Origin of the sequence: Afifella sp. H1R (genome assembly GCF_021462425.1) — a bacterium.
In the GTDB taxonomy this organism is placed as follows: domain Bacteria; phylum Pseudomonadota; class Alphaproteobacteria; order Rhizobiales; family Afifellaceae; genus Afifella; species Afifella aestuarii.
Map to the genome: position 1 here is coordinate 283,238 of NZ_JAKEDY010000001.1, position 226,292 is coordinate 509,529.

Genomic DNA, 226,292 nt, shown 5'->3' on the forward strand with positions numbered 1-226,292 from the left:
CAGCGAGACCATGAACATCCTGCTGATCACGAGCCTGTTTGCCTGCGTGCTCTCGTTTCACAACACGCTCAACCGCTACTTCTTCGCGCTCGGCCGGGAAGGTCTGGCCATGCGGGCCCTCGGTCGGGTGCATGAAAAGCATCTGTCGCCGCATATCGCGGGCGTCTTCCAGAGCGTGAGCGCGGCCGCCATCCTTCTCGTCTTCGTCGTCTCCGGAGCCGACCCCTATGCCGTGGTCTTCTCCTGGATGTCCGCTCTTGCGGTGATCGGCATCTTGTCGGTGCAGGCTTTGGTTTCGGTGGCGATCATCCTGTATTTCCATCGCCATCCTGATCAGCATGGCCGCTGGACCACGCTCGTGGCGCCGAGCGTCGCCTTCGTCGGCCTGCTCGGGGCTCTTGCCCTGGTGATCAACAATCTTTCGCTGCTGTCAGGCAGCGAAAGCCCAGTGGTCGCTTCGTTCCCCTATGCGATCGCCCTGGTTTGCCTGGCCGGCATTCTCTTCGGCTATCGCATCAAGGCAAAGCGCCCCGATCTCTATGCCGGGCTCGGGCGCATGCTCGACTAGCCCTTCCGGAAGGCCGGCAGGCGTTCCGTGATTGGAGCGCCGTGCCTGCCGGCCTTCGCCTCTTCCTCTCTCCCTTCAATCCACCGTTTCAAGTCGCACGGTGCGCAGGCGCCTGCGCGACGCGAGCCCGAACACAAGGACCAAACCGATGACGGGTCTGCCGAAAATCGATTTTCTCTACCTCTCCGAACAAGACATGATCCGGGCCGGCGTGACCGATATGCCCGCCTGTGTCGACTGCATGGAAGAGATGTTCGCCCTGCTTCATCAGGGCGATTACCGAATGGCCGGTCCCAACAGCGACAGCCATGGGGCCATGGTCGTGTTCCCCGAAAACTCGCCCTTCCCAAAGATGCCGAAGCCCACGGCCGACCGCCGTTTCATGGCGATGCCGGCCTATCTCGGCGGCAATTTCTGCACTGCGGGTGTCAAATGGTATGGCTCCAACATCGCAAACCGCGACAAGGATCTGCCCCGCTCGATTCTGATGTTTACGCTCAACGACGCCGATACGGGCGCACCGCTCGCCTATATGTCGGCCAATCTGCTTTCCGCTTACCGCACCGGAGCGGTGCCGGGCGTCGGGGCGCGGCACCTTGCGCGCAAGGATTCAAAGATCGTTGGCATCCTCGGGCCTGGTGTGATGGCGCGCACCGCGCTTGCGGCCTTCATCGCCGCCTGTCCGCAGATCGACACCGTCCGGGTGAAGGCGCGCGGGCAGAAGAGCCTCGATGTCTTCATCGCCTGGGTGAAGGAGCATTACCCGCAGATCACCAAGATCGAGATCGTGAACGAGCTCGAGGCGGTCGTTCGTGATTGCGATATCGTCACCTATTGCGCCTCCGGTGAAGTCGGCGATCCGGAGACCTATCCGATCGTCAAGCGCGAATGGGTGAAGCCGGGCGCGTTCCTGGCGATGCCGGCCCTTTGCGAGATCGACGAAGGGATGAAAGCGCCAGAAGTGCGCAAGGTTCTGGACAACACCGGTCTTTACGAGGCCTGGTACGAGGAGGTTCCGAAGCCCGCGCATCGCACCATCCCGGTGATCGGCGTGAAGTTCATGGATATGCTCGCCGAGGGCAGCATGAAGCGCGAGGAACTGGAGGATCTCGGCGCGATCGTCGCAGGCGATGCGCCAGGCCGAACCAACGATGACGAGATCATCCTGATGTCGGTCGGAGGCATGCCGGTTGAAGACGTTGCGTGGGGCACAGTGATTTACCGCAATGCGGTGGAGAAGGGCATCGGCCAGAAGCTCAACCTATGGGACGAGCCGGCGCTGCGCTAAGGCGCCCCCAACATATCCGCCCGCCATCGAATAAAGCTCTGCACAAGATCGAGGGACGCCGGCTGGCGGCGTCCTTCCGTCCGATCGCGAGACGGCTCATAGCGTTTGGCCGCTGCACGGGGACGAGCCCCGGCAACGGTCTCTCAGAAGGATCTCCCCCATGGCCCCCACGATCACGCCGGTTGAAACGGCGCAGGATTTTCCGCCTCGCACCTCTGTCGTCATCATCGGAGGCGGTATCGTTGGCCTGACGGCTGCTCTGACGCTTGCCGAAAAGAACATCCCCGTCGTCGTTTTGGAGAAAGGACGGCTCGCTGGCGAGCAATCGTCGCGAAATCTCGGCTGGGTCCGCAAGACGATCCGAGCTGCGCCAGATGTGCCGCTGGCAATGGCCGCTGATCGGCTGTGGGCCGAGATGGCAATGCGGGTCGGGGCCAATGTGGGCTATGGGCGCACCGGCATCATGTATCTCGACCGCACCGAAGCGGATGTGGCCGGGCATGAGGACTGGCTGAAATCGGTGAGCCATTTGGGGCTCGATTCGGGCCTCGTCACGCCGTCACAGATCGGTGAATTGGTGCCGGGCGGCGAGGGCAAATGGGCCGGTGGCCTTTACACGCCGTCGGACGGCCACGCCGACCCGACCCTGGCGGCGAGCGCGATCGCGAAAGCCGCGATTTCGAAGGGTGCCATCGTCGTGGAAAATTGCGCGGTACGCACCTTGTCTTTGGAAGCGGGCAGGGTCGCCGGTGTGGTGACCGAGTGCGGAGAGATCCGCTGTGATCAGGTTCTCCTCGCCGGGGGGCTATGGTCGCGCCGCTTCCTGGGCAATCTCGGTATCAGCTTGCCGACCTTGCCACTCGTCTGTTCGGCATTTCGTTCCCCTCCGATGCAGGGGCCCTGCAAAATCGGTGTGGCGGGACCGGATTTCTCTTTCTGTCAGCATCACGACGGCAGCTTCATCATGACCCAGCGTGCCGCTCTGATGGCACCTTTGACGCTCGATCATGTGCTGATCGGCATGCGGTATCTGTCTCAGTTGCGTGGAAACCGCGGCATCGTGCGGATGAAGGTCGGGCGCGAAACGTTAGATGATCTGAAACTCCCGCGCCGTTGGGGACCTGCGGACGAAAGCCCCTTCGAAAAGCTTCGCGTGATGGACCCGCCGACGATCTCCACCTTCAACCGAGAGGCCGTCGCCAATCTCAGTGCGGCCTGGCCGCTCTTCAAAGGTGTCGAGATAAAATCTGCCTGGGCCGGCACGATGGACATCACGCCGGATACTCATCCGGTGATCGGGCCTGTCGCCAGCATTCCGGGGCTGACCTTGGCGACCGGCTTTTCCGGCCACGGTTTCGGCACGTCGCCTGCCGCAGGTCAGCTCGCGGCCGAACTGGTGACGGGAGAGACGCCGATCGTGGATCCCGCTCCTTATCGCTTCGAGCGGTTCTGATGCCGCGGGCTTAAGCGCCTGAGAGAAGAGTCTGAACGTGAGCGGGACGGACGCCTACCGGCCCGCACTGTCTGGCGCCTCGCAGAGCGTCGAGCGGATGAGGAAGCGGCGCTCGCGGCCATTGTCCAGGGAGAACATGCCGCCACGCCCGGCAACGACGTCCAGGACGAGATCGGTGTGCTTCCAGCGCTCGTATTGCGCCCCGCCGATATAAAAGGGCATGCCGTCGATCTCGCCGAGCTTCACATCCTGCTCGCCGATTAGAAATCCATCTTCCGGATAACACATCGGCGAGGAGCCGTCGCAGCAGCCGCCGGATTGATGGAAGAGGACAGGGCCATGGTCGGCAATAATCTCCCGCAGGAGCTCGCGTGCGGCTGGCGTTGCGGAGACTGAGCCCATCGCTTTCACCTTGCGAATTTCAAAGGGCGTGGCGGGAAGGTGGGGCAGCATTGCCGCCCCACCGAGCTGGTATCTCAGGCGGCGATCTCGATGACCGCGCGGCCGTCGATCTGGCCCTTGTGCATCTTCTCGAAGACGCTGTTGACGTCTTCCAGCTTCACCGGATTGACGATCGACTTGACCTTGCCGTGCCCGGCAAAATCGAGCGCCTCCTGAAGGTCGAGACGGGTCCCCACGATCGAGCCGCGAACGGTGATGCCCGCCAGGACCATGTCGAAGACCGAGATTGGGAAAGAGCCCGGCGGCAGACCGTTCATTGCGATCGTGCCGCCACGGCGGACCATGTTCTCGGCCTGCTCGAAGGCCTTCAGATTGACGGCCGTGACGAGAACACCGTGTGCCCCTCCGCCCGTCTCCTTCTTGATCTTCGTGGCAGCGTCTTCCTTGGCGGCATTCGCCGTCAGTGTGGCGCCGAGATTTCGTGCGAGATCGAGCTTGTGATCGTCGATATCGACCGCGGCGACGTTGAAGCCCATCGCTTTGGCATATTGCACGGCGAGGTGGCCGAGGCCTCCGATGCCCGAGATGACCACCCAGTTGCCGGCGCGGGCATCGGTCATCTTCAGGCCCTTATAGACCGTCACGCCGGCACACAGGATCGGGGCGATTTCGGTGAACCCGATATTGTCCGGCAGATGGCCGACATAATTGGGATCGGCCACGACGTATTCGGCAAATCCGCCATTCACCGAATAGCCGGTATTCTGCTGGGATTCACACAAGGTCTCCCAGCCGCCCACGCAATGCTCGCAATGCCCGCAGGCCGTGTAGAGCCACGGGATGCCGACCCGGTCGCCTTCCTTGACGCGGGTGACGCCCGCTCCGACACCGGAGACATAGCCGACGCCTTCATGGCCCGGAATGAAAGGCGGGTTCGGTTTGACGGGCCAGTCCCCCTCGGCCGCATGAAGATCGGTGTGGCAGACGCCTGAGGCCTGGATCGCGACCTGGATCTGTCCTGGCCCGGGTTCGGGAACCGGCACCTCATCCACGCTCAGCGGTTTGCCGAATTCGCGCACGACTGCGGCCTTCATGGTCTTCGCCATTGTCTTCCTCCCTTGGATTTTGTCTTGGAAAAGAAGCCCGGCGGCCCCCAAGTCGCCGGGCCTTCGTCGGTGGCTCGTTCAGAAAAAGCCGAGCTTCTTGGGATTGTAGCTGACGAGCAGATTCTTCGTCTGCTGGTAGTGGTCGAGCATCATCGAATGGGTCTCGCGACCGATCCCCGATTGCTTGTAGCCGCCGAAAGCTGCATGGGCCGGATAGGCGTGGTAGCAATTGGTCCAGACGCGCCCGGCCTGGATGTTGCGGCCGAAATGGTAGCAGCGGTTCATATCGCGGCTCCACACGCCGGATCCGAGGCCGTAGAGCGTATCGTTGGCGATATGCAGCGCTTCTTCTTCGTCCTTGAAGGTCGTCACCGACACGACGGGGCCGAAGATTTCCTCCTGGAAGATGCGCATCTTGTTGTTGCCGTGAAAGACGGTCGGCTGGACGAAATAGCCGCCTTCCAGCTCGCCGCCGAGATGGTTGCGCTCGCCCCCGACCAGAATGTCGGCCCCTTCCTGTTTGCCGATGTCGATATAGGAAAGGATCTTTTCGAGCTGTTCGCTCGATGCCTGCGCTCCGATCATCGTCTCCGGGTCGAGCGGATTGCCCTGCTTGATGGCTTTCACGCGCTCCAATGCCCGCTCCATGAAGCGGTCGTAGATGGAGTGCTGGATCAGCGCCCGCGACGGGCAGGTGCAGACTTCGCCCTGATTGAGCGCGAACATCACGAACCCTTCGATGGCCTTGTCGAAGAAATCGTCGTCTTCCGCGCACACGTCGTCGAAGAAGATGTTCGGCGATTTCCCGCCAAGCTCCAGCGTCACCGGGATGAGGTTCTGACTGGCGTATTGCATGATCAGCCGGCCGGTCGTCGTCTCGCCGGTGAAGGCGATCTTCGCGATGCGGTTGGAGGAGGCGAGGGGCTTGCCGGCTTCGAGCCCGAAGCCATTGACCACGTTGAGGACACCCTCAGGCAGAAGGTCGCCGATGACGTCCATCAACACCATGATCGAGGCGGGCGTCTGTTCGGCCGGCTTCAAGACCACGCAATTACCTGCGGCGAGCGCCGGAGCGAGCTTCCACACGGCCATGAGAAGAGGAAAATTCCATGGGATGATCTGGCCGACGACACCCAAGGGCTCGTGGAAATGGTAGGCGATCGTTTCGTGATCGATTTCGGAGAGCGTGCCTTCCTGCGCCCGCACACAGCCGGCGAAATAGCGGAAGTGGTCGATCGCAAGCGGCAGGTCCGCGGCCTTCGTTTCCCGGATCGGCTTGCCGTTGTCCCAGGTCTCTGCGGTGGCGAGGAGATCGAGATTCTCCTCCATCCGGTCGGCGATGCGATTGAGGATGAAGGCCCTCTGGGCGACGTTGGTCTTGCCCCAGGCGTCTTTCGCGGCATGGGCGGCGTCCAGCGCCGCCTCGATGTCTGCCGCATCCGAGCGCGCCACTTCGCACAGCGATTGGCCAGTGATCGGCGTGACGTTGTCGAAATACCGACCCGACTTCGGCGCCACCCATTTGCCGCCGATGTAATTGTCGTAGCGTGTGGCGAAAGGCAGCCGCGTTTCGCCGAACGGCCGTTCCAGTTGATCCATTGCTGTTCTCCCTAACCGGGCGCTCTTGGCGAGAGAAAAGCGTTTCCTCTCGGGCGCCCTGGACAACAGGATCGGTGTCGCCTGGAGGCCTGTCAGCCCCCCTCCAGCGGGAGAGAGGCTCCATCTGTCGCAGGAATGCGACAGGGAGCCGCGGGATCTTGTGTCGCCGCCTCCGGCCGTTTTGCGCCGAGTTTGCGATGGAAGGTCGCGCGCGAAATTCCGAGGATGCGCGCCGCCGCGGAGACGTTGCCGCCGGTGCGGGCGAGAGCGCGGGCAAGAACGGCCCGCTCCGCGTCCTCCAGACTTTCCGCGCCCGGGATGCTCAAGAGATCGGAGGCCGGCACGGGCGCTTTGGCGAGGTTGCCTTTGATCCCCAAGGCCACGCGCGCGCTGTGCGATGCGCCGACGGCGAGATCGTCGGCATTCACCGCGACGAGCGCCGCCGGATTGTGCTCCAGCCCCGAGACGGCGAGGATCCGCGCATGCGCAAACGTGCGCCGGAACGCTTCCGCTTCGATCCGCCGTGCCGCTTCGCGCACGCTGAGCGCGATGAGCCCGGCGAAGGTCTCGGTGAGGTCTGTGCGGCAGGAGGAGACGTCGAGAACGCCGGCGAGTTCGCCGTTGTGGTCATGGATGGGGGCCGCCATGCAGCCGAGCGCCCCGTTGCGCGCAAAGAAGTGCTGGTCGCGGTGCACGGTGACGGGGCGGCGCTCGATGACGCAGGTGCCGATGCCGTTGGTGCCTTCCGTTGCCTCGCTCCACAGAGCGCCTGGCCACAGTCCCCAGTCGTCGAAGATGGCATCGTCGCCGGCCTCGCCGCGACGCTCGACCGGCACGCCGTCGCTGTCGGCAAGGAGCACGCAACACCCCGCCGCGCCGACAGCGCTGAAGAGCTGATCAAGACTGGCTTCGGCGGCGCGAATCCATGGCTCCATCCGCTCGCGCACCAGGGCGAATTCGCTCGCCGTCAGCCGGTGAGGCGGGTGCCTGTTGGCCGGGTCGAGCCCATAGAGACGCGCCGAGCGGCTCCAGGACGCGACCATCGGCGATTGCGCGGCGGCCCCGGCCGCGATCGCAGAGTGAACCACATCGACGTGCGGACAAGTCTCGGACATCCCAAGTTTCCTCCCATGGGGTTTCGATGCACCTGCGCCGTTCTTTGTATTCGGCTTGTTTAAGCGCATCGTCCGATTCGAGTTTCTTGTGTTCTCCTTGTGTATTTAGAGATGCGACTAGAGCAGTCGCCTGATTGCGCCTGATATGATTGGTATGGCGTCTCGTGTTTTGCGGGGCGCAAGTATTCGACGAATGCGGAGGCAAACGCAAGAGAGGGCAAAATGCGTATAGGCAGCGTTCGCTGCCATCCAAAGAAAAAGCACCGAGTTCTCTTCGTTTTGCCGCATCTCGTTTGCGGCGCCGACACAAATCTGCCTGGCCTGACGCCGTATTGCCGGATACCGCGTTTAAGAGAGGGCGCGCGTTCCGAGATAGCTCTCTACCGCGGCAATGCCCGAGGCTGAGAGGGTTTCCTCGGTCGGCCCAACGGTGACGAAACGCCCCTTGTCGAGGAAGGCGACGTTGTCGGCGAAGCCCAGGGCATCCTCCGGATGATGCGTCACCATCAGCACCGTCATCGTTCCGGCCCGACGCTGTAGATCGCGCAACAACGCCAGCATTTCGCTGCGCAGGGCGGGACCGAGCGCGGCAAACGGCTCGTCCAGCAGGAGCAGAGGGCGCTGGCGGACAAAGGCGCGCGCAAGCGCGACCCTCTGGCGTTCGCCGCCGGACATCTCCCCCGGCCTGCGGTCTTCGAAGCCCACAAGGCCGACGGCCTCCAGCGCTTCAGCCGCCCGCTGCCGCTCGGCCGGGCCCAGCCGCAATCTCGGGGAAATTCCGAGCCCCACATTCTGCACGGCGCTCAGGTGGGCAAAGAGATTGTTCTCCTGAAACACGAAACTGAGCGGGCGTTGCGAGGGGGGCACGCCCGTCATGTCGGCGCCGGAGATCGTCACCCGGCCGCGCTCGGGCATCAGAAAGCCGGCGATGATGTCGAGGAGGGTCGATTTGCCGGCACCGCTTTGGCCGATGATCGCCAGCCATTCGCCAGGCGCGACCGTGAGGTCGAAGCGCATCGGGGCGCTTTCATAGGTGTATTTTAGGCCGTCCAAGACGAGGGCGGGCAGGGCGCTCATCGGCCTTCCTCCCGGCGAAACCCGCGCTCCGCGAGTGCCATCAGGGTGAGACACAAGACCCCGAGCAGCAGCGCCAGCCCGGCTGCGTCGGCGGTGCGATAGCTGCCCATGCGCTGCAGGAGCAGATAGGGCAGGGTGACGAAATCCTGGCTGCCAAAAAGCGCCACCGCACCAAGATCTCCGAGGGACAGGGCGAGCGCAAAGGCGAAGGAAAGGGCCAGCGGCGCTTTCAGCGCGGGCCATTCGACGTGGCGCAGCCGCGCCAGCCCGAAGAGGCCGAGGCTCTCGGCAAGGCGATCGTGTCGCTGTGCCGAGGCGGCAAGCGCCGGTGCGAGAATACGCACGATAAACGGCGTCGCCATCACGGCATTGGTGGCGACAACGACGACGGGTGCCGCCGCGAAAACGTCCGTCACCTGGCGCAGCAGAAGAAACCAGCCGGCGCCGATGACGATCGGCGGCACCACGAGCACGAGACTGCCCGACAGCTCGAAGAGCCCGCGCCAGGCTGCGCGACCCCTCGAAGAGGGAGAACTTTCCAATGCCTGTCGCGCCAAGAGGAGAGGCGCGGCGAGCAAGAGCGCGAGTGTCGCCACCGCGAACGCCACGACGCCGCTTGTCATCGCGGCCCGCTGGACGTTTGGATCGGCCAGCAGTGCGATCAGATCGGAGCGCAGACCGGCAACGATCGTGGCGATGAACGGCGAGAGGACGAAGGCGATCCCCACGGTCAGAACCGCGAGATCGAGCGCGCGAACGAAGCCCTGGTGAGGGTCGTAGCGCCGTGCCCGCCGCCCGAGTGTAAAGCCGCCGGGCGTTGTCTGGCCGAGCCGCAGCGTGACGGCGACCGCAAGGCCGGTCAGCACAATCTGTATCAACGCCAGGAAAACCGCGAGGCCCGGATTAAAATCGTAGCGCAGGGCCTGATAGATCGCGACTTCCAGGGTGGTGGCGCCCGGCCCGCCACCCAATGTCAGGACCAGCGTGAAACTGGTGACGCAGAGCATGAAGATGAGGCTCGTCGCGCCCGGCAGAGCGGTGCGGATTGCCGGCCATTCGAGGACGCGGAAGGTGGTGAGGGGCGTGAGAGAAAGATGCCCGGCGAGCTTCCAGCTTTCTGCCGGCACGCCGTCGAGAGCAGCGACCATCAGCCGGGCGGCGAGCGGCAGGTTGAAGAAGGTGTGGGCGATCAGGATGCCGGACAGCCCATAGACGTTGAGGCGATCGAATCCGAGGGTGGCGGCCAGATCCGAGACGACGCCGTTGCGGCCCCACACCGCGATGATCGCCAAGGCGCCGACCAGCACCGGCAGGGCTTGCGGTAGGAGGAACAGACGCAGGACGAGGCCGCGGCCGGGAAACCGAGCCCTGTGGAGGGCCACTGCAAGCGGCAGGGCACCGGCCACTGCAAGGAGGGTGGAAAGGGCCGCCTGTTCCAGCGTGAACAGCACCACCCCCCGCAAATAGCGGTCCGATGCCAAGGCAAGCAGGTCCGGCGCCGCATCGGCTTGGGCGAGCAAGGCGAAACATGCGCCGCCCAAAAACACGGCGAGCGCGGCAACGGCGGCAAGTCCTGCCGCGACACGCCAACGTCGATCTGTCGAACCTGTCATCGGACGCGCGGAGAGCCTCAGCGACCGAGCGCCTGCAGCCATTCCTGCGTCCAGGCGCGTCGGCTGTCGGCTACCGTTTGGGGATCGAAAGACAGGGTCTTATCCGGGGTCACCAGCTGCTCAAAGGCGGCGGGCAACGGCGAGGCGGTCGCTGCGGCCGGCAGCATCCAGTTGGTGGTCGGCAACGCGTCCTGCGCCGCGGGCGAGATCAGATAAGCGAGGAAGTCGCGGGCGAGATCTGGGTGCTCGGAGCTTGCGATGCGGCCGGCGACCTCGATTTGGATGTAATGGCCCTCATCGAAGGCTGCCGCGCGGTAGCGGTCGCTCTCCTCCTCGATCAGGTGATAGGCGGGCGAGGTGGTATAGCTCAGCACCATCGGGACTTCGCCGCTCGTCAAGAGCCCATAGGCTTCGCTCCAGCCCGGCGTCACTGTCAGGGTACGCTCGGAGAACTCTCGCCATTTCGCTTCGGCGCTGTCGCCATAGACTTTCTTCATCCACAAAAGCAGCCCGAGACCCGGTGTCGAGCTGCGAGGATCTTGGATGGCGATCTTCTCCTCCGGATCGCCGCTGACCAGCTCCTCCAGGCTTTGCGGAGGGGCATCGATCGCCTCACTGTCGTAGACGACGGCGAACCAGCCATAATCATAGGGCACGAAAACTGGATCGGAAAAGCCACCGGGCACGTCGACCGCAGATGTGTCGGTGCCATGCGGTGCGAAGAGCCCTGTCGCCCTGGCCTCAGCGGTCAGGTTGGTGTCGAGCCCGACCACGACCTCCGCCGATGTCGAAGCACCTTCGAGCTTCAAACGGTTGAGGATCGCAACGCCGTCCTCCAGCCCGACCCATTTCACCGTGCAGCCACAAACCGCCTCAAAACCGGCCTTGATCTGCGGCCCCGGCCCATAATCGGCAACGAAGCTCTCATAGGTGTAGACCGTCAGCGAGGGCTTCTCCTCCTGCGCTGCGGCGGGTGCGATTGCGCCGAAGAACAGTGCGGCGACGGCTGATGCTATGAAGATGGAAGGGGATTGCAGCGAGCCCAAGGGCGCCTCCTTGTCGTTTGAAAGCGGGAAGGGGCGCATTCGCGGCAACGAAAGCTCTCCATCCCTCCGCCGGTGCGAGCCGGATCAGGTTCAGCGGGTTGGCGGATAAGCCTCTCAGCCCGTATGGGCACCCCGTGTGAGCGTCTTCAGACCTAGTGGAAATGCGCCGGCCCGACAAGCATCGAGCGATGATCCGGGCCTTGGCGACCTCGATCTAAACGACGAAGGTTCCCACCAATGACGAGCACCCGATCCATAACCTCCCCGATGTGCTGGCGCCGATGACCCATGTGACGTCGGCGAAGCGGGAAGGCGCGGATGGATATCGAGGAATTTGCCAACGGCGTGCGGGAGTTGGGGCTCGGCACCTTCCCCTTCGCCTCAGATTCGGTTCGGGGGAGCGGCGGGCCTGCAAACCGATTTGGTGGCGTGATTAGAGCGTCTCAGCGGAGACGTTTTCGCCATGCGGCTTGTCTATCAATTGGTGGCGGGAAGACGATATTCAGGCGCTTGCGAGCTTGCGGCTGTCGCGTTCTGCAGCAAGCTGGTGCATCGCAGGAAAACTCGGCAGGTCAACGAAGAAAATCGTCCCGCCGCCCTCTGTGCTGCGGAAGTCGATCTCGCCGTTGAGGTGCTCGATGATCGCCTTGGTGATTGAAAGGCCGAGACCGGTGCCACCAACCTTCTGGTTGTCGGAGAAGTTGGCCCGTTCGAACTTTGTGAAGATGCGGGTGTGGAATTCCTGCGGGATGCCCGGCCCCTCGTCGCTCACGTAGATGCGGGCTCGGCCTGCTCGCTGTGCAATGCGTATGCGAACGGTGCCTCCTGACGGGGAGAATTTTACCGCATTGGAGATCAGATTGACGAAGGCTTGGCTGAGACGATCCTGATCGGCCAGACAGACGAGACCGGGAGCGGTCTCTTCGATCTCGATCGAGACTTCAAGCTCCGCTGCGTAAGCGCACAGCGCCTCGACGGCCGCTTCGAGGAGGGGGCGGATCGCGAGAGGTCGAATGTCGAAGTGCATCCTTCCGGATTCGATCCGCTCGATATCCAGAATGTCGTTGATGAGACGCACCAGTCTTGCGCTGTTGGCATAGGCGATCGAAACGAGGCTGTTGCCTTTTGCGCTGAGTTGACCTGCTCCTCCTGCAGCGACGAGCCCCAGCGCGCCGTGGATCGCGGTCAAAGGGGTGCGCAATTCGTGGCTCACCGTGGAGATGAAGTCGTTCTTCATCCGCTCGGAGCGCTTCTGGTCGCTGATATCATAGGCAAAGCCGTCCCAGACGATCTCGTCATCCCCGTAGCCCCGCGGTTCTGCCACAGCGCGCACCCAAAGGATCCGGCCTCTGGGATGCATGCATTGCGCCTCGAAAGCCCAGGGCTCCAGGGTCTCTGCCGAATCCTCCAAAACGAGGCGTAACTTTTCGCCGTCTTGGCGGGAAATCAGCCGAGTGAGTTTGGTCGGATCCTGGACGAAATCCTCCGGGTCCATGTCGAGGATGCGCCTCGCACCATCGGAGATATAGCGCAGGTCCAGCTGGCCATCCTGGCTCCGCGCGATCTGAAATAAGACCCCCGGGGCATTGTTGGCGGTCGCCTGCAAGCGCGCTTGCGCTTCGTTGTTTGCGGCCATCGCCCAGCGCCGCTGGTATTCGCGAATGACGAGTTGGCCCATCAGGAGGACAGCTACAAAGTTCACCGGGACGAAGAGAGAGGCCGACTTGAGAAAGATCTCCCAGGGCACGGCGGTCATCACGCCGATGACCAGGGCGGGCACGACGGCTGCGCTGAGCGCATGATAGAGGATATAGCGCTGCGACGCCTCGCGCCCGAGGTACTTCGTCCAGGCATACCAGAGAAGGCTGGAGCAGATCGCGGCAGAAGCGATGCTGGCGGCTCCGGGAACGGCCCCCACGCCACCGAAATGAAGGCGGAGCGCGATCATCGGAACGGCGGTAATGAGAGCGCATACCGGCCCGCCCAATGCTGCGGAGAGCGCCACCACCGCATTTCTCGGATCGGTGCGCACGCCATTCATCAGCTCGACCGGGTTGAGCATGACGAGGATACCGGTCGCTGCGAAGACGAGGCCGAACGCGATGCTCCGACGCCAGAAGGAACCCTCCAGGCGCTCTCCAAGAAGAGCGAGAAATATGATGGCGAGGATGATCGTGGAGGCTGCCTCGATCATCATGACTACCGCATTCATGTGTTCCTCAGCGCCTAGGCACAAGGCTCGGCGCGGCCGAGCCCGAGTTGGACCCTGTTCGACCTCGGTGCCTGTGCCCGCCGAGCGCTCTGCGCTCGGGCGTCAGGGGGAGTCGAATGTGCGCAAAAGTTGCATGCCGGGCTGTCCTCAAGCTTTCCTTGATCCTGCGGGCACCCGGTCGCGCTCCATTTCGCGGGCGTGAATGCCGAGGAGAAGCAACGCCGGCCACAGGAGATAGGCTTCGATCTCGATGTTCTCGCCGAAGCTCAGGATGATGAAGACGAGGACGATGCCGAGAGGGAGCCGTCCGCGGCGGCCTTTGACGGAATCGACCGCGACGATCCAGAACTGCCAAACCAGCGGGACGAGGAGAGCCCAGACTCCAACCAGGCCTTTGACGAACAGGAGGCCATACCAGGTGTGGTGACTCCCGATCGGCATGTACTCGACGACATGCGGCCCTGGCTGCACCGTGCCGTGTCCGAACCACACGGCCTCGCTCTGCCAGCGCTCATACGCGATGCGCTGCAGGGTCTCGCGGACACGCGTGCTATCGGCTCTGGCGCCCTTGAAGGCCGAAACCGCATCCTGCACGGCCTGCAGAAGATATGTGCCGAGCGCAGCCATCGATGCGGCGACGCCTGCGGCGAGCTGCCAGGCGGCGCTTTTGGCAAGAAGCGGCATCATGCGCGGGCCGACAGCGCATACGAAGAGGGCGACGAGGCTCATGCGCGACTTGGAAAAGAAAACCATCGCCAGGCCGGCGAGAATGCCCATCGCCATCCAGAAGCGGCTGCGGTCTTCGAGCGCGAAGAGAACCATGACGACGCCGAGGAGCCCCGCAAAGGGGGACCATGGCGCGTAGAACTGCCAGCGCGGCGTCCAGCTCGATGGATCGAGCGTATAGAAGTAGACGGAGAAATATTCCGGCCCCGGCCCGCCGACCGCCTTCAGAGGCGAAACGAAGATCTTTTCGGGCAAGCCGATCGACGGTGCGACGAGGAGGATCGGCAGGAGCGCCACCGTGCATGCGCCGACGATGCACTGGCTGCGGATGACGACGTCCCGGCGGATCTTCAAAATGGCCCCGGCGAAGGGAACGAGGGCGACCATCGCCCAGCCTTTTGCCCATCCGATCGAGGACTTGATCGTCTGGCCCATGCCGAGGCCCCAGTCGAAATGGCCGACCCACAAGGCGACCAGCATGACCAGCATGCCGCCAATCCAGCCCCAGATAATCGGCGGCACCGAGCCGGTGGGCCTGAGGTCCGGCCTGAGGCCGGGACCGAGGTAAAGCGACAGGAAGCCGAGACCGGCCAGGGACCAGGAGATCACTGGTCCCACCACGTAGAGCGCGCCGAAGGCGTAGAAGAACCAAGTCAGAGAGATCGTCCAGAAGACGAGATTCTCCGGCAGGTTACGCTGTGGCATCGGCGTTTTCATCGCCAGCTTCCTCGTTTTCCAGGAGACGGTCGATCAGAGGACGACGCATCCAGGCGAGGGCGAGACCCATCAGGAGGAAAAGGGAGCCTGCGCCCGCCGCGCCCAATGCGATTTTCTTGTTGGGCGAAGACGGCTCCCATTCGATCGAAGGCTGCTCGATCACCTGCACCATCGGATACGAGGCAAAGACGTCGTTGCGTGTGGTGTTCATGCGCGCCAGGGCGGATGCGAAGACAGCCTCGGCAACCTTGTAGTCGCGGTTGAGACTGTCGAGGCGCGACGCCGTCTCGACGAGATCCCGCACACGCTCTTTACCGGCTTCGTGTTCTTGCTTGAGAGCGGCAACCCGCGCGGCCAGGCCATCCCGCTTGGCGACGAGGTCGACAAGCTGGGAGAGGAGCGCCGACCGCTCGCCTTGCGAAGAGGGATCGACCTGCTCCCAGATGGCGACGACGGGCAGGCCGGTGACGACCTGTGCGCGATCATCCATGCGCGCCTTGGCGCCTTTGTAATTGTTGCGCGCCTCGACGACCTGGGGATGGCTCTGTCCGAAACGGCCGCTGAGGCTGGAGAGTTTTGCCGAAGCTTCTGCGGCGTTTTCCGAAAGGGCGGCGAACTCGATGTCCCCGTGCAGACGCAGCATGGACGAGGCGTTGTCGGCATCGACGTTGAGCATCGTCGAAAGGGCCACGACGGCCTCCTCCGATTCCCGCAGCTCCGACGTCGTGGAGACGACCTGCTGGCCCATCTGCTCGATCATCGTCACGAGTTCGAGATGCTGGTCCGCGCTCGCCAGCCCGGTCTTTGCCTGCAGCTCGCTGATTTTAAGGCGAATGGCCTCAACGGCCTTCTGGTGCTCGCGGACAGTGTCGATCGTGGAGATCTCACGGCTCTCCATTTCGTCACTGCGCAGCTGGTCCAATTCGCCGAGAAAGGCCGCGAGAATGGCCTCGGTCTTGTCTGCGGCTTCCTCCGGCGAGGAACCTGTCATCGACAGGCGGATCAGGCTCGTCTGATCGAGGAGCTTGATGCGCGGACGTCCGAGTTCCTGCACTTCGAGCTGCAGCGAACCCGCTGCGCGTTCAAGCACGCGTCGGGATTCGATCAGGCTCTTGTAGGTCACGGTCGGGCTGATGGAGGAGCTGGAATAAGGCGAACTCGCCGAGGTCGAGGCCTGGCCGATGTCGGAAAGGTTGACCGAGCTGGAAGAGCCGGCTCCCGGCATGATCATCGCTGCCTCGGACTGAAAGCGCAGAGGTGCGGTGGAGATGTAGAGGATGACCGGAGCCCAGATCGCGGCGAGGCCGGCGAAGATGACCAGCGCGTAGCGGGGCAGGCGCTGGAAGTCGCCGACGCGACCGCCGCGCAGCAGGCGCACGGGCGACAGTGCGGTGATGCGCGTGCGGGTCAGGCGGGGCATGAAGCGGGAAATACCGCCCGCCGCAGCGCCAAGGCGCGCGAACAGGCCCCGGCCACCGGTGCGTGCGTTGTCGGCCGCAGCCTCCTCTGCATGAGGGCTGTATGGGCCTTCCAGTCGATTGGTATGAACATTCATCACTGCACTCCTCGTCGTGACAAATGCTTAGCGGAAGGCGTTGCTCTTCGCGTGCGTGCAATGGTGCACTTAGGGTCTATTTCGCCGCGCGACCTATCCTTTGGAATAGCCCAATCTATCCGAAGGTCTCGAATGAGAGACCCCCTCAGAACATCCCCGCATCCTTGGCGATCATGGCAGCATGCGTGCGGTTGCGTGCCTGAAGCTTGCGGCAGAGCGTTTTGACGTGAAGTTTCACCGTGACCTCCTGCAAATCGAGCTCGCGCGCGATTTCCTTATTGGAGGCTCCACGGACGAGGCCGCCCAGGACCTCCGTCTCCCGCTTGCTCAATTTGGCGGCCAGAGGATTTTCATTTTCTTCGCTCGGTGCTCGCATGAAATCGAGCGGGGCATATTGCTCGCCAGCCACCATGAAGCGAACCGCGTGGATCAGCGACTTGGCGGCGATCGTCTTCGGCAGGAAGCCGGCGGCGCCGGCCGCCAGCGCTTCTTCCGCCACGCTGCGGTTGGCCGTGCCGGAAATGATGCCGACGGGGTTGCCCTTATTATGCTCCTTGGCGCGGGCGAGGCCTTCCAGACCGTCCATGCCGGGCATGTTGTAATCAAGGATGACGAGATCGAAGGGGCCCTGCGCATCGATCCGCTCGATCGCTTCGGCAAAGTCGCTGGCTGTGACGACGCGCACATCCGGCTCGCGTTCCAGGAATGCGCAGATCGTGTCTCGGACGAGTTCATGATCGTCAGCGATCAGAATATCCATCAACATCACCTTTCAGGCGAAACCGCACATTCCCCAAGCGGGCACTTCCGTCTTTTCTCCGGCTTTGCGATCTCCGCCGCTTTGCAGAAGGTCCGGGCGGTCTCACCAGTTTCAACCACTGGTGGACGTAGCGCATAGCATCCAATGAACGGTTAATCGAGGGCGTCGCCCGCGGGCACCCGCCCGATCACGGCGTGATCGGAGAGGAACCGCCTATCCTAAAGGGTAGGACTTGTCTCGATCGAGACTATACATGCGCTTCTGTGTAGTTTTGATATTCTACGGATGCTGTAACTGTTCCCTTGCTCGATTTATTTTCTCGTCGAGATGAGTATTGTTTGGCCAACGGATTTCTGGAGGCCAAAATGACTTCTCTCAACAAGATCTCTCTCTTCTCGCTCGATATCGTCAACGCAAAGACGGAAGACGCGCTTGCAGCGCTTCTGAAGGGCGGCGCCCGTCGCACTGCCGCGTTCCTCAACGCCCATTGCATGAATGTCGCCGCCAAGACGCCGATCTACCAGTGGGCGCTGAAGAAAGCGGATTACCTGCTGCCCGACGGCTCGGGTTTGCAGCTTGCTGCGAAACTGCAGGGCAAGCGCTTCGTCGAGAACCTGAATGGCACCGACCTGTTCGTCCCGCTGTGCCGCAAGGCTGCCGCTCTCGGCCTGTCCATCTATTTTCTCGGAAGTGCGGAAGGCGTTGCGCGGAAAGCTTCGGAGGCGGCCCGTAAGATCGCGCCGGCCCTGAAGGTTGCCGGCACTCGTCATGGTTACTTCTACTCGGAAGAAGAGGATCGCATCATCGACGAGATCAATGCTTCGGGTGCCGATATCGTGCTCGTCGCTCTGGGTGTGCCGCGTCAGGATGTGTGGATCGCCCGTAACCGCCATCGCATCAACGCACGGCTGGTGATGGGTGTCGGCGCGCAGTTCGATTTCTGGGCGGGCCGTGTGTCGCGGGCCCCTCGCATGCTGCGTAGCGCCGGGCTGGAATGGATCTGGCGGTTGGCAATCGAGCCGCGCCGCATGTTCCGCCGCTACATCGTCGGTAACCCGGAGTTCATGATGCGGGCGTGGCAGGACGCCCGGGCCAAGAAAGTGGTGCCGACGGCCGACGAGCGGGCCAAGCGTGCCCTCGACCTTTTCGGATCCGGCATGGGTCTGCTCTTCTTCGCGCCGCTGATGCTGATGATCGCAACGGCCATCAAGCTTGAATCCCGCGGCCCGGTCTTCTTCCGGCAGACGCGCATCGGGCAGGGCGGTCAGGCTTTCACCGTGTTGAAGTTCCGCTCCATGTACCGCGACGCCGAAGCCCGTCGGGCGGCGCTTCTCGAGAAAAGCGATCGCGCCGGCATCTGCTTCAAGTCGAAGAACGATCCGCGCGTCACCAAGATCGGTCGTCTCCTGCGGCGCTTCTCGCTCGACGAGCTGCCCCAGCTCTTCAACATCTGGAACGGCGATATGAGCATCGTCGGCCCGCGTCCGGCTCTGCCGCAGGAAGTGGAAGCCTATCCGCCTCAGGCTCTCGAGCGGCTGATGGGCAAGCCCGGCCTGACGGGGCTCTGGCAGGTGTCGGGTCGTGCGGAGATCGGCTTCAACAAGATGATCCACATGGACAGTGCCTATGTCCGCTCCCGCTCGGTTTTCCTCGACATCGCCCTCATCGCACTGACTTTCCGCGCCGTCTTCACCGGACGGGGCGCCTACTGAGACCACAACGAAGGGAGGATTATAACAAAGCGAAGACTTCTAAGACTGCGATTCCCCATCACAGTTCCGACCGGCCGCGGTTGCTCAGGCACCGCGGCCATTTTTTTGCGTTTCAGGTCGCCCGCCCCATCTGCACGAGCTGCCGATCACGTGCCCTCGAATGGCCAGGCTCTTTGGGGTGGACCCGACCGGCCTCCCAATGGATCAGCGCGCGCATCCGCCGAGACCGCCTGCCTTTGCTTCCGTGCACGTAAAGCTGGCGAGATCCGTGAAGCGTTGGTTTGCCACTTATCCGATCGTCCCTTCGCGATGTTTGCCTGGTTTGGTGCTGGGTCGATCTCGCCCGCGACGTCGTCGTTCGGCCTTTTCAGACAGGCCGGATCGAAAGCCGGAGCCGCAGATTTCTCGCTCCGATCGCAACCTCGTGCGAGCCGATACTACCCCCGGTTTCAAGGATGCAAGCGTCCCGCAAGCTTTGTGAGGCTTCCTTATGCCGAATTGACTTGCGCGGAAGATCGATCGTGAGGCGACTGCGAAAGTCGAGAAGAGTTTAACAGGAGATTGGGCGCGTTTCGGAACTCCGAAAAGGACAATGAAGTCCACCCGCGCATGTTCTCTTGAAGTTTCTCGGTTCACCGAGATAGAGGCAACCCGAAAGGCCGAGGCGTAATGGAAACGCGGGCTCAGAACATGCAGGATCTCATGAGATTGCCAGTCTTCCTTCTGATTCTCGGCGCGGATGCGTGGGCCTTGATGCTGGCCGTCATTCCGGGCGTGAATCTTGGCCATCATGGCGATGTTGCGCTGCATGCCTTCGGGACCTTCGTCAACGCAGCGGGCTTCGCCTTCGTCTTCGGCAATCCGTTCGGAGCGGCCATCGCGACGCTCGCTTTTTCCGGCTGGATCGAGCTTCTGCAGATGTGCATTCCGTGGCGGACCGCCTCGATGACGGATTTCTATGCGAACGTCATCGGCGCGCTCGGCGGCGCGACCGTCGCCGCGCTCTTCCAGTTCGGCAAGATGCGGGTGCGCTCGCTGTAGGCTTCACTCCCGAAGAATAGTTTCCGGCAGAAAAGTTCGCTCAGAAAGGCGCTCGCCGATCGAGGCCGAGGATTGTGTTGTGGGCGATTGTCTTCGGCTGGTCGCCGGCCGTCTCTGACAAGAGGCCCGATAGGAACGACAAAACCCGCGGAAGCTGAAGCTTCCGCGGGTTTTTTTCGGGTGCGGCGGGTGCAGGCCTGGTCAGGCCGCGCCGGCTTCCTCGTCCTCTTTGCTCAAAACCCGTCCGACGAGACTGCTCCAGGCCTTCGCGAAACGCTCACCTGCCTCGGCGGCGTGGGTGCGGGTCTTTGCGTTCGGCTCGCGCAACTCCTCGACGTCGAGCCGTTCGATCGCGGCCGCCCATCCGGTCACGGAATTCTCGCCAATATCGCGAGCCCCGGCCGCAATGTGGCCGACGAGGCCGTCATGACGCGGGCAGAGCACGGGCCGGTCGGCCGCCATCGCCTCGATAGCGACGAGACCATAAGGCTCCCAGCGCGAGGGGAGGGCGATGGCATCGCACGCCGCCATGGCTTCGGGGACGTCGGACGTGTAGCCCTTGAAAACGATCTTCGGGTTGTTCTTGGCGCGCGCCTTCAAGTCGTTGAGGTCCGGCCCGTCGCCGTAGAGATGCAGCTCCACGTCGGTGCGCTCGAGCACCTGGAAGGCGTCGATGAGAATGTCGAAGCCTTTTTGCAGGTCGAAGCGGCCGATCGCGCCGATGACGATATCCGGTCCTTCGCGATGTCCTTCGACCGCGAGGAAGGGCGCAAGCTCGACGCAGGGCTCAATGACCTTGAGGCCGCCCTCAGGGCAGAAGCCGCGGCGCAGCATCCAGGCGCCTTGCGTCTCGCTGACGGCGACAACTTCGTCGAAAAGCGCATAGGCGGTGCGCAGGAGCGCCGTGAAGCGGTCGCGCTTTTCGACATGCAGCGCAACGAAACGCTCCGAGTAGCTGTGTTCGACATGGATGATCGGCGTCGTCGGATAGGCGGCCCGTAGCGCCGTCAGCATGGGCAGGTTCGCCCAGTTGACCGACAGATGGGAGACGATCAGGTCGGCTCCGAGTGGCGGTGCGGTAAGCTGGCCGCGCCGGACCCGCACGATCCGATGATCTGCGATTTTCGCAAGATCCGGCGACGCCTCCATGTATTCGAGCATCCGGTTGATGCCGCCGAAAGATGCGTCGTCGATGAGATGGGCGATGGCGTGGATCATGGAGTTGCTCCCCCGGTTGTGAATTCAGCCTGCCTTGGACGAAAGAAGGCGCGCCTCGACGCGGTTGTAGATGCCGCGCCCGAAAAGGCTCAGAAGCTCTGCGGCGCTCCACGTCACCATGGTCTTGATCGGCTCTTCCCGCAGAGGGCGGCGAGACGCCCAGATCGAGCGGCGCATGAACCTGGCGGCACGCTTTCCGTCTCGGGAGGAGACAGCGCGACGGGCGAGGTAGCGCAGCTGGTAGGCGGTCGCCGCAGCGCCATGGCGGCGCACGAGCATCGGCGAGATGGCGGCGATTTTGTCCTTCATCCGGCACCAGGTGTCGTACTGCGCTTCGACATTGGCGGAGAGGGCGCCGGTGTGGATGCGGTAGAGTGTGAGATCACCCGGAATGCCTTCGATCAGCCAGTCGGAGGAGAGGATGAAGCGCAGCCACCCCTCGATGTCGTCCGACTGACGGAAATTCTCATCGAACCACCAGTCGCGCTCTTCTTCCCCGGCGGGACGGAAGGCGATGGCATCGAGAGCCGCGCGGCGCATGAGCGGCGTGCTGCCATTGCCGATCGGGTTGCGCTTGAAGACGTCGGCGGCGGTGATGCCGCGGAGCTTCGGCTTTTGGCTGATGCCGAGGCGGCGGCCATGCTGGTCGATCATGGCGGAAGTGGAGAAGCTGATGCCGACGTCCGGGTTCGTTTCCAGATGGGCGACGTGCAGCTCGAGTTTTTCCGGCAGCCACAGATCGTCAGCATCGCAGAAGCCGATGTAGCGGCCGCGCGCATGGTAGATGCCGGTGTTGTGGGCGCCGGCAAGGCCACGGTTCTTCTGGCTGATGAGCCGGATGCGTTCGTCGGTAAAGCCGTTGACGATCTCGGTGGTCGCGTCGGTCGAACCGTCGTCCACCACGATCAGCTCAAGATCGGAAAACGTCTGATTGAGGATCGAGCGCAGGGTCTCGGCAATCGTCGCCTCGCAATTGTAGGCGGGGACGACAACGCTGGCGATGGGTGTCGGGGTCATGTTCATGGTCGTTGCTCCTCGGAAGGCGGTGTCGTGAATTACTGAAAGCAGGCCGGCCGTCCGGCCGATTGCGGGAAGAAGGGAAGCGCGCAGGCGGCGGCGAGCGTGAGGAAGCCGCGCCGGGGATTGTCGAAGAAGGAGACGGGGCTCGTCCAAATGCCGCGCAGTGCGAAGCGCATGGGGGTGAAGCGCGATCCTTCGGAACGCAGGGCTCGGCGGGCGAGGTAGCGCAGATGCTGCGCTTCGGCAGCGCGGAGGTCCTTTTCCGCAAGCCCGATGTGCATCCTGCGAAGCGTTGCAAGACGCGACTGCCAGGCGGTGGCCATGGCCTCGATGTTGGAAGACAGGCTGCCGGGCGTGTTGCGGTAATAGACGAGCGTCTGGTCGACGCCTTCGATGACGCCGGACATGGCGACGAAGCGCACCAGCCATTCCAGGTCCTCGCCATAAACGATGGTTTCGTCGAAGCCGCCGGTCGCCGCAAAGGCCTTGCGCTCCACCACCAGGTTGGAGGTCGTGCAGAAGGGGTTTTCGGCGAGCACATCCCTCAGGAAGAGCTGATCCCGCCCCACATTTGTGCGGGACTGAGCGTCTTCCGGCGCGTTTGTGAAGAAGGCGACGTCGGCATAGAGCGCCTGAACGGCCACATCTTCGGCGAACCGCGCCGCCATGATTTCGAGCTTGTCGGCAGCCCACAGATCGTCGGCGTCGAGGAAGGCAAGGTAACGGCCCTTGGCGAGCTCGATGGCACCGAGATTGCGGGCGCGGCTCGGGCCGCCGTTCTCAACCGTGCGGTAGGCGATGCGCCGATCGCGGGCGGCAAAGTCGGCCAGGATCTCGGCCGAGCCGTCGGTGGAGCCGTCGTCGATGACGATCACTTCCCAATCGGCAAGCGTCTGATCAAGGACCGAGCGGAGCGTCGCGGCGATGGTCTTCTCTGCGTTCCAGCAGGGGATGATCACGGAAAACAACGGAGTGGTCATGTCAGCACCTCTGAGCGGAAAGGGTTGGGACGAAGCCGATGCTGGCGCGCAGGGCTGCCAGGATTGCCGGGGCGGATGCGATGACCTGCGAGGCGGTCATTGCCGCGAGCACGGTCCAGGCGACTGCGGTGAGGCCGAAGGATGCGGCAACCGCGGTGGAGACGAGGACGGTTGCGCCGATCGCCAGCGAATAGGTGAACTCGGTGCCGGCACGGCCGCCGGTCCGCAGCCATTGAGCCGAGGCCGACCACAGGACAGTCGGGATCGCCGCCAGGCAGAGGATCGCGACGAGCGGCGCCATATCCGCCCATTCGGAACCGAAGAGGACCGGGACGTAATAGGGGGCGAGGAGCGACTGAGCGATCGCGACCGGAACGATGATGGCCATGGACAGCGCGAAAGCGTGGCCGAGGGCGCGGTCGCGGTTTTCGCTGCGGCAGATATAGGGGAAGAGGACGGTCGACAGCGCCGTGCTGAATGAGGTGGTGATGCCGAGGCCGGCATTGACGGCAAAGAAGTAGATGCCAAGCGCATCGGCGCCCAGAAGGCCGCCGACGATCAGCTTGTCGCCTTGCATGCGCACGGCCTTGAGGAACTCGATGCCGATGACGGCGCTGCCGAAGCGTACGAACGGCCGCAGCGGAGCCGCCGCCACATCGGCAGGACGCCAGGGGCGCAGGCGGCGCATGGCGATCAGCCAGATCGGTGCGGTCAACAGGCGCGGAAGCACGATCGCCAGCGGATGCGGCCAGACAAGGACGAGAAGAACGGTGAGGATGTTGCCGGCGACGACCTGGCCGCCGGCTATGGCGGCCGTCTGTTTAAACTTGCCTTCGCGCATGGCGAGGGCGCACTGGGTCAGCCCGCCCGGCATGAAAAGATATTCGCCGGCGATGACGGCGATGAGCGCGAAGCCGAGCCAGTTGCCGGACACCCCGCTGACGGCACCAGCGAGGGCGAGCTGCAGGCCGAAGAGCCCGAGGCACCAGACCCAGAAGATCCTGTGGGCCGTGCGGCAGGTCGATTCCAGCTCGTCATCACGCGCAGCGATGATGCGCTGGCCGACGCCGTTCTCCGTCAGGCTCTTGAGAATATCGGAGGTGGCGATCGCGCCCGCCGCCAGACCAATGCTGAGCGGGTCCATGTAGCGGGCGAGAACAACGACCACACCGAGGCGGGAGAGCTTCGACACCACTTCGGACGCACCATAGGCCGCCAGGCCACCCGTCAGTGACGAGCCTTTAATCCGTCCCATCAATGCTTTGATCGCAAGTGCCATGATGCCTGAGTGCCTTTGTTCCGCCCGTCGGGGACGGCTGTTGTCCTGGCACTGCTTGTACGCGAGGCGCGGCGTCTCGTATCGCGTGCGCTAGCGTAGGAGCGCGCTCAGACGATGAGGCGACCTATCCTTTTGAGTAGCCATCGGAGCGACTGAATGGGTTCAAAAGATTCACCAAAAATGGAAGATTGGCCACCACTATGCAGCCAGTCGTTGAATTATGGGATAACCGTTGATGAACTGTCCGGCAAAGAGAAAGCGCCTGCACCCCTTGGTTCGGGCGCTCGTCGCCTTGGGCTGGGCGTTTGTTATTGCCGGCTGCGATCAGATGCATTCCATCAGCAACCGCGAAGCGGTGGCGGAGGGGCTGAGCTATCAGGCACAGTATCGTGCCGCTCCCACCTCGCAGAAGTTGCCGCGTTCGGCGTCCGCATATCTCAACCAGAAGAAATGTACTCTCGGGAGCGTGTCTCCTGTCAGCCATCAGGTGTCGACCGTCCTGCGCGATGACGAGAGGCTTTCTCCCGGGGATCTCGTCGACGTGCACGTCGCCGAAGACGAGACCTTCACCGGTTCATATGAGGTGTCGCAGGACGGCACGCTAAAGCTTCCTTATCTAAAACCGATACCGGCGATCGGCCGAAGCGTGGAGAGCGTCGAGGCAAGCCTTGCGCGCGCCCTCGTGACGGAAGATTTCTACGAGGAAGCGCCGCGGGTTTCGGTGCGGCTGGCGGACGTCGCCTCGGCGCGTGTCTATGTGGCCGGTGCCGTTTTCGACCCGATGGCCGTGACCATCGGTGGCGTCAGTGGCGATGACGTGGACACTGCCCGCCAGGCCGCGCTCGGAGCGATCGCCCGGGGCCGACGTTTGTCCAGTGCCTTGCAGGCGGCCGGAGGCGTGCGGCCGGATGCCGATCTTTCCAACGTCAAGATCCAACGAGCTGGCAAGACGATTTCAGTGGATGTGCGCGGCGCGGTCTTGGGGCTTGCGTATTCCGATGCGCTGCTGCTTGAAGGCGACCAGATCTATGTGCCGAGCCGCGGCTGTTTCCAGGAAGAGCTCATGGTGCCGTCCTCCATCACCGCGCCCGGTGTGACGGTCTTCATGTCGAATCTCTCGCAGCCGGCGAACGCGAATGCCCTCTCTGCAATTGGCAAGGATGCGCGGGAATTGCGCTACGGGACCCGCTTCATCCAGGCGGTTGCCGGTATGAACTGTATCGGCGGCGCGAGATGGACGAACGCCCACCGCACGGCGATCCTCTTCAGTCGCAATCCGATGACTGGAGAATCGATCGTGATCGAGCGCAGTCTGGAGGATATGCTGCAGCGTGCCGATCGCGACGAATACGATCCCTACATCATGCCGGGCGACGCGCTCGCGTGCTATGACAGCAACCTGACAAATGCGATTGAACTCGCGAAAGGCTTCGGCACGGTCTCGACCTCTGCGGCGCTTTTGCTCAATTGATCCCGATACGAGGGGCGGTGGTGATTGGCGGCGTGCCGGCGGAAGCGCCCTGGCCGGATCACGCAGCGGTGCGGTGCGGTTTGAGCGCCGCTGCTGTCTGCTGACCAAGGGCTTCAGCTTCGTCAATGAGGCCTGGTAGAGGCCCCGCATTCTTCTGAAAGCCCACTTCTTCGATTTCGAGCAGTACCTCGCGAAGCTTGAGGGCACCAAAGAGCGCGGCGGAGCCGGCCAGCTGGTGAGCGAGCTGGCGGATTTGCATGAAGGTTTCGTCCTGGCGCGCGGCTTCCAGGCTTGATCTGATAAATGCGAGCTCGTGGCAGAACTTGTCCATGTGATGTGCGAGCTTTTGCTGAGGCAGGACGTCTTTCAGATCCTGCACGACGCTTTCGTCGAGCAGCTCCGGTTCCTCCGACATCCCGTCAGAATCCGTCTCCAGGATCGCCTTCGCCCGCTCTCGGCTCGACAGCTCCCTGCCGACGGGTCGCTCCTTCAGGAGGGGGGCGAGGGCGGCGTTGAGCTGCTGCAGGCGCAGCGGTTTGATGAGGGTGTCCTGCATCCCCGCCTTGCGGAGCTTGTCTTGTTCTTCGGGAAAGACATGTGCGGTGAGGGCGATGATCGGCGTGTCGCTGGAAGGGCCGTCGCCTGCGCGGATGCGGCGGGTCGCACCAAGGCCGTCGAGCACCGGCATACTGATATCCATCAATATGACGTCGAAGGCCTCTTCGTTGGCCACGGCAACACCGACTTCGCCATTCTCCGCTTCCCGGACCCGGCAGCCGGCCTTGGCGAGCATCTCGCGCGCAACGAAGCGGTTGGTGGGATTGTCTTCGACCACGAGGACATTCAGGCCAGCCTTGCCGTCGAGGTCGTACTCCCTCACGTCTTCCTCCGGGCTCGCCTCGAGTTCTTCGCGGCTCGCGGGCAGCATCGGCAGGTGAACCCAGAAACGGCTACCCTGGCCGAGCGTGCTTTCAACGCCGATCTCGCCTCCCATCGCCCCGGCCATGCGTCGGCAGATCGCCAGGCCGAGGCCGGTTCCGCCGGTCGTTCGCTTGAACGAGGGATCGAGCGTGACGAAGTCTTCGAAGATGCGATCGATGTTGGCGGGCGCGATCCCGGTGCCGGTGTCGGACACCGTCAGCTCGACCAGAACCTGCCCATCCGCCTGGGAGATTTCGCGGGCTTCGAGGGTGATGATGCCGTTCTTGGTGAATTTGACGGCATTCGACACGAGGTTGATGAGGATCTGGCGAATGCGACGGCGATCGGCCTTCACGCCGAGCGTCTCGAAGGCGAGGCTCACCACGAGATGATTGCCGCGCGCCTCCGCAGCCAATGCATGCAGCTCGACGATCTCGTGCAAGAGGCGGCCGAGCTCGAAGGGAACCGGCCGCAGCTCGAAACCGCCGGCTTCCAGGCTCGAAAGGTCGAGAACGTCGTCGATCTGGTCTCGCAGCAGCTCGCCGGAGGCGATCGCCGTCTCCACGTATTGATTTTGTTTTTCTGTAAGCGTTGTGCCCTGGATGAGATCGAGCACGCCGAGGATGCCATTGAGCGGCGTGCGCATTTCGTGGCTCATCACGGCGAGGAATTGCGATTTCGCTTCGGCCGCCGCCAGGGCGCGGTCGCGGGCGCGCAGAAGTTCCTGGCGCGTGCGGTGCCGATGGGAGATGTCCCGCATATAGGCGATGAAGGTCGGGTTTTCGCTCTCGCTTGCGACGCCCAAAGACAATTCGGCGGGGAATTTGTCGCCATTGGCACGGATCGCCTGGAGCTCGATGCGATCCTGCCCGAGTGGCTTCGTATTGGTCGCGCGCAAATGACGTTTGATGAAGGTGTCACCGCTGCCATAAGGCTGACCCGGTGCGAATAAGCTCGAAATGTTGCGGCCAAGCGCGGCGTGACGCGAATAGCCGAAGGTCTGTTCCGCCGCCGGATTGAAGTCGAGGATGATGCCTTCGGCATCGGCGACGACGATAGCGTCGAGAGAGGCATTGATGGTGTTGGCGTAACGCTGGCTGCTGCGCGCGAGCTCGCCGGCGCGCGACATCGAAATCCCGTATTGTCGCCAGAGCACCAGGAGCGTTCCTGCAAGCGCGATGATGAGGAGCCCTGCGACGACGGCTGTCTGAATGAGAAGGAGCGTAAAGGCCCGGCGACGCTCGTCGGACAGGCGCGCGAACAGATCCACACTCTTCAGGGAGAGGGTGCGAATGGTGGAGCGCAGTTGCACCAGCGGTTCAGCGAGTTCGGCGCGGCGCTTGCGGAGGATTTCATCCGGCCCATCGATGATGGGAACGAGGTCATCGAGCGTATTCTGGATGCTGAGGAGAGCCGCATCAGCGTTTTCCGACGTGCGCAGCTCGGAGAATATGGTGCTGGTCTCAATCGTCGAGACGCGGCTGTAGAAAACGTCGAAGCGCTTGCGGAGCTCATCAATGTCGCCGGCTCCGCTGCCACCTTCGACGGAGCGCAGGAGTCTCAGAAGTTCGACTTCAAGCTGCGCGACTGTCCATTGGACGTTGTCGCGCGGGGCGTTGCGCAACTCTTTGAGTTCCTGTGAGACCTGCAAGCCCAAAAAAACGAGAAGTGCAGCGGCTGCAATCAAGACGGCCGCTGCAAGTCCATTTCGAAGTGCTCCGCCATGTCTGGCGGTTTTTCTCATATTTTTATTCATAAGCTAGACAATGAAAGTCAGTCGATCACTTCAATGCGATCAAGCTGCCAGATGCTGCGTGAATATATTGTTTCAGATTGGAAGCGCGAATTCTGATCGAAAGGGTAGATGATCCACAAGGGGCCTTTCCCCCGCCGCGACATCGGCTTGCCGTTCATTTCATAGGCGACCATGGGGCCGGGCGATGTGGCATCCGACACAGGCAGCTGAACCGCGTAATCGTTGATAGCCGTCGCCCGAAGTGTTTTGCCCTGCGCCTCGACTGCGGCCAGAAGGTCCTCAAGGCTCACGCCCGTGAAACTGTTCACACCCTCCGTCCAGATCGTGCTGGTCTTGAAGGTCGTCGCAGGCATTTTTTTCAGCATGTCGAGGTCGAAATGCGCTTCATCGCCGACATTCGTCGCGTTGATTTTGCCGGAGACCCGCAGAAGGACATCTCCTGTGGGCGTGGCCTCCAGCCGGGCGGCCCTGGCCGGATCCGGCTCCAAGCCAATCGACCAGACCGCCGCAAACCCGGCAAGGATCGCAAGACCGGCCATGGACAGTTTCAGCTTCGTCATAATCGTGCCGATCGACATGTCCTGTTCCCTGTAAGTTTGTTTGGTTGCCTTTTTTACCGAAACTTCGTCTCTTTCACCACGAAGCAAGAGGTCAGGTTCGACTATACGGAAGGATAGGTGACCGGATATGAAACCTCTGATCAAACGGGATTGTGCGAACTGAAGATGTTCCATTGAAAGCGTTGCATTTGCGTGCGGGGTGTCGCGGGGGTGCTGTGGAAACTTCGGTCAAGTCAGGAAGGGGCTCTTTGTGCAAGACGATCCGTTGCTGCGCCTCAAGAAGCGTTTTGCTGAGCGCTGCGGGAGTGACCTCGCGCGCCTCAGGGAGCTCAATCCGCATGCCGCGGAAGACATTCCGCAGATCATTGTCCTTGCCCACGGCTTAGCCGGCGCCGGCGGAACCTTTGGTTTTCCTGCCATCAGCGATCGGGCATCAGCGCTCGAAGATCTGCTTGGCCAGACGGCCAATGAGCGGGAAGATGTCTCTGGTGCCTATGACGACCTGTGCGAAGAACTTTCGAAGACGAGGCATCCTGCCGATTGATGTAAGCCCCGACCGTCGGCCGGCTTTAACTCGACCGCTCGTGAGTGTCTTACGCAGAGCCCGACTTGAATCCGATGCGCGTCATCTCGCCCCAGCTGTTATCGGAGCGGAGATACTGCCATACGCCCTTCAGGCGCCAATAATTGTTGATCTGGCGATAGCCGAAGTTCTCGATGATGGCGGCCATCGCCAGAATGAAAAGACTTCGGGGGGTCGGGAAGCGCTTGAGTTCGAGCTCTTCCAAAACCAGCGAGCCGACGCTGATGAAAATGCCGAAGACGAAGACGAGGGCGGTGTAGGCGAGGAGGTAGTCCACGGAGAGACCTCCGAGGAAATAGAAGGTGGGCATGAGGATATAGCCCAGCACTTCCACGATCGGGCCCAACACGTCGACGATGAACATTTGGCCGAAACCGAGAAAACCGATCCGACCGTAACGCGGATTGAAAGCCATATGACGGTAGCGAAAGAAGCATTCGAGCGCGCCCCGCTGCCAGCGCGCACGTTGCCGCCCGAGTACCGACCAAGTTTCCGGAGCCTCCGTCCAGCATACGGGCTCGGGCACGAAGGTGATCCGGTAATCCTGCTTCTTCTCGATCATGCTGCGATGCAGCTTGATGACGAGATCGAGGTCCTCCCCCATCGAACCCGGCGTGTAGCCACCGACTTCAATGACCTCGTGACGCCGGAACACTCCGAAAGCGCCGGAGACCAGCATCAGCGTGTTGATGCGGCTCCAGGCGACCCGTGCCATCAAGAAGGCGCGGATATACTCAACCACCTGGAAGAGCGGCAGAATGCGCTCAGGCAGGCGCACCTCGCTGATCCGCCCTGCATCGACGAGGGAATTGTTGGCGATGCGGATCGTCCCGCCGACGCCGATCGTGCGGTCCGGATCTTCGATGAAGGGCTGTGCGACGCGCATCAGAGCATCCGGTTCGACGATGGAATCGCCATCGACGACGCAGAAGAGCGGCGCGCGACAGAGATTGATGCCGGCATTCTGGGCATCTGCCTTGCCGCCATTTTCCTTGTCGATGACGAAAAGCCGGTCGTTGTTGCGTGAGCTGTAAATGTTGCGGATGGGCGCGTGGGGCAGGGCGGTATCGTGAGGACGCTGGAACTCCGCCATGTCAAAGGTTTGGAGAAGACGCGACAGGGTCTCGTCCTTGGAACCGTCGTTGACGACGATGACCTCGTAGCTTGGATACTCGATAGAAAGCAGCGAATAGACGGTCGAGATGATGTTGAGCTGCTCGTTGTAGGCCGGCACGATGAGGGCGATCGGCGGGGCGACATCGCTGTAGCGGTGCCAGAGGAGCGACGAGCGGGCGACGGATGGCCGCTGGTAAAAGGTCGCCCCGGCCATGACGAGCTGAAAGATATAGACAGCTGATTGAGCAAGGCCCGATGCGACAACGGCCCAGGCGATAACGCGGGTGCCCTGGAGCAGGAAGTCTGCGAGGACGAAGTCGCTCATGCCCGGCTTCCCTCCTGGAGCACCATGGAGGCAGTGCGCTGGCCGCGGGAGGCGGTTCCTTCGGCGAATGCGATAAGCCTGTCCCGCCCGGCCGTGCCGAGATTCCTCAGCCCTTTGCCCGCGGCATAGCGGACGGACCATTCCGGGTCGCTGAGGAGGGCAGCCAGAGGCTCGATCATGTCTGGCGACGGAAATGCTGCGGCCACTTCGGCGGCTTCATATCGCACCTGCCAGTCCGTGCTTTTCGTGGCGGCGAGCACCGTGGGCAGGACCGAAGGATGGCCGAAGCGGCCAAGTCCGCGGATTGCGGCAGCGACGATTTCCGGCTCATCTGCCGACGCGAGATTGGAAAAGAAGGGCATGAGCTGCGGATCGGCGCTATGGGAGAGTGCCTCGATCGCTGCGGCTCGAGAAAACGGAGGGGCATCTTCGCGCGCTGCGAAATCGACGAGCTCGGGGGCCTTTTCCTGTGGGATGGTGCGCAGCAATTCGACAAGGCGACGCGAGCGCTGGCCGCCGGCGCCGATCTTCTCCATCAGCTCGGCGAGCGCGGGCGATTGTCCCAGACCATTGAGCGAGATCGCCGCGGCGAGCCGTACCTCTCGTGTCCGATCTCCGAGTGCCCGGTTGAGCGCCGCAATCGTCGTCTCTCCAGGAAAGGACGCGAGAGCTTCGGCAGCAAAAATGCGCTCCGCCTCGTTGGCACGCCGCAAGCGGCGGCGGATGTAATCCGGCACGCCCGCCTCGGCAAAAACTGCCTCTGTGCGGGCGCGTTCGTCGCCACGCAGCATTGCCAGAAACTCAAAGCCGGCATCGAGGACAATGGGGTTCGGCGTTTCGGCGATGACGCGTTTGAGTGCGGTATCTTCACCATCCGCGGAGAAGCGGATCAGGGCGCTAAAGAAGCGTTTGCGTTGCGCAGCGCGGCGTGTGGCACGGCGCATGTCGACGACGCGCACCATGATCAGGCCTAGCAAGATGAAAATCGATGCGAGTGCAAGCGCAACGGAGAGGTTCCAGATTCCGTAAAGCATCGCCTAGAACCGGGTCGAAAAGTTAAGAGCGAAGCTGTTGCGCTCGAAGGCATCACGCCGCTCGTGCGCGATGGCGGCGTTGATCGTTACCCAATCCACCGGATCGAAGGAGACTCCGCCGAAGAACGTGCGGGTCTCGAACAGACTGCCTTCCGATATTTCCGGGGCGTCGGCATAGCCGGCGAAGAGCCGGAGCCTGTCTGTGGCGGCAAGATCGCTGCGCAAGATGTAGCCGTTCGCCACCGTGCGCTCGTCGTCGCGGGCATGCACCCAGGTCACTTTGAAGGTGAGGCGTTCGTCGCCGATAGCAGCCTTAATGGCGGGGAAGAGAGAGGTGACTTCGCTGTCGGCGAAGAATTCGTGCCGTGACTGCATTTCCAGAAAAAGTGGGCCGCCGGCCGGACCGTCTTCGACGAGGCGCCAGGTCATGCCGGCCCCGAGCGCGACGCGGGCCAGAAAATCGGCGCGCGGCGTAGCGGCGACGGAGGCGTTGGCCGAGAAGGCGTCGGAAAAGGCGTAGTCGACGCGCGTGGCGATCTGCAGGTCGGTCGAATTGTTGCGGGTGGCGAGCCGTGTCTCTCCCGTCACGGTCGCGGCGGGGGATAGGCGGTAGGAGAGCACCGCGACGCTGTCGGTCCAGTGCGGCCGGCCTTCGGTCAGGGCGCTGTACTCGCTTCCCGCCGTGAAACGCCAGCGTTTCGGCGGTTCACGCTGAAGCCTCTCTGCCGTCACGGGGTCGCCGGGAGCGATCTCATATGCTCGCTCGTAGGCGGTTCGGGCCTCGTCGAAGCGCCATTGCCGGAACCGGGTGTCGCCCAAGCCGACCATGACCTGGGCGTTGTCGTTGGTGCGCCGGGCGAGCGCCTCGTAGCGTGCATCCGCCGAATGAAGAGCGCCGTCCGCGATGTCGATGCGGGCGAGAAGAAGCTCCGCTTCGATGCTCTCCGGATCGCGCGCTTTTGCTTCCTCGGCAAGGCGCCGTGCTTCAGCGGTGTCGTCGGCGCGCAGGGCAAGCCGAGCGAGACCGAGCCTGGCATCTGTATAGGAGGGCGCGAGCCTGAGCGCTCGCCCGAAGAAATCACGGGCCTCCGCTAGCTTGTCCTGGCTCGCGGTCACGAGCCCGAGCGCCACCAGGGTGTCGGCATCGTCGGGCGCGAGCGACAGGGCCTGGCGATAGCGGGCCTCGGCCGGGGCGAAGCGGCCTTCAAGCCGAAGCCGGGTCGCCTCGGCGACAAGAGCCGCGAGACGCTGGCGCTTCGCCAACGCGATCTCTTCTTCCGACGGCCCTGTCGGTGCAGGTTTCGCCACTGGGACGGGTTCGGGGGGCGGAGAGGCTCTCGCGTTTTCAGCTTCCCGGGCGCGCGCGATGTTCACGGCAAGAGCCTGTGCATCCGCATTGTCCGGCTGTGCTGCGAGAACCTCGCTCACAAGGGATTGAGCCTCTTCGAGGTCGCCGTTGCGGAAGGCGGTCTGGGCGAGACCATAGCGTGCATCCCCGTAACCGGGCGACAGGACGAGTACGCGTTCGAATGTCTCGCGGGCATCCTCGTTCTTTCCCTGGGCGAGTTGAACGAAGCCGAGCTGCACCAGCGCGTCGACATTTTCAGGCTGCTGGTTCAAAGCCTCCTGCAGTGCGCGTGCCGCGTCTTCGAAACGGCCTTCGAGGCGGTGACGAAGCCCCTCCTCATAAAGCGTTTCGGGTTGCTGCGCTCCGGCCGGAGCCACGCTGCAAAAGGCCAGGGAGAGGCCGAGCAGAATGGCATGGGGCGGGGCGACGACCGGCATCACGCCCTCGGTGTCTGCCGGGCGATCAGCTTCGACAAGCGTGCCATCAATTCATCGGGAATGAAGGGCTTCACGAGATAGTCTTCGGCACCACGTTCCAGTGCCGAGACGATGTCGCGTTCGTTCTTGCGCGCGGTGAGCATCACCACCGGAATGTCCTTCAGCTCGGGATCCTGCTTGATGCGGTTGAGAACGTCGAAGCCATCGAGCTTGGGCATCATCGCGTCGAGTACGACGATCGATGGCCGTTCAGAGGACACTTTCGCGAAGGCTTCTTCGCCATCGGTGGCGGTTGTGACGGCATAGCCCTTGGCACGAAGACGGAACTCCATCAGTTCGATCAGGAGTGGGTCGTCATCGCAGATGAGGATGAGTGGCTGGGAGCTCATTGCTCGGGGATCCTTGCTTGTTCCGGTCCCTTGCGGCGCGCTTGCTGCAAATCGTGAATCGCGAGGCCCGCAAAGACCGGCCAGGCAGAAAGAAGACGCTTCAGATGCGCGCGCGCGGACGTGAGTTTGTTTGTGTCATTGAGGAAACTGATGCGCGCCATGTCCACCCGTACCTCGTGGCTGAAACGGTAGACGGGGGCATCCGACCTCTCCGGTACGGGTTCAGTAAGGAGCTCTGCCGAAGCTTCTTTCCCGCCAGACGCGAGTCGTAGCGTCCCCTCTTTCGCTCTCAGGTAGACCTGGTGGACCTCCTGCTCAAGGGGGCCGTTTTCGACGGCAATTCGGATCGGCACGCCGGAGCGGCCACCCCAGGCCAGCCAAGGCTCGCTGATCGCGACGATTTCACTGGCGTCGGTGCGATAGGCCATGACCGTAACAGCGGCGAGCGAAGCGGCTGTACGATCGAGAGCCTTCAGTCCGCCTTTCGACTCCAGCATCCAGAACGGCAGAACCACGCCAACCGGGCCATCCCATGCCTGCGAGAGGGCAAGGACCGTCTCCGTCCATGCGGTCCACGCCGCAGGGAGATCGCGCCCCAGAGCGGGCAGGAGGTAAGGCTCGATATCATATTGCAGGGCCGTCAGCGGGATCTTCGGCTCGATCTTGCGGAGGGCCTGAAGGCGCGCGAGAGCGTTCTGTCTGCCGGAAGGAAGGACCATCTCCGGATCGCCTTCGACGGCGATGACCGCGATGCCTGCCGCCGTCAGGGTTTCGTGTAGCCGATCCAATGCCGCCATCTGCGACGGAGATTCGATGGGAAGCGGCAGCTGAAGATAGAGCTCACTCAGTTGCTCGTTGCGCGCGAAAGCAAGCAGCGCATCCGGATCTTGGAGAAAGGGTTCGATGTCCCAGATCCATGTGCCGACCTGACCTGCGGCAGCCGAAGTGGCGGACTCGGCTTGTGGCGCTTGTGGCACAAGGGCGAATTCCTGAAGCGTCGCTGTCGCGGCGTTTTCAGGACAGGTGATCACGACGTCGCGCTGATTGGCCTCCGCTGCGGATTGCAGCAAGGGAAGGGGCAGTCGGATCTCGCCGGTGTGCAACTTTGCCTGTGGTATTCCCGGCGCATCCTCGCCCTTGGGCACAAGCGACAATCCGAAGCCTTGCCCGCCGGACAATGTGGCCACGGCGGCAAGGTGGAGGCCGCGGGGCAGGCGGGAATTCGGCGCAGACAGGACGAAGCCCGCAGGGCTCTGTCCTGCCTGGCAGCGCAGCTCCAGCTGAGATCCGTTCTTGTGCGACGTCGCGCGTTCCTCCTCGCCGAAAGGGCGAACATTCATTTGTCGAAGGAGGTTTGTTTCAAGTGCAAGCATGCGCGGCGGGGCCGACGATGCGGGCTTCGGAGTTTCGACGAGACGCGCCAGCCGCGGTTCGAAGCCGCTTTCCTCTTCGACGCCTTCGATGACGACGCGGGCTGGCGCTTCGGCGAACGGCGCGACGTTTTCGCGCCAGAGGATCGATGTGGTAGGTCCGCCTCCAGGCGCTCCCTCATCGGCCATGGCGATGCCCGCAGTCATGCATGCGCAGAAAAACCCGCAAACAACCGCCTTCAGCCTTTGCGCCGTCTCAGCCTTCCAAAACCTAGGCATCCGGCTTCTGCAGGTATTGCTGTACAAGGCCCGCAAGACCCATCGGGTCGAAGGGTTTGGCAATGACGCCTACGGCCCCGAGCTCGATGAAGTGCTCGACCTCAGATGTCTGCGTACGGGCGGTGATGAACACGACCGAGATGCCGCTCGTGTCGCCTTTTGCCTTGAGGGCTGCCAACGTCTGCGGCCCGTCCATTTCCGGCATCATCGCATCGAGCAAAATGAGATCGGGCTGCCACTCGCGCGCAGTCTCGAGCGCGTCCTGGCCGCAGGCACACGTCCGCACGTCCAACTGGGGGTCGAGTTCCAGGGACATGCTGGCGATTTCCCGGATGTCGGGCTCGTCGTCGACGTAAAGTATCCGCGCTCTTTTCAGGATATGCCTCTATCTGTTCAGGTCGGCCTTGCTTCACAGCTAAGTCTCAATCGCCGCGGTCCTCTTTACAGCACGACATATGTCTAGGCTCGTCACGAATTCGAAAGGAAAATCATCCGTACGATTTTCTTCGAAATCAATTTAATGTCTCATAAATATGTCTGGTCCGAATCGAGCAGCATTATTCTACCTCAATTTGGATTTTAGTCATGTAATTTCAATGGGTCGCGACGCGGGTGAATGCACAAGATGATCTCCCGATTCGGCTCGGAAGTTTTTTCTGTTGGGTAATAGAGCCGGATCGGCCCGTCCTGTTGATCAACGGCACGGGACCGGGGCGGCCTGATTTGCTGGATCGCTTGATCTTGAGGACGGAGAACAAGAGCTAAGAGGCGCCTGTCAGCTCATCGGCAGGGATGATGAAATCCCGTTTTAGCGAAGCATTTTCAATCATCACGCTTGAGTTGTGTCGCCAGCGACGCGCAAGCTAGGCATGCTTTATCTGCGACTCATGTCTCGAACCGACATTTACCGCGCGGCTGTCGCGGCCGTCCTTTATGCGCTTTTCGGTTGGCTCGGCCTGCGTTTGGCCGTGCCCCCAGGCTATGCGACGTTGATCTGGCCGGCATCGGGAATCGCGGTTTCTGCGCTTCTGTTTTATGGTCACCGGCTATGGCCCGGCGTGTTTCTGGGGGCATTCGCGGTAAATGCCGTAATTGGAAACGCTTTCGGTGTGCAGGGGCCCGACTGGTCGGCGCTGGGTGTTGCTGTTTGCATCGCCACCGGGTCGACGGTGCAATCGCTCCTCGCTGTCCAACTTCTTCGGCGGCGCTTCGGGATGCCCTTCGCCTTGGAGGGGATGCGAGACTTCATTCCGTTTACCCTGCGCGCGGCCCTTTTGCCGTGTCTCATTGGTGCGAGCGTCGGCGTAGCAAGCCTTATGGGGGCCGGTATCACCGGCGGATCGGCTGCCCTTTCCAATTGGATCACATGGTGGATCGGGGACGTTGCGGGAATCCTGCTCGTCCTACCCTTGGCCATGATCAGCCCTTTGCGCCCGTGGAGCGCCCGATACCGCGGACGCCCGCTCGCCCGGGTCAGCAGGCTGGGCCTCGTGGCGCTGCTGGTTCCCCTCGGATTAACGTTCTACGCATGGAAGTTCACCAACGAAGCGGCGTTCGAACAGGGGCTGACCTCGTTCAAGGCTCTGGCGGGAGACAGCGAACAGGCACTGCTGCACCGGCTGGACGCCTACAAGCAGGCGCTGGACGCCGGAGCGGGTCTTTTCAGCGGCTCCAGCTACGTTTCGAAGACGGAATGGAGGGCTTTCGTCAGCGAGTTCGGTCTCGAGGCCAATCTGCCCGGGATCAACGGCGTTGGGTTCATCGAGCCGGTCATGCCTGACGAGCTGCAGGCGTTTTTGATCGAGCACACGACACCCGGCGAAACCAATCTGACGATCAAGCCCGAGCCTTCCACGGATCGCGAGATGTTCGTGATCACGTTCATCGAGCCTCTTGCGACGAACGCGAAGGCGTTCGGGCTTGATATCGCGTTTGAGCAGAACCGTCGTACCGCGGCCGTCCATGCGCGCGATACCGGGCGTGCGACGATCACGGGTCGAATCTTCCTCGTGCAAGACGAAACGAAAAGCGCCGGCTTCTTGTTGCTTCGGCCGCTTTATGAGGCCTCCGCTCCTCTTGAGACCATGGAGCAGCGGCGAGATGCGTTCGTTGGCTGGGTTTACGCGCCTTTCATCGCGCCGCGCTTTATGGATCGCCTGACGGCAAGCCAGGGCACGCGGTTGAACCTCAGTGTCTATGATGGCGGCACCGCCGATCCTGACCAGTTGATCTATACAAGCTCTGAAGGCAACGCACACAATCCTGCGTTCCAGGTCAGCAAAGTGCTGTCCGTGATGGAAAAGACATGGACCGTCGTCTGGGAGAGCACACCCGCCTTTGAAGCGACAGCGGCGTCGAAAGAGCCGACGATCGTTCTGGCGGCGGGACTGGCCCTGTCCCTCCTCTTCGGCGTGCTCTTGATGTCTTACGCGCGTCGCGAGGAGGCGATCCAGGAGACGGTCGAATTGAAGACGCGGGAGATTGCCGCGCGCGAGCAGCAGAACCGTTCGATCGTCGATACGGCTCTTGCCGGCGTGATCGTGCTGGACGAGGACGGCATCATTCGTTCCGTCAATCCGGCAACGGAGCTGATCTTCGGCTATCGGGCGGACGAATTGGACGGGCAGACGATCGCGACTCTGTTTCCTGGGTCGAAAGAGGGCGCGGCAAGTGCGCAGAAGCAAGGAGAAGTCAGCCGGCTGGTCGAAACGCGGAACCGCAACGGCGACGAACTTTTCCTGACGCTGCAAAAGAACGAGTGGCGCACAGAGGCAGGCGACCTGCGCCATACGCTCATCATCAGCGATGTGACCTTGCAGCAAAAGGTGGCGCGCGAACTGGCGATCAGTGAGCAGCGCCTGCAACAGGCGATCGAGGCGGCGGCCATCGGTGTCTTCGATATCGATCTCAAAACTGGTCGCTCCGTGGTCTCGGGTCGATGGCGGGCGATGCTTGGCTTCGGCGAGCACGAAGATATCGACCCGCAGGAGGAATGGAGACAGCGAGTACATCCCGACGATCGCGCCGCGGTGGAAGAGGCCGACGCGGCATGTATCGAGGGCCGGGCTGCCCGCTCGCTGACGGAGTACCGTATTCGGCACAGAGACGGCCATTGGATCTGGTTGCGCTCGGAAGCGGTCGGCATCGAACGCGACAAGACCGGTCGAGCGATGCGCATGATCGGCACGCAAACGGACATTACGCACCTTAAAGAGACGGAGCTCGCGCTGCGCGAGAGTGAGGAGCGGTTCCGCCTGGCTCTCGAGAATGCACCTGTCGGCATGGCGCTGATCAGCGACGACGGGCAATGGATGCAGGTCAACGAGACGCTGTGCGCGCTTCTAGGGTACAAGCCGGAGGAATTCGAAGAGCTTGATTTCGCCAGTGTGATCCATCCCGACGACAGGTCAGAGCCCGGAAAGCTTCGTGACCTGCTCGATGGCGTTGCGGCCACCCAGCAGGTGGAAAGGCGCTTCGTCGCCAAGAGCGGACGCTCGATCTGGTGTCTCTTCGGCTTGTCGCGTGTCGAGGATCACCAGACCCGGAGTGGCTACTTCGTCGCTCAGTTCCAGGATATCGATGCCCGTAAGGAGGCGGAGCGGGCGAAGAGCGAATTCATCGCGACCGTCAGTCACGAACTTCGCACGCCTCTGACCTCCATTCGCGGCTCTTTGGGGCTGGTGCTGGGCTCGTCGGAGGTGCAGCTCGGGCCAAAGATCTCACATCTTCTCGCCATCGCGCTGAAGAACTGCGAGCGTCTCGTCGAACTCGTCAACGACATCCTCGATCTGGAGAAGATCACGTCGGGTGCGATGCAGTTCGATCGGCGCGTGGAAGATTTGAACGACCTCGTCAAGCAATCCGTCGAAGCGAACCAGGCGTATTTTGAGAAATTTGACGTAGCGCCTGTCATGCAATCGGATGGCGCTTATGCCGTCGAGGTCGATGCGAGGAGGTTGCAGCAGGTTTTCTCTAATCTCCTGTCGAATGCCGCAAAGTTCTCCCCGTCCGGGGGAACTGTGGAGGTTTCCATCGCCAAGAGCGGCGAGACGGTGCGCATCTCCGTCACCGATGAAGGCGCGGGCGTGCCTCCGGAATTTGAGAGCAAGATCTTCAACCGTTTCAGCCAGGCGGATTCCTCCGCCACCAGGCAGCAGGGGGGGACCGGCCTTGGCCTGCATATCTCGCGGCAGATCATCGAGCAGATGAACGGCTCGATCTCCTATCGCAACAGGCCGGATGCCGGTGCGGAATTCACGGTCGCTCTGCCATTGTCGACAAGCGCGCCGGAAAAGGTGAAGGGTCAGACGCCTGCCGGATCGGACGACGCGGCAAAAATCGACGCATCGCAAGGATCTCCACACCTTCCGCGTGCCCTGCATGTCGAGGATGATGCCGATTTTTTCGCGATCCTTTCCGCTCTTTTGAAGGAGCGCCTGGAGCTCTCGCGTGCGCCCACCGTCGCCGAGGCGCGCCGGCAACTGGCGGCGCAGCACTTCGACCTCCTCATTGTCGAGGAGACCCTGCCGGATGGATCTGGGTTGGACTTGCTCGACGAGATCGCGAGCCAGCGTCCCGATCTGCCGGTTGTGGTGGTCAGTTCTCGCGACATGCCGGAGATGGACGAACGCTCTGTCCGCGTCGTCGTCAAATCGCGGCTCAAGGAAGAGGAACTGGCACAGATCGTCCGTGAAGCCGCAAATGGCCATGGAAAAGGACCTGCTGCTCCTTAGTGAGCATGTGCCGGGCGAACCTGACTAGGAGCCGCCGAGGGGCGGCGATGGTCTGTTCTTCCCAGAAACGAGAGCGCGTCATCTCGAGATCCTTACCGATCGGCCAGCGCAAACTTCAACTTGGATCAAGCCGCGGGAGCGACGGCTCCGCGTAGTCTTCCCAGGCTGCCTTGGGCGACGGAGCGCTCGCGCACCAAGGCGATCCCGATACGCATTGTGGTGGGTCGGGAGAGCACGGGCAGTATCTGCACGTCGGCGGACGGCGAAATCCACAGCCATGTCCCCGTCTACGCCCAGCCGCATATCCATCGGATCTGACGTCTGCTGGAGCTGGTCCCGGACCGCAATCGCCGTGGCTTGAGCTTTTTTCTGTCCAGCCCCTTCATCGTGCTTTTAAGGTTGGTCAGTCTCGCTGCTTTGTGAAAATGAAACGCAGCGCTCGGGCGAGGCTCGCTGCCAGGACGCTTGCATGGTCCTCGTCGGGATAGGTCTCGAAGAGGGCTGAAAAGGTCGCGGCTGATTTCGTTAGGCGATCGCCGAGTTCGCGAAAATTGCTCACCATGCGTCGCTCGTGACGGATCGAGGTATAATGCGGCGATGCGAGCGTCGTGCGCTGCCACGGGGCGAGTTCCTCTTCCCATTCTCCAATCGCAGCGTAAAGGGAGCCCGCCGCCCCGATCGGGGGAAGTGCCTCCATCAGATGTGCGCGGTTCCACCAGATCGATGGGCTGATGGCGATGGAGCCGAAATAGCGTCCGGGGTCGTGGGTCAATCTGTCGAGCACGAAGAAGCCGGCAAGAGAATGCCCGAAAAGCACCGATTTCGCAGGATCGACCGGAACCTCGCCGGCGACATAGGAGGCGACGGTCGTTTGAAGGAATGCCGCAAAGAGAGATGCCCCACCAAATTTCGCCTCGTGCAGGCGTAGGAAGGGATCATTGGCTGGAGGGCCCTCGGTGAGATCGAAGTAGCGGGAGAGATCACGCTCCCCCTCGGGAAAGCCGATCCCAGCCACGACAAGAGGCGGAACGCCGGTGGCCGCTGGCCGGCGCGAAAGCCGCCGAACCGTCTCGGTCACGAGCAGGAAGTCCGTATCGGCGTCAAGCAGGAAGACGACTGGATAACCAGTCGGTGGCGCCGGTGCGTTGGGCCGATAGAGAAAGATATTGTAGGCCCGGCCTTCCTCGGAGATGAGGCGGCCACCGGTGCAACCGTCTGCCCGAACCACGGTGGGGGGAACTTGCGGCGGAGCCCAGGCGTGTTGTTCCCGTTTCATGTCGTCAGCGTTGCGCCGCCGTCGACATAGAGATTGGCAAGCGCGATATGGCCTGCCTCTTCGGAAAGAAGGAAGAGGACCGCATGTGCAATGTCCTCAGGCGTCGCGAGCTTCTGCAGGGGGATGCCTGTCCGATAGCTATCGAGTGCGCCGGCGATGACTCTCTCCTCGCTGTTGCCATCGGCCCAAAGGCTTGTTTGCATGGGGGTTCGCGTAGAGCCCGGCGCAACGACGTTGCAGCGGATGCCGAAGGGCGCGAGTTCCAGCCCGAGGCATCGTGTGAACATGGTCGCCGCTGCTTTCGATGCGGCATACGCCGCCATGTTCTGGCGCGGTATGCCGGCGGCGTTGGAGCTTACGGTCACGATCGTGCCAGACCTTTGCGGCTTCATGATCCGTGCGAGCGCGCGGCCGAGGTGGAAGACGCCGGACGTGTTGACAGCAAAGATGCGCGCCCATTCCTGGTCGCTCGTTTCGGCGACTGGCGCGAAGCCCAGAACACCCGCGACGCTCACGCCGAAATCGATCCCGTCACAGGTCTCTGCGACCTCGTTCACCAGAGCGTCGACGGCATCGCTCTGCGTGACATCAAGCTGTCTGGCACAAAGGCCTTCGGATGCGTTTTCAACAACCAGGGCGACGTCGACATCGGTGGCGATGACATGCGCGCCGCTCGCAATCAGCAGGCGAGTGATTGCAAGGCCGATCCCTCCGGCAGCACCGGTGACAAGGGCGGTCCGCCCGGCGATCCCGTTCAGGTTCATGGTCGGTTTTCCTTTGCCGGCGCGAAGATATCGAGCCATTGGCTCATGACGGGCACGATCTCGGTGAGCGCCTCTGCTCCCGTCATGTGCGCATGGATAGCCGCTACGTCATGGACGGTGACGTTCAGGGCGTAGGGCCGCCATGTCTGGGGATCTAGCGAGCGCTGGCCCGGCGTTTGCGTGGCGCGGAAATGCAAAATCGGTCCGCGGAAGAGCTCGTGGCGGTGTTCATGCACCAAGCGGTTATTGAGACCGACCGCCCGCACCATGCCGTCGAGGGCCTCGGCGGGAAGCTGCCCGAGCGGGCTACCGCTTTCCGTGAGAAAGGCCGTCACCGCCTCGCGCGTCAGCGGCAGATCGGGAAGTGCATCCGGGTCATGGCCCCCGATGGCGAGAAGCGCCTTCAGCTCCGCACCCGGCACGGGGTCGGGTTCGTCGCGCCAGCAATCGGCGGGATAGGAATCGAGCATGACGACGAAATCGACAGACATGCCCATTGCCTGGAGGCGAACCGCCACCGTTTGCGCGAGGATGCCTCCGACCGACCAGCCGCCGAGTGCGACCGGACACCCGCCCGTCAGAAAAGCGATGTGTTCGGCGTAACGCTGCGCCATAGCCTCGAGCGAACGCGGTGCGGGCATGTCGGGGGAGAGCGCCTCCGCCTGGATCCCCCAGACCTGATGGCACGGTGCAAGTGCGCGGGCGAGGCTGCCATAACACCATGAGATTCCGCCGGCCGGGTGGATGAGAAAGACGAACGGACAGTCTTCCGCTGCGTCGGACAGCTTTAAAAGCGGCTGGAGGCCGCCATGATCCTCGTCGCCTGCGTCGAGAGCGGCGGCAAGACGTGCCACTGTTGGATGCTCGAAGAGTGTTCCGAGACCGGGGTCGCGGCCAGCTGTCTCACGGAGATGCAGCATGAGCTCGACCGCGAGGAGCGAATGGCCGCCAAGGTCAAAGAAATTGTCATGTGCGGATACTTCACTCTCAAGGCTGAGAACACGCCTGAAAAGCATGGCAACGAGCCGTTCCGTTTCCGTCTCTGGCGGGCGCCCGCGCCCGCCTTTACGTGGCGGGGCCGGGAGCGCCTTGCGATCGAGCTTGCCGGCCGTGGAAAGAGGCAACTCCTTTACGATGAGGATCGCGGAAGGCAGCATATAATCGGGCACCTGCTCCCGGAGAAAATCGGACAGCTGCTCAGGCTTCACCTCGTCGCGGAGGGTGGCATAAGCGACGATGCGCGGATCGTTCCATTCGTCCTCGCGCAGAACGACGACAGCGTGCAGAACGGCCGGATGGGCAGCAAGAGCCGTCTCGATCTCACCGAGCTCGATGCGCAGGCCGCGCAGCTTCACCTGATGGTCGCTGCGGCCGAGATAGACGATCGCACCGTCTTCGCGAAGTCGCGCCAAGTCGCCGGTCACATACATGCGCTCGCCCGGATGGAATGGATCGGGAATGAAGCGTTCGTTCGTCAAATCCGGTCGACCGAGATATTCCCGGGCAAGCTGACGTCCGGCGATGTGGAGATGTCCTTCAACGCCCGGCGGGAGTGGGCGAAGATGGCGATCGAGCACATAGAGGCGCGTGTTCCAGACGGGCCTGCCGATGGGGACCGGGGCGGAACTGTCGTTTGCGACTGCCGGCCAATAACTGACGTCGACGGCGGCTTCTGTCGGTCCGTACAGGTTGTGGAGTTCCGCAACGATGTGCTGGTGAAAGCAGTCGCGGAGATCGGCGGTGAGTTCCTCGCCACTGACGAAGACGCGGCGCAGTTTGAGGCCGGAAGATCTCGGCTCGGCAAGGAACGACATGAGCATCGACGGCACGAAGTGCATGGTGGTCACGCCGTTGGATCGCACGAGGTTGATAAGTGCGACTGGATCCTTGTGGGTTTCCGGCGGAGCAACGGCCAACGTCCCTCCGTTGAGGATGGACAGGAAGAACTCCCAGACTGAGACGTCGAAGGTCATGGGTGTCTTCTGAAGAACGACGTCGTCTGCTGCCATGCCGTAAGCGTCGGCCATCCATTCGAGGCGGTTGATGATCGCCGCGTGCTCCACGACGACGCCCTTCGGTTCTCCGGTCGAGCCGGAGGTGTAGATGACATACGCCATGTCGCTGGGCGCGACTTCGGGCAGTGGGCGGCCGGCTCGCCGTCTCGGCCAGGAGGAGGGCGTCAGGGTCGTCACATGCTCGAGATCGTTTCTCCCATCTGCCAAGAGGGCGACCGGATGGGAGGATGCCATGATCTTTTCCAGTCGCGCACGGGGCTGTGTGACGTCGAGCGGGAGATAGGCAGCGCCTGCGCGCAGGATCGCGAAAAGAGCGATGACGAGCTCGATCGACCGTGGCAAGGCGACCGCGACGAGGCGATCGCGTCCCGCCCCGGCGTCGATCAGCCGTTCTGCTAGAGCTCCGCTGCTCTCGTCCAGTTCCCGATAGGTGAGGGAGGTCGCGCCGAAGCGCAGCGCCTCCTTGTCGGCAAAGCGGGTAAAAGCCGTCTCGATCGCTTCCGTCAGTGTTCCGGTCGCGACTGGGTGAGCGGTATCGTTGAGAGTCGAGACAAGCCATTCGTGCTCCGACGGCAGGACAGTCGCCACCTCCTTCAATCTCTGGCCGAGGCGCGACGCGCGGAGACCTTCGCGGATGAAGTTGGTAAGGCGTGCCGCGTGCGTCTCGCATTCGCCGGGTCCATAAAGGTTCGGGTTCGTGTCGATCTGGAGTGCGAGACGGCTTCTCGGATCGCCGCGGAACGAAATGGTGATGTCGTCCACCGGCCCTGTTCCAAGTGGGGTGAGCTCAGTCTTTACTCCCTGGAGCCGCGGGGCGGCGTCGAAGGGCAGAATGTTGACGAGAGGACCGTAGAGCCGATGCTGTGTTCCCGAGAGGCCGAGATCGCGTCGGATCCATTCCTGGCGGTAGCGGCCATGCCGTCGTGCCTGCACCATGCGAATGGTTGCGTCCTGCAGCCATTCGACGAGAGGGACGTCCTCTTGGACAGGCAGGCGGAGAGGCAGGATATTCATGAGCATCGTCGGCACGCGAGCGGCGGGTGAACCGAAGCGCCCCATAAAAGCGAGACCAAGGAGGGCTTCGTCGCCGTTCGTATGGCGCGCATAATATGCGCCCGAAAATGCCGTCAGAACGTCCGGCCAGGACAGACGATGCGTCTGCTCGATCGCGATGAGATCTGCGCAGACAGCCTCGTCCAGAAGGATCTGGGCGTGGTCGTAGCGTCTCGCCGTTCGTGCTACGCCGGATTTCATACCCGTGACGCTGTCCAGCTCCGCAAGCGTTTCTTTCCAGAAGCTGCTGTCGGCGTCACGCTGGGGTGAACCGCGATAAACACGTTCCGCATCAAGAGCGCGGCCGAGAGAGGAGAGCGGCCGGCCCTCGGGAATGCCGGAGACGGCGCTGTTGTAGAGCTCCGCGACGCGCGCTGTCGCAAGCTGGGTGGCAAAGCCGTCGGTGACGATGTGGTGCAGGCGCTGGTACCAAAGGAAGCGCTTGGTACCGAGCTTGTACAGACGTTGGCAGACCGGCGCGTCACGCGCGAGATCGAGCGGGCGATCCATGTCTGCGGCGATGCCGGTATGCGCGGCACGGCGCGGCTCAGCATCGTTCGAACAGTCGACGATCTCAAGATAGAGATCGTTCCCCTTCAGGACTTGGCGCTCGTGGTCGAGAACGCGCACTCTGAGTGCATCGGCTTCCTCGCCGAGGCCGGTGATGGCTCGATCGAAGGCGGCCACGTCCAATGGCCCGTCTATCTCCACGATCTGGCCGGTATTGAAGATCGGGTTTTCAGGATCGAGCGCTTGAGCGAACCAGAGCGCGCTGGCGGCCTCCGTCAAAGACACGATCTGGGAGGAGCCGAGGATCTCCTCTGGATCCTCGGAACGGGCGATCGACCGATTCATGCCGCGGCCTCCCTTCGTGGATGAAGATGGCGTTCGGCGATTGCCCACCATCCCGAAAGCGTCACCTCTTCGGCGAGTTCGGAGAAATCGAGCACCAGGCCGCGCTCCTGCCAGAGGAGGACGAGGTGCATCGCGCGCATGGAATCGAGCCCGAGATCCATGAGGTCGTCGTCGTCGCCCACTTCGTTGGGTTGCGTATGAATGGCGGCTGCGATGTCGGCGCGCATCGTCTCGCGGGTTAAACAGCCGCTCATGCTGCCACCCTTTGCGTGAGTGTGCCTTCGAGGCTCTGCACCGTTGCGATCATCCCGCAGGTGCTGGCGATATAGTCGAGTGCCTGCATGTGATGGGGGCGGGAGAAATCGGCGACGCCGTCGGCCACGAAGAACGGCTGGATGTCGCGCTGGAAGGCCTCGGCGGCCGTCAGCAGGCAGCCGATATGGGCATAGACGCCGCAGATGATGAGTTGGTCACGCCCGCGGGCCCTCATTAGAGCTTCCAGCGTCGAGCGTTGGAAGGCGCTGTAGCGGTGCTTGTGAAGCACGATTTCGCTCGCACCCGGGGCGATTGCATCGAGAATCGCTTCGTGTTCGGAGCTCCGATCCATCCCAGGCCCCCAGAGGTCCGCCTGCAGACCGCGGTCGCGGCGATCCTGGTCTCCCTGCTGGGCCGTATAGAAGACGGGAAGGCCAGCATGACGACAGATCGTGCGAAGGCGCGCGATGTTGTCTATGAACGGTTTGAACGGCGCCGCGCGATAGTCGAAGGGACGTAAGAAGTACGCCTGCATGTCGTGGATGAGAAGGGCGGCGCGCCTCGCGTCGACGTTCCAGCCAAGCCTTGAGCCTGGCAGCTCGTCTCGTCCTGGCAGCTCGTAGGGTGCGATTGTCGGCAATCCCATCGTCATGATCCCTCTTGCGATGTTTGCAGGTACTGATCGCGGAGCCGTCGTCTCAGCTCCGCGCGGCTCACCTTGCCGACCGCCGTGGTGTGGAAATCGTCCAACAGCACGATCTGGTCCGGGACCTTGAAATCGGCGAGACCTCGCTGGCGCACGAAGGTCTTGAGCTCGATCATGCGCGGCGGCTCACCTTCGGGAATGACGAAGGCACAGCTGCGCTCGCCGAGATACGGATCGGGCAAGGAGACGACGGCGGCGTCGAAGACATGGGGGTGGGCGAGAAGGTGATCCTCGATCTCCTCAGCGGAGACCTTTTCGCCTGCCCGGTTGATGTGGTCGACGGCGCGGCCTTCGACGATGAGATAGCCATCGGAGGTTTGTCGGACGACGTCTCCAGTGCGATAGAAACCGTCCGCTGTGAAAGAGATGCGGTTTGCCTCCGGTTCGTTGTGGTAGCTGCGGATCGTATAAGGTCCCCGCGTCAGAAGGTGGCCCGCGCTGCCTTCCGGTACGGGCTCGCCCGACTCGTCCACGATGCGAATTTCGTCATCGGCGGAGATTGGTCGCCCCTGCGTTGTCACCACGAGTTCTTCCGGATCGTCGAGGCGCGTGTAGTTGACGAGCCCTTCGGCCATGCCGAAAACCTGTTGCAGCCTGCAGCCGAGGGTCGGTCCAAGCCGACGTGCCACCTCCGGTATCAGCTTGGCACCGCCCACCTGAACGATTTGGAGGCTCGAGAGATCGCGGTCGCTCGATCGAGCCGCGCGCATCCAGTTGAGCGCGAGCGGAGGCACGAGGCCAGTGATGGTGACACGCTCTTCTTCAATGAGCCGAAACGCCGTTTCCGGTGCTGGTGAGGGCGCCATCACCACGAGGCTTCCGGCATAGAGTGCGCCGAACGTCCCCGGCGAGCTCATGGGGAAGTTGTGGGCCGCTGGTAGGGCGCAGAGATAGACGCTTTCCGGCGTAAGACCGCAGATTTCAGCGCTGGCGCGAAAACTGTAGATATAGTCGTCGTGAGTGCGTGGAATGAGCTTCGACAAGCCCGTGCTTCCTCCTGAGATTTGAAGGAAAGCGACGTCGGAGGGGCTCGCGGTGTGGGCCGGATGCGGCGGCCCTGGCGTATCGTCGAGAGAGACGAATTCCTGGCTATCGCCCAGGATCAAGATCCGGCGAAGCTCTGTTGCGGCGGCGACGTTGCGGGCGAGTTCCCGGTAGTCGAACTTCGCGAAACGGTCGATCGTGAGATAGCCCGCGGCCTCCGACTTCCGGACGAAGTGCACGATCTCTGCTTCCCGGTGCGCTGGCAGGGCGAAGACAGGAACGATGCCGGCGCGGAAGAGGCCGAACACGACGGACAGGAAGGAGGGCACGTTGGGAAGCTGCACGACGATGCGCTCGCCTGGCCGGAAGCCGAGCGCATGCACGCTCGCTGCAATGGCTTGCGTGCGTGCCAAAAGTTCAGCGTAGGTCCAACGTATTTGGACGCCGTCGTGACTGCCGACAACAGCCGGGCGATCGCGGTGGAGGTTCGCTTTCTCGGCGAGAAAGCCTGACATCGTTTCGCCGCGCCAGTAGCCCTTATGGCGATAGCGATCGATCAGTTCGTCTGGCCAGACCTGACGGAGGGGGAGCATCAGCCGCCCCTTCGCTCGAAAGCTTCGCTCTCAAGCCCAAAGGCGTGGAGCATAGCGGAGAATTTTGCGGCGGTTTCGGCAATTTCTCCTTCGGCGGTCGAGCCCGGGACGATGCCGGCACCTGCGTAGAGGCGGGCTTCTTCTCCCAGGATCTCCGCGCAACGGATGGAAACGAACCAGCGGCCGTCTCCGGAGGCGTCGCACCAGCCGACCGCGCCGGCGTAGAAGCCGCGGTCGTAGGGTTCAAGAGAGCCGATCGCGGCGTGGGCCGCTTGCCGCGGCAGGCCGCAGACTGCTGGCGTCGGATGAAGCAGTGCGGCGAGCTCCGCACAGCTCGTCGCCGGGTCGCGCAGGCGGCCAACGAGGCGTGTGCCGAGATGCCAGAGACTTGCCGTGGCGCGCAAGGTTGTACCGTCTGGTGCCGAGAGCTCAGTGCAATAGGGCGACAGCACGTCCATGATGGCTTGCACGACGAGGGCATGCTCGTGTTGATCCTTGGCGGAGGCCAGGAGATGTTCGCCGGCCGCACGGTCTTCTGCCGGATCTTGTGACCTGCGCGCAGAACCTGCGAGCGGATGCGAGACGACGCGATGTCCACGCTTGTCGAGCAGAAGTTCTGGTGTTGCGCCGATGAGGAGGCGCTTGCCGTCTTTGTCGGGAAGAGCCGTTATGAAGACGGAGGCACTCGCATCGCTTGCCAGCCTGCGCAGCAATTCGCCGACCGAGAAGGATCGGGCACCGCGGACCTTAAGGCAGCGGGACAGAACAAGCTTGTGAAGGCCTGACGAGGTGTCTTCCAGTGCCCGGATGGCGGCGTTCACCGCCTCGCCGAACGCACCTGCCGTCGGTTCCGGAGTGACGGAGATAACGGGAACGCGCATGACGGGTGCCGAGGCTGTTGCCAGACCTGGAATGCCTTCAATCTCGTGATCTCCCTGGACACGCAGCATGCGGGCCGGCTGGACGAGATGAGCCGAATGAGTCGGGTTGAAAGGAATTGCGCCGACGAGGATGCCCGGTCCGTCTCCGTGCTCCGCGAAATGGCGATCCACGCGCGCTGAAAAGCCATCGAGGGGACCGGCGGCCAGCTCGTGTTTGGTGCCGTATGCGAGCATGGTCTCATCCGCCATTTTGAGGATGAAGCTCGGCTGTTTTTCCGCCGCGGACTCGCTCGCCGGAACGATGTTCGCCAGAGCCGCAATCATGTCCATCAAGACCTCCTCTTCAATGACGCTCGTTCGTCCCGCCGCGGGCGCGACACGCGCAAAGCTTCGGTATTCTCAGTCTGTCCAGTAGTGGCCCTCGAGATTGATCGCGCTCATCTGGTTGAGGGCGTCCCGGCTGGCTTCCACGTCGAGATCGGAGAAGATCTCCGGATGGATCCAGCGTGCCATCAGCTCGAGCGCGAGGATGTCGAGAACGGGGTCGAACAGCTGTTTGGCCATGCCGTGGACGCGTCCGTTGCGCACGGCAGGAAGCTCGGCGAAGCCGGGTCGTGCGAGGAGGCGCCGCATCGCATCCTCCGTCCTGTCCTCGGAGATGCCGCTGCCGATGACGAGACCACCGCGGCTCGCCATATAGGCGCCCCCCGTGGCGATATAGACATCGGGCTCGGAGACCACGACATGCTCAAGCGAGATCTGGCCGAAGGGCCGCTCGCCCAGCACGTCTCCGATGTTTTTTGCGTGGAGAAGCGTGATGAAACGGCCGAGATTGCCTTTGCCGGGCGAGTTGCAGCAGGGCTCCTGGTAAGAGGCGTGGGTCTCGATATAGACCGTCGACGCGCTCAGTCCGTCGCTTTCGGCGATCCGGTCGCGGATCACATCCATGTGCTGGGTGCGGAAGTCGGTGATGGCGTTGGCCGCCTGCTCGCGGCCGATTGCGCGGCCGACGATTAAGAGGCTCCGGTCCGTATTGGCGAGCGGGTCCGTCAGGAAGTCGACGAAGGCCACCGGAATGCCGGCCGCGCGAAGCTGTTCGACCTGGCGCTGCGAAGCCCTGGAGAATAGCGAGAGGAGAACGAGGTCGGGCCTTGCCGCAATCATCGGCTCGACCGCCATGTCCTCGTTGTTGCCGCTGACCTTGGGCAGGGTGGCGATCTTCGGAAAGCGCGCCTTGAGCTGCGTGTATTGCGCTTGTCCGAGACGATTGACGTCATGCGGCCAGCCGGCGAGACGCGCGACCGGGTCAGGGGTCAAAAAGGAAAGCGCGATGATCATACGCGCATCGTCGACGACGACGTGGTGCGCTGGCCTTTCCAGCGTGACCTTGCGTCCCTTGATATCGGTGAAGACGATCTCGGCATGTGCGGGAGCCGGGAGGGCGACAAGAGCGAGGAGAGCGAAGCCGAAGGTTCGCAAGAGTGTCGGGGGAAGGCTCATGCGCGCCGCCGGACGAAGGTGGTGCCGTCGCCGAACGGAATGAGCGACATGTCGACCCGGGCATCGTCCCGGATCTTCAGGTTGAGACGGCGCAGCGCCACGGTGTCGGTAGCGTTGTCCTTCGGATCGGCGACGGAGCGTCCCCAGAACATGTTGTCGAAGACGATAAGTCCGCCCGGCCGCACAAGACGCAGGCAGAGCTCGTAGTAGGTGTCGTAATTCTCCTTATCGGCATCGATAGTGGCGAAATCGAAGGAGGCCTCGCCGCCCTCCGCGAGAAGGAGCTTGAGGGTCTCCGTCGCATCCCCAAGCTTCAAGGTGATGCGTTCGGCGAGCCCGGCCTCCTCCCAATATCGACGGGCTATGGCAGTCCACGCTGGGCTGTTGTCGCAAGCGACGAGCTCGCCGTCTTCGGGCAGGACGGCCGCCACGCTGAGCGCGCTGTAGCCGGTAAAGGTTCCGACCTCCAGGACGCGCCTTGCGCTGATCGTCCTGGCAAGCAGTGCTAGAAGCTGGCCGGCCGCTGGGGTGGTCGCCATATGGCCGTTCGGCAGGGCGAGTGTTTCTGCGCGAAGCCGCTTCTGGATCTCGGTCTGACGCGTGCCGACCTCGACGACATAGGCGCGGATCTGGTCCTGAGTGATATGCTGCATCTGCGTCTCTGTTGGCCGTGAGGAGGAGAGAACGGAGAGGCCTCGCCCTCCGTCCGCCGGTTCACCAGGTGTATTTGAGCCGCGCATAGGCCGTGCGCCGGGTCCCGTAGAAACAGGAGATGGAGCTGCTGCACGAGGAGACGTATTCCTCGTCGAGAAGGTTCGTGACGCTGAGGCTGAGCGACACGTCGTAAGGCGTGCGTGCGGACAAATCGTAGTCGGCCGCGACGTCGACCAGCGTCACCGGGTCGACGGTGAAGCTGTTGTCGTCGGCACCGTAGGTCTCGCCCTGGTAGCGGACACCGGCCCCGAGACCGAGGCCTTCCAGAGCGCCCTTCTGGAAGGTGTAATGTGCCCAGGCGGAAGCAGTGTGTTCGGGGACGAGGGCAGGGGTGTTGCCGACCTCGGCCGCGACGGCACTCTCGGTGATTTCCGCGTCGATATATGTGTAGGCGCCGGTCAGATCCCAGCCGTTGTCGAGGCTGAGTTTCGCTTCCAGCTCCACGCCTTTGGAATGCACCTCGCCGGTCTGCAGATAGTAACCCGGATTGGCTCTATCGCTGGAGACGGCGTTCTCCTGGCGCAGGTCGTAGACGGAGGCCATGAGGAAGCTGTCGAAGCCTTCCGGCTGGTACTTGATGCCGGCCTCGTACTGCTCGCCCTCGACCGGGTCCAGGACCCTTGCAGTGCCGCCGCTGATGCCAAGCCCTGAAGGCGGTTCGAAGGATGTCGAGTAGCTCGCAAAGGGCGCCAATCCGCTGTCGAAGAGGTAGGTCGCTCCGACGCGCCCCGTAAAAGCGGTGTTCTGCTGATAGCTGGAGGAAACACTGCCGTTTGCGATGGTCGTCGTGTCGGTGTCGATCGAATAATCGTCGTAGCGGCCGCCGAGAGCGATGTTCAGCCGACCGATCTCGATCAGATCCTGCAGATAGTATCCGAGCTGCTCGGTCTCCTGGTCGGTGTCGGTGGCATAGGCCGGGACCGCGATGCCGATGCCGTATTCCGGATTGAGATAATCGATCGTCGGTGCTGCGCCCGTGCCCATCAGCCGGTTCGCGCTGACATACTGGTAATCGACGCCGCCGAGCAGGCTGTTCTGGAACGGGCCGACGTCGAAATCGGCGGCAAGCTGGTTGTCGATGGCGAAAGTGTCGACGTCTTCGTCCAGATGTGCTGCGAGTCGGGTGATCGTGGTGTCGGCGATGCTGCGCCCGGTCAGGCCGAGATGTTCGCTGTCGATATGGGTGTAGCGAAGGTTCTGGCGAAAGGTGAAGACATTGCCGAGCTCCTGGCTGAACTCGTATCCGGCGCGCGCCACCCTGCGCTCGTAGGAATCGAAATCGGGATCCCCGACGTCGAAGTCGTATGGGATAGAGGCATAGCCGTTGTTTCGCACAGCCGTGCCGAGGGACGGCAGGTAGCTCGGATAGGCGCTCTTCGGATCCTGCGTGTAATTGAAGAGAAGCGTCAGATCCGTGCCGGGCGTCGGGCGGAAGGTCAGAGACGGCGAGACGGAGACGCGCTCTGATTCAACGTCGTCCCAGCGGCTCTCGTTGTAGCGGCCGGAGGCGACGAAGCGATAGAGCAGGCTGCCGTCGTCGGTGATCGGCCCGCCGAGATCGATCCCGGCCTTGCCATACCAGTCCGATCCCGCAGTCAGCGCCACCTCGTGGATCGGCTCCTCCGTCGGCTTCTTCGAAACGAGATTGACGAAGCCGCCGGGAGACATCTGCCCGTAAAGCACCGAAGCAGGACCCTTGAGCACCTCGATCCGCTCAAGATCGTAGACATCGACGGTCGGCTGCGAGAACGAAATGCCGCGCAGGAGCCGGAGCCCGTCGAGATACTGGACGAAGTTCTGATAGGCGCCGAAACCGCGCACCGGCACGATGTCGTAGCGGTCGTTGGGCCGCAGATCCGCCTGCACGCCGGCCGTGTAGCGCAGCGCTTCATTGATGGTCTGCGCACCCTTCTGCTCGAATTCCTCGCGATTGACGACGGAGATCGCCTGCGGCGTCTCGATCAGGAGCTTGTCCGTCTTCGTCGCCGTTTCGGCCCGGGTCGGGACGAAGTGCGTGTCCGTCTCGACCGTCCCTCCCTCGACGACAATCTCTTGCAGCGGGATGGCATCCTGCGCCAGCGCAGCATTGGCCGCCATCAGGCCGATCGTGCCCGCCGTCGCCATGAGAAGATGTCGAAATCCTGCCCCAGGAACCATTCCATACTCCAACAATCTGCCGCCTCCCCATGGCGGGATCCCCCTGATGATCGACTAAAATATGATTGTGACGATCATGATTTATTCTATAACCGGGGAGGTCTTCCGCAGCCACGGGCGAGCCTTTTGCGGGAGCACCAAAATCTTTTGCCTCACCGCAAAGAGTGGGGCGGCAGCTCCGGAGCCAGACGCGTGGACGGCCTGACAGCGCAGGAATTTGATCGCTTCGCGCAGAACGGAAGGCGGGGCTTTCGGCTACACACCCCGGACGTGCGGGGCCGCGACGTGGTGGTGCGCGGCGAGTTCATGAACATCGAACTGCGGCGGGGCCTGCATGTGCATCATTCGGATGTGGTCAACCAGCGGGATTTGGAGACGGAAGTGGAGCTGCCGGCGCATTTGAGCATCAAGCTCCTTCTGCGGGGCTCCACCTACGCCGCCGTGGGGCGCCACGTCCTGCCGATGCCGGAGGGGGAGGGCGGCTCGCAGCCGGTCGCGATCGCGCTGGCGCAGACGGAACCGGCGATCTTTCGCCGGCAGGGGCGCCAGGGGCAGCGGCTGCACCGCCTCAATATCGCGATCACGCCGGAATGGTTTGAATCGAGCGATTTCTTTGCGCAGTGCAACGCCCGCGAGGTTGAGGATTTCTGCAACCGCCACCTGGCATTCGCCGCCTGGACCCCCGGCCGTGCGATCCTTTCGCGGGCCGAGGAGATCGCAGCCTCCAGGGGGTTCCAGCCGTGGCTGCGCCGGCTGCATATCGAAAGCTCGGTGCTCGGCATCATCGCGGCGACCTTCGATTTTCTGGCGGGGGGAGGCGGCGAGGAGGAGGCGGCTTCCTTGAGCCGGACGGAACGCATGCGTCTGGCCCGAGCGGAGGAGATCCTGCGCGGCAGTGTCGGCTCCCTGCCGACTGTCGATGCCCTGGCGAGTGCGGCCGGCGTTAGCGAGAACACGCTTCAGCGCCTCTTCCACACGACTTATGGGACGACGGTCTTCAACTATGTGCGCTCGATGCGGCTCGACCAGGCGCGCCGCGCCCTGGAAGAAGACGGCATCAGCATCGACGAGGCGGCCTATCTCGCCGGCTATACGAGTGCGGCGAATTTCTCTACGGCCTTCAAGAGGCAGTACGGGATGTCGCCCGGCTGTTGCCGATGCCGCCTGGGCCGCAGCGTTGTGGCGCGCCGCCGATGACGATGAAGAGCGTGGCTGACGCAGAGAATTCGCGCTTTGCGCGGGAGGGTGTGATACGGCGCCACTATCGCGCACTCGTCGCTCGGCGCATAATGGTGCTCTTCGGCCTGTCGGCACTGCTCCTCGGCTGCCTCGTCTGCGATATCGCTCTCGGTCCGGCGAGTTATTCCTTCCGCGAGGTCGTCTCCGCGCTCTTTCGCCCGGATGATGTCTCTGCCCAGCTCAAGGTCATCGTCTGGGAGATTCGATTGCCGGTAGCCATAATGGCGGTGGTTGCCGGTGCTGCGCTCTCCGTCGCGGGTGCGCAGATGCAGACGATCCTCGCCAATCCGCTCGCGAGCCCCTTTACGCTCGGCATCTCCGCGGCGGCGGGCTTCGGTGCCTCGCTGGCGCTCGTCGCCGGCGTGGCCCTCGTTCCGGTGGCTGGGGATTGGATGGTCCCCGGTAACGCCTTCGTCATGGCGATCCTGGCGGCGCTCTTCATCCACTTTGCCTCGACCATGCGGGGTGTGAGCGTCGAGACGATGATCCTTCTCGGCATCGCGCTCGTCTTCACCTTCAACGCACTGATGGCGCTTCTGCAATATATCGCCAGCGAGCAAGCCCTTGCCGCCGTCGTTTTCTGGACGATGGGCAGCCTGACGAAATCTACCTGGTCGAGCGTCACCATCACGGCCGCGATCCTGGTCGTAACGCTCCCTCTCTTTATGCGTCATTCCTGGGCACTCACCGCGTTGCGGCTGGGAGACGACAAGGCGGCGAGCTTCGGCGTCAATGTGCGCCGCCTGCGTCTGGAGACCATGCTGACGGTGAGTCTGCTTGCCGCCGTTCCCGTTGCCTTCGTCGGCACCATCGGTTTCGTCGGTCTTGTCGGCCCGCATATCGCACGCATGCTGATGGGAGAGGACCAGCGCTTCTTTCTCTCCGGTGCAATGCTGTGCGGCGCCGTCATTCTCTCGCTTGCTTCCGTTATCTCCAAACTGGTCGTGCCGGGCGCCGTTCTGCCGATCGGGATCATCACAGCGCTTGTCGGCGTGCCGTTTTTCTTCTCGTTGATCTTCACGAGCCGGGGACGATCATGGTGAGCTTGACCCTGGATCAGGTCGGTGCCGCCTATGGGCGGCGTCGGGTTCTGTCTGGCGTTTCCGTCGGCCCCTTGCGCGGGGGCGAGGTAACGGCGGTGATCGGTCCCAATGCGGCCGGCAAGTCGACGCTTTTCAGGCGCATCCTCGGCCATGTCTCTGGGAATGGCCATGTGCAGCTTGAGGCCATGCGGCCTCCCCGCGAAGCCATCGTCTATATGCCACAGGACTTCAGCGCGAAGGCGGCTCTCAGCGTCTACGAAAGCATCATCCTGGCGGCGAAACAGAACGATCCCGGTTGGCATGTCTCCGATGCGAAGCTCATGCGCGTGGAGAACATCATGGCCTCCCTGAGAATTTCCGAGCTCGCCTTCCGCGGGCTCGGCGAGCTTTCCGGAGGCCAGCGTCAGCTTGTCTCCATCGCACAGGCGTTGGTACGCGACCCGGAGGTGCTGTTGATGGACGAGCCGACCTCGGCGCTCGATTTGTCGCGGCAGGTGGAGGTGCTCATCCATATGCACCACCTTGCCAAGAGCAAGGGACTTTTGGTGTTGATCGCGCTCCATGATCTCAATCATGTCCTGCGTTACTGCGATCAGGTGATCGTCGTCGCCGACGGCACGATGGTGGCGGCCGGAGCGGTGGAGAAGGTCGTTACCGAAGAGCTTCTAAGCAGGGTTTACGGCGTGCGTGCGCGTCTTGAGACCTGCAGCGAGAAACGGCCATTCTTGGTTATTGACGGCCTTTCCGGTCCGTCTCCTTCGGCCTGATTATGCGAACACGTAACCCTGGCGATTGTGTTGCATGAAGTGCGGGGGCGGGAGCGGTCAGACATCTCTGTGAGACAGGTCCGTGTGAAACGGTCTTTCGGCTCAGAATCACGCATGAATATCAATTGCTTGGGGGTGATTGGCTGAGGGAGCCTGAATTCTCGGGGGAGCCTGTAAGCCATTGAAATCAAAAGAAGCCCCGTCGGATGAGCATACAGTTTCGTACGACAGGATCCAAGCCGGTCAGATCGGGCTGAACGCGAAGACCTACCTCCCGCCCGACCGCGACACCTCCCTCAAGGCGACACAGGGGAGAACGGGGCGAACAGTGAGTTCAACCAGGCTCGTGCCCTCGTGGATTGCCCGGTAGCAGACCGCTTATGTCGTCTTTGGCCGAGCCCGTGCCCGAGTGCCAGCCGAGGGGAGACTAAAGGCAACGCGCGCATAGATCTGCTTCCACCAACCCGCAGCTCGGCAGTGGCGTGGAAGTTATTCTTGTATCCTCACTTTAGCCAGTGAGGGGGCTATCGGCTGCGGTTGGCCTCGACCGAAAACGCCCGAACCAGTCAAGGAGCTTGTAGCATCAACGGCAGAGTAGAGATTCGGTCGTAGACGCGTCGCCGTTGCCGGCTCTTGACCAAAATTGGTTCCAAGACAGAAGAATGGCCGATTTGATGCCAGGAAAACAAAAAAAGCGCCCGCCGGAGCGAGCGCCTTATCTGATGCATATCTCAGCTTGTTAACGGCTGGACTGCGATTTCTGAACGGCGTTATCATTGCACTTTTTGCGAGAGTGGTCAATCGCTCTGCTCTCGCAACGGGGGCAAGGGCATGGCGGATCTCATCACTACACTCGGCCTCGATATTGGCACGAACTCGCTTGGATGGGCGATCATCGAAACGCATGGCGAACCGGGCCGAAATCCCAACGGCCGGATTGTCGACTGCGGCGTACGCATCTTCTCGCAGTCCGATATGGCCGGACGCGACCCGCAGTCGAAGGCGTCGCTCGCTGTGGCACGACGGGAGGCCCGCGGGGCGCGGCGCAGACGCGACCGCTATCTCAAGCGACGGCGACGCTTGCTCGACGTCCTGACCGAATATGGCCTGATGCCGGGCGATCCCGAGAGCCAAGAGGCGCTTGTGTGCGACACGCAGGATGGCGAAGGCGGCGATCTGTCCTCGTCGGTCTACGCGCTGCGCACCCGGGCGTTGGACAAAGCGCTGACGCCGGACGAGATCGGCCGCGCCATCTTCCATCTCAACCAGCGGCGCGGCTTCAAATCCAACCGCAAGACCGATTCCAACGATCCTGAGCGCGGCAAGATCGCGGAGGGCATCGACAGGCTTGAAGCCAAGTGCATCGAGGACGGCGCCCGCACCTATGGAGAGTGGCTTTATATGCGTCGGCAGAAGGGCCTGTCCGTGCGTGCGCGGATGACCGCCGACGGCCAAGGTTACAACTTCTATCCCTCCCGCGCAGCGCTCGAGCACGAGTTCGACCGCATTGTAGACAGTCAGCGGCGCTTTCATCCGCACTTGCTGACGGCGGACATTGCCCAGGAGATCCGGGACGTCGTCTTCTACCAGCGTCCGCTCCGCCCGGTATTGCCCGGCAAATGCTCCTATAACCCGGCGGAGGGCCGCCTGCCCAAGGCGCACCCGCTGTTTCAGACATTCCGGCTTCTGAAAGAGGTGAACGAACTTGAGATCGTCGGCGAGGACCAGCAGCAGCGCAAGCTGACGCCGGAACAGAGAAATGCGCTGGTCACCGCCTTGCGGACCGGCTTGAACAAAAAGGGCAGGATCCCCTTCTCAAAGCTCAAGAAGGTGCTGAAGCTCGGGCAGGAAGCGCGTTTCAACAAGGAGAAGGACAACCGCACGGACCTTGAGGGCGACGTCGTCTATTTCCGCCTGTCGCAGCCGGAATGCTTCGGCAACGGCTGGGCGAAACTGCCGCTCCAGACGCAGGCCGAAATCACCGAGAAGCTGCGCACGGCGACCGCTCGCGCGGACCTCGTCATCTGGCTCCAAGTCGAGGCGGGGCTTGACAGAACTCGTGCCGAGGCCGTCGCCGATACGCCCGTGCCGGAAGGGTTCGGCCGAGTGGGGGCGTCGGCGCTGACCGCCCTCATCGATGAAATGCGCACCAAGGTCGATGAAGACGGCTTTGTCCTCACCGAGGCCGCCGCCGCCACCAACGTCTATGGCCGCACCAATTCAGAGGCAGACCCCGACCGCAAGGGCGCCGAGAGCCTGCCGAAATATCAGGAGGTTCTGGAGCGCCATATCCCGCCCGGGACCGGTGGCGAAGCCGAGGAGAGCGATCCGCATTGGGATGAGGTGAAAGGCCGGATCACCAATCCGACCGTGCACATCGCGCTGAACCAGCTCCGCCGCGTCGTCAACGCACTCATCAGGAAATACGGCAAGCCCGACCGCATCGCCATTGAGGTCGGCCGAGAACTCAAGCTGAACGAGCGGCAGCGCAACGAGGTCAATCGCATCATCGGCCGCAACACGCGCGAGGCGATCACGCGCGGCGAGAAGCTCACCGGAACCTATGGTCAGGCCGATACAGGCTACAACCGATTGCGTCTCAAGCTCTGTGAGGAGCTTAACGAAAAGCCCGAGAACCGTGTCTGCATTTACTGCGGCAAAGTGCTAGCGCCGCACATGCTGTTCAATGGCGAGACCGATGTCGACCACATCCTGCCTTATTCCAAGACGCTGGACGACAGCCAGGCCAACAGACTCCTATGCTGTACAGCCTGCAACCGAGAGAAGAAGAACCGCCCGCCTGCGGAGGTGCCGCAATGGCGGGCGCGTTATCCGGAGATCCTCGCACGGGCGACGACACTGCCCAAGAACAAGCAATGGCGTTTCGCCGAGGACGCCATGGAGCGCTTCGGCGACGAGGAGGGTTTCCTCGCGCGTCAGATCACCGACATGCAATATATCTCGCGACTGGCGCTGACCTATCTCGCCCATCTCTACGATTATGAGGAACCCGACCTCGATGGCATCTTCAAGCGCCATGCCCGCGTGCGCGCACTGCCGGGCCGAATGACGGAAATGCTGCGCCGACAATGGGCCCTGAACGAATTGCTGCCCGACCACAATATCGTTGGCGGCGACGTCCAGAAGTCGAAGAACCGGCTCGACCACCGCCATCACGCCATCGACGCCATCGTCATAGCCTGTACGTCGCGGGCCCTGATCCAGAAGCTTGCGACGGCATCCGGCGCCGCCGAGGAGCGTGGCGACGAGCGCGTGGTGGTGAAGGTCGATATGCCCTGGCCGACGTTCCGCGAGGATGCGCGTGCGTCGGTGAATGCGATCACCGTCTCCCACAAGCCGGACCACGGCACGGTGAGCCGTGCCGGTTACGCCGGGGGCAGAGGCCAGACGGCCGGCAAGCTGCACAACGAAACCGCCTATGGCCCGACTGGCGAAAACGACCATAAGGGTAACGATCTCGTCGTGCGACGCATCCCGATCAGTGACATCAAAAGCGCGGCGGACATCATGAAAATCCGCACCAACGTGCACGGCCATTCCGAACTGCGCGACCGGCTGTGGCAGGCGACCCGCGATCTCGAAGGCAAGGCGTTTGAGCAGGCCGTGGCCGCGTTTGTCCGCCGCGACGCGATTTTCGGCGCGAAGGTCTGGGCCGATCCTGAGACCGGCCAGGAGAAGCGGCGCGCCGGCATCCGTCATGTTCGGATCATCGAGCCGCTCAAGACGATCCCAATCCATGACCGCAAAGGGCGCGTCTACAAGGGCGATAGCAACCATTCCTTCGACGTCTGGCAATTGACGGACGGCAAATGGGTGACGGAGGTCGTTTCCACCTTCGACGCGCATCAGCCGGGATGGCAGTCGGCCGTGAGAGCCGAGAATCCGGCTGCAAGGAAGGTTCTTAGTCTCAAACAGGGCGACGTCATTGCGATCGAGGAAAAGGATGAGCGGCGGATCATGCGCGTCGCGAAGTTTGGTCTGAACGGGCAGATCACCCTCGTTGGACACACGGAAGCCGGGGCGCTGAAGTCACGCAATGCCGACAAATCCGACCCCTTCAAATACATCTCTCCAACCGCCGGAGGCCTTAAGAAGCTTCGTGCCCGGCAGGTTCGAGTGGATGAGATCGGACAGGTGTTCGATCCCGGCCCGTGGTGGGAGGGGTGTGACGGGTAACCAAGGATCAAGACAGGGCAAGCACACTTCGCGCAAGAGTGGCATTTTCATGCCATGCAGCGTGTGGTCGACCTTTCCACCGACGGCCTGCATGTGGCTGTCCATCGCGGCTTCCTGATGGTCTCCAAGGACCGTGAGGAACTCGGCCGCGTCGCGCTCGACGATATAGGGGGCGTCATCGCCCACGCCCACGGCCTGACCTGGTCGAACACCGTCTTCACGCGATTGTCTGAACGCGCGGTTCCGGTTGTGTTGTGCGCCCGCAACCACGCGCCCGTTGCCTGCATCTGGCCTCTTGAAGGCAATCATCTGCAGGGCGCCCGTCTCAATGCGCAGGTCAGTGCACCGAAGCCGCTGGCCAAGCGGTTCTGGCGTGACATCGTCGTGGCAAAGATCCGCATGCAGGGCGCCGTGCTGACCTCGGTCGGTGCCGATGCAGGTGGGTTCACCGTGTTGGCGCGCAAGGTGCGATCCGGTGATCCCGACAATGTCGAGGCGCAGGCCGCCCGGCGCTATTGGCGAGGGCTGATGGGGCCTGAATTTCGCCGTGACCAAGGTGGTGACGGCACCAACGCGCTTCTCAATTATGGTTACACGGTGCTGCGGGCCTGTGTGAGCCGAGGCATATGCGCCGCTGGGCTGCATCCATCGATCGGTCTCCATCATGCCAATCGCGGCAATGCGTTTGCGCTGGCGGATGATCTCATGGAACCCTACCGGCCGATCGTCGACCGCGCAGTCTACAATCTGGTCAAAGATGGCACGGCGGAGGTGACGGCGAATGCCAAACGGGCGCTGGCAGCACTGTCATCGCTTGACCTGCCGACGCCTGCGGGAATGAGTCCGCTTCATGTGCATGCAACCCGCCTAGCCCAGCAGCTGAGCGGCTTGTTCTGTGGCGAGTGCAACAGGCTGCCGCTCCCGGAGCCGCTGGACCCGTTGATCTTGAACAGCCTGACGCGCGCCAGCGCGACGGTATCATGACAACGCTTTACACGCAAAGAAGAGGAGAGCGGACAGAACCGACGCTTTTGTCCGCTTATCGGCTGATGTGGATGCTCGTCACCTTCGACCTGCCGGTGGACACAAAAAAGCACCGGGTGCAGGCTACGAAGTTTCGCCAGTTCCTGCTCGATCAGGGCTTTGAGATGAGCCAGCTCTCAAACTATCTTAGGCTCGTGAACGGGCAAGAGCAGTTTAACACCTATGCTCGTCGCATCGAGGGCAATCTGCCTGAGCGTGGTGATGTGTTCATCTTCCAATTCACCGATCGCCAATATGAAAATATCGTTCGGTTTAGTGATCAGAGCCGTTGGGCGCGGAACAAAAATCCAGAACAGATTGCACTTTTCTAGCCGCGATCTCTGGTTTTTTGTGCTCGTGCTGCCTCAAATCCCTTTTAAAACAGGGGTTTGAGACAGCATCGAGCCTAGCTGTTCAGAAATCGCAGGCCAACCGCAACGAAGCCGGGCAGGTGTAGAACGTTGCAGACAGCCTAGCTGTTCAGAAATCGCAGGCCAACCGCAACGATCCAGAGGATTGGGAAAAATTGAGCCCGAGCCTAGCTGTTCAGAAATCGCAGGCCAACCGCAACTCCAGGCGGGCGCGTTCGATGGCGCCGAGAAGCCTAGCTGTTCAGAAATCGCAGGCCAACCGCAACCACACGGTGGTGCTGCACTATCGCTCGCTCAGCCTAGCTGTTCAGAAATCGCAGGCCAAGCGCAACAGCTCCCGCAGGCGATTGTTGAATATCTGAAGCCTAAATAACGGCGCTGGCGGGCCGGCATGAGCATCGGGGGCGAAGCTGTTGCGGTTCCGCCTCGATAGCGCATCAAGCGGCCCGTGACCGAGAGATGGTTCCCAGTCGCCACGTTAAGAGAGGTGCGCAAACAATTGATTTTTCGTGACAAAAAGGCTGGTAGCGGAGGAGGGACTTTGTTCAGTATTGTCAACATACTTTGCAATAATAAATCGTTTCAAACATTTATACGTGTCTCTCATACCTGGTTGAATATGGGATATGTCTGTGCATGTCAACCATGAGTACTTAGTATGGGCGTCTGGTCGACTTGCAAAGGCCCGCCGTTGCGCCGCGCCCTGCCGTTGACGGGGAGGTGTGTCAGACTGCCCCGCTCGTACCGGGTCGCGCCGCCAATGGCTCTCCAGCGCCATTGGCAACGCCAGTCGCCGGAACCAGTCTTCGGGCTTGCCTTGCAGCGCTGGCCCAAGGGATTCGGCATCTGGTGGCTGACCTACGTTTCGGATGGGAACGTCAGGGTTGGTCACGTGCGACGAGGTTTGATCTTCAGGGAGGGAGATCGAGCGATTCGGACCTAGGCGGAAATGATTTCCGCCATGCCCCTATCCTCGTCGTTCACGTCGGCAGCGAAGTGTCCGAAAAGGGAGCATCCCTGCTAGCTTGTCTGCTTCGCAAAGGGGTTGAGAGCTGTGATGCGTTGCAGCATTGACGAGTAATGGGATCATGGAAACGATGATCAGGCACGACGCGCTCTGGGGGGGCCATGGCTATTGATATATTCTCGAGCTCTTCTGAGCTGGGCGATACCGCAACCTTGATTTCTGCATCTCCCCCACGTTCTAGGGGAAGTCGTTTTGCCCGGATTGTTCTCGGCCGTTCGACATACGCAATCCCGGGCCGCACACGCAGCGACGACGTCATGCCAAAGGCGCTTTGCGGGGCTAGGGCCATGGGTTGTGCGACCAAAGGCTATCGAGATGGAGCGCTCCTATAGTGGGGAATCTCGAAGAAATAGGCCGCCTTGGACGCGAGCTGATCCTTGAGGTCGCCTACCTGTTGACCCGGGACTGGGTACCAGGCTTCGTCTCATTCGTCATATTCGCGGCAGCCTTGTCGCTCATCATCCTGATGGCAGCACGCGCTCGGTGGCAAATTCGGGCTGTGCACCAACTGGCTGAACGAGTTGAAACGGCCCGAGAAGAGTACGACTTCGCGCTTCGGTTCCCGGAGATCACCACCGAACTGGCCGATCGGTGGTCGCGTTCTGCAGGACCTAGGCGGCGTCTCCATGCGGTCTGGATTGAGTACCGCGAGACACTTGTCGAGCCTGCCGAGGAGGGCGGCGTAATTCGTAATGCGATCCGGCCCGCGGCCTTTTTCAACGCCGGAAACCTAGGTTTCGGGCTTCGCGGGTGGCGCTTCTGGCCTGGGCTCTTCGTTTCGGTCGGGCTGCTTCTGACCTTCCTGGGCCTTGTAGCAGCGTTGCAACAGACCAGCTTCACGCTTGAGAGAGCAAGTCACGGCGCGAACGAGAGCGCCATGGCTGATGCCCTGAACCAGCTTCTTAGGGTGGCATCAGCGAAGTTCATAATGTCGCTGTCAGGGCTTTTCGCTTCGATCGCGATGATCGCCTCAATTCGGTGGTGCGACGCTGGCGTCGATAGGGCGATCAGCAGGCTCGCCAACGCACTCGAGGATCGGCTGCAATTCATCAGCATTGAGGCGCTGGCGCAACGACAACTCGAGGAAGCTGCCGAGACGCGGAGGCATATGGCCAAACTCAATACGGAGTTGATCGCGGCAATCGCCGAGCCTCTACGCACGGCGGCAGAGGCCGGTGGCTCCGAGGCCGCGCGAGTCATGGAGAGTGTCGGGCGCGAAATGTCGGCTACACTTTCCGAAACCGTGACCGAGGCGAGCAAGAGGATGGAAACGGCGGCGTCCGGCATGGCCAACACGACTGCCGGGCTCGATGCCGTTTCGCGGCGAATCGAGATGGTCGCGGGAGAGCTGGCGAAGGCCGGAGAAATCTTGGCCACGGCCGCTGCTCCGCTTGCCGAGAGCATCAGGGGTACGGGCGAAGCTAGTCGCATCATCGCTCAGTCGAGCGTCGAGCTAGTCGAGAAGGCTCGCGAAGCTCTGGCCCGCCAGTCGGATGCGATTGTGGTTGCGGGCGAAGCAATGCAGGCACAGGTCGAAGCCTTTGAAGACCGCGCGAAGGTCTATGATAGCGACATGGCGCGCGCGCTCGACAGCTATCGCCGCAATCTCGACGCCGCAGTTGAGAAAGTCTCTAGATTCTCCTCCAGAGTTCACGATGACTATGCGGATGCGTTGCAGCGGCTGCAAGCAGTGATCGATAGCGCTCGAGCCTTCGAGCCTGCCTCAGAGGAAAGCCGAGGCGACGCAGGGGACGTTCCACAATGAGGGGACATGCCGAGCCCCAGCTAGTTGAAGATCAGGAGGACGAGTCCGCCTTTGTCACGATGACCGACATGACGGTCAGCATCTTGTTCATCCTCCTGATCCTCCTAGCGTTCTTCGCGAGCCAGCTGCGGCCCAAAATCGATGAAGCGAAGGTTCTTGCAGAGAAAGACAGGCAGATCGAAGTCCTCTTGAAGGAAAACGCTGCGCTGAACCGAGACTTGGGCAAGCTGCAAGCCGCGAAGCGCGACAAGCTTGAGCAGTATAACGCCGAAGTTGCTGAGGTCAGGCGGCGCCTCCTTACTGTACTGCAAACGCGTATCGACACGGAGTTTCCCGAGCTTAGGGTCCGTTTGAGCCCATCGGAGGATGCGCTGCAATTTGTCGGCGAAGGACTATTTGTTGGAGGCCAATCGGATCTAGCGAATGACAAGTCAGCCAAGGTCCGCCGGATCGCTGAGATCATCGACGCGGTCCTTCCATGTTATACAATCGGGGCGCAGTCCGCGTTTTCTGAATCGTGCAACGCGGGCCGCGCCGTCATCGAATCGCTGCAGATCGAAGGACACGCCGATAGCGATGGCAGTCGAAGTTTAAACGTGAACCTCGGCGCTGCTCGAGCCCTAACGACCTATAACGTAATGACAGGGCATATTCCCCGGCTGATCGACCACCAAAACCTCGAACACCAGCCAGTGCTATCTGTCGCCAGCTACGGAGAAGACCGACCGATCGCCGGTAATACAACGCCCGAAGGAAAGAGCCTCAACCGCCGAATAGACCTGCGCTTTATCATGGTACGCCCAGCACGGGTCGACGACATCGCCAAAATCGATGCGGCACTGCGTGGCGGCGGAAACTCGCCATGAACCTGCGCGCGGTGCTGACGGGTCTCTCGGCCGAGCCGCCGGGCCACAAGGCCGATCCTGCGCGGCTGAAGCAAGTGTGCGTGTCCATCCGTGATCGTTATCCTGCGCCTTCGCTTGCTAAGACCGTCGAGCTCGACGTTTTGGCCCACCGCTGCGTAGACCGGATCAAGCGGCATGACTGGTCAGGTTCGACTGAGGCCGAGATCGCTCCTTTGATGCGCGCGGCGGCGTCAGGGCGACTCACGGAGCCGCCAATGCTGTTGGATTTTCTTGCGCGCGAGGCGTGGCTGACCGTGCGACCTGGGCTGCTTGTTGCTTTCTCGGAAGGTTTTCTCGAAGGCTGGCGACCCGGAGCTGCGCATACTGCCCGGACGGCTTCCATAGTGGCAGCGCGCGCAGCAGATTTGCCGCCGCCATTCGCCGATATTCTTGAGCGCGTGCCGGAGATAGTACGGCCCGACAGCGGCGCGCACGATCTGGCCGCGAGAGTGGTGTGCGCTGTCGATCCTAATGCGCGGATGAAGGAGCTCGGCTTTTCCGAACCCCACGCACCGGGGTTCGCCTCGGCGGTCGGCGACGAAATCCTGCGGCAATTTCCGCCGCCGGTAACGCTGGACTTGGCCGGGCGCATTATGAGTTGGTGTCGCCCCGAAGAAGGCCAGGGAATCGGAGATGTTGGACTGGTTCGCGCGCTCGATGTCCTGCTGGCGCCGTGGCGCGACCGGAATGCCCCTGAGGCTCTGCGCAGGGGCGTGTTGAAGTGGAGCTTGATACATGCAGGCGATCCAAGGCTGCCGGGCGGGTCCAGCCACTGGCTACGGGCGAAGGACTCAACTCGGAGGGTGGTTCTTTCTTGGCTCGCGGAGCGCAGTATCGACGCCTTCATGGAGGTTATCTCGACGGTGGAGATCGCCAAGCGCAACACTTGGCGCGAGCGGCGCTTGCTGTGGACCTCGCTCTATCGTGAGGGGGTGGTCACTGAGGCTTGGCCTGCGCTGCACCCGGCGGCGAAAGACGAGGCGGAGCGGCGGTTTCGCGCCACCGGCGACCCGGCCTACAGGGCTTTTGGACGGCAGGAGGGCGGGCGCAAGACGACTTCGCTGCTGGTGATGCGGGCAGGCGAACGGATCGTTGTTGAGGGGTCGCACGATTACCGCGTTCATGTGTTCGATCCGGGCTTTCCCGTCAGGCCGGAGCTTTACCGAGAAAGCTACAAAGACCAAGATATTACGCTTCCGGTCGAAGATCGCCGGAACACCAAGGCTCACCTCGGCAATTGGCAGCAATGGGTGCGCGAGCGGCTTCGATGACCGGACTAGTGTTTGTGGAGGCTACACCCACGGGGATCCTCCTGGCTCCTAGGCGTGGTGGCGCGGGGCTGTGGTCGCGTCTCCGTCGGAGGTCGGTTGCTGACTTGCGCGAGGCGCGGCAGGACGATCAAGAGCTGGCACTTGCACTCGCTCGGGTCCGGTCGCTGGACCCGGAAGGCGCACAAAGTGTGTTTCGCCCGACCAGCTTGACGCTCTCGCACATGCTTGTGGCCCGCATTGAGGAGGCTTTCGCCCCCGCTCTGGGGCTGCCGTCATTCGAACAAGATTTGGTCTTCGCGGCGACGATGAAAGGCACCCTTGGGAGCCCTGATGCCCGCCTTGCATGGCACTGGGAAAGGGCGGGACGAACCGAGATTGTGCCACGTCAGGGTGCAATTTTGTTCCCACAGGCGCCATCCAGGAGGCGCCGCATCCCCGCTTCTCTGCTCGACGCGATCGGGGTGGCCGATGGCTTCGACGCTGCCGCGCCGCTTCCCGAGCATTGGCGGGCACTCGCTGCGTTCCGTACAAGCCTTGGCAAGGCAGCGAAACATGCAGACCCCGACAGGTTCCTGCGCGACCTCAGGCTCGTACCAGTGTCGCGCATCGGCCTCGACGTCTGCGATAACGATCCGGCCGCTTTTGTGCCCGTGCCGATCGGCAGTGACAGCGGTGACGATGGCGAAGCCGGCCCTGTGCTTGAGGGCGAAGCTCTCGCGAGCTTTCAAGCGGCGGTGGCCAAGCGCGGCGCCTTGCCTGCCTATCGCCTTGCTGACGGAAGCTACGCGGTAATCGACGCTAGCGCGGCCCCTGTCCTCGAGGTCGTGGCCAAGGCCATGAAGGGGACGGACGCACAGCGTCGTGCGTTCATCGACCATGCGCCTCGCTTAATAGAGGAGGCACTTGAGCGCCATTTCCGCAAAGCAGGACGGATTGAAGATGGCACTGCGCCCGAACAGGCTGCCGAACTGGTTGCCGCAGCGTTGGAGGAGGGGTGGGCCGAAACCGATCGTTGGTCCGCACGCGTGACCGAGATCGGGCTCGTGGTACCGCTCGAGATGGAGCTCGGGCCGGGCTCCGGACTGCCCTGGCTGCCGAAGACGGTCGAGTTCACCTTAGGGGAATTGCTCGGGGCGATTGCGGACGTCGAGGTTGAAGGCGTGATCAACCAGATGCAGCGTGCGCTCCTAGCCGGTGAGAAGGTCCTCGCGCTAAACGTCGGTGACATTCCCGTCCAGCCCGTTGTCCTCGAGGCGTTAAAGCGCCGCCTAGCCATGCTGAAGGCAGCAGAGGATTCGACGATCGATCCCGCCGAGGCTTTTCTGCCGCTTATCAGGGATAACCTGCTCGACCTCGACTACTTTGCCAATGCGCGACCGCGTTTTTCGGGCGCCGCGGAACTTCCCGCGGCTGTCAGCTCTGGGCTGCGCGCCTACCAAAAGCGCACTTTCAACTGGCAGATTGCGGCCTGGAAGGCTGGGATGCCGGGTCTTCTCAATGCAGACGAGCAGGGACTCGGCAAGACGCTCCAGACGCTCGCGTTCCTCACGTGGCTAACCGAAGAGATGAAGGCGGGCCGAACGCCACGAGCGCCGATCCTGATTGTTGCGCCGACCTCGCTTCTGCGCAACTGGCAGGACGAGATAGAAATGCACCTCACAGCAGACGCCCTTGGACCCGTCCATCGGTTCTACGGTGGCACTATCTCCGAATGGAGAAAAGAGCGCGGACGCGACATCGGTGACGGTGAAGTGCACCTTGACGTTTCGCCGGTTGAGGGGGTGATAGGGGTGGTCATCACGACCTACCAGACCCTTGCCAACTACGCCGTTAGCTTGAACCAGCTTCACTTCAGTGTCGCAGTATTCGACGAGATACAGTTCGCAAAGAATCCACGGACGCAGCGGGCGATAGCTGTAAAGGGCGTCAACGCGGAGTTCCGAATTGGTCTCACCGGAACGCCGATCGAGAACCGAAGTCAGGATCTGTGGTCGGTCATTGACGCGATCGCACCGGGCGCCCTGGGAGCTCTTTCTGGGTTCAACCGCCTTTTTGAACGGCCACAAGGTGATCGACTGGATCAGCTTCGACGGGCCCTCTTTACGGCGCCGCCCGGATGCACGCCGCTTTGCCAGCGACGCACCAAGGTAGAGGCCGATCCCACGATCCCACCGAAGGTCCGTTTTCTGTATGCGCGCCCGATGCCGCCCAGCCAAGCCATCCGCTATGACGAAGCTCGCGCCAAGACCGGCGGTATCTTACCTGTGCTCCAGCACATCCGGCGGGTATCGGCACACCCGGGAATCATCGACAGCGAACTCACAAACGATTTCATCGGGGCCTCGGCACGGACAGAGGCGGCGCTTGATGTCCTGCGCTACGTCCACAGCAGGCAAGAACGTGCATTGGTCTTCGTCGAGAATCTCGACTTGCAAGCTTGGATGGCCGAACTGCTAAAGATCGAGTTCGATCTGCCTGAGGTCATGATCATCAACGGCGGCACATCGGTCAACGACCGACGCGAGATCACGCGGCGATTCCAGCGACATCTCGAGAGGGACGAGGGATTCGACGTTCTGCTGCTAGGTCCCCGCGCTGCGGGCACCGGACTGACTCTGACCGCTGCCAACCACGTCATCCATCTGACCCGCTGGTGGAACCCCGCTGTCGAAGAGCAGTGCAACGATCGGACGCATCGGATCGGGCAAACGCGGCAGGTCTGCATTCACTTGCCCTTGGCGATTCACCCTACACTCGGACCGGGATCTTTTGACTGTCTGCTTCATCGGCTAATTTCGGGGAAACGTCAGCTCGCCTCAAATGTCTTGCAGCCTTCGGATGTCTCGGAGGACGACTTGAAGAAGCTGCATGCCTCCGTGATTTCCGGTGAAGTTCTCGAAGAGGCGGAAGCACCACCGTTGGGTGAAGCGCTGCCCGGGCGAGACGACCTTTTCTTGGAGACGGTGGACCAGGATGTTGTGCGGATCAGAAGCACAGACTGGGAGGGCGCAGTCCTTGTGGCCAAGGGCCGAGAAGGTGCCCGCAATCTGGAGGCTCATCTCTCGGGTGATGTATGTCAGGCGATCGTAATTGCGTCGGATTCGATCCCTTGGCGATCAAATGTGCCTTTGAGCAGACTCACTGATTGCCGACTGTGGCCGTACTTCGGTTTGCCCGTTTGATTCTTGCCGCCTTCTCTTGGTGGGACAAAAAAATCTGAATATAGATTTGAATTCTGGCTCATCTGCGGATGCCTACAGAGCACCTCAGGGCTGAAAGCCATATTTTATTGAACGCTGTGATTCAATTCGCGCTGAGTGCTTGCGAAAAATGACGTTTCTCCCTGAAGTGGCCCTCGGTTGAAATCGACTCCATCGGAAAGAGACGGAGATGAATAAGAGCCGATACAGCGAAGGAGCAGATCACCGCGGTGCTGAAGCACCAGGCGGGGATCCCGGTGGTGTAGCTCTGCCGAAAGCACGGATCAGCGATGCGACGTTCTATACATGGCGCAAGCGGTATGGCGGGCCGTTAGCTTTCCGCCGGTTGCTGCTCTGAAGCTGATGATCTCCTCCCGGCCAATATCCCTCGCGGAAATCATTTCGGCCGACCGCCTTTGACGCTGATGACAATGTTCAGCAATGGCGTTAGCGGCCTGTCCGACTTCGGGGACCGACATAAGAAAGCTGCGTCGAATAATTGAGAACGTCGCCAGCCGCCGCTTCGCGTGCCGCGAGTTCCTCGCATTCTCATCGGTGGGGAATTCTCGGGACAGGGTCAGTGGGGATTCTGGGTGGAGCAGCACACTGAGTGCTCGACAACGGAAGTGGCGCGGTCGCCCTCAAGCTGGGTAATCCGATTGCGAAACCGTTCGTCGACACTTTTGGGAGCGGGTTCCATTGGCGATCGACAATGCCTCTGTTCAGATAGAGCAGAGATTCAGGTCGTTTGGCGACCTATCCGGGGGAGGGGGAATGTATCTTCAAAGAATCGGTTTGAATAGTTTTCGCTCGTTCGGTGAGTCCGAGATTCCCTTCCGCAAGGGTTTGACAATACTGGTCGGAGAGAACAACGGCGGTAAGAGCAACGCCATCGATGCGATACGGCTCCTGACCGCGCCGCTCGGCGGGCGACGCGAGCTCTATTGCGAGACGACGGATATCCGGTTTGGAAACGCGGACAGAAAATTCGAGTTGACCGCGACGTTCACCGAGCTGAATGCCGCGCAGCAGGGCCGGATGATTTCGGCTGCGACGGACGCTGCGATTTCCGGCTGCGTGTTCGGTCTCACATATGACGAAAGCACGGGCCGCTTCCCGGTGCGACCAGTCTTGTGGGCGGGGCACCAGCGGGGCAATCCAGAGCCAGGCTGCCACGAGATGGTCCGACACGTCTACCTACCGCCGTTGCGTGACGCGAAGCGTGCGCTCGCGTCGGGCAACCCGACCCGCATCTACGCGCTGCTCAACCACTTTCTCGAAGGCGGAGATCCGGAAGAGCTAGCCAAAGCGCTGCGACGTGGCGCGGAAGCGGAAATCCTCGAGAAGGTCAGTGGCGCGGTGGAGGAGGGACTGAGCGCGTTGACGGCCGGCGTTCGCCGTCAAGCCGCATCTCTGGGTTTTGCCAGCGACGAGAAACTCATCGATATCGCGCGCGATCTTCGCTTCAAGCTTTCCGATCACGGCGTCGAACCGGAAGACCTTCGCTATTCGGGGCACGGCTACGCGAACCTTCTCTACATGGCCACGATCGCGGTCGAGCTCGAGAAGGTCAATGCCGCCGACCTGACTCTCTTCCTTGTGGAGGAGCCGGAAGCGCATCTTCACCCACAGCTTCAGGCCGCGGTGCTCAGCTTCCTTGATGAGCAGGCCGAGAACTCGCGCAAGCAGCGTGTCGAAAGCCTGGGACCGGCGGGCGAGCTTCAGGTGATCGTTGCGACCCATTCGCCTAACCTGTCGGCATGGGTGGAAAGCGAGAAGCTCGTCTTTTTTCGCTCTTTTCTCCCGGCGACCGCATCGAGAGTCGGAGAAGACGAACCTGACGCGCTCGTTCCCGCTGAGATCGAGCCGAACTCAGTGATACCGGTGGGCGGGCCGAGGCGGGAAACGCGCTGCATCCCGCTCGCGGCGCTGGCGCTCGACCCTCTCGAACGCCGCAAGGTCGATCGCTATCTGGACGTGACCAAATCGGCTTTGCTGTTCGGAGGGCGCGTGCTTCTAGTCGAAGGCATTGCAGAAGCGCTTCTGCTTCCTGTCATTGCGAAGAAGATCGTCCTGAAGCATGATGCGGATAGTCTCCGCCTGTTCCGCTCTGCGGTCTTTGTGCCGATCAACGGCGTTGATTTTCAGCCGTACGTCAAGCTGCTTATTTCGGCATTCAATGAGGTCCGGATCGCAGACCGGCTTGTCGTTCTGACGGACGGCGACGGTGGCGAGGTGGCAGAAGGCGCGACGAGCCGGGGCATCAAACGCAAACGCGACCTCGAGGCGATGATCGCGACGCTCGGTGCAGGCGATTTCGTTGAGGTCGTCATCAACGACTATTCACTAGAGACGGAACTGGTCCGCGCGGGCAATTCGGCTCTGCTCAAGGAAGTCTACGTCAAGCTTCACCAACGATCAGCCGAGAAATGGGATGCGGCGGTAGCGCAGGCTGGGACTGCTCAGGCGGTGGCGATCCAGAAGCTCTTCGAGACCACCCGCAAGGGTGATTTTGCCCAGCTCATTGCTGAGGAAATCAACAGCGGCAAGGCTTTCACGGTGCCGACCTATCTGAAAGCGGCGATCAAGGCGCTTGTGACGTGATTGCTCGGGCGTTCAAACCGACTGATGAACAGCAGCGGGTGATCGATCATCCGGGCTCGGCGTTCATCGCAGCATGCCCGGGCGCTGGCAAGACCCGCGTGATGGTCGAGCGTGCACGTAAACTTCTAGGCGGACGACCGACCGGTCGCGGTATCGCCTTTCTCTCCTTCACCATCGCCGCAGTTTCCGAGCTGGAGCATCGGCTGCGTCGAGAGGGTATTGTCGAGACACCGGCATTCCCGCACTTCATCGGGACGTTCGACGCGTTTCTCTGGCAATTTCTCATCGCGCCGTTCGGCGTCGACGGCTGCGCTGCAAAACCGAGACTTATCCCGGATAAGGACCACCGTGCGATACAGCCGTTCGCCGGTGCACAGGCCTTGCCTCTGGAGTGCTTCGACCCTGCGACGGGGGGAGCGATCCCCGCCAGGATCCGGCGTTATGGATTTCGGGGGAAGGTCAAGGCGTACGAGACGGCGGCACGAAATGCGCGTGCGCGTTTCCTTCAGCGCGGCGAACTCGACTTCGCTGATGCGCGCTCCGTGGCGCTCGCCCGGCTGCGCGATCCGGCATGCGGCGCAATCCTTGGCCCGGCCTTTGCGGCGCGCTTCCTCGAGCTGATTGTCGACGAGGCGCAGGACTGCAATCCGGTCGACCTAGAGATCATAACGTCGTTCCGCGCCGCGGGCGTGCCGGTGAAGGTGATTTGCGACCCGAACCAAGCGATCTACGGCTTTCGGGGCGGCGTCACGCGCGAGCTTGGCCAATTCGCAGAAGAGTTCGGTGCGGATGAGCGCCTGCCGATGAGCGGAAACTTCCGCTCCAGTAGGCATATAACGAAAGGGATGGTTGCGTTACGCGCGCCCAATATGCGTGCCGCAATCGACGAAGCGCTGGGAGAGCATCGCGATGAACCGACTGCAATCCAGATCCTATCCTATTCGGGGAGAGGCGTTCCAGCCACTATCGGAACTAAGTTTCGGGAGCTCGTGATGGCGATGGGGCTTGAGGCGCGAGATTGCCCAGTTGTTTCGGCGACACGCCGGACCGGCGCAAATGCGCTCGGACATCCACAGGATTCCGGGGTGCAAGACCTCAGCTACAGGCTCGCCGTCGCGGTGAGCGATTTCCATTTTTCATCCGAACTTGGTGATCGGAAGGAGGCGCTCGTTGCGATCCATCGGATTATGCTCGAACTGGGTGGCCAGATGAGTGGCAAGACCTATCATCAGCATCTTGCGGACGCGGATGTCAGCCCGGACGCGTGGCGTCCCGAAGCACTCGCCCTGGCTCAGGCGCTCCAATTCACCCCGGAGAGGTTCGCGACTGTTGAGGAGTGGCACGATCAGGCGCGTCGGTTGCTCGCACCACTTCTGCCGCCTGGTGGCCAGTCCATCAACCAGCGTCTTCGTCGCAACGGCGATCTCGGTAAAGCTCTGTCGGCCGCGTCCCCATCGGGCCATGCCGCGCGCACGATCCATAGCGTGAAGGGCATGGAGTTTCCCGCGGTCTGCGTGGTGATGTCACCGAGCACCGCCAAGGGCATCCTCGATTTCCTTACAGGGGATGCCGCAGTCGATAACGAGGAAGCGCGCAAGATCTACGTCGGTGCGTCGAGGGCGCAGCGCCTCTTGGTGCTTGCCCTGCCGCGAACGCAGGCGGCGCGACTCAGGGATTTGATGGCGGAAATGGGCGGCGCGGTCGATTTGACGCCGCTCTAGCGAAGGGGCTGCGCGGGTACCGATACAGTTGAACGCGAGTGTTGCCTGAACATTGCCGGTCGCCTGCTTCGCCGCTGAGGTGCGGCCCGCGCGTTCACAAATGTCAGACGTTGGCCGGGAGCGAATCTTCCGAGCCACGAAGGACTGTTCCCCCAGCTTTCAGGTGGGCAAGAGCCGCGTTCCGAGCGCACTACGTGCGCGCTCACCTCAATGGTGTTGAGGCACTCTCATGAGAGAGCATGCGATTCAGATGGCAACGCCGTTAATCGGTGAATCGGAAATCTCGGGAACGTCGTTTCGGGTAGTAATGGGGGAGTCATGTCGGCATGTCATCGGGAGTGCCGTGAATGACCCTGCGAAGGTGGGGCTTGCCGCGGAAATCCCAGCCGTTCTCGTAGCGCTCCACGATCTCGTCGAAACGGCGCCTTGCTCCTTCTTCGGAGAACTCCTGCTCCTCCAGACGTTCGATCACGATCTTCCGGAGGCCCGCGAGTTGCTTCTCCTGTCCGGGCTGGAGGGCGCCAGTGATCGCCCAGTGCAGGACGATGCGGGCGACGTCGTCGCGCGAGGGGATCCGCTCCGCCTTCTGCCGGGCGCGGTAGGCCCTCTGCTTCTCCTTCTGGTCCGGACGGCGTGGCTTCGGCTTTCTCATGATCGGGTTCCTGCGGGACGGAGGTGCGTGGCCGAAGGGTGGCGCCTTGTCTGAGGGCTGTGCCGGTGGGCGCCTTGGCCGCGGAAATGATTTCCAGGCGGGCGGCCGAGGCCGCCCGCCCGGGAGAGCATCACGCTGCGGCGGAGGCCGCGTTCGTGTTGTCGTTCTTCGGCCGACGGGTCCGGCGCTTGCGCGGGGCAGGGGCTGCGGTCGGCTCCGGAGCCAGTTCGACGTTCAGGACAGATGCCTCCTCCGCGTCGGCTTCTGCCGGTTCGTGCGAAGCGATCTCGTCCGCAGGCTCTTCGGCGATGGCCGCCGGGTGGCCGGTCTCCGCTGCGCCTTCGCCCTCCAGCACGGCGAGGGCCCGCCGGTGGAGCTTCGCCGGGACCGCTCCCTCGGCAGCCCAGAGGAGAGCCGGGATGACCTCGCCGGTCAGCCAGGCATGGAAATCGTCGCCCTTCGGCCAGCTCTTCCGCTCCTGCAGGTGGAAGAGAAGGAGCGGGAGCTTCCGCCACTCCTCCGGGACGGCGGGGGCCGCCTCCCTGTCCTCGTCGGCCCGGTGGACCAGGTCAGTCGCCAGGAGCCCATGGAGGCTCCGTGCCGCCATCCCCGCCCGTGCGATGATGCGGTCGGCCAACTTGCGCCGCACGACGGCCCGGTCGCTGAGCTTCTGCTCCGCCGCGGTGAGGATCGGCGGCAGCGCCTCTACGAGCCAGCGCGCCGTCAGCTTGGCCTGGAACCTCGCATTGCGTGCCCCGATGTCGGCCAGCACCTTGAGACCACCGACCTCGGACGGATCCTCCTCGGCCGCGCCGCCGCGCAGGAACGCCTTCACCTCCGTCACCTTCATGGGCCGACCCTCCTCGAAAGAGGAGATCACGGCGTCGACCTTCTCCGCCGGTGCGGTCGCAACGGTGAAGAGAACCGTGGGCGGAATACCCAGCTTCACGGCCCGCTCCCTGTAGGCGCCCAGGTTGCGGTGAACGGCAACGAAGTTCGCGACATGCCTCGGGGTGAAGCGGACCTTCTTGTACCACGCCTTCGCGAAAGCCTTCTTCTCCTGGGGTTCGAGGCCGCTCGCTTCGGAGAGGATGAGATCCTGCGCCGTGGCGAAGGCCTCCCCGTAGGCGAAGGCATGCTGCGCGTCGGCGCGGCCCAGCTGACTGACGATCTCCTCTGCCTCGCGCAGTCCGTCTGCGACGCCCTTAGGGAGGCGAGAATAGTCGATTTCAACGTCCATTGAGGTACTCCTGACTAAATTAAGAGATCGTGCGCGCGATCGCGAGCACATGAATAATATGACATAAGCATTTATGATCGTCAAAACAGCAAATATATCGGAAAGCCGAGATATATAGTATATATATACACTGGATGGATGCCAGACGCGCCGATATTAATCGGGTTAACGATCATATGCTACGCGAATGCATTGTAATATTCTGTGATCGACTATGTTGCTGCCGGTGGTGTGCGCTAAACAATATCGAAAAACGAGGGGCAAGCGTGCGAGGGGACGCAGAGCAACGCCCAGAAGTACGCCGGTGTCACTCTGAGTTGTGCTGAAAAATCATTTCAAGAAACGGCGACACAACTCACGGATGCCCCGATGGATACCGAAAAACTCGGTCAAAGGGGCCTTGGATACCGTCGAAAAGCTCTGAGAGAACTGTACGCAGGCGATCCGGGGTGTGAGGGGCCGGTGAAGGCCAGCGGAATGCCCTCAGGGCTTCTTCTTCACGGCGCCCGGCGGGCTGCCGGTGCCGTGCTTCCCTCCAGGGAGAGCCGAACGTCGTTCTTCCGACATTCGATTCAGAACCCCGGGACATTTGTTTCGCCGGGCTCTGAGATTTTTGATTCAGAACTCTGCGCATTAGTTTCGCAACCATGGAGTAATGGGGGGAGTCTATCACGGGGCAAGGAATGTTGACGGCTGAGCCGGTGGACCGGAAACGTCAGCCGCGGGCGCCTGCTGGTGGGGCGGAGATCTGAGCGGTTAGGATCGAACCCGGCAGCCGAGAGATGGGAGCCCGTGCGAGAATGCTCGTCATCGCAAGCGTGCAGAAGCGAGATCAGCTTCTGCATAGCCGCGTCTTGGGGCTCGCCCGCCCCCAGCCGGTCACGCGCGTGTCACGGCGCATCCGGGGCCGCCGGTCGGGTTCGCAGATTGGGAAGAGGGGGCAGGCGCTCCCCAGGCAAGTCCCGGTTTCTGGCGCTCGGCTCGATGCGGCCGGTGAGGTTCCGGACTGCCATGCCTGTGAGAGAGGTCGCCTGTCGCATCGCAAGGTGCGCGCAACGTGCCCGTAATTTATTCTGCTTTGCCAGCAAGTGGTGAAACAAAAGTCTTCGGGAAGCGGAACAAATGCGCGGAGAAGCGTAACAAAGATCTGGGACCTTCAAAACGAATGTGCGGAGTTCTGAATCGTTTGTCTCGGGGCCCTGAAACGCATGCCCGCAAGTCATCCTGAGTTGCGGGCACGTTATCGGGCTCGCCGCAGCGGATTTCGGGAGGCCTCAGCCGGTGGGTGACGCGCCGGATCCTGAAGTCGGTCACTGCACTTCCTCTTCCGCCTTCCATCGGTCGCGCGCTGTCAGGAGGCGCTCCACGAGCCGCCGCAGAAGACGGACCGAGCCACCCGGCCATGCTGCGCGGAGCGCTTCGAGTTCTTCGCCATCGAGGGGGATCGCCCAGCGCCGGTCCAGCCCACGCTCGACGATGATCTCTGCCATCAGCCGGTCGGCAAGGGGCACGAGGTGCTCCGGTCCGGGCTCCGGGAAACGGAATACCCGGAAACGATCCCTCAGCGGAGCAGGCAGGCTTCGGAGCTCGTTCGCCGTGGCGATCCAGACGACATGAGACAGGTCGACGGGCGCCTGAATGTACGGGTCGTGCCAGTGCGCTGCCGACAGCGGCTCGAGCATCGGCAGCAAGGCATCGAGAACGTTCCCGTTATGACGACCGGTTCCCACCTTTTCGATCTCGTCCAGAATGATCCCAGGCGATGCGTGCCGGAGACGACGGATCAGGCTCACCGGGAGAGAAGGCTCGGCCGACATCCAGCGCCTTGCCGTTCCGCCGAGCGCGGCGTCGCCGACACCGCCACATGAATACGTTTCGTGCGGGAGGGAGAGGGCATCGCAGAGCTGCCCGGCAAAGCGGGTCTTGCCTGCGCCGGGTTCGCCGACCAGGAGGATCGGCCGGAGCCTGACGATGTCGAGGGGGACGAGTTCGGAAAGGATCGCGGAAATAATTTCCGCGGCATGCGGAAACTCATCGGCGAGAGCTTTGGAGACGGCCGCGAGGTCGGGCCGCCGGGCTAGCCGCAGACGCTTGTTGAGGAGCCGGGAGAACTCTCTCGCCACGCGCTGCGAAGTCTCGACGTTGCCGACCGCGCGGAAGACGACGACGCCCGGATCTCCCGGCTTGAGGTCGCCAGCTCTGGCCTCTCTGGCATCGGGCGGCGCTGCCATGCCGACCCTGTCCGGTTCGTAGAGCCGCTTGAAATAGGTCTCCACGCGCCGAAAAAGGCGCCGTTCCCGCTCATTGAGAATGCGCTCCAGCAGATCAAGACCGAGATCGGTCGCGTCGTTCCGGAAGCTCGATCGCGGCCGGGACGGCTGGTGGGCGAGTCGGTCCGCGGAAAGCGGCTCGTAGCGGCCCGCATGGATGAGCCAGCCAACGGCGGCAATCGCATAGTCGAGTGCCTGATCCTGCGGCGTTTTTCGGTCATGCGCGCGGGAGATCGCTTCTCCCGCAATCCGCCAGGGGGTGTGCCGGTCGCCAACACAGGCGCGATAGTAGTCGAGCCGCATCGCGGCCTCCGCCTTATCGGTGCGCTTTAGCTTCCCGGCTTGGCGGAAAGCTTCGGAAGCTTCCTTCAGGTCGTCCAGGCTGGCGGAAACGGTGAGGAGCGTCAGATGATGGCGCAGCGCCCGGTGATCGCCGCGGTCGTCTTCCGGGATGAGCGGGTAGACGCGCTCCGCCCATGTCTGCACATCCGCCGAGATGTCGTTGCCGAAGAAGGGCATTCCGAGAATGAGCTCGGCGAGGTCGGGCAGATGCCGCCTTTCCTTCGCGGCCTTCTCTCGCCGGAACCATCTGCGCTCGCGCCTTTCCCTTCCTTCGGGATCTGGATCCGGCCACACCGGGGAAGGCGGGTCGTCGTCATCGTCATCGCGACCGGGACGCTTGGCGAAGTCGGCGAGCGCGCTCTTCTTCTTGTCGTCGCTCATGAGCCGATCTCCGTCTCTTCGGCCGGGAGGCCGAGGCGGTAGTAGCGGGAGAGCGTGCGCACAAAGGCATGGCCTGGTGCGGCGACCCAGACAGCCGAAGTGAGGACTTCGCGCGTGCCGAGGAGCGGATGGCCGAAGACGTGACCGATGAGCGCCGTGCCGGGGATGGTGACGAAGGCCCACCGGTCGATGAGCGGTGCATCGACGAGGTCCTGCGGTGTCGGAATCCGGCCCTCATGTAGCGCGCGGAGGTCTGCGACGAGGCTCTCGGCGCGTTCCAGGTCACGGCCAAGCGGCGTCGTGAATCCTTGCGGTTCGAGAATGTGCATCTTGTCTTTCCTTGAAAGAAGACGAGTTCGTCCTGCCGGACCGGCGGTGCCGGTCCGGCTTTGTTCTCGTGCTGTGGAGTTATGGGGATGGAGCCCGGACTACTCGATGACTTCGAGCGACCGCCACGGGTGGATCGGACGCCACACATTGCTCGGGACGTGCGATCCGGCGAGCACGCGAGCGGCGATGGACTTCGACCAGAACGCCACGGCCGCGTTCAGCCGCTGCCGATCGGCGACGTCGGGGATCGGGGTGAGAACGCCCCGCTTCTCCAGGATCGCGCGGCGGGTCCGGACGCTGCTCTCCTCGTTGCCGTTCTCGCCCAGAACGCGGACCTCCGAGCCGGGCAGCACGATGAAAAGACTGTCGCATTCGAGCCCGCGCGCGAAGAGATCGGCGTAGGCGAGCTCCATCATCGGGCGCTTCGCCTGTTCGGGCGAGACCAGGGCGGGATCGGCAGCCTCCGCATCGACGATGCCGAGCGCAGGGTGGCGCAGCGAAGGCTCCAGGAGGAGGCAGCCGAGGTCCCAGAGAAGCGGGCGCTCCTGGTCCAGGAGCGGATCGGCAATGGCGGCGAAGACGGGCGGGAGCTCCGCCGCTTCCGGCGGCGCGCCGACAAGCTTCGCACGGCCGGAAGCGGCGATGAGGGCCGCATATTTTGCCTGCCGGTGGCGGGCCAAATCTTTCGAGTTGAGGCCGCTCTTGGAGGTGACGACGAAGACCATCTCGGCGAAGGCCTTGTCCTTGTCACAGCGATGCCGGGCCAGGCGCTTCATGACGTTGGAGGTCTCGCCGACATAGGCGAGTGTTTCCTCGTTTTCGCGGCCGACCAGGATGTAGGTCACTGCCTCGCCCGACCTGACGCCGAATTCGCGCAGCGCCTCGAAGTGCCGGAAAGGGACAGCGAAAGCGCGGGCAGTACCGACGACGTTCTCTGCAGAGCGTGCCGAGAGCGGACCGGACATCGCGTCCAGCCTCCGGATTACACTGAGGCTGCCGAGGTCGGTGGCGCAGAACGACAGCGGCGCCAGATCTTCGGCGCTGAGGTTGAGAACCCCAGCCGCCGGTTCATTCCCGTCTTCGGGCACCGCCTCAGCGTCGGTGCCGGTGGGAGCGCTGTTCGGCTGGGCATCGGAAGTGATGGTCGCGGCCGGTGCCACTTCGGCCGTGGCCGGTGCCGCTTCGGTCTCGGGATGAATGGCGTCGTCCTCAGCGAGATCGGTGCTCGCGGCGGACTCGGTGGCGGCGGTGGAAATGATTTCGGGCATGGGTGTCTTCCTTCAATCGAGGTGTGGTGTGTTGAGGAGACGAACGGAGAGAGCGGCCAGCGGACGGCTGACGCCGCGAAGGCGTTGGGGACGCGGGGGCCTTCGGTGGACGGAGGATGACGGAGGATGATGTCCGCAGCGGATCACTCAGAACACGCGCAGCCGCCATCGTTCCCAGCCGCGCTGGCGGCGGGGGAAGGCATTTGCAATGTTCGAGGAATCCGCCGGGCGTCAGCCGTCGGCCAGCCGCTCTTCCCGATCGTCAGATCAGATGAAGAAGCGGATCAGGCGAGGCGGCGCGCTGCGCCGGGCGACGCAGACGGCTGTCCGTGCAAGAGTACAAGCGACAAGGGGATTTCGAGAAGGGCCCATCTCGGGCTACGAAGGCTGTCAGCCATGGCAAGCACTCCTAATGCTTGTGGTGGTCAGGCCACCGGTCGCTGTTCCCGCAGCGCCGGTGGCCGCTTTAGTGCTCCCGTCATCGAGAGTAGAAGGAATGTAGCAGCTCCGATTTTGTACGTGAGCTCAGTACGTTAGTACATGGTTAACGGCTGCCCGGCGGCGCTGCCGGAGCCTCGGTAGAGAAGGGTCACGTTAGCGAGCGTTCGGCGGGAGCTTCGCCCAGTTCGCCTTCTTCAGCCAAGGCTTGAGCTTGGTAAGTTCGCCCCTATCCGCCCGCTGTTTCGGCTCAAGCAGGATCGGTCTCATCTTCTCAATGAGATCGTCGGCGGCCGAGGTGACGAGTTCCGTCTGCTTCGCTCCCAGCCGCGACTTCCGTCCGTATCGGCCCGGCATGTCGTTCTTGTCGGCGTGGCCCATGACGCGATTTCGCGTACGCGACGGCGCGTTCGTTTCGTCGAGCATCTCCGCCATCCAGTGGCGCGTGCTGTAGAGGGTGACATCTGACCTTCCGAGGTCGAGCCGCCCTTTCAGATACTGCCAGCTTTTCGTGATTGGCTGACCCCACCGCACCTCACCGGTCTTCTTCTGGTATGGGGCCCATTCCGGGAAGAGACGCACGCTTCCAGCTCTCTCGAGATCCTCGACCCGCTCCATCAGCCCAAGTTCGATGAGAAGCGGATGGACCGGGATGACACGAGCCGATGCATCGGTCTTGAATTGCCGGACTTCTTTCAGCGCTACGCGACCCTTCCTCGGATCGAATGGCCTCAGGTCGAAATAGTAGTGATCGCCGTGTTTGACGATATCCGATACGCGCAGCTGCCCGACTTCGCCCGGTCGCATGCCGGAGAGGAACAGGATCAGATAGCCCCAGTAGAGATGGTTCTGGATGAAATAGTCACCCGGCGTCCAGATCCACGTTTCGCTGTAGCAGCCGGTGAAGAGCGGCATGCGCACGATCTTGAGAAGCTCGTCGTCCTCGAAGGCGTCGCGGGGCAGGGAGGCGAGATTCTCTTTGCTCACGCAGTGAAAGATCGGCTTGGGCTTGGGAAACACGTTTGCGCCGATGGCCCAGCCGAAGAACTGGGAGAGGCTGGCATGGTAGCCATTGCGAAGGCGAGCCTCTGTCAGGCGCTCAAGCCCTTTCCAGCCGCGCTCCTTGGCGTAGGCGTATCGCGTGGCGAGCGATTTCTTCGCAGCCGGTGGAAGCCCTTTCCGGTTCGGGATGTCGGGCAGCATCCGGTCGATCTCCTTGAGCTCATCCAGGGAGACGTCGGCGAGGATCGGATCCCCGAGAGTGTCGATGAGGAACTGGACGATTAGTCCGACATGGCTCCGAGCCCGGTCATCGCCTTTCGTCTCGCGGCTGTGCTCCAGAAACATCTCCAGCGCCTCGGAGATTCGGACGCGTCTCAGCGAGGACGAAGACGCGGCAGCCGGAGCCGGTGAGACCTCGTCCCGCTTCGCCGGTGGGGGAGGCGTCTCGCCTTGCGCGTCCGTCCGGCCACGCTCATAGGCTTCGGCAAGGCCGCGGTCACGCAGCGTGGATTCGGCGCGAACGTTCTGCTGAGCGAACTGCTGAAAGAGCATGAAGTAGTCGGGCGCCACCACCGCCGGATGAGCGCCTTGCGCTTCGGCCCTTCGGTTGAGGTTTTTCAGCATCTCTTCAAAGGCGCGGCGCGCGAAGAGGGCGTCGTCGTCAAGAACCGACTGGCTCAGGTAATTGCGGATCTCCCGGAGGTTCCGCGCAAAGAGCTCTCCGTAGTTGATGTTGTCGTTCATCGAAAAGACCCAGGGCAGGCACTGGTGCAGTCGGCGCCGCGCGGTGCGGAAGTCACTTGTCTGCAGCGAGGTCCTCAAGAGTGTCTTACCGAGGAGCGGTGCTGCGCATTTCGCCGCACGCACCTGGAGGTAGTACCGGCCGCCTCGGCGTAGCAAGTAGGAGGTGCGCCCCATGGGTTACATCTTCCCGTACATGACCGGGAGATGTATCCCAGTCGCCACGTTAAGAGAGACACGTAACCGCTTGGTTTTACTGAATAAAAAGTCTGGTAGCGGAGGAGGGACTCGAACCCCCGACACGCGGATTATGATTCCGCTGCTCTAACCGACTGAGCTACTCCGCCGCCCGCAGGCCGCCTCGCGATGCAAGGCTAACGGACCGCGTGCGATATACGGTGGGGTTTTTTCACCGTCAAGCCGCGGCGCGCCGTTATCTCTCGGCCGCGCACAGCTTATGTGTTCCCGCCGGCGTCCCCGCCAGCATTGCCGTTGCGGGCTTTGCGGCTTCGCGCGAGCGCCTGCTCCCGGGCGCGTGCCTCAAAGGCCTCCACGGAGCGGGCATAGAGCTGGCGCACCACAGCTTCCTTGAAACCGCCAAGTCCCGCACCCACGAGGGCGAAGTCGACGCGCATCGTCACTTTGGTGCGGGCCGTTTCGATCGCCTCAAACCGCCATTCATGGCGCAGCGAACGAAACGGTTTGTCGTGGGAGGTGATCAGAAGATGGGTCGGGCGCGTCAGTTCGGCGCGGCTGCGAAATGAAATCGTCAGGCCCGGCAGCCCGACGCGCTGCATGACGAGGAGGGCATCACCGTCTCGCTTCAGGATGCGTGCCTCCAGAAAACCTGGAAGAAATTCCGGATAGCTCTCAACGTCGGCCACGAGGTCGAAGACCTCTTCCTGGGGCAGCGCGACGAAACGCGTCGTCTCAAGGTGTCGTGACATCTGGCCTCAAAAAGCTGCGTGGCCGACGCCATCAGAGACGCCGGCCACGTCGCATCACTTCTCAGAGCCAAGCACGTCGGTGAGCTCGCCCGCAAGATCTGCCATCTCGTTGGCCGGACGATGCGCGGCTGCGGCCGCCTGGTCGCCAACCGGGCCGTGGCCGATCCCCTTGTGGCAGGAGATGCAGGTGAGGTTTGCGGCTTGCGCCTGCGGATGGGCAAATTGTGCCGCCGGGCTCTGTTTCTCAAGCGCCATGGCGGCTTCGTCATGACAGGAGCGACAGGTCTCCGAATCCGTGCGTTCCAGATAGGCCCAGACCTGTTCCGACATCTCTTCGCGCTTGGCGTCATACTCCTCGCGCGTCGACAGTCTGCCGGTGAAGTGTCCCCACACGTCCTTGGCGCCGGCCGTCGCCTTGCCCCACAGATAATCGGTCCATGGGTGGCTATCGACATGGCACGTGATGCAGGGCGCGCGCACGCCTGAGGCGTTCTTGTAGTGCGCCTGCTGGGTGTAGGTCTCCTGCGGCCACGACATTTCGTGACAGGCCAGGCAAAATTCGTTGGTGCCGGTCTTCTCGACCACGGTGGTGGTCGCGCCTGCAACGGCCAGGCCGATAACGCCGCCAACCGCCACGAGGCCGAGTGCTGCCCATTTCATGAAGATCCCCCATTGACCGATCGGCGCGCCCGTTTGGGAGCGCCTTCATTGTCGGACAAAAGAGACTTAGGCGGCGGCGGGGGGAGGAAGAAGTGCGGCGCGCGGTCGCCTGCGGTCAGCCGGTCGCCTATTTCTCCTGCACGTAGCTGTGCAGGGCCTCGATCTGGGGCTCGCTCAGCCCTTCCACGACCCCGCCGAGCTTGGGGTGGGTGGCGATCTTTTCTTGAAATTGTTCGAGGTCGAGCTCTGCCATCGCGGCTTTGTTGGGGGCCAGCGTGCCGTGGCAGGTGGCGCATTTGGTCGTGAAGACGGAGGCGGCGTCAAAATCCTGGCTGTGTGCGGACCCTGTGACCGCCCCGAAAGCCACGGCAACCAGGCTGAACAACATCGCTCTTCTCATCATCATCTCCAACGAGGTCCACATCAAAAAGGCGGCGGCCGTGAAAGACCGCCGCCTCCTCGTTCTTGATATGGAAGACTGCGCCCCGCCCATCAAGCGAGGCGATGGTGCGACCGATCTACGCCGCCTCAGACATATCCCAGCAAGAGCATGATGATGAGGATGACCAGGATGAGGCCGACGATCCCGGAGGGGCCGTAACCCCAGCCACGACTATAGGGCCAGGCCGGCACTGCACCGAGGAGGATCAAGATCAAGATGATAAGAAGAATTGTTCCGACCGACATGGAGAACCTTTGCTTTGTCCGGCGCCCCCGTTGGGCCGGCTCTTTTGCAGCAAGAAACGCCGTCGGGATCGTTGCGGTTCCCGGCTTCTTCGGCGTGAAAAATGCGTGAAGGTCTGGCCTGGCTTCGCGCGGTCGAAGATTTGGATGCGATCAGTCGTCTGTTTTCTTGGTTTTGTGCAAGACGACCTTGGTGCGGTGTGGTGGCGACAACGCTTCGTGCGGCCCCTTCAAATAGTCGCGCTGCCATTTCTTGCGCGCGGCTTCAGAATCGGGCGAGGCGAGCTCTTCGTTGAAGCTTCGCCGTCCTTCCGCCCATTCATGATAGGCGGCCGCAAGCTCCGGGTCGTCGCCGAGGGCCCGACGGCGTGTTTCGAAGGTTTCGATCTCGCCGCGGCGGATCGGAAAGAACGCGCAGAACGGCTCGTCTTTGTCGAACGTGACGCTCGCACCGGGGCGCGTAAAGCGCCAGTTCATGGTGAAGGTGGCGGTCGCCCAATCCGTCTCCACCACACCGTTGAGGGCCTGGATGTCGGCCTTGATGAGGTTGGGTGGGCCCATGACCCAAAGATCATATCCCGGTGGTGTGCGGATCAGCGCCGGCACCGTGAACGTGAGAATGCCATGGCCGAAATGGCTCATCGCAGCATGCCGGTGCGTCTCTCGGTAGCTGATATTGATCGCCTCCAGCGCATCGGTGCCGTCCCAGCTGGCGGTGAATTTCGCAGGGTTCAGGATTTCCCAGCAATGCGCGTTGGCAATCGCGAGGGGCAGACAGCGATAGGCGAAGCGATGGCTCGTCTGATCCATCCATCGCCGCTCGCGCTGGGCAGGACGGATCACGATATCGCTGCCGTCGATCATGTAGAAATCGAGATAGTTCGTGCTCATCGAACCCCGCATGCAGACCGACCATAGGTCCACAACAGGTGGATTGTCATCGCCGCAGGGCAAGAGTGGGCCGCCCGGGGTTGTTTTTCTCGTCCTCTGCGGCGATCACTCGCTCAAGGCTCCGGGATGTCTGCAGCAGGATCGAAGGAGCGCGACAAGGAGAACTGAATGCGCGAAATCGGACATTTCATCGGCGGTCGCAACGTGGCGGGCAAGAGCGGGCGCACGGCCGACGTCTTTTTGCCGATGACCGGCGAGGTGCAGGCGAAAGTGGCGCTCGCCTCGCGCGCGGAAATGCGTGAGGCGGTGGAGAACGCCAAGGCCGCGCAGCCGGGATGGGCGGCGCAGAACCCGCAGAAGCGCGCCCGCGTTTTGATGAAGTTTCTCGAACTCGTACATCAGGAATACGACAGCCTTGCCGAGCTTCTGGCGCGCGAGCATGGCAAAACCGTTCCGGATGCGCGCGGCGATATTCAGCGCGGCCTCGAAGTGGCGGAGTTCGCCTGCGGCATCCCCCATTTGATGAAGGGCGAATTCTCCGAGAACGCCGGGCCGGGCATCGACATGTACTCCATGCGCCAGCCTCTCGGTGTCGTCGCCGGCATCACGCCGTTCAACTTCCCGGCCATGATCCCGATGTGGAAGTTCGCCCCGGCGATCGCCTGCGGCAACGCCTTCATCCTGAAGCCGTCCGAGCGCGATCCCGGCGTGCCCATGCGCCTCGCCGAGCTCATGATCGAGGCGGGACTGCCGGCTGGAATTCTCAACGTCGTCAACGGTGACAAGGAGGCCGTTGATTCAATTCTTGAGGATCCGGACATCAAGGCGATCGGCTTCGTCGGCTCGTCTGCGATCGCCGAGTACATCTATGGGAAGGGCTGCGCGGCCGGAAAGCGCGTGCAGTGCTTCGGCGGCGCCAAGAACCACATGATCGTCATGCCGGACGCCGATATGGACCGTGCGGTCGATGCCCTGATCGGCGCCGGCTACGGCTCTGCCGGTGAGCGCTGCATGGCGATTTCCGTCGCCGTCCCCGTCGGCGAGGAGACCGCTGACCGGCTCATGGAGAAGCTCATTCCGCGCGTGGAGAGCTTGAAGATCGGTTTGTCGACCGACCCCGACGCCGATTTTGGTCCGCTCGTCACGGCCGAGGCGGTGAAGAAGGTCCGCGGCTATGTCGATCTCGGTGTCGAAGAGGGCGCCGACCTCGTCGTCGACGGCCGCGGCTTCACCATGCAGGGCTACGAGAATGGCTTCTACATGGGTGGTTGCCTGTTCGACCGCGTCACGGCGGACATGCGCATCTACAAAGAGGAAATCTTCGGACCTGTCCTCTCCGTCGTTCGCGCCAAGGATTATCAGGAAGCGCTCGACCTGCCGACGAAGCACGAATACGGCAACGGCGTCGCGATCTTTACGCGCGACGGCGATGCCGCCCGCGACTTCGCCTCGAAGGTGGAAGTCGGCATGGTCGGCATCAACGTGCCGATCCCGGTGCCGCTGGCCTATCACACCTTCGGCGGCTGGAAGCGGTCCGGCTATGGCGATCTCAATCAGCACGGCCCCGATTCCATTCGTTTTTATACGAAGACGAAGACGGTGACCTCGCGCTGGCCGTCCGGCATCAAGGACGGAGCTGAATTCATCATGCCGACCATGCGGTAGGAAGCGGGTCACTGTTTGGTCCCGCCGCCGCTTCGGCAGCGCAGATTGGCCGGCCCTTGGGCCGGCCATGTTTGTTGAGCCGCCGATATCGGTCCGGCTCAGCCGACGCCCGCAAAGGCGCCTTTGATGACCGTCGGCGGAGCGTATCCGGCCGGCTTGTCGCCGATGGTTGTCCCGCCTGTGATGCCGCCCTGCAGCTCGGCACCGAAGAAGGTGTAGGGGAAGGGGGTGGCGGGCTGGCTCACCTGCTCGAGACGCGCCCGAAGCTCCGGTGGAATGACGAAATCGAGTGCCCCGAGCGTGTCGGTGAGCTGCGCGTGCCGAGTGGCCCCGAGGATGACCGAGGCGACGCCGGGCTGCGTCGCCACCCAGTTGATGGCGACCTGCGGCATCGAACGGCCGAGTTCGTTGGCAACGGTTTCGAGGACGGAGACGATCGAAAAATTCTGGTCGGTGAATTTCTGAAAACCGGGATTGGATGATCCTTTCAAAGTCTCGAGCCGTCCCGCAATCTGCTCTCCCGTCCGATATTTGCCGGAGAGAAGCCCCGACGCGAGCGGGCTCCACGCCATGATGCCGGCGCCGGTTGCAAGGCCGAAGGGCACGAATTCGTGCTCGATATTGCGCTCGGCCAGCGAGTATTCGAGCTGAAGAGTGCAGACGGGCTCAAAGCCCCTCAGCTCGGCAATGGCCTGTGCGCGCCCCGCATACCAGGCCGGAACGTCGGAGAGACCGATGTGCCGGACTTTGCCTGCCGCGACGAGATCATCGAGCGTGCGCAGCACTTCTTCGGCTGGCGTCAGCCGGTCCCAGGTGTGCAGAAGGTAGAGATCGACATAATCGGTTTTGAGCCGCTTCAGAGAGCCTTCGAGGGCCCGCAGGATATTCTTGCGGCCGTTGCCGCCCGTATTCGGATTGCCAGGTTCGGCGTTGTAACTGAATTTCGTGGCGATCACCGCGCGATCGCGAAGGCCCCGTTCGGCGATGAATGCGCCGAGCCATTCCTCGCTCGTGCCCTCCGTATAGAGATCGGCCGTGTCGAAGAAGTTGCCGCCTGCCTCCAGATATGTGTCGACGAGGGACTGTGCCGTCTCTCGGTCCGCGCCCCAGCCCCATTCCGTCCCGAAGGTCATCGTGCCGAGGGCGAGGCGACTCACTCTGAGGCCGCTTCTTCCGAGCGTGTAATAATCCATCGTCATCATCCCCTCCATCCGGCGCCGGGAAGCTCGCCGGGATCGGAAGAAGCATGAGCGATCGGGTTTCATGCGATAAGATGTTTCCCGCGCATGCACTGTGCGATCGGGTGCAGCAATGGAGCGTGATCTTGTCGGCCATCTGTTCGTCGTGGCGGCCGTCGCGAGGCGAAAGGGCTTCGCTGCGGCGGCCGGCGAACTCGGTATGAGCCCGTCCGCGGTGAGCCACGCCGTCCGCCTGGTCGAGGAGAGGCTCGGCCAGGCGATCTTTGCGCGCACCACGAGGAGCGTCGCTTTGACGGAAGCGGGAGAGGCTCTTCTTGCCGGCGTCTCGCCGGCGCTTGCCGATATCGCTGATGAAATCGAGCGCCTGCGGGCCGCGAAAGGGCGGCCGGGCGGCGTCTTGCGGCTCAACGCTCCGCGGCTCGCCTTGCCGCTGGCGCTCACCCGTATCCTGAAGGAGATGGTCGACCGGCACCCGGATGTGACGGTGGATATCACCGTCGACGAGGGCCTTGCCGATATCGTCGACGAGGGTTTCGATGCGGGGGTTCGTCTCGGCGAGATGATCGCGCGCGATATGGTGGCCGTCCGTCTCACCCCGCCCTTCAAGGCGATCCTTGTGGCCTCGCCGCATTATCTCGCAAGCCGTGGACGGCCGGAGATGATTGCCGATCTCGCCGCGCATCACTGCATCGGATTTCGCGGGAGCCGCTCGCGGGCTCTCTATCGCTGGGAGCTCTCGGAGAACGGCAAGGATGTCGCGGTGGAGACACGCGGCCCGCTCGTCGTGAGCGATGCGATGAGTGCGCTCGATCTTGCACGGGAGGGGCTGGGGATCGCCTACCTCTTTGAGCCGCTGGTTCGCGCCGACATCGCGGAAGGGCGGCTCGTGCAGCTCCTCTCGCACACCGCGATCGAGGAGCCCGGTCTCTTTCTCTATTTTCCGAAACGCGCTTCGCTCTCGCCCAAGCTGCGGGCCTTCATCGACACCGCGCGACGTGTCCAGCGTCAGGCAACCGAGGAGGCGGCATCAGTGCATCAAGCACGGTCATCGCGCGGGGGAGGCAGGGCTGCGCCGATCGAAAAGGGTAAAACGCAGTAGTGCGGCACGCACCAGGATTGGATCCTGTCGCGCGGCCGCTCGCGAGGCGAGGGCGCCTAAGCCTCTTCCTTGGCCGACGGCTTCGACGGCACGAGGCTGATCGGGGGCGGCCCGCCGGCATCGAGCGCCTCGTACTCGTCGATGCGGGCAAAAGCGTCGCGCAGCGCCTCAGACCAGGCATGCGAAAGTTTGCGGAAATATGGATCTTCCGCCTCGATGCGCCGCTGCTCGCCGATCGTCAGCGTGTCCTTGCGGTAGATGAGGAGGTCGATCGGCAGCCCGACGGACAGGTTCGAGCGCAATGTGGAATCGAAGGAGATGAGCACGAGCTTCGCCGCTTCGCCCATGCGCATCGGTGCCACCGTGACGCGGTCGAGGATCGGCTTGCCGTATTTGTGCTCGCCGATCTGGAAGTACGGTGTGTCCTTGGTCGCTTCGATGAAGTTGCCTTCCTGGTAGATCAGAAAGAGGCGGTGAATGTCTCCCTCGATCTGGCCCCCGAAGATGAAGGATGCGGAGAAGAGGCCCGGATTCTCCTTGGCGGCTTCGTCCTGGTCGGCGAGGGCTTCGCGCACCGTCTGCCCGACGAGGCGTGCCGCCTGAAACATGGTCTCCACCGTCATGAGCGATGGTTCGCTGCCATCGGCAGCAAGGTGCAGCCTTTCATTGAGGAGCGAGACGACAGATTGCGTGACCGAGAGATTGCCAGCGGACAAAAGCACGAGCAGCCGCTCGCCCTTCCGCTCCCAGATATGCATCTTCTTGAAGATGGAGACATTGTCGACGCCGGCATTGGTGCGCGTGTCGGAGGCGAAGACGATCCCTCGGTCCAGGCGCAGGCCCACGCAATACGTCATTTCCGCTTCTCCGGGGCAGCCCGCGCTCGCTATTGCTGCTGCTGTTCGACGACGACGTCTACGGACAGAATTTCTTCGCCCGCCTGTCGATGTAAGCCGACTATAGGCGCGGCGGCACGCGCGTCGAGGCCGCAGGCGAGACGGACATAATTTTCCGTTGGGCAGATGCCGTTGGCAACGTCGAAGCCCACCCAGCCGAGTTCCGGCACGAAGGCCTCCGCCCAGGCATGGTGTGCGACGGCGGGTGCCTCGTCGTCGAGCCTGAGATAGCCGGTCACATAGCGAGCCGGCACCTCTAGAGAGCGCGCGGCAGCGCAGAAGATGTGGGTATAATCCTGGCAGACGCCGAAACCGGCCGCGAAAGCATCCGCTGCGCTGGTCCCCGAATGGCTCGCATCGGTATCGAAACTCATGTGATCGCCGATCACCGACATCAGGCTGTGCAACAGGGAGAGGCGGTCGTCGCCTCTTGCATTGCGCGCGATCTTGCGGATCGGAGGGGAGGCTTCCGTACTGGCGGTGCTGCGCAGGAAAGACGCCGGATTGGCGGCTTCGGGCGGGCGCCCGGTCACGCCGCCGGTATCCTTCGTGACCACCACGCCTTCGGCAATGATGGACAGTGATTCAAGCGGCTGGTCCTGCGTGACGAGATGCGTGACATTGCCGAAGCCGTCCGTATAGCTCGCCGCCTCGTCGATGCCGGGAGCCTCGATGCGCCATTCCTCGACCATCTGTGAGGCATTCGCACGAGCCGTCAGGCGCAGCCGCTGGATGGCGTAGCGACCGGCGGCCGCGTAATGATAGTTGGTGACGTGCCGGATCTTGAGCCGCATGGTCAGGCCGCCTGCTCGAAGCAGTAATCGACCGCGAGGTTCCCGGTGACGCGGTTGTTGCGATCGATGAAGTCGGTGAGAAATTCGTGCAGGCCGGCTTGAAAAATATCGGCCATCTGGCTGCTCTTCAGAAGCTGATGGGTGCTGCGAATGAGCTCCGCGGCGCTGAGTTCTGGGTGTTGGCGTTCAATCAGCCCGTCGATCGTGACGTTGAGCCAGTCATAGCAGAAACGCAGGGATCGCGGCATTTCCGGCCGCAGGATCAAGAACTCAGCGACGCGCCAGGGGCGGTAATCCTCGTGGAAGACGTGCCGGTAGGAGCGCTGCGCCGAAACGGCTCTGAGGATCGTCTCCCATTGATAGGTGTCGATTGCCCCGCCAACCGCCTGGTGATCCGGCAGCAGGAGGTAATATTTCACGTCGACGATCCGTGCCGTGTTGTCGGCACGCTCCATGAAGGCGCCGAGCTGGCTGAAGTAATAGCCCTCGTCGCGCAGGACCGTGCCGAGAAGAGCACCGCGGAACTGCGCCGTGCGGTGGCGCACCCAATCCAGAAAGTCTGGCAACCGGGCATTCGTCATGGATTGGGGAGACACTGCCTGCAGGGCGATCCAGGTATCGTTCAACGATTCCCACATGTCGCGGGTGAGCTTGGTGCGCACGATACGGGCGTTGTTGCGCGCGGAGGTGAGACACGATTTGACCGAAGATGCGTTGCGTTCGTCGAACAGCAGGAAGTTGATCGCGTCCTCGCCGGTGATTTCATCGTAGATGGAGAGATAGCTTTCGAGGACGCCCGCGCTTTTGAGCGTCGAGAGCCATTCTTCCTTGTGGCCCCCGCCGACTTTCGGCGTGAGCGAGATGCGAAACCCTGCCTCGCAGAGGCGCGAGATATTCTCTGCCCGCTCGATATAGCGAGACATCCAGAAGAGGCTCGAAGCGACGCGGCTCAGCATGACGACAGATCCCTGGGGCGCTGGCATCCGGTGCGACGCAGGCGAGGGGTCCTCTCATTCATCGGTCAGCACCCAAGTATCCTTGGTGCCGCCGCCCTGGGAGGAATTGACGACGAGCGAGCCCTTCTTGAGCGCCACGCGCGTAAGTCCCCCCGCGACGATGCGCACACGGTCGCTGACGAGACTGAAAGGTCTCAGATCGACGTGGCGGGGCGCGACGCCCGATTTTGTGAAGGCCGGGCAGGCAGACAGAGCGAGTGTCGGTTGGGCGATGTAGTTCGAGGGCCGTGCCTTCAGAATCCGGCGGAACTTCTCGATCTGCTTCTTCGAAGACGTCGGTCCCACGAGCATGCCGTAGCCGCCTGACCCATGAACTTCTTTCACGACGAGTTCCGGGAGATGGTCGAGGACGTAGGACAGGGCCTCCGGCTCGGCGCAGCGCCAGGTCGGGACGTTCTGCAGAATGGGCTTCTGGCCGGTATAGAACTCGACGATCTCCGGCACCCAGGAATAGATCGCCTTGTCGTCGGCGATGCCGGTGCCTGGCGCATTGACGATGGTGACGGCGCCGGCCCGGTAGAGATCCATGAGCCCCGGCACGCCCAGAATGGAATCCGGCCGGAAGGTCAGGGGATCGAGGAACTCGTCGTCGATGCGCCGGTAGACGACATGCACCCGCATCGGCCCTCGGGTCGTGCGCATGTAAAGCGCCCCGCCGGAGACGAAGAGATCCTGTCCCTCCACGAGTTCGACCCCCATCTGGTCGGCGAGGAAGGAATGCTCGAAATAGGCCGAGTTGTGGATGCCGGGCGTCAGCACCACGATCGTCGTTTCTTCGGGCGCGACCGGCGACACGGCTTCGAGCGTCTGGCGCAGAAGCTCCGGATAATGCTGCACGGGCGCGACGCAATGGCGGGCAAAAAGCTCCGGGAAGAGGTGCAGCATCGCCTCCCGGTTCTCCAACATGTAGGAGACGCCGGAAGGTGTGCGCAGATTGTCTTCCAAAACGAAGAAATCGTGCGGCCCCGTGCGCACGATATCGGTGCCGACAATGTGGCTGAAGACGCCGAGTGGCGGTCGATGCCCGATCATTTCCGACAGAAACGCGTCGTTGCGCAGAACGATATCTGCCGGAATGCGGCCGGCGCGGATGATCTCCTGCCGGTTGTAGATGTCGAGGAGGAAGGCGTTGAGCGCTCGCACCCGTTGTTCGATGCCGCGTTCGAGAAGACGCCATTCGGACGCCGATATGATGCGGGGAATGAGATCGAACGGGATCAGGCGTTCCAGCGTGTCGTTGGAACCGTAGACTGCAAAGGTGATGCCGAGGCGTCGGAAAATCGATTCCGCCTCGGCCCGCTTGCGCCTCAGCTCCCGCGATGGCTGTTGTTCGAGCCACTCGGAGAGAGTCACGTAATGGCCCCGCGGTGCCCCTTCGGGCCCGATCATTTCGTTGAAGATGATCTCACGCGCTAAGCCGCGCTGGCCGACTGTCTGTTCCATGCTGTGCGATGAGGCTAGCCAATGCGTCGCGAGCCGTCACGCATAAAAAGCGCGCACACTTTGCCGAAAAGTGAGCTGTGCGACCTCAGCGTGTCACGCCCGGGCCGCGCTTCGCCTTCTTTGCGCTCGCTTAACGGTAGCAGAAATTGACTGCGCTCAGCACTTTGTAGGCATTAGAAATTGTGTCTAGACTGAGGCGAAGTGCGGCAAAGTTGTGGTGTGGCCGCCGTCTGGAGGGCGTGATGCGCTTTGCCGCTCTGATGATCGTGTGTCTTCTGGCCCTACCCGTTACGGCAGGGGCGGCGGGAGCGGGAGTGACCGCCCGCATCGATCTCTCTGCACAAAAGATGCGCGTCTATAGCAACGGGCGGCTCGCCTATACGTGGGCCGTCTCGACCGCGCGCAAGGGCTATCGCACACCCACGGGGGCATACCGCCCGCAGCGGATGCACAGGATGTGGTATTCGCGCAAATACGATATGTCGCCGATGCCGTATTCGATCTTCTTTCGCGGCGGGTACGCGATCCACGGCACCAACTCCGTACGCAGCCTCGGGCGCCCCGCCTCGCATGGCTGTGTGCGCCTGCATCCGGCGAATGCCCGCAAGCTGTACAATCTCGTCAAAAACAGCGGTCCGAAGAACACCCGCATCATCATCGACTGGTGAGGTCCTTTCCTGCGGCGGCGTCTTCCGGGCTTGGCTGAAAAGCGGTAAGCCCTTCGCAAGAAAAGGGGGAGGGGGCCGGAGAGATGTCGTCCTTGTTCGTGCGCCGGGTTGGACAGAATGATGGGATCCCCGTCGTTCTCTTGCATGGTTTTGCGGGTTCGCACCGGACGTGGGATGATGTCTGCGCCGAATTGGGGCGTGAGAGATCGATCCTTCTTTATGATCTTCCCGGGCATGCGGCGTCGCTCGCCTATCCTGAGCTCGGCCATGCCGTGACGGCGGCCCGCGCCGTGCGGGCGGACCTGGCCGAACGCGCGCCAGACGGCTTCCATCTCGCCGGCCATTCGATGGGTGGCGCGGCCGCGGCGCTCATCGCGCTGAAGGAGCCGGAAAAGACACGTTCCTTGACGCTTCTCGCCCCGGGTGGATTTGGTCCGGCGGTGAACCACCGCGCTTTGACCCATTATGCGGCGGCCCGCGGCTCTGAGGAGATGCGCCGGGTGCTCGAGGAATTTGTCGGCTTTCGTGCGGAGCTGTCCGAAGACCTGATCCTCCGGCTCTCGGCCGAGCGCGAGGTGCCGGGCGCGGGCGAGGCGCTTGTGGCGATTTCCGAGACGTTGCACGCCGGCGGAGCCCAGAAGATGCTGCCGCTTGAGGCGATCGCGGCTCTTCCTTGCCCTCTGAAGCTCTTATGGGGAGAACAAGATCGGATTTTGCCAGCGTCACAGGCCCGCGGGCTGCCGGGGGTGATCGGCGTGCACCTCTTTGCGGATAGCGGTCACATGCTGCCGTGGGAAATTCCGTCAGCAGCGGCGAGACTTATCTCGGAGAACAGCCGCTAGCATCGGGCAATCCTGCTGCTGAGTTGGCGAAGCAATGCGGCGCGTGAAGTCGAAATTCTGCGCCGCAATTCCGCCTTTTAGCGGCCGAAAAGTGGCCAAAACCCCGGAACGCGGCGGGACGGAGCGCGTTTGAGCCCTAGTTTAGCCGACATCAACAACCTCCCAGCTCTGCCTTCCCGCCATGAAAAAATTCTTCCCTGACCGACTGTCGTTATGGATTGGTCCGCTCGGCACGACCGCAGTTGCGGTCGCTCTTGTTGCCGTCATCGTGCTCGTCTCGGGCATCATCAATCTGGCCGCATCGATCCCTCATCCTGAGGGATGGGCGAACATCCTCCATTACGGCATGAAGCGGGCGGTCGCCTTTCACGCGGGGGATATGAAGGAGCCCGACGATTTCGATGCCGACTGGAGGGTCGCGCAAGGTGCCGCACATTACGGCCATGTCTGCGTGTCGTGTCACGGCGCTCCCGAGCTCGGCCAGAACGCTGTCGCCTTGCAGCTGCGGCCCCGTCCGCAATACCTGGTCGAGGCTGTTGATCAGCTGAGCAACAAGGAGCTCGCCTGGATCGTTCTGCACGGCGTCAAGTACACGGCAATGCCCGCCTGGACCGATGCCGACCGCGAGGATGAAGCCTGGTCGATGGCGGCCTTCCTGCGCAAGCTGCCGGACATGGATTACGCCACCTACCGCGATCTCGCCTACGGGCAGGGACGGTCGATCACCAAGAAGCTCAATGTAGAGTTCGGCGATCACTTCCCGGATACACGCTCGGATGCCGCGAAGCGGGCCGAATATCGCTCCAGCACCCCTGCCAGCGGATTTCTGGAATTCGCCATGCAGGACGCCCTGCTTCCGATGTGCGGTCGTTGTCATGGTGAGGATGGGACAGGGCGTGGCCTCGGCGCATTTCCGAACCTCGCCATGCAGAACGAGCAATACCTGAAGAAGTCGCTTGAGGCCTATGCGAGCGGCGAGCGCCACAGTGGCTTCATGCGTCCGGTCGCCACGCAATTGTCGCAGCCGCAGATCGAGGCTCTCGCCAAATACTATGCCTCGCAGCCGGACGTTGCCGCGCCGGGGGCGGACAAGCTCGATCCGGCGCTCGTCGAAAAAGGCCGCGAGATCGCCCATGATGGCGTGCCATCCCGGAAGGTCGCCGCTTGCCTCTCCTGCCACGAGCAGACGAAGTTCACGTCTCGCGTCTTCCCCAATCTGAGCGGCCAGTATGCGACCTATACGGAGAACCAGTTGAAGCTCTTCGCGAAGAACGATCGGGGCAATGTCGGAGATTACAATCCGATGGACGAGCTCTCCCATGCCTTGACGGATGAGGAGATGAAGGCTGTGGCAGCTTACTTCCAGACCGTGGAGCCGGGTTCTCTCGTCAACGACACCACGCAGCCGGAGGCTGGCGGCACCGGACAGGCTGGCTGACGCCGGTCAAGTGGGGAGGGGAGTGGTACGCCATTCCCCTCAATCCATACGGATCACCTTGGCGCCAGTCGCCTCTTTGAGCTTGTGCGGCGCGACTTCGAAGACGGCGTTCGGCGCGCCCGCTGCCGCCCAGACGGAATCGAAGGCGAGAAGGTCTTCATCGATATAAGTGGCGAGAGGAGAAATCGAGCCGAGCGGCGCCACGCCTCCGATCGCAAAACCCGTCAGCTCGCGCACGGCGCGCGCATCGACGCGCTCGAGCGCTTCGCCGAGCCGTTCCGCCATCTTCTTCTCGTTGACGCGATTCTCGCCGGAGACGAGGAGAAGCACCGGCTCGCCGCTTTCGGCTTTCTTGAAGATCAAGGATTTCACGATCTGTGCAACGCTCGTGCCGCAGGCTTTTGCGGCATCTTCGGCGGTGCGGGTCGTATCCGGCATGCGCTCGATGGAGATATCGATCCCGGCCGCTCGTGCTGCCGCTTCGACGCGATCGCTGCTTCTCGCCGTTGACGCCATTCCATTTGCCTTTCTTTAACCATAGATAGCAGTGGAGACTGCGTGTCGGTGCCTGCCGCCACGGAGGCTTTCTGGTAGCCTCCGCTCACAGTCCGCGAAAGGGGAGCGAGGATGAACACGGTGCCAGCGACCGGGGCGACCGTTCGGAAGCTGCAGGAACGCATTCGTGAGGCGCGGATTCGCGAATCGGACCGGATGGACGGAATCGTCGATCTGAGAGAGACGGAATGCGCACGCCTCGAGCTTCTCGCGGAAGAAATGGCGGGTGTCGCCGAGGAACTCCCCGAGCGCGACCGGGATCGCTTCCTGCTGTCGATTCTGCCCGGTGATCCGCCGCGCTACTGGGTCGATGCGACGAGCTTCGTGATGATGGGGCGCGACAAGCGCACCTTTCGTTTTCTCCAAGACACGCTGAACGGGCGCATTGTTCTGGCCGAGGCGAATGAAGCGGGGAAGATGGCGGACCGTGTCACCACGCATCTGGCGGAGCGCATCGTCGAGCGCGAACGCGCGCTGGCAGCCGATGATGTGGAGATGGCGCGTCATCGCAGGCTTGCGGATGCGCGACAGATCCAGAATCACGCGCGCTCCCGCCTGTCCGGGTTTTGGGTTTTTCTCGCCTTCATCATCGGCATCATTGTCGGCGCGTCGGCGCTTCTCGTCTATGCCTGGCTTACGGTCGCTTGATGTCGAACTGAACCCGCATCGCCTCCTTCACGCCGCCGCTTTCATCGAGACAGCGGTGAATGACCGTGAGGTGCCAGCAATCGGGGCTCTCCTCGACTTCATGTAAGGCGTAGCCGCCCGATTTCGGTCCCGCAGAGGGCCCGCTGCTGCCGGCCGGCACGCCAATGACGGGAACCGTGCCGTGCGGCCCGCGAATGGCGGTCACCGCGCGGATGTGATCATGGCCGTGGAGGACGAGTTCGGCACCGAAGCGCTCGACTGCGCGGCGCAGCCTGTATCCGTCCGTCAGTCGCCGAAGTGCCCGGCCTGGATCGATCAGCTTGGGCGGATGGTGCACCAGGACGACGCGGAAAAGCCTTTCGTCCCGAGCTTCCTGAAGCAAGGCTTCCAGGCGCGCCGTCTGTCTGCGGCCAAGGCGCCCGGTCGCCATGAAAGGCGCCGATGCGACCGCCGAGGACAGGCCGATGATGGCGACATTGCCCTTGCGCCGCATGAACGGGAAAATCGCCCGGTCGACATGTTCCGCGTTGTCCGTTTCGTCGATGTCGCCGCGCATCCATGGTGCCCACAGCGCGCGGTAGCGATGATGCGCGCGCGGCACATAGGCGTCATGATTGCCCGGAATGGCCGTCACCTTCGCTGGTGGCCCAAGCGCCTGCAGCCACAGCCGCGCGTTCTCGAATTCCTGCCGGAGCGCGAGGTTGGTGAGATCGCCCGTGACCACGATATGGTCGGGATCGGCATCGACGATGTCGGTCGTGAGAAGGTCGAGACTACCTTCGGTCATCGCCTGCTTGCGGTTCTGCCGCCAGTTGACATAGCCGATGATGCGCTTGGAGGCGAGTTCGCGAAGACGCGGCTGCGGCAGGGCCGGCAGATGCACGTCGGAGATATGCGCAAGGCGGAACATGGTTTCGCCTATCGCGCTATGAGTGTCTGTGCAATGGCTTGAAACTTTGCCACCGTCGGACGCGCATGCGACAGTTCTGAGAGGAGGTGACGATGACGAAGCGACGCCTGCCGCAGCTCAACATCATCCAGCAACTGGCCCAAAAGGCATTGCTGACCTATGGGCGAGTGTCTCGTGGTATGACGCTTGGTGTGCGTGCCGCGATGATCGCCGATGGACATGTCTTTCTCGTTCGCCACACCTACATGCCTGGCTGGTATCTGCCTGGCGGCGGCGTCGAATCGGGCGAAACGCTCCTTCAGGCTTTGACCAGGGAAGTGCGCGAGGAGGCTGGAGCGGAGCTCGACGGGCCTGCGGAGCTTTTCGGCATCTACCGCAATGCTCGTGCGCACCCGAACGACCATGTCGCGCTTTACGTCTGCCGCAGCTGGAAAGACCTCGGTGTCGATCCGAGGGGTGCTGAGATCGCAGACATCGGCACGTTTCCATTGGACAATCTGCCGGACAATACGACGCCCGCCACCCGTGCACGCATTGCCGAAATGGCAGGCGCCGTAGCGCCTGCGCAGGATTGGTGAACCTATAACGCCAGTCTTTGGGAGACGCGTCAGTCTTTCGGGATTCCTTCGCCGGGAAACCGGTCCCGATTATGCGGAGAATCGAGCACCAAAAGCGGTCCGAGCGGTACGATGCGCGTCGGATTGATGTTGGCGTGGCTGTAATAGTAATGCCGCTTGATATGCGTGAAGTTGACCGTCTCTTTCACGCCGTGGATCTGATAGAGGTCCCGCAGATAACCCGACAGATTTGAATAGTCGGAAATGCGGCGCTTGTTGCACTTGAAGTGGCCGTAATAAACGGCGTCGAAGCGCACCAGCGTCGTGAAGAGACGCCAGTCGGCTTCCGTCAGGCGATCGCCGACGAGGAAGCGCTGGTCGTCGAGGCGCTGATCGATCTCGTCGAGCGTGTTGAAGAGGGCTTTGTAGTTCTCTTCGTAAACCGCCTGTTTGGTCGCAAAGCCCGCTTTGTAGACGCCGTTGTTGACGGTCTCGTAGACCTGAGCATTGATCTCGTCGATCGCCGCCCGCTCGTTTTTCGGATAAAAATCGAGATCGGCGCGGGCCCCGACACCGTCGAAGGCCGAATTGAACATGCGGATGATCTCCGCGGATTCGTTGGAGACGATGGTCTCCTGTTCCTTGTCCCACAGGACCGGAACGGTGACACGACCGCTGTAATCCGATTTCGCCTTCAGATAGACCTCGTAAAGGCGCCTGAGGCCGTAGAGGTGGTCGGGATGCTCGTCGTCGAAGATCCAGCCTTCGGAGAGCATGAGCGGACTGACGATCGACACGCCGATCATGTCCGTCAGGCCCTTGAGGCGGCGGAAGATCAGCGTGCGGTGCGCCCACGGACAGGCGAGCGACACATAGAGATGATAGCGGCCGGGTTCGGCCTTGAAGCCGCCTTTGCCTGAGGGACCGGCTTCGCCATCGGGTGTCACCCAATTGCGGAAGATCGAAGCTTCACGCTCGAACTTTCCGCCGGTCTTCTCGGTGTCGTACCACTGGTCCTGCCAGACGCCGTCGACCAACAAACCCATGAATTTCTCCCGTTCCCCGCTATGGGGCATCTCTGCGTCTTAAAGAAGCTCGGCCGGATCGACCAGACGTGTTTGGCCATCGGCGCTGCCCAAACATGTGGTGCGGGGCCGGGAAGACAAAGAGCTTAGTTGTCCTGACCGGCTGCCTGCGGCGGTTGTGTTTGCACGAGAAGCCGGAGGTCTGCTCCGGCTTTGCCTGCTCACCCCGGACAGTGCGGCCGAAGGTTCGTTGTCTTTGAGGCTCGAAAACGCGGTGTTGCCCGCAGCAGCGCATTGCGAGAACTCGTTGAAAGGGTGCGAGGCGTGTGATAGAGGGCGCGCCCATGTATCGGACCATGTATCGGACATCGAAGATTCTGCGCCTCCGATGAGGCTCGTTCCGCCGCTCAGGGAGCGGCGGTTTCACGCTGCGCGATGAGCCGCGGCCATCCTCCTTCGAAAGCCAGCTGAGCCCATGTCCGACATTTTGATCCGGCCGGAAGCGCCGGACGACGATCCTGCCATCTCAACCCTTGTTGCAAACGCCTTCGGGCCGGGCGCCTATGCGCGGGCTGCGTTTCGCGTGCGCGAGCAGGCGCCGCACGATCCGGCTCTGTCATTCGTCGTCGATCTCGACGGAGAGCTCGCCGCTTCGGTCCGACTGACGCCGATCGTCATCGGCTTATGCGAAGGCAGGCTTCTCGGGCCCCTCGTGGTCGATCCACCTTTGAAGAGCCGCGGTTACGGCAAGGCCCTCGTGCGCCACGCCTTGGCGGAGGCTCGCACCCTCGGTATCCGCTATGTGCTCCTGGTCGGCGATCCGCCCTATTACGGTACGCTCGGTTTTGCGCCACTGCCACAGGGGCGGGTGAAGATGCCGGGACCATGCGATCCGCGGCGGCTCCTGGTCGCGGAGCTCGAGGAGGGGATCGCGGCCTCTTTGGCGGGCATCGTCGTCGGACGGCCCTAACGTGCCGCACGCCTCAGCAAGCAAAAGCCCGCCCGCAATTTTTGCGGACGGGCGATCGTTGAAAACTCTCAAAAATGACTGAGAGAGATCAGTCGTCGTCTTCTTCGACGGCTGCGGAAGACACCTGGCGTGAGATGTAGAGCTGCATGCCCAGCATCTCGATCAGGTCCTGCTGCTCTTCGACGAAGTCGACATGCTCTTCTTCGTCGCCGAGAATCGTCATGAACAGATTGAAGCTGCCGATATCCCCGGCTTCCTGGCACTCCCGTGCCGCCTTGTTGTAATACTCGATCGCCTCTTCTTCCATTTCGAGCTGCGTCTGGAAGATATGAGCGATGTCTTTCGGCTGATCGATCTTGTCGAGCGTGTGGACGTCCGGCTTGCCCTCCAGGAAGAGCAGGCGGGTGAGGAAGAGATTGGCATGCTCGCGCTCTTCGTCGATCTCTTCACGCATACGCTTCGCAAGGCGATCGACGCCCCAATCGTCCAGCTTGCGCTCCTGCAGGATGTAGGTGTTGACGGTCGTCAACTCCATCGTGAGAGCGCGCTGGAGATGCTTCAGGGAAACGTCTGGCCCTTTCATCGCAAAATTCCTTTCATGTGCAAATTTGGGATAGCCGTAGGGGGTGAGGCAAAACCGAACTTAGGACGCTTCGCCGATCGGCCAACGCCGAACCGGCAGACCGCGACGATCTGAGCCAGTTTTTTTGGCTCAGCGTCCTTCGCGCCACCACAATGAGGCAAAGACGCCAAGGAGAAGGGCAAGGCCCATCAAGCCGCCGAAGAGAGGCAGCCGATCGACGCTCTTCAGGATCGTTGCGTCGCTGCGCTTGAGGCCGATCCAACCGGAACCTGCGGCACTGGCCCGCCGAGAGACCGCGGCAATGCGGGGAATGTTGCCATTGTTGGAGGCAAGCCGGACGACACCCCCGTCCGTCGCTTCGGCGATCGGGGCGAGCTTGTCCGGTGTGCTGACGACCTCCCGGAATTCCACGGGGTCTGCGACGCCGATATGGGCGAGCGCACTCATTTTGCCGTCGCTGACCTTGTAGAGGCCAAGAGAAGCGTTATCGATGCGCCCCCGCCAAAGGCCGGGTTCCGCCTCGGTCATGGGGACCGGATTGGTTTTGTCGTCCGGTCCCGTCGCCGTGATTTCGGGCTTCTCGGAACCGAGCGTCTGTCGCTCCACGACCAGGCTGTTGCCCTCCGCGTGCGCTGTCAGCGCTTCTTCTTCAAGCTCCGGTTCGCCCATCAGCCAGTGCACGATCCGTCTGAGCAGCGCGCCGTGCGGGCCGCCGCCTTCGAAGCCTCGCGCCCAGAGCCAGGCCTGATCGGAGAGAAGCATGGCGATACGCCCTTCGTTCTCATGCGCGAGAACCAGGAGCGGCTTGCCGTCCTGGCCTTTGAGGGCGACATCGCCGGCCGTGACGTCCGTATCGATGAGGCGGAACCAGCGGCTCCAGCTCGGCGGGGAGGTATCCCCGCCGGGCAGGTCGCGGGTCACCGGATGCTTGCGTCCGAGCTCGGTGATCTCCGCCCGGTAAGGCGCCTCTGTCACGTTGCCAGTCGGGGCCGCCGGCAAAATGCCGCCGAGGGGCGTGGAATAAAGGCTCGCCGTCGAGGCGTAATCGGGCCCTGCCGCAATCAGCACCGCCCCGCCATCGCGCACATACCGGGCGATGTTGTCGAAGTAGAGGATCGGCAGGACACCGCGCCGCTGATAGCGGTCGAAGATGATGAGATCGAATTCGTCGATCTTTTCCGCAAAGAGCTCGCGTGTCGGGAACGCGATCAACGACAATTCGTGGATGGGCGTCCCGTCCTGCTTTTCCGGCGGGCGTAAGATGGTGAAGTGGACGAGGTCGACGGCCGCGTCGGATTTCAGGACGTTGCGCCAGGTGCGCTCGCCGGCATGGGGCTCGCCGGAGACGAGAAGCACGCGCAAATGCTCGCGCACCACGTCGATATCGGCGACGGCGACATTGTTGTCCGTGGTGAGCTCGCCCTCGGCCGCTTCGACCTCGAGTTCTACGATCGTGCGTCCGGCGTGCTCGATCGGAAGGTCGATGACCTGATCTTCACCGACCACCGCCATGTCGGTCGCGACCTCGCGCCCATCGATGCGCAGCGTCACGCGCACAAGACTCCCAAGAGAAAGCCGCGGATCGATGACACGGTAGGTGATGGTCTGGTCTTCGCCCAGAATCGCAAAACGCGGCGCCCGTTCAAGCACGATGCGCCGGTCGTATTCGTCTTCCTCGCCGGTGATGAGTGCATGGACAGGAGCGTTGAAGCCGAGGCTTTCGGGAGACGAGGGGGTGTCGTGGACGATGCCGTCGGTCACCATGATCGCGCCGCCGAGGCGATCGGGCGGCACGTCGTCGACCGCCTTGGAGAGAGCGCCGAAAAGCGCCGTGCCGCTGTCGTCCGAGGCATCGCCGACGTGGACTTCGCGCACGTCGAAGCCCGAGAGCGAGCCGATGCGCTCTTTGAGCTGTGCGACGGCCTGCTCGGTCTGCGCACGCCGCTCGCCGATCCCCTGGCTGCCGCTGTCGTCGACCACGACGGCCACGACAGACGGCAGGGGCTCGCGTTCCTCTCTCTCAAGGACTGGGTTTGTGAGAGCGAAGACGAGAAGTGCGCCGGCAAGAAGCCGCAAAAAGGCGCCGGACAGACGGCGAAACAAGACGTAGAGAGCGACGACGAGAAGAAGGCCGCCAAGCCCGCCAATGAGCCACCAGGGCAGAAGCGGCTCGAGGTGAAAGACGAAATTGTTCATTGGCCGAGGCGCTCCAAGAGCGCCGGAATGTGGACCTGATCGGCTTTGTAATTCCCGGTCAGGGTGTACATGACGATGTTGACGCCGGCGCGGAACGCCATTTCACGCTGGCGCTGGTCACCGGGAATGGTCGGATAGAGAAAGCTGTTGTCGGCCGAGATCGCCCAGGCCGCGGCAAAGTCGTTGCCCGTGATCAGGATCGGCGAGACACCGTCGCCGCCGCGGGCCGGCCGTCCCGTATCGTCCGGCTGATCGGCGATCGCCTCCACCCAGAGCTGCGACTGGTCCCAGCGGCCCGGAAACGTGCTGAGAAGATAAAAAGCCTTGGTCAGAACGTGCTCGGGCGGCACCGGCTGCAGGGCCGGCACGTCGATCTCGGACAGGATCTGCCGCAGGGCCTGCGTTTCCGGCGTGGCGCTGAGCGCCGAGTTTGGCATTGGATTGCCGGCGTCTCGCGTATCGAAGAGGATCGTGCCGCCGTTCTGCATATAGGCGTCGACCTTCGCCATCACCTCCGCCGAAGGTGGTGTCTGGCCCGCACTCATCGGCCAGTAGATGAGCGCGTAGAAGGAGAGCTCGTCGGTCGCGAGGTCGAGCCCAACCGGCTGCCCGGGTTCAAGCGCGGTCCGTCCAGCGAGGTATTCGGTCAGGCCTCTGAGCCCCGCCCGACTGGTTTCGTCCACGAGCGTGTCGCCGGTGATGACGTAGGCGAGCCTGGTTTCGAGCGTGCCGGCAAGTGCATCTTCGGCCGAGACTTCCTGCGCAGATACTGTGTTCGGTGCAGCGATCGCGACCAGGGCGGCAAGCGCGAGACCAGCGGTCACCGCGCGCCGGGGGATGAGGCGACCGGACAGCGCCAGGACCGCGAGACCGTCGAGCGCGGCAAGAAGGGCGGCAATGGCAAGGATCCACGGCCACAGGGGCTTCGCCCGTTCGGGCGTGAGCGAGCCGATACGCCCTGACCAGCCGATGGCGTTGGGATCGAGCGGGGTCAGATCCGTTTCGTCGGTCACCGTATTCAGGGCGCGAATATCGCCACCGCGCTCGTAGAGGCCCGGGGGCGTGATGGCGCTTGCGGTTGCCGCATCGATGTCCGCGACGAGAGCGGCCTTTGATCCCGGCGGGCGCAGGCGGCCGTAGCCGTCAAGCACCGAGGCGGGCTTCCAGGGCGAACTGCGCGAAGGCGCGCGTGCGGGCGTCGGCGCGATCTCGCCGGAGGCCATATTCTCCGGCGGCAGGCGAACGGCAGGCTCGGCCGTATCGACGATCGCACGCAGCATGTCCACGAAGGCGCCGGAGATCGGCAGGTTAGACCAGCGAGGATCTGCGGTCACATGGAAGAGGATGATGCGGCCCTGACCGCGTGTGACGGCCGTGATGAGGGGTGTACCATCGGAAAGCTCCGCCCAGGTCTCTGCCTGCGGCAGCGAGCGCGGTTCGGCCAGGATCTGGCGACGGATGCGCACATCGGCAGGGATTTCGATGGTACGGAAGGGGCTTTCCGGCGAAAGCCGACCGATTGCCTGCGGTTCCTCCCAGGACAGCGAACCCCCGAGCGCGCGCTCGCCTTCGCGAAGTTCAACGGGCAGAAGCTCAGGATCGCTCGCGCCGATATTCGGGCTCGCGAAGCGCAGCAGCGTGCCGCCGGCCGCAATCCACCGGCGCAGCTTGTCGACGGTCTCCGGCGGCAGATTGCCCGTCTGGGTGAAGACGAGCACGGAGACGCCTGTGGTCAAAAGCTTGTCGATCGCCTGGGGCGAGGTCTTGCCGCTTTGCTCTTTGATGTCCGTATAAGGCGACAAAGCCCGCTCCACATAGGTGAGGGGGGCAAGAAGCGGTTGCGCCGCATCGCCCGCTTCTCCGGCGATCAGGCCGACGGATTTGCGGCGCCAGCGTCCGTCGAGGAGTTGCACGGCACCCGCGCTCTCTGTGCCGACGATTTCAAACCGCGCGATTTCGTTGCGCATTTCCGTCGGAAGCTGAATTTCCACGTCCGTATCGGTATTGGCTGCAAGGTTCGTCTCAGTGTCGACGAGACGGCGGCCTTCGCTGTCGAAGCCGGCGAGTGTGATGCCGGCGGCCGGCCCGATGCGGCTCACGCGCACGTCGGCGCGGTCGGCAGCGTTGCGGGGCGGACGCAGGACGGAGAGTGCGGCGGGCGCCGTAATGAGGAGTGGATCCGCATCGATGGCCTTGAGGGCAGCCGCGAAACTGCCGCCATCGCCACCGTCGAGAACCGAGCCGATCCATACGACTTCCGCGGAATTGGCCGGAAAGAGCTCGGCGAGCCTGTCCGCAAGCGCCTGACGGTTGGCGGGGAAGGGCTCGGGTTCGATCGCGGCCAGGCGTCTTGCCGCCTCGCTTGGGGAGGTCGGCGCGAGATTGGCGTTGGCCTCGCCGGCACTTGCCGCGATCGCGACGGGGCGGTCGCCACGTCCGGCCTCGTCGATCAGCCTGGCGGCGACGTCGCGGCGCGTCGCGAAGTCCGGAGCGCTGTCCCAGCCATTGTCGAGGATGATGAGAAGCGGCCCTTGCCGGGTTTCGGCGAGATTGGCGGAGGGTTGCAGTGCGGGCCGCGCGAGAGCGAGGATGATGAGTGCGGCAAGCAAAAGCCGAAGCGCGGTCAGCCACCACGGTGTGCGCCGCGGTGTCCGTTGCTCTTCCTGGATGCCGAAGAGGATGCGCGTCGGAGGAAAGATCTCCCGCGTCGGCCGCGGCGGCGTGAGGCGCAGGATGAACCACAAGAGCGGCAGCGCGGCGAACGCTGCAAGCATCCAGGGTGAGAGAAACGCGAAATTGGCGATCATGCGCTCAAGCGTCGTTCGCTCGGGCCGGCCAGGCTCGACTGCAGAACGAGAAGCCCTTCCGAGGCGGGACGGTCCGTATGGTGCACGCTGAATGAAAAACCGGCCTGCTGGGCGAGGCGGGCGATCTCATGACGATGCGCAAGGAGACGGGCGCGATAGCCCTCCTTGAGAAGGTCGGCGCGCTCCGCGAGCCAGGTGCCGCCGGTCTCCGGATCTTCGAATTCGAGGCGCCCGCCATAAGGAAAGGTCTCTTCGGCCGGGTCGAGAATTTGCAGAAGGTGCAGACGGGCCGTCTTTTCGGCCGCGTGACGGAAGCGTTCGTGGATCGTCTCGGGATCGGTGAGAAAATCGCTGACGATGACGACGTCGGAAAGCGGTTTGATCGGCGCAGTCGTTGGCCAGTCGTCGGCGAGGTCGCCACGCAGCAGCGCTTCGGCAAAGCGCTCCGGCAGGTCGCGGCCGGGTCGGGCCGGGACAAGGCCAGGTATGCCGACGCGTTCACCGCCGCGCCCCAGAAGCTCGGCAAGCGCCAGAACCAAGATAAGAGCGCGCTCGGCCTTTTCCTGTGTCGCAAGCCGCGAGCGAAAGCGCATGGAAGGCGAAAGGTCGGGCCACAGCCAGACCGTCTGCACCGCCTCCCATTCGCGTTCGCGGACAAACAGGTGATGGTCGCGCGCGGACCGTCGCCAATCGATGCGCTTCGCCGGTTCGCCGGGCTGATAGGAACGGTATTGCCAGAAGGTTTCGCCGGTGCCCGGCCTGCGCCTGCCATGCGATCCGAACATCGCATTGGCGGCCACGCGATGGGCGGCGACCAGAAGGTCGGGCAGGCGTGCGGCAAGGCTTCGCGCGTCGGCGACCGATCCGGTGTGATGAGAGGGAGCGCCGGCTGCCATCAGCGTCAAAGGGCCTGCTCGATGGCCCGACGAATGATGTCCTGGACGCTCATGCCGTCGGCACGTGCCGCGAAGGTGACGGCCATTCGGTGCTGCAGGATCGGCAGAGCGAGGGCTTCGACATCGTCGAGCGAGGGGGCAAGGCGACCGTCGAGAAGGGCGCGAGCACGAACCGTCACCATCAGCGCCTGGCTGGCGCGCGGGCCCGGCCCCCAGGCGATTCGGTCGGCCATTTCGGGCTGGGCTTCGTCGGGGCGTACGGAGCGCACGAGTTTCAGGATCGCATCGATGATGCCGTCGCCGACCGGCATGCGCCGCACCAGCGATTGGATCGCCATCAATTGCTCGGCGTCGAGGACGGTCTCCGTCACCGCGTTGTGGGCGCCGGTCGTCTCAAGCAGCATCCGCCTTTCCGACTGAAGATCGGGATAAAGGATGTCGATCTGCATCAAAAACCGGTCGAGCTGAGCTTCGGGAAGCGGATAGGTGCCTTCCTGCTCCAGCGGGTTCTGCGTCGCGAGCACATGGAAAGGCTGCGGCAGGTCGTGGCGTTGCCCCGCGATCGTCACATGCTGCTCCTGCATGGCCTGCAGAAGCGCCGATTGCGTCCGCGGGCTGGCGCGGTTGATTTCATCGGCCATAAGGAGCTGAGCGAAGATCGGGCCGCGGATGAAACGAAAGGCGCGCCGTCCGTCACCACTTTCTTCCAGAACTTCCGCACCAAGAATATCGGAGGGCATCAGATCCGGCGTGAACTGAATGCGCCGGGCATGGAGCCCAAGCACGGTGCCGAGCGTTTCCACGAGCTTGGTCTTGGCGAGGCCCGGCACGCCGACGAGAACGCCATGTCCGCCCGACAGAAGCGTGATGAGGGCCCGCTCGACCACGACGTCCTGACCATAAATCACCCGGCCGATCGCCTCGCGCACCTGACCGAGCAGGTCGACGGTCTTCTCCGCCTCGCGGACGATCTCGTCCGGATTGGTTTCTGGCTGCGTCATTGCACTCATTAGGCCTGATCCGTGGTTGCCGGTTGCCGCATCTGCCCCACACCTTCGTTTTCATGGCCGATTGTGTCATGCCGGGGGCGAAGAGATCTCAGCCTTTACAGATTAAGAGATGGACCGGAACGGGGCGATGGAAAGAGGAACAAAGAAAGGTGAACTGCCGCCGGGCCTCGCCGAGCTCATGCGCCGCGCCGGTGAAGGAGCTCCTGCGCGTCCGGTGGAAAAGTGGGATCCGCCCCATTGCGGTGTCATCGACATGCGCATCGCCGCGGATGGAACCTGGTTCTATATGGGCACACCCATTACGCGGCCGGCGCTCGTCCGTCTTTTCGCCTCGGTGCTGAGACGGGAGCCGGACGGCGAATATGTGCTGGTGACGCCCGTGGAGAAGGTCGGCATCCATGTCGATGATGCGCCCTTTCTGGCTGTCGAAATGGCTGTGGACGGAGAGGCGGATGAGCGAAGGCTCACCTTCCGAACCAATGTCGACGACGTCGTCACGGCCGATGCCGCGCATCCCATCCGATTCGCCATCGAACCGCAGACGCTCGGTGTGAAGCCCTATGTGACCGTTCGGGCGGGACTGGAGGCGCTTCTCACGCGCGCGCTCACGCACGACCTCGTCGATCTGGCGCAGGAGCGAGAAGGCGCTCTTGGACTTATATCCGCCGGGGCGTTCTTCTCACTGCCGGAACTCCCCGAAGACGGCGCAGGATGACTTTTGTGAAAGAAACGATTCCCTATACAGCGGACGAATTCCGCCGGCGTGCCGAAAACGCCTTCGCGGCGGAGGCCCATGCCCCGCGCGAATATGGCGACCACAGCATCAATCCTGAGCTTGCGGCCATGTTCGCAGCGATGAAGCGGCGCGATGCGGCCGTCCTCGTCCCCGTCGTCGATTACCCGGGCGAAGCGAGTGTGATCCTGACCCAGCGCACGGAACGCTTGAGCAGCCATGCCGGGCAGGTGGCCTTTCCCGGCGGCAAGATCGATCCCGGCGAGACGGCCGAGGAAGCGGCGCTCCGTGAGGCGGAAGAGGAGATCGGCCTTCAGCCTTCGGCCGTCGAAGTGGTTCTGCGCGCGCCGGATTATCTGACAGCCTCCGGCTTTCGCATTGCTCCGGTTTTGGCGGTCGTGAAACCCGGCCAGCCGCTCAGTCTCAACCCGCATGAGGTGGCGGCGGCCTTCGAGACCCCGCTCGCCTTTCTGATGGATTCAAGCAACCACCGTAAGAAGAGCCGCATCTGGCAAGGCCGTGCGCGCTACTTTTTCGAAATGCCCTGGCACGACCGATACATTTGGGGCGTTACGGCCGGCATCATCAGGATGCTCGCCGACGAGCTTTATGGAGAGAAGATTTGAAACTGCCGAGCCTTGCCGGCCATCCCTTTCTCGACGCGCCGGCGCTGAAGCGGGTGATGCACGCTTTGAAGAGCGAGGAGGGGACGACGCGCATCGTCGGGGGTGCCGTGCGCAACGCGCTTCTGGGTGAGCCCGTCGGCGACATCGACATGGCGACGGTTCTGCGGCCCGAAGACGTCGTGACGGCGGCAGAAGACGCAGGGCTGAAAAGCGTGCCGACCGGCATCGAGCACGGCACGGTGACGGTGATCGCCGAAGGCCACCCTTTCGAAGTGACGACGCTGCGGGCCGATGTGGAGACCGACGGCCGCCATGCCGTCGTGCGCTTCACGGAGGATTGGGCTGAAGACGCAGGCCGACGCGATTTCACGCTGAACGCGCTTTACTGCGATGCGAGCGGCCACGTCTTCGATCCGCTCGGCGGCTATCCCGACCTTGCCGCGCGCAATATCCGCTTCGTCGGCGACCCCGAGGAGCGCATCCGCGAGGATTATCTGCGCATCCTGCGGTTTTTTCGCTTTTTTGCCTGGTATGGAGATGGGCGGCCCGATGCCGAAGGGTTGAAAGCCTCTTCGAGATTGAAGGCCGGCATTGCCGTGCTGTCGGCTGAGCGCGTCTGGTCCGAACTGAAAAGGCTGCTCGCCGCGCCCGACCCTTCGCGCGCCCTGCGCTGGATGCGCATCACCGGAACGCTCGACAAGGCGCTTCCTGAAAATTGGGGCATCGATGCGATCGAGCGGGTGGTTGCCGCTGAACGTGCCGAGGAGATCCCGCCCGATCCACTCCTGAGGCTTATGGCGATCATCCCGCCGCACCGCGCCCGCATCGATCAGCTGGCAAGCCGTCTGCGTCTGGCGCGAAAGGAAACGGAGCGTCTGGTCTCCTGGGCGGAGACGCCCGAGCCGGAGAGCGAGCTTTCTGAAGCGCTGCTGGCGCGCCGGGCGTATTCTGCGGGCCGCCGCGCGCTCACGGATCGGCTGTTTTTGGCGCTCGCCCGTGACATGGAGAAGGGGGACGAGAGCGCAGTCGCGGCGCGCAAGCGACAGCTTGCCTTCGTGCGCGATTATGAGCGGCCGACATTCCCACTGAGCGGCAAGGATCTGCTGGCCGCAGGCCATCAACCGGGCCCGGAGCTCGGCAAACTTCTCAACGAGTTGGAAGAGCGCTGGCTAGAGGTCGATTTCGCGATCACGCGCGAGGAGCTTTTGGCGCTGGCTCGCCGGCAATAATGCCCATAGCGGCACCGCATTCGGCCATGCGGTGCCGGGCCTCTCTAAGGTTTTGCTCGGGAAGGGTCGTCGTGTGGGGACGATTATTCCTCGTGCACCTTGGCTTTGACCTTTTCCACCATCTTCGGCGTCATCTCCATGCCCGGATGGGCACTGCGCACATGCTCGGAGACCTTCTGCAGAAGCTCCGCTTCCGTTTCAGCGCGGGCCTTGTAGGTGCAGCCGGGAACGAGTTCCCCACAGGTGATCGTCTTCATGGCTTCCTCCTTGCCTTGATGACATCGGACTTGCTGCCGACGCATTCTTCAATGTGAGCGATCGTTCGGCGGATTCAATGCCGCAAGACGTGCCTATGGTCGCATCTCGTCATCAAATGGCAGATCGCTGGAGGCAGAAGACATGGCCTGAAGGCCGCGCCAAGGGGCGTTACGGCCACCGGACCTCGGGTGGCATCGACGACAGGATGGAGGCGACGTTGCCTCCCGTCTTGAGCCCGAAAATCGTGCCCCGGTCGTAGAGCAGATTGAATTCGACATAGCGTCCCCGGCGAACGAGCTGCTCCTCGCGCTCGGTCTCGCTCCAGGGGGTCGCAAAGTTGCGTTCCACGAGCTTGGGATAAATGTCGGCGAAGGCCTGACCCACTTTTTGCACGAAGTGGAAGTCGGCTTTCCAGCCTTCATCACTGCCGCTGCCCGAATTCAGGTAGTCGAAGAAAATCCCGCCGATGCCGCGCGCCTCGTCGCGGTGGGGAAGGTAGAAGTAATCGTCGCACCACGTCTTGAGACGCGGATAATCGACTTCTGTGTGGCTCCGGCAGGCGACTTCCATGGCGGCGTGAAAATCGCGGCTGTCCGGATCATCCTGGCTGCGCCGTGCGGCGAGGACCGGCGTCAGATCGGCGCCGCCGCCGAACCATTGGCGGCTCGTCACCACCATGCGCGTGTTCATATGTGCGGCCGGCACATGCGGGTTGCGCGGATGCACGATCAACGAAATGCCGGACGCCCAGAATCGCGGATCTTCGTCGGCGCCGGGGATCTGCCCGCGAAACTCTGGCGCGAATTCCCCGAAGACGGTCGAGCAATGGACGCCGGCCTTTTCGAAGACGCGTCCGTGCATCACCGACATGACACCGCCACCTCCGGCCGCACCAGAATGGTCGCTCCGATCCCAAGGCGTGCGCACGAAGCGGCCGGCGGGTGCCTCGCCCGCGGCGTCGGCCGGCACGGCGTCTTCCAGGGCTTCGAGCCGGCTGCAAATCGTGTCGCGAAGCGCCTCGAACCAGGCGCGGGCTTCTGCCTTTTTGGCATCGATGTCGTCCGGCACGCTGAGAGCGTCGAGATCCGGCCGGTAAAGGTGCATGTTGCGGCTCATTGTCTCGCGCTTAAAGCATGGCTTTGATCGCGGCAACCGAACTGCGTGGCTTGAGTTCCTTCTGGCAACGAGAAGATATGGAGATTGCCATGTACGAAAGCGATTTTGGCGGGCTCGGCCCGAGAGACCGAGAAATGCAGGAAACGCTGGCGGAGCGCTGGGGCTGGCTCGTGGCCTTCGGCGCGATCGCTTTGATTGGTGGCCTCTTGGGCTTCATCGCGATCGTGACGGCGACGGTCGCCAGTGTCTATCTCATCGGCATCATGATGCTTCTCTCCGGCTTTGCCGAGGTGGCCCATGGCATCCAGTCGCGCCGCTGGTCGCGCTTCTTCCTGTGGATCCTGATCGGCGCGCTCTATGTCGTTGCCGCGGCGATGATTTTCGTGGCGCCGCTGTTCGCGGCGGTGATCCTGACCTGGCTTCTCGGCGTGGTGCTGATCTTCGCGGGCGGTGTGCGCACCTTCCTCGCCTTCTCGATGCGCCCGCAGCGGCGATGGGGATACGTTCTCGCCTCCGGTCTCCTCACCATTCTCATCGGTGTCGTCATTCTGGTCGGCTGGCCGGCCTCGAGCCTTTGGGCCCTCGGCATCTTCCTCGCCGTCGATCTGATCGTGATCGGCTCGGCCTGGATCGCCATGGGGCTTGCTCTGCGAGATGTCGCGTATCCACGGTCTGGCAGCATGTGACCGCCGCCTGCGTTCGTCTGATTCGCAGATGACTTTCCGCTGCGCTATATTGAGACCGGGCGTGGCCGAAGATCGGCGCGCTGGAGGTTGGCGCGATGAACGGCGACTTCTCGCATGGACGCAGCGCAAGGGGACCTGCACCCGAAGGTCTCGATATCTGGCGGCGGGAGACCTTCGTTCTGCCTCGGCCGCGGGCGCGAGAACGCGCCCGCGAATTCCTGCAGCGCTTTCCACGCGAAGCCTATCAGAGCGAGGTCGAAAGCTGGCGCGAGCTCGACAATGGTGACATCGAGTTCACCATGCGCCGGCTGCCGACCGCCGATTGACCTGATCCTCCACATGAGACTGGCGCACGCGGAAGCCTAACTGGAAGCGGGAAGGCCGCCGGTCTGCCTCAGCGCTTCGAACAGCGCGATCGAGGCGGCATTGGCGACGTTGAGCGAGCGCGTCGTAGGCCGGATCGGGAGGCGCAAAAGCCGATCGACCCGGTCGCGGACATCGCTCGGCAGCCCCGCCGATTCCCGTCCGAGAAGCAGGATGTCGTCGGCAGTGAACGCGAAATCCGGCAGGCTCTCGCGTCCATGTGTCGTCAGCGCGACGAGCCGCCGACCGGCTTCTCGCCTCCACCTCTCGAAAGCCGCAAAATCGTCGTGCTCGCGAAGGGCCGCGAGTTCCACGTAATCCATCCCCGCGCGCTTCAGATTTCTGTCGGAGAGAACAAAGCCGGCAGGATGGACGATGTGGACGGTCGCGCCGAAACACGCGCCGAGGCGAAGGATTGCCCCGGCATTCTGCGGAATGTCGGGTTGGAAGAGCGCGATATCGATCATGGCTGTGCGGCGAGGGGTTTGCGGATGGGCTCTGCAGAAGGAAGGCGAAGCGTGGCAAGAAGAAGCACGTCTTCTCGCCATCGCAAAGCCGCGCCATATTGGGATCCATGTTTCGCTTCTTCGAGCGCCTGATCGATCCCCTCAGGCCTGATTCCGCCCAACCTCCGGCAACGACGATGGCCTTCATCTGGCATTACGCCCGCCAGATGGGCTGGCCGCTGGCCGCATTGCTGGCGACGGGGCTCGGCTCCGCCGTGACCGATGCCGTGGTTTTTTCCTTTATCGGCAGGCTCGTCGACATGATCGGCAGCGCGAACCGGGAGACCTTTTGGTCCGACCATGGCCTGACCTTGCTGGGGATGGCGTTCGTGGTGCTCGTCCTGCGACCTGCCTTCGTCATCGCCAACAGTCTTTTGAGCGAGCAGAGCGTGGCGCCGAATTTCGCCAATCTGGTGCGGTGGCAGAGCTACCGACATGTTCTGCGCCAGAGCGTTTCCTTCTTCGCCAACGATTTCGCCGGGCGCATCGCCAACAAGGTCATGCAGACGGGGATCTCGCTTGCGGATTTCGTCACCGGGCTGGCCGAGACGCTTTGGACCGTATTGGTCTTCGCCATCACCGCTCTCGTCCTCCTGGGGCAGGCCGATCTTCGTCTGATGCTGCCCGTCATCGTGTGGCTCGGCGGGTACGTCGTACTCGCTTACGTGATGATCCCGCGGCTGCGCGGGGCTGCAAAGCGCGTTTCCAACCAGCGCTCCATCGTCAATGGCCGCATCGTCGACAGCTATACGAACATCCAGACCGTCAAGCTCTTCGCCGAAGCGGAGACGGAGGAAAGCTTCGTTCGCCAGGCGATCGGCATTTTCGTGGAGCGTTTGCGGGTCCTGACACGTCAGGTGACGACCATCCGCGCCGTTCTCACCATGCTGAATGCGGGTCTCGTCGTTGCGATCGCCGTGACGTCGCTCTGGCTCTGGCAGAATAGCGCCATCACGGCAGGCGCGATCGCCACCGGCCTTGCTCTTGCCACGCGCCTTTCGACCATGGCGGGCTGGGTGATGTTCCAGCTGTCCGCATTGTTCCGGCATATCGGCATTGTCCAGGACGGGCTGGAGACGATCTCCCGACCCCACGAGGTGCTCGACAAGCCGGATGCCAGAGATCTCGCCGTCAGCGGGGGAGACATCAGCTTCGAGCACATTCGCTTTCATTACGGTCGCGGTGGCGGCGTCATCGAGGATCTGTCGTTGCATGTGCGCCCCGGCGAACGCTTGGGTCTCGTGGGCGTTTCGGGGGCCGGCAAATCGACTTTGGTGAGCCTTCTCCTGCGCTTTTACGACCTCGAAGGCGGGCGCATCCTCATCGACGGGCAGGACATCTCGGAGGTGACCCAGGCCTCGCTGCGGGCCGCGATAGGTGTCGTCACGCAGGATACGGCTCTTCTGCATCGCTCGGTGCGCGACAACATCGTCTACGGGCGGCCGGATGCAGACGAAGATCAGTACGAAGAGGCGGCGCGTGCCGCCGAAGCGGCGGAATTCATCGACAATCTTTCCGATCATCGCGGCCGCTCCGGCTATGACGCTCTCGTCGGCGAGCGCGGCGTGAAACTGTCGGGCGGTCAGCGCCAGCGTATCGCGATCGCGCGTGTCCTGCTCAAGGACGCTCCGATCCTGGTTCTCGACGAGGCGACCTCCGCGCTCGATTCGGAGGCCGAGGCCGCGATTCAGGAAAATCTTGAACGGCTGATGCAAGGAAAGACGGTAATCGCCATCGCCCACCGTTTGTCGACGATCGCTGCTATGGATCGTCTCGTCGTCCTGGAGCGCGGGCAGATTGTCGAAACCGGCACACACCAGACATTGCTCCAAAAAAACGGTGTCTATGCAAAGCTATGGGAACGCCAGTCCGGCGGTTTCTTGGCGCCGCGTGAGATCAGCCTCGACGTTGCTTGACGCAAAAGTGGAGGATGAGGCGCGACATTGTGGCGTGTTCGTCTAAGCGTCACTGGACAAGCCTTGGGCAAGGGTGACAAATGAAACCAGGGGCGCTAAGAGGCCGCGCGCTTGGTCTTCGCTGGGAGCTGCGTGGAGCAAGCGGAGTCGGCTGGCTGTCGCGTCTTCGCGCTCTTCCAGTCGCAAATGGCCGTCCGACCTGCGAGGGTAGAATTCGTGTCCGCTAATACATATCCGACTACCGTTCCTGATTCCGCCGCTGCGCCAGATCCGCACAGCAGTGAACCGTCGAGGCGAGACTTTTTCGTCATCGCCACGGGCGCTGCCGCGGTCGTGGCCGTAGCTGGGTTGGCATGGCCGTTCATCGACCAGATGAATCCGGATGCCTCCGCCTTGGCGCTCGCCTCGATCGATGTCGACATCTCCGCCATGGAGCCGGGACAGTCGATCACGGTGATGTGGCGCGGCAAGCCCGTCTTTATCCGTTACCGCACGCCTGAAGAGGTGGAAGCGGCGAAGAATACGCCGCTGTCCGATCTGAAGGATCCGATCGCGCGCAACGACAACCTCGAGAGCAACGCGCCGGCGACCGATGAAAATCGCGCCGCACCGGGCCGTGAAGAGTTTCTCGTGATGGTTGGCATCTGCACCCATCTCGGCTGCGTGCCGATGGGCGAGGCGGGTGATTACAACGGCTGGTTCTGCCCCTGCCACGGCTCGGTCTACGACACGGCCGGGCGCATTCGTCATGGGCCGGCGCCGGAGAACATGTTGATCCCCACCACGGCCTTCAGCGACGACAACACAATCACGATCGGCTGAGCGGCGGAGAACGAGAATGCAGGGTACATCCGAATACCAACCGCGCACCGGCATTGAACGCTGGATCGATTCGCGCATGCCGCTCCCGCGGCTCATGTACGATTCCTTTATCGCCTATCCGATCCCGCGGAACCTCAACTATTCCTATGCCTTCGGCGCGATCCTGAGCCTCGTGCTTGTGGTTCAGATCCTCACCGGCGTGGTGCTGGCGATGCACTATGCCGCCAATTCCGCGATCGCCTTCACCTCCGTCGAGCAGATCATGCGCGACGTGAACTACGGCTGGCTGTTGCGCTACATGCACGCCAACGGATCGTCGATGTTCTTCATCGCGGTCTACATCCACATGTTCCGCGGCCTTTACTACGGTTCCTACAAGGCCCCGCGCGAAATCCAGTGGATCCTGGGCGTCATCCTCTTCCTCCTGATGATGGCGACGGCCTTCATGGGCTACGTGCTTCCTTGGGGCCAGATGAGCTTCTGGGGCGCCACCGTCATCACCAACCTGTTCTCGGCGATCCCGCTGGTCGGCGAAACCATCACCCACTGGCTGTGGGGCGGCTTCGCGGTCGGCAATCCGACGCTGAACCGCTTCTTCTCGCTGCATTATCTGCTGCCGTTCATGATCGTCGGCGTGGTCATTCTCCACGTCTGGGCGTTCCATGTGACCGGGCAGACCAACCCGACGGGCGTCGAGCCGAAGTCGCGCAGCGACGTGGTGCCGTTCACGCCGCACGCGACCATGAAGGACGCGGTGGCGATGGTCGCCTTCGCGCTGTTCTTCGCGTGGTTCTTGTTCTACCTGCCGAACTATCTCGGCCATCCGGACAATTACACGCTGGCCAACCCGCTGGTGACGCCTCCGCACATCGTGCCGGAATGGTACTTCCTGCCGTTCTACGCGATCCTGCGGGCCATCCCGTCCAAGCTCGGCGGCGTGATCGCGATGTTCTCCTCGATCATCGTGCTCTTCTTCCTGCCGTGGCTGGACAGGTCGAAGGTGCTCTCGGCGGCGTACCGTCCGCTCTATCGCATCTTCTTCTGGATCTTCGTGGTGGACGTCATCTGCCTTGGCTATTTCGGCGCCAAGCCGCCGGAAGGCTGGTACGTGATCGCTACGCAGCTCCTGACGGCGTACTACTTCGTCCACTTCCTCATCATCTTCCCGCTGCTGGGGTACATCGAGAAGCCGAGGCCTCGCCCGACTTCCATCACCGAGGCTGTGCTTTCCAAGCATAAGAGCGGGGGTGGCGGGACGCCGGCCGAAGCGGCGGCCTCCCCGGAACGACGCGGCTGATGCGAGACGGAACTGCGACAAACACCATGACGACAATGCTTAAATCCATAACGCGTCTTTCGGCAGCTGGCGTTCTCGTTCTGGCCGGACTGTCCGTGGCGGCAGCCCAGCAAGACGCTCCGGCGGCTCCGGAATCTCCGGAGGCGAAACCCGAAGAATCGGCACTGCCTCATTTCCCGCTCGAAGAGCCGGAAGAGATGGAGTGGAGCTTCGCCGGGCCCTTCGGCAAATTCGATCAGCAGCAGCTGCAGCGCGGCTTCCAGGTCTACCGGGAAGTCTGCTCGGCCTGCCACTCGATGAAGCTGGTGCCGTTCCGTGCTCTCGGCTGGGAGGGCGGGCCCCACTTCTCGGAAGAGGAGGTGGAAGCGCTTGCGGCCGAATACCAGATCCAGGACGGTCCGGACGACACGGGTGAGATGTTTGAGCGGCCGGGCCGGCCGTCGGACTATTTCCCGGCTCCGTTCCCGAACGATGAGGCGGCCCGCTACGCCAATGGCGGCGCGATCCCGCCGGACATGTCCGTGCTGGCCAAGGCGCGCGGCGTGGAACGCGGCTTTCCGCAGTTCCTGATCGATATCTTCACCACCTATCAGGAGGGCGGCCCGGATTACATCCATGCGCTTCTGACGGGCTATGAGGACGAGGCGCCTGAAGGCGTGACGGTCCTCCCGGGGCAGTACTACAACCCGCATTACATGTACGCTGCCGCCCTGGCGATGCCGCCCCCCTTGTTCGAAGATTTGGTCGAGTATGCGCAGAACCAGGACGACGATCCGAACAACGACGTCCCGCAGACGGTGGATCAGTATTCCCGCGACGTGGCTGCGTTCCTGATGTGGGCGGCGGAGCCGCACATGGAGGCCCGCAAGTCGATGGGCTTCACTGTGATCGCCTTCCTGCTCGTCTTCTGCGGCCTCGTCTACTACGTGAAGCGCAAGGTCTGGTCGAACGTGGAGCACTGATCTCCGCTCACTCCGATCGGATATTTTCGATGGCCGCGGCTCGTCCGCGGCCATTTCTTTTGGCCGCGCGCGAGGCCCGTGCTTCGGTCTCTGGTGTCAATTGCCTGCATTGATCGGCAGCCTTTGTCCGGCGGCAAGATGCCCATCTGGCCGTCGCGGTTATCCGGTGTTAAGCCACTGACCGTTCGCGCAAAAGCGGACGAAAGCTAAGGCAGCTGGGGCGAGGGATGAACAGCCTGATCGACACGCTCGAGAGCACCATCCGGACAATTCCGGATTATCCGAAGCCGGGAATCGCGTTTCGCGACATCACCACATTGTTGGGGGATGCGCGCGCCTTCCGGCGTGCGGTCGACGAACTGGTTCAGCCCTGGGCCGGCTCGAAGATCGACAAGGTCGCCGGCATCGAGGCCCGCGGCTTCATCCTGGGTGGCGCCGTGGCACACCAGCTGTCTGCGGGCTTCGTGCCGATCCGCAAAAAGGGCAAGCTGCCTTACGATACGGTCCGCATCGCCTACAGCCTCGAATACGGGCTGGACGAGATGGAGATCCACAAGGACGCGATTCGCCCCCAGGAAAAGGTGATTCTCGTCGATGATCTCATCGCGACGGGCGGCTCGGCGGACGCGGCCATCCGACTGATGCAGCAGATCGGAGCCGATGTGATCGCCGCAGTCTTCGTCATCGATCTGCCGGATCTCGGCGGGGCGGCCAAGTTGGAAAAGCTTGGTGTGCCCGTGCGCACGCTTGTGAGCTTCGCTGGCGACTGATGGGAGGGGCGCGGGCCCCTTTTTTAGCCCCAGCACTCTATCTCGCTTCTGAAGGCCTCTCACGCCGCACGAAGACCTTGCCGATGAAGGTATAGGCGAGCGCTCCGTCTTGCTTGTGGGCCTCATTGCGCATGACGACGAGCCCCCATTCCGGACGCGACGCGCTCTCCTTCTTGTCGATGACCTCGGTCGTGTAGGTGAGGGTGTCGCCGGCAAAAACGGGCTGCACCCATTTGAGGGCTTCAAATCCCGGGGAAGGACCGGCATTGCGCGGATCGAAGTCATCCCCGCGCTCGGCCTCTTCCTTGGAATAGGCGATCCACAGTTTCATGAAGATCGCGGCCGTGTGCCATCCGGAGGCGGCGAGGCGGCCGAATGGCCCGTTTTGTGCACCTTCTTCGCTGAGATGGAAATCCTGCGGATCGAAGGCTTCTGCGAAACGGACGATCTCCTCGCTCGTGAAATGATACGAGCCGAGCACGATGCGCTCGCCGATCTGGATCGCTTCGAACGTCTTCATGTCGCCGTCTCGCGGAGCCGGAAGGCGATTGGGTTGGTCATCGTCAGGACGAGCTGATCGTTCTGGTTGGCGACCCGGTGTTCGAAACGCACCACGCCGAGATGGGGGCGGCTTGCGGAGGGCCGCTTTTCGAGGACGAGCGAGACGCCGGTGAGGCGATCGCCGGGGCGCACGGGCCTCAGCCAGCGCGCTTCCTCGATGCCGGACGAGCCCATCGAGGCGGCCTCTTTCAGCCAGCCATCGTACATCATGCGCATGAACATCGCCGAGCTGTGCCAGCCCGACGCGGCAAGACCCCCGAGCATGCTTGATGCCGCGGCGGCTTCGTCGAGATGGAATGGCTGGGGATCGAACTCCGCCGCAAAGGCGATGATCGCCTCGCGGCTCACGGCATAGGGCGCAAGCGGCAGCTCAAGGCCGGGATGAAAATCCTCGAAGTGCAACATGCCCCATTCTTAGGGTCGGCAAAATTTCCTGTCGAGGCGTTCGTGCCCAGACGTTCAGGCCCAAAGGTTCAGGCCCAAAGGTTCAGGCGTTGAACTTGAAGAGGAGCACGTCGCCGTCTTCGACGACGTATTCCTTGCCTTCGTCGCGTGCCCGACCCGCCTCCTTGGCGGCCGTCTCTCCGCCGAGTTCGATGAAGTCATCGTATTTGATGGTCTGCGCGCGAATGAAGCCGCGTTCGAAATCGGAGTGGATCGTGCCTGCGGCCTGCGGGGCTCGCGAGCCGCGCCGGATCGTCCAGGCGCGCGCTTCCTTCGGCCCGGCCGTGAAGAAGGTGATCAGATCCAGAAGCTCGTAGCCGGCGCGGATGAGCCGGTCGAGGCCTGGCTCTTCGAGGCCGAGATCGGCAAGGTAATCGGCCTGTTCTTCAGCATCGAGCTGGGCGATTTCCGCTTCGATCGAGGCGGAGATGACGACGCAGGCGGCCCCTTCGGCGGCGGCACGCTCGGCGACACGAGCGGAATGCGCGTTGCCTGTGGCGGCTTCGTCTTCCGCCACGTTGCAGACGTAGAGGACGGGCTTGGACGTCAAAAGCCCGAGCGTGCGCAGGATCGCCCGATCCTCGTCGGATAGTTCGGCGCGGATCGTGCGCACCATGCGGCCTTCCTGGAGGGCCGCGAGCGCCTTTTCCATCACCGGCAGAAAGGCGAGCGCTTCCTTGTCTTTGGCCGTTGCCTTCTTGCGCATCGCCACGACGCGGCGTTCAAGGCTTTCGAGATCGGCAAGCATCAGCTCGGTCTCGACCGTCTCCGCGTCGGCCACGGGATCGATGCGGCCTTCCACATGGGTGACATCGCCGTCTTCGAAGCAGCGCAGGACATGCGCGATGGCATCGACTTCGCGGATGTTGGCGAGAAACTGGTTGCCGAGGCCCTCGCCCTTGGAGGCTCCGCGCACGAGGCCGGCAATGTCGACGAAGGTGAGGCGGGTCGGCACCGTTTGGGCGGATTTCGTGATCTCCGCAATGCGCTTGAGGCGCGGGTCGGGGACCGCGACTTCACCGGTGTTCGGTTCGATCGTGCAGAAGGGATAATTCGCTGCTTGCGCCGCGGCCGTCTTGGTGAGCGCGTTGAACAAGGTGGACTTGCCGACATTGGGCAGCCCGACGATGCCGCATTTGAAACCCATGGCGATGCCTGTTCGAAAGTTGGTGTGAGGGGGAGGGTGCGATTAGGAATCGCGCCGGAAGAGCCTTTTGAGCCCATCGGCAAGCGGTCCTGATCGGCTTTCTCCCGAGACACGCGAACTGGCGGGTGACGGAGGCAGAGGGGCCTCCTCGGCGGCGCGTTGCGCCGAGCCGTTGCTCGCCAGATGCACGCGGTTCATGAAATTGGCTTCATCGCCCTCTGCCAGAAGACCGATATTTTCCGCAATTGCCCGCAAGAGCGGCTCGCGCCACGCTTCGTCTTCCTTGGCGAAATCGTGGAGGACATGGGCGTTGACCAGTTCCTTGGCGCCCGGATGACCGATCCCGATGCGCATGCGGCGGTAGGATTTCCCGATATGCGCGTCGAGCGATTTGAGACCGTTGTGGCCGCCATGGCCGCCGCCCGTCTTGAGGCGAAGCTTGCCTGGCGCCAGGTCCAAATCATCGTGGATGACGAGCACGTCTTCCGGCTTCAGCTTGTAGAAGCGCATGGCGTCTCCGGCGGAGCGGCCGGATTCGTTCATAAAGGTCGCGGGTTTGACGATAACGACCTTCTCGTCGCCGATCTGGCCCTCGGCCGCTTCCCCCTGGAAACGCGCGCGCCAGTTCGAAAAACGATGATGGCGGTGGATTTCGTCCACCGCCATGAAGCCGATATTGTGCCGATGATGAGCGTACCGGCGACCAGGATTGCCGAGACCGACGATCAACAGCATCGTCCGACCTCCCTTGGTCGTGAGGGGGAGGATTACTCCTCCGTCTCCTCTTCCTCGTCACCTTCGCCTTCGACCTCGGGCTCTTCACCCTCGGCCTCTTCTTCACTCTCTTCGCTGACGAGCGACGCCGGGGCGGCGATCGTGGCGATGGTGAAGTCGCGGTCCGTGATGGTCGGCGTCACACCCTCGGGCAGGGCAACGTTGGAGATGTGGATGCCGTCGCCGATATCGAGACCGGCGAGATCGGCCACCAGATTTTCAGGAATCTGATCCGCCGGCACGTGCACCTCGACGGTGTGGCGCACGACATTGAGAACGCCGCCGCGGGTGAGACCCGGAGCTTCTTCCTCGTTGATGAAGTGCACCGGCAGTTCCAGGGTCAGCGTCGTGCCGCGCGAAATGCGCAGAAAGTCCACATGCATCAGGAAGCCGCGAACGGGATCGAGCTGAAAATCCTTCGGGATCACGCGCACCTTGTCGCCGTCAACGTTGATGGTTGCGACGGTGGTGAGAAAGCCGCCGGCATGCAGCTTCAAATTCAGTTCTTTGTAGTTCAGCGCGATCGGTGTGGCGGGCTTCTTGTCGCCGTAAATGACGGCTGGGACTTTACCCTCGCGGCGCACGGCACGTGCGGCCCCCTTGCCGCTCCGTTCGCGCACCTCAGCTGTGAGCTCGTAGCTATGGCTCATTGGTGCACTCCTAGGTTTAAGAAGAGAAAGAGCCGCATGGCGCGGCTCCTCGTACGTCCGGCCTCCAAGGGTGCCGGCACGTGGGCGCGCTTATAGGCGAGGCCTGCATAAAAGGCAATGCGGAGGCGGGACGGCGAGGAGGCGGCTTAGAGTATGACGGCCCCGACGCTGGCTGCCGCAATCACCACGCCCCATGCCGGCACACGTGGCACCAGAAGAGCCAGAAAGGCGCTTGTGGCGATCGCAAAGCTGTCGGGCGAGTTCACACCCGCGGTAAAGACTGGATCGTAAAGCGCGGCGGCGAGGATGCCGACCACGGCGGCGTTCACGCCGGCCAGGGCGCGGCGTGCGCCTGGTGCGTGCTGAAGCTCCCCCCAGAAGGGGAGGGCCGCGACGACGAGAAGCGCGCCTGGAAGGAAAATCGCCAACAGCGCGACGAGACCTCCGACCGCCCCGGCGAGAGGTGTTTGTGCGAGCGTGCCAAGATAGGCCGAAAAGGCAAAGAGTGGCCCAGGCAGTGCCTGCGCGGCGCCATATCCGGCGAGGAACGCATCGCGAGAGACGAGGCCCGGATCGACGACCTCCGTTTCCAGAAGAGGCAGAACGACGTGGCCGCCGCCGAAGACGAGAGCGCCGGCGTGGTAAAAATGGGCCGCAAGCCCAATGCCGGTCGGGCTCCCACGCAGCATGAATGCCACGAGAAGCAGGAGGACGAAGAGAGCGAAGGCCGCAAGGCCGAGGCGCCGCCCGACCTTTGTGTCGATGGCGGCTTCGGCTTCGCGCGCCTCGACCGCTTTGTTCGGGATGACCAAGAGCCCGAGGAGTGCGCCCATAAGAATGGCGCCAAGCTGCGTCCACGGCGTGTGCGTGACAAGAACGAGCGCGGCGGCCCCGGCCGCCATGGCAAGGCGACGGAGATCCGGCGTCAGCTTTTGCGCCATGCCGAGGAGGGCAAGAGCCACGACGGCAACGGCCGCGGCTTTGAGGCCGGCGATCCAGCCGGATCCGATGAGCGGCGAGAGAAAGCCGAAAGCCTCGGCGAAGCCGTACATGAGGAGGGCTGAGGGCAGCGTGAAGCCGACAAAGGCGGCCAGCATACCGAGATAGCCCGCGCGCATCAGACCGATCGCCATCCCGACCTGGCTGGAGGCCGGGCCGGGGAGAAACTGGCAAAGCGCGATCAAATCGGCATAAGCCGCGTCGCTCAACCAGCCGCGCTTCTTGACGAAGGCCTCGTGATAATAGCCGAGATGCGCGACAGGTCCGCCGAACGAGGTGAGGCCGCGCACCAGAAAGACCTTGAAGACCTCGAGGGCGCTGCCCTCGATCTTGACCGTTTCGTCTTGCATCGCGCCCCCCGGATTTCGTGCCAGCGGTATCTCGTCAATATGACAGCCGCTTCAAGGCGTGCCGCGTCGTCTCGAGGGGAGCCGAACCGGCTTGACAATTTGTCGAGGGAGCCACGAAGTGCGTGCGGGGTCGCGGCATTTCGCCGCTACCGATGCTTCGCCGCCATAGGCTCCCGCAATGCGCAAGTTCGGGCGGCGTGGAGACTCAGAGATGCGGAAAGTTGGGATTTTTGCGTTTGCTGTCGGGGCAGTGTCTGCCGCCACGCTGGCCGGTGCTGCGAGCATGCACGGGCAGGACGGAATGCACGGTATGGAGGCCGGGCATGGTCATCGCGCAGAGACGGCTTACGGTCGTCCCGGCGATGGGGCTGCCGAAGCCCGGCAAATCGAAATCGTGCTCTCAGAAAGCGACCAGGGCATGCACTATTCGCCCGACCATCTGGCCCTCGACCGCGGGACAGAAGTGCGTTTCGTGCTGCACAACGAAGGCGCCCTGGAGCATGAGTTCGTGATCGGCACGGCCGCGACGAATGAGGCCCACGCCCAGGATATGGGCGAAAACCCCGATATGGCGCACGCCGATCCCAACGCGGCCAGGCTTCAGCCGGGAGAGAGCACGACGCTCTCCTGGCAATTCACCGAGCCAGGGACTTTTGAATACGCCTGTCTCATCCCCGGCCACCGCGAGGCGGGGATGTACGGGAAGATCATCGTGAAGTGATCGGAATATCCGGCAACACGTGACCCTGGACTTCGCGGATGCGAAGTCCAGGGCCTAGTCGAAGAGACTGGAGACAGATTTTTCCAGGGCGGTGCGCGAGATCGCCTCGCCGAGAAGGGCCGCGATCGAAACCACGCGAACATTGTGCGCGCTGGTGACGGCCGCCGTCGGCTCGATGGAATCGGTAATCACGAGTTCGGTCAGCCGCGAGGCCGTGATACGGGCGACGGCTCCGCCCGAAAGCACGCCGTGGGTGATATAGGCGGTGACGGACGTGGCGCCCTTGGCGAGCAGCGCGTCGGCGGCGTTGCACAGCGTGCCGCCGGAATCGACGATGTCGTCGACGAGAAGGCAGTCACGGCCGGCCACTTCGCCGATGATGTTCATCACTTCCGATTCGCCCGGACGCTCACGGCGTTTGTCGACGATGGCGAGCGGCGCATCGATGCGTTTGGCGATGGCGCGTGCGCGCACCACGCCGCCGACGTCGGGCGATACGACCATGACATTGCCGAGTTCGTAATGCTCTTTCACGTCGCGCGTGAACACAGGCGCCGCATAGAGATTGTCCGTCGGGATGTCGAAGAAGCCCTGGATCTGACCGGCGTGCAGGTCGAGCGTGAGGACGCGATCCGCGCCGGCTTCAGTAATGAGATTGGCGACGAGTTTGGCGGAGATCGGCGTGCGGGCCGCCGGCTTTCGGTCCTGGCGGGCATAGCCGTAATAGGGGATCACCGCCGTAATGCGCCGCGCCGACGCCCGTCGGAGCGCGTCGATGATGATCAACAGCTCCATCAGATTGTCGTTGGCGGGAAAGCTCGTCGACTGGATGGCGAAGACGTCTTCGCCGCGCACGTTTTCCTGGATCTCTACGAAGATCTCTTGGTCGGCGAACCGTCTTACGGCACATTTCGCCAGTTCCACATCGAGATAGGAACTGATCTGCTGCGCAAGACTCCGGTTGGAATTGCCGGCGACGATTTTCATCGGCTGGAAGCCCTCTCAAACATTCAGGCGGCTCCCCGGAGTGGCGAGCTGCAAAGGAAGCGCCTTTCGGCGCGGTCGCCCTGCACGGCGGCAAGGCTGGCGTATAGCGAACTGTGTGCGCTGATCAACCGGACGCAAGCCAGGATGTCAGTTTGTCGAGTGTTTCCTGCGAGACGAGCGCCAGCGTCTTGTCGTCGACGGCCGACCACGGATCGCTTGCCTTGCGCTCGATCATGATCTTTCCGGCAATCCGATGCACGCGCTTCAACTCGGGCGACAGCACATCCCAGACATAGACGACGAGTGTTCCGTCATCTTCGGCGACGGCCGAGAGATAACCCTTCATCGTGTAATTGGCGGTCGCGTCCTGAAAGTTGGCCAAAGCGATCCCGCGACTCGTCGCGCCGCGTGCCACTTCAACGGCAAGTGCGTCTGCGATTTTCTGGGGCGGCCCGGTCAATGGTGCGAAAGCAACGCGTGCGTCTGTCGTCACCTTGCTTGAACTGGACATAGTAGCACCCGGCCCGCCCGTGTTGAGGGCGGGGTTGCACGCGGCCAGAGGGATGAGCGCGAAAAACGCCAGAAGCGGAGACAGTCGCATAATCAAGCCTTTTCAGAAGGGCCTCATACCGGCTGACCGTGCCGACGTCCACCAGCTAACGCCGCCCGTCCCCTGCGTCTATGCATGGCAGACAGACGCACCTCGTGCTTTCTGCCTATGCCAGGACAATTGCTGAGAGCAGGCGTCCATAATCCTTTTCGCCGCGATGGGTCGCACGACGATAGGAAAAGAAGCGGTCTTCATCCGCATAGGTGCAGAGATCGAGGTTGTGCGCCTCAATACCCGCCCCTCGCAGGCGCTTCACGATGTAACCCGGGAGGTCGAACATCGCGTGGCCTGTCCGCTCGGACGCAGAGAAGAATGTCTTGTTCTCAGCGTCTGCAGATAAAAAGCGGTCCATGAAATCCTCGCCGACCTCGTAGTTCTTGCCGGAGATGGTGGGCCCCAAAACGGCGACAATCGAGGATTGCTCGGCGCCGAGTTGCGCCATGGCGTCGATGGTGGCTTCGAGAACGCCGGAAAATGCGCCCTTCCATCCGGCGTGCGCCGCGCCGATCACGCCGGCCTTCGCGTCGGCGAAAAGAACGGGTCCGCAATCGGCGGTGCCGATGCCGAGAAGGATCCCGCGCCGGTCCGTCACCAGCGCGTCGCAACGCGGGCCCTCACCGGGCGCCCAGACCTCGTGGACCACGGTCGCATCGCTGCTGTGGATCTGATGGGGCGTGGCGAGGAGCTCCGGCGCGACCTCCAGATGGCGGCAGGCCCGCGCGCGATTTTCCAGGATATGCAGACGATCATCCGAGGAGCCGAGCCCGGTGTTGAGGCTCGCATAGATACCCTCTGAGACGCCGCCCTCCCGCGTGAAGAAGGCGTGACGGATATTTGGGAAGGCGAGGGCATCAGCCTGGATCGGTGTCGGAGACATTCTTCTCTCAAAATCGTGGAATGGCTGGTCGAGATCGAATCATGCGGGAGCATCCCCCACAACGAAATAATGAGACTGTCGAACCCGTGGTCGTTGCCTCCCATGGTCTTCAGCTCGGCGGTTGCCTTGCGCCGGCTGTGGCAACGGGCAACGAGAGTTCGATGCGGCCCGCTTTGGCGAAAGTGAGCGTGACCGGGATTCGTTCATGTTGTGCGAGGGGCTTCGCAAGTCCGCAGAAGACGAGATGATCGCCGCCCGGCCTGAGCCTGATCGTGCGGCCGGGCGGAATGCTGATGCTTCTGATCCGGCGTGTCTCGAGGGCACCCTCTTCATTGAAGCGCGTCTGCCGCAGCTCGCCCCGTTCGGCAAAAGGCGTCTCCACATAAAGAAGGCGCTCCGGCTGCAGACCTGTGTTGGTGATGATGAGGTAGGCGGCGGTATCCAGCGCCGGTCCCGCCGTCGCCCGCACGAAGCCCGAATGAATGCGCACGGTTCCACCCGAGGCTTCGCCCGGCTGCTGAACACGCGCTGCCGCCGGCTCTGCCGAAGCGGCGATCAGCAAGGCAAAGGCGCCAAACAGGATTTGCCGGAGATGCATGGTCGCAGCGTGTCCCGCGCCTACTTCGACACTTCAGGAGGCTGCGTGGCTCCGATCTTGGCCGTCGGCAAAGAGATCTCCACTTTTCCAGCCCTCGCGAAAGTGAGAGTCACCGGAACGGACTTTCCCGCGGTCAAGGCGGTCTCGAGGCCCATGAACATCACGTGGTTGCCGCCGGGCTCGAGCGTCACGCTCTCGCCCGGCTGGATCTCGAGCCCCTCGGTCATCTCCCGCATTTTCATGACGCCATCCTGCATGCTCATGGCATGGACGAGGCTTTCCTTTGCGAAGGGAGCGGAGACGGAGACGAGCCGATCTGGTTGCGAACCCTCATTCGAGATCGTGAGATAGCCGCCGGCCGACGGTGCGCCCGGTGGCGTCGCCCGGGTCCATGCGTGGCTGATCGTCAGATCGCCGACCTCGATCGGTCCCGCCCCCTGAGCGAAGGCGCTTCCCCCGGCGGCGATGAGCCCGGCTGCGAGCAATGAACGAAGAGAGCGAGAGAACGGCATCATCTGTCCTTCCTGTCGGGATGAGGCGTGTCCGCGCCGAAAAGAATGGTGGTCGTGCGGGCAACCGTCAGGGTGCTGTCTGCACGCGCCCATCTGAAATCTACGAAGCGGCAAAGGGTGCCGGCACGAGCCCTGGCTTGACGATCGCCAGGACCTTGAAGAGCTCTCCCATTTCCTCCGGGCCGGCGAGGCGGGTCACTTCATTGCGAAGTGCCTCCTGCTCCTCTTCGCTGCGCCCGAATCCGAGACGTCCTGCGCGTTCGACGAGCCCGAGATGCAGAAGAAATTCGCCCTGGTGCATGGGGCCGTAGACATCGGCTCCGGCCGCGAACGCGGCGTCGGACAGCGCCGAAAAATCGACGTGCGCCGTCAGATCCACCTCGCCGGGCCGTTTCAACGGATCGGCGAATTCGTGCCGGGCCACGGCCTGGAGCGTATCCCCGAAGCCCGGCTCGCCATGGCCGTAGTCGATGATGAGAGCGCCGCCGCCGTCACTTGCAAAGCGCTCCGCCAACTCGGCCACGATCGGGGCCGCAGCGGGCCGCTCTTCCCAGACATCGCCATCCTGCGGTTCGAACGGGACATTCTCCGGGCGCCCTGGTCCGAAGCCGAAAGTGAGCTCGCCCTCGGCATCGAGGCCGAGCATGCGCTCCTCCCAGCTTCCCCGCCTGAAGACGAACTGACGGATCGGCAGCGCGTCGAAAAACTCGTTGGCGACGACAAAAAGCGGACCTTGCGGCAGCGTCTGGAGGCTTTCATGCCACTCTTTGCGGCCGGCGAAGGACGCAAGGGCCGTTTCCTGTGCCTTCGCAAGGACCGGGCTCGTCTCCACGAGATGCACGGACAACTCGCTGCAGAAGTTCGGCTTGAGACGCACGACCCGCAGGATGTCGCTCATCAAGGTGCCACGGCCGGGGCCAAGCTCGACGAGATTGATGGGCTGCGGACAGCCCGCCTGTTGCCAGAGATCGATGACCCAGGCCCCGATGATCTCCCCGAACATCTGGCTCACTTCGGGGGCCGTGATGAAATCGCCCCTCGCGCCGAACGGATCGCGGGTGACGTAGTAGCCGTGTTCGGGATGGCCGAGGCAATGGCCCATCCAGCTTGCAAGCGTCATCGGTCCGTTGGTGCGGATGATGTCTTTCAGCGCATCTGAAAGTGTCCCCGTCACACCCCGTCCTCCGTCGCCTGTGGGCCCCGCCGCCATGCGTAGATGACTGCTCCGGCACCGATCAGGATCATGGGAAGCGACAAGATCATGCCCATTGTGAGGAACGCCGCGATGAAACCGAGTTGCGGGTCAGGCTGGCGGAAGAACTCGACGAAGATGCGGAACGCTCCATAAAAGATGAGGAAAACGCCGCTCGTCAGGCCGGGATAGCGCAGGCTCCTGAAATGATGCGTCAGGAGCCGCAGAATGAGGAACAGCAGGATCCCCTCCAGAGCCGCTTCGTAAAGCTGGCTTGGATGTCTCGGAACTCCGCCGCCGCCCGGAAACACCATTGCCCAGGGAACGTCCGTCGGGCGCCCGAAGAGCTCGCCGTTGATGAAATTGGCGATGCGGCCGAAGAAAAGGCCGAAGGGGACAGCGGTCGATACGACGTCGAAAAGCGACATCAACGGAAGGCCGCGTTTCCAGGAAAACGCCATCATAGCCACGATCGTGCCGATCAGACCGCCGTGGAACGACATTCCACCTTCCCACAACCGAAAGAAGGCGAGTGGCTCGTTCAAGAAGTGGCCTGGCTGGTAGAAAAACGCGTATCCGAGCCGCCCGCCGAGGATGATGCCGATGGTGATCCATAAGACGAAATCGTCGAGATCCGTGGCCGTGAGAGGCGCGCGCCCTCCCTGCCAGAGGCGCGGGTTATTTGCCTGGCGCCGCGCATACCACCAGCCGAGAAGGATGCCGACAAAATAGGCGAGACCGTACCAGCGCACGGCGAGGGGGCCGATCTCCACGGCAACGGGATCGATCTTCGGAAACGGCAGGGCCACGGGAATTCACGATGCTTCTGTTTAAAGCGCGCCGGACCCTTGCCCAGAATGGCGCTGCGGGTCAACCGGGCGCGGGCTGTGGTCGCCGCGCTCGCTCTGCCGCGACCCCACGCCCTTGTCTCTCCGCTTGCGGCGCGGCGCCGAGGTCCTATATCTCACCCTCTGTATGCCGCAGCGCCACCGAAGGAACGCCTGGCGTCAGTGCCAAACAATGCCGGAAAGGGATCCCGATGACGCAAACCTCCAATCGCCTCATGGACGAATTCGCCAAGCTGATGACGGATGCGACGGGGGTAGCGCAGGGGGTGCGGCGCGAAGCCGAAACGGCGATGCGCTCGCAGCTTGAGCGCATCATGTCGGAGCTCGATCTCATCCAGCGCGAGGAGTTCGAAACCGTTCGTGACATGGCTTTGAAGGCGCGCGCGGAGAACGAAGCCTTGCAGCAGCGTGTCGCTGCTCTCGAAGCGCGGCTTGCCGGCGATGAAGCACGGCTTGCGGCCGACGAGGAAGGGCCTCTCGCCGACTGACATTTCTCTTCCGTGCGACAACGGCCCCGGCGTCGAGTTCGGCGTCGGGCGATCGGTCGTGGAAAAGCCGTCTCCGACCGAGCTGCGGGTTTTGCGGCACGCCTTCGTTCCTATACTTGGAAACGGAAGAGATTCGTGGCGTCATTAAATCGACACGCCCACACCTAAGGCTAAAGAACTGAAGGAGCTGCTGATTCTCATCGCGTCCCATCACTTTCCGATGCCTTGCAACCTCCCAAGATGCGAGGGCCAATTATGAGCCTGCTCGATTTTCAGACCGCTGCCGCCGGAAATCTTGTCGACCTGGTGGAGCAGATCGCCACCTACCACGATTGGAGCTTTGACCGGTCCGGCGAGGACGAGATTACCGTTTCGATCGCCGGCAGCTTCTGCGACTACAATATTTCTCTGTCATGGATGGAAGAATTGGAGGCGATGCATCTTGCTGCCGCCTTCGATTTTCGTGTCAGTGAGCGCCGCAAGACCGAGATCATGCGTCTTCTGGCGCTGGTGAACGAGCAATTGTGGATCGGCCATTTCGATCTCTGGCAGGCTGAAGGCGTCATCATGTACCGGAGCGCATTGCTTCTGTCAGACGGGGCCGAGGTCAACACCGGTCAGCTTGAGGGAATCCTATCGGCTGCGGTGGAGGCTTGCGAGCGCTACTATCAGGCCTTCCAGTTTGTCATCTGGGCCGGGAAATCTCCCGAGGAGGCTCTCGGTTCGGTTCTTTTCGAGACGCTCGGAGAGGCATAGACGATGACCGCCGAAGCGGCTCTTTCTGAGACCGGGCCTATTCTCCTGATCGGAGCCGGGCGAATGGGCGGCGCGATGCTGGAGGCGTGGCTTTCCGCCGGGCTTCCGCCGGAAAGGACGATCGTCCGCGATCCGGGGCTTTCGCCTGAGAGAGCGCATGAGCTGGGCTCCCGGGGCGTCGGCATTTCGAACGGCGCTGACGAGGCCGAGAGCGCACCCCGTGTCCTGGTCCTTGCCGTCAAGCCGCAGCAGATGGACAACGTCCTGCCGGAAGCGGCGCTCTACGCAGGCGAAGAGACGCTGATTATCTCGGTTGCGGCCGGGATCGGGCTCGCCCGCCTGGCGAAAGCGTTTGAGGCATCCTCGCGCATCGTGCGGATTATGCCGAACACCCCGGCGCAGGTTGGGGCCGGCATGGCCGTGGCGGTCGGCAACGATGCCGTGACCGAGCAGGACCGCGCTCTGGTCGATGCCTTGATGCGTCCGACCGGGGAGATCGCCTGGATCGACGATGAAGGGCTGATCGATGCGGTGACGGCGGTGTCGGGCTCGGGGCCCGCTTACGTCTTCCATCTCGTCGAGGCGATGGCCGCAGCCGGTGAAGCCGCCGGGCTGCCGGCGGAGCTTTCCATGCAGCTTGCGCGCCAGACTGTCGTCGGAGGCGGGGCGCTTCTCGCCGGAAGTCCCCTCGCTGCGGAGGAGTTGCGCCGGAACGTGACCTCTCCGGGTGGCACCACCCAGGCGGCGCTCGATGTGCTGATGGCCGAGCATGGTCTGGTCGATTTGATGCGTGAGGCGATCGCCGCGGCCAAACGGCGTTCGATCGAGCTCGGCTGAGTGCGACCTGCGGCATTGTGGCGGGGTCTTGCCCCATGAGAGCGGCCTCTATCTAAGAGAGCGCCTCGCCATATTGAGGGCAGAAGGGATTTGACCACGATGGCCACTGCCAAAACCCGCGACAAGATCATCGACGCTTTGCTCGACCTCGTGGCCGAGCGCGACTGGGATGACGTGACGCTTGCCGACATCGCCGATGCGGCGGGTGTGACCTTGCAGCAATTGCGCGAGGCTTATGACGGACGCGGCGAGATTCTCGGCAGCTTTTGTCGGCGGACCGATCGGGTCGTCCTTTCCAATCTCGATCCGGACATGGCGTTCGAAAGCCGCCGCGAAAGGCTCTTCGATGTGCTGTTCTCGCGCTTTGAAGCTTTGGGCCCGCATAAGCATGCCGTTTCCGGTCTTGCCCATTCGGCGAGGCGAGACCCGCTTCTGGCCGCGGAACTGAACCGCCACCTTGTCACGTCGATGGCGTGGATGATGACGGCGGCCGGTATTTCGTCTGGCGGACCGGGCGGGCTGGTTCGGGCGCAGGGCCTGGCTTTCCTGTGGAGCCGGGTGGCGCGCACGTGGCTGACCGACGATGACCCGGGTCTTGCGCGCACGATGTCGGCGCTCGATCGTGAACTCCGCAAGGGCGAACGGGCCGTGATGCGGCTCGACCGGCTGGCGCGTTTCCTGCCGCGGCCGCCCGGAGGCCGGCGCCACACGGCGCGGCGGAGCGCGCCGGCGCCCGAAGCGGCAGCCCCGTCCGATGGCGCCCAGGCCGCCGGAGCTAACGGAGCCGACGGAGTATGAGCGATCCTGTCAGCGAGACGATCGCGTTCGACGATTTCTTGAAAGTCGATATCCGTGTCGGGCGTATCGTCGAGGCGGCCCCTTTTCCTGAAGCGCGCAAACCCGCCTACAGGCTTCTCATCGATTTCGGCGAGGAGATCGGGCAGAAAAAATCCTCCGCGCAGATCACCAAGCATTATGAACCGGCCGAACTCGTCGGGCGGCAGGTTCTTGCCGTCGTGAATTTCCCGCCGCGCCAGATCGGTCCGATGCGTTCGGAAGTTTTGACGCTCGGCGTGCCTGATACCGACGGAGAGGTCGTGCTGATCGAGCCCAATCTCGACGTGCCCGTCGGTGGGCGGCTTTTCTAAGGCCTCAGGTCTCGAGAAAACTCACGACCGACTGAATTTCTGCTAATCTTCGATCTCGGCGTCGTCAGTTGAGCGCGAGGTGACATATGAAGTCTGCAAGGTCTGGGAAAAGCGCAGGCGTTGTGGTCGTGCGCAACGCAAGAAGTGGACAGTTTGTGACGGTGCCCGGCAAAGGCGAATTGCGCGTTATTCGGCGTGATACGATTGATGCCGCTACGACAGCCGCGACTGGCCGCTTGAAAGAGATGGAGGCCTCGGGGCGCGGGAAGAAGTAGCGATGCTGGGGGGCGCTGAGCTAAAGCACAATCCGATCTTCGAGCGCTTCGTCGATAAAAATGCGCCTGATCGAGAGCTTGAGGGCATGATCGCGTATTGCCTCTACAAGCGAGCGAAACGGGAATGGGCCACCGAGCATTTTCAGAGGGCTGGTCACAAGCCAAGCGAAGAAGAGCTTGAGGCGTATATCCGGACCTGGACGCCATCCCGCATCGCAGGAGCTCTGAAAGAAGCAGAGGCTGTCATCAATGCGTTTGCCGGATCTGTCATTGAAAGCAACGAATCGCGCATTCGCGAAGACGCGCTTCGGGGCACGTTCTGGCGCTCTGTCGGAACCTCCATGTTCGCCGCTCTGCTATATACTCTGATCCTGATTGCTGTCGTTGTCGTGGCCCAGGTGGCTGGCGTCGACGTGGTATCTATTGTTTCCGGGCTGGCCGGTCAGGTCGCTACGCCGGAATAGTCACCACAGCTCTCAGTCCACCGAGCCGGCTGTCTTCCAGGACAATGTCTCCGCCATGGCTGCGGGCAATGTCGCGCGCGATCGCAAGCCCAAGTCCTGTTCCCCCGACATCGACATTGCGGGAATCATCCAGCCGGTAGAACGGGCGGAATACCGCTTCCTTATCCTCGTCGCGAATGCCCGGCCCATCGTCATCGATGGTGATTTCGAGGACCCCGTCGCGGTGGGTGGCGCTGATCTCGATGCGGTCGGCAAATTTTGCCGCGTTTGTGAGAAGGTTGGAGATGCAACGGGCAAGAGCAGTCGGGCGTACGTGGATCTCCGGCTCGCCCGAGAAGTTCAGCACGACCGTGTCGCCGCTGCGCCGTGCGTGCTCGGCAAGGGTTTCGAGGAGATCGGGCAGCACGACGGCTTCCGTCTCTTCGCCCGCGTCCCCCTTGGCGAAGGCCAGATAATCTTCGAGCATACGGCTCATCTCTTCGACGTCGTTCTGCATCGCCTGGCTCTCTTCGCCCTCCGGCAGGAGAGCGAGTTCGAGGCGGAACCGCGTCAGGATGGTCCTGAGATCATGGCTGACGCCTGACAGCATTGTCGTGCGTTGTTCGATCTGGCGTTCGATGCGCTCGCGCATGTCGAGAAACGCCTGGCTCGCCTGCCGAACCTCCCGCGCTCCTCGGGGTTTGAAGTTCTCGACGTTGCGGCCTTTGCCGAAGCTTTCGGCCGCATAGGCGAGGGCGACGATCGGCTTGATCTGGTTGCGCAGGAACAATAGCGCGATCGCCAGCAGGATGAGGGCGCTGCCGCTCATCCAGACGAGGAAGATATGCGAATTGGAGGCATAGGCGCGGCGACGCGGCGCGAAGACGCGCAGGACGACATCGTCGAGCCGAATGCGGATCTCGACGAGATCGGAATTGCCGACGGTGTCGATCCAGAAAGGGCGGCCGATCACCTGAGTGATCTGCTCCGACAAAGTGTGGTCGAGGAGAGAGAAGAACGGCTTCGGAACCGGCGGGGGCAGGGGATCCGGCGGCAAAATGGAGACGGTCAGCTGAAACGTGTCGGCCGCGAGCCGTGTGACGTCGAGATAGCCCGGCTCGTGCGGATAGCGTTCGATGACCGCGATGAGCGCGGCGATGTCGCCGGTGAGCGATTGCGACAGGCGCTCGGTGACGAGCTGCCAGTGCCGCTCCATGAAGACATAGGCGACGATTGCCTGGAGAATGACGATCGGGGTGACGACGATCAGAATGGAGCGGGCGAAGAGCCCCTTCGGCATGCGCCCCATGAGACGGTCGCCGAGCCCGCCGAACGGCCGGATGCGTTTGAGCCGCCGGCGCCACCGTCGGAGCGAGCGACGCAGACCCTGGTGATTGAGGCGCGCAAGCGTGCCGCGATCAGTGAAAACGGCCGAGACTGCACGTGTAAGGAACGGCGCTCGCGGCATCAGAAATCAGTCGACCATCAACCGGTAGCCGATGCCGCGAACCGTCTGCAGATGCACCGGGTTTGAGGGATCGGCTTCGATCTTGCGCCGCAATCGGTTGACCTGCACGTCGACGGTGCGCTCGCCACTCGCATCGGAGCTGGACAACAGCTCGTGGCGGGGCACGGTTTCGCCCGGACGGCTGGAGAAGGCCGTCAGCAATTCGCGTTCGCGGTCGGTGAGACGGATCGGTTCCAGCCCGCGCTTCAGCTCACCGCGCTCGAGATGGAACGTGAAGGGACCAAAGCGCACGAATTCGATTTCGCGCACGGGAGGCGGGCTCCCGCGTTTCAGGATATTGCTGATGCGCAGAAGAAGTTCGCGCGGCTCGAAGGGTTTGGCGAGATAATCGTCGGCACCGAGCTCGAGGCCCCGCACGCGGCTTTCGGCTTCCGAACGCGCCGTCAGCATCAGGATTGGCACGTCGTCGGTCTTGCGCAGACTTGCCACCAGATCCATGCCATTTTCGCCCGGCATCATCACATCGACGATGAGGAGATCAAAGGTCATGGCCGAGAGATGGCGTCGTGCCTCTTCGGCCGAGGCCGCGACGGTCGCGCGGTAACCGCCATTCCTCAAGAAGCGGGAGAGGAGGGAGCGGATGCGGTTGTCGTCATCGATGACGAGGAGATGGGGAGCATCGTCCGGCAGTTCCGCCGGCACCGCCTGTTCGGCGAGGGTCATGCGCTGGTTCTTTCCTCAAACACCCGTCGCGCCACGTCGCTCTGTTCCGCTTCATTGACCATATTGAGCAGAAAGTCTGCGACCGTGTCGCGTGCATCGGGCCCGAGACGAGCCAATGCTCTCTCGATTCGGCGAGATTGTGGTTCGCGCAACCGGGCAGCCAGGGCCTCGCCTTCGGAGGTGGCGAAGAGCAGCCTTTCCCGCCGATCGGTCTCGCCCGGCTGCTGCTCGATGTACCCGCCCGTGATGAGCTGCTTCAGAACCCGGCCGAGGCTCTGCTTGGTGATCTTCAGCATGTCCAAGAGGTCCGCCACGCGCATACCAGGGTGGCACGTCACGAAATGCAGCACCCGATGATGGGCCCGGCCAAACTCATAGCGCGCGAGGATCGCGTCCGGATCGGAAATAAAATCTCGATATGCGAAAAAGAGCAAAGACATTAGGTCGTCGTAGCGCTCTTTGGGAAAAATCGGCGCGATCCGTTCGCGTGAGGGCGTAATTACGTCAGCCATGTTGACATATTTTCCGTCGTTGACTACGAAGGTCAAGCCGTTTGTGTATGGTTGCTGGGGCAGGAGAGACGGTCCAAAAGAGCGTACTCTTGCCGCAGACCTTACAAGATGCGCCGCCGAAAGCAATGCAAGCTCAAGGGTAGGAGAAATCAATGGCAGGCGTTCCCTTCGATAAAATGCAAGGCAAAATCTGGCTCAATGGCGAGTTGGTCGACTGGGCCGATGCAAAGATTCATGTGCTGACGCATGGTCTTCACTACGGCAGCTGCGTATTCGAGGGTGAGCGCGCCTATGGAGGGGTAGTCTTTAAGAGCCTCCAGCACACGCAACGCCTTCACGCTTCTGCGAAGATCTTGGATTTCAAGCTGCCTTATTCGGTTGAGGAAATCGAGGAGGCGAAGGCCGAAGTTCTGCGGGTGAACAATTTCACCGACGCATATCTGCGACCCTTTGCCTGGCGCGGCAGCGAAATGATGGGTGTTTCCGCTCAGAAAAACCGGATCAACGTGGCGATCGCCGCCTGGCAATGGCCTTCTTATTTCGATCCGGAAGAGCGGCTGAAGGGCATCCGGCTCGATATCGCGAGCTATTGCCGGCCCGATCCGCGCACCGCGCCGGTCCACGCCAAGGCTGCCGGGCTTTATATGATCTGCACGATCTCCAAGCATGCGGCGGAGAGCAAAGGCTATGCCGATGCCCTGATGCTCGATTGGCGCGGGCGGGTTGCCGAATGCACGGGTGCCAACATCTTCTTCGTGAAGGACGGAGTCCTGCATACGCCGGAACCGGATTGCTTCCTCAACGGTCTCACCCGCCAGACGGTGATCGAGCTCGCCAAGGCGCGTGGTATCGACGTTCAAGTGCGGGCGATCATGCCGGAAGAGCTCGACGGTTTTTCCGAGTGCTTCATCACCGGAACGGCCGCAGAGGTGACGCCGGTCGCTGAGATCGGACCGTATCACTTCACGCCGGGCGAGATCTCGAAGACGATGTTCGAGGATTATATCGCCGCCGTGACGCCCGCTTCGGCGCCTCAGAAGGTGGCAGCCGCAGGCTGAGGCCCGCGACTATCTCATGACTTCGAAAAGGGCGCCGCGGCGCCCTTTTTGCTATCTGCGGAAAGGTTTGAGAGCCGGCCCTGAAACGTGCGTCCCGTGCTCAAGGCTTCTGCCAGCGCCCGGCCGCGGCGTCGTCCGTGGCCTTCGCCTGCACCCAATCGCCGTCCCGATCACCAACGCGTTCTTCCTTCTTCCAGAAAGGCGCACGGGTTTTGAGATAATCCATCAAGAAGGACGCGGCCTCGAACGTGGCCTGACGGTGGCTTGAGGCGGCGGCCACGAGGACGATCGGCTCGCCGGGTAAGATGCGGCCATGGCGATGGATGGCTGTAAGACCGCTCAACGGCCATCGCGCGGCGGCTTCTTCGGCGATGCGGCCGATCTCAGCCTCCGCCATGCCGGGATAATGCTCCAGCGTGAGCGCGGCGAGCGTTCCGCCTTCGTCGCGACAATAACCGGTGAAGGTGACGAGCGCGCCGACATCGCTCCGCCCTTGCGTGAGCCGCTTGCTTTCCTCTTCGATATCAAAGGATTGCGGCTGGATCCGGATTCGAATTGTGCAGGACATGAATCACTTTCTCAGCCTTCGCCGCACTCCCGCAGATCGTGCGGTGACTGCAAGAAGGGCGGCGTCAGCCGCCGGTCATCGGCGGGAAGAAAGCCACTTCTTTGGCGCCTGCGAGTGCTGCGTCATGCTCCACATGCTCGTGATCGATCGCGGCGCGGATGATGTCCGGCTCGGCGAACGCGGCCGCATAGCCTTCATCCTTGTTGGCGAGCCAGCTGATCAAATCGCCGACCGTCGTGACGTCGCCCGGCACGTCGAGACTTTCTCCAGGGCTTCCGATGCGCTCACGCACCCAAGCGAAATAGCGCAGTTCGAGGCTCATTCGTCCACCAGATGCTTCAGGCCTGCTCGGAAATAATCATAGCCAGTGTAGAGCGTCACGATCGCCGCAAGCCAGAAGAAGGCGAGGCCGAGATCGATGATGATGCCGCTTTTGGCGCCCTGAATCGCCGGCGCGATCAAAAGCGCGGCGATTGCGAAGAGCTGCATCGTCGTCTTCCATTTCGCGAGCTTGGTGACAGGCACGCTCACGCGCAATTCGGCCAGGAATTCGCGCAGGCCGGAAACGAGGATTTCACGCATCAGGATGATGATTGCCGCCCAGATCGTCCAGCCGGCGAGCATCCCGTCCGCCACCAGAATGAGGATCGCCACGGCGACCAGAAGCTTGTCGGCGATCGGGTCGAGCATGCGGCCGAGGGCGGATTGCTGTTCCCAGATGCGGGCGAGATAGCCATCGAAATAGTCCGTGACGGAAGCCGCCACGAAAATGACGAAGGCGATCCAGGGGCCGAACTCGGGGATGAAGAAGGCGCCAAGCAGCGGTGCCGCCGCGATCCGACCATAGGTCAGAACGTTCGGTATCGTGAAAGCCTGGATGTGCGGGGTGCGGGCCGCGTTCTGTGCTTCCATGCTCATGCCTCAGCTTGTTCCTTGCCCGCTCGCAGTGTCAACGGTCTCAATAGCAGTGCCTGACAAAACTTTTGTAATTGTCACGCGGATTGTTAGCCAAGACCGGTGCCATTTTGTCTCAGCCGCCGTGTTCGTGGAAATGGTCGTAAATGGCTTCGGCCATCTGTTCCGAGATTCCCTCGACATCCATCAGGTCTTCCACGCCAGCCCGGCTGACGGCGCGGGCCGTGCCGAAATGCCGGAGAAGCGCCCGTTTTCGCGAAGGACCGATCCCCGAAATCTCGTCGAGTGGATTGGCGGCCATTGCCTTTTTTCTGCGGGCGCGGTGCGAACCGATCGCGAAGCGGTGTGCCTCGTCACGCAGACGCTGAATGAAATAGAGGACTGGGTCGCGATGGGGGAGCATGAAGGGAGCTTTTCCCGCCATGAAAAAGGTCTCGCGCCCCGCTTCGCGGTCGCGGCCCTTGGCGATGCTGACCACCGGCTGATCGTCGATCCCGAGCTCCTTCAGAACGGCGAGTGTTGCGGAAAGCTGTCCCTTGCCGCCGTCGATGACGATGAGATCCGGCCAGGCGGGTATCGCGTCGCTCTGTGCTTCGCTGCCATCCTCGGTCGTTTGCTCCTCCTGCGGCGTGCGCGGACCGGCTTCCTTGAGGAGCCGTGAAAAGCGCCGTGTCAGCACCTCCCGCATCATGCCGAAATCGTCCCCAGGCGTGATCTCTTCGGAGCGGATGTTGAACTTGCGATAATGCGGTTTGGAAAAGCCCTCGGGACCGGCGACGATCATACCGCCGACGGCATTCGTGCCCTGGATATGGCTGTTGTCGTAGACTTCGACGCGTCTCGGAGGAGAGGGGAGGCCAAACGCCTCGCCGAGCCCCTGCAACAGGCGCGCCTGGCTCGAGGTCTCCGCCAGTCGTCGCCCCAAGGCTTCGCGCGCGTTTGTCAGCGCATGCTCGACGAGCTCGCGTTTCTCTCCCCGCTGCGGAACATGGACCTGGATGCGGTGCCCGGCGCGCTCGCTGAGCGCCTCGGAAAGCAGCGCGCGTTCCTCGAACTCCTCCGAGGCGAGAACGAGTTTCGGGACCGGTTTGTCGTCATAGAACTGCGCCAGAAAAGCCTGGAGAATCTGGGGCGCATCCATCGTCTTGTCGGCTTTTGGGAAATAGGCGCGATTGCCCCAATTCTGCCCGGTGCGGAAGAAGAACACCTGAACGCAGGCCATGCCGCCCTCCTGATGGATGGCGAAGACATCGGCCTCTTCGACACTCTGAGGATTGACGCCCTGGTGGGACTGGACATGCGACAGCGCCGCCAGCCGGTCGCGGTAAACCGCGGCCTGCTCGAAGTCGAAGCGAGACGAGGCGGCCTCCATCTCCTGGGCGAGCTCCGTGCGCACAGCCTGGCTGCGGCCGGAGAGGAAGGCGCGGGCCTCCTCGACGAGCTTCGCATAATCCTCGACCGAGATTTCCCCGGTGCAGGGGGCCGAGCAGCGCTTGATTTGATAGAGGAGGCAGGGGCGGGTTCTGCTCTCGTAGACGGAATCGGAACAGGAGCGAATGAGAAACGCCTTCTGCAAGGCATTGATCGTGCGCCCGACCGCGCCGGCCGAGGCGAACGGTCCGTAATAATCGCCCGCGCGTTTGCGCGCCCCGCGATGCTTCACGATCATGGGCGCTTCATGATCGCCGGTGATCAGGATGTAGGGGAACGACTTGTCGTCCCGCAGGAGAACGTTAAAGCGCGGCCGCAAACGCTTGATGAGATTCGCTTCCAGGAGAAGCGCCTCGGTCTCCGTGCGGGTGCGCACGAAATCCATCGCCGCCGTGGCGCGGATCATGCGCGCGATGCGGTTGTTCTGGCCGCCGAGCCGTGTGTACGAGACGACGCGCTTCTTGAGGCTCCGCGCTTTGCCGACATAGAGCACCTGACCGTGCTCGTTGATCATGCGGTAGACACCGGGTGCGTTGGGCAGGGTTTTGACGGCAGCCGCAATCACGTCCGCACCGGGCTCGGCCCGTGGCAGTTCCTCAAACGCAATACCGGAAACCGGCTCCGCCGCAGGCGCACGAGCCGCGTCGGAGGCCGTGGCGGCGTCTTCGGATGAGACGGAATCGGCCGGGTCCGCTGTCTGCGCGACCTCGGGCTCCCGACCGTTGCTGATATCCTCACTCATATGTCGTCCAAGATAGGCGCTCGTCAGCGTTTGGGCACCCGCCTCACGCCCTTTCGCTCTTGCTCCCGCCCTCGATATGCCCGCCGAACTCAGCCCGGAGAGCCGAAAGCAGCTTGTCGGAAAAAGTGCTTTCGCGTCTGGAACGGTAGCGCGCGAAGAGGGCCGAGGCGATGGTGGCAGCCGACACCTCTTCCTCGACGGCGGCCTCCAATGTCCAGCGGGCCTCGCCGGAATCGGCGACATGTCCACGGAACGATTCAAGCGCCTGGTCCTTGGCGAGTGCTGCGGCCGAAAGATCGAGGAGCCATGAGCGGATCACCGAACCGCGGCGCCACACCTCGGCAATGTCCGCGCAATCGAGGTCGAAACGCTCGTCTTCCGGACGCGCGGCTGTCCCGGCATTGCGCAGGATATCGAAGCCTTCCGCGTAAGCCTGCATCAGCCCGTATTCGATGCCGTTGTGGATCATCTTGACGAAATGTCCGGAGCCGGCCGGCCCGCAATGCATGTAACCCTGGGCGGGCCGCGGATCGCGCCCGTCCCGGCCGGGTGTCTCCGGGAGATCGCCGATGCCGGGTGCGAGCGCCGCGAAGATCGGATCGAGGCGCGTAACCTCTGCTTCCGGACCGCCGATCATCATGCAGAAGCCTTCGCGCTCTCCCCAGATGCCTCCGGAAACACCGACGTCGAGATAGGCGATGCCCTTCGGCTCCAAAAAGGCGCGTCGTGCCACGTCGTCCTTATAATACGAGTTTCCGCCATCGATGATGCAGTCGCCAGGGGAGAGGATATCGGCAAGCGCGCGGATCGTGCTTTCCGTCGCCTCGCCATGCGGGAGCATGACCCAGACGGCGCGGGGTGGTGTGAGCTGGGTAACGTCCTTCAGGTCTGCAAGCGGGCGCGCGCCCTCGCCGGCGAGCGCATCGATCGCACTTTGGTTGCGGTCGAAGACGAAGGGTGTGTGTCCGGAGGCCATCAGGCGTCGGGAGAGACCGGCGCCCATGCGGCCGAGACCAATCATCGCTATGTCCATCGAGTTCTCCTTTTGCCGCGGGGAGGGCGGCTGTTCACGTGAGGTGCTGGCCACTGTCCAGGGCAATGAACTGGCCCGTCAAAGAGCGCGTCTGCCACAAATAGCGGATGGTGCGGCCGAAATCGGCGAGGTCGACCGAACGCCCGAGAAGCGTTTCCTGTGCGATTTCGCGCTCGAAGCCCGCCTCGCCCTCGTGCGGATTGGGCAATGTGGGGCCGGGGCCGATCGCGTTCACCCGAACGCGTGGGGCGAGCGCCTGGGCAAGCGTTTGCGTTGCCGTCCACAGCGCGGATTTGGAAATCGTATAGGAGACGAACTCGGCGTCTGGCTTCAAAACCCGCTGGTCGACGATGTTGACGACGAGGCCTTCGACGTCATGCGGCAGGAGCCGGGCGAAATCGCGTGCGAGGAGGACGGGAGCTCTGAGATTGATCGCGAGCTGTTTGTCCCAAACCTCCGCGTTCAGGCTCTCGGCGTCGTCATTCCAAAAGACCGAGGCATTGTTGACGAGGAGCGTGACCGGCCCGAGGGCGCCGGTGACGCTGGGAAGGAGGTCTTCTGCGGCTTTGCTGTCGGCGAGATCTGCCGCGAACACGGCCGCCTCTCCGCCGGCATCGCGGATGCCCTGAGCCACGTCCTCCGCTTCGTTCTTGGAGGTGTTGCAGTGAATGGCGACCCGCCATCCGCGCAGGGCCAGATCTTCCGCGATCGCGCGGCCGATGCGTCGTCCTCCGCCGGTGACGAGAGCGGTGCGCTGCGAGGGATCTGAAGAGGATCGAGCAAACATGGCTCAGGCGCCGGGAAGGGCGACGGCGCCCCAGATGAGGCCTCCGTAAAAGAGAACGAGGATGAGCCCGCCCAGGCGGCCGATCGGCCAACGCATGCCAAGGAACGGGACCAGGACGAGCGCTGCTGCAACCATCGCCCAGAATTCATAGTGCAGGAAATCCGGAGGCACGACCAAAGGCACGGCGCTCGCGGTGACGCCGAGGATGAAGAGGATATTGAAGATGTTGGAGCCGATGGCGTTGCCGAGGGTCATGTCGGAATGACCGCGCCAGGCGGCCATGATTCCGGCGGCGAGTTCCGGCAGCGAGGTGCCGACGGCAACCACTGTGACGCCGATGACGGTCTCTGAAAGGCCGAGCATCTCCGCAAGCCCGATGGCTCCCTCGACGACGAAGTCCGCCGCGAACGGAAGAGCGGCAAGGCCGCCGATCGCCATCAACGCGGCGAGCGCGGGAGAGAGGTTGGTGCGGAGCTCTTCGATCTCCTCCTGCTGGCGCCGGGAATCTCGGGTCACGAGGATCTGGGCGACGAAGAAGGCGATAAAGCAGAGAAGGAGAATTCCGCCGTCGAGCCGGCTCAAAGTTCCGTCCCAGCACAATGCGATGAGGAGAATGGTGGCCGCGACCATGACGGAGAAATTCCGCTTCAGTCCCGTCGCGTTCACGGCCGTTGCGAAGATCAGAGAGGGAAGGCCGAGACACAGGAGGATGTTGGCTATGTTTGATCCGACCACATTGCCGATGGCGATGCCGCCGGAGCCGGCAAGCCCCGCCTGCAAGGACACCACCAATTCGGGTGCCGAGGTGCCGAGCGCGATGATCGTGAGGCCGACGACGAGAGGCGGGACGCGGAATCGTTCGGCCAAGGAGACACTGCCTCGCACCAAAATGTCGGCGGCGATCATGAGGAAGATGAGGCCGGCGATGAGGGTGAGGAGGCTCGACATGGGCGGCGGGATCCGATCCGTTGGGCTGCAGCGCCCCATATAGGCGGGTATTTCTCGCTCAACAGCCCCGTCGTCGTGCGCGACGCCGCCCCGTCAGGAGGAGGAGAGCTTCTGACGGGCCTCCAGAAAGCGGCGAATGCGGCGCTGTTTCGCCGCCGCGATTTCGTGCGAATAGCGCGCGCCCAAAACGCCGCCCGTCCAATGACGACGGAAAATGAAGTACTTAGCAAATTGCATCGGATATTCGGTGAGAAGCCTGAGCCTCAAAACGAGGGGCGAGCGGCGCCCGGCCTTCTCGATCGTCTGCAGATCGGAATAACCGTCGAGCTTGGCGCGAATATGCGCAAACGAGCGGAACGAAAAATGCCAGACGGCCCCTGGCACGAGCCCCGAGGGCAGACCATGGTCGACGACGCGGTCGTCGGTGAGGCTCGGCGAATACCGCGCGACGCGCCTGTCGTAGAGACGAACCGGGCTGACGAAGTCGGCAAAAAGCCGCGGATGGTGATGACGCGGATAAATCGTGACGATGCGGATGCGATAGAGGCTGAGCGGAGGTTCGCCCTCGGCGAACAAGGCGCTGATGCCGCCGACGACTTCCGGCTGAGGAACCTCGTCGGCGTCGAGGTTGAGAAGCCAGTCGTAGCGGCATTGCTCTTCGGCAAAACGCTTCTGGGGGCCGAAGCCCTGCCAGTCGTGATGCACGACGCGCGCGCCGAGGCGTCGCGCCAGCTCCTGCGTGCCGTCGGTGGAGCCGGAATCGACGACGACGATGTCGTCGGTCAGGCCGCGGACGGCCGCGAGCGTCTCGCCGAGGCGGTCGGCTTCGTTGCGGGTGATGATGAAAATGGAGAGAGGAACGGTCACTTGCGGCTTGTGCGAATTGTCACAGATTGAGGTGGAAGAGGCTCTATTGCAGGGAATCACCGGCGTAGGTGTGGCAGCTGAGACACGTTAACTCTTGATCACGGAATTGTTCAGGTTTCACCCTTTTTTCGGCCGGCGGTGATCACAATCTAAGGCTAGCTCCGAACGAACGCCGGCTGTAAGATTTCATCGGAACGTCTTCCGGCCTCAAGCGTTAAGGTTGTCGGAGAAGTGGAGGTTATCGTGCGCACACCACTGGTTCTCGCTGCTGCTTTCGGTCTGGTGGCATCGTCTGCGCTGGCTGCCGATCTGCCGGCGCCCGAAACCTATACCTCTGAGCCTCCGATGGTCACCTCGACCGGTCCGAACGATTGGTCCGGCTTTTATCTCGGCGCCATGCTCGGCTATTCCACGGGCGAGAGCGATACGAGCGGCGGGAACGTCGATGTCGACGGTGTCGATGGTGGGATTTATGCCGGCTATCAGCGCCAGTTCGATCAGTTCGTGGTCGGCGTGGAAGCGGATGCGCTCGCCTCTGGCCTCGACGGCAACGACAACGGCATCTCTGTCGAGCAGAACTGGAGCGGCTCACTGCGCGGTCGCGCCGGCATCGCGCTCGATCGCTTCCTTCTCTACACGACGGGGGGTGTCGCCCTGAGCGACGTCAAGGCGAAGTCCGGTGGCGTGAGCGACAGCGATACGCGCGTCGGTTGGACACTCGGTGCAGGTGCGGAAGCCGCGATCACCAAAAATCTGACGGCGGGTGTCGAGTACCGCTACACGGATTACGAGGACAAGACCTTCAGCCTGACGGGGCCGACCCCGGTCGATCTCGATACGCATTCGGTCCGCGCCCGCGTCGGCTACAAGTTCTAGGGCCTCTTGGGCGCGGGGCCTGCGTCCCAGACCAAAAGATACGCGATGAATGTAAGCCCGGCCTCAGGTCGGGCTTTTTTGTGGCTGTTTGCCGTGCTCGTAGATGACGGGCCAGTCGGCCGGCAAACGGCCCCGGCATTCCTCTTCGGCGGCATAGCGGTCGAGCCGGAAGGCATAATCCAGGAAGGTGAAATCGGCTTGCGTGCCGCAATCGCCGACGCCGCGTCCAAGCGCGGTCGCTGAAAGGTGGTCGCCGTCAAGAGCGACATTGAACAAGAGATCGGTCCCGCTCCAGCCATAGGCCTCCGACCATTGCGGGAAATAGAGTGTCTGAAGGCCGCCGATCTCTCCGGTCTCGCGGAGATAGATTCGATAGGTGACATTGTAGGCCGCGACGACGCAGGGAATGGCATAGACGATGGCCGTATCGCTGACCCGCGAGATGAGCGGCGGAATATCCCGCATCAGCTCACTGTCGAGCGCTTCGCACGCGCTGGATTGTTGGTGTCGCTCCAGAACGACCGCCGGGATGGCGGAGGCTTCGATCGACAAGGTCTCGATATCCGTCGCCGTCTGTGCGTCCACCGCATCCTGATCGGGGGCGGACGCGAGACGCTCTTCCCCCACGATGCCCATCTGTTCCTCTGCCCACAGCAAGGAGGCGGAGAGGCCCGAAAGAGAGAAAAGCTGGCGGCGCGGTTCGCCGGTGACGTCGATATATTCCACGATGAGCTGCGTTCCGTCCTGCAGGCCGCCCATCAAAGCGGCCCGCAGACGATCGTTGCCGCGGACGAAACTCCGTCCGGCCTCGCCGGTAAAACTCCAGTCCGATCGAGCCTGCAGCACGGTCTTGTCGCCGTCGATCAAAAGGGTCAGAGGGCGGTTGGGATCAGGCAGCGGGTCGGAGAAGTCGAAGCGAATGTACCAGCCGGCGGCCCCTTTGCTTCGATCAAGGGCGAATTGCGTGGAGGGCCCCTTCACTTGGGCGCTGCAACCGGCGTCAGGAGAACACGTCACCGACCAATCGCGAAAACTGTTCGTCTCCTGCGCAAGAGCGGGAGAAACGACGAGCAGGGGGAGGGCGAGAAGGCTGAGGCCGCGCATACACCACCTCCAGCGGCCTCATTGGCCCCGGGTTGGACATCAGATAAGCAGATACCGCCCAAATGGTCGGCCGCAGACGTGACTTACCGCATCGTCCTGCAATCGGCGTCATAGACCCGCCAGGGGTCGAGGCCGAGAACGCAGAAATCGATACCGCGGCCGAGCGAGGCAAAGCCCATATTCTCTTGAACGATGTAATAGACCGGGCGCACGGTTCCGTCGCTCATGAGCGCGCGCGCCTCGCAACGGTCGTTCATGATCCGGCCCGGAGCCGTGCCATCCGTGTAACGCAGGCGGGGCTCGACGACGCTGTCGATCAAAAGACCGCGATGCCAGGTGTTTTTCTCCGCCCAGGCGAAGCGTTCGACGATCCGATTGAGAACGCCCGGCTCGTCGCAGCTCGTCGGCTGTGCGGGTGCCACGGCATAAACCCCCGCATCGTAGCCACGCGCGAGATCGGCGGCGTAGGCCTGCGGCTGAGCGAGACATGCCGCGAGGACGGCTCCAAGACCCAAAACCAGCCTATTCATGCGCATTCCGTCCTCCGCTTTTGCGCGACCATGCGCGGGGGAGCCCCGCGAATCAAGCATGCCAGGAAGAATAGCTCGGACGTGTTGCAGACTTGCAAAAAGCCGCGTCCGCTGAGACGATCTGTGGCTACCGTAACCTACGCGCAACGCGCTAGAAATCGGTTGTGATGGAGTTTTCAATTTCAGGGAAAGGAGCGGCGAAATGAGCGGCAGAGACGCAGGAGGTGCGAGGCGCGAGGGGCCGCGATGCATCGCCATCGTTGGCCCCTTCGCGAGCGGTAAGACCAGCCTCTTTGAGGAGATCCTTTTCCGAACCGGCGCGATCCCCAAAGTTGGGGCGGTGGCCTCCGGGAACACCGTCGGTGATGCCTCGCCGGAAGCGCGCGAGCACGCGATGAGCGTCGAGCTCAACACGGCCACGACCACCTTCATGGATGAAACCTATTGTTTCATCGACTGCCCGGGCTCCGTTGAATTCGCTTACGAATCCGACCCGGTTCTCGCCTGCGTCGACGCGGCGATCGTGGTCGCCGAGCCCGACGACAAGAAGATTCCTGCGCTCCAGGTGGTGATGAAGCATCTGGAAGAGCGCAACGTGCCGCGGCTCTTGTTCTTCAACAAGATCGATCGCGCTTCGGGCGGCGTGCGTGACGCACTTGAACTCTTGCAGCCGGTCTCGTCCGTGCCGCTCGTCCTGCGCCAGCTGCCGATCTGGAAGGATGGCATTGCGGTCGGGTTCGTCGACCTCGCGCTCGATCGGGCTTTCCTCTACCGCGAGCACGCGCCGAGCGAAGTCGTCGATATGGCGGAGATGGAACGCATGGAGAGCGAAGAAGCGCGCTTCTCCATGTTGGAATCGCTCGCCGATCACGACGACGCGCTGATGGAACAGCTTCTGGAAGACATTCAGCCGCCCCGCGACGACGTTTTTGCCGATCTCGTCAAAGAGATGCGCGCGAGCGAAATCGTTCCCGTCTTCCTCGGCTCGGCCGCGAATGGCAATGGCATCATGCGCCTCTTGAAGGCGCTGCGCCACGAGGCTCCCGACGTCACCGACACCCGCGCCCGTCTCGGTCTTGAAGACGCAGCCGGGCCGCTCGTGCAGGTGATGAAGACCATTCATACCAGCCATGGCGGCAAGCTTTCCTTAAGCCGGGTTCTTGCCGGATCGGTGGAAGACGCCGCCGAACTCGACAATGCGGCCGGCCCAGCAGGCAAAGTCTCAGGCATCTACGATCTCGTCGGACAGAAGACGGCAAAGCGTGGGACCGCCAAGGCCGGCGACACCGTCGCTCTCGGCAAGCTCGACGGGGCTGTGACCGGCGATACGCTGTCGGCCAAAGGGGCGTCGGTTCCCATGATCGCCGTGCCGAAGCCCCCGCAGCCGGTGCTGCACAAAGTCGTGCGGCCGAGTGAACGCAAGGATGACGTGAAGCTGTCGGCCGCTCTTGCCAAGCTCGTCGACGAAGATCCCTCTCTTGCCGTCGAGCACCGTCAGGAAACAGGCGAGACGGTCGTGAGCGGGCAGGGGGAAATGCACCTGCGCGTCGCGCTCGAACGGCTTGCGAGCAAGAACGGCCTGTCGATCGAGACCTCTGTTGCGACCGTACCCTATCGCGAGACCATCAAGGGCTCGGTGACGCAGCGTGGCCGCCACAAGAAGCAGTCGGGCGGACATGGTCAGTTCGGCGACATCGTGGTCGACATCAAGCCGCTGCCGCGCGGCTCCGGATTCGTCTTCAACGAGACGATCTCCGGCGGCGTGGTTCCGCGTCAGTATTTCTCCGCGGTCGAAGCCGGCGCAAGAGAAGCGCTCGAAAGCGGCCCGCTTGGCGGGTTTCCTGTCGTGGACGTCAGCGTCACTCTCACTGACGGCTCCTATCACTCCGTCGATTCGTCCGAGCAGGCATTCAAAATGGCGGCACTCCTCGCCATGCGGGAAGGCTTGCCGCAATGTCAGCCGGTCATCCTGGAGCCCGTTCTGAAGGTCGAGGTCACTGTGCCGAGTGATGCGACGCCAAAGGTGAACGCCATCGTCTCCGGTCGGCGCGGCCAGCTCCTCGGTTTCGACGGCAAGCCGGATTGGGAGGGCTGGGACGTGATCTCGGCACTCATTCCGGAAGCCGAGATTGCCGATCTCATCATCGAGCTGCGTTCGGCCACGCAAGGCGTCGGCACGTTCACCTCAAGCTTCGATCATCTGGCCGAGGTGCATGGGCGGCTTTCCGACGACATTCTGAAAGCAGCCTCGAAAGAGGCGGCGTAGCCTCTCGAAGTTCTGTTCCAACTGGCGCGGCCGAAAGGCCGCGCTTTTCATATGCGAAGAGAGTGACGCGGCAAGGCGTCACGAAGACGACCTCAGGCCACGCTCATTGCGGATGCGGCGTTCGGCTCAATAATGCCAGCGGCGCGCCATGGCGATGAGGAAATCCCGGAAAACCTGGACGCGGGCAGAGTTCCTGAGCTCTTCCGCGTAAACGAAATAGGTGTCGAACGCCGGCACTTCCGCTTCCGGCAGAATGGCCACCAGCGGCGACTGCTCGTTGACGAGGTAGTCGGGAAGCATGGCGATGCCGAGCCCCTTTTCGATGGCACGCCGGATCGCCACGACATTGTTGATCGCCATGATTGGAGTGCGCGGCTCGCCGCTTTCGCGGCCGCTGCTCATCAGCAGATTCATGTCGCGGAGATAGGCCGGGGCATTCTCGCCATAGACGATGATGCGGTGTTCATCGAGCTCGGCCACGCTCTTCGGCTGTCCGAAACGCTGAAGATAATCGGGCGAAGCGTAGACGTGGAAGTGCACCGTGAACAGCTTGCGCTGAATGAGATCGGGCTGGGTGGGCGCACGCAGCCGGATCGCCACATCGGCCTCACGCATCGACAGGTCGAGCTCGTCATCGTCGAGCACGACTTGCAGATTGATCTGCGGGTAAAGGTCGATGAATTCGTTGAGACGCGACGCGAGCCAGCTGGAACCGAGCCCGACGGTGGTCGTGACTTTGAGCGCGCCTGACGGCTGCCCCTTGGAATCTGCCAGTTCTGCCCGGGTTTGTTCGAGCTTCACCAGCACTTCGCGCGCTGTGCGCACGAGGAGTTCGCCCTGCTCCGTCAGGATGAGGCCGCGGGCGTGGCGGTGGAAGAGGGGAACCCCGAGCTCTGATTCCAGTGCGCTCACCTGTCGGCTGACGGCCGACTGGCTCATGTTGAGCGAATCGCCGGCATGGGTAAACGACCCGGCTTCTGCCGCCGCGTGGAAGATCCGCAGCTTATCCCAATCCATCACACCCCCTTCAGGGTCCCTGCGCCCCTGAGGTCTTGAACATTGCGCATCGAGACAGGTGGCCTACTCGGCCGCCTCCTGCCTTGCTTCCAGCGCGAAGAGGTATTTCTCCGCCTCCAGAGCGGCCATGCAGCCCTGGCCGGCCGCGGTCACCGCCTGCCGGAAAACGTCGTCGGTCACGTCACCCGCCGCAAAAACCCCGGGGATATCCGTCGCCGTCGAATCGGGCGCGGTCCACAGATAGCCGTTCGGCTTCAGGCGAAGCTGGTCTTTGAAAAGAGACACGGCCGGTGCGTGACCAATGGCAATGAAGATGCCGTCGACCGCGACTTCCGAGATCGCGCCGCTCCGGACATTGCGAATTTTTGCCCCGTTCACCGCCGGCGGAAAGCCGCCCTGGCCCAGCACTTCCTCGATGGCGGAGTCCCACATCACACGGACATTGTCTCGGGTGAGGAGACGGTCCTGCAGGATCCGCTCGGCGCGAAGCGCGTCGCGGCGGTGCACGAGCGTGACGTGGCGGGCGAGGTGGGACAGATAGAGCGCTTCCTCGACGGCGGTATTGCCGCCACCGACGACGAGAACGTCCTTGTCTTTGTAGAAGAAGCCGTCGCAGGTGGCACAGGCCGATACGCCGAAACCCTTGAAGCGTTCCTCCGACGGCAGGCCGAGCCAGCGTGCCTGCGCACCCGTGGCGATGACGACGGCATCCGCCGTCCAGACGTCGCCGCTGTCGAGGGTCAGTCGAAAAGGCCGGGTGGTAAGCTCGGCCGAGACGACGATATCGCTGACGATTCGGGTTCCGACATTCTCCGCCTGGCTGCGCATCTGCTCCATCAGCCATGGGCCTTGGATCGGCTCCGCAAAGCCCGGATAGTTCTCCACCTCAGTGGTGATTGTGAGCTGTCCGCCGGGCTCCATCCCGGCGACCAGGACAGGCTCGAGGAGAGCCCGCGCCGCGTAGACGGCTGCCGTATAGCCGGCGGGACCTGATCCGATGATCAAGAGCTTGGCATGGTTGGCCGTTGACATGGTCGCACCCATCGCAGGTTGGTCTGTCCAGATAGGCGGCAACTTCACAAAGGGCAAGCGAGCATGCCCCTCCGTCACCAGGTTTCGGCCGAAGGCGGGTTGTTTGGTGCGTCGCGTGCAACCCAAGCGCTGTTTTCGGCGCATTCTGGCAAGTCCACCGCTCCTGTCGGAGGGCGTACGACCGTCAGCTCAAAAGGCGCTCGCGGACGACATCGGCCGCATAGGTGGTGGCATCGACGGTTCCGGCGCCCTGGAACTCCAGATCCACCCCTTCGGGGCCGGTCAGAGAAACCAGGCCGCGGGTGTCGAGATTGGCTGCGAATTCGTCATGACGACGCGATCGGCCGTTGAGTGGCAGGAGATTGACCGGATGCCCGCTTGCGACCGCTTCTGACACCATCGAAACGGAATCGGCGGTGACGAGCAGGCGATCGGCAAGTGCGAGAAGCCCAAAATATGGATTGTCGCCACTCCCATCCCACTGCCAGTACCAGGGTTCGGCCTGAAATTCCGAAGCGAGAGCTTGCTTGACCCGGTTTTCCGTTCGCCGCGACGGCGTCACCACGATACGTGCGCCGGTGGCTTCGTGAACACCGCGGATGATCGCCTTGAGGCGTGTGAGAAAGGCCTCGCTCATCCAGTAGTGACGTGTCGGCCCCCCGAGAACGACGCCGACGAGGCTGTTTTCCGAACCGCGAAGACGCGGACCCCAAAGGGCGGCTGCCTCGTCGAGTTTATCCCTGGTTACGCGATGCAGCGCCGTATCGACATTGACCACGTTCTCACCGGCAAGGTGATCGTGGCGCATCGAAATAACGAGATCGAAATGGTGCACGGGCGTCAGGGGATTTTGAATATGCACCGTCCGTGTGCTGCCTTCTGAGGCGCTGTGGATCGCGATCGAGGCCGCAGTGGAACGGCGTCCGCAGCTGATCAGGAGATCCGGCCAGGGCGGCGTGAGAAGATCACGCGAAGGATCGAGCCCGGCCAGCGCCGCGGGACACAAATGCCCTGGAAGCCAAGACCAGGGCTGACGCAGCCTGATCGTCTTCTCCTCAAACGGCACGCCCAATCGTTCTGCCAATCCGAGGGCCTGGCTACGCATTCCGGCCTCGCCGGTCGTCAACACCCAACAGCGGGGCTTGGGCGGATTTACGGGATGCGGAACCATGATCTGACGAGGGCCGGCGAGAAGTTGAAGCGCGGGAACTTCGCCACCGGTAGCATGCCGGAAGCCGGCGCGCCAAGTGCGCCTTCGGGCGCGGCCAGGACGACGATTTTGCCGCCGGTTTGCCGCCTTGAGAGGCAGTGAATGCCTATGTTTCAGGCACATGCATGGCTGGCATGCACACTCTTTCATTGTGATCGGCCGATTGTCGGACGATAAAGCGGGAGCTGACGAGCTCTTCGGGCACTTCCCTGTGGCCGCAGAGAGCAGCTGTTCCCCTCTTGGACGGCCGGTCGTTGACCGGCTCCAAACTCTCCCGACGAGTCCTGGATATCAAACACCGGGGCTCGTCTTTTTTTTTGTTTCGGGCTAGTGGCTTCCTGGGAGGGAACGGTTGCAGGCGCAGGCCACGTGACAACGCGTTCCGCTACAAGACGCAACACTCGTGTTAGGCTTTTTCCAAGGCCAGCACACAAGCAGAACAACGGAACAATGGCTGTCGATCTTTCTCTCGATCCCTCGACCATCCGCCTTTTTGCCGACAAGGCGCGCACGCTCAGTGCTGATCTGGAGGCGGGGTACGAGGACGGCCGCGAGCACGAAATCGATCTCGACGCCGAGGGCATGCACGAATCGCATCACCACGATGCGCTCGCGGAAGAAGAGACCGACGACCAGACCGAGCAGGAGCTTCGCGAGCTCATCGACGATCTGAATATCGACGAAGCGGCGGATCTGGTGGCGATCGTATGGATCGGGCGCGGGGATTACGGCGCCGATGATTGGGACGAGGCGCGCTCCGAAGCGAGAGGCCGCGCCCAGGGCAAGACCTCCAAGTATCTTCTCGGCATGCCGCTTCTGGCCGACCATATCGACGCCGGTCTCGACGCGCTGAATCTCTAGTCGGTCAGTCGCGGGAAGCGCCGCGCTTGCAGAGCCGTCGCGGAAACGGCACCGTAGCACTATGGTGAATCAATCTTTACCGGGATGCCCGTGCCGCTTCTCCCAAATATCCGCCTGACCGTTTCCCTGATCGCGCTGGGTCTTTCGGGCCTGTCGTCCTCCGCTCTTGCGGCGGACGCGGCTTTGCGACGTGATGCGGTGATGCGCGCTCTGCCCGACGATGCGTCTGCGGCGCTCGGGGATGTCGCCAGAGGCTCGGAAGTCGTCGTCAACGGTTGTGCGCAGGCGGAGGGGTGGTGTCTGGTGCGGCCGCGCTCGGGCGGCGCGCGGCACGGCTGGCTCCGAGGTGATGCGCTGACAGCGCTCGGATTCAGCCGCCGGAACTCGAGCGACGACGATTTTGCCGTTCATTTCGAGACCGATGGGCCCGTGACGATCATCGTTCTGCGGTAGGTTTCGATGCCGCGGCGCTCGAACGAGGCGCCGATTCGGCTCTACCATCTTCGATAGAGTTGCAGGCGCAGGCTGGCATTCTGGCTGTCGAGCCCGATGTCGGAAACCGCCCCCACGAGCGACATGCCTTTGATCAGCTGCTGTTGGGCTTCGACGGAGCTGTGCCAGATGAAATCGGTATCCGACACGTAAGACTGCGCCGTCAGGGCGGTGTCGGTCGGCAGGATGTTGAGGCGAAGATAAGGTGCAGTCGCCATCGTCTGTTCGGCGTTGGACCCGACACCGGAGCCGGAGAGGGCGTAGCTCAGCTGCAGCGACGCTTCGACGAGATTGCCGAAGGATTCCTGACGCCCGATGCGGGCCGCAATCCGGTAGCTGTTCTCTTCGGGGATCACATTGCCTTCGATCCAGGCCTTGTCCCACGTCCAGTCGTAATTCGGGAAGGGGCCGGGCAACGCCAAGCTGTACCATGCCACATCGGTAGGCCGGTTTCCCCATTGCCACACGCGCGTGTCGACGCCGTGAGAGCCACTGCCGGTCGTACCGATGTCGACACCGAATCGGCCTTCCCAATCGCCTGGATGCTGAGCTCCGAGCGTGTAGATGGCCGCGCCATCGGCGAGCGACGAACGATTGACGATCAGCCAGTCGCGCTCATCCGCATCGGCCGGCCCAGCCAGCGCGCCCAGGCCAAGGATGGACACGATTCCGAGAGCCATGATTTGGGCTCGGACGCGCCCGACGCCGAGAGTGATCCGCACGTCTCCAAACTCCAGGTCAGGTGAACCGGTACGAAGACCCCCGGACGTTCCTCCAACTTCGAATTGCTTTCGTTCCAGGATAGAAGCTCTTGTGGCGAAATGAAGAATCACGTTCTGCGGGTATGTGACACGAGCAGGTTGCGAGAGGCTGTGACCCGCGAACCAGTCTCCCTCGTCGGGTGGCGAAAGCTGCCACTCAGGCCTTTTCGCGCCTGCAAGGCTGGTCCATATAGAGAACATGGCAGCAGACAGGCGCACATCCCCCGGGCGACGCGGTAAGGCCGCTAAGCTCGGCTCCGAAACCACCTACGAGCAATCGGAAGGCGAGGGCGAGGGCAAGGGGTTCGGTGAGGCCGCACAGCCCTCGCTGGAAGGTGTCCCGATCGAAGCGGCGTTTGCCGGTTCGATCACATCATGGGCGGAAGAGATCGCGCGCGAGGCCGAGGCGGAAGGGCGCAGCACGCGCATCAGGCCACCCCAGTCGAAGGATCGGGGCGGGCTTGCCTATGATCGCTCGATCGCTGTTCCCGAAAAACCTAAGACTGACCCTTCACCGGAGGGAAAGTCGCGTGCCGGAAAGTCGAGACTTGGACCGGGAAAGAACTCCGGTTGGGAGACGGACCAGTCGATTCCCATCAAGGCTGATGAGAAGGAAGCGCCGGCGAAACCCAGCCGTGGCGCCGCGGGCAAGAGCACAAAATCCCGTGCCGGAAAGACGGCCACCGACAAGCCTTTGAAGACCTCGAGGGGAACCTCGATGGGTGGGCGCAGCTCCGCCAAGGAGCGCGCCGGTGCGGGCATGAGCCCGGCGGCAGGCTTCGATGTGAATCTGGAAGATGCGGAGAATTTGCCGGGTTCCGCGGTGACGGCGACGGTCGAAGCCCTTTCCTCCCTCATCGAGAAGGGCCGTCCAGAGTTTCGCGACGGCACCTGGGTGCCGCATCGGCCGCCGCGGCCGGAAAAGTCCGAGGGCGGCGTCCCTCTCAAAATCACCTCCGAGTTCGAGCCACGCGGGGATCAGCCCCAGGCGATTGCGGAACTCGTTGCGGGGATCAAGGAGGCCGGGGAGGCGACCCAGGTTCTGCTCGGCGTGACCGGCTCGGGCAAGACCTTCACCATGGCGAAGGTCATCGAGGAAACGCAGCGCCCGGCGCTCATCCTGGCGCCCAACAAGACCTTGGCGGCGCAGCTCTACGGCGAGTTCAAATCGTTCTTCCCGGAGAATGCGGTCGAGTATTTCGTCTCCTACTACGACTATTATCAGCCGGAGGCCTACGTTCCGCGCACCGACACCTATATCGAGAAGGAATCCTCCATCAACGAGCAGATTGACCGCATGCGCCACTCGGCGACGCGCGCGCTGCTCGAACGCGATGATGTCGTGATCGTCGCGTCCGTCTCCTGTATCTACGGTATCGGCTCGGTGGAAACCTACACGGCCATGACCTTCGGCCTGGAGGTGGGCGATCGGCTCGACCAGCGCCAGCTCATGGCCGATCTCGTGGCCCTGCAATACAAACGGTCGGATGCCAATTTCATTCGCGGCACGTTTCGGGTGCGCGGCGACACGATCGAGATTTTCCCGGCCCACTTGGAAGATCGCGGGTGGCGTGTGTCGCTGTTTGGTGACGAGATCGAGGCGATTTCGGAATTCGATCCGCTCACAGGTCACAAATCGGGTGAGCTTCGTTCCGTAAAGGTCTATGCGAACTCGCACTATGTCACACCTAAACCGACTCTGCAGCAGGCGGTGAAGGGGATCCGCTCAGAGCTCAAATGGCGACTAGAGGAGCTGGAAAAGGCGGGACGGCTTCTTGAAGCACAGCGCCTGGAACAGCGCACGCGCTTCGATCTGGAGATGATCGAGGCGACGGGCTCCTGTGCCGGCATCGAGAACTATTCGCGCTATTTGACGGGGCGCAAGCCCGGCGAGCCGCCGCCGACCCTGTTCGAGTACCTGCCCGACAACGCGCTCGTCTTTGTCGACGAGAGCCATGTCACGATTCCGCAGATTGGCGGCATGTATCGCGGCGACTTCCGTCGCAAGGCGACGCTCGCCGAATACGGCTTCAGGCTGCCGTCCTGCATGGACAATCGGCCGCTCCGCTTTGAGGAGTGGGACGCCATGCGCCCGCAGAGCGTGTGCGTGTCGGCGACGCCGGGCAACTGGGAGCTCAACGAGACCGGCGGCGTCTTCACCGAGCAGGTCATTCGTCCAACCGGCTTGATCGATCCGCCAGTGGAGATTCGTCCGGCCTCGAGCCAGGTCGATGATCTCCTCGGTGCGGTGAAAGAAACCGCTGCCGGTGGGTATCGTGCGCTCGTCACGGTGCTGACCAAGCGCATGGCCGAGGATCTGACGGAATATCTCCACGAGCACGGCGTCCGGGTGCGATATATGCATTCCGATATCGATACGATCGAGCGCATCGAAATTATCCGTGACCTGCGCCTTGGTGCGTTCGATGTCCTCGTCGGCATCAACCTGCTGCGCGAGGGGCTCGACATTCCCGAATGCGGGCTTGTCGCGATTCTCGACGCCGACAAAGAGGGTTTCTTGCGCTCCGAGACGTCATTGGTTCAGACGATCGGCCGGGCCGCCCGGAATGTCGATGGGCGGGTGATCCTTTACGCGGACGGTATGACCGGATCGATGGAACGGGCGATCGCGGAAACCTCGCGTCGGCGCGAAAAGCAGATCGCCTACAATGTCGAGAACGATATCACACCGGAATCCGTGAAAGCCCGTATCGCCGATATCCTCGATTCCGTCTACGAGCGTGACCACGTCCGCGTCGGTGTTTCCGGCAGTGGCCGCGGCGCTGGATTTGCTGAGGATGAGGGCGCGCTCATGGGCCACAATCTGCGCGCCCATATCGAAGATCTCGAAAAACGCATGCTGGAGGCCGCTTCCAATCTGGAATTCGAGGAGGCGGCGCGGATGCGCGACGAGATCAAGCGGCTGGAAGCGACTGAGCTTGCCGTCATGGACGACCCGCTCGCCCGCAACACCGGCATCGAGAATACCCGGCAGAGCCGGAAAGATGCGGCAAAGTCCGGCGGCTCCCGCGTGCGCAAGAACACGCTCGACGAGATGACCGTGGGCCGGACCGAGAAACCGCTTGGCGGGCCCGCCCCCTTGCAGGCCCCAGAAGGCGACGACGTCAGGCCGCTGCGGCGTGAGAACATCGGCAAGGGGTCGTACGAGGAGCCCGAAGACGAGCGCGCGCGCCAGCGCCGCCCGAGAAAGACCGGGCGGCCGGGTCGCTAAAGACACTCAGGCCTTGATCACTTCCGCGATCGCCTTGCCGATCTCGGCAAAACCGGCATTGCGATCATCGAAAGAGGCGCCGCTTTCCGTCAGGTAGATGGACGCGATGACGGGTTTGCGTCCGCTCGGCCAGATGACCGCGACGTCGTTCATCGTGCCATTGCCGCCGCCCCCCGTTTTGTCGCCGACGAGGAAGTCGCCAGGAAGACCGGCACGCAGCTTTTCGTCGCCCGTCTTGTTGGTGCACATCCATCTCTTGAGATACAGGCGGGAACGGTCGGAGAGGCTGCCTTTGACGAGGAGCGTCTGCGCGTCGCGGCCCATGGCCCGCGGGCTTGTCGTGTCCCGTGGATCTCCGGGCGTCGCCTCGTTGAGCTCTGTTTCCCGGCGGTCGAGGCGGGTCACCTGATCGCCGATGGAGCGAGCGAAAGATGTGATCGCGGGCGGTCCGCCGAGGCTGTCGAGGATCAGGTTGCCGGCCGTGTTGTCGCTTTGCGTCATTGCCGCGACGCAGAGATCCGCAAGTGTCATCCCCTCACCACCGACATGTTCCTTGGTGACGGGCGAATAGGTCACGAGGTCCTTTTCCTCGAAGGTGATGCGACGCTCGAGATCTTCCTCGCCCATATCGACCTTCGCCAGCACGGCGCCGCAGGCGAGCAGCTTGAAGGTGCTGCACATCGGGAAACGCTCGTCCGCGCGCTGGGCCCATTCGCGACCCGTTTCGATGTCGAGGACATAGGCGCCGAGACGCGCATTCAGGCGCTGTTCCACTTCGGAGAGCGTGCGTGTCAGCACGTCCTGCGGAGGATTGTCGTCAGCGGTCTGTGCGAAAAGCGGGGCGGGCAAAAACGCGCTGCCGGCCATCGCGGCCATGAGGGCCGTGAAGCTGCGGCGCGTCGGCATCGTATCCATGTCGGTTCCTTCCTGACATCTGCGGCAGGCGGGCCGCTAGCTGCGTCGGAAGACGGAATTAAGGCCAAACCGCAAACTGCGAATGTCAGCTTGTGAACGGCCGAAAGCTGCCCCACATGAATTGTCATGTGCAGGTCAGCTTCACGTCCGAGCCGGGGTTCGGGCCGGTCCCTTTCGGGATTGGCGCTCGCCGGTCTCCTCGCGCTCGCCGCGATCCCCTCTGTTGCGACGGCACAGAGCTTTGGCAACCCCGATCGGCCGCGGATCCCGCGGGTTGAAGTGCCGAAGCTGAAGGCTCCGGACCCGATCAACAACCCCTATGATCAGTCACGCCTTCGCCAGCGTCGGCTGGAGAATCAGCGCATTTTCGCACCGCCGGGCTGTGCCGGAAATCTCACCGCGCAGCAGCGCGCCAGGTGCCGGGCGCAATATCAGTATCGCGAAGAGAACTGACAGCGGGGGTGGGCGACCTTCTGACGCGGACGTGCCGTCAGGTTCCCCAGCGTTTTTTCGGGTTGCTTCCGCATTCGAGGCAGGGAAGGGTCGCTCTCCAGGAAGAGGAGGCGAGGCATGCCGGCGCAGAACAGGTCAGAAGAGAAGAACTCGGCTCGGATAGGACCCATCCGGGTCGGCATAGGCGGTTGGACCTTCGAACCCTGGCGCGGCACCTTCTATCCAGAAAAGCTGCCGAAGACGCGCGAGCTCGAATATGCGGCGTCCAAACTGACGGCGATCGAAATCAACGGCACCTTCTATCGCGGCCAGAGCGCCAAGAGCTTTGCCAAATGGCACGACGAGACGCCGGACGATTTTGTCTTCGCTCTGAAGGGCCATCGCGCCATTGCCATGAAGAAGAAGCTCGCCGAGACCGGCGACAGTCTCGATTGGTTCATCAACGGCGGCATCGCCGAGCTGAAGCAAAAGCTCGGTCCGATCCTGTGGCAGTTCGCGCCGAGCCGTTCCTTCGATGGTGAGGATATCTCCGCTTTCCTGAAGCTCCTGCCGCAGGAAGTCGACGGTCTGCCGCTTCGCCACGCACTCGAAGTCCGCCACGAGAGCTTCCTGTGTGAGGAATTCGTCGATCTCGCGCGCCGCCACAACGCGGCGATCGTCTGTGCCGATTCAGACGATTATCCGGGGCTCGCCGAGCCGACAGCCGATTTCGCCTATCTGCGGCTGATGCGCACGCGCAAGGAGGAGAAGACCGGTTATTCTCCTTCCGATCTCGAGAGCTGGGCGGAGCGCGCGCGCGTCTTGGCGCTGGGAAGCGTGCCCGACGATCTGCCTCGTCTGACGGACAAAGCCTCCACGGGTACGGCCGATCCCCGCTCTGTCTTCGTCTTCTTCATCGCTGGCGAGAAGGTCCGCAATCCGCACGCGGCGATGGATCTTATGGCGCGGCTTGAAGCCTGATCTCGACCCTGCGAACGGCGTACCGGGAAAGCGTCTCGTCATTTGCGGGCGATGTGGTTATCTAGCGACGTCCGGCAGATGGAGACGAGGCACATGTCCACAGAGCCGCAGCTCTACAAAAAGGCCAAGGATCGACGAAAGAAGGCGCCGGTGAAGCGCGTTCAGCTGTCGGCCGAGGAGCGCCGCGCCTACGAAGAATTGATGCAGGAACGGCAAAAGCGCGACAAAGAGCACACGCAGTTCCTCCCCGAGGACCGTCAAACGCGGCGCTAAATGCGCCGTAACACCTGCGCTGGTCTCTGAACGAACGGCGAGGGCCTCCGCGTCTTCATGAGCCGTATCAGGCCTCAGTGGCGGCCTTGTCCGCGAAGGCGGCTCGTCCTAGCTGGGGGACATGAGCATCCGTCCGCCGCGCATCCTTGCTCCGAGCAAGCAGTCTTCGCCCTACGACGCCCTCGAGCACGAGATGATGGCGGAGAGGGCTGCAAGCCTCTCCCGCATGGCCTCGCGCTTTGAAGACGCTCTGACAGCCTGGCGTCGCCTTGAAGACGCGGAGAAGGCTGGCGACCCCGAACCGGCCGTCGAAGATGCTCGCGCGCGGGCGTTGGACGAGGCGGCCCAGGCCTTGTGGGCGCTCGTTGTGCAGCGTGAGGCGCTCGGTCTCCCCGGTACGGAACGGTTGATGCGCGAATACGACGTGCCGCGGGTGCTGCGTGCAAGGCTCGGGATCGTGAGAAAGCCGGCGCTGTGACGAGGCTGGAGAGGCGGCGCCTTGTTATCTTTGGCGTTTCCCGTCATAACGCGCTTGGGCGCGTAAATGTTGGATGGGCGCGCCCCGACGACCGGTTAAGTCTGCGCCGCGCGGTTTAATACCCGACCGGTAGGTGATGTCTTTCCCGACTGTTTCGAAATCCGGGTGCGGTGATGAGCCCACCTCGATGAATCCGACTACAAAGGGAAAGGGTTTCTCCCATGAGCCAGACCGGCACCGTTAAGTTCTTCGATTCCACGCGCGGCTTCGGCTTCATCGCTCCGGAAGATGGCAGCAAGGACGTTTTCGTCCACATTTCGGCCGTTGAGCGCTCGGGACTTCCGGGTCTTGTCGAGGGCAATCGCGTCAGCTTCGAGCTGCAGCAGGATCCCAGGGGCCGTGGCCCGCAGGCGGTCAATCTCCAGCTTGCCTGATTGCTTCCGCTCTGGAGTGTGACTGCTCCGAGCCAGATTTGACGATCGAACCGCCGGCATGTCCGGCGGTTTTTGTTTAGCGCACCACCAGCACCGAGCACGGGCTGTGCAGGACGACATTGGCTGCGTTTGACCCCATGACATAGTCGCCGAGATTGGGGTTGTGCGAGGCCATCACCACGAGATCGATTTTTTCCTGGTTGATGGCCGCACGGATGCCGCGAGCCACGGTTCCCGAGCGGTAGATGGCGCGGCTTCTGATATCGTCGGGAAGATATTCGCGCCGGAACACCTCGACCGCGGGGAGGTGATGCATCGGGAACTGCGAAAAGTCCGCTTCCATCTGTGGAAATACACTCAAAACCACGAGCTCGGCGTCATAGAGACGCGCGAGCTCGATCGCCGTCGTGACGGATTTCTTCCAGCTGGCGATGTGGTCGAGGTCGATCGGAAGCAAGATCCGGCTCACCATCCCCGTCCTCCCAGGTTTTCTTGTGTCTTGGCCATGATGCGCTCACACCATGGTGTGCGCCCATGCGCCGCCGCGCCGCGCGGCACGGGTTTCGCCAAAGTCTCTAGAGGCCTCTGGAGGGGGATGGCAACGAGGTGCGTTCGTTCAGCCATCGTTCAGCCTGGAAGTCCTATCAATCTCATCAAGAAGCCGGAGATGATCTTCCGGCGGGGCTTATTGGCAAGGAAACGACGATGTCTTTCTTCAGACCCACTGCTCTCAAGACAACTGCGGCGGCCCTGACCGTTGCACTGACGGCTCTCGCTCTGCCGGCGGGCGCACAGGCCGGCTCATGGGATTCGCGCCACTGGGATGGCAATCGGGGATATTATGGTGACCGTGGCTGGGATCGTCCGCGCGGTTATTATGGGCACCGCCACCACCGTCGCGACCGCGACGATGCCGGTGCGGCGGTTGCTGCCGGTGTTGTCGGCCTGGCCGCAGGTGCTCTTCTGGGATCGGCGCTGACCGCACCGCGCGCCGCCCCCGTCTACGTCGAGCCTGCACCGGTCTACGCGGCTCCGCCGCCCGTCTATGTCGAGCCGGCGCCCGTCTATGCGGTTCCCGCGCGCAATCCGCTGGTCGTTTACGACACCCGTCCCGCTCCTTGGACACCGGAATGGTATGCGTATTGCAGCTCGAAGTATCGCTCCTTCGATGCCAACAGTGGTACCTATCAGCCGTATAATGGCCCGCGTCAGCTTTGCCAGTGACGCATTGTTCTTCTTGAGCAACACATAGGAAAGGCCGCTTTTCAGGAGCGGCCTTTTGCTTTTCTGCGCGATCCGAGTGACATCATGGTCACACCGACAGCTCTTCCCGCCGCGCTACCAGAAATGCCCCAGGTCTTGCCCATTTCTGGCCCCTTTTCGCCGGTGAAACCGGCAGCGGCAAAGTTGATTTCATGGGAAGAGAAGAATGCTCCACTCGGCGAAGTTCCTCGCCGCGGCGGTCCTTGCGGCCAGCTGCGTCCTCGTAACCCAGCCCCAAAGCGCCAATGCTCAGACCGGCCACGCCTCCTGGTATGCCCTGACCTCGCGCACGGCTTCCGGCGAACGGTGCAATCCGAATGCAATGACCGCAGCGCACCGCACGCTGCCCTTCGGCACCAAGGTGAAGGTCACCAATTTGCGCAACGGCCGGGCCGCCGTCGTGCGCATCAATGACCGCGGTCCCTTCGTCAAAGGGCGCATCATCGACGTCACGCGCGCTGCCGCCCACAAGCTGGGCTTCAAAGGACGCGGGACCGCAAAGGTTCAAGTCGAAATCCTGAAGTGAATTGCGGTTTCAGTCCTGCGCCCTTTCCCTACGCGAGAGCTGGCAAGCAGAAGACTGCCCGATTGCTGACGAAATGGCGCTTTGATGATCGGCGCATAGCGCGCCGCTCCTCAACCGCTCCTGTGCCCGCTCATCCGGCGATCCGACGGCGATCTGCTCGAGGAGAGGGGCGGCCTGCTTCGCTTCGCCTTTACGGACGTGTTTCTTCCATAGAAATTATGTGAAAAGCGAACCCTGACAGGGCCCCGGTACAACATGGTGGCGCGGCCCAGCTCGGTTTGTGTGCTGGGGCCAGGGGAGAACAAACATGCGGGCATTGTGGGCGGGGTTTCTCATGATGATGAGCCCGACGCTTCTTCCAGGCGCGGCGAGCGCGCAACCGATGCAGCATGCAGACGGATCGATCAGCAACGAGGCCTCACCGGCCTGCACGCAGGACGCGAATGTCGACAGCTGCTGGAGCGCCGGCGTGGCGGCCGAGAAACGCGGCGATGCCGAGGCTGCGCTCGCCGCATACGAAGCGTCGTGCGCGGCGGGTTTCCAGATGGGCGGCTGCTATGAGGCGGGCAAGATCTATTTCCTGAACGGGAAGCTTCGCAACTATGTCGCGGCGAAAGACAGGATGACGGAGGTCTGCGAGTCCTCCGACATTGGCATTGGTCCCTATGCCTGCAAATATTTGGGCATCATCTATCGCAATGGTCTCGTCGGTGAGCCCCAGATCGACCGGGCCTATGCGAGTTTTTCTCGTGCGTGCTTTCCCTACATGGATGAGCCGTTCATCGACGGAAATGGCTGTGAGCTCCTCGCCGGCAGCATTCCGGGAGCGGATGAGATGGGCGTTGCCGACGATGTTTGGCAGCCCGACTATGTTGCCTATCTGGCCTTCGCGATGGGCTGCAGCGATGACATGCCCGGGCTCTGCGACCGGGCTTTGACGATTCACCGCCGGGCAATCGCGACATCGGCACCTTGGCTCGCACGCTGCGCCGAGGACGCGCAAGCCGCCGAATTTCCAGAAGGATGCGAGTCCGTTGCCCGTTCCGCGGCCCCCGCCGAGTATGCGCAGCGGCAGGAATTCCGCCGCCGTATCCTGCGCATGTTCCATCGCGCCACGGCTTATGCGGGATAGACAACGATCGCTGCGATCACACGGCCGCGAAGGCCGCCAGGCTCCTCGTCATCTTCGTCTCCTCGCAAATCACCAGCACCGGAGAATCAGACGTGTGAGATCGCCCGCATCCTCGGCCCGATTCTGCGTTCATCGAAGATGCTCTAAGGCTGGACTTAGGTTCGGCCCATTAGGGACTTGCAGATTTGCCCGCATAACGGCATGATCATACGCGGGGGTTTGCATGAGGCGCCCCCTTTATGGTCGAGGGCCAGCGGACCGATCCCGGCTTTCCATGTATTCCCAAGTAAAGACCGCGCGCTTGCCCGCGTCGGCTGGTGAGGCTCCAGCCGGCGACTTTTTTCTATCGAAGGACGAGATGAGATGATGAACAATGGCGGTCGCGGCGGGCACGACGACGACGACTTTGGTGAGCGCCCGGACCGTGATCGGTCCCGCCGGCCCCGTCGTGGTGGTGCGCGCGAATTCGGCAGCGATTTCGGTAGCGATGCTCCCACCCCAGGTTATGGCGATCGGGGAGACGGGGGCTTCGGCAGAGACAATGAAGGTGGCTATCGCGGTGGCGGCGGCGGTGGCGGAGGCTATCGCGGCGGTCCCAACCGCGGTGGTGGAGGCTATCGCGGTGGTGGCGAAGGCGGCGGCTACCGTGGCGGCGGTGAAGGCGGCGGCTATCGTGGTGGCGGCGAAGGTGGCGGCTATCGCGGCGGCGGCGGCGGTGGAGGCGGCGGCGGCTTCCGCAGCGGCGGAGGCGGTGGTGGCTTCCGCAGCGGTGGCGGAGGCGGCGGCTTCCAGGATCGTCAGCCGGCAGAGGTCGGCCCGCGTCAGAATGGCACGCTGAAGTTCTTCAACGCGGATCGTGGCTTCGGCTTCATTTCGCCGGAGGACGGCAGCAAGGACGTCTTCGTGCATATCTCGGCGATCGAGCGCTCCGGCCTGCCGCAGCTTGCGGAAGGCACGAGGCTCTCATTCGAGACGCAGCAGGATCGTCGCGGCCGTGGCCCGCAGGCGGTCAATCTGCAGCTGCTCGACGACGAGGCCTGAGCAAGTCGGCGGACGTGAGCCGGCGTTCTTGAGAGGACGCTTTTCGCCCACGAACGGCAACCTGACAAAAAATTGGGGCGGCTCGCTTGCGCGGGCCGCCCCTTTTTCTGGGCGTCTGGGTCTTCGAGATGCGTCAGCCTTGCGGGCTCTCCGTCTCCGCAATCCGGAGCGTCGCTGCCCCGGACCGCGGTGAGGCCTCAGCTCAGCGTGTTGCAGAAACGCTGGATGCGTTCGCACGCCGCTTCGAGCGCTTCCGTCGACGTCGCATAGGAGATGCGGAAGTTGGGGCCGAGACCGAAGGCTCCGCCATGGACGACCGCCACGCCCTCCGCCTTGAGAAGCTCCGTGACGAAATCCTGGTCGTTCTCGATGGCTTTGCCTGAAGGCGCCTTCTTGCCGATCGCCGCCGCGCAGGACGGATAGACGTAGAACGCGCCTTCCGGCTCCGGGCACTCGAGAAGGGCACTCTGGTTGAGCATAGACACGACCAGATCGCGCCGCTTCTGGAAGGCTTTGCGCGAAGTCTCCACGAAATCCTGCGGTCCCGTCAGCGCCTCGACCGCCGCCCATTGTGCGATGGAGCAGGTGCCGGAGGTCTGCTGGCTCTGGATTTTGGTCATCGCCTTGATGAGCTCGTCCGGACCGCCGGCATAGCCGATGCGCCAGCCGGTCATCGCATAGGCCTTCGAAACGCCGTTCATTGTGAGCGTGCGCGAATAGAGTTCGGGCTCTGCCGCGGCGAGCGTGGAGAAGGGCTCGTCGATGTAGAGAAGGTGCTCGTACATGTCGTCCGACATGATCCACACATGCGGATGCTTCATCAAAACCGCCGCGAGCGCCTTCAATTCGGCTTCGGTATAGGCCGCGCCGGAAGGGTTGGAGGGCGAGTTGAAGATCAGCCATTTGGTCTTCGGCGTGAGCGCGCCCTCGAGGGCTTCCGGCGTCAGCTTGAACTTGTTTTCAAGCGTCGTGTCGACGAAGCGCGGCTCGCCACCGTTGAGAAGAACCATATCCGGATAGCTCACCCAATAGGGTGCCGGAATGAGGACCTCGTCACCCGGGTTAAGGGTCGCCGCCAGCGCGTTGTAAAGAATCTGCTTTCCACCGGTCCCGACGATGGTCTGCGTCGGCTTGTAGGTGAGACCGTTCTCGCGCTTGAACTTCTCGGCGATCGCCGTGCGCAGTTCCATGATGCCCGGAACCGGCGTGTATTTCGTCTCGCCACGCTTGATGGCGGCGATCGCTGCTTCCTTGATGTTGTCGGGCGTGTCGAAATCGGGCTCGCCCGCACTGAGGCTGATCACGTCTCGTCCCTGCGCCTTCAGTTCACGCGCCTTCTCGGCGACGGCGATGGTCTGGGAGGGCTGAACACGAGCGAGGTTGTCGGCAAGGAAGGCCATGAGTTTGAAATCCGACTGAAGGGAGTTAGCAACGGGCGCGAAACCTAGGCCCATGGGGCGAGGGGCGCAAGGCGCAAGCGCGTCGAACGCACAATGGCAGATGCGCTTTGCCGACGGATCTTGCTCGACCTCAGCGGGATTGAGGCGAACCTTCAATCCAATTCGCTTGCCGGAAAGGCAGCAAGTGGCAAAGCCTGAGCGCCGACAACAGCGGAAGAGCGAAGATGCCAACTCTCTATTCCATGCAGGATTCCGGCAACTCCTATAAGGTGCGACTGCTCTTTGCGCATCTCGGCCTGCCATTTCGGATCGTCGATATCGATACGACGAGCGGGGCGACCCGCAGGGGGGACTTCCTGGCGATCAATCCGATCGGCAAGGCGCCGGTCGTCGTCTTCGATGACGGGCGTGCTCTCGCCGAATCGGGGGCAATTCTCCTGCATTTCGCTGAAGGTTCTCGTCTTCTGCCGAGCGACAGCTATGATCGCGCGAAATGCTACGAGTGGATGTTCTTCGAGCAGTATTCGCACGAACCGGCGATCGCCGTGCGTCGCGCACTGCGCGTCTACGAAACCCGTCGCGCCCAGGCGACGCCCGAGAGGCTGCAGCAGCTGCTCGAAAAGGGCAACGAAGCTCTGCGGGTGATGGAAAAGCGGCTGGCGGCCCATGACTGGCTTGCCGGCCCTGCATTCTCGATCGCCGATATCGCCCTCTATGCGTACACGCACGATGCGGAAGACAAGGGTGGCTTCGACCTCAAACCATTTCCGGGCATCCGCCGCTGGCTGGCGCGGGTCGCAGGGGACGCTGGGCACGTGACGATCGACTGGCGCCCCACCTGACGGAGTGATCGCTTTGACTCCGTAGGGTCCAGATCCATCACGTGTTGGTCCGAAGCAGGCTCAACGAAGGTTTCTTGAAGTTCACGCAACGAATTCCGTGGCGCGGGTATTCTCGACGAGAGGGGCGCGTCAATGGGAGATACGAATGCGCAGACTTCTTGCCGCGAGCACGGCTCTCGCTCTCAGCATGTCCACACTGGCCTACGCCCAGACGGGAGCCGAAGAGCCAGCTTCACCGCCCGATGTGAGTGCGCCAAACCCTGATCAGGACAATGATGAGGGTATGGAGGCGGATCCGGAGATGGAGATGATGCCCGATCAGGGCGGGCAATCGGAGATGGGGAATGACACCGCGTCGTCTCCGCAGAACCAACCCATGCAACGTTACGGCTCGGCCTGGGGTGGCTCCGGCTGGGGCGGAGCCGGCTATGGCGGAGCCGGCTATGGCGGCTGGGGTCCCGGAAATTGCATGATGGCGCCCGGAAACATGGCCGGAGGCGGCTGGTATGGTGGCGGCCGCGGCTATCAGGGTGACTGGGCTGGACAGCCGCCGATGCAGCGACCCGGACCTGGTGGCGGTTGGGGGCAGCGGGGCCCCGGCCCGATGGGGTCTGGCCGCCACGGCATGAAATGGCGCGGCCATCACGGGCATGGCATGGCCCGCGGCGGCACGAGCTTCAGGCTGCGGCAGGGAGACACGACGATCCGCGTGACGTGCTCACCGAAAGAGAGCGCGGAGGCCTGCGCCAGCGCCGCCGCCAAATTGATGGAGGCCGCCCACGAAATCGGAGCCTCAGACGTGGATGTGAGGCGAGGGCGCGGCAGTACGCAGTAGCCGCGCTAAAAAAAGCGCTTCGCGCCTGCGGGCGCGGAGCGCGACGCGTGGCAGCGCCGATCCGTCAGGACGCCGATCCATTATGGCAGTGGGATGCCCTGGTCCTTTTTCGGCACGTCGTAGCCCCGTTGGACGGCTGGGCGATCGGCGATGCGCAGATACCAATCGCGCACATGCGGGAAATCACCGAGATCGATGCCCTGCCACTCGAAACGTGAGGCCCACGGCCACGCGGCCATGTCGGCAATCGAATATTCCCCGGCGAGATAATCGTGCTCTGCGAGCTGCGTATCGAGCACCTTGTAAAGGCGCGCTGCCTCCTTGGCGTAACGCTCTTCCGCATAGGAAGCCTTGCCGGGATTGAACTTCAAGAAATGATGCGCCTGACCGAGCATGGGGCCGAAACCGCCCATCTGCCACATCAGCCATTCCATCGCCCGCCAGCGACCGGCCTCGTCGGCCGGCATGAATTTGCCCGTCTTTTCCGCGAGATAGAGGAGGATAGCGCCAGATTCCATAAGCGCCTGGCCACCCTCGTGATCGACGATCGCCGGGATCTTGTTGTTCGGGCTGATCTTGAGAAATTGCGGCCGAAATTGCTCGTCCGCCATGATGTCGATGGGATAGACCTCGTAGGCGAGCCCCATCTCTTCGAGAGCGATGGAGACCTTGCGGCCGTTCGGTGTGGTCCAGGTGTAAAGATCGATCATGGCAATGCCCGCCTTAAGGTCAGGCGGGCCAGTTAGCAGGAGCGCGCCATAGGCTGCAAGACGACCCGGCGCGCTCTTTCGTTACAAAACCACAGTGAAGGGCTCAGCCGTAGGCGATGTCGAGGATCTCATAGCTGTGGGCCCCGCCCGGAGCCGCAACCTCCACGGAATCGCCAACGCTCTTGCCGATGAGGGCACGCGCGATCGGCGAAGAGATCGAAATGCGGCCGAGGCGAACATCGGCTTCCATGTCACCGACGATCTGCCAGGTCTTTTCCTCGTCGGTGTCCTCGTCGACGAGCTTCACTTTGGCGCCGAATTTCACCGTCGAGCCGGTCAGCTTCGACACGTCGATAATGTCGGCGCGCGACAGCTTGTCTTCGAGCTCCGCGATGCGGCCTTCGTTCAGGCTCTGTTGCTCCTTCGCGGCGTGATATTCCGCGTTCTCCGAGAGGTCGCCATGCGCGCGGGCTTCGGCAATCGCCTGAATGATGCGCGGCCTTTCCTCGGAGGTGAGTCGTTTGAGCTCCGATTCCAGTTGCGCATGGCCGGCAGCGGTCATCGGAATCTTTTCCATCTTCTCCTCCACGACGCCTCGTTTTTGGGCTGGGGGCAACAAAAAAGCGGGTGCTCCACCGATGAGGGGAACACCCTGCTTGACGAAACTAACTCAGGCCGCGTCGAAGTAGGATTGCAGCGGCCTGACTTCAAGCTGCCCGCCGAGAAGGGCTTCAATGCCCTGTGCCGCAGCACGTGCTCCCGCCAAAGTGGTAAAATAAGGCACTTTGTGCAGCAGCGCGGCTCGTCTCAGCGACCGGCTGTCGGCGAGGGCCTGAGCGCCTTCCGTGGTGTTGAAGACCAGCTGCACCTCGCCATTCTTGATAGCATCGACGATATGTGGCCGGCCTTCAAGTACCTTGTTTACCTTGGTGCAGGCGATCCCGTGTTCTTCCAGGAAGCGCTGTGTGCCGGTCGTCGCGATGATCGTGAAGCCGAGCGATACGAGCTGACGCACCGTGTCCATCACGCGCGGCTTGTCGCCGTCGCGCACCGAGACGAAAGCCGTGCCGCCGGTGGGAAGCTGCACGCCACCCGCGAGCTGGCTCTTGGCGAAGGCCACGGCAAAATCGTAGTCGAGGCCCATGACTTCGCCGGTCGAGCGCATCTCCGGTCCGAGCACCGTGTCGACACCGGGGAAGCGGGCGAATGGGAAAACGGCTTCCTTCACCGCCACATGCTTATGGACGAGCGGCGTCGCCTCCAGGTCCTTCAGCTTTTCACCCGCCATGATCCGCGCGGCGAGCTTCGCGATCGGCCGGCCGACGGCCTTTGCCACGAAAGGCACCGTGCGCGAGGCGCGCGGGTTGACCTCCAGCACAAAAATGTCGTCGCCCTTGACCGCGTATTGCACGTTCATGAGCCCGCCGACGGAAAGCCCCTTGGCGAGCGCCGCCGTCTGACGGCCCAATTCGTCGATGATCTCTTTCGACAGAGAATGCGGCGGCAGGGAACAGGCGGAATCGCCCGAATGGATGCCGGCTTCCTCGATATGCTCCATGATGCCGCAGACGACGACATCGGTGCCGTCGCATAGCGCGTCGACATCGACCTCGATCGCATCGGCGAGGTAGGAATCGATCAGCACCGGCGACTTGCCGGAGACGACGACCGCCTCGTTGATGTAGCGCTCGAGCTGCGCGGTATCGCGCACGATTTCCATCGCCCGCCCGCCGAGCACGTAAGACGGCCGGATGACGACCGGAAAGCCGATCTTCTCGGCGATCGCGAAGGCTTCTTGCGCCGAATGAGCGATCCCGTTGCGCGGCTGTTTGAGGCCGAGCTTCCCGAGAACCTGCTGGAAACGGTCGCGATCTTCGGCGAGGTCGATCGCATCCGGCGAGGTGCCGAGGATCGGAATGCCCGCCTTTTCGAGCGGCTGTGCGAGCTTCAGCGGCGTCTGGCCGCCAAACTGCACGATGACGCCCTTGAGCGTACCAGCGCTCTGTTCGACGCGCAGGATCTCCAGCACGTCCTCCGCCGTGAGCGGCTCGAAATAAAGCCGGTCGGAGGTGTCGTAGTCGGTGGAGACCGTCTCCGGATTGCAGTTGATCATGATCGTCTCATAGCCCGCATCGGCGAGCGCGAAGGCGGCATGACAGCAGCAATAGTCGAATTCGATGCCCTGACCGATCCGGTTCGGCCCGCCGCCCAGGATGACGATCTTTTCCCGGTCGCTCGGACGCGCCTCGTCCTCGGCGTCGCCGCCGGCGCGGAAGGGGCGCTCATAGGTCGAGTACATATAGGCCGTGGCGGCGGCGAACTCGGCCGCACATGTGTCGATGCGCTTGAAGACCGGCCTGACGCCGAGGCGGTCGCGCAGCGCGCGCACGCTTTCCTCGTCGGTGCCGGCGAGTTTGGCGAGGCGGGCATCGGAAAAGCCGAGGCTCTTCAGGCGGTGCAGGACCACCTTGTCGTCCGGCACACCGTTGGCGCGGATGCGCTCTTCCCAGCCGATGAGGCCTTCAAGCTCGCGCAGGAACCAGGGATCGATGGCGCAGGCTTCGTAGATTTCCTCGCAGGAGGTGCCGAGACGAAGCGCCTGTGCCACCTTCAGCAACCGGTCGGGCGTGGGGCGGGCAAGGGCAGCGCGGATGGCGTTCTTGTCGTCGCCTTCGCCGAGGCCCGGAATCGTGACCTCGTCCAGCCCGTCGAGCCCGGTCTCAAGACCCCGCAGAGCCTTTTGAAGGGATTCGCTGAACGACCGCCCGATCGCCATCACCTCGCCGACGGACTTCATCGACGTGGTCAGAGAGGGTTCCGCTCCAGGGAATTTCTCGAAGGCGAAACGCGGGATTTTGGTCACAACGTAATCGATCGTCGGCTCGAAAGAGGCCGGCATCGCCCCGCCGGTGATCTCGTTCTCGAGCTCGTCGAGCGTGTAGCCGACGGCAAGGCGTGCCGCGACCTTTGCGATCGGAAAGCCGGTCGCCTTGGAGGCAAGGGCCGAGGACCGCGAGACGCGGGGGTTCATCTCGATGACGACCATGCGTCCGTCGGCCGGGTTGATCGCGAACTGCACGTTCGAGCCGCCGGTCTCCACGCCGATCTCGCGCAGCACCGCGAGCGACGCATCCCGCATCACCTGGTATTCTTTGTCGGTGAGGGTGAGGGCGGGGGCAACGGTGATCGAATCGCCCGTATGCACGCCCATCGGATCGATGTTCTCGATGGAGCAGATGATGATGCAGTTGTCCGCTTTGTCGCGGACGACCTCCATCTCGTATTCCTTCCAGCCGAGCACCGATTCTTCGATCAGGATTTCGTTGGTCGGCGAGGCGTCGATGCCGCGTTCGGCGATCTCGAGAAATTCTTCGCGGTTGTAGGCGATGCCGCCGCCGGTGCCGCCGAGCGTGAAGGAGGGGCGAATGATCGCCGGCAGACCGATCTCTTCGAGCGCAGCAAGGGCTTCGGGAAGCGAATGGGCAAGACGTGACGTCGGCGTATCGAGGCCGATCTTCGTCATGGCTTCGCGGAAGAGCTCTCGGTCCTCGGCCTTGTCGATGACTTCGGCACGCGCACCGATCATCGTGACGCCATAGCGATCGAGAACGCCGGCCTTGGCCACGGACAAGGCGCAATTGAGCGCCGTCTGTCCGCCCATCGTTGGAAGGAGCGCGTCGGGCCGCTCCTTTTCGATGATCTTGGTGACCACATCGGGCGTGATCGGTTCGATGTAGGTGGCGTCCGCCAAATCCGGATCGGTCATGATGGTGGCCGGATTGGAATTGACGAGGATGACCCGATATCCCTCGGCCTTCAGAGCCTTCAAGGCTTGCGTGCCGGAATAATCGAATTCGCAGGCCTGGCCGATCACGATCGGTCCGGCCCCAATAACCAGAATGGAAGAGATGTCGGTGCGTTTCGGCATGGGGGCGTGCTGGTAGGCGGGCCGTTCGGCCCGGCCGGTTCCGGGTGGTTGGAAAGTTGCGCGCTTATAGAGGAATTCGCGCAAGAGGCAAAGTCGCTCCCTGGAGCGCTGTGGACCTACAGCCTCGTGGAGCCCAAAGCAGAGCCGAGACGACCGAGAGAAACGAGGTCAGCTCATGCCAGCGATGGCGGACGGCTCAGATTCGGGGCTCAAATCTTCTTCTGGGTCTTGGCCGTCTTCGTACGAGGCCGTCTCGCCATCGTAGTCGGCGATCCCGACCGAGAGCGCGTAGCAGGCGAGGCGAACCGACTTCGGGATCTTGACCTTCTTGCCGTCACGTTCGCCTGTCTCATAATACTGAATCATACGTTTTTTGAGGCCCAGCCGGTCGGCCGCCTCTTTCTGTTTCATTCCGAGCTTTTTTCGCCAGGCTTTGAACTGGTCGGGTGTCATCGTGGAAACGCCCAAGGCAGGTCCCTTTCAGCTGACCGAATTTAGGGGCTTTTTACACTGCGGCCTATAGCGAAATCGTGAAGGCGCAAAAAGTGCATTTCTTGTTTGACAAATGCGCACAATGTGCACATATTCACGATGAAGGCGCAAATAGTGCTCCTTTTGGCGGCTAACATGCCGCCAGACGCAACCTGTCAGAGGAGGGCTCACAGATGTTGAATGACATCGTCCTGCAGCGGGCTCGCCTGGGTTACGATCGCGTGGATATGCATCGCTACGCGACTCTGAACTGTGGCGTGGCACGTTTGTTCAAACGTGTAGGCCATTGGTTCAGCTGAGGTTTCTCACGGCGATTGCGCTGTAAAGAAGTGTGATGAACAAAAACGCGGCTCCCCTGGCCGCGTTTTTGCTTTCAGGCGACGGAACCGCCGGCCATCTCCGTTTCTTTTCCCGTCGCAGAAACGGACGGAGCATCGGATGCGGTGGCGGGGTCGGCGTCAGTCGAGCAATATCGAATATCGAACCGGCGGGCGAAGCTCGCTGCCGATCGGACGTGCCGGCGGCGGCATCGGCTTCCTGATCGTGGCCGCAATCCTTTTCTTCGTCTTCGGCATCAATCCGATGGAACTCCTCCGCGAGGTGGAGACCGGCCAGGGACAGATCTCGAGCGAACAGCGCTCTCCTTCAGGAAACGTCGCCTCCACCCGAACGGAAGTGGATGATTTCGTGGCGACAGTGCTTGCCGAAACCGAAGACGTCTGGGGCGACATTTTCCGCGAGGCGGGGGCCGACTATCCCGAACCCACTCTCGTTCTCTTCAACGATTCCGTTCGCTCCGCCTGCGGTCTGGCGGGCAGGGCGGCTGGGCCCTTTTATTGTCCGGGTGACCGAAAGCTCTATCTCGATTTGTCGTTTTTCGAAGAGCTGAAGCGCCGCTTTCGCGCCCCCGGCGATTTCGCGCAGGCTTATGTGATCGCGCATGAGGTCGGCCATCATGTGCAGAACCTGACAGGCGTTCTCTCGAAAGTGAACGAGATGCGTCAGGGCATGAGCGAGCGTGCCGGCAACGCTTTGTCTGTGCGGGTCGAGCTTCAGGCGGATTGCTACGCCGGCATCTGGGCGAACCGGACGCGCGACAAGGGATTGCTCGAGGAGGGCGATCTCGACGAGGCGCTGAATGCGGCAACCCAGATCGGCGACGATATGATCCAGAAGCGCACGCAAGGCTATGTCGTGCCCGAGGCTTTCAATCATGGCTCGTCAGAGGAGCGGCGACGCTGGTTCCGCCAGGGTTACCAATCGGGAGATCTTGATGCCTGCGATACTTTCAGCGTTTCGACGCTTTGAGGCGGAAGGATGAGCGTTGCGGGCCGCACGGCCGTGCTGGGCCTCGCGCTGGCTGGAGGTCTTGCGGGCTCGCAGGCACCGGAATTCGCTCAGCAATATCGCCAGCGCCTGGGCGGCGCGGTCGATGAAATGCGGCAGGTCGTGGCGGATTTCGACGAGGACGTCCGCCGCCACGGCCTCGATCGTGACGAGGCGGTGGCGCTTTACGCCCAGTCGCCCGAAGCGTTTCTCAAGGATCGCGGGCTCTCGATGAAGCGTCTTCTCGCACGCTTCTCGACGCTCAGCCGTCAGCAGGCGGAGCTGGAGCTAGCAGAGCCCTTGATGCGACCAATGATCGTCTTCAGGAATCCGGACCAGAAAATCGTGCAAGGCGCCTGGCAGATCTACGAGCCGGCCGTTCCCGTGACAGCCGCGGGGGCTGTCTGGGCTTTGGCCGGGCTTTCGCTTCTCGGCGGCGTCTCCTGGTTTGCACGCAAGCTCCTGCGCTTCCTCTTTGTGAAGAAGCGGGCACGCTCAGAGGTTACCTCGATTTGAGACCGGCATCGGAGAGCCGGTCTGCCGGATGCCGGCGGTTTAAGCCGGCGTTTTGTCCGTGCGGGCTTTGCGGTTCTCGCGAACGAGATTCATAAAGCGCTGGAAGAGATAGTGGCTGTCCTGGGGGCCAGGCGAGGCTTCCGGGTGGTATTGCACCGAAAAGACCGGCTTGCCCTTCAGGCGCAGGCCGGCATTGGAGCCGTCGAACAGCGAGACATGCGTCTCTTCCACCTCGGGCGGCAGGCTGTCGCGATCGATCGCGAAGCCATGGTTCATCGAGACGATTTCCACCTTGCCCGTGGTCTTCTCCTTGACCGGATGATTGGCGCCGTGATGGCCCTGATGCATCTTGGCCGTCTTCCCGCCGAGCGCGAGGCCCATCATCTGATGGCCGAGGCAGATGCCGAATGTCGGTGTCCCGCTGTCGATGACGCTGCGAATCGCCGGAACCGCGTAGGTCCCCGTCGCAGCCGGATCGCCCGGACCGTTGGAGAGGAAAACGCCGTCCGGATTGAGGGACAGAATATCCTCCGCCGTTGCCGTCGCCGGTAGAACGGTGACCTTGCAGCCCTCTTCGGTGAGGAGGCGCAGTATGTTCCGCTTGATGCCGTAATCCACGACCACGACGTGGCACTCGCCGTCCTCGCGATGTCCATAGCCTTGGCCGGGCTTCCAGCTCGTTTCGTTCCAGTCGTAGCGCTGGCCCGAGGTGACGCCCGGCACGAGATCCTGCCCGTCCATCTTCGGCATCGCGGCCGCTTCCGCTTTCAGCGCCTCGTAATCGAAATTGCCGTTGGGATCGTGGACGATGACGGCATTCGCCATGCCGTTTTCGCGGATGCGATTGGTGAGGGCACGGGTGTCGACGTCCGCAATGCCGGGGATGCCGCGAGCCTTCAGCCACGCATCGAGGTTTTTCGCCGCACGCCAGTTGGACGGAGCCGTGATCGGTGCCCGCAAGACGCAGCCGGCGACACCGGAATTGCGTGCCATGTTCACCGTCTCTACGTCTTCGTCGTTCGTGCCCACATTGCCGATATGCGGGAAGGTGAATGTGATGATCTGTCCCGCATAGGAGGGATCGGTCAAAATCTCTTGATAACCGGTCATCGCGGTATTGAAGCAGACTTCGCCGGAAGACTTGCCCGTTGCTCCCAATCCTTCGCCTTCGATGATGGTGCCGTCGGCGAGGACGAGGCAGGCGGTGGGTTTGCTTTCGGGCCAGGAAGTGGCGGTCATGAACGGATCCGACGGTCAGCATGAACAGGTGGAGCTTGCGCTCTCTTGCGTCCCCGCTGCGAGTGTCTATATCGACGGCCTCTATGGCGCGCTGGGGCAGCGCGCGATACGTAGTGGGCGGATCATGTCGCGTCAACGCGAGGATGGTTGAGACCCACATGAGACCCACAGCCGACCGCCGAGACTTCACTTCTCATTTTATCTGAGGCGTCTGACGACGCATCGAAGGGGTGACCCATGGTTGATCGAATCCGCGATCAGATCAGCGAAGGCCTGAAAGAGGCCATGAAGAAACAGGACCGCGTGCGCATGACGACGCTGCGGTTGATCAATGCGGCCATCAAGGACCGCGATATCGAGGCGAGGACGAAAGGCAAGGACGGCGTCTCCAACGACGAGATCATGTCGATCTTGACCAAGATGATCCGCCAGCGTGAGGAATCCTCCAAGATCTACGAGGAGAACGCCCGCCTCGACCTCGCCGAGCAGGAACGCAAGGAGATCGAGGTCATCCGTTCGTTTCTGCCGCGGCAGATGGATGACGACGAGCTCAAGAGCGCCTGCCGGGACGTGGTCGGCGATGTGGGCGCTCAGGGCCTTCGCGACATGGGCAAATGCATGGGCACGCTCAAGGAACGCTATTCCGGGCGCATGGACTTTGCCCGGGCGAGCTCCGTCGTGAAGGACATTCTGAGCTCCTGAGAGGACCCGTGAGAACCTTCACGCGCCGATCTTGGCGCGTGAAGCTCTCGCCCTCGAAACGGGCCTGACGCGCCAGGGATGCGTGGCTTCCCGGCGGAACTCGTCCGCCAATCGGTTGTTGGAAAACCCGATACTCCAGCAACACGATTGGGATGTGACAATGGTTCCAGCCTGGCTCCATATTCTTGCAATTGCGTCTTTGCTTCTCGGTTTCGTCTGCGCTCTCGTCATCGCCGTCGATGAGAGCCGCCATCCACAGCATATGTGGATCATGAACATCGTCTGGCCGGCGCTCGCCCTCTTTGCCTCACTCATCGCGCTCTGGGCCTATTTCACCTACGGGCGGCTCGCGACGCATGAGAAGATGCATGCGGCGATGCAGGCGAACGAAACACCGCCGAGCCAGCGCCTGACGCCATTTCCCGTGATGGTCGGCAAGGGCACCAGCCATTGTGGATCCGGTTGCACCCTTGGCGACATCTGCGCCGAGTGGATCGCCTTTCTGTTTCCGACCGTCGCCGTCTGGCTCGGCTGGCAGACGATCTTTTCGGAGAAAATCTTCGCCGTCTGGATCCTCGATTATATCCTCGCCTTCGGCTTCGGCGTGGCCTTCCAGTATTTCACCATCAAGCCGATGCGGAACCTCTCTCCGGTGCAGGGGCTCATCCAGGCCGTCAAAGCCGATGCGCTCTCGCTCACGGCCTGGCAGGTCGGCATGTACGGATTCATGGCTATCGCCCATTTCTACATCTTCGCGCATGTCCTCGGCGTGAAGCTCGAAGTGACGAGCGTCGAGTTCTGGTTCATGATGCAGATCGCGATGATCTTCGGCTTCATGACCGCTTATCCCGTGAATTGGTGGCTGATCCGCGCCGGCATCAAGGAGAAGATGTAGGCCTGAAGCCCGCGGTGCCGGCGCAAACTGTGAGTAGCGGGGAGGGCGCGGCGCTCATGCCATTTGTTCTGCCGCGTTTCCCGCCGCTGTGCTAAGAGGGCAGGATGCGTTTCCCGCCATCTTTCCTCGACGCGATCCGAAGCCGGATCCCGATCTCCGACGTCGTCGGTCGGCGCGTGTCATGGGACAAGCGCAAATCGCTGCCATCTCGCGGCGATTACTGGGCGTGCTGTCCGTTTCACGGCGAGAAGACGCCGTCCTTCCACGCCGACAATCGTCGGGGTCGCTATCATTGTTTCGGCTGCGGCGTGTCTGGCGACCATTTCACCTTTCTGGTCGAGCTCGACGGGATGACGTTTCCCGAGGCGGTCGAGCAACTTGCCTCCGATGCCGGACTGAAGCTGCCCGATCCCGACCCGCGCGAGGAGGCGCGCCAAGCCCGCCGTATGGGCCTCGTCGAGGTGATGGAGAAGGCGGCTGCCTTTTTCGAGGCGAATCTCGCCGGAAAAGATGGCGCCAGGGCGCGCGCTTATCTGCGCGATCGCGGCCTCGGACAGGACATCCAAAACCGCTTCCGCCTCGGCTTTGCGCCGTCCTCTCGCAATGCGCTGAAAAATCATCTCGCAGAAGCGGGGGTGAAGCCGGAGGAGATGGCGGAGGCCGGCCTCGTCATCGCCGGCAACGACATTCCGGTGAGCTACGATCGCTTCCGCGATCGCATCATCTTCCCGATCCTCGATTTCCGGGGCCGTGTCATCGCCTTTGGCGGACGGGCCCTGTCGTCGGACGCGCAGGCCAAGTACCTGAATTCGCCGGAGACGCCGCTCTTTTCGAAGAGCCGCGTTCTCTTCAACGGCAAGATGGCGCGGGCCGCGAGCGCCAAGGGGCAGAAGGTGATCGCCGTCGAAGGCTATATCGACGTGATGGCGCTGGTGGCGGCGGGCTTCGAAGCCGCCGTTGCCCCGCTCGGCACGGCTTTGACGGAAGAACAACTGCAGCTTCTCTGGCAAATGGCCGAAGAGCCGATCCTGTGCTTCGATGGCGACCAGGCCGGCATCAAGGCGGCCGCGCGGGCGATCGATCTTGCCTTGCCGCATCTGAAGCCTGGACGCAGCCTGTTGTTTGCGCTCCTGCCGGAAGGGCAGGACCCGGACGACCTCATCCGGGCTTCGGGATCGGATGCTTTCACTTCTCTTCTCGATCAGGCGAACCCTCTTGCGGACATGCTCTGGCGCCGGGAGATGGAGCGCGGGCCGCTCGATACGCCGGAGCGTCTCGCCGGCGCCGAGAAAGCGCTCAAAGACGCGGTGGCGCAGATCGGCGATGCCGATGTCCGCCGCAACTACGAGCAGCTTTATCGCGACCGTCTGTTTGAGCGCCGTCGCAGCCGCGGCGGAGGCGCGAAGCAGGGCCGCACGGCCCGCCAGAATTTTGGCGGAGGACGACGCCAAGGCGCCGGCCGGGGCGGTCGCTTCATGCCGCCCGAGGCGCTGGGCGAAGCCTCGACCAGCCTTCTGTCGACGGCGCTTGTGCGTGGCGGGGGGCGGACAGGGGCGGCGATCGGCCTTTCCGACGCCATCCTGGTCGGCACGTTTCTGGCGCATCCGCAGCTCGCCGAAGAGAGGCTCGAAATGCTCGGCCGCATTCCTTTCACGGATGCGGCACTTTCTGAGCTTGCCGGCACCATCGCTTTGGCTTTGTCCGAAGAGCCCGAACTGAGCGCGGGCGCACTCCTTGACCGCCTGAAGACAAAAGGGCATTCGGCGGTGGTGGAGACAATCGGCCGCAAGCTTGCCACTTCAGGCCTTGCCGATCTGGGGCCGGGCGGAGATTCTCTCAAAGCCGCAGCCATTTGGGACGATGCGGCCCTCTTGCGTCTGCGCACCACAACTCTATCTAACGAGCGCCGGGAGGCAGCACGTGATCTTGCTAACGAGACGATTGAGGCCAGTTTAACCCGGTTGAAGGATATACAAGAGGAAGATCTGCGGCTCCGCCATCGTGCCTTTGAAGACGAGCAGACGGAAACCGTTCTCCTTCATCCCTTCAAGGCTCGCCGTTGAGGCGGGCAAAGTTTGTTCGAGCGGTCGAGCGTTCGAGAAAAACAAATTGCCGATAAAGCGGGCCATGGTTAAGTGGCGCTTTACGGTGCAGCCCTTAGTTTGGAACGCAACCTCGACAGCGATAGCACGGGCGATTGACCATCGCACCGCTGAGACGACGGATCAATGACGACAGCGAACCAGCCCCAGACGACCGAAACCAAGGACGAGACGCGCGACGGCCAGCACAGCGACGGCCCGCTTCTTGATCTCTCAGATGCCGCTGTAAAGCGCATGATCAAGGAGGCGAAGAAGCGCGGCTATGTCACGGTCGATCAGCTCAACTCCGTCCTTCCCTCGGAGGAGGTGACCTCCGAGCAGATCGAGGACACCATGTCGATGCTTTCCGATATGGGCATCAACGTGGTGGAAGCCGACGAGGCGGAAGAGAACGAGCCGCAGGCGGAAGAAGAGGATGAATCGGAGGGCCGCGATCTCGTGGAGGCCGGTTCGACCGCCGTCACGAAGAAGACGACCAAGCGCGAGCCGTCCGATCGCACCGACGACCCCGTGCGCATGTATCTGCGCGAGATGGGGGCGGTCGAGCTCCTGTCGCGCGAGGGCGAGATCGCCATCGCCAAGCGCATCGAGGCCGGCCGCGAGGCGATGATCGCAGGGCTTTGCGAAAGCCCGCTCACCTTCCAGGCCATCATCATCTGGCGCGACGAGATCAACAACGGCGATACGCTGCTGCGCGACATCATCGATCTCGAAGCGACCTATGCCGGGCCCGATGCCAAGGCGCCGGATCCCGCGCAGGGTCAGGCCACGGGCGGGGCGGAAGCCGAGGCCGGGGAAGCCACCGAAGGCGGTGAGGAGAGCGACGAGGACGAGGACGATTACGAGAACAATCTGTCGCTTGCCGCCATGGAGGCGGAGATCAAGCCGCAGGTGCTCGCGACCTTCGATACCATCGCGGACAATTACAAGCGCCTCAGAAAACTGCACGACACGCTTGTCGAAAACGACATGCAGAGCCGGGCGCTGACCCCGCCGCAGGAGCGCCGCTACAAGAAGCTGCGTGACGAGATCGTTGCCGAGGTGAAGTCGCTGTCGCTGAACCAGGGCCGCATCGACGCCCTGGTCGAGCAGCTCTACGACATCAACAAGCGTCTCGTGTCTCTCGACACCAGGCTGATGCGCCTCGCCGAGGGCTATGGCGTCGACCGCATGGAATTCCTGTCGCACTACCGCGGCAACGAGCACGACCCGCACTGGATTCGCCGCGTGGCGCGTCTGACCTCGCCGGGCTGGCGCGATTTCGTTGCCAACGGCAAGGACCAGATCCACGGCATTCGTACGGAAATTCAGGAACTTGCGGCGAGCACCGGACTCGAAATCTCAGAGTACCGCAACATCGTCCACAAGGTGCAGAAGGGCGAGCGCGAAGCCCGGCAGGCGAAGAAGGAGATGGTGGAGGCGAACCTCCGGCTCGTCATCTCGATCGCCAAAAAATACACGAACCGAGGCCTGCAATTCCTTGATCTGATTCAGGAAGGCAATATCGGCTTGATGAAGGCGGTCGATAAGTTCGAGTACCGCCGCGGCTACAAGTTCTCCACCTATGCGACCTGGTGGATCCGCCAGGCGATCACCCGCTCGATCGCCGATCAGGCACGCACGATCCGCATCCCGGTCCATATGATCGAGACGATCAACAAGATCGTTCGCACCTCGCGCCAGATGCTGCACGAGATCGGCCGCGAGCCGACCCCGGAGGAGCTGGCCGAGAAGCTGCAGATGCCGCTCGAAAAGGTCAGAAAAGTCCTGAAGATCGCCAAGGAGCCGATCAGCCTCGAAACGCCGATTGGCGACGAGGAAGATTCCCATCTCGGCGATTTCATCGAGGACAAGAACGCCATTTTGCCGATCGATGCGGCGATCCAGTCGAACCTGCGCGAGACGACGACCCGCGTGCTGGCCTCGCTGACCGCCCGCGAGGAACGCGTTCTCCGCATGCGCTTCGGCATCGGCATGAACACCGACCACACGCTCGAGGAGGTCGGCCAGCAGTTTTCTGTGACCCGCGAACGCATCCGCCAGATCGAGGCGAAAGCGCTCCGCAAGCTGAAGCATCCGAGCCGCTCCCGGAAGCTCCGGAGCTTCCTGGACAGCTGAGCCTCCAAGGCCAGAGACAACAAAAAAGCCCGGCCATCGTGCCGGGCTTTTTCGTTGCAGTCGCTCTCGTTGAGATCTCGGAAGAGCTGGTTACTCCTCGATCCCCCAGACCATGTTGACCTGGACCTCGACGGAGACTTCGCCGCCTTCGAGCGGCACCGCTGCCTCGTCCATTTGCGCGCGCGCCATCGCCATCATCTTCGGCTGCGGGCGGCCATAGCTCTGTTCGGAGATCGACTGGATCGGCCCGAGGGTGATTCCGGCCGCCTCGGCGAGCTGTTCGGCGCGGGCACGCGCGTCCTCGACCGCCTTTTTGCGGGCCTCTTCTTCGAGCGGCTTCGGGTCGTCGATGGTGAACGACAGATTCTGGATGCGGTTGGAGCCGAGCTCCACGACCTTGTCGAGCGTCGAGCCGGCACTTTCAAGATCGCGGATGCGGACCGTGAGGAGGTTGTCGACCCGGTAGCCGACGATCTTGCGCTCCGAAGCCTGACCTGGGCGCGGCTGCTCGTAGACCGGCTGGATGGAGAAGCCCGAGGTCTGCAGATCGCGGTCGGCGATGCCCTGGTCCTTCAGCGCCTGCGTGACCTTCGTCATCGCCTCTGAATTGGCGCGAAGCGCCTCCTGCGCGCTCTTCGCCTGTTCGGAAACGCCGAGCGTGACGACGGCCATGTCCGCCGTGCCGAATGCCTCGCCGTTCCCGGAGACGTTGATCTGCGGGCGGTCCGGCCCATCCTGTGCGAGCGCCGGTGCTGCGAATGCGGCGAGCGAGAGGGCGAGGGCCGGGGCGATAAGGCGTCTGGTCGGCATGTCGGTTCTCCGGGGTGCGTGAATCGGTGGCCCGTGCGAATGCCTGCCGAATGCGGCTCTTTTTGGGGCTGCTGTGTCGCGCCGGCTTGCCCGGTGCCGGGCAATCGCGTACCTGACGCCTGTCTGGGTCCGTAGCTCAATTGGTTAGAGCCGGCGGCTCATAACCGCTTGGTTGCAGGTTCGAGTCCTGCCGGACCCACCACACCTTTTCCCCCATGTTCTCGAACGAATTCTGATGCGCGCTGCTCGCCAGAGCTGTGCGGGACGAGGCGTTGGCCTCTGCGCAGCCTTTCGCGCAGCGGGTGAGGCGTTTACGGCATTGCGTGGCGCTCGCTCATCCGTATTGTGCGCGGCCTCAGATGGATTTTTCGATCACCAAAGAGCGCTTTGCCGAAAAATCGTTCGTGTTGGTGAGGCGAAACCGGGAGGAAGAAAATGAAAATTTCGCAGATTGGCGCGATTGCGCTGTTTTCCGCCACGCTTGCCGCGATGGCGGGGCCGGCTTCGGCCGAAACCTATCGTTTGTCGCAAAATACCAGCAACACGACGACCTGGCAGAAGGGCGCCGAGAAGTTCAACGAGCTTCTGGGTGAGGCGACCGACGGCAAGATGGAAGTCCGTATCTTCCCGAATGCGCAGCTCGCCGGTGGCGACCAGATGAAGCAGACGGAGATGGTGAGCCGTGGCTCCATCGACTTCATGCTGACCTCCGCGATCAACGTCACGCCGCTTGTGCCGGAGCTTGCGGTCTTCTCGCTGCCGTACCTCTATTCGGACTATGACGCGGTCGACGCCACGACGAGCGGCGAGCCGGGGCAGAAGATCGAAGAGATCTTGAAAGAGCACGGTATCATCGCTCTCGCCTGGGGCGAGAACGGCTTCCGCGAAGTGACCAACAATGTCCGCCCGATCAAGACGCCGGAGGACATGCAGGGCCTCAAGATGCGCGTCTCGGGTCCGATGTACATCGACGTGATGCAGGCGCTCGGCGCCAACCCGCAGCAGATGCAATGGTCGGAGACGTTTCCGGCTCTGCAGCAGGGCGTGGTCGACGGCCAGGAAAACCCGATCGGTGCCGTCATCATCCCGCAGCGCGTCTACGAGGTGCAGAAATACCTGACCACGTGGCACTATTCCTACGACCCGCTTTTCCTCGGCGTCAGCGAGAAGCTCTGGGATTCATGGGACGACCAGACCAAGACCACGGTGAAGAAGGCCGCCGAAGAGGCGATGGAGTACCAGAAGGAAATCAGCCGTGAAGGCACGGCCAAGGGCGTCGAATTCCTGCGCGAACAGGGCATGGACGTCTACGAGCCGAACGCCGAAGAGATCGACGCTTTCCGCGAGGCGACCAAGCCGGCCTTCGACACCTGGTCGAAGAAGGTGGGCGAGGATCTCGTGAAGAGCTTCCAGGACACCATCGCTCAGTCGAACTGAGGCATCGCTCGTGCAGGCGGGGTGTCTGTGCCCGCCTGCACGTTCAGCCTTTGAGGAGGTTTCGTGTCGTTCCTGTTGCGCGAAGCGGAGAAGATCGTCTGCGCGGTGATCCTTCTTGCGATGACGGCCCTCGGCTTCGCCAATGTGGTCGTGCGCTATCTGACCAGCTATTCGCTCGCATCGACGGAAGAGCTCCTCACCAACGGCTTTCTGCTTTTGACGGTTTTCGGCGCGGCCATCGCCGCACGCAACGGCGAGCATCTTGCCGTGACCATCCTCTACGATGCCGTGCCGAGGCCGGTTCGGAGGGCGATCCTCGTCCTGTCGAGCGTCCTCTCCGTCGCTCTCCTCGCGATGTCGGCCTGGTTCACCTGGCAGCTTTTCGCGAACCAGTTCGAGAGTGGTGTGCGCTCCTACGCGCTGCAGATCCCGGCCTGGTACTACAGCGTGGCGCTGCCTTTCGGCTTCGCGCTCGTCATTATCCGCTACATTCAGCATGCCTTCGAGCGCTGGCGCGGTGACACGCATGAGGTCGTCGCCGATGTTTGACCTCGATGCCGGCACGCAGATGGTGATCCTGTTCTTCGTGCTGTTGTTCCTGCGCGTGCCGGTCGCGTTCGCCCTCGGGCTTTCCGCCGTCTATGCGATGTGGGCGATCGGCTTCGGTCTCGATATGGCGGGCGATCTCATCGCGAGCGGGATCGCCAAATTCTCTCTGCTGGCGATTCCGTTCTTCATCCTCGCCGGCACCCTCATGGGCTCCCTCGGCATTGCCGAGCGTATGATCGCCTTTTTCCGCATCCTCGTGGGCGGCCTGCCGGGCGGCATGGGCCTTGTCGGAACCGTCGTCTGCCTCTTCTGGGGTGCGGTCTCGGGCTCCGGGCCGGCATCGGTTGCCGCAATCGGCCCGCTGATCGTGCGCGGCATGGCCGAGGATGGCTATCCGAGAGCTTTTGCGGCCGGCCTCGTCTGTGCCGGTGCGGGACTTTCCATCGTCATTCCACCCTCGATCGGTCTCGTCATCTACGGCGTCATCGCCGAAACCTCGATTTCGGACCTCTTCACGGCAGCGATCATCCCGGGCCTCGTCATGGGGCTCTTGATGCTCGTCGCTCTGCCTTTCGTGCCGAAAGTGGATGCGCACGAGATGCCGCCGAGCCTGGAGCGCCTGATGCCGCAGGCGTTTTCGGAGCTTCCGTACGGCCGACGGCTGTGGCGCTCCTTCCTGCATTCCTTCTGGGGTCTGATGACACCGCTCGTCATCCTGGGCGGCATCTATTCCGGCATCTTCACGCCAACCGAAGCGGCGATCGTGGCGACCGTCTATGCGCTCTTCGTCGGCGGCCTCGTCTACCGCACCTTGAGCTTTGCGACGCTCTACGAGGCATTGTCCGCAGCTGCGGCATCCTCGGCCGTCGTCATGCTCGTCGTGGCCTATGCGAGCCTCTTCGGCTGGGTGGTGACGGTCGATGATCTCATCGGCAAATACTCGACCGTGCTTCTCGGTCTGAGCGACCAGCAATGGGTCATTCTCATCGTCATCATGCTCATCCTCCTGATCGCGGGCATGTTCATGGATGCGATCACCATCATGTTCATCACGCTGCCGATCTTCCTGCCGGTCATGCGCGAGCTCGGCTGGGATCCGGTCTGGTTCGGCGTCCTGGTGATGGTCAATCTGGCGATCGGGCTCTTCACGCCCCCCGTCGGCATCAATCTCTACGTGGCGGCCAATATGACGTCGCTGCCTCTGGAAAAGATCGCGCGCGGCGCCGTGCCGTTTTTGATCACGAGTCTCATCGGCCTCATCCTCATCGCCGCCTTTCCGGGCCTGTCGAGCGTGCTCGTCGAGGTGTTGAAATAGGCGGCGGGGAGGTGCTGCCGTCCTGGCGAATGGGCGTGGTCAGGTGGCGGATGACCTGTCGGAGGCGCGAAGGATCCAACTCGCAATCTTCGGCCAGGTTTGCGAGAGCGTGCGCGCGCTCATGAAAAGCCCGATATGGCCGCCCGGCACCGTCTCCTTCACGATCGCGTCCTTGGGCGTTCCAAGGAGACGATCGGCCTCCAGCACCTGCTCCGGTGTGGTGATGTCGTCGGCGGCGCCGGCAAGGAGATAGGCCGGGCAGCTGATATCGCTCAGCTTGAGCGGCCGCCCGAGCCCGACGAAGGTGCCCTTGGCGAAGCGGTTCTCCTTGAAGATCTCTTTGATCACCTGGAGATACCAACGTCCCGGCAGGTCGATCGGGTTTTCATACCAGCTCTCGAAGGTCTCGCGTTTGGCGAGATAGGCCGGGTCGTCGATGTGCTCGCAAAGCTCGATGTGCTCGTCGATGTAATGTTCGGCCGGATGCATGTTCTTCCAGCCGCGTAGCATGAAGCGGCCGAGCATCAGGCCGCCGCCGAGTTCCACGAGTTCGCGGTAGAAGGACAGGGGAGAGGCCTGCACCATGCGTTTGATGGGGCCGTCGCCGGCATCCGTGTCGATCGGCGCGCCTGCAAGAACGAGGCTGTTGACTTTCTCTGGAAAGCGCGCCGCGATCATGGCCGATGCCCATCCACCCTGACAGAGCCCGACGAGATCGACGGAGCCGCCGAGATCGTCGATCGCAACGAGCAGCTCTTCCAGATAATTGTCGACCTCGAAGTCGCGCATGTCGGGGGGCGCCGAGGTCCAGTCCGTCAGGGCGACATGGGCGATGCCGCCGTCCAGCAGCGTTTGGACGAGGCTTTGGCCCTTGTGATAGTCGGCGATCATGGCGCTATGCCCGGCATACGGGGCGACGACGAGCGTCGGGCGCCCTTCTTCGCGTCCGTAATCGCGCAGATGCATGGTCCGAAGCTCGAGGCGGACCCGATTCTCCGTCGCAAGCTGCGGCCGCAGCTCGTGATGGATTTTGATTTCTTCCTCGATGAATTTGACGTTGCGGGCATAAAGCTCCGCTTCATCCTCGACGAGAGCGGACGCCATGGCGACCGGCCAGAAGGCCGGCACGCTGGCGAGCTTGAACTCATGCGGTCGCGGCGTTCTTTGAGACATGACGGCGGCTTCCCCGTGACGAACTAAAGACGGGAGCGATTGTCCGCTCCCCGTCTTCAGGTGGCGTGTCGAAAAAGCCTGGGCAAGTCGCCGTCAGGCGGGGCAGGGCTGCGCGAAACGAGCCTCTGCCGCGCAGAAATCACCGATCAATCCGGATCGTCGCTTTCGCGCGAACGACCCTTGCCGACATTGGTGCGGAAGAACGAGCCGACGAGAATCGGCAGGATGAAGCCGACGATCGCGAGCCCCCAGAGCGTGATCGACAGCCACGAATCGACGAGCGCCGACCAGTCGCCGTTGGAGATCGTCAGCTCGCGGCGGAGGTTGACCTCCATCTGCCCTCCGAGGAGGACGCCGAGGATCACCGGCACCAGCGGCACGTCGAGCTTGCGCAACAACCAGCCGCCGAGCCCGAAGAGAACCATGACGACGAGGTCGAAGGTCGAGCCGGAAATGCCGTAGACGCCGACGAACGCGATCATCGCGACCGCCGGCATGAGGTATTTCGGCGGCACGAGGAGAACCCGCACGAACAGAGAGACGAGCGGGATGTTCATGATCAGCAGGATGATGTTGCCGATGAACAGTGCCGCGATCAGGCCCCACACGACATCCGGATTGGACTGAAAGAGAAGCGGCCCCGGCGTGATGTTGAGGGCGAGCAGCATGGCGAGAAGCACGGCCGTCGTGCCCGAGCCCGGAACGCCGAGCGCCAGCATCGGCACGAGGGCGCCACCGGCGGCGGCGTTGTTGCCGGCTTCTGGCGCCGCAACGCCGCGAGGGTCGCCCTTGCCGAAGGTGCCCTTGCGGTCGGAGACGCGCTTTTCCACCGAATAGGCGATGAACGAGCCGAGCGATGCACCGGCCCCGGGCAGGACGCCGGCGAGGAAGCCGAGAACGGTCGAGCGGCCCATCGTGCCGGCGGTCTTACGGAGCATCGAAAGCGGCGCGGTGACGCGATTGACGAGCTTGCTCGCGCCCTCTGCATGAGCTTCTTCGCCGCGGTGTTCCAGGAAGATGAACACCTCAGAGACGGCGAACAGGCCGACGATCGCGACCAGAAAATCGATGCCGTCGTAAAGATGCACCTCGCCGAAAGCGAAGCGTGGCACGCCCGTCTGGGCATCGACGCCGATCATGGCGATGCCGACACCGAGGGCTGCGGAGAAGGCGGCCTTCGCCTGATTGCGGCTGGCGATCCCTCCGAGCGTGGCAAAGGCCAGTGTGAAGAGGGCGAAGTACTCCGCCGGGCCAAAGAGGAGGGCGACCTTGACGAGCTGTGGGGCGAGGAAGACGAGCCCCCAGGTCGCGAAGAACGAGCCGACGAAGGAGGCGATGCCGGAAAGTGCGAGCGCCTCACCGGCCTTGCCCTGCTGGGCCATCGGATAGCCGTCGAGCGTCGTCATCAGCGCCGGCTCGTCACCCGGGATGTTGAGCAGGATCGACGAGATGCGCCCGCCATACATGGCGCCGTAATAGACGCTGGTCAGAAGGATCAGAGCCGGCGTTGCGGGCAGGCCGAGCGTGAAGGCGAGCGGAATGAGAATGGCGACGCCGTTCGAGGGCCCCAATCCTGGCAGAGCGCCGAAGATCGTGCCGAGAAAGCAGCCGAGGAGCGCCAGGAGCAGGTTCTGAAAGGTGAGAGCGACGGCAAAACCGTCGGCAAGGGAGGAGAGTGCGTCCATCGTAAAATCCTCCGCTTTCTCAAAAGCCCCAGGGGCCGCGCGCGAGCGACAAGCCGAGGACGAGGCCGAAAAGGACGTAGATGCCGACCGAAATGGTGGCACCTGCGATTGCCGCTTGCACAGGCCCCGCGCCGAGACGCCAGGACAGGAACATTGCGGTGATGGCGGTCGTCAGGACAAAGCCGCCGATCGGCAGCGCATAGGCGTAACCGAAGAGCACCGCGGCGGCGAACAGCACTTCCATCGTGCGCCCGAAGCTCGCCCATTGCGGTTCGGGATCGGGCTTGATGATGAAATAGATGGAGGAAAGTCCGAGAATGACGCCGATGATGATCGGAAACGTCTTTGGTCCGACCGGATCGGACATGAAGCTTTCCTGGATGAGCGTCGCCTGCCAGATATAGAAGGCGGCAAGCGCAACGCCGATCACGCCGAGTATCCGATCGCTCATAAGCTCTCCCCGTTATCGAGGAGGGCCGCGCCGAGGTCCGGCGCGGCCCTTCGCGATGTCACTTGATGATGCCGATTTCTTGGGAGAGCTCTTTGATCTCCGCGACGGATTCAGCCACGAATTTCTCGAAGTCTTCGCCCTGAAGATCCAGCGGGGCAAGGCCGTTGGAGGCCATGATCTTCTTCCATTCGTCGGATTTGTAGGTCTTGCCGATGGTTTCGACCCACCAATCATAGGCTTCGTCCGACATGCCGCCCGGGGCATAGAAGCCGCGCCAATTGGCGCCGACGGCATCGATGCCCTGTTCCTTGGCGGTCGGGAATTTCGAGAAATCGCCGGGCAGGCGTTCCGGAGCGAGGACAGCGAGGACTTTGATGTCGCCGGAATCGACGAAGCCCTTCGCTTCTGATGCGTCGCCGGAGAAGGCCTGAACGGAGCCGGCGAGAAGCTGGGTCACCGCTTCGCCGCCGCCCTCGAACGCGACGTATTTGATCTGACGCAGCTTATCGATGCCGGCGCGCTTGGCTGCGATCAGGACTTTCAGATGGTCCCAGCCGCCGACGGCCGAGCCGCCTGAAACCGCGATCGAGGAGGGGTCGGCCTTGATGGCGTCGAACAGTTCGGGAAGCGTGTTGAATTTCGAATCCTTGGCGACCGCGATGATGCCGTAATCGGCGCCGACGGAGGCGAGCCAGCGGACCTGATCCATGTCGCCGCCGGGATAGGCGCCCTGGGCGAGGCGGCTCGATGTTGCCGAGGAGGCTGCGACGATGAGGTTGTTGTCGTCATTGCGCTTGTTGACGACTTCGGCGAAGGCGACGCCGCCCGATCCGCCGGCGAGATTGGTGACCTTCATCGTACCCGGGATGAAGCCCAGATCCTGCATGGTCTTGCCGACCTGACGGCAGGTGAAGTCCCAGCCGCCGCCGGGATTGGCGGGGGCGATGCATTCGGTCGACGACGGCTCGAAGGCCGACGCCCGGTCGCTCAGCGTGGCCGTGGCGAAGGCCAGCGGCAGAGCAAGTACAAGCAAACGACGCAATGACATGGTCATGAATCCTCCCTGATTTGACCATTCTGACGCAGCTTCTGGCTGCGATAGGAAGCCGGCACTTCGCGCGGAGCCATTCCGTCGAAGGTCCAGCGATAGGCTGGTGGTGTCGGGCCCTTATTGCGGCCGCCCTGACACATCTGCTCCCAGGCATGGGAGAGAATGCCGACGGAACGTGACAGGCAGAACAGCCCTCTGGCAAGAGGTGCTGGGAAGCCGAGCTCGGCGTAGATGACGGCGGTTGCCCCGTCGATGTTCATCGGGACGGGCTTGCTCTTCGCCTCCGTCAGCGTTTTTTCAATTGCACGACCGATCTCCGCAAAGCGTCCGGAAACGGTCCCGGCCGCGGCTGCCTCGTCGACGAGCCCAAGAAGGCGGGGCGCGCGGGGATCAACCGGCTTGTGAAAGCGGTGGCCGAAGCCGGGCACGAAACGGCTGCGCTCCGCTTGCCAGCGGTCCAGGATATCGGCCGTCTTTTCCGGCCCGCCGGCGTCGTCGATCATGTGGTAGAGTTCGACGGCCTGCTCGCCTGCGCCACCATGCACGTCGTCGAGGAAATTGACTGCGGACGCCATGGCGCCATTCAAGGGCAGGCCACAGGTGACGGCCATGCGAGCCGCCGCGATCGAAGGAGCCTGAGGCCCATGATCGACGGCCGCGACGAGCGCCGCCTCAAATAGGGCCGCCTCGTCATGGCCCGGCAGTTCGCCGCGCGTCATGAGCCAGATCATCTCGGGAAAACTCACCTGGCCGATGAGGTCCTGGACCGGGTAGCCGCGGAAACTGATCTTGCCCGGCTCCATCTCGATGATGGAGGTGCGCCACCAATCGGACACGTCGCTCATATCGCACCTTCCTTCTGAAGCGTCTCGATCTCGCTCTCCGGCAGACCGAGAGCGCCATAGACTTCCTGGTTGTGCTCGCCGAGTTGCGGCGGCGGCGCGTCGACGCTCGGAACCTCGCCACTCATCTTGATGCCGGTGCGGATGACGGTGATGTCGCGCCCGACGCCTGGAACGTTCTGGAAAGTCCCGAGCATTCCTCTTTCGGCGATCTGCGGATGCGCCAGGATGTCCGGGACACTCATCACGGCACCCGCCGGGACGCCGATCTCGTTCAATTCGCGCACCCAGTCGCGCGCGGGACGTCGTGTCAGTGCCGTTTCCAGCTCAGCCTTGAGACGAACGCGGTTCTCCTTGCGCTTCTCGCGGGTGGCGAAATCCGGATCCTGAAGCAGGTCCTCGCGTCCAAGATGGCGGGCCAAGAGCTGCCACTGCTCGTCTTTGTTGGCCGCGATGTTGAGAAGCCCGTCCTGCGCCTGGAACGAGCCGGAAGGGGCAGACGTCATGTTTTCGTTGCCTTTCGGCGAAGGCTCGACGCCGCCGATCAGATAATTCGAGACGACCCAGCCCATGGTGGCGATCGTCGCTTCGAGCATGGAAACATCGAGAAACGCGCCGCGCTCTTCGGCATTGAGGGCAGCTGCGATTGCAAAGGCCGCGGTCAATCCGCCGATCGTGTCTGCGATCGGGTAGCCGACGCGCAACGGGCCCGAATCGCTGTCGCCGGTGATCGACATGACGCCGGACGCGCCCTGGATGATCTGGTCGTAGGCGGGGCGTCCGATCCAGGGGCCGCTCTGCCCGAAGCCGGAGATGGCGCAGTAGATGAGCTGCGGGTTGACGTCCTTGAGCGCCTCATAGCCGACGCCCAGCCGCTCCATGACGCCGGGACGAAAATTCTCGACGAGGACATCGGCGCTTTCCACCAGGCGGCGGAAAATGGCTTTGCCGCGCTCGTCCTTGAGGTTGACGGTGACGGATTTCTTGCCGGCGTTCTGCGCCAGAAAGGAGATGCCCATGTTGCGGGCATTGAGCTCGGGATCGGCCCCGAGCTGGCGCGCAAGGTCGCCGCGACCCGTCGCCTCGACCTTGATCACCTCCGCACCGAAATGCACGAGCTGATGGCAGCAGAATGGACCTGCGAGGACGTTCGTCAGGTCGAGAATGCGGATACCGGCGAGGGGCCGGAGCATGGCGTCTCCTTTTCGATCAGAGGGATAGCGGGACGTGCGGAATCAATTCCGCAAGTTGGGCCGACGTCCTCCGGATCGTTCTTCATTGTTCTTGCGTTCTGTCAAGCAGAACGTATATTCAACGTAGCAGAACGATTGTATAGCGGCAAGAGGGGAAGACAATCGTGACAACGGTTGAGAACGGTGTTTCTGACGATGCAGGCCAGCGCGGCGTGGAAGCGGTCGAGCGCGCCTTCCGCATCCTGGCCTGTTTCGATGAGGGAGAGTTGACGCTCACGCTTGCGGAGCTCGCGCGCCGCACAGGCCTCTACAAGAGCACGATCCTGCGGCTCTGCGTGTCGCTGGAGCGTTACGGTTACATCGCGCGCCAGCCCGATGGGCGCTATCGGCTCGGCGCGACGGTGTGGCGGCTAGGGGCGCGGTACCGGCAGAATTTCACCGCTGCAGACCTCATCCGCCCGGAATTGCGTCGTCTGGCCGAGACGATCGGTGAGACGGCATCCTTCTACGTTCGCGACGGTGACAGCCGTGTCTGCCTTTATCGCCATGAGCCGGACCGCGCGATTCGTCACCACATCGTGGAAGGCGCGCGTATGCCGTTGACGGCGGGGGCGGCGTCCCACCTTCTCCTTGCCTGGACTGAGGAGGATTCTCGGTACCGGGAGATCCGGCGGGCGGGGCACGCGGTCTCTCTGGGCGAACGCGATTCCGACATCGCTGCAATCGCCGTCCCTGTCTTCAGTCCCGACGGCAATTTGCGCGGCGCGCTCGCCATCTCCGGGCTGATCACGCGCTTCGACGATGCCCGCCGCGAGACGGTGCTGCTGGCCCTGAAGGAAAGCGCGGAGCGGATCGGCCGCCAGAAGACGGCCTCCTGAGCGATTCAGTCAGGCTTGCCGGGTTTTGCGAGGTGTTTGAGCCCGAGCGGGATCAGCGCCACCATGATCGCGACGCGGACGAGATGATGACAGGCCACCATCGCCGGCGCGATGTGAAGGGCGACCGCGACCACCCCCATCTCCGGGGCTCCGCCGGGCAGGAACGAGAGAAGCAGCGGCGCCGCGTCGATTCCGGTGAGCTTCGAGGCGGCAAGGGCGGCGAGGAAAGTGCTGAAGGAAAGCATCACGCCGATGATTGCCGACATCCAGCCGTCGCTCAAAATGTCTCGAAGCCGATAGCCGACGAAGCGGACACCGACATTCGCGCCGATAATGATCTGTGCGACGATCGAGATCTGCACCGGCACATGCGCCTCAACGACGCCGAGGCTGTGGACGAAGGCGGACAGGACGAGCGGAATCAGCAGGAGACCCGAAGGCACTTTCATCACCCGCCCGAGGAAATAGCCGGCAATCGCGCAGCCGAGAAGCAGCAGAAGATCGAGGGGCGACCCGTCGATTGGCGGCAGGCTGCCCGGGCGTGAGGCTCCGGCAAGATCGTAATCGCCGAGGAGGTGGATGAGGATCGGCATCGTCACCAGAAGGGCGACGAGCCTGGCGGAGTGGCAGAGCACGACCCGGCGGGGATCCGCCCCATAGGTTTCGGCAATGACGCTGACGACCGACAGACCGCCCGGCATGGCCGCCAGAAAGGCGGTTGCGGGCGTCATCTTCGCCCATGTCCGCAGAACCAGAAAGGCGAAGAAGAAGAACGCGATCGACAACATGATCATGATCACGAGGCTGGGCCACCAGCCGGGGATCGCTTTCACCGTTTCTGGATCGAAGCCGGCCCCGAGCATCGTGCCGACGATCACCATGGCGTAGCCGCGCCAGGAACCCGGCAGGGCAAGCCGGACCCCGAAAAGCGACAGGAGGCCGGTTGCCGAAAAGCTCCCGAGCACCCATGGCAGTGGGATCGACAGCGCCGTGAAGGTGAGGCCGCCGGTGAGGCCGGCGGCAAGAGTGGCAAGACCGATGAGAAGGGTTGATGCTCGGCTGGATGTCTTCTGGCTCAAGACGAGCTGGCGGCCGCTTCCTCCGCGCTTTGCCGGTTTTCACGATGGCGGCGCCACAGGGGCAGCACCACCGCGGAAAGCAGAAGCAGGACGAGGAACAGGATCGCGATCGGCCGCTCGGCGAGATAGGCGAGCGGGTTGCCGCCCGAGATCTGCAATGTGCGCACCATCTCACCCTCTGTCATGCGGCCAAGAAGCAGGCCGATGACCGTCGCTGCGACGGGATAGGAATGCCGGCGCATCATCCAGCCGAGCCCGGCAAAGACGGCGACCGTCACGGGACCAGCGATGGTGCCGGTGATACCGAACCCACCCCAGGCACACAAGGCGAGAACGGAGGGTACGAGATAGCTGAGCGGCACGCGCACCACCATGCCGAGCACGCGCAGCGACAGGATGCCGACGACCGCAAGCAGGATCACCTGCCCCATATTGCCGATGATGATGGAGTAGACGACGTCCCGGTTGTCTCGGATGAAGGACGGTCCGCCCACGAGATTGTGGAAAGAGAAGGCCGCGAGGAGCACGGCCGTTGCCGCACCGCCCGGCACGCCGAGTGCCAGAAGCGCCGTCATCGATCCGCCTTCGGAGGATGAGTTCGATGATTCGGCCGCGACGACGCCCTCAGGCTCGCCCTTGCCGAACTTTTCCGGATGATCGGAGCTGCGCCGCACTTCGCCATAGGCGACGAGATTTGCAACCGAGGAGCCGACGCCCGGCACCGCTCCGATCAGGGCGCCGATCAGGCTGCCGCGGATCAGGGTCTTCGGATAGCGAAACGTCTTGAGGAAGCCCTTGAGGAGCGCCGAGAGCGAAATCGTGCGCAGGCCCTTGGCGTCGACGAGATAGGAATTGCCGCGCAGCCGGAGAAGCTCAGAGGCGGCAAACATGCCGATCATCGCCGGGACCACCGGGATACCGTCGATGAGATAGGGATTGCCGATGGTCGTGCGCATCGTACCGGTCGTCGACATGCCGATCTGGCTCAGAAGCAGACCGAGAAGGCCCGCATAAAGGCCCTTTGCCATGGTGCTGTCGTTGAGCGTGGCGATGAGGGTGAGCCCCCAGAACACCACCATCACCATTTCGAGCGGGCCGAGCTTCAAGACGACGACGGTCAGCGGTTCGATCAGGAGAAAGAGCAGGACATAGCCCACAAAAGCGCCGACGACGGAGGCGCCGAGGCCGAGGCCCAGCGCTTCGTTATGCCGGCCCTGACGAGCCATCGGATAGCCATCGAAGGCGGTCGCGACGCTCGACGACGAACCGGGGATGTTCATCAAGATCGCCGTGACGCCGCCACCATAGGCGCCACCCGTGAAAATCGACGTCAGGAACAGCATCGCCTGAAGGAAATCCATGTTCCAGGTGAGTGGCAGGAAGACGGCCATCGCCATGGAGATCTGCAGGCCGGGAATGGCGCCGAAGACAAGCCCGATGAGAAGGCCTGGCAGGACATAGAGCCAGGGGCCGAAACCGCCGAAAAGAAGGTCGAGCGACTGGGAAAGTGCGAGGCCGTCGATCATGAAAGGACCGCCAGGGGCATGGGGAAGGGAAAGAGCGAGCCGAAGCTCTCCACCAGGAGCGCTGTAAATACGGCCGCGTAGAGCGGCGGCGCCCAGAGGCGCTTTTCACCGCTCAGATGCACCCCGATCCAGACGAAGAAGAACGTCGCGAGATCGAAGCCGACCTTGGTCAGCGCCACGCAGAAGACGCCGAAGCAGGCAAGCAGAACGACATCTCCGAGGGTCTCGCGGAGCGGTGTCCTTTCCAGGCCTTCCGGATCGTGGGGGCGCAGCAGGCTCTTGCCGAGGATGAGGGCGGCAAGCACGAGGAGCGCGATTCCGACCGGCACCACGACGATGAGATTGTAGAGCTTCGTCGATGCGGAAATGGCGCTCCAGTTGAGATAGATCGCGGTGATCGATCCGAGGATCAGAAAGACGAGATGAGTGGGCGCGATACGCAGCGGCATGATCTGCGACAGACCTCGGGAAAGATTTCGCCGGAAGGGTGGGAGGAGAGGGCAAAGGCCCTCTCCAGGCGGGTTCAGCCCGCGACGTCGTTAAAACGCTTCAAGATCTCGAAGTTGGACTTGATGATCTCGGTGGTTTTTTCCGGCCCGAGCCATTCGGCGCCGATGCCCTGCTTCTTGAGGCTTTCGACGAATTCCGGATCGTCAAGAGCCGCCTTGTAGGCGTCCGTGATGCGCTGGAAGCGCTCCGGATATTTCTCCTTGAAGGTCGCATGGGCCGCGAGGCCGCGCATCGAGCCGACGAGCGGCGGCACGGTCATGCCCTCGTCCGAGAGAGCCTCGTTCAAGGTCGGGGCGTCCCAATCCGGCAGGCGCTTCTCGGAGGCGACGGCGAGGGGGCGGATATATTCTGCAATCGACAGCGACCCGTCGGCGCCGAGCACTGTCATGTCGACCTGCCCGCCGGCTGCGGCGGTGCGGGCTGCTGACCCCGATTCGTAGGTGACGATGTTCACGTCATCCTCCGAAAGGCCGTAGCCTTCGAGCATCAGGAGCGCATTGATGTAGCCCGTGGAGCCGGGAACGACGCTGATCGAATGCTTGCCCGGCTGTTCCTTGATGGCGGCGGCGAACTCGTCGAGCGTCTTGTAAGGAAGATCCTTGTTGAGCGCGAAGAGATCGATATCCGTCCACTGGCCGTTGATGAAGGCGAAGTCGTCGAGCGTGTAATCGGCGTCTTTCTGCAGGATGGCGTTGCTGATGTAGGGGTGGATCGATGTTGCCAGGAAGAAGCTGCCATCGTCCGGCATGTTGAGGAAGTAGGTGTGGCCCACATGGCCGCCACCACCCTTCTGGTTGACCACCCGGATCGGCACGCCGAGTTCATCCTGCATCTTCTGCGCCAGCATGCGTGCGGTGCGGTCGGCCGAGCCGCCCGGTCCGAGCGCCACCACGAAGGTGATCTGCTGGTTCGGCCAGTCGTCCTGCGCCTGTGCCGAGATCGATGTTCCGAGCAAGGTCATGCCGGCGACGAGGCCGGCCAATGCGGAGCGTCTGGTGAGTTTCATAATCGTCCTCCCGCTTTTGTTGTCTTCGCGGAATTTGCACCGCCGGGCGAGAATGTCAACAATGTGAGAGAGGTGACGGCGCTGGTTCGGGCAATAGGGGACGCTTGTCAGAGACGGACTATTCTTCTAAGTGAGGCAAAACAGGGGGTTGTGGCCCTAAATTGAATCTGTCTCGTCATTGAGCAGAAAACGCCGCTTGTGTTGGGGGAGGAATATTGTCGACAATTGCAGTCAGGCACGGCGATTCCTCCGCCGCCATTCTGGAGCGTCTGCGGGCCGATATCCTGGCCGGACGCCTGGTTCCTGGAGAGCGCCTCGGCGAAGTTGCTCTGGCGCGACGCTTCGAGGTGAGCCGCGGACCCGTCCGCGAGGCGCTGCGGCTTCTGGCAGATGCCGGGCTCGTCAGTTTCACGCCCAATGTCGGCGCGCGCGTGCGCGAGCTGTCCCTCGCTGACGCCCGTGTCCTCTATGAGCTGCGCGAAGCGCTGGAGGCTGAAGCCGCGAGGCTTGCGGCACTCAGGGCGACGCCGGAAGAGGCGCAGGATCTCGGGGCGCTCTTGAAGCAGCACGCAGGCGAGATCGCCGCCCATCCCGTGGGCGCTTACTTTCAAAGCGGTGGCGATGCGGATTTTCACATCGTCATCGCCAGGCTTTCAGGAAACCCGCTCATCCTGCGGCTTCTCGATTCGGAGCTTTATCCGCAGCTCTCCCTTCTCCGCCGCCGCCATGGCCGTGTGCAGGGCCGGGGCCGCGAGGCGCTGATCGAACACGAGCGCATCCAGGAAGCGATCGCAGCTGGCGACGGCGAACTCGCCGGACTTTTGATGCGCCGGCATATCCGCGCGAGCTGGACCTCGCTTGCCGGCGAACTCTCTCAAGAGGAGGAACGATGACCCAGCAGCGCATTCCGGCTGTTTTCATGCGCGGAGGCACCTCGAAGGCGATCATGTTGAAGGAGCAGGATCTGCCTGAGGACCGCGCTCTGTGGCCGGCGCTTTTTCGCAAGATGCTCGGCAGTCCCGATCCGAACGGGAGGCAGCTCGATGGCCTCGGCGGCGGCATTTCTTCCCTGAGCAAGATTTGCGTCATCGGCCCTTCGTCGCGCCCCGACGCGGATGTCGACTACACGTTCGCCCAGGTTTCGGTGAAAACCGACGCGGTCGATTTCAGCGGCAATTGCGGCAATATGAGTTCGGCCGTCGGCCCTTTTGCCGCCGACGAGAAGATGGTTGCTGCGCCGCGCGACGGCGAGGCCACGGTCCGCATCCACAACACCAACACGGGCAAGATTATCCGCTCCGTCTTCCGGATGGCAGGCGGCGAGGCTTCCGTCGAGGGCGATGCGGTTTTGCCCGGCGTGGCCGGGAGCGGAGCGCCGGTGCGTCTGGAATTCCTGCATCCTGCCGGGACGCGTGGCAACGGCCTTCTGCCGGCGGGCGAGGCGCTCACCCGGCTTACGAAGCGTGACGGCAGTGCGGTCGAGGCGAGCCTCATCGATGCCGCGATCCCGACCTGCTTCCTTCCGGCGTCAGCGCTTGGTGTCGATCCGACGATCATGCCGGACGCCCTCGATGCGGCGGGAGACGTGCTTGAGGAGATCGAGCATCTCCGGCGGCAGGCATCCGTTGCCATGGGCATCGCTTCGAGCGTGGACGAGGCGGCGAAGATCATCGCCATTCCGAAGATCGGCTTCGTCGCTGCTCCGTCCTCGTTCTCTGACCTGTCCGGTTCTGCTCTCGCGCCCGACGACTTCGACATCCTCGTGCGCATGATTTCGGCGGCTCAGCCGCATCGTGCCGTTCCCATCACCTGCTCGCTCGCTCTGGCGAGCGCGGCCGCGGTCGAGGGAAGCGTCGTGTGCGCGCTGCTCAAGCCGGAGACAGATTTGAGCCGGCTTCGGCTCGGCACACCGAGCGGCGTCGTGACCGTCGGCGTGAAGGTGAACGGCGAGAACGCCGGCGTCCCGGTGATCGAAGCCGCACATGTTCTCCGGACCCAGCGCCGCCTCATGGAAGGCGCGGTCCGCATCCCCAACCCATCGTGAAGTCCCCAAAGTGGAAAACAATCCCAAAGTGGAAAACAATCAAGGAGTGCCCATGACCGAGACACCGAACAGACCCGTATGGTTGGAAGAGCCGCTTCCGCGCGATCTTGGCGCCGCGCTTGCCGAAAAATGGGCCTCCGGCGAATTCCTGCAGATCGCGGGTGCCCACGATCCGATGGCCGCGCTTGTGGCGCGCAAGGCAGGGTTTGAGGCGTTGTATCTTTCCGGGGCGGCGCTCACGGCGTCTCTTGGCCTGCCGGATCTCGGTCTCCTCACCATGGAAGAGCTCGTCGGACGGGCGCGGGCGATCATCCGCGTGACGAGGCTTCCCCTGGTCGTCGACGGCGACACGGGCTTTGGCGAGGCTTTGAACGCCATGCGCCTCATTCGCGAACTCGAGGATGTGGGTGTGGCGGCCGTGCAGCTCGAAGACCAGGTGATGCCGAAGAAATGCGGCCATCTGAACGGCAAGCAGCTCGTTTCCGCCGAAGACATGGCCCAGAAGGTCGCCGCAGCCGCCCGCGCGCGGCGCGATCTCAAGATCATCGCCCGCACCGATGCGGCGGCAAGCGAGGGCGTCGAGGCCGCGATCGAGCGCGCGCGCCTTTATATCGAGGCCGGTGCCGATGCGATTTTCCCCGAGGCGCTCGAAGGCGAAGAGCAGTTCCGCCAGTTCGCTTCGGCCATCAAGGTGCCGCTTCTTGCCAATATGACGGAGTTTGGCCGCACGCCGCAGACTTCGGCCGCAGAGTTTGCCGAGATGGGCTATGCGATGGCGATCTGGCCGGTTTCGAGCCTGCGCATCTGCGCGCATGCCATGGAAAAGTTCTTCACCGAGCTGAAGACGACGGGCACCGCGGCCGGCACCGTCAAAGACATGCAGAGCCGCGCCGAGCTCTACGACATCATCAATTATTTCGGTTACGAATCCTTGGACAAGAAGGTCCTGCGGACGGTCCTCGACCCGGCCTTTGCGGCGTAATCGGATCTTGCTCCGGATTGTCGCCGGCGCGGCTTGCCGTGGTCGGCGTCAATCCCGGGCGAGTGCGGCGACCGGATCGAGCCTGGAGGCATTGCGTGCCGGCAGATAGCCGAAGACGATGCCGATGAGGCTTGAACAGAGGAAGGCCGCGACGATCGAGACGGGCGAGTAGATGAGCTTGAAGCTCGATCCGAGCGCATCGAAAAGGGCGCCGAAGCCGAGCGCCAAAGCGATGCCGAGCACGCCGCCGATCAGGCAGACGAGCACGCCCTCGATCAGGAATTGCTGCAGGATGTCGCTCTGGCGCGCCCCGACCGCCATGCGCACGCCGATCTCGTTGATGCGCTCGGACACCGAAACGAGCATGATGTTCATGACGCCGATCCCGCCCACGATCAGCGAAATGAGGGCGATGGAGGCGATCAGGACGGTCAAGGTTTCCGTCGTCGCCGTGATCGTCTGACGGATGTCGTCCGTATTCAGAATAAAGAAGTCTTTTGTTCCGTGACGCCGGGTGAGGAGCTCCGTCACGGCCTCTTCGGCGGCGTCGGTGGAGGTGTCGTCGGCGACGCGCACGGTGATGCTTCTGAGTGACTGGTCGCCCAGGAAACGCGCCTGCACCGTCGTGTAGGGCAGATAGAGGTTGAGGTTGCTGCTGGAGCCGAAGCCGCTTTGCTGGGCGCCTGCGACCCCGACGATGCGACAAGGCACCTTGCCGACCAGGATGACCTGGCCGACCGGGCTGCCGTCAAAATCAGCGAACAGTGATTGCCGCGTATTGTCGTCGATGACGACGTCTTTCTCCAACCGCCTCACGCTCTCCTGATTGAAGAAGCTGCCGGCGGCGAGCGTCGTGCCCCGGGCCTCGAAATACTGCGCGCCGACACCGTTGACGAGCGCACTCGCTTCGATCGAGCCGAAACGCACGTTGGCGCTCGTGGAGACCGTGGGCGTGACGGCCGCCACATAGGGCTGGCCGGCGAGGGCATCCGCATCGGAGACGACCAGCGTCGTGATTTTCCCCGAGCGCACGTCGCCGAAATCCTTGCCGGGAAAGACCTCCAGCGTGTTCGTGCCGAGGCTTGAGATTTGCGACAGAACCTGCTGCCGCGATCCTTCGCCGAGCGCCACCACACAGACGACGGACGCGATGCCGATGATGATGCCGAGCATCGTCAGAAACGTTCTGAGCTTGTGGGCGCGCATGGCGAGCAGCGCCATCCGAAAGGCTTCGCCGAAACGGTCGATCGCGGCGCGCACACGCCCGCGCCGCCGCTCCTCTGCGATCTCTCCGGCAATCTTTTGCCCGTCCGCCTTGGCGCTGCGGGTGTCGGAAATGATCTCGCCATCGCTGATTTCGATGATCCGCTCGGCGCGTGCCGCGACGTTCATGTCGTGCGTCACCAGAATGACGGTCTTGCCCTCTCGGTTGAGCTCTTCGAGGATCTTCAGGACTTCTTCGCCGGAATGCTTGTCGAGGGCTCCGGTCGGCTCGTCGGCGAGGATCACCTGCGCGCCGTTCATCAGAGCACGGGCGATGGAGACGCGTTGCTGCTGACCTCCGGAGAGCTGACCGGGCCGGTGCTCCAGTCGGTCGGCCATGCCAAGCCGTGCCAGAAGCTCTTCGGCCCGCTCTTCGCGCTCCGCCGGTGGCTGGCCGGCATAGATCGCGGGGATTTCGACGTTGCCGAGGGCCGTCAGTTCCGAAAGCAGATGATAGCGCTGGAAGATGAAGCCGAAATGCTCGCGCCGAAGCGCTGCCAGCTGATCGGGTTCGAGTGCCGACGTCTCCTGGCCGGAAATCCTGTAACTTCCCGCTGTCGCACGGTCGAGACAGCCGAGAATGTTCATCAGCGTCGACTTTCCGGAGCCGGAGGCGCCGACGATCGCAACCATTTCTCCGGCATCGATCTGGAGGTCGATATCCTTGAGAACCGCGATCGTGTCCTCGCCGGCGGGAAACTCCCGCCGAAGCTTTTCCAGCGTGATGAGAGGTGTGGCCAACGCCTAGAGTCCCATCGGTCCCCGCGGCCCGCGGCGCCGGCCGTTCGTGGTATCGCTCGCCGCGCCCGGCTGACCCATGACGACGCGGTCACCTTCGGAGAGGCCGGAGACCACCTCCGCCCGGATCTTGTCGTTGAGGCCGATTTTCACCTTGCGTTCGGCGACGTTGCCATCCGCCCCGAGCACATGGACCGAGTATGTGCCGTCGGCACCTTTGTTGCCGAGTGCCGCCGACGGCAAGGTCAGGACATCATGGGCCTGGCCGAGGACGATGTGGACTTCCGCCGTCATATAGGTGCGCAACTCGCGATCCTGGTTCGGCACCTCGAAGATGCCGTTGTAATAGATCGCGCTCTCCGAGGCGGAGCTCGAGCTCGAGGAGGACGAGGCCACCATGCTGTCGCTGGTGATCGATTCCGGTGCCGGCTCGATGAACGAGAGGGTCGATTCGTAGCGACGGTCGGGATTTCCCAGTACCGTGAAATAGACGGGCTGGCCGGGTTTGACGTCCACGACATCGACTTCGGAGATTTCCGCGCGCACGGTCATCGTGTCGAGCTGTCCGAGAATGACGATCGTCGGGGCCGACTGGATGGCATTCACCGTCTGCCCCTCCTGCGTCACCACCCAAAGCACCGTTCCGTCCATCGGAGCGGTAATTTTGGTGTAGCCGAGGTCGACCTTCGCCGTTTCGACGGCGACCTCCGCCTCGGCGATCTGCGCGTCGAGCGCGGAGATCTGCGCTTTGGTCACTTTGACGGTCGCTTCCGCCTCTTCGTAATCGGCACGGGAAACCGCGTTCTGGTTGATCATGCGCGTCTGCCGCGCGAGAGCCTGCTCGGCCTGAACGAGCGTCGCCTGCTTCTCCTCCTTTTGGGCGCGAACGTTGGCAAGCGACGCCTCTGCGGTGCGCAGGTCGTTCTCCTGCGTTTCGGAATCGATCTCCGCGATGAGATCGCCTTCCTTGACGCTATCGCCCACGCTGACGTCGAGCGATGTGACGCGGCCTGAAACCTGCGCACCCACGGCGACCAGTTTCGCCGGCTTCAGAATGCCTGTGGCAAGGACCGTCTTCTCGATATCGCCGCGTGTGACCGGCGACGTCATGATCTCGGGCGGCTCCTCGGTGAAATAATTGTCCTTCACCCAATAGCCCGCGCCGCCGATCAGGAGGAGGGCGACAAGGAGCCAGATGAGCTTGGAGCGCTTGCGCTTGCGGGCCGCCATCACGTTGCCGATCTTTGTGCCCTAATGTTGCACGAAGACGACCGGCCGGGTCTTCGGCCGATCGACGATCTCCGGCTCGTCGATCCGCACTCGTCCGTCCCAGCCGCCGCCCAGCGCCTTTTGCAGCGCGATGTAATCCTGTGTGATCTCCACGCGGCTTGCGATCAACGAATCCTCCGCGGAATAAAGCGAGCGTTCGGCGTCGAGCACGTCGAGGAAGCTCGACGAGCCGCTCTGATACAGGGTTCGGGCAAGGTCCGCTGCCTGCCGGTAGGCCTGTGTGGATGTGGCAAGCTTGCCGTAGCGGATGCGCTCCTGGGACAGCCCGACGATGGCGTTCTCCACTTCCTCCAATGCGTTGAGCACGGACGATTTGTAGGCGATGAAATATTCATCGCGCTGAGCCCTTGCGACATCCGCCGCAGCGGCGAGCTGGCCGCCATGGAAAAGCGGAACACTGAGGCTCGGACCGAACGACCAGGCGATCGAAGAATGATCTGCAAGATCGCCGATTTGTGCGCCCGATGTAGCGATGTTTCCGAGGAGGCTGACGCTCGGGAAACGGTTGGCCTCCGCCGCCCCGACTCGCGCCGTGTACTGAGCAAGCTGCCGCTCCGCCATGCGCACATCGGGGCGGGTGTTCAGGATCTCAGCGGGAATGCCTGTGGGGATTGGCAGCTTCGGCCGCGGAATCGGTTTGCTCTTCTTGAGCTTGCTTTCGAGCGCGCTCGGTGCCTGACCGGTCAACACGCCGAGCCGGTGCAGCGCTTCGGCGTAGGACGTGCGCAGCGAAGGAATCGTCGCCTCCGTGTTGGCCGCCTGACCCGTGGCGTTCGCCACATCGAGCGAGGATGCCGCGCCCGCCTCGAATTTGTTGCGGGTGATGTCCGCGGTCTCGCGCTGCGAGGATGCGGTCCGCTGGGCAAGCGCGATGCGTGCCTGATAGCCCCGCAGATTGACGTAGTTCGACGCGACATCGCCGATCAACGTCAAAAGCGTGTTGCGCAGATCTTCCTCTGCGGCATCGACGCCGTAGCGGGCGGCCTCGGCCGTGCGGCGATTCCCGCCGAAAAGATCGAGCTCCCAGGTCGCGTCGAAGCCGGCCTGATAGTTCCATGCCGTGTTCGAACCGCCCGTACCTGCACCGTTGCTCTTCGAACGCTGGCTGGAGCCGGATCCGTCGGTGGAAGGGAGAAGCGCGCCGGTGCTCTGCCGGTAGCTCGCCCGCGCCTCGCGGATCCGCGCTTTCGCCGAGGCAACGTCGAGATTGCCCGCGACCGCTTCCTCGATGAGAGAATCGAGCAAGGGATCGTTGAGGCGGCTCCACCAATGCGCGAGTTCCGGCGGACGGGTCGGTTGCGTGGCGCCGTTGTTGCTCCAGCTGGCGGGAAGCGCCATCAGAGGCTTCTGATAGTCTGGCCCGACCATGCAGCCGGCGAGCCAGGGCAGGGTCAGAAGCATGGCCGCGGTGGTGCGTCTGCCTCGACGATGCGAAGCCCGTGTCGCGATGGGGTGAGCGATCATCTTTGTCATGCCTGGCGATCGGTCTTTCTTGTCCGCCTAAGCCTGTGAAGCTGGGGCGGGGATGGTGTCGGCTGCGGAAGCCTGCGAATTGCGTCGCTTGGAGAACAGACGACGCACCGCAACGAATAGGAGAGGCGCGAAGAACACGCCGAGGGTCGTGGAGGCGATCATGCCGCCCATGACGCCGATGCCGACGGCATTCTGGCTGCCGGACCCGGCGCCATCGGCAATGGCGAGCGGCAAGACGCCGAGAATGAAAGCGAGCGACGTCATCAGGATGGGCCGCAATCTCTGCCGGCATGCTTCGAGTGTCGCTTCCACCAGGTCTTTGCCTTGTTTCTGCCAGTCCAGCGCGAATTCGACGATCAGAATGGCGTTCTTCGCCGCGAGGCCGATGGTCGTCAGCAGACCGACCTTGAAATAGACGTCATTGGATTGGCCGAAATAGAGCGACGCGACGAGTGCTCCCAGAATGCCGATCGGCACGGTCAGGATCACGGCGATCGGGATCGTCCAGCTCTCATAAAGCGCCGCAAGCGCCAGAAACACGACAAGGACCGAAATCGCATAAAGGGAAGCCGCCTGATTGCCGGCGATGCGCTCCTGATACGACAAGCCGGTCCATTCGTGTCCGAAGCCGGCTGGCAGCTCGGAAATCAGCTCTTCGACCTTCTCCATCGCCTGGCCGGAGCTGTAGCCCGCACCCGCCGAGCCCTGGATTTCCATGGCCGGCAACCCGTTGAAACGTTCAAGGCGCGGTGAGCCATAGGTCCAGGTCCCGGTGGCAAACGCCGAGAACGGAACCATCTTGGCGTCCGAATTGCGCACATACCATTGCTCGATGTCCTCCGGCTGCATGCGGAAGTGCGAATCTCCCTGCACATAGACGGGTTTCACGCGGCCCTTGTTGATGAAGTCATTGACGTATTTGCTGCCCCAGGAGACCGAGAGGGTGCTGTCGATGTCGGAGAGGGCAAGAGAATAGGCGCTCGCTTTCTCCTGATCGATGTCGATGTGGTATTGGGACGTGTCTTCCTGGCCATTGGGGCGGGTGCCGCTCAGAACCGGGCTTTGTGCCGCCAACCCGAGCAGCTGGTTGCGCGCCCCTTTGAGGGCGTCGTGGCCGGCGTTGTTGAGGTCCTGCAGATAGAAATCAAATCCGCCCGTTGCGCCGAAGCCCGGCAGGGCCGGCGGGTTGAGCACGAAGACGCGACCGTCCTTGATTCCCGATAGCGCACCCATAGCTCGTCCGGCGATCGCCTGCGCGCTCGCAGCTTCGCTCGTACGTTTCTCGAAATCGCTGAGGCGAATAAAGGCGAGACCGACATTCTGGCCTTGGCCGCCGAAGCCGAACCCGACCTCCGTCATCACGCCGGCGACGTTGTCCGTCTCATCGTCGAGGAAGTAATCCTGCACCTGACGCATCACGCGCCACGTTCGCTCCTGGGTCGCTCCGGCAGGAAGCTGCACGCTGGCGATCAGGATGCCCTGGTCCTCGTCTGGCAGGAAGGAGCTCGGCAGCTTTGTGAAGAGATATCCGGTTGCCCCCGCGATGACGAGGAAGACGACAAGGAAGCGAAGCGAACGCTTGATGATACCGCTGACGCCTGAGCGGTACCCGTTGGTCACGCGCTCGAAAGAGCGGTTGAAGAGGCCGAAGACGCCTTTCTGCTTGTGTCCTTCCTTCACGGGCTTGAGCAGCGTTGCGCACAAGGCCGGGGTCAGGATGAGCGCGACGGCGACCGAGAGGATCATCGCGGTGACGATGGTCACGGAAAACTGGCGATAGATGATGCCGACCGAGCCGGAGAAGAACGCCATCGGCACGAAGACGGCGGAAAGCACCGTGGCGATGCCGATCAGCGCGCCCTGGATCTCGCCCATCGACCTGATCGTCGCCTCCTTGGGCGGCAAGCCTTCTTCGTCCATCACGCGCTCGACATTTTCCACCACCACGATGGCGTCGTCGACGAGAAGGCCGATGGCCAGCACCATGGCGAACATGGTGAGGGTGTTGATGGAATAGCCGGCGAAGGACAGCATGGCGAAAGTGCCGAGCAGAACGACCGGCACGGCGATCGTCGGAATGAGCGTCGCGCGGATGTTCTGCAGGAAGACGAACATGACGATGAAGACGAGGACGATGGCCTCAAACAGCGTCTTCACCACCTCTTCGATGGAGAGTTCGACGAACGGGGTCGTGTCGTAAGGATAGACGATCTCGACACCCCGCGGCAGCGTGCCGGCATTCGCGTCGAGCACATCGCGAACCTCGGCCGCCGTGGAGATGGCGTTGGCACCGGTGGCGAGATAGATCGCGAGACCGGCGGCGGGTTTGCCGTTGTAGCGTGAGCTCGTGTCGTAGCTCTCCGAGCCGATTTCGACACGCGCCACGTCGTTGAGCCGCACGATCGAGCCGCCGGTGGCGCTCTTCAGGATGATGTTCTCGAATTGCTCGACCGTCTGAAGGCGGCTCTTGGCGGTGAGAGTGACGTTGAGCGCCTGTCCCTGGACCTGCGGTTCGGCGCCGAGCTGGCCGGCGGACACCTGTGTGTTCTGGGCCTCGATTGCCGCCGTCACGTCGCTCGGCATCAACGAGTATTTTTGCAGCTTGGCAGGGTCGAGCCAGACGCGCATGGCGTAGCCCGAGCCGAAAAGGCGGGTCGAGCCGACGCCGCCGAGGCGGCTCAACGGGTCGTTCAGTGTCGATTGAACGTAATCGGCGAGGTCCGTGGTCGTTTGCGAGCCGTCGGTTGATACGAATCCGACGACCATCAGGAAACTCTGGGTCGACTTGGTGACCGTCACGCCATTGTTGACGACGGCCTGGGGCAGTTGCGATTCCACAAGCTGCAGCTTGTTCTGCACCTGCATCTGCGCGACGTCGGGATTCGCCTGATTGGTGAAGGTGAGCTGGATGGAGGCGGAGCCGGTCGATGTCGACGACGACGTCATGTAGTCGAGATAATCGATGCCGGTCATGCCCTGCTCGATGACTTTGGTCACCGAATTCTCGACCGTCTCCGCGTCGGCACCGGGATAGTTGGCTCGGATCTGCACCGTCGTCGGTGAGATCTGCGGATATTGCGAGATGGGCAGGGTCGTCAGGGCAAGGAGGCCGCCCAGCATGACGACGAGCGCGATGACTGCGGCAAAAACCGGCCGTTCGATAAAGAAGCGCGACATGGGTGTGGGTCAGCCCTTCTGAGCGCGGTCGTTCGAGAGGGCGGCCTTTTCGGGGGGCGTCTCCGAAAGAGCCTGAACTTCGCCGGTCTCCTCGTCGAGGGTGACTTCGGTGGCGCGCACGCTGTCACCGTCTTTGACGGATTGCGCGCCTTCCACGATGAGCCGGTCGCCATCCGAGACACCGCCGTCCACGAGCCAATTGCTGCCGATGCTGCGCTGCACGCTCAACACGCGCTGGTCCACCTTTCCGTCGGTATCGACGAAAAACGCCACCGCATCGCCATCCGGGTTGTGGGTGACGGCGCGCTGCGGGACGAGAAAGCTCCCCTCCGCGACGCCTTCTTGGAGGATGCCGCGCACATACATACCCGGCAGAAGCAGTCGATCGGGATTGGGAAAGACGGCGCGCACCGTGAACGTCCCCGTCGTCTCGTCGATCACCGATTCCATGAACTCGAGCGCCCCATCCTGAGCGTAGGTGCTGCCGTCGTCGAGCTTCAGCCTGACCGCGACGTTCTCGCCCGAAGTCTGGATGCGCCCTTCGTTGACAGCGCGCCTCAATCTCAGGAGGTTCGTGCTCGATTGCGTGACATCGATGTTGATCGGGTCGAGAGTGCGGATCGTCGTCAGAGCCGTTTCTTGATCTGCGGTGACGAGCGCACCGACGGTGACGGCCGAGGCGCTGATACGACCCGAGATCGGTGCCTTCACCTTGGTATGATCGAGGTTGATGCGGGCCGATTCGAGATCGGCCTTGGCTGACGCGACATCGGCCTGCGCTTGCAGGAGGTCCGATCGAGCATCGTCGACATCCTGCTTCGACACGGCGTTCTGCGCCACGAGCCCTTCATAGCGTTCCACCTTGGCCTTGGCGCTTGGGACCTTCGCTTCGGCTTTCTGGAGAGCTGCAGCCGCCACGTCGTAGGCTGCCTGGTAAGAGGCGCTGTCGATCTCATAGAGAACGTCGCCTTCTTTGACCTCGCTGCCTTCTTCGAAGGCGCGCGCGCGGATGATGCCGCCAACCTGGGGTCGCACCTCCGCCACGAGGGAGGCTGCCACGCGACCAGGAAGTTCGGCCGTGATGGTGGTCGATCCCGGATGGAGAGCAATGACGCTCACCTGCGGAGAATTGCTCTGCGCCGGCGCTGTCTTTTGTTCCTCAGACGGATTGCAGGCGCTGAGAAGCAACGTCGCGGCAAAGGTCCCCACAATGACGTTCGAACAGAGTGGGCGCAATCTGTCGTAGAGTTTGCCTATGCGGCTGGTCCGGGGGGAGGTAGGGAGGATGGAAATGGCCGTCGGGCGCCGAGTTTCGGGGGCGTCCGTCGCCGCAAAGCGAAGAAAGATTTCCTTGCGATGACCACCTGACGATGGGCTGCAGAAAATCATTCGCGCATTTCGCCGTTTACGTGAGGCGTTATTTCCGCGATAACCATATTTGGGAAAAGGACTGTCTTGAGCCATGTTGAGACCGGGGGGCGCTACAGCATAAGGATTGGGAGGGAGCAGCTGTGCCCGTTAATATAAAACGCGATCGTACCTATAAATGTCCCTGGCGCTCTGTCAAGCCGCTCAGGTGACCGATATGCATTCCGTAGCCTCTTCAAAAGACGAAGAAACCTTAAATCTCGGCAAGGCTGAGGGGGGCTCTGAGGCTCCTCGGGGACGTGGCCGTCCCAAAGTCATGTCGGATGAAGCCCAAAGCGCGATCATCCTTCAGAAGGCACGCGAGCTGTTCCAGGAGAGCGGCTATGCGCGCACGACGATGGATGAGGTGGCGGCGCGGTGCCGGATTTCGAAGCGCACGCTTTACCGGCTTTTCCCCAGCAAGACGGAGCTTTTTGCCGCCATCATCGACGCCCATCGTGAGACCATGCTGGCACTCCCGGGCGATTACGAGAAGATGTCGCTGCAGGACGCTCTGGAAGCCATTTTCCGCATCGACATTTCAGAAGAAGCCGATCGTGAGCGCATCGCTCTTTTGCGTTTCGTGATGGTGGAATCGCGGCATTATCCGGAATTGCACGATTTGGCGCGCCAGCGCGGCGGCGAGAGATCGCGAGCTCTCTTGGGCGAATGGTTTGACAAGCAGCGTCAACTCGGGCGTATCGATGTCGACGATGCAATGAGTGCTGGGAAGATTTTGATGGACATGATCTTCGGTGCCATTGTTTTCAAAACGCCGGGAGACCTCGAATTGGGCGGTGGCGATGATCGTAAGAGCTATCTGCGCCGCTGTATTCGGATATTTTTGAACGGAGTGCGTCCCCGGTAGGGGCGACGGTGGCGAGCAGGTCATGGATCAACACGTTAAGAAGACCGATTCACACTCCGCCTTTGATTGGGCGGATCCTTTTTTCCTCGAAGATCAGCTGAGCGAAGAAGAACGGCTGATCCGGGATACGGCGCACGATTATGCGCAGGAGAAGCTCGCTCCGCGGATTCTCGAAGCCTACGCCAAGGAAAGAACCGAACCGGAAATCTTTGCGGAAATGGGCGAACTCGGCCTTCTCGGGATCACCATCCCCGAAGAATATGGCTGCGCGCATGCCTCCTATGTCGCCTACGGCCTTGTGGCGCGTGAAGTCGAGCGCGTCGATTCGGGCTACCGCTCCATGATGAGCGTCCAATCCTCGCTCGTCATGCATCCGATCTACGCCTATGGCGACGAAGCGCAGCGGCAGAAATATCTGCCGAAGCTCGCAAGCGGCGAATGGATCGGCTGCTTTGGTCTGACCGAACCCGATGCCGGCTCCGATCCCGCCGGAATGAAGACGCGGGCGGAAAAGGTGAGCGACGGCTATCGTCTCACCGGCTCCAAGACGTGGATCTCGAATGCTCCGCTCGCCGACGTCTTCGTGGTGTGGGCGAAATCGGCCGAGCATGACGGTGCAATCCGCGGTTTCATTCTCGAGAAGGGCATGCCGGGCCTTTCCGCGCCGAAAATCGGCGGCAAGCTGTCTCTGCGTGCATCGATCACCGGCGAGATCGTCATGGATGGCGTCGTGGTGCCGGAAGAGAATATCTTGCCCAATGTTTCGGGGCTGAAAGGCCCGTTCGGTTGCCTCAATCGCGCGCGCTATGGAATCGCCTGGGGCGTCATGGGGGCCGCCGAGGATTGCTGGTTGCGCGCAAGGAGTTACGCGCTCGAGCGGAATCAGTTTGGCAGGCCGCTCGCCGCCACTCAGCTGGTTCAGAAGAAACTGGCCGACATGCAGACGGAGATCGCTTTGGGTCTCCAGGTGGCTTTGCGCGTCGGTCGTCTCTTCGACGATGGCAAGATGGCGCCTGAGATGATCTCGCTCATCAAGCGCAACAATTGCGGCAAGGCGCTCGATATCGCCCGTGTCGCTCGCGACATGCATGGCGGCAACGGGATCCAGGAAGAATACCACGTCATGCGCCATGCGCAGAACCTCGAGACCGTCAACACCTATGAGGGCACGCACGACATCCACGCGCTGATCCTCGGCCGTGCCCAGACGGGTATTCAGGCCTTCTTTTGATCTGAGGCTCGGGGTCGGAAAATGAATAAGCCGCTTGAGGGCGTCAAAGTCATCGAGCTCGCCCGCATTCTGGCCGGGCCTTTTGCTGGTCAGGTTCTCGCCGATCTCGGTGCGGATGTGATCAAGATCGAGGAGCCGAACCAGGGCGACGATACCCGGCGCTGGGGACCGCCTTTCGTCGTCAATCCGGAGGGTGGATCGGAGGGGGCCGCTTATTTTCACGCCTGCAATCGGGGCAAACGGTCGATCGGGGTCGATATCGCCACGCCCAGAGGGCAGGAGATCGTGCGACGGCTTTGCGCCGAGGCGGACGTGCTCGTCGAAAACTTCAAACTCGGCGGCTTGAAGAAATATGGTCTCGACGCGGCGACGCTGCGCCGTGATTTCCCCCACCTCATCGTCTGCTCCATCACCGGCTTCGGCCAGACCGGTCCTTATGCGTCCCGCGCCGGCTATGACGTGATGATCCAGGGCATGTCGGGGATCATGTCTCTGACGGGCGAACCGGAGGGCGAGCCGATGAAGATGGGGGTCGCTTTCGCCGACATCTTCACCGGCCTTTATTCCGTCATTGCGATCCAGGCGGCGCTGCGCGCGCGCGAAGCGAGCGGCGAGGGGACGCACATCGATATGGCGCTGTTCGATTCCATGACGGGCGTCCTGGCGAACCAGGCGATGAACTACCTCGTGACCGGCAAGAACCCGCAACGTGCCGGAAACGCGCATCCCAATATCGTTCCCTACCAGGTGTTCGCCGTCAGCGACGGCCATCTCATCATCGCGGTCGGAAACGATCGGCAGTTTCGTGGGCTTTGTCGAATTCTCGGCAACGAAGAATGGGCGGATGATCCGCGTTTCGCCGACAATGCTGCTCGTGTCGCAAACCGCCCCGAGCTTCTTGGGCTTCTTTGTCCGAAACTCGCATCCTGGCGGCGGACGGATCTCCTTCAGCGTCTCGAGGCGGCGGCAATCCCTGGAGGACCGATCAACACGTTGTCGGAGGTTTTCGCCGACCCGCAACTGCGCGAGCGCGGCATGGTGATAGAAGCTGAGATGGCCGGTGGCGCTTTCACCCTTCCTGGGCTCCGCACCCCGATCCTCTTCGACGGAGCGCCGCTTGTCGCCCGATCGGGCTCTCCGCGGCTCGATGAGCACGGTGAGGAGATTCTGCGCGAAATCAATATGGAAGAAACGGCCTCCGAAGCCTGACACCGGCAGGATGTCTCAGGCGCATGTCGGCTGTTGCGTCTCCTCAAAGTGGGCGAGAGCCTGCGGATTTGCGGGAATCGTCAGCGCGTCGCCGCCTGAGCGGGAGTGAAACGCGGCGAGAAACGTGGGCACGTCCTCGGCTGGCATCGGGCGAGCGAAGTAGTAGCCTTGGGCTTCGTCGCACTTCATTTCCCGCAAGATCGCCAGCTGATCGGCATCCTCCACGCCTTCTGCAACCACTTTCATTCCAAGACGCGCGCCGAGTGTGACGATGGCGTGGACGATGGCCCCGTCGCTGGTGCCACGCAGAAACGACTTGTCGATCTTCAGCCGGTCGATCGGAAACTGATTGAGATGGGTGAGGGAGGCGTAGCCCGTCCCAAAATCGTCGAGCGCGATCTTGATGCCCGCAATATGGAGGGCGCGCAGAGCATCCCCGACCATTTCGGCACTCCATCCCATATAGGTGTTTTCCGTCACCTCGAGGACGAGGCGGGAGGGGGGAACCCCTGCGGCCGCGAGCTTGTCCAGAATCACCTCGGTGAGATTGCCGGTGCGAAACTGTGCCGATGAGAGATTGATGGCCACGCGGCCGAATTCGACGCCTTCGTCGAGCCAGCGCCGCATCTGCTCGATGGCGCTGTCGAAAGCGAGCTCGCCGAGTTGATGTCCGCATTCCGTATCCTCGAATGCGGCGATGAAGGCTGCGGGCGTGAGCAGACCTTTGCTGGGGTGCTCCCACCGCATCAGAGCCTCGAGGCCGGTCACCTGACAGGGCTCCGCAAGACTGACAGTCGGCTGATAGAAGAGCTTGAAATGGTTCTCCGCGAGGCTGCTGCGCACATCCTGCATGAGCTCGGCCTTGCGCTCCACGGCAAGGCGCATCCAGGGCTGGAAGCCGATCAGGCGATTGCGACCCGTGAGCTTCGCCCGAAAAAGCGCGATGTCGGCGTTCTTCAAGAGATCCGTCGGATTTTCATGATGCTGCGGACACATCGCCGCTCCGGCGCTGGCCGTAATGGAGAAGTTGCGTCCGTCATGCTCGACGGGATGGCGAAGTGATTCCATCACCCGCTCGACGGCTCTGTGGATGTCGGCGGCCGTGTTGATGCCAGGCATGATGATGGCGAATTCGTCGCCGCCGAGGCGGGCGACCGTGTTGTTTTGCCCAAACACGCGCTGGAGACGTTCTGCAATCAGGCACAGAAGCAGGTCGCCAGCGTCGTGGCCGAGCGTGTCGTTGACCGTCTTGAAGTGATCGAGATCGAGCATGATGAGCCCGACGCTCGTCCGGGATTGCCGCGCATGCTCGATGGCGCCCGACAAGCGCTCATGAAACATGGCCCGGTTGGGAAGCCCCGTCAGGCCATCGCGGAAAGCCAGTCGCTCGATCTCTGCATTGTGCTGGTGTTGCTCCGTCACGTCCTGCACGCTGCCGATCACATGCGCGACCCTGCCGTCGCTCCATTCGGCTTCGGCAAGGCACCGAATCCAGCGTCGATGGCCTTTTGCGGTGGTGATTTCGACTTCACGATCGAAGCGTTTGCCTGCCTGAACCAGGGCCGTCACGGCCTGCTGCGCCTCTGTGTCGCTCGCGCTCGAGAGTGTCTGCTTGAAGAACTCGCGCGTTGGGTTGACCCGGCGATCGAGCTCGAAGATGCGGTACATCTCCTCCGACCAGGTCAGGCTGTCGTTGCGCACGTCGAGTTTCCAGCTGCCGACTTTGGTCAGGCGGGTGGCCTGTGCCAGGAGCCTCTTTTGGCGGCGCAGATCGATGATCGTTCGCCTGCGCGACAATTCGTTCATGGCGAGCGCGGCAAGCATCGCAAGTCGCACTCTTTCGCCCGCTGAAAAGCGACGCGGCCGGGTGTCGATGAGACAGAGCGTACCCACGGCGACGCCGGGGCGTACGATGAGAGGCGCTCCCGCATAAAAACGCAGATGACGCTGCTGTACCCATTCGTTGCTGTGAAACCGTGGATCCTGCAGGGCGTCTTCTACGATGAGGACCTCATCGGACAAGACTGTCCAGCTGGAGATCGCGTCGCTGCGTGGAATCGGGCGATCACCAGCCCCACAGCTTGCGAGGACGACTTCCTCGTTCGCGTCCATGAGCGTGACGAATGCAAGCGGAACCTCAAACAGGCTGTGTGCAAGACCGCAGATTTCGTCGAGGGCCTTTTCCGAACCGCCATCGGCAAAACGATAATGTAGAACTTCCTGGAGCCGTTCCTGCTCATTGGCCGGGCAGGGGCACATCGCCTCCTGTATCTGTGCGGCCGTCATGACGTTGTCCTCTTGGTTCCCCCGAGCCAAACCTGCCGGCAAGCAGTAAAAGCTTTGTCCACCTTTTGAGATAAAGGGGAGTTAATCGCTGGGCGCAGACGCTGTCCGGGCGATGGCAATCCGTCACAGTGTCAAACCGACGTGACACATTACGCCGTCCTCGTAGATTGCCTATAAAGAGGCTTATGGCGACAGGACGGTCTTTGAGGGTGATCCTAGCCCAGCCACGCGGTTTCTGCGCGGGCGTCGAACGTGCGATCACGATCGTGGAGCGCGCGCTCTCGCTTTATGGCCCGCCCGTCTATGTGCGCCACCAGATCGTTCACAATCAGCACGTTGTCGACACGCTCAAAGAGCGCGGCGCCGTCTTCGTGGAGGAGACGGACGAGATTCCGGACGGCTCCATCACGGTCTTCAGCGCCCATGGTGTGTCCCGCGCGGTTGCCGATCGTGCCGCGGCCAAGAAGCTGGACGTCGTCGATGCGACCTGTCCGCTCGTGCAGCGGGTGCAGAGGGAAGGTCGCCGCTACGCCGAGCAAGGCTACGACGTGGTGCTCATCGGTCACGCCGGTCACGCCGAGGTGGAAGGCACACGCGGCCAGATTGACGGTCGTCTCCATATCCTGTCGACGCCCGATGCGGTGACGGAGATCGATGTCGCGGACCCCGAGCGCGTCGCTTACATCACTCAGACGACCTTGAGCCTGCTCGACACGCGCAACGTCATCGCCGCTTTGAAGGCACGCTTTCCTTCGATCGTCGGGCCGGAGACGCGCAACATCTGTTATGCGACGCAGAACCGCCAGACCGCAGTGCTGGAGCTTGCCGCAAGCGTCGAAAAGCTGGTCGTGGTGGGCTCCGCCAACAGCTCCAATTCAAGCCGGTTGCGTGAACTCGGAGAGGCGTCGGGTATCCCGAGCTATCTGATCGAGGCCCCGCAAGAGCTTGATCCGGCATGGCTTCGCAATGTCGATCGCCTCGGCGTCACGGCCGGTGCTTCGGCGCCGGAAGCGAGCGTACAAGCGGTGCTGAACTGGCTGCGAACTTTCCGCACACTTCATGTAGAAACCCTGGACGGAATCGAAGAAAAAGTTCACTTCAAACTGCCTCAGAGACTTCTTCGAGAGGCTCTGGCCGATGCCTGAGCCTTGCTGGCGGAAAGCTTGATTTTGCATTCCTGGCTTGTGAGGATGGTGTTTCATCTGGCGTCTCTCTTTCGAAAAAGTCTCAATCCTTTCATGAACCTGGGCGAGCGCTGTGGCGTCAGCCCGTCGTTGTCCGGCCCGGCGTAAGCCTGTCGGATGTTGAGCTGCGAAGCTGACATTTCGGGCGCGTATCGGCCCAAGCCGCAAGGTTGAACACACATGGCAATGCCGTTTCCCTTCTCCGCCATCGTCGGCCAGGACGAAATGAAGACAGCGCTGCTTCTGGCGGCAATCGACCCTTCCATCGGCGGTGTCCTCGTCTTCGGTGATCGTGGCACCGGCAAGTCGACGGCGGTGCGCGCGCTGGCGGCTTTGCTGCCGAAGATGCGGGTGGTCGTGGGCTGCCCCTATGGGTGCGATCCCGCCAATCCAGGCGCTTTTTGCGACAGCTGTAAGGAAAAAGCGGCGGAAGGCGACCTGAAGACGCGCCAGGTCCCGGTACCGGTGATCGATCTGCCGCTCGGAGCGACCGAAGACCGTGTGGTCGGGGCGCTCGATCTCGAACTCGCGCTCACAAAGGGTGAAAAGGCGTTCGAGCCCGGTCTTCTGGCCCGCGCCCATCGCGGCTTTCTGTATATCGACGAAGTGAACCTTCTCGAGGACCACCTCGTCGATCTTCTGCTCGATGTGGCGGCTTCTGGCGAGAACGTCGTCGAGCGCGAAGGTTTGAGCGTTCGCCATCCTGCCCGCTTCGTGCTCGTGGGCAGCGGCAATCCGGAAGAAGGCGAGCTGCGCCCGCAGCTTCTCGACCGTTTCGGTCTGTCCGTCGAAGTGAAGACGCCGACGGATCTGCCGACCCGTATCGAGGTGATCCGCCGTCGCGACACGTATGAACATGACCCCGCTGCGTTCGTCGAGCACTGGAAGCGCCGAGACGGCAAGCTGCGTTCACGTCTGACTGCCGCGCACAAGCGCCTTGGCGATGTCTCGGTTCCCGACAAGGCTTTAGAGCGCGCGGCCGAATTGTGCATGGCGCTCGGCACCGACGGTCTGCGGGGCGAGCTGACGCTGATGCGGGCCGCGCGCGCTCTTGCAGCTTTCGATGGCGATGCGGAGGTCGGCGACAAGCATTTGCGTCAGGTGGCGCCACCGGCACTCCGGCACCGCCTGCGGCGTAACCCCCTCGACGATTCCGGTTCCTCGGTGCGCGTCGACCGCGCCCTTGAGGAGATTTTCGGCGCTTAAAGGTGCGAAGGTGATGAGCGAGCGCTCGGCAGAAGATCCGATTTGGGGCGACGCGCTTCTTGCGGCGGCACTGTTCGCCGTTGCCCCTGCGCAGCTCGGCGGTGCTGCGATACGCTCTCTCGCAGGGCCGGGCCGCGATGCCTGGCTTGAAACCTTGCGCGCGCTTCTGCCCGATGAGGCCCCCATGCGCCGGGTGCCGCTGCATGCCAGCGAGAGCCGTATTCTGGGCGGACTGGATTTGACGGCGACCTTGCGCGCCGGGCGTCCTGTGGCCGAACGCGGCATCCTCGCCGCAGCCGATGGCGGCGTCGTTGTTCTCGCCATGGCGGAACGTATGGAGCCCAACAAGGCGGCCCATCTCGTTGCGGCCCTCGATGCCGGTGAAGTCGTTCTCGAACGTGACGGCCTTGCCTTGCGGACGCCGAGCCGTTTCGGCGTCGTCGCCCTCGACGAGGGCTTGTCGCAAGAGGAGCGGCCGCCCGCCGCGCTCATGGACCGTCTTGCTTTCCATATCGATCTTTCCGGCGCCACCCTGCGGGACCTGGAGCCTTCGGTCGTGACGGCAGAGGAAGTGACCGCCGCCGCTGCGCGTTACAGCGCCGTCTCGCTTTCAGACGACGCGCTGCAGGCGCTTTGCACGACGGCGATGGCACTTGGCATCGGTTCTCTGCGCGCACCGCTGCTGGCCGCACGGGCCGCAAAGGCGCACGCAGCCTTGTGCGGGGAGGATTCCGTCAGCGAGGTGGATCTGCAGACGGCCGCTCGTCTCGTTCTGGCGCCACGCGCCACGATGATCCCGCAAATCGAAGATCCGGAGGACGAATCCACCGAGGAACAACCGCCCGAGCCTCAGGAACCTCCGGAAGAAGCCGAGCAGAAGGACGAATCGGAGGCCAAGGACAAGCCGCTCGACGACGTGATCCTGGAAGCCGCACAGGCTGCCATTCCGCCGGGCCTCCTGGCCATGTTGAAGATGGGGCTCGACCGGCACAGCCGCGGCACCTCTGCAGGCGGTAAGGCGGGCGCGCAAAAACAATCGAAGACGCGCGGCCGGCCTATCGGCACACGGCAGGGCGATTTGCGTGACGGGATGCGTCTCAACGTCGTGGAGACGTTGCGCGCGGCCGCGCCCTGGCAGCCGATCCGCAGGACGGCGCGCGGAGAGGTGCTCGAACCGGGCAAACGTCCGGCGCGCGTCGAGGTGCGGCGCGACGATTTCCGCATCTCGCGTCACAAGGAGCGGTCGGAGACGGCCACGATCTTCGTCGTCGATGCGTCGGGCTCGGCGGCCTTGCACCGCCTCGCCGAGGCCAAGGGCGCCGTCGAGCTCCTCCTGGCCGATTGCTATGTGCGTCGCGACCAGGTGGCGCTGATCGCCTTTCGCGGACGCGATGCCGAGCTTCTTCTGCCGCCGACGCGGTCTTTGACACGCGCCAAGCGCAGCCTCGCGGGGCTGCCGGGTGGAGGCGGCACGCCGCTCGCGACGGCGATCGATGCGGCCGCGGCACTCGCTGATAGCGTCAAGCGCAAGGGCCAGACGCCGAGCATCGTCTTCTTGACCGATGGACGCGCCAATATCGCGCGTGATGGCGAGCCGGGTCGCGCGCAAGCCGAGGAGGATGCGCTGGCCTCTGCCAAGGCCTTTCGTCTGGCTGGATTTCGCGCCGTCCTCGTGGATACGTCGCCACGACCGCAAGCGAAGGCGGAGAAGCTTGCCGGGGAAATGGCTGCGATCTATCTGCCTTTGCCCTATGCGGATGCCGAGGGCCTCTCGCAGGCGGTGCGCGCCGTATCCTCGAATGTGCCGGCGGCGGCATAGTCTGCAGGACGCGCGGCCAGGAAAAAGTGCGGGTGGTGGAGTGAGCCGAGGGCGATTCGTCGGATGACCAGGAAGCTCGACTGGGAAAAGGAAGGCCGCAATTGGCCGAACCGTGCCGCGAGCCGCTTTGTCGAGGCGGCAGGGCTGCGCTGGCATGTGCAGCAGATGGGGGAGGGACCGTCGCTCGTGCTCCTTCACGGTACCGGTGCGACGACCCATTCCTGGGGATCGATCCTTCCGCTTCTGGCTGAACGATTTTCCGTGACGGCCATGGATCTGCCGGGACACGGATTTACCTCAACGCCGGCGGCTCATCGGCTGTCGATGCCGGGAATGGCCGATGCGGTCGCTGGCCTCCTCGATGTTCTTTCCGTCCGTCCGACCATCGTCGCCGGGCATTCAGCGGGAGCGGCCATCCTGATGCGTATGGATCTCGATGGGCATTTGGATTCCGATCTCCTGATCAGCCTCAATGGTGCCATTCTCCCTCTCTCGGGGATGGCGGGGCAGTTCTTCTCTCCCGTAGCGAAGATCCTGGCGCGCACGTCTTTGTCTGCGCGCTTTTTTGCCTGGAGTGCCGATCGGGACGAAAACGCCGTCAAACGGTTGATCGACGGGACGGGCTCGAAACTGAGCCAGCAGGACATCGACTGGTACGAAATGCTCGCCCGCAACACCGGTCACGTCTGGGCGGCGATCAATATGATGGCGAATTGGGAACTCGGGCCGCTGGAGCGGGATCTGCCGAAGCTCAAGACGCGGCTCGTTCTCGTCACCGGTGGGGAGGATGGCTCCATCGATCCCTCCACCGCGTTTCGTGTCAAAGACATCCTGCCCTCTGCCCGGGTCGAGTATCTCCGTGGTCTCGGTCATCTCGCGCATGAGGAAGCGCCGCGGCAGGTGGCCGATCTCATCTTCCGTCTGGTCCTGGAAGAAACGCGGGTTTTCACCGCCTGAGGCGACGCGATAGGCCGGAATTGTCGCGGCCCTAGCGCCTTGCGGCGCGTTGCACGAGACGGCCTGTCAGGTGTACATGTCAGTTTATGTTGACACGTGCTTCAGCTTCAATTCCGGTCGCTGAGATGGCGGAGCGTCGCCCGCATGCGATCGTCATCGGCAGCGGCTTCGGTGGTCTTGCTGCAGCCATCCGTCTCGGTGCTCGAGGATACCGCGTAACGGTTCTTGAGAAGCTCGATCAGCCGGGCGGTCGCGCCTATGTCTTTCGCCAGGACGGCTTCACCTTTGACGCCGGGCCGACGATCGTCACGGCGCCGTTTCTCTTCGAGGAACTCTGGCGCCTGGCGGGCCGCGAGTTTGCCGACGATATCACGCTGAAGTCATTGAGCCCGTTCTATCGGCTGATTTTTGCCGACGGCACGACGTTCGAAGAGTTTTCCGATCCCGATGTCATGCGCAAGGAAGTGGCGCGCATCTCTCCGGGGGACGTGGAAGGCTACGACCGTTTCATGGCCGAGAGCGAGGCGATCTTCCGCGTCGGGTTCGAACAACTTGCGCATGTGCCCTTCGGCTCCTTGCTCGATATGGCAAAGGTGCTGCCGGACTTCGTGCGGCTGCAGAGTTTCCGCAGCGTTTATTCCTGCGTCTCGCGCTATGTCAAAGATGAGCGCCTGCGCATCGCGCTCTCCTTCCATCCGCTCTTCATCGGCGCCAATCCCTTCCGGACCACGTCGATCTACGCCATGATCACCTTCCTGCAGCGGCATTGGGGGGTGCATTTCGCCATGGGCGGAACGGGCGCGCTGATCGAAGGGATGGCAGGCCTGGTTCAGCATCAGGGCAACGACATCCGCCTCAATGCCGAGGTCGACGAGATCTTGGTCGAGAATGGGCGCGCCTGTGGTGTGCGTCTCGCCTCGGGAGAGACGATCGCCGCCGATGTCGTCGTCTCCAATGCGGATTCGGCCTTCACGTATCGCAAGCTCTTGCGCAGCGTGAAGCGGCGCCGCTGGACCAACGAAAAGATCGATCGTGCGCGCTATTCGATGAGCCTCTTCGTCTGGTATTTCGGCACCGATCGCACCTATCCAGACGTCGCGCATCATACGATCCTCCTCGGCCCGCGCTACCGGGAATTGCTGAGCGACATCTTTGACAAGAAGCGTCTTGCGCCAGATTTCAGTCTCTACCTGCACCGGCCGACGGCGACGGATCCTTCGCTGGCGCCGGCTGGATGCGACACGTTTTACGTGCTCTCTCCGGTCCCGCATCTCGGCGGCAACACGGACTGGCGTACGGAAGCGGAGGCTTATCGCCAGACGATCGAAGAGCATCTGAGCAAGACCGTCCTGCCGGACCTCAAATCGCATGTCGTCAGTTC

General features: G+C 62.8%; 199 protein-coding genes, 2 tRNA genes, 1 pseudogene, 1 CRISPR repeat array and 1 riboswitch (2 of these 204 running past the window's edge). Of the genes and pseudogenes, 86 read left to right on the plus strand and 116 right to left on the minus strand.

Annotation, left to right across the window (positions count from 1 at the left end; all coding sequences use genetic code 11):
* The 3 genes from L0F51_RS01355 to L0F51_RS01365 form a co-directional block, all read left to right on the plus strand.
* Positions 1 to 568: the 3' portion of an APC family permease gene (locus L0F51_RS01355; protein ID WP_234627612.1), read on the plus strand. It extends 875 nt beyond the left edge of the window; the window shows 568 of its 1,443 coding nt (coding positions 876-1,443); the start codon falls outside the window, past its left edge; its stop codon occupies positions 566 to 568.
* A 148-nt stretch (positions 569 to 716) separates the two neighbouring features.
* Positions 717 to 1,856, plus strand: coding sequence for a tyramine oxidase subunit B (locus tag L0F51_RS01360; protein WP_234627613.1), 1,140 nt, complete (start codon positions 717 to 719; stop codon positions 1,854 to 1,856).
* Positions 1,857 to 2,016: 160 nt separating this feature from the next.
* On the plus strand, positions 2,017 to 3,309 hold the full coding sequence (locus L0F51_RS01365; protein WP_234627614.1) for an FAD-binding oxidoreductase: 1,293 nt from the start codon (positions 2,017 to 2,019) through the stop codon (positions 3,307 to 3,309).
* A 54-nt stretch (positions 3,310 to 3,363) separates the two neighbouring features.
* Here L0F51_RS01365 and L0F51_RS01370 read toward each other — a convergent pair whose 3' ends face one another.
* The 11 genes from L0F51_RS01370 to L0F51_RS01420 form a co-directional block, all read right to left on the minus strand.
* Entirely contained in the window at positions 3,364 to 3,762 is a 399-nt protein-coding gene (locus L0F51_RS01370) for a DUF779 domain-containing protein (RefSeq protein ID WP_234627615.1), read from the minus strand.
* Positions 3,763 to 3,785: 23 nt separating this feature from the next.
* On the minus strand, positions 3,786 to 4,817 hold the full coding sequence (gene adhP, locus L0F51_RS01375; RefSeq protein ID WP_234627616.1) for an alcohol dehydrogenase AdhP: 1,032 nt from the start codon (positions 4,815 to 4,817) through the stop codon (positions 3,786 to 3,788).
* A gap of 78 nt (positions 4,818 to 4,895) precedes the next feature.
* Entirely contained in the window at positions 4,896 to 6,416 is a 1,521-nt protein-coding gene (gene adh / locus L0F51_RS01380; protein WP_234627617.1) for an aldehyde dehydrogenase, read from the minus strand.
* A 92-nt stretch (positions 6,417 to 6,508) separates the two neighbouring features.
* Positions 6,509 to 7,531, minus strand: coding sequence for a GAF domain-containing protein (locus L0F51_RS01385; protein ID WP_234627618.1), 1,023 nt, complete (start codon positions 7,529 to 7,531; stop codon positions 6,509 to 6,511).
* A 348-nt stretch (positions 7,532 to 7,879) separates the two neighbouring features.
* Entirely contained in the window at positions 7,880 to 8,608 is a 729-nt protein-coding gene (thiQ, locus tag L0F51_RS01390) for a thiamine ABC transporter ATP-binding protein (RefSeq protein ID WP_234627619.1), read from the minus strand.
* A complete protein-coding gene (gene thiP / locus L0F51_RS01395) occupies positions 8,605 to 10,221 on the minus strand; it encodes a thiamine/thiamine pyrophosphate ABC transporter permease (protein WP_234627620.1) in 1,617 nt (538 codons plus the stop codon). The genes thiQ and thiP overlap by 4 nt, the downstream gene beginning before the upstream one ends.
* Before the next feature lie 17 nt (positions 10,222 to 10,238).
* Positions 10,239 to 11,306, minus strand: coding sequence for a thiamine ABC transporter substrate binding subunit (gene thiB, locus L0F51_RS01400; protein ID WP_234629296.1), 1,068 nt, complete (start codon positions 11,304 to 11,306; stop codon positions 10,239 to 10,241).
* Between the two features lie 5 nt (positions 11,307 to 11,311).
* Positions 11,312 to 11,413: riboswitch (TPP riboswitch) on the minus strand.
* A 356-nt stretch (positions 11,414 to 11,769) separates the two neighbouring features.
* Positions 11,770 to 13,479, minus strand: a complete 1,710-nt coding sequence (locus tag L0F51_RS01405; protein WP_234627621.1) for an ATP-binding protein — start codon at positions 13,477 to 13,479, stop codon at positions 11,770 to 11,772.
* Between the two features lie 147 nt (positions 13,480 to 13,626).
* Positions 13,627 to 14,910, minus strand: coding sequence for a hypothetical protein (locus L0F51_RS01410; protein ID WP_234627622.1), 1,284 nt, complete (start codon positions 14,908 to 14,910; stop codon positions 13,627 to 13,629).
* Complete coding sequence (locus tag L0F51_RS01415) at positions 14,897 to 16,477, minus strand: hypothetical protein (RefSeq protein WP_234627623.1); 1,581 nt, start codon at positions 16,475 to 16,477, stop codon at positions 14,897 to 14,899. The genes L0F51_RS01410 and L0F51_RS01415 overlap by 14 nt, the downstream gene beginning before the upstream one ends.
* A gap of 145 nt (positions 16,478 to 16,622) precedes the next feature.
* Positions 16,623 to 17,237, minus strand: coding sequence for a response regulator transcription factor (locus tag L0F51_RS01420; RefSeq protein ID WP_234627624.1), 615 nt, complete (start codon positions 17,235 to 17,237; stop codon positions 16,623 to 16,625).
* A 365-nt stretch (positions 17,238 to 17,602) separates the two neighbouring features.
* Here L0F51_RS01420 and L0F51_RS01425 point away from each other — a divergent pair, with 365 nt between their 5' ends.
* Together L0F51_RS01425 and L0F51_RS01430 are read left to right on the plus strand one after the other, a co-directional pair.
* Positions 17,603 to 18,949, plus strand: a complete 1,347-nt coding sequence (locus tag L0F51_RS01425) for a WecB/TagA/CpsF family glycosyltransferase (RefSeq protein ID WP_234627625.1) — start codon at positions 17,603 to 17,605, stop codon at positions 18,947 to 18,949.
* 702 nt (positions 18,950 to 19,651) lie between these two features.
* A complete protein-coding gene (locus tag L0F51_RS01430) occupies positions 19,652 to 19,990 on the plus strand; it encodes a VanZ family protein (protein WP_170130465.1) in 339 nt (112 codons plus the stop codon).
* A 201-nt stretch (positions 19,991 to 20,191) separates the two neighbouring features.
* Here L0F51_RS01430 and L0F51_RS01435 read toward each other — a convergent pair whose 3' ends face one another.
* The 4 genes from L0F51_RS01435 to L0F51_RS01450 are packed head-to-tail and all read right to left on the minus strand — an operon-like array spanning position 20,192 to position 24,487.
* A complete protein-coding gene (locus L0F51_RS01435) occupies positions 20,192 to 21,208 on the minus strand; it encodes a glycosyltransferase family 4 protein (RefSeq protein ID WP_234627626.1) in 1,017 nt (338 codons plus the stop codon).
* Positions 21,209 to 21,232: 24 nt separating this feature from the next.
* Positions 21,233 to 22,231, minus strand: coding sequence for a glycosyltransferase family 2 protein (locus tag L0F51_RS01440; protein ID WP_234627627.1), 999 nt, complete (start codon positions 22,229 to 22,231; stop codon positions 21,233 to 21,235).
* A gap of 32 nt (positions 22,232 to 22,263) precedes the next feature.
* Positions 22,264 to 23,208, minus strand: a complete 945-nt coding sequence (locus tag L0F51_RS01445) for a glycosyltransferase (RefSeq protein WP_234627628.1) — start codon at positions 23,206 to 23,208, stop codon at positions 22,264 to 22,266.
* Between the two features lies 1 nt (position 23,209).
* Entirely contained in the window at positions 23,210 to 24,487 is a 1,278-nt protein-coding gene (locus L0F51_RS01450; RefSeq protein ID WP_234627629.1) for an oligosaccharide flippase family protein, read from the minus strand.
* Positions 24,488 to 24,722: 235 nt separating this feature from the next.
* Here L0F51_RS01450 and L0F51_RS01455 point away from each other — a divergent pair, with 235 nt between their 5' ends.
* Entirely contained in the window at positions 24,723 to 25,958 is a 1,236-nt protein-coding gene (locus L0F51_RS01455) for a polysaccharide biosynthesis/export family protein (protein WP_234627630.1), read from the plus strand.
* 58 nt (positions 25,959 to 26,016) lie between these two features.
* On the opposite strand, the gene L0F51_RS01460 is transcribed toward L0F51_RS01455, so the two are convergent.
* Positions 26,017 to 28,503, minus strand: a complete 2,487-nt coding sequence (locus tag L0F51_RS01460) for an ATP-binding protein (protein ID WP_234627631.1) — start codon at positions 28,501 to 28,503, stop codon at positions 26,017 to 26,019.
* Between the two features lie 149 nt (positions 28,504 to 28,652).
* Entirely contained in the window at positions 28,653 to 29,213 is a 561-nt protein-coding gene (locus tag L0F51_RS01465; protein WP_234627632.1) for a molybdopterin-dependent oxidoreductase, read from the minus strand.
* 232 nt (positions 29,214 to 29,445) lie between these two features.
* Between L0F51_RS01465 and L0F51_RS01470 the strand changes: the two genes are divergently transcribed.
* Positions 29,446 to 29,739 carry an Hpt domain-containing protein gene (locus tag L0F51_RS01470; RefSeq protein WP_234627633.1) on the plus strand — a complete coding sequence of 98 codons (294 nt, stop codon included), beginning with the start codon at positions 29,446 to 29,448 and terminating at the stop codon, positions 29,737 to 29,739.
* Between the two features lie 49 nt (positions 29,740 to 29,788).
* Here the strand turns inward: L0F51_RS01470 and L0F51_RS01475 are convergent, their stop codons facing one another.
* The 6 genes from L0F51_RS01475 to L0F51_RS01500 form a co-directional block, all read right to left on the minus strand.
* The gene (locus L0F51_RS01475) at positions 29,789 to 31,219 is read right to left on the minus strand and encodes a glycosyltransferase family 2 protein (protein ID WP_234627634.1); all 1,431 of its coding nucleotides are present in this window, start codon (positions 31,217 to 31,219) and stop codon (positions 29,789 to 29,791) included.
* The gene (locus L0F51_RS01480) at positions 31,216 to 32,253 is read right to left on the minus strand and encodes a HEAT repeat domain-containing protein (protein WP_234627635.1); all 1,038 of its coding nucleotides are present in this window, start codon (positions 32,251 to 32,253) and stop codon (positions 31,216 to 31,218) included. The genes L0F51_RS01475 and L0F51_RS01480 overlap by 4 nt, the downstream gene beginning before the upstream one ends.
* A 3-nt stretch (positions 32,254 to 32,256) precedes the next feature.
* Positions 32,257 to 34,038, minus strand: coding sequence for a tetratricopeptide repeat protein (locus L0F51_RS01485; protein WP_234627636.1), 1,782 nt, complete (start codon positions 34,036 to 34,038; stop codon positions 32,257 to 32,259).
* Positions 34,038 to 34,427, minus strand: a complete 390-nt coding sequence (locus L0F51_RS01490) for a response regulator transcription factor (RefSeq protein ID WP_234627637.1) — start codon at positions 34,425 to 34,427, stop codon at positions 34,038 to 34,040. Before L0F51_RS01490 ends, L0F51_RS01485 begins: the two co-directional genes overlap by 1 nt.
* A complete protein-coding gene (locus L0F51_RS01495) occupies positions 34,424 to 35,800 on the minus strand; it encodes a hypothetical protein (protein ID WP_234627638.1) in 1,377 nt (458 codons plus the stop codon). The genes L0F51_RS01490 and L0F51_RS01495 overlap by 4 nt, the downstream gene beginning before the upstream one ends.
* A gap of 268 nt (positions 35,801 to 36,068) precedes the next feature.
* The gene (locus tag L0F51_RS01500; RefSeq protein WP_370642361.1) at positions 36,069 to 36,455 is read right to left on the minus strand and encodes a response regulator; all 387 of its coding nucleotides are present in this window, start codon (positions 36,453 to 36,455) and stop codon (positions 36,069 to 36,071) included.
* Positions 36,456 to 36,963: 508 nt separating this feature from the next.
* Between L0F51_RS01500 and L0F51_RS01505 the strand changes: the two genes are divergently transcribed.
* Positions 36,964 to 40,809, plus strand: coding sequence for a PAS domain S-box protein (locus L0F51_RS01505; RefSeq protein WP_234629297.1), 3,846 nt, complete (start codon positions 36,964 to 36,966; stop codon positions 40,807 to 40,809).
* A 403-nt stretch (positions 40,810 to 41,212) separates the two neighbouring features.
* Here the strand turns inward: L0F51_RS01505 and L0F51_RS01510 are convergent, their stop codons facing one another.
* From L0F51_RS01510 to L0F51_RS01555, 10 genes are all read right to left on the minus strand, one after another.
* A complete protein-coding gene (locus L0F51_RS01510; RefSeq protein WP_234627640.1) occupies positions 41,213 to 42,085 on the minus strand; it encodes an alpha/beta hydrolase in 873 nt (290 codons plus the stop codon).
* The gene (locus L0F51_RS01515) at positions 42,082 to 42,849 is read right to left on the minus strand and encodes a 2,3-dihydro-2,3-dihydroxybenzoate dehydrogenase (RefSeq protein WP_234627641.1); all 768 of its coding nucleotides are present in this window, start codon (positions 42,847 to 42,849) and stop codon (positions 42,082 to 42,084) included. Before L0F51_RS01515 ends, L0F51_RS01510 begins: the two co-directional genes overlap by 4 nt.
* Complete coding sequence (locus L0F51_RS01520; RefSeq protein ID WP_234627642.1) at positions 42,846 to 46,772, minus strand: non-ribosomal peptide synthetase; 3,927 nt, start codon at positions 46,770 to 46,772, stop codon at positions 42,846 to 42,848. The genes L0F51_RS01515 and L0F51_RS01520 overlap by 4 nt, the downstream gene beginning before the upstream one ends.
* Positions 46,769 to 47,026, minus strand: a complete 258-nt coding sequence (locus L0F51_RS01525) for a phosphopantetheine-binding protein (protein WP_234627643.1) — start codon at positions 47,024 to 47,026, stop codon at positions 46,769 to 46,771. The genes L0F51_RS01520 and L0F51_RS01525 overlap by 4 nt, the downstream gene beginning before the upstream one ends.
* The gene (locus tag L0F51_RS01530) at positions 47,023 to 47,679 is read right to left on the minus strand and encodes an isochorismatase family protein (protein ID WP_234627644.1); all 657 of its coding nucleotides are present in this window, start codon (positions 47,677 to 47,679) and stop codon (positions 47,023 to 47,025) included. The genes L0F51_RS01525 and L0F51_RS01530 overlap by 4 nt, the downstream gene beginning before the upstream one ends.
* Entirely contained in the window at positions 47,676 to 49,310 is a 1,635-nt protein-coding gene (locus tag L0F51_RS01535) for a (2,3-dihydroxybenzoyl)adenylate synthase (protein WP_234627645.1), read from the minus strand. The genes L0F51_RS01530 and L0F51_RS01535 overlap by 4 nt, the downstream gene beginning before the upstream one ends.
* A complete protein-coding gene (locus L0F51_RS01540) occupies positions 49,310 to 50,521 on the minus strand; it encodes an isochorismate synthase MenF (RefSeq protein WP_234627646.1) in 1,212 nt (403 codons plus the stop codon). Before L0F51_RS01540 ends, L0F51_RS01535 begins: the two co-directional genes overlap by 1 nt.
* A gap of 69 nt (positions 50,522 to 50,590) precedes the next feature.
* Positions 50,591 to 51,691 (minus strand): ABC transporter substrate-binding protein, encoded by a 1,101-nt coding sequence (locus tag L0F51_RS01545; RefSeq protein ID WP_234627647.1) that lies wholly within the window; start codon positions 51,689 to 51,691, stop codon positions 50,591 to 50,593.
* On the minus strand, positions 51,688 to 52,344 hold the full coding sequence (locus L0F51_RS01550) for an O-methyltransferase (protein ID WP_234627648.1): 657 nt from the start codon (positions 52,342 to 52,344) through the stop codon (positions 51,688 to 51,690). Before L0F51_RS01550 ends, L0F51_RS01545 begins: the two co-directional genes overlap by 4 nt.
* 61 nt (positions 52,345 to 52,405) lie before the next feature.
* Positions 52,406 to 54,562 (minus strand): TonB-dependent siderophore receptor, encoded by a 2,157-nt coding sequence (locus tag L0F51_RS01555; protein WP_234627649.1) that lies wholly within the window; start codon positions 54,560 to 54,562, stop codon positions 52,406 to 52,408.
* 192 nt (positions 54,563 to 54,754) lie between these two features.
* Between L0F51_RS01555 and L0F51_RS01560 the strand changes: the two genes are divergently transcribed.
* From L0F51_RS01560 to L0F51_RS20095, 13 genes and pseudogenes are all read left to right on the plus strand, one after another.
* Positions 54,755 to 55,759, plus strand: coding sequence for an AraC family transcriptional regulator (locus L0F51_RS01560; RefSeq protein WP_234627650.1), 1,005 nt, complete (start codon positions 54,755 to 54,757; stop codon positions 55,757 to 55,759).
* Positions 55,760 to 55,761: 2 nt separating this feature from the next.
* Positions 55,762 to 56,844 (plus strand): iron ABC transporter permease, encoded by a 1,083-nt coding sequence (locus L0F51_RS01565; protein WP_234629298.1) that lies wholly within the window; start codon positions 55,762 to 55,764, stop codon positions 56,842 to 56,844.
* Positions 56,838 to 57,611 (plus strand): ABC transporter ATP-binding protein, encoded by a 774-nt coding sequence (locus L0F51_RS01570; RefSeq protein WP_234627651.1) that lies wholly within the window; start codon positions 56,838 to 56,840, stop codon positions 57,609 to 57,611. The genes L0F51_RS01565 and L0F51_RS01570 overlap by 7 nt, the downstream gene beginning before the upstream one ends.
* A gap of 831 nt (positions 57,612 to 58,442) precedes the next feature.
* Positions 58,443 to 61,808, plus strand: coding sequence for a type II CRISPR RNA-guided endonuclease Cas9 (gene cas9 / locus L0F51_RS01575; protein WP_234627652.1), 3,366 nt, complete (start codon positions 58,443 to 58,445; stop codon positions 61,806 to 61,808).
* A gap of 54 nt (positions 61,809 to 61,862) precedes the next feature.
* Positions 61,863 to 62,792 carry a type II CRISPR-associated endonuclease Cas1 gene (gene cas1, locus L0F51_RS01580; RefSeq protein ID WP_234627653.1) on the plus strand — a complete coding sequence of 310 codons (930 nt, stop codon included), beginning with the start codon at positions 61,863 to 61,865 and terminating at the stop codon, positions 62,790 to 62,792.
* Positions 62,789 to 63,163, plus strand: coding sequence for a CRISPR-associated endonuclease Cas2 (gene cas2, locus L0F51_RS01585; RefSeq protein ID WP_234627654.1), 375 nt, complete (start codon positions 62,789 to 62,791; stop codon positions 63,161 to 63,163). Before cas1 ends, cas2 begins: the two co-directional genes overlap by 4 nt.
* Before the next feature lie 71 nt (positions 63,164 to 63,234).
* Positions 63,235 to 63,534: direct repeats of the CRISPR family, unit length 36 nt; unit sequence AGCCTAGCTGTTCAGAAATCGCAGGCCAACCGCAAC.
* 1,026 nt (positions 63,535 to 64,560) lie between these two features.
* Positions 64,561 to 65,994 carry a hypothetical protein gene (locus tag L0F51_RS01590; protein ID WP_234627655.1) on the plus strand — a complete coding sequence of 478 codons (1,434 nt, stop codon included), beginning with the start codon at positions 64,561 to 64,563 and terminating at the stop codon, positions 65,992 to 65,994.
* Positions 65,991 to 66,860, plus strand: coding sequence for an OmpA family protein (locus tag L0F51_RS01595; protein ID WP_234627656.1), 870 nt, complete (start codon positions 65,991 to 65,993; stop codon positions 66,858 to 66,860). Before L0F51_RS01590 ends, L0F51_RS01595 begins: the two co-directional genes overlap by 4 nt.
* A complete protein-coding gene (locus L0F51_RS01600; protein WP_234627657.1) occupies positions 66,857 to 68,170 on the plus strand; it encodes an EH signature domain-containing protein in 1,314 nt (437 codons plus the stop codon). The genes L0F51_RS01595 and L0F51_RS01600 overlap by 4 nt, the downstream gene beginning before the upstream one ends.
* Before the next feature lie 104 nt (positions 68,171 to 68,274).
* Positions 68,275 to 71,352, plus strand: a complete 3,078-nt coding sequence (locus tag L0F51_RS01605) for a DEAD/DEAH box helicase (RefSeq protein WP_234627658.1) — start codon at positions 68,275 to 68,277, stop codon at positions 71,350 to 71,352.
* A 212-nt stretch (positions 71,353 to 71,564) separates the two neighbouring features.
* Positions 71,565 to 71,698 (plus strand): annotated as a pseudogene (locus tag L0F51_RS20090) (transposase); the annotation flags it as partial.
* A 371-nt stretch (positions 71,699 to 72,069) separates the two neighbouring features.
* Entirely contained in the window at positions 72,070 to 73,974 is a 1,905-nt protein-coding gene (locus L0F51_RS01610) for an ATP-dependent endonuclease (RefSeq protein WP_234627659.1), read from the plus strand.
* The gene (locus tag L0F51_RS20095) at positions 73,971 to 75,695 is read left to right on the plus strand and encodes an ATP-dependent helicase (protein WP_234627660.1); all 1,725 of its coding nucleotides are present in this window, start codon (positions 73,971 to 73,973) and stop codon (positions 75,693 to 75,695) included. The genes L0F51_RS01610 and L0F51_RS20095 overlap by 4 nt, the downstream gene beginning before the upstream one ends.
* A 316-nt stretch (positions 75,696 to 76,011) precedes the next feature.
* Here the strand turns inward: L0F51_RS20095 and L0F51_RS01620 are convergent, their stop codons facing one another.
* From L0F51_RS01620 to L0F51_RS01675, 12 genes are all read right to left on the minus strand, one after another.
* The gene (locus L0F51_RS01620; RefSeq protein ID WP_234627661.1) at positions 76,012 to 76,347 is read right to left on the minus strand and encodes a hypothetical protein; all 336 of its coding nucleotides are present in this window, start codon (positions 76,345 to 76,347) and stop codon (positions 76,012 to 76,014) included.
* Positions 76,348 to 76,477: 130 nt separating this feature from the next.
* Positions 76,478 to 77,587: a hypothetical protein gene (locus L0F51_RS01625; protein WP_234627662.1), complete on the minus strand. Its 1,110-nt coding sequence runs from the start codon at positions 77,585 to 77,587 to the stop codon at positions 76,478 to 76,480.
* Between the two features lie 1,310 nt (positions 77,588 to 78,897).
* Positions 78,898 to 80,580: an AAA family ATPase gene (locus L0F51_RS01630; RefSeq protein WP_234627663.1), complete on the minus strand. Its 1,683-nt coding sequence runs from the start codon at positions 80,578 to 80,580 to the stop codon at positions 78,898 to 78,900.
* The gene (locus L0F51_RS01635) at positions 80,577 to 80,909 is read right to left on the minus strand and encodes a DUF6634 family protein (protein ID WP_234627664.1); all 333 of its coding nucleotides are present in this window, start codon (positions 80,907 to 80,909) and stop codon (positions 80,577 to 80,579) included. The genes L0F51_RS01630 and L0F51_RS01635 overlap by 4 nt, the downstream gene beginning before the upstream one ends.
* A 99-nt stretch (positions 80,910 to 81,008) precedes the next feature.
* Positions 81,009 to 82,178, minus strand: coding sequence for a hypothetical protein (locus tag L0F51_RS01640; RefSeq protein WP_234627665.1), 1,170 nt, complete (start codon positions 82,176 to 82,178; stop codon positions 81,009 to 81,011).
* 594 nt (positions 82,179 to 82,772) lie between these two features.
* Complete coding sequence (locus L0F51_RS01645) at positions 82,773 to 84,536, minus strand: site-specific integrase (protein WP_234627666.1); 1,764 nt, start codon at positions 84,534 to 84,536, stop codon at positions 82,773 to 82,775.
* A gap of 93 nt (positions 84,537 to 84,629) precedes the next feature.
* Positions 84,630 to 84,706, minus strand: a tRNA-Met gene (locus L0F51_RS01650).
* A 108-nt stretch (positions 84,707 to 84,814) separates the two neighbouring features.
* Positions 84,815 to 85,306, minus strand: coding sequence for a type II toxin-antitoxin system RatA family toxin (locus L0F51_RS01655; RefSeq protein WP_234627667.1), 492 nt, complete (start codon positions 85,304 to 85,306; stop codon positions 84,815 to 84,817).
* A 54-nt stretch (positions 85,307 to 85,360) separates the two neighbouring features.
* Positions 85,361 to 85,966 carry a NapC/NirT family cytochrome c gene (locus tag L0F51_RS01660; protein ID WP_234627668.1) on the minus strand — a complete coding sequence of 202 codons (606 nt, stop codon included), beginning with the start codon at positions 85,964 to 85,966 and terminating at the stop codon, positions 85,361 to 85,363.
* 127 nt (positions 85,967 to 86,093) lie between these two features.
* Positions 86,094 to 86,354 carry a hypothetical protein gene (locus L0F51_RS01665; RefSeq protein WP_234627669.1) on the minus strand — a complete coding sequence of 87 codons (261 nt, stop codon included), beginning with the start codon at positions 86,352 to 86,354 and terminating at the stop codon, positions 86,094 to 86,096.
* A gap of 140 nt (positions 86,355 to 86,494) precedes the next feature.
* Positions 86,495 to 86,653: a DUF3309 family protein gene (locus tag L0F51_RS01670; protein WP_128293767.1), complete on the minus strand. Its 159-nt coding sequence runs from the start codon at positions 86,651 to 86,653 to the stop codon at positions 86,495 to 86,497.
* 150 nt (positions 86,654 to 86,803) lie between these two features.
* Entirely contained in the window at positions 86,804 to 87,541 is a 738-nt protein-coding gene (locus tag L0F51_RS01675) for a DUF6065 family protein (protein WP_234627670.1), read from the minus strand.
* 168 nt (positions 87,542 to 87,709) lie between these two features.
* On the opposite strand from L0F51_RS01675, the gene L0F51_RS01680 reads away from it, so the two are divergent.
* The gene (locus L0F51_RS01680; protein WP_128293769.1) at positions 87,710 to 89,206 is read left to right on the plus strand and encodes a CoA-acylating methylmalonate-semialdehyde dehydrogenase; all 1,497 of its coding nucleotides are present in this window, start codon (positions 87,710 to 87,712) and stop codon (positions 89,204 to 89,206) included.
* 98 nt (positions 89,207 to 89,304) lie between these two features.
* Here L0F51_RS01680 and L0F51_RS01685 read toward each other — a convergent pair whose 3' ends face one another.
* Positions 89,305 to 90,405, minus strand: a complete 1,101-nt coding sequence (locus L0F51_RS01685; RefSeq protein WP_234629299.1) for an aldo/keto reductase — start codon at positions 90,403 to 90,405, stop codon at positions 89,305 to 89,307.
* A gap of 112 nt (positions 90,406 to 90,517) precedes the next feature.
* Between L0F51_RS01685 and L0F51_RS01690 the strand changes: the two genes are divergently transcribed.
* Positions 90,518 to 91,504, plus strand: coding sequence for a LysR family transcriptional regulator (locus tag L0F51_RS01690; RefSeq protein WP_234627671.1), 987 nt, complete (start codon positions 90,518 to 90,520; stop codon positions 91,502 to 91,504).
* Positions 91,505 to 91,560: 56 nt separating this feature from the next.
* Here L0F51_RS01690 and L0F51_RS01695 read toward each other — a convergent pair whose 3' ends face one another.
* From L0F51_RS01695 to L0F51_RS01710, 4 genes are read right to left on the minus strand one after another with little or no spacing between them, the layout of a single operon-like run.
* Positions 91,561 to 92,361 carry a proteasome-type protease gene (locus L0F51_RS01695; RefSeq protein ID WP_234627672.1) on the minus strand — a complete coding sequence of 267 codons (801 nt, stop codon included), beginning with the start codon at positions 92,359 to 92,361 and terminating at the stop codon, positions 91,561 to 91,563.
* A 29-nt stretch (positions 92,362 to 92,390) separates the two neighbouring features.
* Entirely contained in the window at positions 92,391 to 93,194 is an 804-nt protein-coding gene (locus tag L0F51_RS01700; protein ID WP_234627673.1) for a transglutaminase family protein, read from the minus strand.
* Positions 93,195 to 93,196: 2 nt separating this feature from the next.
* Positions 93,197 to 94,150 carry an alpha-E domain-containing protein gene (locus tag L0F51_RS01705; RefSeq protein WP_234627674.1) on the minus strand — a complete coding sequence of 318 codons (954 nt, stop codon included), beginning with the start codon at positions 94,148 to 94,150 and terminating at the stop codon, positions 93,197 to 93,199.
* 54 nt (positions 94,151 to 94,204) lie between these two features.
* Entirely contained in the window at positions 94,205 to 95,653 is a 1,449-nt protein-coding gene (locus tag L0F51_RS01710; protein WP_370642287.1) for a circularly permuted type 2 ATP-grasp protein, read from the minus strand.
* 242 nt (positions 95,654 to 95,895) lie between these two features.
* Between L0F51_RS01710 and L0F51_RS01715 the strand changes: the two genes are divergently transcribed.
* From L0F51_RS01715 to L0F51_RS01725, 3 genes are all read left to right on the plus strand, one after another.
* Positions 95,896 to 96,321 carry a L,D-transpeptidase gene (locus tag L0F51_RS01715; protein ID WP_234627675.1) on the plus strand — a complete coding sequence of 142 codons (426 nt, stop codon included), beginning with the start codon at positions 95,896 to 95,898 and terminating at the stop codon, positions 96,319 to 96,321.
* Positions 96,322 to 96,404: 83 nt separating this feature from the next.
* Complete coding sequence (locus L0F51_RS01720; protein WP_234627676.1) at positions 96,405 to 97,163, plus strand: alpha/beta fold hydrolase; 759 nt, start codon at positions 96,405 to 96,407, stop codon at positions 97,161 to 97,163.
* Positions 97,164 to 97,344: 181 nt separating this feature from the next.
* Positions 97,345 to 98,601, plus strand: a complete 1,257-nt coding sequence (locus L0F51_RS01725; RefSeq protein WP_234627677.1) for a c-type cytochrome — start codon at positions 97,345 to 97,347, stop codon at positions 98,599 to 98,601.
* A gap of 39 nt (positions 98,602 to 98,640) precedes the next feature.
* Here L0F51_RS01725 and L0F51_RS01730 read toward each other — a convergent pair whose 3' ends face one another.
* Complete coding sequence (locus L0F51_RS01730) at positions 98,641 to 99,117, minus strand: YbaK/EbsC family protein (RefSeq protein WP_234627678.1); 477 nt, start codon at positions 99,115 to 99,117, stop codon at positions 98,641 to 98,643.
* A gap of 111 nt (positions 99,118 to 99,228) precedes the next feature.
* Between L0F51_RS01730 and L0F51_RS01735 the strand changes: the two genes are divergently transcribed.
* The gene (locus L0F51_RS01735; protein WP_234627679.1) at positions 99,229 to 99,804 is read left to right on the plus strand and encodes a hypothetical protein; all 576 of its coding nucleotides are present in this window, start codon (positions 99,229 to 99,231) and stop codon (positions 99,802 to 99,804) included.
* On the opposite strand, the gene L0F51_RS01740 is transcribed toward L0F51_RS01735, so the two are convergent.
* Entirely contained in the window at positions 99,791 to 100,714 is a 924-nt protein-coding gene (locus tag L0F51_RS01740; protein ID WP_234627680.1) for a metallophosphoesterase, read from the minus strand. The genes L0F51_RS01735 and L0F51_RS01740 overlap by 14 nt on opposite strands.
* Positions 100,715 to 100,893: 179 nt before the next feature.
* Here L0F51_RS01740 and L0F51_RS01745 point away from each other — a divergent pair, with 179 nt between their 5' ends.
* Positions 100,894 to 101,292: an NUDIX domain-containing protein gene (locus L0F51_RS01745; protein ID WP_234629301.1), complete on the plus strand. Its 399-nt coding sequence runs from the start codon at positions 100,894 to 100,896 to the stop codon at positions 101,290 to 101,292.
* Between the two features lie 29 nt (positions 101,293 to 101,321).
* Here L0F51_RS01745 and L0F51_RS01750 read toward each other — a convergent pair whose 3' ends face one another.
* The gene (locus L0F51_RS01750; protein WP_234627681.1) at positions 101,322 to 102,317 is read right to left on the minus strand and encodes a glutathione S-transferase family protein; all 996 of its coding nucleotides are present in this window, start codon (positions 102,315 to 102,317) and stop codon (positions 101,322 to 101,324) included.
* A gap of 454 nt (positions 102,318 to 102,771) precedes the next feature.
* Between L0F51_RS01750 and L0F51_RS01755 the strand changes: the two genes are divergently transcribed.
* On the plus strand, positions 102,772 to 103,266 hold the full coding sequence (locus L0F51_RS01755) for a GNAT family N-acetyltransferase (protein WP_234627682.1): 495 nt from the start codon (positions 102,772 to 102,774) through the stop codon (positions 103,264 to 103,266).
* Positions 103,267 to 103,354: 88 nt separating this feature from the next.
* Here the strand turns inward: L0F51_RS01755 and L0F51_RS01760 are convergent, their stop codons facing one another.
* From L0F51_RS01760 to L0F51_RS01780, 5 genes are all read right to left on the minus strand, one after another.
* Positions 103,355 to 103,849, minus strand: a complete 495-nt coding sequence (locus tag L0F51_RS01760; RefSeq protein ID WP_234627683.1) for a bacterioferritin — start codon at positions 103,847 to 103,849, stop codon at positions 103,355 to 103,357.
* A gap of 129 nt (positions 103,850 to 103,978) precedes the next feature.
* Complete coding sequence (locus tag L0F51_RS01765; RefSeq protein ID WP_234627684.1) at positions 103,979 to 106,045, minus strand: hypothetical protein; 2,067 nt, start codon at positions 106,043 to 106,045, stop codon at positions 103,979 to 103,981.
* Positions 106,042 to 108,852 carry a DUF4159 domain-containing protein gene (locus tag L0F51_RS01770; RefSeq protein ID WP_234627685.1) on the minus strand — a complete coding sequence of 937 codons (2,811 nt, stop codon included), beginning with the start codon at positions 108,850 to 108,852 and terminating at the stop codon, positions 106,042 to 106,044. The genes L0F51_RS01765 and L0F51_RS01770 overlap by 4 nt, the downstream gene beginning before the upstream one ends.
* On the minus strand, positions 108,849 to 109,748 hold the full coding sequence (locus tag L0F51_RS01775) for a DUF58 domain-containing protein (RefSeq protein WP_234627686.1): 900 nt from the start codon (positions 109,746 to 109,748) through the stop codon (positions 108,849 to 108,851). The genes L0F51_RS01770 and L0F51_RS01775 overlap by 4 nt, the downstream gene beginning before the upstream one ends.
* Before the next feature lie 5 nt (positions 109,749 to 109,753).
* Positions 109,754 to 110,758, minus strand: coding sequence for a MoxR family ATPase (locus L0F51_RS01780; RefSeq protein ID WP_128293784.1), 1,005 nt, complete (start codon positions 110,756 to 110,758; stop codon positions 109,754 to 109,756).
* Between the two features lie 127 nt (positions 110,759 to 110,885).
* Here L0F51_RS01780 and L0F51_RS01785 point away from each other — a divergent pair, with 127 nt between their 5' ends.
* The 3 genes from L0F51_RS01785 to L0F51_RS01795 are packed head-to-tail and all read left to right on the plus strand — an operon-like array spanning position 110,886 to position 113,346.
* Positions 110,886 to 111,473, plus strand: coding sequence for a DUF1285 domain-containing protein (locus L0F51_RS01785; RefSeq protein WP_370642288.1), 588 nt, complete (start codon positions 110,886 to 110,888; stop codon positions 111,471 to 111,473).
* Between the two features lie 5 nt (positions 111,474 to 111,478).
* Positions 111,479 to 112,117: a CoA pyrophosphatase gene (locus tag L0F51_RS01790; protein ID WP_234627687.1), complete on the plus strand. Its 639-nt coding sequence runs from the start codon at positions 111,479 to 111,481 to the stop codon at positions 112,115 to 112,117.
* Positions 112,114 to 113,346: a CCA tRNA nucleotidyltransferase gene (locus tag L0F51_RS01795; protein WP_234627688.1), complete on the plus strand. Its 1,233-nt coding sequence runs from the start codon at positions 112,114 to 112,116 to the stop codon at positions 113,344 to 113,346. The genes L0F51_RS01790 and L0F51_RS01795 overlap by 4 nt, the downstream gene beginning before the upstream one ends.
* Before the next feature lie 83 nt (positions 113,347 to 113,429).
* Here the strand turns inward: L0F51_RS01795 and L0F51_RS01800 are convergent, their stop codons facing one another.
* Together L0F51_RS01800 and hemF are read right to left on the minus strand one after the other, a co-directional pair.
* Positions 113,430 to 113,603 carry a DUF1059 domain-containing protein gene (locus L0F51_RS01800; RefSeq protein ID WP_234627689.1) on the minus strand — a complete coding sequence of 58 codons (174 nt, stop codon included), beginning with the start codon at positions 113,601 to 113,603 and terminating at the stop codon, positions 113,430 to 113,432.
* Positions 113,604 to 113,772: 169 nt separating this feature from the next.
* Positions 113,773 to 114,720, minus strand: a complete 948-nt coding sequence (gene hemF, locus L0F51_RS01805; protein ID WP_234627690.1) for an oxygen-dependent coproporphyrinogen oxidase — start codon at positions 114,718 to 114,720, stop codon at positions 113,773 to 113,775.
* An 89-nt stretch (positions 114,721 to 114,809) separates the two neighbouring features.
* On the opposite strand from hemF, the gene L0F51_RS01810 reads away from it, so the two are divergent.
* Both L0F51_RS01810 and L0F51_RS01815 read left to right on the plus strand, forming a co-directional pair.
* Positions 114,810 to 115,406: an HdeD family acid-resistance protein gene (locus L0F51_RS01810; protein ID WP_234627691.1), complete on the plus strand. Its 597-nt coding sequence runs from the start codon at positions 114,810 to 114,812 to the stop codon at positions 115,404 to 115,406.
* A 95-nt stretch (positions 115,407 to 115,501) separates the two neighbouring features.
* Positions 115,502 to 115,732, plus strand: coding sequence for a hypothetical protein (locus L0F51_RS01815; RefSeq protein WP_234627692.1), 231 nt, complete (start codon positions 115,502 to 115,504; stop codon positions 115,730 to 115,732).
* Positions 115,733 to 115,768: 36 nt separating this feature from the next.
* Here L0F51_RS01815 and L0F51_RS01820 read toward each other — a convergent pair whose 3' ends face one another.
* Complete coding sequence (locus L0F51_RS01820; RefSeq protein WP_234627693.1) at positions 115,769 to 116,236, minus strand: tRNA (cytidine(34)-2'-O)-methyltransferase; 468 nt, start codon at positions 116,234 to 116,236, stop codon at positions 115,769 to 115,771.
* 107 nt (positions 116,237 to 116,343) lie between these two features.
* On the opposite strand from L0F51_RS01820, the gene L0F51_RS01825 reads away from it, so the two are divergent.
* From L0F51_RS01825 to L0F51_RS01845, 5 genes are all read left to right on the plus strand, one after another.
* Positions 116,344 to 118,191 carry an ABC transporter ATP-binding protein gene (locus tag L0F51_RS01825; protein WP_234627694.1) on the plus strand — a complete coding sequence of 616 codons (1,848 nt, stop codon included), beginning with the start codon at positions 116,344 to 116,346 and terminating at the stop codon, positions 118,189 to 118,191.
* Between the two features lie 216 nt (positions 118,192 to 118,407).
* Positions 118,408 to 119,013, plus strand: a complete 606-nt coding sequence (petA, locus tag L0F51_RS01830) for a ubiquinol-cytochrome c reductase iron-sulfur subunit (protein WP_234627695.1) — start codon at positions 118,408 to 118,410, stop codon at positions 119,011 to 119,013.
* A gap of 16 nt (positions 119,014 to 119,029) precedes the next feature.
* The gene (locus L0F51_RS01835) at positions 119,030 to 120,310 is read left to right on the plus strand and encodes a cytochrome b/b6 (protein ID WP_234627696.1); all 1,281 of its coding nucleotides are present in this window, start codon (positions 119,030 to 119,032) and stop codon (positions 120,308 to 120,310) included.
* A 35-nt stretch (positions 120,311 to 120,345) separates the two neighbouring features.
* The gene (locus L0F51_RS01840; protein ID WP_234629303.1) at positions 120,346 to 121,272 is read left to right on the plus strand and encodes a cytochrome c1; all 927 of its coding nucleotides are present in this window, start codon (positions 120,346 to 120,348) and stop codon (positions 121,270 to 121,272) included.
* 227 nt (positions 121,273 to 121,499) lie between these two features.
* Positions 121,500 to 122,042, plus strand: a complete 543-nt coding sequence (locus L0F51_RS01845; protein WP_092815257.1) for an adenine phosphoribosyltransferase — start codon at positions 121,500 to 121,502, stop codon at positions 122,040 to 122,042.
* A 37-nt stretch (positions 122,043 to 122,079) separates the two neighbouring features.
* Here the strand turns inward: L0F51_RS01845 and L0F51_RS01850 are convergent, their stop codons facing one another.
* From L0F51_RS01850 to chrA, 6 genes are all read right to left on the minus strand, one after another.
* A complete protein-coding gene (locus tag L0F51_RS01850) occupies positions 122,080 to 122,562 on the minus strand; it encodes a MaoC family dehydratase (RefSeq protein WP_234627697.1) in 483 nt (160 codons plus the stop codon).
* Positions 122,559 to 123,008 (minus strand): MaoC family dehydratase, encoded by a 450-nt coding sequence (locus tag L0F51_RS01855; protein WP_234627698.1) that lies wholly within the window; start codon positions 123,006 to 123,008, stop codon positions 122,559 to 122,561. The genes L0F51_RS01850 and L0F51_RS01855 overlap by 4 nt, the downstream gene beginning before the upstream one ends.
* 82 nt (positions 123,009 to 123,090) lie before the next feature.
* Positions 123,091 to 124,194, minus strand: coding sequence for a redox-regulated ATPase YchF (ychF, locus tag L0F51_RS01860; protein ID WP_234627699.1), 1,104 nt, complete (start codon positions 124,192 to 124,194; stop codon positions 123,091 to 123,093).
* 42 nt (positions 124,195 to 124,236) lie between these two features.
* On the minus strand, positions 124,237 to 124,929 hold the full coding sequence (pth, locus tag L0F51_RS01865; protein WP_234627700.1) for an aminoacyl-tRNA hydrolase: 693 nt from the start codon (positions 124,927 to 124,929) through the stop codon (positions 124,237 to 124,239).
* 32 nt (positions 124,930 to 124,961) lie between these two features.
* Complete coding sequence (locus L0F51_RS01870; RefSeq protein ID WP_234627701.1) at positions 124,962 to 125,618, minus strand: 50S ribosomal protein L25/general stress protein Ctc; 657 nt, start codon at positions 125,616 to 125,618, stop codon at positions 124,962 to 124,964.
* Between the two features lie 146 nt (positions 125,619 to 125,764).
* On the minus strand, positions 125,765 to 126,967 hold the full coding sequence (gene chrA / locus L0F51_RS01875; protein ID WP_234627702.1) for a chromate efflux transporter: 1,203 nt from the start codon (positions 126,965 to 126,967) through the stop codon (positions 125,765 to 125,767).
* A gap of 211 nt (positions 126,968 to 127,178) precedes the next feature.
* Here chrA and L0F51_RS01880 point away from each other — a divergent pair, with 211 nt between their 5' ends.
* Positions 127,179 to 127,688 (plus strand): plastocyanin/azurin family copper-binding protein, encoded by a 510-nt coding sequence (locus L0F51_RS01880; RefSeq protein WP_234627703.1) that lies wholly within the window; start codon positions 127,179 to 127,181, stop codon positions 127,686 to 127,688.
* A gap of 54 nt (positions 127,689 to 127,742) precedes the next feature.
* On the opposite strand, the gene L0F51_RS01885 is transcribed toward L0F51_RS01880, so the two are convergent.
* From L0F51_RS01885 to lgt, 7 genes are all read right to left on the minus strand, one after another.
* Positions 127,743 to 128,675 (minus strand): ribose-phosphate pyrophosphokinase, encoded by a 933-nt coding sequence (locus tag L0F51_RS01885; RefSeq protein ID WP_234627704.1) that lies wholly within the window; start codon positions 128,673 to 128,675, stop codon positions 127,743 to 127,745.
* A gap of 124 nt (positions 128,676 to 128,799) precedes the next feature.
* Positions 128,800 to 129,186 carry a hypothetical protein gene (locus L0F51_RS01890; RefSeq protein ID WP_234627705.1) on the minus strand — a complete coding sequence of 129 codons (387 nt, stop codon included), beginning with the start codon at positions 129,184 to 129,186 and terminating at the stop codon, positions 128,800 to 128,802.
* A 205-nt stretch (positions 129,187 to 129,391) separates the two neighbouring features.
* On the minus strand, positions 129,392 to 130,162 hold the full coding sequence (gene pgeF, locus L0F51_RS01895; protein WP_234627706.1) for a peptidoglycan editing factor PgeF: 771 nt from the start codon (positions 130,160 to 130,162) through the stop codon (positions 129,392 to 129,394).
* Between the two features lie 109 nt (positions 130,163 to 130,271).
* Positions 130,272 to 130,760 carry a copper chaperone PCu(A)C gene (locus L0F51_RS01900; RefSeq protein WP_234627707.1) on the minus strand — a complete coding sequence of 163 codons (489 nt, stop codon included), beginning with the start codon at positions 130,758 to 130,760 and terminating at the stop codon, positions 130,272 to 130,274.
* A 20-nt stretch (positions 130,761 to 130,780) separates the two neighbouring features.
* The gene (locus L0F51_RS01905) at positions 130,781 to 131,275 is read right to left on the minus strand and encodes a copper chaperone PCu(A)C (protein ID WP_234627708.1); all 495 of its coding nucleotides are present in this window, start codon (positions 131,273 to 131,275) and stop codon (positions 130,781 to 130,783) included.
* A gap of 97 nt (positions 131,276 to 131,372) precedes the next feature.
* On the minus strand, positions 131,373 to 132,446 hold the full coding sequence (locus L0F51_RS01910; RefSeq protein ID WP_234627709.1) for a class I SAM-dependent methyltransferase: 1,074 nt from the start codon (positions 132,444 to 132,446) through the stop codon (positions 131,373 to 131,375).
* Positions 132,443 to 133,279: a prolipoprotein diacylglyceryl transferase gene (lgt, locus tag L0F51_RS01915; RefSeq protein WP_234629304.1), complete on the minus strand. Its 837-nt coding sequence runs from the start codon at positions 133,277 to 133,279 to the stop codon at positions 132,443 to 132,445. Before lgt ends, L0F51_RS01910 begins: the two co-directional genes overlap by 4 nt.
* Positions 133,280 to 133,503: 224 nt before the next feature.
* Between lgt and L0F51_RS01920 the strand changes: the two genes are divergently transcribed.
* From L0F51_RS01920 to L0F51_RS01945, 6 genes are all read left to right on the plus strand, one after another.
* Entirely contained in the window at positions 133,504 to 133,800 is a 297-nt protein-coding gene (locus L0F51_RS01920; protein WP_092815223.1) for an accessory factor UbiK family protein, read from the plus strand.
* A gap of 255 nt (positions 133,801 to 134,055) precedes the next feature.
* Complete coding sequence (locus L0F51_RS01925; RefSeq protein ID WP_092815220.1) at positions 134,056 to 134,556, plus strand: YbjN domain-containing protein; 501 nt, start codon at positions 134,056 to 134,058, stop codon at positions 134,554 to 134,556.
* A gap of 3 nt (positions 134,557 to 134,559) precedes the next feature.
* Positions 134,560 to 135,393, plus strand: a complete 834-nt coding sequence (proC, locus tag L0F51_RS01930) for a pyrroline-5-carboxylate reductase (protein ID WP_234627710.1) — start codon at positions 134,560 to 134,562, stop codon at positions 135,391 to 135,393.
* Positions 135,394 to 135,492: 99 nt separating this feature from the next.
* Positions 135,493 to 136,191, plus strand: a complete 699-nt coding sequence (locus L0F51_RS01935) for a TetR family transcriptional regulator (protein ID WP_234627711.1) — start codon at positions 135,493 to 135,495, stop codon at positions 136,189 to 136,191.
* Positions 136,188 to 136,541 carry a tRNA-binding protein gene (locus L0F51_RS01940; protein ID WP_234627712.1) on the plus strand — a complete coding sequence of 118 codons (354 nt, stop codon included), beginning with the start codon at positions 136,188 to 136,190 and terminating at the stop codon, positions 136,539 to 136,541. Before L0F51_RS01935 ends, L0F51_RS01940 begins: the two co-directional genes overlap by 4 nt.
* 277 nt (positions 136,542 to 136,818) lie before the next feature.
* On the plus strand, positions 136,819 to 137,280 hold the full coding sequence (locus tag L0F51_RS01945) for a hypothetical protein (protein WP_234627713.1): 462 nt from the start codon (positions 136,819 to 136,821) through the stop codon (positions 137,278 to 137,280).
* On the opposite strand, the gene L0F51_RS01950 is transcribed toward L0F51_RS01945, so the two are convergent.
* From L0F51_RS01950 to L0F51_RS01960, 3 genes are all read right to left on the minus strand, one after another.
* Positions 137,267 to 138,643 carry an ATP-binding protein gene (locus L0F51_RS01950; protein ID WP_370642362.1) on the minus strand — a complete coding sequence of 459 codons (1,377 nt, stop codon included), beginning with the start codon at positions 138,641 to 138,643 and terminating at the stop codon, positions 137,267 to 137,269. The genes L0F51_RS01945 and L0F51_RS01950 overlap by 14 nt on opposite strands.
* A 90-nt stretch (positions 138,644 to 138,733) precedes the next feature.
* Positions 138,734 to 139,450 (minus strand): response regulator, encoded by a 717-nt coding sequence (locus L0F51_RS01955; RefSeq protein WP_128293807.1) that lies wholly within the window; start codon positions 139,448 to 139,450, stop codon positions 138,734 to 138,736.
* Complete coding sequence (locus L0F51_RS01960) at positions 139,447 to 139,998, minus strand: MarR family winged helix-turn-helix transcriptional regulator (protein ID WP_234627714.1); 552 nt, start codon at positions 139,996 to 139,998, stop codon at positions 139,447 to 139,449. The genes L0F51_RS01955 and L0F51_RS01960 overlap by 4 nt, the downstream gene beginning before the upstream one ends.
* Before the next feature lie 116 nt (positions 139,999 to 140,114).
* Here L0F51_RS01960 and L0F51_RS01965 point away from each other — a divergent pair, with 116 nt between their 5' ends.
* Positions 140,115 to 141,020: a branched-chain amino acid aminotransferase gene (locus L0F51_RS01965; RefSeq protein WP_234627715.1), complete on the plus strand. Its 906-nt coding sequence runs from the start codon at positions 140,115 to 140,117 to the stop codon at positions 141,018 to 141,020.
* A 100-nt stretch (positions 141,021 to 141,120) separates the two neighbouring features.
* On the opposite strand, the gene L0F51_RS01970 is transcribed toward L0F51_RS01965, so the two are convergent.
* The 8 genes from L0F51_RS01970 to L0F51_RS02005 all read right to left on the minus strand — a co-directional run bounded on the left by L0F51_RS01970 (position 141,121) and on the right by L0F51_RS02005 (position 148,311).
* On the minus strand, positions 141,121 to 141,588 hold the full coding sequence (locus L0F51_RS01970) for a molybdenum cofactor biosynthesis protein MoaE (protein ID WP_234627716.1): 468 nt from the start codon (positions 141,586 to 141,588) through the stop codon (positions 141,121 to 141,123).
* 64 nt (positions 141,589 to 141,652) lie between these two features.
* Complete coding sequence (gene moaD, locus L0F51_RS01975; protein WP_234627717.1) at positions 141,653 to 141,910, minus strand: molybdopterin converting factor subunit 1; 258 nt, start codon at positions 141,908 to 141,910, stop codon at positions 141,653 to 141,655.
* Positions 141,907 to 142,506 carry a CDP-diacylglycerol--glycerol-3-phosphate 3-phosphatidyltransferase gene (gene pgsA / locus L0F51_RS01980; protein ID WP_234627718.1) on the minus strand — a complete coding sequence of 200 codons (600 nt, stop codon included), beginning with the start codon at positions 142,504 to 142,506 and terminating at the stop codon, positions 141,907 to 141,909. Before pgsA ends, moaD begins: the two co-directional genes overlap by 4 nt.
* Positions 142,507 to 142,618: 112 nt before the next feature.
* On the minus strand, positions 142,619 to 144,676 hold the full coding sequence (uvrC, locus tag L0F51_RS01985; protein ID WP_234627719.1) for an excinuclease ABC subunit UvrC: 2,058 nt from the start codon (positions 144,674 to 144,676) through the stop codon (positions 142,619 to 142,621).
* A 43-nt stretch (positions 144,677 to 144,719) separates the two neighbouring features.
* Positions 144,720 to 145,709, minus strand: a complete 990-nt coding sequence (gnd, locus tag L0F51_RS01990) for a phosphogluconate dehydrogenase (NAD(+)-dependent, decarboxylating) (RefSeq protein WP_234627720.1) — start codon at positions 145,707 to 145,709, stop codon at positions 144,720 to 144,722.
* 34 nt (positions 145,710 to 145,743) lie between these two features.
* Complete coding sequence (locus L0F51_RS01995) at positions 145,744 to 146,496, minus strand: SDR family oxidoreductase (RefSeq protein ID WP_234627721.1); 753 nt, start codon at positions 146,494 to 146,496, stop codon at positions 145,744 to 145,746.
* A gap of 3 nt (positions 146,497 to 146,499) precedes the next feature.
* Positions 146,500 to 147,444 carry a calcium/sodium antiporter gene (locus tag L0F51_RS02000; RefSeq protein ID WP_234627722.1) on the minus strand — a complete coding sequence of 315 codons (945 nt, stop codon included), beginning with the start codon at positions 147,442 to 147,444 and terminating at the stop codon, positions 146,500 to 146,502.
* A 93-nt stretch (positions 147,445 to 147,537) separates the two neighbouring features.
* The gene (locus L0F51_RS02005) at positions 147,538 to 148,311 is read right to left on the minus strand and encodes a glycosyltransferase family 2 protein (RefSeq protein ID WP_234627723.1); all 774 of its coding nucleotides are present in this window, start codon (positions 148,309 to 148,311) and stop codon (positions 147,538 to 147,540) included.
* Between the two features lie 243 nt (positions 148,312 to 148,554).
* On the opposite strand from L0F51_RS02005, the gene L0F51_RS02010 reads away from it, so the two are divergent.
* Positions 148,555 to 149,187, plus strand: a complete 633-nt coding sequence (locus L0F51_RS02010; protein ID WP_234627724.1) for an outer membrane protein — start codon at positions 148,555 to 148,557, stop codon at positions 149,185 to 149,187.
* 63 nt (positions 149,188 to 149,250) lie between these two features.
* Here the strand turns inward: L0F51_RS02010 and L0F51_RS02015 are convergent, their stop codons facing one another.
* Together L0F51_RS02015 and L0F51_RS02020 are read right to left on the minus strand one after the other, a co-directional pair.
* Positions 149,251 to 150,291, minus strand: a complete 1,041-nt coding sequence (locus L0F51_RS02015) for a DUF1176 domain-containing protein (RefSeq protein ID WP_234627725.1) — start codon at positions 150,289 to 150,291, stop codon at positions 149,251 to 149,253.
* A gap of 83 nt (positions 150,292 to 150,374) precedes the next feature.
* Positions 150,375 to 150,827, minus strand: a complete 453-nt coding sequence (locus L0F51_RS02020; RefSeq protein WP_128293817.1) for a hypothetical protein — start codon at positions 150,825 to 150,827, stop codon at positions 150,375 to 150,377.
* Positions 150,828 to 151,023: 196 nt separating this feature from the next.
* Between L0F51_RS02020 and L0F51_RS02025 the strand changes: the two genes are divergently transcribed.
* Complete coding sequence (locus L0F51_RS02025) at positions 151,024 to 153,087, plus strand: elongation factor G (protein ID WP_234627726.1); 2,064 nt, start codon at positions 151,024 to 151,026, stop codon at positions 153,085 to 153,087.
* Positions 153,088 to 153,213: 126 nt separating this feature from the next.
* On the opposite strand, the gene L0F51_RS02030 is transcribed toward L0F51_RS02025, so the two are convergent.
* The 3 genes from L0F51_RS02030 to L0F51_RS02040 form a co-directional block, all read right to left on the minus strand.
* A complete protein-coding gene (locus tag L0F51_RS02030; RefSeq protein ID WP_234627727.1) occupies positions 153,214 to 154,104 on the minus strand; it encodes a LysR family transcriptional regulator in 891 nt (296 codons plus the stop codon).
* Between the two features lie 63 nt (positions 154,105 to 154,167).
* Entirely contained in the window at positions 154,168 to 155,136 is a 969-nt protein-coding gene (gene trxB / locus L0F51_RS02035; RefSeq protein WP_234627728.1) for a thioredoxin-disulfide reductase, read from the minus strand.
* A 184-nt stretch (positions 155,137 to 155,320) separates the two neighbouring features.
* Positions 155,321 to 156,241, minus strand: a complete 921-nt coding sequence (locus L0F51_RS02040) for a mitochondrial fission ELM1 family protein (RefSeq protein WP_234627729.1) — start codon at positions 156,239 to 156,241, stop codon at positions 155,321 to 155,323.
* A gap of 555 nt (positions 156,242 to 156,796) precedes the next feature.
* On the opposite strand from L0F51_RS02040, the gene L0F51_RS02045 reads away from it, so the two are divergent.
* Positions 156,797 to 157,207, plus strand: a complete 411-nt coding sequence (locus tag L0F51_RS02045; protein WP_234627730.1) for a DUF3775 domain-containing protein — start codon at positions 156,797 to 156,799, stop codon at positions 157,205 to 157,207.
* Between the two features lie 90 nt (positions 157,208 to 157,297).
* Complete coding sequence (locus L0F51_RS02050; RefSeq protein WP_234627731.1) at positions 157,298 to 157,660, plus strand: hypothetical protein; 363 nt, start codon at positions 157,298 to 157,300, stop codon at positions 157,658 to 157,660.
* 41 nt (positions 157,661 to 157,701) lie between these two features.
* Here the strand turns inward: L0F51_RS02050 and L0F51_RS02055 are convergent, their stop codons facing one another.
* Positions 157,702 to 158,379 carry a hypothetical protein gene (locus L0F51_RS02055; protein ID WP_234627732.1) on the minus strand — a complete coding sequence of 226 codons (678 nt, stop codon included), beginning with the start codon at positions 158,377 to 158,379 and terminating at the stop codon, positions 157,702 to 157,704.
* 280 nt (positions 158,380 to 158,659) lie between these two features.
* Between L0F51_RS02055 and uvrB the strand changes: the two genes are divergently transcribed.
* Entirely contained in the window at positions 158,660 to 161,692 is a 3,033-nt protein-coding gene (gene uvrB, locus L0F51_RS02060) for an excinuclease ABC subunit UvrB (protein ID WP_304504488.1), read from the plus strand.
* A gap of 6 nt (positions 161,693 to 161,698) precedes the next feature.
* Here the strand turns inward: uvrB and bla are convergent, their stop codons facing one another.
* Entirely contained in the window at positions 161,699 to 162,607 is a 909-nt protein-coding gene (gene bla, locus L0F51_RS02065; RefSeq protein ID WP_234627733.1) for a class A beta-lactamase, read from the minus strand.
* 126 nt (positions 162,608 to 162,733) lie between these two features.
* On the opposite strand from bla, the gene L0F51_RS02070 reads away from it, so the two are divergent.
* From L0F51_RS02070 to L0F51_RS02090, 5 genes are all read left to right on the plus strand, one after another.
* Positions 162,734 to 163,060 carry a hypothetical protein gene (locus L0F51_RS02070; protein ID WP_234627734.1) on the plus strand — a complete coding sequence of 109 codons (327 nt, stop codon included), beginning with the start codon at positions 162,734 to 162,736 and terminating at the stop codon, positions 163,058 to 163,060.
* A gap of 117 nt (positions 163,061 to 163,177) precedes the next feature.
* On the plus strand, positions 163,178 to 164,020 hold the full coding sequence (locus L0F51_RS02075; RefSeq protein WP_234627735.1) for a DUF72 domain-containing protein: 843 nt from the start codon (positions 163,178 to 163,180) through the stop codon (positions 164,018 to 164,020).
* Between the two features lie 93 nt (positions 164,021 to 164,113).
* Entirely contained in the window at positions 164,114 to 164,293 is a 180-nt protein-coding gene (locus tag L0F51_RS02080; RefSeq protein WP_092815147.1) for a hypothetical protein, read from the plus strand.
* A gap of 121 nt (positions 164,294 to 164,414) precedes the next feature.
* Positions 164,415 to 164,771: a DUF6665 family protein gene (locus L0F51_RS02085; RefSeq protein ID WP_234627736.1), complete on the plus strand. Its 357-nt coding sequence runs from the start codon at positions 164,415 to 164,417 to the stop codon at positions 164,769 to 164,771.
* 221 nt (positions 164,772 to 164,992) lie between these two features.
* Positions 164,993 to 165,205 carry a cold-shock protein gene (locus tag L0F51_RS02090; protein WP_092815141.1) on the plus strand — a complete coding sequence of 71 codons (213 nt, stop codon included), beginning with the start codon at positions 164,993 to 164,995 and terminating at the stop codon, positions 165,203 to 165,205.
* 76 nt (positions 165,206 to 165,281) lie between these two features.
* Here L0F51_RS02090 and L0F51_RS02095 read toward each other — a convergent pair whose 3' ends face one another.
* On the minus strand, positions 165,282 to 165,677 hold the full coding sequence (locus L0F51_RS02095; protein WP_234627737.1) for a universal stress protein: 396 nt from the start codon (positions 165,675 to 165,677) through the stop codon (positions 165,282 to 165,284).
* Positions 165,678 to 165,910: 233 nt separating this feature from the next.
* On the opposite strand from L0F51_RS02095, the gene L0F51_RS02100 reads away from it, so the two are divergent.
* The 4 genes from L0F51_RS02100 (at position 165,911) to L0F51_RS20045 (ending at position 169,167) form a co-directional block, all read left to right on the plus strand.
* Positions 165,911 to 166,429: a BA14K family protein gene (locus L0F51_RS02100; protein ID WP_234627738.1), complete on the plus strand. Its 519-nt coding sequence runs from the start codon at positions 165,911 to 165,913 to the stop codon at positions 166,427 to 166,429.
* Between the two features lie 205 nt (positions 166,430 to 166,634).
* Positions 166,635 to 166,994, plus strand: a complete 360-nt coding sequence (locus L0F51_RS02105; protein ID WP_234627739.1) for a septal ring lytic transglycosylase RlpA family protein — start codon at positions 166,635 to 166,637, stop codon at positions 166,992 to 166,994.
* A gap of 469 nt (positions 166,995 to 167,463) precedes the next feature.
* Positions 167,464 to 168,126, plus strand: a complete 663-nt coding sequence (locus L0F51_RS02110; protein ID WP_234627740.1) for a hypothetical protein — start codon at positions 167,464 to 167,466, stop codon at positions 168,124 to 168,126.
* Between the two features lie 363 nt (positions 168,127 to 168,489).
* Positions 168,490 to 169,167, plus strand: a complete 678-nt coding sequence (locus tag L0F51_RS20045) for a cold-shock protein (RefSeq protein WP_370642290.1) — start codon at positions 168,490 to 168,492, stop codon at positions 169,165 to 169,167.
* 197 nt (positions 169,168 to 169,364) lie between these two features.
* Here L0F51_RS20045 and L0F51_RS02120 read toward each other — a convergent pair whose 3' ends face one another.
* On the minus strand, positions 169,365 to 170,567 hold the full coding sequence (locus tag L0F51_RS02120) for a pyridoxal phosphate-dependent aminotransferase (protein WP_234627741.1): 1,203 nt from the start codon (positions 170,565 to 170,567) through the stop codon (positions 169,365 to 169,367).
* Positions 170,568 to 170,791: 224 nt separating this feature from the next.
* Here L0F51_RS02120 and L0F51_RS02125 point away from each other — a divergent pair, with 224 nt between their 5' ends.
* Both L0F51_RS02125 and L0F51_RS20050 read left to right on the plus strand, forming a co-directional pair.
* Positions 170,792 to 171,409, plus strand: a complete 618-nt coding sequence (locus tag L0F51_RS02125) for a glutathione S-transferase family protein (RefSeq protein WP_234627742.1) — start codon at positions 170,792 to 170,794, stop codon at positions 171,407 to 171,409.
* A 145-nt stretch (positions 171,410 to 171,554) separates the two neighbouring features.
* Complete coding sequence (locus tag L0F51_RS20050; RefSeq protein ID WP_304504489.1) at positions 171,555 to 172,244, plus strand: hypothetical protein; 690 nt, start codon at positions 171,555 to 171,557, stop codon at positions 172,242 to 172,244.
* A gap of 80 nt (positions 172,245 to 172,324) precedes the next feature.
* Here L0F51_RS20050 and L0F51_RS02135 read toward each other — a convergent pair whose 3' ends face one another.
* From L0F51_RS02135 to L0F51_RS02150, 4 genes are all read right to left on the minus strand, one after another.
* Positions 172,325 to 172,954 (minus strand): glutathione S-transferase family protein, encoded by a 630-nt coding sequence (locus tag L0F51_RS02135; RefSeq protein ID WP_234627743.1) that lies wholly within the window; start codon positions 172,952 to 172,954, stop codon positions 172,325 to 172,327.
* 103 nt (positions 172,955 to 173,057) lie between these two features.
* Entirely contained in the window at positions 173,058 to 173,531 is a 474-nt protein-coding gene (gene greA / locus L0F51_RS02140) for a transcription elongation factor GreA (RefSeq protein ID WP_234627744.1), read from the minus strand.
* 93 nt (positions 173,532 to 173,624) lie between these two features.
* Positions 173,625 to 176,882 carry a carbamoyl-phosphate synthase large subunit gene (gene carB, locus L0F51_RS02145; RefSeq protein WP_234627745.1) on the minus strand — a complete coding sequence of 1,086 codons (3,258 nt, stop codon included), beginning with the start codon at positions 176,880 to 176,882 and terminating at the stop codon, positions 173,625 to 173,627.
* Between the two features lie 168 nt (positions 176,883 to 177,050).
* Positions 177,051 to 177,335 (minus strand): DNA-binding transcriptional regulator, encoded by a 285-nt coding sequence (locus L0F51_RS02150; protein ID WP_128294300.1) that lies wholly within the window; start codon positions 177,333 to 177,335, stop codon positions 177,051 to 177,053.
* A 477-nt stretch (positions 177,336 to 177,812) separates the two neighbouring features.
* On the opposite strand from L0F51_RS02150, the gene L0F51_RS02155 reads away from it, so the two are divergent.
* Both L0F51_RS02155 and L0F51_RS02160 read left to right on the plus strand, forming a co-directional pair.
* Positions 177,813 to 178,682 carry a neutral zinc metallopeptidase gene (locus L0F51_RS02155; protein WP_234627746.1) on the plus strand — a complete coding sequence of 290 codons (870 nt, stop codon included), beginning with the start codon at positions 177,813 to 177,815 and terminating at the stop codon, positions 178,680 to 178,682.
* Between the two features lie 9 nt (positions 178,683 to 178,691).
* Positions 178,692 to 179,216, plus strand: a complete 525-nt coding sequence (locus L0F51_RS02160; RefSeq protein ID WP_234627747.1) for a DUF2937 family protein — start codon at positions 178,692 to 178,694, stop codon at positions 179,214 to 179,216.
* A gap of 39 nt (positions 179,217 to 179,255) precedes the next feature.
* On the opposite strand, the gene carA is transcribed toward L0F51_RS02160, so the two are convergent.
* Positions 179,256 to 180,455: a glutamine-hydrolyzing carbamoyl-phosphate synthase small subunit gene (gene carA / locus L0F51_RS02165; protein ID WP_234627748.1), complete on the minus strand. Its 1,200-nt coding sequence runs from the start codon at positions 180,453 to 180,455 to the stop codon at positions 179,256 to 179,258.
* On the opposite strand from carA, the gene L0F51_RS02170 reads away from it, so the two are divergent.
* The 5 genes from L0F51_RS02170 to rpoD all read left to right on the plus strand — a co-directional run bounded on the left by L0F51_RS02170 (position 180,454) and on the right by rpoD (position 186,272).
* The gene (locus tag L0F51_RS02170; protein WP_234627749.1) at positions 180,454 to 180,606 is read left to right on the plus strand and encodes a hypothetical protein; all 153 of its coding nucleotides are present in this window, start codon (positions 180,454 to 180,456) and stop codon (positions 180,604 to 180,606) included. The genes carA and L0F51_RS02170 overlap by 2 nt on opposite strands.
* A gap of 86 nt (positions 180,607 to 180,692) precedes the next feature.
* Positions 180,693 to 181,157 carry a GatB/YqeY domain-containing protein gene (locus L0F51_RS02175; RefSeq protein WP_128293839.1) on the plus strand — a complete coding sequence of 155 codons (465 nt, stop codon included), beginning with the start codon at positions 180,693 to 180,695 and terminating at the stop codon, positions 181,155 to 181,157.
* Between the two features lie 160 nt (positions 181,158 to 181,317).
* Positions 181,318 to 182,052, plus strand: coding sequence for a DUF4396 domain-containing protein (locus L0F51_RS02180; RefSeq protein WP_234627750.1), 735 nt, complete (start codon positions 181,318 to 181,320; stop codon positions 182,050 to 182,052).
* A gap of 104 nt (positions 182,053 to 182,156) precedes the next feature.
* Complete coding sequence (gene dnaG, locus L0F51_RS02185) at positions 182,157 to 184,115, plus strand: DNA primase (RefSeq protein WP_234627751.1); 1,959 nt, start codon at positions 182,157 to 182,159, stop codon at positions 184,113 to 184,115.
* Positions 184,116 to 184,280: 165 nt separating this feature from the next.
* On the plus strand, positions 184,281 to 186,272 hold the full coding sequence (rpoD, locus tag L0F51_RS02190) for an RNA polymerase sigma factor RpoD (RefSeq protein ID WP_234627752.1): 1,992 nt from the start codon (positions 184,281 to 184,283) through the stop codon (positions 186,270 to 186,272).
* 90 nt (positions 186,273 to 186,362) lie between these two features.
* Here the strand turns inward: rpoD and L0F51_RS02195 are convergent, their stop codons facing one another.
* Positions 186,363 to 187,082, minus strand: coding sequence for an SIMPL domain-containing protein (locus L0F51_RS02195; protein ID WP_234627753.1), 720 nt, complete (start codon positions 187,080 to 187,082; stop codon positions 186,363 to 186,365).
* A gap of 125 nt (positions 187,083 to 187,207) precedes the next feature.
* On the opposite strand from L0F51_RS02195, the gene L0F51_RS02200 reads away from it, so the two are divergent.
* The 4 genes from L0F51_RS02200 (at position 187,208) to L0F51_RS02215 (ending at position 190,383) form a co-directional block, all read left to right on the plus strand.
* Positions 187,208 to 187,284: transfer RNA gene (locus tag L0F51_RS02200), tRNA-Ile, on the plus strand.
* Between the two features lie 233 nt (positions 187,285 to 187,517).
* Entirely contained in the window at positions 187,518 to 188,519 is a 1,002-nt protein-coding gene (locus L0F51_RS02205) for a DctP family TRAP transporter solute-binding subunit (RefSeq protein WP_234627754.1), read from the plus strand.
* Between the two features lie 63 nt (positions 188,520 to 188,582).
* Positions 188,583 to 189,068 (plus strand): TRAP transporter small permease, encoded by a 486-nt coding sequence (locus L0F51_RS02210; RefSeq protein ID WP_234627755.1) that lies wholly within the window; start codon positions 188,583 to 188,585, stop codon positions 189,066 to 189,068.
* Positions 189,061 to 190,383, plus strand: a complete 1,323-nt coding sequence (locus L0F51_RS02215) for a TRAP transporter large permease (RefSeq protein WP_234627756.1) — start codon at positions 189,061 to 189,063, stop codon at positions 190,381 to 190,383. Before L0F51_RS02210 ends, L0F51_RS02215 begins: the two co-directional genes overlap by 8 nt.
* A gap of 39 nt (positions 190,384 to 190,422) precedes the next feature.
* Here L0F51_RS02215 and L0F51_RS02220 read toward each other — a convergent pair whose 3' ends face one another.
* The 6 genes from L0F51_RS02220 to L0F51_RS02245 all read right to left on the minus strand — a co-directional run bounded on the left by L0F51_RS02220 (position 190,423) and on the right by L0F51_RS02245 (position 196,778).
* Positions 190,423 to 191,556 (minus strand): alpha/beta fold hydrolase, encoded by a 1,134-nt coding sequence (locus L0F51_RS02220; protein WP_234627757.1) that lies wholly within the window; start codon positions 191,554 to 191,556, stop codon positions 190,423 to 190,425.
* Positions 191,557 to 191,702: 146 nt separating this feature from the next.
* Positions 191,703 to 193,241, minus strand: a complete 1,539-nt coding sequence (locus tag L0F51_RS02225) for a tripartite tricarboxylate transporter permease (RefSeq protein ID WP_234627758.1) — start codon at positions 193,239 to 193,241, stop codon at positions 191,703 to 191,705.
* Between the two features lie 19 nt (positions 193,242 to 193,260).
* A complete protein-coding gene (locus L0F51_RS02230) occupies positions 193,261 to 193,692 on the minus strand; it encodes a tripartite tricarboxylate transporter TctB family protein (RefSeq protein WP_092815077.1) in 432 nt (143 codons plus the stop codon).
* A gap of 58 nt (positions 193,693 to 193,750) precedes the next feature.
* Positions 193,751 to 194,746: a Bug family tripartite tricarboxylate transporter substrate binding protein gene (locus L0F51_RS02235; protein WP_370642291.1), complete on the minus strand. Its 996-nt coding sequence runs from the start codon at positions 194,744 to 194,746 to the stop codon at positions 193,751 to 193,753.
* Positions 194,743 to 195,588, minus strand: a complete 846-nt coding sequence (locus tag L0F51_RS02240; protein WP_234627759.1) for a citryl-CoA lyase — start codon at positions 195,586 to 195,588, stop codon at positions 194,743 to 194,745. The genes L0F51_RS02235 and L0F51_RS02240 overlap by 4 nt, the downstream gene beginning before the upstream one ends.
* On the minus strand, positions 195,585 to 196,778 hold the full coding sequence (locus tag L0F51_RS02245; RefSeq protein WP_234627760.1) for a CaiB/BaiF CoA-transferase family protein: 1,194 nt from the start codon (positions 196,776 to 196,778) through the stop codon (positions 195,585 to 195,587). The genes L0F51_RS02240 and L0F51_RS02245 overlap by 4 nt, the downstream gene beginning before the upstream one ends.
* A gap of 164 nt (positions 196,779 to 196,942) precedes the next feature.
* On the opposite strand from L0F51_RS02245, the gene L0F51_RS20100 reads away from it, so the two are divergent.
* Entirely contained in the window at positions 196,943 to 197,656 is a 714-nt protein-coding gene (locus tag L0F51_RS20100) for an IclR family transcriptional regulator (protein ID WP_234627761.1), read from the plus strand.
* Positions 197,657 to 197,661: 5 nt separating this feature from the next.
* Here the strand turns inward: L0F51_RS20100 and L0F51_RS02255 are convergent, their stop codons facing one another.
* The 4 genes from L0F51_RS02255 to L0F51_RS02270 form a co-directional block, all read right to left on the minus strand.
* Positions 197,662 to 198,735 carry an AbrB family transcriptional regulator gene (locus L0F51_RS02255; protein WP_234627762.1) on the minus strand — a complete coding sequence of 358 codons (1,074 nt, stop codon included), beginning with the start codon at positions 198,733 to 198,735 and terminating at the stop codon, positions 197,662 to 197,664.
* Positions 198,732 to 200,261, minus strand: coding sequence for a tripartite tricarboxylate transporter permease (locus L0F51_RS02260; protein WP_234627763.1), 1,530 nt, complete (start codon positions 200,259 to 200,261; stop codon positions 198,732 to 198,734). Before L0F51_RS02260 ends, L0F51_RS02255 begins: the two co-directional genes overlap by 4 nt.
* The gene (locus L0F51_RS02265) at positions 200,258 to 200,710 is read right to left on the minus strand and encodes a tripartite tricarboxylate transporter TctB family protein (RefSeq protein WP_234627764.1); all 453 of its coding nucleotides are present in this window, start codon (positions 200,708 to 200,710) and stop codon (positions 200,258 to 200,260) included. Before L0F51_RS02265 ends, L0F51_RS02260 begins: the two co-directional genes overlap by 4 nt.
* Before the next feature lie 74 nt (positions 200,711 to 200,784).
* The gene (locus L0F51_RS02270) at positions 200,785 to 201,777 is read right to left on the minus strand and encodes a tripartite tricarboxylate transporter substrate binding protein (protein ID WP_234627765.1); all 993 of its coding nucleotides are present in this window, start codon (positions 201,775 to 201,777) and stop codon (positions 200,785 to 200,787) included.
* A gap of 215 nt (positions 201,778 to 201,992) precedes the next feature.
* Between L0F51_RS02270 and L0F51_RS02275 the strand changes: the two genes are divergently transcribed.
* The 3 genes from L0F51_RS02275 to prpB are packed head-to-tail and all read left to right on the plus strand — an operon-like array spanning position 201,993 to position 204,803.
* Positions 201,993 to 202,670 carry a GntR family transcriptional regulator gene (locus tag L0F51_RS02275; RefSeq protein WP_234627766.1) on the plus strand — a complete coding sequence of 226 codons (678 nt, stop codon included), beginning with the start codon at positions 201,993 to 201,995 and terminating at the stop codon, positions 202,668 to 202,670.
* Positions 202,667 to 203,821, plus strand: coding sequence for a PrpF domain-containing protein (locus L0F51_RS02280; RefSeq protein ID WP_234627767.1), 1,155 nt, complete (start codon positions 202,667 to 202,669; stop codon positions 203,819 to 203,821). Before L0F51_RS02275 ends, L0F51_RS02280 begins: the two co-directional genes overlap by 4 nt.
* A gap of 52 nt (positions 203,822 to 203,873) precedes the next feature.
* Entirely contained in the window at positions 203,874 to 204,803 is a 930-nt protein-coding gene (prpB, locus tag L0F51_RS02285; RefSeq protein ID WP_234627768.1) for a methylisocitrate lyase, read from the plus strand.
* Positions 204,804 to 204,851: 48 nt separating this feature from the next.
* Here the strand turns inward: prpB and L0F51_RS02290 are convergent, their stop codons facing one another.
* From L0F51_RS02290 to L0F51_RS02310, 5 genes are read right to left on the minus strand one after another with little or no spacing between them, the layout of a single operon-like run.
* Positions 204,852 to 206,807: a MacB family efflux pump subunit gene (locus tag L0F51_RS02290; RefSeq protein ID WP_234627769.1), complete on the minus strand. Its 1,956-nt coding sequence runs from the start codon at positions 206,805 to 206,807 to the stop codon at positions 204,852 to 204,854.
* Between the two features lie 3 nt (positions 206,808 to 206,810).
* The gene (locus tag L0F51_RS02295; RefSeq protein ID WP_234627770.1) at positions 206,811 to 208,034 is read right to left on the minus strand and encodes an efflux RND transporter periplasmic adaptor subunit; all 1,224 of its coding nucleotides are present in this window, start codon (positions 208,032 to 208,034) and stop codon (positions 206,811 to 206,813) included.
* 21 nt (positions 208,035 to 208,055) lie between these two features.
* Complete coding sequence (locus L0F51_RS02300; RefSeq protein WP_370642363.1) at positions 208,056 to 209,558, minus strand: efflux transporter outer membrane subunit; 1,503 nt, start codon at positions 209,556 to 209,558, stop codon at positions 208,056 to 208,058.
* Positions 209,559 to 209,594: 36 nt separating this feature from the next.
* Positions 209,595 to 212,744, minus strand: coding sequence for an efflux RND transporter permease subunit (locus L0F51_RS02305; RefSeq protein WP_234627771.1), 3,150 nt, complete (start codon positions 212,742 to 212,744; stop codon positions 209,595 to 209,597).
* A gap of 9 nt (positions 212,745 to 212,753) precedes the next feature.
* Positions 212,754 to 213,980 (minus strand): efflux RND transporter periplasmic adaptor subunit, encoded by a 1,227-nt coding sequence (locus L0F51_RS02310; RefSeq protein WP_255701263.1) that lies wholly within the window; start codon positions 213,978 to 213,980, stop codon positions 212,754 to 212,756.
* Between the two features lie 448 nt (positions 213,981 to 214,428).
* Between L0F51_RS02310 and L0F51_RS02315 the strand changes: the two genes are divergently transcribed.
* The 3 genes from L0F51_RS02315 to L0F51_RS02325 are packed head-to-tail and all read left to right on the plus strand — an operon-like array spanning position 214,429 to position 217,459.
* The gene (locus L0F51_RS02315) at positions 214,429 to 215,019 is read left to right on the plus strand and encodes a TetR/AcrR family transcriptional regulator (RefSeq protein WP_234627772.1); all 591 of its coding nucleotides are present in this window, start codon (positions 214,429 to 214,431) and stop codon (positions 215,017 to 215,019) included.
* Between the two features lie 22 nt (positions 215,020 to 215,041).
* Complete coding sequence (locus tag L0F51_RS02320) at positions 215,042 to 216,250, plus strand: acyl-CoA dehydrogenase (RefSeq protein ID WP_234627773.1); 1,209 nt, start codon at positions 215,042 to 215,044, stop codon at positions 216,248 to 216,250.
* Positions 216,251 to 216,271: 21 nt separating this feature from the next.
* The gene (locus L0F51_RS02325; RefSeq protein ID WP_234627774.1) at positions 216,272 to 217,459 is read left to right on the plus strand and encodes a CaiB/BaiF CoA-transferase family protein; all 1,188 of its coding nucleotides are present in this window, start codon (positions 216,272 to 216,274) and stop codon (positions 217,457 to 217,459) included.
* A 15-nt stretch (positions 217,460 to 217,474) separates the two neighbouring features.
* Here the strand turns inward: L0F51_RS02325 and L0F51_RS02330 are convergent, their stop codons facing one another.
* Positions 217,475 to 219,745 carry a bifunctional diguanylate cyclase/phosphodiesterase gene (locus L0F51_RS02330; protein ID WP_234627775.1) on the minus strand — a complete coding sequence of 757 codons (2,271 nt, stop codon included), beginning with the start codon at positions 219,743 to 219,745 and terminating at the stop codon, positions 217,475 to 217,477.
* Between the two features lie 185 nt (positions 219,746 to 219,930).
* On the opposite strand from L0F51_RS02330, the gene ispH reads away from it, so the two are divergent.
* The 5 genes from ispH to L0F51_RS02355 all read left to right on the plus strand — a co-directional run.
* Positions 219,931 to 220,890 (plus strand): 4-hydroxy-3-methylbut-2-enyl diphosphate reductase, encoded by a 960-nt coding sequence (gene ispH, locus L0F51_RS02335; RefSeq protein ID WP_234627776.1) that lies wholly within the window; start codon positions 219,931 to 219,933, stop codon positions 220,888 to 220,890.
* A 219-nt stretch (positions 220,891 to 221,109) separates the two neighbouring features.
* Positions 221,110 to 222,135: a magnesium chelatase ATPase subunit I gene (gene bchI, locus L0F51_RS02340; RefSeq protein WP_234627777.1), complete on the plus strand. Its 1,026-nt coding sequence runs from the start codon at positions 221,110 to 221,112 to the stop codon at positions 222,133 to 222,135.
* Between the two features lie 13 nt (positions 222,136 to 222,148).
* Positions 222,149 to 223,954, plus strand: coding sequence for a magnesium chelatase subunit D (locus L0F51_RS02345; RefSeq protein ID WP_234627778.1), 1,806 nt, complete (start codon positions 222,149 to 222,151; stop codon positions 223,952 to 223,954).
* Between the two features lie 63 nt (positions 223,955 to 224,017).
* Positions 224,018 to 224,911 carry an alpha/beta fold hydrolase BchO gene (gene bchO / locus L0F51_RS02350; protein WP_234627779.1) on the plus strand — a complete coding sequence of 298 codons (894 nt, stop codon included), beginning with the start codon at positions 224,018 to 224,020 and terminating at the stop codon, positions 224,909 to 224,911.
* 125 nt (positions 224,912 to 225,036) lie between these two features.
* Positions 225,037 to 226,292, plus strand: the 5' portion of a protein-coding gene (locus tag L0F51_RS02355) for a phytoene desaturase (RefSeq protein ID WP_234627780.1). The gene runs 238 nt beyond the window's last position; 1,256 of the gene's 1,494 nt are visible here — the first part of the coding sequence; it begins with the start codon at positions 225,037 to 225,039; its stop codon lies beyond the right edge, outside the window.

What these genes read in the sequence shown, in the direction of transcription:
- thiP (WP_234627620.1), bottom strand. Translation starts at nt 10,221, where the DNA reads ATGACAGGTTCGACAGATCGACGTTGGCGTGTCGCGGCAGGACTTGCC.
- L0F51_RS01850 (WP_234627697.1), bottom strand. Translation starts at nt 122,562, where the DNA reads ATGAAGACGTTCGAAGCGATCCAGATCGGCGAGCGCATCGTGCTCGGC.
- L0F51_RS01670 (WP_128293767.1), bottom strand. Translation starts at nt 86,653, where the DNA reads ATGTCGGTCGGAACAATTCTTCTTATCATCTTGATCTTGATCCTCCTC.
- L0F51_RS01565 (WP_234629298.1), top strand. Translation starts at nt 55,762, where the DNA reads ATGAAGAGCGTGGCTGACGCAGAGAATTCGCGCTTTGCGCGGGAGGGT.
- ychF (WP_234627699.1), bottom strand. Translation starts at nt 124,194, where the DNA reads ATGGGTTTCAAATGCGGCATCGTCGGGCTGCCCAATGTCGGCAAGTCC.
- L0F51_RS02305 (WP_234627771.1), bottom strand. Translation starts at nt 212,744, where the DNA reads ATGTCGCGCTTCTTTATCGAACGGCCGGTTTTTGCCGCAGTCATCGCG.
- L0F51_RS02280 (WP_234627767.1), top strand. Translation starts at nt 202,667, where the DNA reads ATGACCCAGCAGCGCATTCCGGCTGTTTTCATGCGCGGAGGCACCTCG.
- L0F51_RS01715 (WP_234627675.1), top strand. Translation starts at nt 95,896, where the DNA reads ATGCGCTTTGCCGCTCTGATGATCGTGTGTCTTCTGGCCCTACCCGTT.
- pth (WP_234627700.1), bottom strand. Translation starts at nt 124,929, where the DNA reads ATGCTGTTGATCGTCGGTCTCGGCAATCCTGGTCGCCGGTACGCTCAT.
- L0F51_RS02000 (WP_234627722.1), bottom strand. Translation starts at nt 147,444, where the DNA reads ATGTCGAGCCTCCTCACCCTCATCGCCGGCCTCATCTTCCTCATGATC.
- L0F51_RS01710 (WP_370642287.1), bottom strand. Translation starts at nt 95,653, where the DNA reads ATGGAACAGACAGTCGGCCAGCGCGGCTTAGCGCGTGAGATCATCTTC.
- L0F51_RS01630 (WP_234627663.1), bottom strand. Translation starts at nt 80,580, where the DNA reads ATGAGCGACGACAAGAAGAAGAGCGCGCTCGCCGACTTCGCCAAGCGT.
- L0F51_RS01760 (WP_234627683.1), bottom strand. Translation starts at nt 103,849, where the DNA reads ATGAAAGGGCCAGACGTTTCCCTGAAGCATCTCCAGCGCGCTCTCACG.
- greA (WP_234627744.1), bottom strand. Translation starts at nt 173,531, where the DNA reads ATGGAAAAGATTCCGATGACCGCTGCCGGCCATGCGCAACTGGAATCG.
- L0F51_RS02155 (WP_234627746.1), top strand. Translation starts at nt 177,813, where the DNA reads ATGCGGTGGCGGGGTCGGCGTCAGTCGAGCAATATCGAATATCGAACC.
- L0F51_RS02170 (WP_234627749.1), top strand. Translation starts at nt 180,454, where the DNA reads ATGAACGGATCCGACGGTCAGCATGAACAGGTGGAGCTTGCGCTCTCT.
- L0F51_RS02220 (WP_234627757.1), bottom strand. Translation starts at nt 191,556, where the DNA reads ATGTCTCAAAGAACGCCGCGACCGCATGAGTTCAAGCTCGCCAGCGTG.
- L0F51_RS01600 (WP_234627657.1), top strand. Translation starts at nt 66,857, where the DNA reads ATGAACCTGCGCGCGGTGCTGACGGGTCTCTCGGCCGAGCCGCCGGGC.
- hemF (WP_234627690.1), bottom strand. Translation starts at nt 114,720, where the DNA reads ATGAGCCGCAACATGCACCTTTACCGGCCGGATCTCGACGCTCTCAGC.
- L0F51_RS02205 (WP_234627754.1), top strand. Translation starts at nt 187,518, where the DNA reads ATGAAAATTTCGCAGATTGGCGCGATTGCGCTGTTTTCCGCCACGCTT.
- L0F51_RS01995 (WP_234627721.1), bottom strand. Translation starts at nt 146,496, where the DNA reads ATGTTTGCTCGATCCTCTTCAGATCCCTCGCAGCGCACCGCTCTCGTC.
- L0F51_RS01405 (WP_234627621.1), bottom strand. Translation starts at nt 13,479, where the DNA reads ATGAATGCGGTAGTCATGATGATCGAGGCAGCCTCCACGATCATCCTC.
- L0F51_RS01410 (WP_234627622.1), bottom strand. Translation starts at nt 14,910, where the DNA reads ATGCCACAGCGTAACCTGCCGGAGAATCTCGTCTTCTGGACGATCTCT.
- L0F51_RS02180 (WP_234627750.1), top strand. Translation starts at nt 181,318, where the DNA reads ATGGTTCCAGCCTGGCTCCATATTCTTGCAATTGCGTCTTTGCTTCTC.
- L0F51_RS01645 (WP_234627666.1), bottom strand. Translation starts at nt 84,536, where the DNA reads ATGGGGCGCACCTCCTACTTGCTACGCCGAGGCGGCCGGTACTACCTC.
- L0F51_RS01770 (WP_234627685.1), bottom strand. Translation starts at nt 108,852, where the DNA reads ATGATCGCCAATTTCGCGTTTCTCTCACCCTGGATGCTTGCAGCGTTC.
- L0F51_RS02040 (WP_234627729.1), bottom strand. Translation starts at nt 156,241, where the DNA reads ATGCGTAGCCAGGCCCTCGGATTGGCAGAACGATTGGGCGTGCCGTTT.
- L0F51_RS01740 (WP_234627680.1), bottom strand. Translation starts at nt 100,714, where the DNA reads ATGTTCCGCCTTGCGCATATCTCCGACGTGCATCTGCCGGCCCTGCCG.
- L0F51_RS01445 (WP_234627628.1), bottom strand. Translation starts at nt 23,208, where the DNA reads ATGACCACTCCGTTGTTTTCCGTGATCATCCCCTGCTGGAACGCAGAG.
- L0F51_RS01815 (WP_234627692.1), top strand. Translation starts at nt 115,502, where the DNA reads ATGAACGGCGACTTCTCGCATGGACGCAGCGCAAGGGGACCTGCACCC.
- L0F51_RS01360 (WP_234627613.1), top strand. Translation starts at nt 717, where the DNA reads ATGACGGGTCTGCCGAAAATCGATTTTCTCTACCTCTCCGAACAAGAC.
- L0F51_RS01640 (WP_234627665.1), bottom strand. Translation starts at nt 82,178, where the DNA reads ATGCCCGAAATCATTTCCACCGCCGCCACCGAGTCCGCCGCGAGCACC.
- L0F51_RS01480 (WP_234627635.1), bottom strand. Translation starts at nt 32,253, where the DNA reads ATGCTTTACGGAATCTGGAACCTCTCCGTTGCGCTTGCACTCGCATCG.
- L0F51_RS01890 (WP_234627705.1), bottom strand. Translation starts at nt 129,186, where the DNA reads ATGTCCAGTTCAAGCAAGGTGACGACAGACGCACGCGTTGCTTTCGCA.
- L0F51_RS01450 (WP_234627629.1), bottom strand. Translation starts at nt 24,487, where the DNA reads ATGGCACTTGCGATCAAAGCATTGATGGGACGGATTAAAGGCTCGTCA.
- L0F51_RS02245 (WP_234627760.1), bottom strand. Translation starts at nt 196,778, where the DNA reads ATGCTCCGGCCCCTCGCCGGTATCCGCATTCTCGACCTGACGAACGTC.
- L0F51_RS01555 (WP_234627649.1), bottom strand. Translation starts at nt 54,562, where the DNA reads ATGGTTCCTGGGGCAGGATTTCGACATCTTCTCATGGCGACGGCGGGC.
- L0F51_RS01655 (WP_234627667.1), bottom strand. Translation starts at nt 85,306, where the DNA reads ATGTCACGACACCTTGAGACGACGCGTTTCGTCGCGCTGCCCCAGGAA.
- L0F51_RS01735 (WP_234627679.1), top strand. Translation starts at nt 99,229, where the DNA reads ATGAACACGGTGCCAGCGACCGGGGCGACCGTTCGGAAGCTGCAGGAA.
- L0F51_RS01925 (WP_092815220.1), top strand. Translation starts at nt 134,056, where the DNA reads ATGAGCCTGCTCGATTTTCAGACCGCTGCCGCCGGAAATCTTGTCGAC.
- bchO (WP_234627779.1), top strand. Translation starts at nt 224,018, where the DNA reads ATGACCAGGAAGCTCGACTGGGAAAAGGAAGGCCGCAATTGGCCGAAC.
- L0F51_RS02075 (WP_234627735.1), top strand. Translation starts at nt 163,178, where the DNA reads ATGCCGGCGCAGAACAGGTCAGAAGAGAAGAACTCGGCTCGGATAGGA.
- L0F51_RS01700 (WP_234627673.1), bottom strand. Translation starts at nt 93,194, where the DNA reads ATGCGGCTCAAGATCCGGCACGTCACCAACTATCATTACGCGGCCGCC.
- gnd (WP_234627720.1), bottom strand. Translation starts at nt 145,709, where the DNA reads ATGGACATAGCGATGATTGGTCTCGGCCGCATGGGCGCCGGTCTCTCC.
- L0F51_RS01935 (WP_234627711.1), top strand. Translation starts at nt 135,493, where the DNA reads ATGGCCACTGCCAAAACCCGCGACAAGATCATCGACGCTTTGCTCGAC.
- L0F51_RS01745 (WP_234629301.1), top strand. Translation starts at nt 100,894, where the DNA reads ATGACGCTTGGTGTGCGTGCCGCGATGATCGCCGATGGACATGTCTTT.
- L0F51_RS01785 (WP_370642288.1), top strand. Translation starts at nt 110,886, where the DNA reads ATGGAAAGAGGAACAAAGAAAGGTGAACTGCCGCCGGGCCTCGCCGAG.
- L0F51_RS01535 (WP_234627645.1), bottom strand. Translation starts at nt 49,310, where the DNA reads ATGCTCCCCCTCCGTCAGGTCTGGCCAGACGAACTGATCGATCGCTAT.
- L0F51_RS01530 (WP_234627644.1), bottom strand. Translation starts at nt 47,679, where the DNA reads ATGACGATGGGATTGCCGACAATCGCACCCTACGAGCTGCCAGGACGA.
- L0F51_RS01840 (WP_234629303.1), top strand. Translation starts at nt 120,346, where the DNA reads ATGCTTAAATCCATAACGCGTCTTTCGGCAGCTGGCGTTCTCGTTCTG.
- L0F51_RS01940 (WP_234627712.1), top strand. Translation starts at nt 136,188, where the DNA reads ATGAGCGATCCTGTCAGCGAGACGATCGCGTTCGACGATTTCTTGAAA.
- L0F51_RS02235 (WP_370642291.1), bottom strand. Translation starts at nt 194,746, where the DNA reads ATGACCATGTCATTGCGTCGTTTGCTTGTACTTGCTCTGCCGCTGGCC.
- L0F51_RS02320 (WP_234627773.1), top strand. Translation starts at nt 215,042, where the DNA reads ATGGATCAACACGTTAAGAAGACCGATTCACACTCCGCCTTTGATTGG.
- L0F51_RS01880 (WP_234627703.1), top strand. Translation starts at nt 127,179, where the DNA reads ATGCGGAAAGTTGGGATTTTTGCGTTTGCTGTCGGGGCAGTGTCTGCC.
- bla (WP_234627733.1), bottom strand. Translation starts at nt 162,607, where the DNA reads ATGGATACGATGCCGACGCGCCGCAGCTTCACGGCCCTCATGGCCGCG.
- L0F51_RS02080 (WP_092815147.1), top strand. Translation starts at nt 164,114, where the DNA reads ATGTCCACAGAGCCGCAGCTCTACAAAAAGGCCAAGGATCGACGAAAG.
- L0F51_RS01900 (WP_234627707.1), bottom strand. Translation starts at nt 130,760, where the DNA reads ATGCATCTCCGGCAAATCCTGTTTGGCGCCTTTGCCTTGCTGATCGCC.
- L0F51_RS02195 (WP_234627753.1), bottom strand. Translation starts at nt 187,082, where the DNA reads ATGCCGACCAGACGCCTTATCGCCCCGGCCCTCGCCCTCTCGCTCGCC.
- L0F51_RS02030 (WP_234627727.1), bottom strand. Translation starts at nt 154,104, where the DNA reads ATGGATTGGGATAAGCTGCGGATCTTCCACGCGGCGGCAGAAGCCGGG.
- L0F51_RS02090 (WP_092815141.1), top strand. Translation starts at nt 164,993, where the DNA reads ATGAGCCAGACCGGCACCGTTAAGTTCTTCGATTCCACGCGCGGCTTC.
- L0F51_RS01720 (WP_234627676.1), top strand. Translation starts at nt 96,405, where the DNA reads ATGTCGTCCTTGTTCGTGCGCCGGGTTGGACAGAATGATGGGATCCCC.
- L0F51_RS01835 (WP_234627696.1), top strand. Translation starts at nt 119,030, where the DNA reads ATGCAGGGTACATCCGAATACCAACCGCGCACCGGCATTGAACGCTGG.
- L0F51_RS01965 (WP_234627715.1), top strand. Translation starts at nt 140,115, where the DNA reads ATGGCAGGCGTTCCCTTCGATAAAATGCAAGGCAAAATCTGGCTCAAT.
- L0F51_RS01905 (WP_234627708.1), bottom strand. Translation starts at nt 131,275, where the DNA reads ATGATGCCGTTCTCTCGCTCTCTTCGTTCATTGCTCGCAGCCGGGCTC.
- L0F51_RS02095 (WP_234627737.1), bottom strand. Translation starts at nt 165,677, where the DNA reads ATGGTGAGCCGGATCTTGCTTCCGATCGACCTCGACCACATCGCCAGC.
- L0F51_RS02175 (WP_128293839.1), top strand. Translation starts at nt 180,693, where the DNA reads ATGGTTGATCGAATCCGCGATCAGATCAGCGAAGGCCTGAAAGAGGCC.
- proC (WP_234627710.1), top strand. Translation starts at nt 134,560, where the DNA reads ATGACCGCCGAAGCGGCTCTTTCTGAGACCGGGCCTATTCTCCTGATC.
- L0F51_RS01705 (WP_234627674.1), bottom strand. Translation starts at nt 94,150, where the DNA reads ATGCTGAGCCGCGTCGCTTCGAGCCTCTTCTGGATGTCTCGCTATATC.
- L0F51_RS02085 (WP_234627736.1), top strand. Translation starts at nt 164,415, where the DNA reads ATGAGCATCCGTCCGCCGCGCATCCTTGCTCCGAGCAAGCAGTCTTCG.
- L0F51_RS01870 (WP_234627701.1), bottom strand. Translation starts at nt 125,618, where the DNA reads ATGAGCCATAGCTACGAGCTCACAGCTGAGGTGCGCGAACGGAGCGGC.
- uvrC (WP_234627719.1), bottom strand. Translation starts at nt 144,676, where the DNA reads ATGAGTGAGGATATCAGCAACGGTCGGGAGCCCGAGGTCGCGCAGACA.
- chrA (WP_234627702.1), bottom strand. Translation starts at nt 126,967, where the DNA reads ATGCAAGACGAAACGGTCAAGATCGAGGGCAGCGCCCTCGAGGTCTTC.
- L0F51_RS01465 (WP_234627632.1), bottom strand. Translation starts at nt 29,213, where the DNA reads ATGTCGATCGGCACGATTATGACGAAGCTGAAACTGTCCATGGCCGGT.
- cas9 (WP_234627652.1), top strand. Translation starts at nt 58,443, where the DNA reads ATGGCGGATCTCATCACTACACTCGGCCTCGATATTGGCACGAACTCG.
- thiB (WP_234629296.1), bottom strand. Translation starts at nt 11,306, where the DNA reads ATGCGCCCCTTCCCGCTTTCAAACGACAAGGAGGCGCCCTTGGGCTCG.
- L0F51_RS01690 (WP_234627671.1), top strand. Translation starts at nt 90,518, where the DNA reads ATGGAGCGTGATCTTGTCGGCCATCTGTTCGTCGTGGCGGCCGTCGCG.
- L0F51_RS01540 (WP_234627646.1), bottom strand. Translation starts at nt 50,521, where the DNA reads ATGGACATGATTGCGGCTCTGGCGAACATCGTTCCGGCGAGCGAGTCC.
- L0F51_RS01545 (WP_234627647.1), bottom strand. Translation starts at nt 51,691, where the DNA reads ATGAGCCTTCCCCCGACACTCTTGCGAACCTTCGGCTTCGCTCTCCTC.
- L0F51_RS01680 (WP_128293769.1), top strand. Translation starts at nt 87,710, where the DNA reads ATGCGCGAAATCGGACATTTCATCGGCGGTCGCAACGTGGCGGGCAAG.
- L0F51_RS01755 (WP_234627682.1), top strand. Translation starts at nt 102,772, where the DNA reads ATGTCCGACATTTTGATCCGGCCGGAAGCGCCGGACGACGATCCTGCC.
- L0F51_RS01495 (WP_234627638.1), bottom strand. Translation starts at nt 35,800, where the DNA reads ATGCTTGCACTTGAAACAAACCTCCTTCGACAAATGAATGTTCGCCCT.
- L0F51_RS02345 (WP_234627778.1), top strand. Translation starts at nt 222,149, where the DNA reads ATGAGCGAGCGCTCGGCAGAAGATCCGATTTGGGGCGACGCGCTTCTT.
- L0F51_RS02300 (WP_370642363.1), bottom strand. Translation starts at nt 209,558, where the DNA reads ATGATCGCTCACCCCATCGCGACACGGGCTTCGCATCGTCGAGGCAGA.
- L0F51_RS02330 (WP_234627775.1), bottom strand. Translation starts at nt 219,745, where the DNA reads ATGACGGCCGCACAGATACAGGAGGCGATGTGCCCCTGCCCGGCCAAT.
- L0F51_RS02125 (WP_234627742.1), top strand. Translation starts at nt 170,792, where the DNA reads ATGCCAACTCTCTATTCCATGCAGGATTCCGGCAACTCCTATAAGGTG.
- L0F51_RS01475 (WP_234627634.1), bottom strand. Translation starts at nt 31,219, where the DNA reads ATGAGCGACTTCGTCCTCGCAGACTTCCTGCTCCAGGGCACCCGCGTT.
- L0F51_RS02020 (WP_128293817.1), bottom strand. Translation starts at nt 150,827, where the DNA reads ATGCGCATGAATAGGCTGGTTTTGGGTCTTGGAGCCGTCCTCGCGGCA.
- L0F51_RS01365 (WP_234627614.1), top strand. Translation starts at nt 2,017, where the DNA reads ATGGCCCCCACGATCACGCCGGTTGAAACGGCGCAGGATTTTCCGCCT.
- L0F51_RS02215 (WP_234627756.1), top strand. Translation starts at nt 189,061, where the DNA reads ATGTTTGACCTCGATGCCGGCACGCAGATGGTGATCCTGTTCTTCGTG.
- L0F51_RS01625 (WP_234627662.1), bottom strand. Translation starts at nt 77,587, where the DNA reads ATGGACGTTGAAATCGACTATTCTCGCCTCCCTAAGGGCGTCGCAGAC.
- L0F51_RS02265 (WP_234627764.1), bottom strand. Translation starts at nt 200,710, where the DNA reads ATGCCGCTGCGTATCGCGCCCACTCATCTCGTCTTTCTGATCCTCGGA.
- L0F51_RS02070 (WP_234627734.1), top strand. Translation starts at nt 162,734, where the DNA reads ATGTGCAGGTCAGCTTCACGTCCGAGCCGGGGTTCGGGCCGGTCCCTT.
- L0F51_RS02225 (WP_234627758.1), bottom strand. Translation starts at nt 193,241, where the DNA reads ATGGACGCACTCTCCTCCCTTGCCGACGGTTTTGCCGTCGCTCTCACC.
- L0F51_RS01490 (WP_234627637.1), bottom strand. Translation starts at nt 34,427, where the DNA reads ATGAGCTCCCAGCCACTCATCCTCATCTGCGATGACGACCCACTCCTG.
- L0F51_RS01675 (WP_234627670.1), bottom strand. Translation starts at nt 87,541, where the DNA reads ATGAGCACGAACTATCTCGATTTCTACATGATCGACGGCAGCGATATC.
- bchI (WP_234627777.1), top strand. Translation starts at nt 221,110, where the DNA reads ATGGCAATGCCGTTTCCCTTCTCCGCCATCGTCGGCCAGGACGAAATG.
- L0F51_RS01525 (WP_234627643.1), bottom strand. Translation starts at nt 47,026, where the DNA reads ATGAGCGGCTGTTTAACCCGCGAGACGATGCGCGCCGACATCGCAGCC.
- L0F51_RS02025 (WP_234627726.1), top strand. Translation starts at nt 151,024, where the DNA reads ATGAGCGGCAGAGACGCAGGAGGTGCGAGGCGCGAGGGGCCGCGATGC.
- L0F51_RS01845 (WP_092815257.1), top strand. Translation starts at nt 121,500, where the DNA reads ATGAACAGCCTGATCGACACGCTCGAGAGCACCATCCGGACAATTCCG.
- L0F51_RS01420 (WP_234627624.1), bottom strand. Translation starts at nt 17,237, where the DNA reads ATGGATATTCTGATCGCTGACGATCATGAACTCGTCCGAGACACGATC.
- L0F51_RS02230 (WP_092815077.1), bottom strand. Translation starts at nt 193,692, where the DNA reads ATGAGCGATCGGATACTCGGCGTGATCGGCGTTGCGCTTGCCGCCTTC.
- L0F51_RS01570 (WP_234627651.1), top strand. Translation starts at nt 56,838, where the DNA reads ATGGTGAGCTTGACCCTGGATCAGGTCGGTGCCGCCTATGGGCGGCGT.
- cas1 (WP_234627653.1), top strand. Translation starts at nt 61,863, where the DNA reads ATGCAGCGTGTGGTCGACCTTTCCACCGACGGCCTGCATGTGGCTGTC.
- L0F51_RS01825 (WP_234627694.1), top strand. Translation starts at nt 116,344, where the DNA reads ATGTTTCGCTTCTTCGAGCGCCTGATCGATCCCCTCAGGCCTGATTCC.
- adhP (WP_234627616.1), bottom strand. Translation starts at nt 4,817, where the DNA reads ATGGCGAAGACCATGAAGGCCGCAGTCGTGCGCGAATTCGGCAAACCG.
- L0F51_RS01510 (WP_234627640.1), bottom strand. Translation starts at nt 42,085, where the DNA reads ATGAAACGGGAACAACACGCCTGGGCTCCGCCGCAAGTTCCCCCCACC.
- L0F51_RS02120 (WP_234627741.1), bottom strand. Translation starts at nt 170,567, where the DNA reads ATGGCCTTCCTTGCCGACAACCTCGCTCGTGTTCAGCCCTCCCAGACC.
- L0F51_RS01415 (WP_234627623.1), bottom strand. Translation starts at nt 16,477, where the DNA reads ATGAATGTTCATACCAATCGACTGGAAGGCCCATACAGCCCTCATGCA.
- L0F51_RS02295 (WP_234627770.1), bottom strand. Translation starts at nt 208,034, where the DNA reads ATGGCGGCCCGCAAGCGCAAGCGCTCCAAGCTCATCTGGCTCCTTGTC.
- L0F51_RS01730 (WP_234627678.1), bottom strand. Translation starts at nt 99,117, where the DNA reads ATGGCGTCAACGGCGAGAAGCAGCGATCGCGTCGAAGCGGCAGCACGA.
- moaD (WP_234627717.1), bottom strand. Translation starts at nt 141,910, where the DNA reads ATGAGCCTCGAACTGCGCTATTTCGCTTGGGTGCGTGAGCGCATCGGA.
- L0F51_RS02260 (WP_234627763.1), bottom strand. Translation starts at nt 200,261, where the DNA reads ATGATCGACGGCCTCGCACTTTCCCAGTCGCTCGACCTTCTTTTCGGC.
- L0F51_RS01440 (WP_234627627.1), bottom strand. Translation starts at nt 22,231, where the DNA reads ATGAACATGACCCCGACACCCATCGCCAGCGTTGTCGTCCCCGCCTAC.
- rpoD (WP_234627752.1), top strand. Translation starts at nt 184,281, where the DNA reads ATGACGACAGCGAACCAGCCCCAGACGACCGAAACCAAGGACGAGACG.
- L0F51_RS20045 (WP_370642290.1), top strand. Translation starts at nt 168,490, where the DNA reads ATGATGAACAATGGCGGTCGCGGCGGGCACGACGACGACGACTTTGGT.
- L0F51_RS01970 (WP_234627716.1), bottom strand. Translation starts at nt 141,588, where the DNA reads ATGTCCTGCACAATTCGAATCCGGATCCAGCCGCAATCCTTTGATATC.
- cas2 (WP_234627654.1), top strand. Translation starts at nt 62,789, where the DNA reads ATGACAACGCTTTACACGCAAAGAAGAGGAGAGCGGACAGAACCGACG.
- prpB (WP_234627768.1), top strand. Translation starts at nt 203,874, where the DNA reads ATGACCGAGACACCGAACAGACCCGTATGGTTGGAAGAGCCGCTTCCG.
- L0F51_RS02325 (WP_234627774.1), top strand. Translation starts at nt 216,272, where the DNA reads ATGAATAAGCCGCTTGAGGGCGTCAAAGTCATCGAGCTCGCCCGCATT.
- L0F51_RS01455 (WP_234627630.1), top strand. Translation starts at nt 24,723, where the DNA reads ATGAACTGTCCGGCAAAGAGAAAGCGCCTGCACCCCTTGGTTCGGGCG.
- L0F51_RS01820 (WP_234627693.1), bottom strand. Translation starts at nt 116,236, where the DNA reads ATGATCGATATCGCGCTCTTCCAACCCGACATTCCGCAGAATGCCGGG.
- L0F51_RS02055 (WP_234627732.1), bottom strand. Translation starts at nt 158,379, where the DNA reads ATGGCTCTCGGAATCGTGTCCATCCTTGGCCTGGGCGCGCTGGCTGGG.
- L0F51_RS02105 (WP_234627739.1), top strand. Translation starts at nt 166,635, where the DNA reads ATGCTCCACTCGGCGAAGTTCCTCGCCGCGGCGGTCCTTGCGGCCAGC.
- L0F51_RS02160 (WP_234627747.1), top strand. Translation starts at nt 178,692, where the DNA reads ATGAGCGTTGCGGGCCGCACGGCCGTGCTGGGCCTCGCGCTGGCTGGA.
- L0F51_RS01520 (WP_234627642.1), bottom strand. Translation starts at nt 46,772, where the DNA reads ATGAATCGGTCGATCGCCCGTTCCGAGGATCCAGAGGAGATCCTCGGC.
- L0F51_RS02045 (WP_234627730.1), top strand. Translation starts at nt 156,797, where the DNA reads ATGGCTGTCGATCTTTCTCTCGATCCCTCGACCATCCGCCTTTTTGCC.
- L0F51_RS02150 (WP_128294300.1), bottom strand. Translation starts at nt 177,335, where the DNA reads ATGACACCCGACCAGTTCAAAGCCTGGCGAAAAAAGCTCGGAATGAAA.
- adh (WP_234627617.1), bottom strand. Translation starts at nt 6,416, where the DNA reads ATGGATCAACTGGAACGGCCGTTCGGCGAAACGCGGCTGCCTTTCGCC.
- L0F51_RS01775 (WP_234627686.1), bottom strand. Translation starts at nt 109,748, where the DNA reads ATGGCAGCCGGCGCTCCCTCTCATCACACCGGATCGGTCGCCGACGCG.
- L0F51_RS01635 (WP_234627664.1), bottom strand. Translation starts at nt 80,909, where the DNA reads ATGCACATTCTCGAACCGCAAGGATTCACGACGCCGCTTGGCCGTGAC.
- L0F51_RS01425 (WP_234627625.1), top strand. Translation starts at nt 17,603, where the DNA reads ATGACTTCTCTCAACAAGATCTCTCTCTTCTCGCTCGATATCGTCAAC.
- L0F51_RS01955 (WP_128293807.1), bottom strand. Translation starts at nt 139,450, where the DNA reads ATGACCCTCGCCGAACAGGCGGTGCCGGCGGAACTGCCGGACGATGCT.
- trxB (WP_234627728.1), bottom strand. Translation starts at nt 155,136, where the DNA reads ATGTCAACGGCCAACCATGCCAAGCTCTTGATCATCGGATCAGGTCCC.
- L0F51_RS01485 (WP_234627636.1), bottom strand. Translation starts at nt 34,038, where the DNA reads ATGCCGGTCGTCGCCCCGCCCCATGCCATTCTGCTCGGCCTCTCCCTG.
- L0F51_RS01750 (WP_234627681.1), bottom strand. Translation starts at nt 102,317, where the DNA reads ATGGGTTTGTTGGTCGACGGCGTCTGGCAGGACCAGTGGTACGACACC.
- L0F51_RS01800 (WP_234627689.1), bottom strand. Translation starts at nt 113,603, where the DNA reads ATGAAGACGATCACCTGTGGGGAACTCGTTCCCGGCTGCACCTACAAG.
- L0F51_RS01695 (WP_234627672.1), bottom strand. Translation starts at nt 92,361, where the DNA reads ATGACGTATTGCGTGGGCCTGCGCCTGGACCGAGGGATCGTCTTCGCC.
- L0F51_RS01505 (WP_234629297.1), top strand. Translation starts at nt 36,964, where the DNA reads ATGTCTCGAACCGACATTTACCGCGCGGCTGTCGCGGCCGTCCTTTAT.
- L0F51_RS01810 (WP_234627691.1), top strand. Translation starts at nt 114,810, where the DNA reads ATGTACGAAAGCGATTTTGGCGGGCTCGGCCCGAGAGACCGAGAAATG.
- L0F51_RS20050 (WP_304504489.1), top strand. Translation starts at nt 171,555, where the DNA reads ATGCGCAGACTTCTTGCCGCGAGCACGGCTCTCGCTCTCAGCATGTCC.
- L0F51_RS01620 (WP_234627661.1), bottom strand. Translation starts at nt 76,347, where the DNA reads ATGAGAAAGCCGAAGCCACGCCGTCCGGACCAGAAGGAGAAGCAGAGG.
- ispH (WP_234627776.1), top strand. Translation starts at nt 219,931, where the DNA reads ATGGCGACAGGACGGTCTTTGAGGGTGATCCTAGCCCAGCCACGCGGT.
- L0F51_RS01780 (WP_128293784.1), bottom strand. Translation starts at nt 110,758, where the DNA reads ATGAGTGCAATGACGCAGCCAGAAACCAATCCGGACGAGATCGTCCGC.
- L0F51_RS02315 (WP_234627772.1), top strand. Translation starts at nt 214,429, where the DNA reads ATGTCGGATGAAGCCCAAAGCGCGATCATCCTTCAGAAGGCACGCGAG.
- L0F51_RS01765 (WP_234627684.1), bottom strand. Translation starts at nt 106,045, where the DNA reads ATGAACAATTTCGTCTTTCACCTCGAGCCGCTTCTGCCCTGGTGGCTC.
- L0F51_RS02270 (WP_234627765.1), bottom strand. Translation starts at nt 201,777, where the DNA reads ATGAAACTCACCAGACGCTCCGCATTGGCCGGCCTCGTCGCCGGCATG.
- L0F51_RS01945 (WP_234627713.1), top strand. Translation starts at nt 136,819, where the DNA reads ATGCTGGGGGGCGCTGAGCTAAAGCACAATCCGATCTTCGAGCGCTTC.
- pgeF (WP_234627706.1), bottom strand. Translation starts at nt 130,162, where the DNA reads ATGTCTCCGACACCGATCCAGGCTGATGCCCTCGCCTTCCCAAATATC.
- carA (WP_234627748.1), bottom strand. Translation starts at nt 180,455, where the DNA reads ATGACCGCCACTTCCTGGCCCGAAAGCAAACCCACCGCCTGCCTCGTC.
- L0F51_RS02135 (WP_234627743.1), bottom strand. Translation starts at nt 172,954, where the DNA reads ATGATCGATCTTTACACCTGGACCACACCGAACGGCCGCAAGGTCTCC.
- L0F51_RS01550 (WP_234627648.1), bottom strand. Translation starts at nt 52,344, where the DNA reads ATGCAGCATATCACTCAGGACCAGATCCGCGCCTATGTCGTCGAGGTC.
- L0F51_RS01855 (WP_234627698.1), bottom strand. Translation starts at nt 123,008, where the DNA reads ATGTTGCACTTCGAGGATTTTCATCCCGGCCTTGAGCTGCCGCTTGCG.
- L0F51_RS01385 (WP_234627618.1), bottom strand. Translation starts at nt 7,531, where the DNA reads ATGTCCGAGACTTGTCCGCACGTCGATGTGGTTCACTCTGCGATCGCG.
- L0F51_RS02015 (WP_234627725.1), bottom strand. Translation starts at nt 150,291, where the DNA reads ATGCGCGGCCTCAGCCTTCTCGCCCTCCCCCTGCTCGTCGTTTCTCCC.
- L0F51_RS01370 (WP_234627615.1), bottom strand. Translation starts at nt 3,762, where the DNA reads ATGCTGCCCCACCTTCCCGCCACGCCCTTTGAAATTCGCAAGGTGAAA.
- L0F51_RS01435 (WP_234627626.1), bottom strand. Translation starts at nt 21,208, where the DNA reads ATGATCCACGCCATCGCCCATCTCATCGACGACGCATCTTTCGGCGGC.
- L0F51_RS01515 (WP_234627641.1), bottom strand. Translation starts at nt 42,849, where the DNA reads ATGAACCTGAACGGGATCGCCGGGCGGACCGCCCTTGTCACCGGTGCT.
- thiQ (WP_234627619.1), bottom strand. Translation starts at nt 8,608, where the DNA reads ATGAGCGCCCTGCCCGCCCTCGTCTTGGACGGCCTAAAATACACCTAT.
- uvrB (WP_304504488.1), top strand. Translation starts at nt 158,660, where the DNA reads ATGGCAGCAGACAGGCGCACATCCCCCGGGCGACGCGGTAAGGCCGCT.
- L0F51_RS01595 (WP_234627656.1), top strand. Translation starts at nt 65,991, where the DNA reads ATGAGGGGACATGCCGAGCCCCAGCTAGTTGAAGATCAGGAGGACGAG.
- L0F51_RS01660 (WP_234627668.1), bottom strand. Translation starts at nt 85,966, where the DNA reads ATGAAATGGGCAGCACTCGGCCTCGTGGCGGTTGGCGGCGTTATCGGC.
- L0F51_RS02240 (WP_234627759.1), bottom strand. Translation starts at nt 195,588, where the DNA reads ATGAGCGACGTGTCCGATTGGTGGCGCACCTCCATCATCGAGATGGAG.
- dnaG (WP_234627751.1), top strand. Translation starts at nt 182,157, where the DNA reads ATGCGTTTCCCGCCATCTTTCCTCGACGCGATCCGAAGCCGGATCCCG.
- L0F51_RS01725 (WP_234627677.1), top strand. Translation starts at nt 97,345, where the DNA reads ATGAAAAAATTCTTCCCTGACCGACTGTCGTTATGGATTGGTCCGCTC.
- L0F51_RS01920 (WP_092815223.1), top strand. Translation starts at nt 133,504, where the DNA reads ATGACGCAAACCTCCAATCGCCTCATGGACGAATTCGCCAAGCTGATG.
- L0F51_RS01665 (WP_234627669.1), bottom strand. Translation starts at nt 86,354, where the DNA reads ATGTTGTTCAGCCTGGTTGCCGTGGCTTTCGGGGCGGTCACAGGGTCC.
- L0F51_RS01430 (WP_170130465.1), top strand. Translation starts at nt 19,652, where the DNA reads ATGAGATTGCCAGTCTTCCTTCTGATTCTCGGCGCGGATGCGTGGGCC.
- L0F51_RS02100 (WP_234627738.1), top strand. Translation starts at nt 165,911, where the DNA reads ATGTCTTTCTTCAGACCCACTGCTCTCAAGACAACTGCGGCGGCCCTG.
- L0F51_RS01685 (WP_234629299.1), bottom strand. Translation starts at nt 90,405, where the DNA reads ATGACGATGGATTATTACACGCTCGGAAGAAGCGGCCTCAGAGTGAGT.
- pgsA (WP_234627718.1), bottom strand. Translation starts at nt 142,506, where the DNA reads ATGAGCATGGAAGCACAGAACGCGGCCCGCACCCCGCACATCCAGGCT.
- carB (WP_234627745.1), bottom strand. Translation starts at nt 176,882, where the DNA reads ATGCCGAAACGCACCGACATCTCTTCCATTCTGGTTATTGGGGCCGGA.
- L0F51_RS01885 (WP_234627704.1), bottom strand. Translation starts at nt 128,675, where the DNA reads ATGAAAATCGTCGCCGGCAATTCCAACCGGAGTCTTGCGCAGCAGATC.